Source organism: Streptomyces sp. NPDC003720 (genome assembly GCF_042875075.1).
In the GTDB taxonomy this organism is placed as follows: Bacteria; Actinomycetota; Actinomycetes; order Streptomycetales; family Streptomycetaceae; genus Streptomyces.
Genome location: NZ_JBIANZ010000004.1, coordinates 56256 through 286941, shown reverse-complemented (window position 1 = coordinate 286941; position 230686 = coordinate 56256). Strand labels below are relative to the sequence as shown.

The 230686-nt window shown below is 72.2% G+C and carries 188 protein-coding genes, 7 tRNA genes, 1 pseudogene and 1 riboswitch (2 of these 197 only partly in view); of the genes and pseudogenes, 85 read left to right on the top strand and 111 right to left on the bottom strand.

All coding sequences use genetic code 11. From position 1 onward, the window contains the following. A protein-coding gene (locus tag ACFYU0_RS13080) for a bacterial proteasome activator family protein (RefSeq protein ID WP_389300894.1) crosses the window boundary here: on the bottom strand, window positions 1-225 show its start. It extends 315 nt beyond the left edge of the window; 225 of the gene's 540 nt are visible here — the first part of the coding sequence; the start codon lies at window positions 223-225; its stop codon lies off the left edge, out of view. Window positions 226-389: 164 nt separating this feature from the next. Between ACFYU0_RS13080 and ACFYU0_RS13075 the strand changes: the two genes are divergently transcribed. Further along, window positions 390-989: a hypothetical protein gene (locus ACFYU0_RS13075; protein ID WP_389300376.1), complete on the top strand. Its 600-nt coding sequence runs from the start codon at window positions 390-392 to the stop codon at window positions 987-989. A gap of 49 nt (window positions 990-1038) precedes the next feature. Here ACFYU0_RS13075 and ACFYU0_RS13070 read toward each other — a convergent pair whose 3' ends face one another. The 7 genes from ACFYU0_RS13070 to pdhA are packed head-to-tail and all read right to left on the bottom strand — an operon-like array spanning window position 1039 to window position 8945. Beyond that, entirely contained in the window at window positions 1039-2019 is a 981-nt protein-coding gene (locus tag ACFYU0_RS13070) for an NAD(P)H-quinone oxidoreductase (RefSeq protein WP_389300373.1), read from the bottom strand. Between the two features lie 47 nt (window positions 2020-2066). Next, entirely contained in the window at window positions 2067-3164 is a 1098-nt protein-coding gene (locus ACFYU0_RS13065) for a potassium channel family protein (protein ID WP_351662000.1), read from the bottom strand. After that, window positions 3161-4510 (bottom strand): molybdopterin molybdotransferase MoeA, encoded by a 1350-nt coding sequence (locus tag ACFYU0_RS13060; RefSeq protein WP_389300371.1) that lies wholly within the window; start codon window positions 4508-4510, stop codon window positions 3161-3163. Before ACFYU0_RS13060 ends, ACFYU0_RS13065 begins: the two co-directional genes overlap by 4 nt. Then, window positions 4507-5418: an NTP transferase domain-containing protein gene (locus tag ACFYU0_RS13055; RefSeq protein WP_351661995.1), complete on the bottom strand. Its 912-nt coding sequence runs from the start codon at window positions 5416-5418 to the stop codon at window positions 4507-4509. Before ACFYU0_RS13055 ends, ACFYU0_RS13060 begins: the two co-directional genes overlap by 4 nt. Window positions 5419-5464: 46 nt before the next feature. Next, complete coding sequence (locus tag ACFYU0_RS13050) at window positions 5465-6799, bottom strand: dihydrolipoamide acetyltransferase family protein (RefSeq protein ID WP_389300368.1); 1335 nt, start codon at window positions 6797-6799, stop codon at window positions 5465-5467. Beyond that, complete coding sequence (locus tag ACFYU0_RS13045) at window positions 6799-7803, bottom strand: alpha-ketoacid dehydrogenase subunit beta (RefSeq protein ID WP_389300365.1); 1005 nt, start codon at window positions 7801-7803, stop codon at window positions 6799-6801. The genes ACFYU0_RS13050 and ACFYU0_RS13045 overlap by 1 nt, the downstream gene beginning before the upstream one ends. Then, on the bottom strand, window positions 7800-8945 hold the full coding sequence (gene pdhA / locus ACFYU0_RS13040; protein WP_389300363.1) for a pyruvate dehydrogenase (acetyl-transferring) E1 component subunit alpha: 1146 nt from the start codon (window positions 8943-8945) through the stop codon (window positions 7800-7802). The genes ACFYU0_RS13045 and pdhA overlap by 4 nt, the downstream gene beginning before the upstream one ends. 175 nt (window positions 8946-9120) lie before the next feature. Between pdhA and ACFYU0_RS13035 the strand changes: the two genes are divergently transcribed. Beyond that, window positions 9121-9618 carry an Lrp/AsnC family transcriptional regulator gene (locus tag ACFYU0_RS13035; protein WP_389300360.1) on the top strand — a complete coding sequence of 166 codons (498 nt, stop codon included), beginning with the start codon at window positions 9121-9123 and terminating at the stop codon, window positions 9616-9618. 93 nt (window positions 9619-9711) lie between these two features. Here ACFYU0_RS13035 and ACFYU0_RS13030 read toward each other — a convergent pair whose 3' ends face one another. Together ACFYU0_RS13030 and ACFYU0_RS13025 are read right to left on the bottom strand one after the other, a co-directional pair. Continuing rightward, complete coding sequence (locus ACFYU0_RS13030; RefSeq protein ID WP_351661983.1) at window positions 9712-10299, bottom strand: TetR/AcrR family transcriptional regulator; 588 nt, start codon at window positions 10297-10299, stop codon at window positions 9712-9714. Continuing rightward, entirely contained in the window at window positions 10296-11810 is a 1515-nt protein-coding gene (locus ACFYU0_RS13025; protein WP_389300357.1) for a 3-hydroxyacyl-CoA dehydrogenase, read from the bottom strand. The genes ACFYU0_RS13030 and ACFYU0_RS13025 overlap by 4 nt, the downstream gene beginning before the upstream one ends. 160 nt (window positions 11811-11970) lie before the next feature. Here ACFYU0_RS13025 and paaN point away from each other — a divergent pair, with 160 nt between their 5' ends. Next, complete coding sequence (gene paaN / locus ACFYU0_RS13020) at window positions 11971-13677, top strand: phenylacetic acid degradation protein PaaN (RefSeq protein WP_351661977.1); 1707 nt, start codon at window positions 11971-11973, stop codon at window positions 13675-13677. Between the two features lie 173 nt (window positions 13678-13850). Here the strand turns inward: paaN and ACFYU0_RS13015 are convergent, their stop codons facing one another. Genes ACFYU0_RS13015 through ACFYU0_RS13005 form a run of 3 tightly spaced genes read right to left on the bottom strand, consistent with a single transcriptional unit; the run spans window position 13851 to window position 16890 of the window. Next, the gene (locus tag ACFYU0_RS13015; protein ID WP_389300354.1) at window positions 13851-14624 is read right to left on the bottom strand and encodes a TrmH family RNA methyltransferase; all 774 of its coding nucleotides are present in this window, start codon (window positions 14622-14624) and stop codon (window positions 13851-13853) included. Next, window positions 14621-15868: an HTTM domain-containing protein gene (locus ACFYU0_RS13010; RefSeq protein ID WP_389300351.1), complete on the bottom strand. Its 1248-nt coding sequence runs from the start codon at window positions 15866-15868 to the stop codon at window positions 14621-14623. The genes ACFYU0_RS13015 and ACFYU0_RS13010 overlap by 4 nt, the downstream gene beginning before the upstream one ends. Continuing rightward, window positions 15865-16890: a DUF5819 family protein gene (locus ACFYU0_RS13005; protein ID WP_389300348.1), complete on the bottom strand. Its 1026-nt coding sequence runs from the start codon at window positions 16888-16890 to the stop codon at window positions 15865-15867. The genes ACFYU0_RS13010 and ACFYU0_RS13005 overlap by 4 nt, the downstream gene beginning before the upstream one ends. A gap of 391 nt (window positions 16891-17281) precedes the next feature. Between ACFYU0_RS13005 and paaA the strand changes: the two genes are divergently transcribed. Genes paaA through ACFYU0_RS12980 form a run of 5 tightly spaced genes read left to right on the top strand, consistent with a single transcriptional unit; the run spans window position 17282 to window position 20883 of the window. Beyond that, on the top strand, window positions 17282-18301 hold the full coding sequence (gene paaA, locus ACFYU0_RS13000) for a 1,2-phenylacetyl-CoA epoxidase subunit PaaA (RefSeq protein WP_351661965.1): 1020 nt from the start codon (window positions 17282-17284) through the stop codon (window positions 18299-18301). Next, entirely contained in the window at window positions 18298-18585 is a 288-nt protein-coding gene (paaB, locus tag ACFYU0_RS12995) for a 1,2-phenylacetyl-CoA epoxidase subunit PaaB (RefSeq protein ID WP_199211248.1), read from the top strand. Before paaA ends, paaB begins: the two co-directional genes overlap by 4 nt. Then, entirely contained in the window at window positions 18582-19301 is a 720-nt protein-coding gene (gene paaC / locus ACFYU0_RS12990) for a 1,2-phenylacetyl-CoA epoxidase subunit PaaC (protein ID WP_389300343.1), read from the top strand. The genes paaB and paaC overlap by 4 nt, the downstream gene beginning before the upstream one ends. Then, on the top strand, window positions 19295-19819 hold the full coding sequence (gene paaD / locus ACFYU0_RS12985; RefSeq protein ID WP_351661958.1) for a 1,2-phenylacetyl-CoA epoxidase subunit PaaD: 525 nt from the start codon (window positions 19295-19297) through the stop codon (window positions 19817-19819). The genes paaC and paaD overlap by 7 nt, the downstream gene beginning before the upstream one ends. Next, the gene (locus ACFYU0_RS12980) at window positions 19819-20883 is read left to right on the top strand and encodes a 2Fe-2S iron-sulfur cluster-binding protein (protein ID WP_389300340.1); all 1065 of its coding nucleotides are present in this window, start codon (window positions 19819-19821) and stop codon (window positions 20881-20883) included. Before paaD ends, ACFYU0_RS12980 begins: the two co-directional genes overlap by 1 nt. Window positions 20884-21197: 314 nt before the next feature. Here the strand turns inward: ACFYU0_RS12980 and ACFYU0_RS12975 are convergent, their stop codons facing one another. The 6 genes from ACFYU0_RS12975 to ACFYU0_RS12950 are packed head-to-tail and all read right to left on the bottom strand — an operon-like array spanning window position 21198 to window position 28622. Continuing rightward, on the bottom strand, window positions 21198-21527 hold the full coding sequence (locus ACFYU0_RS12975; protein WP_351662161.1) for a rhodanese-like domain-containing protein: 330 nt from the start codon (window positions 21525-21527) through the stop codon (window positions 21198-21200). 57 nt (window positions 21528-21584) lie between these two features. Continuing rightward, window positions 21585-22397 carry a hypothetical protein gene (locus tag ACFYU0_RS12970; RefSeq protein WP_351661953.1) on the bottom strand — a complete coding sequence of 271 codons (813 nt, stop codon included), beginning with the start codon at window positions 22395-22397 and terminating at the stop codon, window positions 21585-21587. 49 nt (window positions 22398-22446) lie between these two features. Then, window positions 22447-22923 (bottom strand): hypothetical protein, encoded by a 477-nt coding sequence (locus ACFYU0_RS12965; RefSeq protein ID WP_351661951.1) that lies wholly within the window; start codon window positions 22921-22923, stop codon window positions 22447-22449. A gap of 13 nt (window positions 22924-22936) precedes the next feature. After that, entirely contained in the window at window positions 22937-24382 is a 1446-nt protein-coding gene (locus ACFYU0_RS12960; RefSeq protein ID WP_389300891.1) for a DUF2252 domain-containing protein, read from the bottom strand. 53 nt (window positions 24383-24435) lie between these two features. Continuing rightward, a complete protein-coding gene (locus ACFYU0_RS12955; protein WP_389300336.1) occupies window positions 24436-27597 on the bottom strand; it encodes a S41 family peptidase in 3162 nt (1053 codons plus the stop codon). A gap of 5 nt (window positions 27598-27602) precedes the next feature. After that, window positions 27603-28622 carry a hypothetical protein gene (locus tag ACFYU0_RS12950; protein ID WP_351661945.1) on the bottom strand — a complete coding sequence of 340 codons (1020 nt, stop codon included), beginning with the start codon at window positions 28620-28622 and terminating at the stop codon, window positions 27603-27605. A 321-nt stretch (window positions 28623-28943) separates the two neighbouring features. Between ACFYU0_RS12950 and ACFYU0_RS12945 the strand changes: the two genes are divergently transcribed. The 6 genes from ACFYU0_RS12945 to ACFYU0_RS12920 are packed head-to-tail and all read left to right on the top strand — an operon-like array spanning window position 28944 to window position 37532. After that, window positions 28944-29216: a phosphopantetheine-binding protein gene (locus ACFYU0_RS12945; RefSeq protein ID WP_351661942.1), complete on the top strand. Its 273-nt coding sequence runs from the start codon at window positions 28944-28946 to the stop codon at window positions 29214-29216. Further along, on the top strand, window positions 29209-30774 hold the full coding sequence (locus ACFYU0_RS12940; protein ID WP_389300331.1) for an acyl-CoA ligase (AMP-forming), exosortase A system-associated: 1566 nt from the start codon (window positions 29209-29211) through the stop codon (window positions 30772-30774). Before ACFYU0_RS12945 ends, ACFYU0_RS12940 begins: the two co-directional genes overlap by 8 nt. Further along, complete coding sequence (locus tag ACFYU0_RS12935) at window positions 30771-32084, top strand: pyridoxal-dependent decarboxylase, exosortase A system-associated (RefSeq protein ID WP_389300329.1); 1314 nt, start codon at window positions 30771-30773, stop codon at window positions 32082-32084. Before ACFYU0_RS12940 ends, ACFYU0_RS12935 begins: the two co-directional genes overlap by 4 nt. 31 nt (window positions 32085-32115) lie before the next feature. After that, window positions 32116-32949 (top strand): ABC transporter ATP-binding protein, encoded by an 834-nt coding sequence (locus ACFYU0_RS12930; RefSeq protein WP_389300326.1) that lies wholly within the window; start codon window positions 32116-32118, stop codon window positions 32947-32949. Beyond that, on the top strand, window positions 32942-33694 hold the full coding sequence (locus tag ACFYU0_RS12925; protein ID WP_389300323.1) for an ABC transporter permease: 753 nt from the start codon (window positions 32942-32944) through the stop codon (window positions 33692-33694). Before ACFYU0_RS12930 ends, ACFYU0_RS12925 begins: the two co-directional genes overlap by 8 nt. A 28-nt stretch (window positions 33695-33722) precedes the next feature. Beyond that, window positions 33723-37532: an SDR family NAD(P)-dependent oxidoreductase gene (locus tag ACFYU0_RS12920; protein WP_389300320.1), complete on the top strand. Its 3810-nt coding sequence runs from the start codon at window positions 33723-33725 to the stop codon at window positions 37530-37532. A 73-nt stretch (window positions 37533-37605) separates the two neighbouring features. On the opposite strand, the gene ACFYU0_RS12915 is transcribed toward ACFYU0_RS12920, so the two are convergent. The 17 genes from ACFYU0_RS12915 to ACFYU0_RS12835 form a co-directional block, all read right to left on the bottom strand. Then, window positions 37606-38367, bottom strand: a complete 762-nt coding sequence (locus ACFYU0_RS12915; RefSeq protein WP_389300317.1) for a thioesterase II family protein — start codon at window positions 38365-38367, stop codon at window positions 37606-37608. Beyond that, on the bottom strand, window positions 38360-39451 hold the full coding sequence (locus ACFYU0_RS12910; protein WP_351661921.1) for an HAD-IIIC family phosphatase: 1092 nt from the start codon (window positions 39449-39451) through the stop codon (window positions 38360-38362). Before ACFYU0_RS12910 ends, ACFYU0_RS12915 begins: the two co-directional genes overlap by 8 nt. A gap of 3 nt (window positions 39452-39454) precedes the next feature. After that, entirely contained in the window at window positions 39455-40585 is a 1131-nt protein-coding gene (locus ACFYU0_RS12905) for an acyl-CoA dehydrogenase family protein (protein WP_389300313.1), read from the bottom strand. A 9-nt stretch (window positions 40586-40594) separates the two neighbouring features. Beyond that, window positions 40595-40843 carry an acyl carrier protein gene (locus tag ACFYU0_RS12900; RefSeq protein ID WP_351661915.1) on the bottom strand — a complete coding sequence of 83 codons (249 nt, stop codon included), beginning with the start codon at window positions 40841-40843 and terminating at the stop codon, window positions 40595-40597. Between the two features lie 68 nt (window positions 40844-40911). After that, window positions 40912-41757 carry a 3-hydroxyacyl-CoA dehydrogenase NAD-binding domain-containing protein gene (locus tag ACFYU0_RS12895; RefSeq protein ID WP_351661912.1) on the bottom strand — a complete coding sequence of 282 codons (846 nt, stop codon included), beginning with the start codon at window positions 41755-41757 and terminating at the stop codon, window positions 40912-40914. 88 nt (window positions 41758-41845) lie between these two features. Further along, window positions 41846-46624: an SDR family NAD(P)-dependent oxidoreductase gene (locus ACFYU0_RS12890; RefSeq protein WP_389300308.1), complete on the bottom strand. Its 4779-nt coding sequence runs from the start codon at window positions 46622-46624 to the stop codon at window positions 41846-41848. A gap of 34 nt (window positions 46625-46658) precedes the next feature. Next, on the bottom strand, window positions 46659-62168 hold the full coding sequence (locus ACFYU0_RS12885; RefSeq protein ID WP_389300305.1) for an SDR family NAD(P)-dependent oxidoreductase: 15510 nt from the start codon (window positions 62166-62168) through the stop codon (window positions 46659-46661). A gap of 160 nt (window positions 62169-62328) precedes the next feature. Further along, the gene (gene uraH, locus ACFYU0_RS12880; RefSeq protein ID WP_351661903.1) at window positions 62329-62670 is read right to left on the bottom strand and encodes a hydroxyisourate hydrolase; all 342 of its coding nucleotides are present in this window, start codon (window positions 62668-62670) and stop codon (window positions 62329-62331) included. Window positions 62671-62875: 205 nt separating this feature from the next. Then, window positions 62876-63208 carry a hydroxyisourate hydrolase gene (locus ACFYU0_RS12875; RefSeq protein ID WP_351661900.1) on the bottom strand — a complete coding sequence of 111 codons (333 nt, stop codon included), beginning with the start codon at window positions 63206-63208 and terminating at the stop codon, window positions 62876-62878. Window positions 63209-63392: 184 nt separating this feature from the next. Beyond that, window positions 63393-66410 (bottom strand): BTAD domain-containing putative transcriptional regulator, encoded by a 3018-nt coding sequence (locus ACFYU0_RS12870; protein ID WP_389300300.1) that lies wholly within the window; start codon window positions 66408-66410, stop codon window positions 63393-63395. A gap of 205 nt (window positions 66411-66615) precedes the next feature. Further along, window positions 66616-67035: a holo-ACP synthase gene (acpS, locus tag ACFYU0_RS12865; protein ID WP_389300297.1), complete on the bottom strand. Its 420-nt coding sequence runs from the start codon at window positions 67033-67035 to the stop codon at window positions 66616-66618. Beyond that, a complete protein-coding gene (locus ACFYU0_RS12860) occupies window positions 67032-67616 on the bottom strand; it encodes a GNAT family N-acetyltransferase (protein ID WP_351661891.1) in 585 nt (194 codons plus the stop codon). Before ACFYU0_RS12860 ends, acpS begins: the two co-directional genes overlap by 4 nt. Further along, window positions 67613-68419, bottom strand: coding sequence for a hypothetical protein (locus ACFYU0_RS12855; protein ID WP_389300293.1), 807 nt, complete (start codon window positions 68417-68419; stop codon window positions 67613-67615). Before ACFYU0_RS12855 ends, ACFYU0_RS12860 begins: the two co-directional genes overlap by 4 nt. Then, window positions 68416-69666 (bottom strand): acyl-CoA dehydrogenase family protein, encoded by a 1251-nt coding sequence (locus ACFYU0_RS12850; RefSeq protein ID WP_389300290.1) that lies wholly within the window; start codon window positions 69664-69666, stop codon window positions 68416-68418. The genes ACFYU0_RS12855 and ACFYU0_RS12850 overlap by 4 nt, the downstream gene beginning before the upstream one ends. Further along, window positions 69663-70625: a 3-oxoacyl-[acyl-carrier-protein] synthase III C-terminal domain-containing protein gene (locus tag ACFYU0_RS12845; protein ID WP_389300288.1), complete on the bottom strand. Its 963-nt coding sequence runs from the start codon at window positions 70623-70625 to the stop codon at window positions 69663-69665. Before ACFYU0_RS12845 ends, ACFYU0_RS12850 begins: the two co-directional genes overlap by 4 nt. A 31-nt stretch (window positions 70626-70656) precedes the next feature. Beyond that, window positions 70657-70917 carry an acyl carrier protein gene (locus ACFYU0_RS12840; RefSeq protein WP_389300285.1) on the bottom strand — a complete coding sequence of 87 codons (261 nt, stop codon included), beginning with the start codon at window positions 70915-70917 and terminating at the stop codon, window positions 70657-70659. A 250-nt stretch (window positions 70918-71167) separates the two neighbouring features. Beyond that, window positions 71168-72766, bottom strand: a complete 1599-nt coding sequence (locus ACFYU0_RS12835) for a condensation domain-containing protein (RefSeq protein WP_389300282.1) — start codon at window positions 72764-72766, stop codon at window positions 71168-71170. A gap of 284 nt (window positions 72767-73050) precedes the next feature. Here ACFYU0_RS12835 and ACFYU0_RS12830 point away from each other — a divergent pair, with 284 nt between their 5' ends. The 6 genes from ACFYU0_RS12830 (at window position 73051) to ACFYU0_RS12805 (ending at window position 76404) form a co-directional block, all read left to right on the top strand. Next, window positions 73051-73176, top strand: coding sequence for a hypothetical protein (locus ACFYU0_RS12830; RefSeq protein ID WP_351661873.1), 126 nt, complete (start codon window positions 73051-73053; stop codon window positions 73174-73176). Between the two features lie 91 nt (window positions 73177-73267). After that, complete coding sequence (locus ACFYU0_RS12825) at window positions 73268-73861, top strand: acyl-CoA dehydrogenase family protein (RefSeq protein WP_389300278.1); 594 nt, start codon at window positions 73268-73270, stop codon at window positions 73859-73861. Then, window positions 73858-74976 (top strand): acyl-CoA dehydrogenase family protein, encoded by a 1119-nt coding sequence (locus ACFYU0_RS12820; RefSeq protein WP_389300275.1) that lies wholly within the window; start codon window positions 73858-73860, stop codon window positions 74974-74976. The genes ACFYU0_RS12825 and ACFYU0_RS12820 overlap by 4 nt, the downstream gene beginning before the upstream one ends. 33 nt (window positions 74977-75009) lie before the next feature. Further along, window positions 75010-75525 (top strand): hypothetical protein, encoded by a 516-nt coding sequence (locus tag ACFYU0_RS12815; protein WP_351661864.1) that lies wholly within the window; start codon window positions 75010-75012, stop codon window positions 75523-75525. Then, window positions 75522-75977 carry a GNAT family protein gene (locus ACFYU0_RS12810; RefSeq protein ID WP_351661861.1) on the top strand — a complete coding sequence of 152 codons (456 nt, stop codon included), beginning with the start codon at window positions 75522-75524 and terminating at the stop codon, window positions 75975-75977. Before ACFYU0_RS12815 ends, ACFYU0_RS12810 begins: the two co-directional genes overlap by 4 nt. Further along, window positions 75970-76404 carry a hypothetical protein gene (locus tag ACFYU0_RS12805; RefSeq protein WP_351661858.1) on the top strand — a complete coding sequence of 145 codons (435 nt, stop codon included), beginning with the start codon at window positions 75970-75972 and terminating at the stop codon, window positions 76402-76404. Before ACFYU0_RS12810 ends, ACFYU0_RS12805 begins: the two co-directional genes overlap by 8 nt. 44 nt (window positions 76405-76448) lie before the next feature. On the opposite strand, the gene ACFYU0_RS12800 is transcribed toward ACFYU0_RS12805, so the two are convergent. Together ACFYU0_RS12800 and ACFYU0_RS12795 are read right to left on the bottom strand one after the other, a co-directional pair. Continuing rightward, window positions 76449-77156: a 4'-phosphopantetheinyl transferase family protein gene (locus ACFYU0_RS12800; protein WP_389300272.1), complete on the bottom strand. Its 708-nt coding sequence runs from the start codon at window positions 77154-77156 to the stop codon at window positions 76449-76451. Between the two features lie 194 nt (window positions 77157-77350). Next, window positions 77351-77434 (bottom strand) — tRNA-Leu (locus ACFYU0_RS12795). Between the two features lie 404 nt (window positions 77435-77838). Here ACFYU0_RS12795 and ACFYU0_RS12790 point away from each other — a divergent pair. The 6 genes from ACFYU0_RS12790 to pknB all read left to right on the top strand — a co-directional run bounded on the left by ACFYU0_RS12790 (window position 77839) and on the right by pknB (window position 86020). Beyond that, on the top strand, window positions 77839-78699 hold the full coding sequence (locus ACFYU0_RS12790) for a DUF3662 and FHA domain-containing protein (RefSeq protein ID WP_351661854.1): 861 nt from the start codon (window positions 77839-77841) through the stop codon (window positions 78697-78699). A 10-nt stretch (window positions 78700-78709) separates the two neighbouring features. Next, window positions 78710-79225 carry an FHA domain-containing protein gene (locus ACFYU0_RS12785; RefSeq protein ID WP_061922349.1) on the top strand — a complete coding sequence of 172 codons (516 nt, stop codon included), beginning with the start codon at window positions 78710-78712 and terminating at the stop codon, window positions 79223-79225. 92 nt (window positions 79226-79317) lie between these two features. Then, a complete protein-coding gene (locus tag ACFYU0_RS12780; RefSeq protein ID WP_389300269.1) occupies window positions 79318-80904 on the top strand; it encodes a Stp1/IreP family PP2C-type Ser/Thr phosphatase in 1587 nt (528 codons plus the stop codon). A gap of 27 nt (window positions 80905-80931) precedes the next feature. Then, complete coding sequence (locus tag ACFYU0_RS12775) at window positions 80932-82383, top strand: FtsW/RodA/SpoVE family cell cycle protein (protein WP_351661847.1); 1452 nt, start codon at window positions 80932-80934, stop codon at window positions 82381-82383. Beyond that, window positions 82380-83858 (top strand): penicillin-binding transpeptidase domain-containing protein, encoded by a 1479-nt coding sequence (locus ACFYU0_RS12770; RefSeq protein WP_389300267.1) that lies wholly within the window; start codon window positions 82380-82382, stop codon window positions 83856-83858. The genes ACFYU0_RS12775 and ACFYU0_RS12770 overlap by 4 nt, the downstream gene beginning before the upstream one ends. A 173-nt stretch (window positions 83859-84031) precedes the next feature. Beyond that, window positions 84032-86020: a Stk1 family PASTA domain-containing Ser/Thr kinase gene (gene pknB, locus ACFYU0_RS12765; protein WP_389300264.1), complete on the top strand. Its 1989-nt coding sequence runs from the start codon at window positions 84032-84034 to the stop codon at window positions 86018-86020. Window positions 86021-86131: 111 nt separating this feature from the next. Here the strand turns inward: pknB and ACFYU0_RS12760 are convergent, their stop codons facing one another. From ACFYU0_RS12760 to ACFYU0_RS12740, 5 genes and pseudogenes are all read right to left on the bottom strand, one after another. Further along, window positions 86132-86884 (bottom strand): class E sortase, encoded by a 753-nt coding sequence (locus ACFYU0_RS12760; protein WP_351661840.1) that lies wholly within the window; start codon window positions 86882-86884, stop codon window positions 86132-86134. Window positions 86885-86897: 13 nt separating this feature from the next. After that, window positions 86898-87953 (bottom strand): class E sortase, encoded by a 1056-nt coding sequence (locus ACFYU0_RS12755; protein ID WP_351661837.1) that lies wholly within the window; start codon window positions 87951-87953, stop codon window positions 86898-86900. Beyond that, complete coding sequence (locus ACFYU0_RS12750; protein ID WP_351661834.1) at window positions 87950-88588, bottom strand: aminodeoxychorismate/anthranilate synthase component II; 639 nt, start codon at window positions 88586-88588, stop codon at window positions 87950-87952. Before ACFYU0_RS12750 ends, ACFYU0_RS12755 begins: the two co-directional genes overlap by 4 nt. Beyond that, window positions 88585-88774: pseudogene (locus ACFYU0_RS12745) on the bottom strand (hypothetical protein). The gene ACFYU0_RS12750 and the pseudogene ACFYU0_RS12745 overlap by 4 nt, the downstream one beginning before the upstream one ends. A gap of 195 nt (window positions 88775-88969) precedes the next feature. Next, complete coding sequence (locus tag ACFYU0_RS12740; RefSeq protein WP_351661829.1) at window positions 88970-89758, bottom strand: DUF881 domain-containing protein; 789 nt, start codon at window positions 89756-89758, stop codon at window positions 88970-88972. A 140-nt stretch (window positions 89759-89898) separates the two neighbouring features. Here ACFYU0_RS12740 and crgA point away from each other — a divergent pair, with 140 nt between their 5' ends. Beyond that, a complete protein-coding gene (gene crgA, locus ACFYU0_RS12735) occupies window positions 89899-90153 on the top strand; it encodes a cell division protein CrgA (RefSeq protein ID WP_143630171.1) in 255 nt (84 codons plus the stop codon). Between the two features lie 261 nt (window positions 90154-90414). Here crgA and ACFYU0_RS12730 read toward each other — a convergent pair whose 3' ends face one another. Together ACFYU0_RS12730 and ACFYU0_RS12725 are read right to left on the bottom strand one after the other, a co-directional pair. After that, window positions 90415-91293 carry a rhomboid family intramembrane serine protease gene (locus ACFYU0_RS12730; RefSeq protein ID WP_389300259.1) on the bottom strand — a complete coding sequence of 293 codons (879 nt, stop codon included), beginning with the start codon at window positions 91291-91293 and terminating at the stop codon, window positions 90415-90417. A 117-nt stretch (window positions 91294-91410) separates the two neighbouring features. After that, the gene (locus ACFYU0_RS12725; protein WP_389300256.1) at window positions 91411-91944 is read right to left on the bottom strand and encodes a peptidylprolyl isomerase; all 534 of its coding nucleotides are present in this window, start codon (window positions 91942-91944) and stop codon (window positions 91411-91413) included. A 240-nt stretch (window positions 91945-92184) separates the two neighbouring features. Between ACFYU0_RS12725 and ACFYU0_RS12720 the strand changes: the two genes are divergently transcribed. After that, window positions 92185-92883 (top strand): DUF5324 family protein, encoded by a 699-nt coding sequence (locus ACFYU0_RS12720; RefSeq protein ID WP_389300253.1) that lies wholly within the window; start codon window positions 92185-92187, stop codon window positions 92881-92883. Between the two features lie 164 nt (window positions 92884-93047). On the opposite strand, the gene ACFYU0_RS12715 is transcribed toward ACFYU0_RS12720, so the two are convergent. Further along, window positions 93048-93120: transfer RNA gene (locus ACFYU0_RS12715), tRNA-Ala, on the bottom strand. Between the two features lie 183 nt (window positions 93121-93303). On the opposite strand from ACFYU0_RS12715, the gene ACFYU0_RS12710 reads away from it, so the two are divergent. Then, window positions 93304-93852, top strand: a complete 549-nt coding sequence (locus tag ACFYU0_RS12710) for a DNA-binding protein (RefSeq protein ID WP_351661817.1) — start codon at window positions 93304-93306, stop codon at window positions 93850-93852. Window positions 93853-93993: 141 nt separating this feature from the next. Then, window positions 93994-95517, top strand: coding sequence for a serine/threonine-protein kinase (locus tag ACFYU0_RS12705; protein WP_389300251.1), 1524 nt, complete (start codon window positions 93994-93996; stop codon window positions 95515-95517). On the opposite strand, the gene ACFYU0_RS12700 is transcribed toward ACFYU0_RS12705, so the two are convergent. Together ACFYU0_RS12700 and ACFYU0_RS12695 are read right to left on the bottom strand one after the other, a co-directional pair. Continuing rightward, window positions 95481-96836 (bottom strand): hypothetical protein, encoded by a 1356-nt coding sequence (locus ACFYU0_RS12700; protein ID WP_389300248.1) that lies wholly within the window; start codon window positions 96834-96836, stop codon window positions 95481-95483. The genes ACFYU0_RS12705 and ACFYU0_RS12700 overlap by 37 nt on opposite strands. Before the next feature lie 269 nt (window positions 96837-97105). Continuing rightward, on the bottom strand, window positions 97106-97234 hold the full coding sequence (locus ACFYU0_RS12695; RefSeq protein ID WP_003999697.1) for a DLW-39 family protein: 129 nt from the start codon (window positions 97232-97234) through the stop codon (window positions 97106-97108). A gap of 349 nt (window positions 97235-97583) precedes the next feature. Here ACFYU0_RS12695 and ACFYU0_RS12690 point away from each other — a divergent pair, with 349 nt between their 5' ends. Both ACFYU0_RS12690 and ACFYU0_RS12685 read left to right on the top strand, forming a co-directional pair. After that, on the top strand, window positions 97584-97928 hold the full coding sequence (locus ACFYU0_RS12690) for a DUF6344 domain-containing protein (protein WP_351661810.1): 345 nt from the start codon (window positions 97584-97586) through the stop codon (window positions 97926-97928). Window positions 97929-98179: 251 nt separating this feature from the next. Further along, on the top strand, window positions 98180-98938 hold the full coding sequence (locus ACFYU0_RS12685; RefSeq protein WP_389300246.1) for a glycosyltransferase family 2 protein: 759 nt from the start codon (window positions 98180-98182) through the stop codon (window positions 98936-98938). A gap of 16 nt (window positions 98939-98954) precedes the next feature. On the opposite strand, the gene ACFYU0_RS12680 is transcribed toward ACFYU0_RS12685, so the two are convergent. Further along, the gene (locus ACFYU0_RS12680) at window positions 98955-99143 is read right to left on the bottom strand and encodes a ferredoxin (protein WP_389300244.1); all 189 of its coding nucleotides are present in this window, start codon (window positions 99141-99143) and stop codon (window positions 98955-98957) included. Window positions 99144-99639: 496 nt separating this feature from the next. Between ACFYU0_RS12680 and ACFYU0_RS12675 the strand changes: the two genes are divergently transcribed. Next, a complete protein-coding gene (locus ACFYU0_RS12675; RefSeq protein WP_389300241.1) occupies window positions 99640-103875 on the top strand; it encodes an AAA family ATPase in 4236 nt (1411 codons plus the stop codon). Window positions 103876-104017: 142 nt separating this feature from the next. On the opposite strand, the gene ACFYU0_RS12670 is transcribed toward ACFYU0_RS12675, so the two are convergent. The 10 genes from ACFYU0_RS12670 to dnaA all read right to left on the bottom strand — a co-directional run bounded on the left by ACFYU0_RS12670 (window position 104018) and on the right by dnaA (window position 118056). After that, window positions 104018-104815, bottom strand: a complete 798-nt coding sequence (locus tag ACFYU0_RS12670) for a maleylpyruvate isomerase family mycothiol-dependent enzyme (RefSeq protein WP_389300238.1) — start codon at window positions 104813-104815, stop codon at window positions 104018-104020. A 174-nt stretch (window positions 104816-104989) separates the two neighbouring features. After that, a tRNA-Ile gene (locus ACFYU0_RS12665) sits at window positions 104990-105063 on the bottom strand. A 110-nt stretch (window positions 105064-105173) separates the two neighbouring features. After that, window positions 105174-105905: a DUF3566 domain-containing protein gene (locus ACFYU0_RS12660; RefSeq protein ID WP_389300235.1), complete on the bottom strand. Its 732-nt coding sequence runs from the start codon at window positions 105903-105905 to the stop codon at window positions 105174-105176. Between the two features lie 18 nt (window positions 105906-105923). Beyond that, complete coding sequence (gene gyrA, locus ACFYU0_RS12655; protein ID WP_389300232.1) at window positions 105924-108521, bottom strand: DNA gyrase subunit A; 2598 nt, start codon at window positions 108519-108521, stop codon at window positions 105924-105926. A gap of 42 nt (window positions 108522-108563) precedes the next feature. Continuing rightward, on the bottom strand, window positions 108564-110645 hold the full coding sequence (gene gyrB, locus ACFYU0_RS12650; RefSeq protein ID WP_389300229.1) for a DNA topoisomerase (ATP-hydrolyzing) subunit B: 2082 nt from the start codon (window positions 110643-110645) through the stop codon (window positions 108564-108566). Window positions 110646-111027: 382 nt separating this feature from the next. Next, a complete protein-coding gene (locus tag ACFYU0_RS12645; RefSeq protein WP_351661786.1) occupies window positions 111028-111561 on the bottom strand; it encodes a DciA family protein in 534 nt (177 codons plus the stop codon). Beyond that, window positions 111558-112679: a DNA replication/repair protein RecF gene (gene recF, locus ACFYU0_RS12640; protein WP_389300226.1), complete on the bottom strand. Its 1122-nt coding sequence runs from the start codon at window positions 112677-112679 to the stop codon at window positions 111558-111560. Before recF ends, ACFYU0_RS12645 begins: the two co-directional genes overlap by 4 nt. Window positions 112680-112731: 52 nt before the next feature. Further along, window positions 112732-113607 carry a phosphogluconate dehydrogenase (NAD(+)-dependent, decarboxylating) gene (gene gnd / locus ACFYU0_RS12635; protein ID WP_351661780.1) on the bottom strand — a complete coding sequence of 292 codons (876 nt, stop codon included), beginning with the start codon at window positions 113605-113607 and terminating at the stop codon, window positions 112732-112734. 210 nt (window positions 113608-113817) lie between these two features. Further along, window positions 113818-114948: a DNA polymerase III subunit beta gene (gene dnaN / locus ACFYU0_RS12630; RefSeq protein WP_351661777.1), complete on the bottom strand. Its 1131-nt coding sequence runs from the start codon at window positions 114946-114948 to the stop codon at window positions 113818-113820. A 1098-nt stretch (window positions 114949-116046) separates the two neighbouring features. Next, window positions 116047-118056 (bottom strand): chromosomal replication initiator protein DnaA, encoded by a 2010-nt coding sequence (dnaA, locus tag ACFYU0_RS12625; protein WP_389300223.1) that lies wholly within the window; start codon window positions 118054-118056, stop codon window positions 116047-116049. Between the two features lie 397 nt (window positions 118057-118453). On the opposite strand from dnaA, the gene rpmH reads away from it, so the two are divergent. From rpmH to ACFYU0_RS12580, 9 genes are all read left to right on the top strand, one after another. Further along, window positions 118454-118591, top strand: coding sequence for a 50S ribosomal protein L34 (gene rpmH, locus ACFYU0_RS12620; protein WP_005482975.1), 138 nt, complete (start codon window positions 118454-118456; stop codon window positions 118589-118591). Window positions 118592-118611: 20 nt separating this feature from the next. Continuing rightward, entirely contained in the window at window positions 118612-118983 is a 372-nt protein-coding gene (rnpA, locus tag ACFYU0_RS12615) for a ribonuclease P protein component (protein WP_351661771.1), read from the top strand. Continuing rightward, entirely contained in the window at window positions 118980-119345 is a 366-nt protein-coding gene (yidD, locus tag ACFYU0_RS12610) for a membrane protein insertion efficiency factor YidD (protein WP_389300220.1), read from the top strand. The genes rnpA and yidD overlap by 4 nt, the downstream gene beginning before the upstream one ends. Before the next feature lie 3 nt (window positions 119346-119348). Then, on the top strand, window positions 119349-120623 hold the full coding sequence (gene yidC, locus ACFYU0_RS12605; protein WP_351661766.1) for a membrane protein insertase YidC: 1275 nt from the start codon (window positions 119349-119351) through the stop codon (window positions 120621-120623). Window positions 120624-120638: 15 nt separating this feature from the next. Next, a complete protein-coding gene (locus tag ACFYU0_RS12600) occupies window positions 120639-121151 on the top strand; it encodes a R3H domain-containing nucleic acid-binding protein (RefSeq protein ID WP_351661763.1) in 513 nt (170 codons plus the stop codon). A gap of 115 nt (window positions 121152-121266) precedes the next feature. After that, window positions 121267-121983, top strand: a complete 717-nt coding sequence (rsmG, locus tag ACFYU0_RS12595) for a 16S rRNA (guanine(527)-N(7))-methyltransferase RsmG (protein WP_389300216.1) — start codon at window positions 121267-121269, stop codon at window positions 121981-121983. A 287-nt stretch (window positions 121984-122270) separates the two neighbouring features. Beyond that, complete coding sequence (locus ACFYU0_RS12590; protein ID WP_351662156.1) at window positions 122271-123344, top strand: ParA family protein; 1074 nt, start codon at window positions 122271-122273, stop codon at window positions 123342-123344. Then, on the top strand, window positions 123341-124438 hold the full coding sequence (locus ACFYU0_RS12585) for a ParB/RepB/Spo0J family partition protein (protein ID WP_351661758.1): 1098 nt from the start codon (window positions 123341-123343) through the stop codon (window positions 124436-124438). Before ACFYU0_RS12590 ends, ACFYU0_RS12585 begins: the two co-directional genes overlap by 4 nt. A gap of 313 nt (window positions 124439-124751) precedes the next feature. Beyond that, the gene (locus ACFYU0_RS12580) at window positions 124752-125369 is read left to right on the top strand and encodes a GNAT family N-acetyltransferase (protein ID WP_351661755.1); all 618 of its coding nucleotides are present in this window, start codon (window positions 124752-124754) and stop codon (window positions 125367-125369) included. A 109-nt stretch (window positions 125370-125478) separates the two neighbouring features. Here the strand turns inward: ACFYU0_RS12580 and trxA are convergent, their stop codons facing one another. The 7 genes from trxA to ACFYU0_RS12545 all read right to left on the bottom strand — a co-directional run bounded on the left by trxA (window position 125479) and on the right by ACFYU0_RS12545 (window position 135223). Then, window positions 125479-125811 carry a thioredoxin gene (gene trxA / locus ACFYU0_RS12575; protein ID WP_351661752.1) on the bottom strand — a complete coding sequence of 111 codons (333 nt, stop codon included), beginning with the start codon at window positions 125809-125811 and terminating at the stop codon, window positions 125479-125481. Between the two features lie 63 nt (window positions 125812-125874). Then, window positions 125875-126846 carry a thioredoxin-disulfide reductase gene (gene trxB / locus ACFYU0_RS12570; RefSeq protein WP_351661749.1) on the bottom strand — a complete coding sequence of 324 codons (972 nt, stop codon included), beginning with the start codon at window positions 126844-126846 and terminating at the stop codon, window positions 125875-125877. A 170-nt stretch (window positions 126847-127016) separates the two neighbouring features. Then, entirely contained in the window at window positions 127017-127901 is an 885-nt protein-coding gene (locus ACFYU0_RS12565) for an anti-sigma factor family protein (RefSeq protein WP_389300212.1), read from the bottom strand. After that, entirely contained in the window at window positions 127898-128623 is a 726-nt protein-coding gene (sigM, locus tag ACFYU0_RS12560) for an RNA polymerase sigma factor SigM (RefSeq protein ID WP_389300211.1), read from the bottom strand. The genes ACFYU0_RS12565 and sigM overlap by 4 nt, the downstream gene beginning before the upstream one ends. Window positions 128624-128645: 22 nt before the next feature. After that, on the bottom strand, window positions 128646-130346 hold the full coding sequence (locus ACFYU0_RS12555) for a protein kinase family protein (protein ID WP_351661740.1): 1701 nt from the start codon (window positions 130344-130346) through the stop codon (window positions 128646-128648). Between the two features lie 118 nt (window positions 130347-130464). Next, on the bottom strand, window positions 130465-132810 hold the full coding sequence (murJ, locus tag ACFYU0_RS12550; protein ID WP_389300209.1) for a murein biosynthesis integral membrane protein MurJ: 2346 nt from the start codon (window positions 132808-132810) through the stop codon (window positions 130465-130467). Between the two features lie 46 nt (window positions 132811-132856). Next, window positions 132857-135223 carry a DUF6049 family protein gene (locus tag ACFYU0_RS12545; protein ID WP_389300206.1) on the bottom strand — a complete coding sequence of 789 codons (2367 nt, stop codon included), beginning with the start codon at window positions 135221-135223 and terminating at the stop codon, window positions 132857-132859. A gap of 255 nt (window positions 135224-135478) precedes the next feature. Here ACFYU0_RS12545 and ACFYU0_RS12540 point away from each other — a divergent pair, with 255 nt between their 5' ends. Continuing rightward, on the top strand, window positions 135479-136945 hold the full coding sequence (locus ACFYU0_RS12540) for a CCA tRNA nucleotidyltransferase (RefSeq protein WP_389300203.1): 1467 nt from the start codon (window positions 135479-135481) through the stop codon (window positions 136943-136945). A 48-nt stretch (window positions 136946-136993) separates the two neighbouring features. Here the strand turns inward: ACFYU0_RS12540 and ACFYU0_RS12535 are convergent, their stop codons facing one another. The 3 genes from ACFYU0_RS12535 to ACFYU0_RS12525 all read right to left on the bottom strand — a co-directional run bounded on the left by ACFYU0_RS12535 (window position 136994) and on the right by ACFYU0_RS12525 (window position 140231). Beyond that, complete coding sequence (locus tag ACFYU0_RS12535) at window positions 136994-138310, bottom strand: MFS transporter (RefSeq protein WP_389300201.1); 1317 nt, start codon at window positions 138308-138310, stop codon at window positions 136994-136996. A gap of 111 nt (window positions 138311-138421) precedes the next feature. Next, a complete protein-coding gene (locus tag ACFYU0_RS12530) occupies window positions 138422-139504 on the bottom strand; it encodes an inositol-3-phosphate synthase (RefSeq protein WP_351661727.1) in 1083 nt (360 codons plus the stop codon). Window positions 139505-139547: 43 nt separating this feature from the next. Further along, a complete protein-coding gene (locus ACFYU0_RS12525) occupies window positions 139548-140231 on the bottom strand; it encodes a PadR family transcriptional regulator (RefSeq protein ID WP_351661724.1) in 684 nt (227 codons plus the stop codon). Between the two features lie 717 nt (window positions 140232-140948). Between ACFYU0_RS12525 and ACFYU0_RS12520 the strand changes: the two genes are divergently transcribed. Further along, window positions 140949-143216, top strand: coding sequence for a transglycosylase domain-containing protein (locus tag ACFYU0_RS12520; protein WP_389300197.1), 2268 nt, complete (start codon window positions 140949-140951; stop codon window positions 143214-143216). A gap of 134 nt (window positions 143217-143350) precedes the next feature. Continuing rightward, on the top strand, window positions 143351-144883 hold the full coding sequence (locus ACFYU0_RS12515; protein WP_351661719.1) for a glycosyltransferase 87 family protein: 1533 nt from the start codon (window positions 143351-143353) through the stop codon (window positions 144881-144883). Between the two features lie 96 nt (window positions 144884-144979). On the opposite strand, the gene ACFYU0_RS12510 is transcribed toward ACFYU0_RS12515, so the two are convergent. The 3 genes from ACFYU0_RS12510 to ACFYU0_RS12500 all read right to left on the bottom strand — a co-directional run bounded on the left by ACFYU0_RS12510 (window position 144980) and on the right by ACFYU0_RS12500 (window position 147709). Next, a complete protein-coding gene (locus ACFYU0_RS12510) occupies window positions 144980-146011 on the bottom strand; it encodes an alanine racemase (protein WP_351661717.1) in 1032 nt (343 codons plus the stop codon). Between the two features lie 84 nt (window positions 146012-146095). Continuing rightward, complete coding sequence (locus ACFYU0_RS12505; RefSeq protein ID WP_351661714.1) at window positions 146096-147217, bottom strand: peptidoglycan bridge formation glycyltransferase FemA/FemB family protein; 1122 nt, start codon at window positions 147215-147217, stop codon at window positions 146096-146098. Between the two features lie 174 nt (window positions 147218-147391). Then, the gene (locus tag ACFYU0_RS12500; RefSeq protein ID WP_351661711.1) at window positions 147392-147709 is read right to left on the bottom strand and encodes a hypothetical protein; all 318 of its coding nucleotides are present in this window, start codon (window positions 147707-147709) and stop codon (window positions 147392-147394) included. A gap of 283 nt (window positions 147710-147992) precedes the next feature. Here ACFYU0_RS12500 and rpsF point away from each other — a divergent pair, with 283 nt between their 5' ends. From rpsF to rplI, 4 genes are all read left to right on the top strand, one after another. Beyond that, entirely contained in the window at window positions 147993-148283 is a 291-nt protein-coding gene (gene rpsF, locus ACFYU0_RS12495) for a 30S ribosomal protein S6 (protein ID WP_004985983.1), read from the top strand. Window positions 148284-148356: 73 nt separating this feature from the next. After that, complete coding sequence (locus ACFYU0_RS12490) at window positions 148357-148944, top strand: single-stranded DNA-binding protein (RefSeq protein ID WP_389300191.1); 588 nt, start codon at window positions 148357-148359, stop codon at window positions 148942-148944. A gap of 40 nt (window positions 148945-148984) precedes the next feature. Then, window positions 148985-149221 carry a 30S ribosomal protein S18 gene (gene rpsR, locus ACFYU0_RS12485; RefSeq protein WP_003949403.1) on the top strand — a complete coding sequence of 79 codons (237 nt, stop codon included), beginning with the start codon at window positions 148985-148987 and terminating at the stop codon, window positions 149219-149221. A gap of 18 nt (window positions 149222-149239) precedes the next feature. After that, on the top strand, window positions 149240-149686 hold the full coding sequence (gene rplI, locus ACFYU0_RS12480) for a 50S ribosomal protein L9 (RefSeq protein WP_351661704.1): 447 nt from the start codon (window positions 149240-149242) through the stop codon (window positions 149684-149686). A 132-nt stretch (window positions 149687-149818) separates the two neighbouring features. On the opposite strand, the gene ACFYU0_RS12475 is transcribed toward rplI, so the two are convergent. After that, window positions 149819-151156 carry an MATE family efflux transporter gene (locus ACFYU0_RS12475; protein WP_389300187.1) on the bottom strand — a complete coding sequence of 446 codons (1338 nt, stop codon included), beginning with the start codon at window positions 151154-151156 and terminating at the stop codon, window positions 149819-149821. Window positions 151157-151614: 458 nt separating this feature from the next. On the opposite strand from ACFYU0_RS12475, the gene dnaB reads away from it, so the two are divergent. Both dnaB and ACFYU0_RS12465 read left to right on the top strand, forming a co-directional pair. Then, window positions 151615-153093, top strand: coding sequence for a replicative DNA helicase (dnaB, locus tag ACFYU0_RS12470; protein WP_351661698.1), 1479 nt, complete (start codon window positions 151615-151617; stop codon window positions 153091-153093). A gap of 85 nt (window positions 153094-153178) precedes the next feature. Then, on the top strand, window positions 153179-154567 hold the full coding sequence (locus ACFYU0_RS12465; RefSeq protein ID WP_389300185.1) for a serine hydrolase domain-containing protein: 1389 nt from the start codon (window positions 153179-153181) through the stop codon (window positions 154565-154567). A 56-nt stretch (window positions 154568-154623) separates the two neighbouring features. Here ACFYU0_RS12465 and ACFYU0_RS12460 read toward each other — a convergent pair whose 3' ends face one another. Next, window positions 154624-155076 (bottom strand): GNAT family N-acetyltransferase, encoded by a 453-nt coding sequence (locus tag ACFYU0_RS12460; protein WP_389300182.1) that lies wholly within the window; start codon window positions 155074-155076, stop codon window positions 154624-154626. Window positions 155077-155085: 9 nt separating this feature from the next. Further along, window positions 155086-155544, bottom strand: a complete 459-nt coding sequence (locus tag ACFYU0_RS12455) for a MarR family winged helix-turn-helix transcriptional regulator (RefSeq protein ID WP_389300179.1) — start codon at window positions 155542-155544, stop codon at window positions 155086-155088. A gap of 142 nt (window positions 155545-155686) precedes the next feature. Between ACFYU0_RS12455 and ACFYU0_RS12450 the strand changes: the two genes are divergently transcribed. Continuing rightward, entirely contained in the window at window positions 155687-156895 is a 1209-nt protein-coding gene (locus ACFYU0_RS12450; RefSeq protein ID WP_389300176.1) for an MFS transporter, read from the top strand. A gap of 118 nt (window positions 156896-157013) precedes the next feature. Then, window positions 157014-157433, top strand: coding sequence for a heme-binding protein (locus tag ACFYU0_RS12445; RefSeq protein WP_389300173.1), 420 nt, complete (start codon window positions 157014-157016; stop codon window positions 157431-157433). A gap of 53 nt (window positions 157434-157486) precedes the next feature. Here the strand turns inward: ACFYU0_RS12445 and ACFYU0_RS12440 are convergent, their stop codons facing one another. From ACFYU0_RS12440 to ACFYU0_RS12415, 6 genes are all read right to left on the bottom strand, one after another. After that, entirely contained in the window at window positions 157487-158353 is an 867-nt protein-coding gene (locus ACFYU0_RS12440) for a GNAT family N-acetyltransferase (RefSeq protein WP_389300171.1), read from the bottom strand. Window positions 158354-158502: 149 nt separating this feature from the next. Continuing rightward, window positions 158503-158985, bottom strand: a complete 483-nt coding sequence (locus ACFYU0_RS12435) for an NUDIX hydrolase (protein WP_351661679.1) — start codon at window positions 158983-158985, stop codon at window positions 158503-158505. A gap of 87 nt (window positions 158986-159072) precedes the next feature. Beyond that, window positions 159073-159978 carry a LysR family transcriptional regulator gene (locus tag ACFYU0_RS12430; RefSeq protein ID WP_351661676.1) on the bottom strand — a complete coding sequence of 302 codons (906 nt, stop codon included), beginning with the start codon at window positions 159976-159978 and terminating at the stop codon, window positions 159073-159075. 216 nt (window positions 159979-160194) lie between these two features. Then, window positions 160195-161343, bottom strand: a complete 1149-nt coding sequence (locus ACFYU0_RS12425) for a cystathionine gamma-lyase (RefSeq protein WP_389300167.1) — start codon at window positions 161341-161343, stop codon at window positions 160195-160197. Then, window positions 161340-161870, bottom strand: coding sequence for a low molecular weight protein-tyrosine-phosphatase (locus ACFYU0_RS12420; protein WP_351661670.1), 531 nt, complete (start codon window positions 161868-161870; stop codon window positions 161340-161342). The genes ACFYU0_RS12425 and ACFYU0_RS12420 overlap by 4 nt, the downstream gene beginning before the upstream one ends. A 7-nt stretch (window positions 161871-161877) precedes the next feature. Further along, the gene (locus tag ACFYU0_RS12415; protein WP_351661667.1) at window positions 161878-162255 is read right to left on the bottom strand and encodes a phage holin family protein; all 378 of its coding nucleotides are present in this window, start codon (window positions 162253-162255) and stop codon (window positions 161878-161880) included. A 58-nt stretch (window positions 162256-162313) separates the two neighbouring features. Between ACFYU0_RS12415 and ACFYU0_RS12410 the strand changes: the two genes are divergently transcribed. The 4 genes from ACFYU0_RS12410 to ACFYU0_RS12395 all read left to right on the top strand — a co-directional run bounded on the left by ACFYU0_RS12410 (window position 162314) and on the right by ACFYU0_RS12395 (window position 164650). Further along, on the top strand, window positions 162314-162631 hold the full coding sequence (locus ACFYU0_RS12410; RefSeq protein WP_389300163.1) for a cupin domain-containing protein: 318 nt from the start codon (window positions 162314-162316) through the stop codon (window positions 162629-162631). A 161-nt stretch (window positions 162632-162792) separates the two neighbouring features. Beyond that, on the top strand, window positions 162793-163005 hold the full coding sequence (locus tag ACFYU0_RS12405; RefSeq protein ID WP_199211200.1) for a DUF5326 family protein: 213 nt from the start codon (window positions 162793-162795) through the stop codon (window positions 163003-163005). Window positions 163006-163196: 191 nt separating this feature from the next. Further along, complete coding sequence (locus tag ACFYU0_RS12400) at window positions 163197-164111, top strand: IclR family transcriptional regulator (protein ID WP_389300159.1); 915 nt, start codon at window positions 163197-163199, stop codon at window positions 164109-164111. A gap of 101 nt (window positions 164112-164212) precedes the next feature. Then, the gene (locus ACFYU0_RS12395) at window positions 164213-164650 is read left to right on the top strand and encodes an SsgA family sporulation/cell division regulator (protein WP_351661658.1); all 438 of its coding nucleotides are present in this window, start codon (window positions 164213-164215) and stop codon (window positions 164648-164650) included. A 99-nt stretch (window positions 164651-164749) separates the two neighbouring features. Here the strand turns inward: ACFYU0_RS12395 and ACFYU0_RS12390 are convergent, their stop codons facing one another. Next, the gene (locus ACFYU0_RS12390; protein ID WP_351661655.1) at window positions 164750-166135 is read right to left on the bottom strand and encodes a YibE/F family protein; all 1386 of its coding nucleotides are present in this window, start codon (window positions 166133-166135) and stop codon (window positions 164750-164752) included. 71 nt (window positions 166136-166206) lie between these two features. Then, a riboswitch (TPP riboswitch) is annotated at window positions 166207-166380 on the top strand. On the opposite strand from ACFYU0_RS12390, the gene thiC reads away from it, so the two are divergent. Continuing rightward, window positions 166373-168157, top strand: coding sequence for a phosphomethylpyrimidine synthase ThiC (gene thiC, locus ACFYU0_RS12385; protein ID WP_389300156.1), 1785 nt, complete (start codon window positions 166373-166375; stop codon window positions 168155-168157). (Overlaps the previous riboswitch by 8 nt.) A 61-nt stretch (window positions 168158-168218) precedes the next feature. Here the strand turns inward: thiC and ACFYU0_RS12380 are convergent, their stop codons facing one another. The 3 genes from ACFYU0_RS12380 to ACFYU0_RS12370 form a co-directional block, all read right to left on the bottom strand. Beyond that, entirely contained in the window at window positions 168219-169082 is an 864-nt protein-coding gene (locus ACFYU0_RS12380; RefSeq protein ID WP_389300154.1) for a hypothetical protein, read from the bottom strand. Between the two features lie 181 nt (window positions 169083-169263). Next, the gene (locus ACFYU0_RS12375) at window positions 169264-170340 is read right to left on the bottom strand and encodes a metallophosphoesterase (RefSeq protein WP_389300151.1); all 1077 of its coding nucleotides are present in this window, start codon (window positions 170338-170340) and stop codon (window positions 169264-169266) included. 397 nt (window positions 170341-170737) lie between these two features. Then, window positions 170738-171850: a LacI family DNA-binding transcriptional regulator gene (locus ACFYU0_RS12370; RefSeq protein ID WP_351661644.1), complete on the bottom strand. Its 1113-nt coding sequence runs from the start codon at window positions 171848-171850 to the stop codon at window positions 170738-170740. A 429-nt stretch (window positions 171851-172279) separates the two neighbouring features. Here ACFYU0_RS12370 and hisC point away from each other — a divergent pair, with 429 nt between their 5' ends. The 4 genes from hisC to cydD all read left to right on the top strand — a co-directional run bounded on the left by hisC (window position 172280) and on the right by cydD (window position 179701). Then, a complete protein-coding gene (gene hisC, locus ACFYU0_RS12365) occupies window positions 172280-173359 on the top strand; it encodes a histidinol-phosphate transaminase (RefSeq protein WP_389300147.1) in 1080 nt (359 codons plus the stop codon). 246 nt (window positions 173360-173605) lie between these two features. Next, complete coding sequence (locus tag ACFYU0_RS12360; RefSeq protein WP_389300144.1) at window positions 173606-175114, top strand: cytochrome ubiquinol oxidase subunit I; 1509 nt, start codon at window positions 173606-173608, stop codon at window positions 175112-175114. Window positions 175115-175129: 15 nt separating this feature from the next. Further along, on the top strand, window positions 175130-176134 hold the full coding sequence (gene cydB / locus ACFYU0_RS12355) for a cytochrome d ubiquinol oxidase subunit II (protein ID WP_389300142.1): 1005 nt from the start codon (window positions 175130-175132) through the stop codon (window positions 176132-176134). 51 nt (window positions 176135-176185) lie between these two features. Then, complete coding sequence (gene cydD / locus ACFYU0_RS12350) at window positions 176186-179701, top strand: thiol reductant ABC exporter subunit CydD (RefSeq protein ID WP_389300140.1); 3516 nt, start codon at window positions 176186-176188, stop codon at window positions 179699-179701. Between the two features lie 39 nt (window positions 179702-179740). Here cydD and ACFYU0_RS12345 read toward each other — a convergent pair whose 3' ends face one another. The 5 genes from ACFYU0_RS12345 to ACFYU0_RS12325 all read right to left on the bottom strand — a co-directional run bounded on the left by ACFYU0_RS12345 (window position 179741) and on the right by ACFYU0_RS12325 (window position 185032). Continuing rightward, entirely contained in the window at window positions 179741-180628 is an 888-nt protein-coding gene (locus ACFYU0_RS12345) for a Cof-type HAD-IIB family hydrolase (protein ID WP_351661631.1), read from the bottom strand. 86 nt (window positions 180629-180714) lie between these two features. Beyond that, window positions 180715-181617: an LLM class flavin-dependent oxidoreductase gene (locus ACFYU0_RS12340; RefSeq protein WP_351661628.1), complete on the bottom strand. Its 903-nt coding sequence runs from the start codon at window positions 181615-181617 to the stop codon at window positions 180715-180717. Window positions 181618-181724: 107 nt separating this feature from the next. Then, entirely contained in the window at window positions 181725-182273 is a 549-nt protein-coding gene (locus ACFYU0_RS12335; protein ID WP_351661626.1) for an RNA 2'-phosphotransferase, read from the bottom strand. 165 nt (window positions 182274-182438) lie between these two features. Next, entirely contained in the window at window positions 182439-184193 is a 1755-nt protein-coding gene (locus ACFYU0_RS12330; protein WP_389300135.1) for an SDR family oxidoreductase, read from the bottom strand. Next, window positions 184190-185032, bottom strand: a complete 843-nt coding sequence (locus tag ACFYU0_RS12325; protein ID WP_351661620.1) for a M24 family metallopeptidase — start codon at window positions 185030-185032, stop codon at window positions 184190-184192. The genes ACFYU0_RS12330 and ACFYU0_RS12325 overlap by 4 nt, the downstream gene beginning before the upstream one ends. Window positions 185033-185271: 239 nt before the next feature. On the opposite strand from ACFYU0_RS12325, the gene ACFYU0_RS12320 reads away from it, so the two are divergent. The 6 genes from ACFYU0_RS12320 to ACFYU0_RS12295 all read left to right on the top strand — a co-directional run bounded on the left by ACFYU0_RS12320 (window position 185272) and on the right by ACFYU0_RS12295 (window position 189506). After that, complete coding sequence (locus ACFYU0_RS12320) at window positions 185272-186237, top strand: ABC transporter ATP-binding protein (RefSeq protein WP_389300888.1); 966 nt, start codon at window positions 185272-185274, stop codon at window positions 186235-186237. Next, complete coding sequence (locus ACFYU0_RS12315) at window positions 186227-187144, top strand: ABC transporter permease (protein ID WP_351661618.1); 918 nt, start codon at window positions 186227-186229, stop codon at window positions 187142-187144. The genes ACFYU0_RS12320 and ACFYU0_RS12315 overlap by 11 nt, the downstream gene beginning before the upstream one ends. Further along, complete coding sequence (locus tag ACFYU0_RS12310; RefSeq protein ID WP_351661615.1) at window positions 187141-188052, top strand: ABC transporter ATP-binding protein; 912 nt, start codon at window positions 187141-187143, stop codon at window positions 188050-188052. Before ACFYU0_RS12315 ends, ACFYU0_RS12310 begins: the two co-directional genes overlap by 4 nt. A gap of 9 nt (window positions 188053-188061) precedes the next feature. Next, entirely contained in the window at window positions 188062-188781 is a 720-nt protein-coding gene (locus ACFYU0_RS12305) for an ABC transporter permease (RefSeq protein ID WP_389300131.1), read from the top strand. A gap of 88 nt (window positions 188782-188869) precedes the next feature. Then, window positions 188870-189103, top strand: a complete 234-nt coding sequence (locus tag ACFYU0_RS12300; protein WP_389300129.1) for a hypothetical protein — start codon at window positions 188870-188872, stop codon at window positions 189101-189103. 262 nt (window positions 189104-189365) lie between these two features. Then, a tRNA-OTHER gene (locus tag ACFYU0_RS12295) sits at window positions 189366-189506 on the top strand. A gap of 53 nt (window positions 189507-189559) precedes the next feature. Here ACFYU0_RS12295 and ACFYU0_RS12290 read toward each other — a convergent pair. The 9 genes from ACFYU0_RS12290 to ACFYU0_RS12250 all read right to left on the bottom strand — a co-directional run bounded on the left by ACFYU0_RS12290 (window position 189560) and on the right by ACFYU0_RS12250 (window position 199416). Next, window positions 189560-190363, bottom strand: a complete 804-nt coding sequence (locus tag ACFYU0_RS12290) for an HAD family hydrolase (RefSeq protein ID WP_389300126.1) — start codon at window positions 190361-190363, stop codon at window positions 189560-189562. Next, window positions 190360-191637 (bottom strand): serine--tRNA ligase, encoded by a 1278-nt coding sequence (gene serS, locus ACFYU0_RS12285; protein ID WP_351661603.1) that lies wholly within the window; start codon window positions 191635-191637, stop codon window positions 190360-190362. Before serS ends, ACFYU0_RS12290 begins: the two co-directional genes overlap by 4 nt. A gap of 552 nt (window positions 191638-192189) precedes the next feature. Then, window positions 192190-193122 (bottom strand): prephenate dehydratase, encoded by a 933-nt coding sequence (gene pheA / locus ACFYU0_RS12280; RefSeq protein WP_351661600.1) that lies wholly within the window; start codon window positions 193120-193122, stop codon window positions 192190-192192. Window positions 193123-193224: 102 nt separating this feature from the next. After that, window positions 193225-194526, bottom strand: coding sequence for an iron uptake transporter deferrochelatase/peroxidase subunit (efeB, locus tag ACFYU0_RS12275; protein WP_389300122.1), 1302 nt, complete (start codon window positions 194524-194526; stop codon window positions 193225-193227). Window positions 194527-194534: 8 nt separating this feature from the next. Next, the gene (locus tag ACFYU0_RS12270; RefSeq protein WP_389300119.1) at window positions 194535-196442 is read right to left on the bottom strand and encodes a copper resistance CopC/CopD family protein; all 1908 of its coding nucleotides are present in this window, start codon (window positions 196440-196442) and stop codon (window positions 194535-194537) included. A 13-nt stretch (window positions 196443-196455) separates the two neighbouring features. Further along, window positions 196456-196929, bottom strand: coding sequence for a copper chaperone PCu(A)C (locus ACFYU0_RS12265; RefSeq protein ID WP_351661591.1), 474 nt, complete (start codon window positions 196927-196929; stop codon window positions 196456-196458). Next, window positions 196926-197579, bottom strand: a complete 654-nt coding sequence (locus ACFYU0_RS12260) for an SCO family protein (RefSeq protein WP_351661588.1) — start codon at window positions 197577-197579, stop codon at window positions 196926-196928. Before ACFYU0_RS12260 ends, ACFYU0_RS12265 begins: the two co-directional genes overlap by 4 nt. 90 nt (window positions 197580-197669) lie before the next feature. Beyond that, window positions 197670-198413, bottom strand: coding sequence for a YcnI family protein (locus ACFYU0_RS12255; protein ID WP_389300114.1), 744 nt, complete (start codon window positions 198411-198413; stop codon window positions 197670-197672). 172 nt (window positions 198414-198585) lie between these two features. Continuing rightward, window positions 198586-199416: a hypothetical protein gene (locus ACFYU0_RS12250; RefSeq protein ID WP_389300111.1), complete on the bottom strand. Its 831-nt coding sequence runs from the start codon at window positions 199414-199416 to the stop codon at window positions 198586-198588. Window positions 199417-199658: 242 nt separating this feature from the next. On the opposite strand from ACFYU0_RS12250, the gene ACFYU0_RS12245 reads away from it, so the two are divergent. Continuing rightward, window positions 199659-200105, top strand: a complete 447-nt coding sequence (locus ACFYU0_RS12245) for an ATP-binding protein (protein WP_351661579.1) — start codon at window positions 199659-199661, stop codon at window positions 200103-200105. A 38-nt stretch (window positions 200106-200143) separates the two neighbouring features. Next, on the top strand, window positions 200144-200716 hold the full coding sequence (locus ACFYU0_RS12240) for a GNAT family N-acetyltransferase (RefSeq protein WP_389300108.1): 573 nt from the start codon (window positions 200144-200146) through the stop codon (window positions 200714-200716). Window positions 200717-200797: 81 nt separating this feature from the next. On the opposite strand, the gene ACFYU0_RS12235 is transcribed toward ACFYU0_RS12240, so the two are convergent. Together ACFYU0_RS12235 and ACFYU0_RS12230 are read right to left on the bottom strand one after the other, a co-directional pair. Continuing rightward, complete coding sequence (locus ACFYU0_RS12235; RefSeq protein ID WP_351661576.1) at window positions 200798-202285, bottom strand: aminopeptidase P family protein; 1488 nt, start codon at window positions 202283-202285, stop codon at window positions 200798-200800. 179 nt (window positions 202286-202464) lie between these two features. After that, window positions 202465-203901, bottom strand: a complete 1437-nt coding sequence (locus ACFYU0_RS12230; protein WP_389300105.1) for a PP2C family protein-serine/threonine phosphatase — start codon at window positions 203899-203901, stop codon at window positions 202465-202467. Window positions 203902-204504: 603 nt separating this feature from the next. On the opposite strand from ACFYU0_RS12230, the gene ACFYU0_RS12225 reads away from it, so the two are divergent. Both ACFYU0_RS12225 and ACFYU0_RS12220 read left to right on the top strand, forming a co-directional pair. After that, complete coding sequence (locus tag ACFYU0_RS12225; RefSeq protein ID WP_389300101.1) at window positions 204505-205170, top strand: bifunctional DNA primase/polymerase; 666 nt, start codon at window positions 204505-204507, stop codon at window positions 205168-205170. Window positions 205171-205225: 55 nt separating this feature from the next. Then, window positions 205226-205837 (top strand): hypothetical protein, encoded by a 612-nt coding sequence (locus tag ACFYU0_RS12220; RefSeq protein ID WP_389300098.1) that lies wholly within the window; start codon window positions 205226-205228, stop codon window positions 205835-205837. A 244-nt stretch (window positions 205838-206081) separates the two neighbouring features. Here ACFYU0_RS12220 and ACFYU0_RS12215 read toward each other — a convergent pair whose 3' ends face one another. From ACFYU0_RS12215 to ACFYU0_RS12205, 3 genes are all read right to left on the bottom strand, one after another. Beyond that, window positions 206082-207047: a DUF5926 family protein gene (locus ACFYU0_RS12215; RefSeq protein WP_351661566.1), complete on the bottom strand. Its 966-nt coding sequence runs from the start codon at window positions 207045-207047 to the stop codon at window positions 206082-206084. Between the two features lie 141 nt (window positions 207048-207188). Continuing rightward, window positions 207189-207827 (bottom strand): ATP-binding protein, encoded by a 639-nt coding sequence (locus ACFYU0_RS12210; protein ID WP_351661563.1) that lies wholly within the window; start codon window positions 207825-207827, stop codon window positions 207189-207191. Between the two features lie 203 nt (window positions 207828-208030). Continuing rightward, window positions 208031-208858 (bottom strand): glycerophosphodiester phosphodiesterase, encoded by an 828-nt coding sequence (locus tag ACFYU0_RS12205; RefSeq protein WP_351661559.1) that lies wholly within the window; start codon window positions 208856-208858, stop codon window positions 208031-208033. 328 nt (window positions 208859-209186) lie between these two features. Between ACFYU0_RS12205 and ACFYU0_RS12200 the strand changes: the two genes are divergently transcribed. Then, the gene (locus tag ACFYU0_RS12200; RefSeq protein WP_389300093.1) at window positions 209187-210674 is read left to right on the top strand and encodes a S1C family serine protease; all 1488 of its coding nucleotides are present in this window, start codon (window positions 209187-209189) and stop codon (window positions 210672-210674) included. 108 nt (window positions 210675-210782) lie between these two features. Then, a tRNA-Ser gene (locus ACFYU0_RS12195) sits at window positions 210783-210869 on the top strand. A gap of 76 nt (window positions 210870-210945) precedes the next feature. Here the strand turns inward: ACFYU0_RS12195 and ACFYU0_RS12190 are convergent. The 4 genes from ACFYU0_RS12190 to ACFYU0_RS12175 form a co-directional block, all read right to left on the bottom strand. Further along, window positions 210946-211506, bottom strand: a complete 561-nt coding sequence (locus ACFYU0_RS12190) for a hypothetical protein (protein WP_389300090.1) — start codon at window positions 211504-211506, stop codon at window positions 210946-210948. Window positions 211507-211749: 243 nt separating this feature from the next. Beyond that, a complete protein-coding gene (locus tag ACFYU0_RS12185; RefSeq protein WP_389300088.1) occupies window positions 211750-212160 on the bottom strand; it encodes a VOC family protein in 411 nt (136 codons plus the stop codon). A gap of 86 nt (window positions 212161-212246) precedes the next feature. Beyond that, entirely contained in the window at window positions 212247-212747 is a 501-nt protein-coding gene (locus ACFYU0_RS12180; protein ID WP_389300085.1) for a GNAT family N-acetyltransferase, read from the bottom strand. A 74-nt stretch (window positions 212748-212821) separates the two neighbouring features. Continuing rightward, the gene (locus tag ACFYU0_RS12175; protein ID WP_389300083.1) at window positions 212822-213688 is read right to left on the bottom strand and encodes a bifunctional DNA primase/polymerase; all 867 of its coding nucleotides are present in this window, start codon (window positions 213686-213688) and stop codon (window positions 212822-212824) included. 372 nt (window positions 213689-214060) lie between these two features. On the opposite strand from ACFYU0_RS12175, the gene ACFYU0_RS12170 reads away from it, so the two are divergent. The 3 genes from ACFYU0_RS12170 (at window position 214061) to ACFYU0_RS12160 (ending at window position 217033) form a co-directional block, all read left to right on the top strand. Then, on the top strand, window positions 214061-214318 hold the full coding sequence (locus tag ACFYU0_RS12170) for a hypothetical protein (RefSeq protein ID WP_389300080.1): 258 nt from the start codon (window positions 214061-214063) through the stop codon (window positions 214316-214318). 358 nt (window positions 214319-214676) lie between these two features. Next, window positions 214677-215234, top strand: a complete 558-nt coding sequence (locus ACFYU0_RS12165; RefSeq protein WP_351661539.1) for a SigE family RNA polymerase sigma factor — start codon at window positions 214677-214679, stop codon at window positions 215232-215234. 140 nt (window positions 215235-215374) lie between these two features. Next, window positions 215375-217033 carry a long-chain fatty acid--CoA ligase gene (locus tag ACFYU0_RS12160; protein ID WP_389300077.1) on the top strand — a complete coding sequence of 553 codons (1659 nt, stop codon included), beginning with the start codon at window positions 215375-215377 and terminating at the stop codon, window positions 217031-217033. 90 nt (window positions 217034-217123) lie between these two features. On the opposite strand, the gene ACFYU0_RS12155 is transcribed toward ACFYU0_RS12160, so the two are convergent. After that, a complete protein-coding gene (locus ACFYU0_RS12155; RefSeq protein ID WP_389300074.1) occupies window positions 217124-221641 on the bottom strand; it encodes a PAS domain-containing protein in 4518 nt (1505 codons plus the stop codon). Window positions 221642-221930: 289 nt separating this feature from the next. Further along, window positions 221931-222350, bottom strand: coding sequence for an SSI family serine proteinase inhibitor (locus ACFYU0_RS12150; RefSeq protein WP_389300886.1), 420 nt, complete (start codon window positions 222348-222350; stop codon window positions 221931-221933). 374 nt (window positions 222351-222724) lie between these two features. On the opposite strand from ACFYU0_RS12150, the gene ACFYU0_RS12145 reads away from it, so the two are divergent. Together ACFYU0_RS12145 and ACFYU0_RS12140 are read left to right on the top strand one after the other, a co-directional pair. Next, window positions 222725-222815 (top strand) — tRNA-Ser (locus ACFYU0_RS12145). Window positions 222816-223010: 195 nt separating this feature from the next. Continuing rightward, window positions 223011-223083: transfer RNA gene (locus ACFYU0_RS12140), tRNA-Arg, on the top strand. 168 nt (window positions 223084-223251) lie between these two features. Here ACFYU0_RS12140 and ACFYU0_RS12135 read toward each other — a convergent pair. Then, entirely contained in the window at window positions 223252-223743 is a 492-nt protein-coding gene (locus ACFYU0_RS12135) for a MarR family winged helix-turn-helix transcriptional regulator (RefSeq protein ID WP_389300072.1), read from the bottom strand. An 89-nt stretch (window positions 223744-223832) separates the two neighbouring features. Between ACFYU0_RS12135 and ACFYU0_RS12130 the strand changes: the two genes are divergently transcribed. The 6 genes from ACFYU0_RS12130 to ACFYU0_RS12105 all read left to right on the top strand — a co-directional run. Then, on the top strand, window positions 223833-224198 hold the full coding sequence (locus ACFYU0_RS12130; RefSeq protein ID WP_389300069.1) for an HGxxPAAW family protein: 366 nt from the start codon (window positions 223833-223835) through the stop codon (window positions 224196-224198). 61 nt (window positions 224199-224259) lie between these two features. Continuing rightward, window positions 224260-225141: a DUF2797 domain-containing protein gene (locus tag ACFYU0_RS12125; RefSeq protein ID WP_389300066.1), complete on the top strand. Its 882-nt coding sequence runs from the start codon at window positions 224260-224262 to the stop codon at window positions 225139-225141. Window positions 225142-225259: 118 nt separating this feature from the next. Continuing rightward, window positions 225260-226000 carry a response regulator transcription factor gene (locus ACFYU0_RS12120; RefSeq protein WP_351661519.1) on the top strand — a complete coding sequence of 247 codons (741 nt, stop codon included), beginning with the start codon at window positions 225260-225262 and terminating at the stop codon, window positions 225998-226000. Then, a complete protein-coding gene (locus tag ACFYU0_RS12115; RefSeq protein ID WP_389300063.1) occupies window positions 225997-227616 on the top strand; it encodes an ATP-binding protein in 1620 nt (539 codons plus the stop codon). Before ACFYU0_RS12120 ends, ACFYU0_RS12115 begins: the two co-directional genes overlap by 4 nt. A 14-nt stretch (window positions 227617-227630) precedes the next feature. Further along, window positions 227631-229220, top strand: coding sequence for a glycosyltransferase (locus ACFYU0_RS12110; RefSeq protein ID WP_389300060.1), 1590 nt, complete (start codon window positions 227631-227633; stop codon window positions 229218-229220). Further along, on the top strand, window positions 229217-230686 hold the 5' portion of the coding sequence (locus ACFYU0_RS12105; RefSeq protein WP_389300058.1) for a glycosyltransferase family 39 protein. It continues 708 nt past the right edge of the window; 1470 of the gene's 2178 nt are visible here — the first part of the coding sequence; the start codon lies at window positions 229217-229219; the stop codon falls past the right edge of the window. The genes ACFYU0_RS12110 and ACFYU0_RS12105 overlap by 4 nt, the downstream gene beginning before the upstream one ends.

Here is a 230686-nt window from a genome sequence, read left to right as displayed (position 1 = left end):
CTTGAGCCGGGCCCGGCTGGCCTCGTCGAGGGGAGCGACCCGGACCTCTTCGAGCAGCTGCTTGATCATGCTGCCGATCCGCATCACCTTGGCCGGCTGTTCGACCTGGTCCGTCACCGGCGTCTCACGGGAGTCCTCGTCCCCGCCGCCGATCGCCATGCCGTCCTGGCCCACGACCAGGATCTGGGGATTTTCCGGCGACCGTTCGTTCCTCGGCATCTCCATGCCGCCATTGTCTCGCACGCCCTCACCTCATCACCGTGCTGCCCCCTCATGGGGCAGATCCACCCTTTAGCTCCGACGGCGCAATCCGGAATGCCCGCTATGCCCCACGATGTGAGGCTGTCTTGCGTCGAAGTTCGACGACTGGGCTCCGGGAGGTCACCGAAGTGACTTCATGGCTGCGTCTCACGCTCCGCCTCGTACCACTGCTGCTCGCCCTCGTGGCGGCGGTGCCGGTGTACGGCGCCGCCCCCGCGTACGGCGCGCAGGCGGCGCCACCGGACCCACCCGCGCCCGCGGCGGCGATCACCTCACCGGTCACCCCGGCCGCTCTGGCCTCCGCCTCGCCGGCCGCTTCGCACTCGGCGTCCCGCCCCCACGGCCACTCCGATCCGGCCGCCGAGCCGTCCCGGGCCGGGAGCAGGGCGGGCGAGGGCCGGATGCGCCCCGGCCGCCCGGACGGGCCGGTCGCCGAGGAGGAGGGCGACGACGGCTCCGGGACGGTGACCGGGGCTCCCGACCCCTTCGATCCGCAGGAGCCGGAGACCGCCGACATCCCGGCCGGCACCCCGACGGCGTCCGCGCCGCCCGAGGAGGCCGGGCTGGACCCCGCCCGGCCCCCTCGGCAGACCGCGGACCAGAACGTCCGCCGGGCCGCCGCCCCCGCCGAGCCGACGCTGAAGATCCTGCCGCTGGGGACCGGACTGGTCCTCGTCGGTCTCGGACTGGGGCTGGCGTTCCTGGGTCTGCGGATCCGCCGTAGCTGACCGGCTCGACCGGTCGGACCGCGAGCCGGTGGCGGGGGCGGCCGTACGGTTACGGCGCGACCAGCAGCACCTTGCCGATGTGGCCGCTCTCCTCCACCACCCGGTGCGCCTCGGCCGCATCCGGCATCGGCAGCTCGCGGTCCACGACCGGACGGATGTGCCCCTCGCTCAACAGCGGCCACACGTGCTCGCGTACGGCGGCCACGATCGCGGCCTTCTCGCTCAGCGGGCGGGCCCGCAGCGAGGTCGCGCTGATCGCGGCCCGCTTGCTCAGCAACGTACCGATGTTCAGCTCGCCCTTGACCCCGCCCTGCAGGCCGATGATCGCGAGCCGGCCGTTGACGGCGAGGGCCTGGACGTTGCGGTTCAGGTACTTGGCGCCCATGTTGTCGAGGATGACATCGGCGCCCGCACCGTCCGTGGCCTGCTTGATCTCGGCCACGAAGTCCTGCTCGCGGTAGTTGATCAGGACGTCCGCGCCCAGCCCGGCACAGTAGTCCAGCTTCTCCTTCGTGCCGGCGGTCACCGCCACCCTGGCCCCGACGGCCTTGGCCAGCTGGACGGCCATGGTGCCGATACCGCTGGAACCGCCGTGGACCAGCAGGGTCTCGGCCGGACGCAGATGGGCGACCATGAAGACGTTGGACCAGACGGTGCAGACCACCTCGGGCAGCGCGGCCGCCTGCCTCAGTTCGACGCCCTCGGGCACGGGCAGCAGCTGCCCGGCGGGCACGGCGACCTTCTGTGCGTATCCGCCGCCCGCGAGCAGCGCGCAGACCTCGTCGCCCACGGCCCAGCCGGAGACCCCGGGGCCGAGCGCGGCGATCCTTCCGGAGCACTCCAGGCCGGGATACGGGGACGCGCCCGGCGGCGGGTCGTAGAAGCCCTGCCGTTGCATGATGTCGGCACGGTTGACGGCGCTGGCCACCACCTCGACCAGAACTTCGCCCTCGCCGGGCACGGGGTCGGGGACCTCGTCCCACACCAGCGCCTCGGGCCCACCAGGTTCGGGAATCGTGATCGCATGCATGACCGTGACGCTACTCCTCACCGGCGCCAACCCCGGGGCAGGCCCGCTCAGTCGCTCGGCAGCGGACGGTGATGCGGAGTGACGTGGGCGCCCGGGCTCACGCGGACGATGGTGATCAGGCGGTCCGTCAGCTGCAGCGAGCCGATGGACGGATCGTCGTAGCCGAGCACCCGGTGCCCGCGCACCACGCTGACCACGAGGTCGTCCGTCTCACGCGGGCCCTTGCCCACCTCGGCCCGCACCACGGGCCGTTCCATGATGTCGAGACCGCTGCCCTGCTGGATCAGGTCCTCCATCACCATGCCGGCGGCCGGGCTGAGCACGGAGAGGCCGAGCAGCCGGCCGGCCGCACCGGAACTGGTGATGACCGCGTCGGCGCCCGACTGCTTGAGCAGCGGGGCGTTCTCCTCCTCCCGGACCGCGGCCACGATCTTCGCGCTCCGGTTGAGCTGCCTGGCGGTCAGGGTGACCAGCACGGCGGTGTCGTCGCGCTGCGGGGCGACGATGATCTGCCGCGCCTTGTGCACCTCGGCCCGCCTGAGCACATCACTGCGGGTGGCGTCGCCTATGACGCCCGCGTAGCCCTCGGCCGTCGCGGCGTCGACCGCCTTGGAACTGGGGTCGACCACGACCACCTGCTCTGCCCTCAGGCCGGTGGCGCAGACGGTCTGGATGGCCGACCGCCCCTTGGTGCCGTAGCCGATGACGACGGTGTGGTCGCGCAAGGTGGACCTCCAGCGGTTCAGGCGCCATTCCTCCCGGGTGCGTTCGGTGAGGACCTCCAGCGTGGTGCCGACCAGGATGATCAGGAACAGCACCCGCAGGGGCGTGATGACGAAGATGTTGGTGAGCCGGGCGCTGTCGCTGACCGGGGTGATGTCGCCGTATCCGGTGGTCGAGAGGGTGACGGTCGCGTAGTAGAACGCGTCCAGCAGGTCAACGGGACCGTCGGAGTTGTCGTGGTAGCCGTCGCGGTCCGCGTAGACGACGAGCGCCGTGGCGACCAGCACCAACAGGGCCATGAGCAGCCGTTTGGCCACCTGGCGGATCGGGCGCTCCACCACCGTCCTCGGGAGCTGTACCCGCTGGGCCACCAGGTGCTCGTCCGCACGGCGGGCGATGGCGTCATGACCCGGAAGTTTCACGTGAAACACACCCCGATTCCGGCCGCCGCCCACGGCAGGTCCAGCAGCTCCGTCTCCTCCCCCTGCTGTGCTCCGCCCGGCGGCACGACCGCCATCGCGTCGGCGGCGGCGATCCCGCGCAGCATGGCCGGGCCGTTGTAGTGCAGCGGCAGGGCACGGTCGCCGCGCAGCACCACGGGGACCAGCCGGGTGTCGTACGGATGCCCGTGCACCGCCTCGGCGAGAGCCAGCGTGTACGGCTCCGGGGCTGGGCGGGCGGCGAGAGTGCGCAGCAGCGGCTCGGCGAGCGTGAGCAGGCCGGAGACGGCCGCGAGAGGGTTGCCGGGCAGACCGACGAGGTGCTGGTTCTCCTTGGTGCGGGCCAGCAGCATGGGGTGGCCGGGACGCACCTTCACGCCGTCGACGAGGAGTTCGGCGCCCATGCGCTCCAGGGTGGGGTGGACATGGTCGACGGGACCGGCGGCGGTGCCGCCGGTGGTGACGACGAGATCGGCCCGGGAGCCGGTGAGCGCCTTGTGCAGGACCTTGGCGTCGTCTCCCAGCCGGCGTACGCCGATGACATCGGCGCCCATCGCGCGCAGCCAGGGCGGCAGCATGGGGCCGAGGGCGTCCCGGATCAGTCCGTCGTGCGGGCGCCCCTCGGTGAGCAACTCGTCTCCCAGGACGAGCACTTCGACGCGGGGGCGGGCGACCGCGGTGACGGTGTCGTACCCCGCGGCCGCCGCGAGGCCCAGCACTGCGGGGGTGACGAGGGTGCCGACCGGGAGCAGCTGGTCGCCACCGCGGCACTCCTGGCCGCGGGGGCGGATGTCCTGGCCGTGGTTCATCTCACGGGTGGCGTGCAGCCGGTCCTGGGCGTCCGTACGGCCGTGTTCGGTGCGCAGCACGGCGGTGGTGTCGGCCGGGACGCGGGCGCCGGTGGCGATGCGGACCGCCTCGCCGTCGGTGAGCGGCTCGGGCAGCGCGTGGCCGGCGAGCACGCCCTGTGCCCGCACGGCCCAGGGGCCGGGTCCGGCGACCGCCCAGCCGTCCATCGCGGAGGTGTCGAAGGAGGGCAGGTCGGTGAGCGCGTCGAGAGGGGCGGCGAGGACCAGGCCCAGGGCCTCGGCCAGGGGGACGGAGACGGGGGTGCGGCGGCTGCCGGAGCGGGCGGCGCGGGCGGCGATCTCGCGTGCCCGGGGCCAGGCGGTGGCCCGGTGCCGATCGTGGCGCCGCTCGTCGGGGGCGGCGGCGGGCGCGGCGGGGGCACCGGTCTCCTTGGGTTCCCTCACGAGGGCCAGGGCCTCCTCCACGTCGAGGTCGTCACTGTCCTCGGCGGGCGCTCCGGCCCGGGTGCCGGGGGTCATCGCGGGTCCGGGGCGGGGGCGCCACCGGCGCCTTCCTGGCCGCCCCCGCTGTTCTCTTCCTCCCAGCGCAGTGCCAGCGCGGCGGCCTTGCGGGCGGCCTCCGCGACGGCTTCCGGGCCGCCCTCGGCCCGGGCGGCGGCGTAGCCGACGAGGAAGGTGGTCAGCGGCGCGGCCGGCCGGGCCACGCCGTGTGCGGCGTCGCGGGCCAGGTCGAGCAGGAGACCGGTGTCGACGTCCAGGTCGATGCCCAGCTCGTCCTTGACTGCGGAGATCCATTCATCCAACACGTGCCCATGCTCCCTGATGCGTGCCCTGGCGTCGGCGATGTCGTCCCAGGTGTCGCAGTCGAACGACGCGAGCGGGTCCGGGACGCGGGTGAGCTGAAGGGCGCCGGTCAGCCGGCGCAGAGGCAGCCCCGTGAGACCGCCGTGCCCGGCGGCGAGGGCGGCCAGTTCACGGCGCAGCGCGGCGGTGCGGTAGGCCGCCACGAGCGGCTGGTCCCGGCCCTCGGCGTCGGTGAGCATCGCTCCGTCGGCGCCGGTGTCCCGCAGGACCGCCAACAGCCGCTCCAGCGTGGCCGCTTCGAGGAACGGCAGATCGGCGGAGAGGACCGCGGCGTATTCGGCGGTGGTCAGCCGCAGCCCTGCCTCCAGCGCGGCCACGGGGCCGCCGCCGGACGGTTCCTCGCGCGCCCAGCGCACCGGCCGTGCGGTGGGGCGGGCGCCGGCGACGACGACGGTCGTGGCCGCGCCGGCGCAGGCCGTGAGCACCCGGTCGAGCAGCGCCCGGCCGCCGACCCGTACCGCGGGCTTGTCGGCTCCGCCGAGCCGCCGGGCGGCACCGCCGGCCAGCACGACGGCGTCGTACGGCGCGGCGGTCCCGGGTGCGGCGGGGGTGTTCTCGGTCACCCCCCGAGTATGTCCTCTCAGGTCCTCCTCATGGACCGGGCGTGGGTCACATGGTGCGCAGCAGCACCGCCGGCTGCTCCACGCAGTCCGCGACGTACCGCAGGAAGCCGCCCGCCGTGCCGCCGTCGCACACCCGGTGGTCGAAGGTGAGGGAGAGCTGCACGACCTGGCGCACGGCCAGTTCGCCCTCGTGCACCCACGGCTTGGGGACGATCCGGCCCACGCCGAGCATGGCCGCCTCGGGGTGGTTGATGATCGGGGTGGAGCCGTCGACACCGAAGACGCCGTAGTTGTTCAACGTGAAGGTGCCGCCGGTGAGTTCACCCGGGGTGAGCGTGCCGGTCCGGGCGGACTCGGTGAGCCGCGCGAACTCCGCGGTCAGCGACTCGGCGTCGCGCGCGTGGGCGTCCCGCACGACCGGGACGACCAGTCCCCGTTCGGTCTGCGCGGCGAACCCGAGGTGCACCTGCTCGAGCCGGACGACCTCGCGGGCCTCGGTGTCGACGTAGGAGTTCAGCTCCGGGTGCCGGGCGAGGGCGGCGGTGCAGATGCGGGCGAGGAGCGCCAGGAGCGAGATCTTCGGCCCTCCGACGGCGTTCATCGCGGCTCGCGCGCGCATCAGTTCCGTCGCGTCCGCGTCGACCCAGCAGGTGGCGTCGGGGATCTCCCGGCGGCTGCGGGAGAGCTTGTCGGCGACGGCGCCGCGGACGCCCTTGAGGGGAACGCGGATTCCGTCGCGGGCCGGTGCGCCCGGAGAGACCCGGGTGGCGGGCTCCGCCGTCCCGGGTACGGGTGCGGCCTTGGCGCGCAGGGCGTTCTCGACGTCGGCGCGCAGGATCAGCCCCTCGGGCCCCGAACCGGTCAGCTCCCGCAGGTCGAGACCGCCCTCCCGGGCGAGCCGGCGCACCAGCGGGGAGATCACGGGCACCGGGCCCTCGACGGGACCGGAGGCCGACGCGCTCCCGGAAGCGGCCTCGGGCGCGGGGGCGGGGGCGGGGGCGGGCGGTGTCCGAACGGCCTGCTTCGCGTGCCCGTTCGCGCCGGACGCGCGCACCCTGCGCCGCCGGGCCGGGGCCTCGGAGGTGCCGTAGCCGACCAGCACATTGCCCGAGCCGGCCTCCTCGCCGGTCGTCGCGGGGCCTACCGCGACCGTCAGCAGCGGTGCGCCGACGGGCAGTTCGGTCCCCTCCTCGCCGAAGCGCGCGGTGACCACGCCGCCGTAGGGGCAGGGGACCTCGACCATCGCCTTGGCCGTCTCGACCTCCACGACGGGCTGGTCGATGGCGACGACGTCGCCGACCCGCACCAGCCAGCGGACGATCTCCGCCTCGGTGAGACCCTCGCCGAGGTCGGGCAGCTTGAACTCCAGCACCTGTGCCATCAGCCCTCGGCCTCCCACTGCAGGCGGCCCACGGCGTCCAGGATGCGGTCGACACCGGGCAGGTGGTGCCGCTCCAGCATGGGCGGCGGATAGGGGAGGTCGAAGCCGGCCACCCGCAGCACCGGGGCCTCCAGGTGGTGGAAGCAGCGCTCGGTGACCCGGGCCGCGATCTCGCCGCCCGGGCCGCCGAACCCGGTCGACTCGTGCACGACGACGGCGCGTCCGGTGCGCCGCACCGCCGCGCAGACCGTCTCGTCGTCGAAGGGGACCAGGGAACGCAGGTCGAGGACCACGAGGTCCCAGCCCTCGGCCCGGGCGGCCTCGGCGGCCTCCAGGCAGACCGGCACGGACGGGCCGTAGGTGATGAGCGTCGCGCTGGTGCCGGGCCGCCGGACCACCGCACGCCCGATGGGCTCCACCTCCGTGGGCTGCTCGGGGTTCCAGGAGTCCTTCGACCAGTACAGCCGCTTGGGTTCCAGGAACACGACCGGGTCGTCGGAGGCGATGGCCTGGCGCAGCAGCCCGTAGGCGTCGGAGACCGTCGCCGGGGTGACGACGTGCAGGCCGGGAGTGGCCATGTAGTAGGCCTCGGAGGAGTCGCTGTGGTGCTCGACGCCGCCGATGCCGCCGCCGTAGGGCACCCGGACGGTGATCGGCAGGGGCATCCTGCCGCGCGTGCGGTTGCGCATCCGGGAGACATGGCTGATCAACTGCTCGAACGCCGGGTAGGCGAAGGCGTCGAACTGCATCTCCACCACCGGGCGCAGGCCGTACATGGCCATGCCGACGGCGGTGCCGAGGATGCCCGCCTCGGCGAGCGGGGTGTCGGTGCAGCGGTCCTCGCCGAACTCCTTGGCGAGCCCGTCGGTGACCCGGAAGACCCCGCCGAGGGTGCCGACGTCCTCGCCCAGGACGTGCACGCTGGGGTCGGCGGCCATCGCGTCGCGCATGGCGCGGGTGAGGGCCTGCGCCATGGTGGCGGGCTTGACGGCGACGGTGGTCATCGAAGGTCGCCTTCCTGGTCGTCCTGCTCGGCCTCGAGCTCGGCGCGCAGCTGGGCGCGCTGTTCGCGCAGTTGCGTGGTGGTCTCGGCGTAGACGTGGTCGAAGAGGTCCATGGGGTTGAGCTCGGGGTCCTGGTTCATGCGTTCCCGCAGGTCGGCAGCCATCTTCTCGGCGTCCTGCCGAGCGGCCTCGAGGCCGGCGTCGTCGATCAGGCCGCGCGCGGTGAGTTCCCGCTCCAGCAGCTTGACCGGGTCGTGCGCCCGCCAGGCCTCGACCTCCGAGTCACCGCGGTAACGGGTGGCGTCGTCGGCGTTGGTGTGCGCGTCGATGCGGTAGGTCACCGCCTCCACCAGGGTGGGTCCGCCGCCCGCGCGCGCCCGCCGTACGGCGTCGCTGAGGACCTCGTGCACGGCGGCCGCGTCGTTGCCGTCGACCAGCCGGCCCGGCATGCCGTAGCCGACGGCCTTGTGGGCCAGGGAGGGCGCCGCGGTCTGCTTGGCGAGCGGGACGGAGATGGCGAAGCCGTTGTTCTGCACCAGGAACACCACCGGCGCCTGCCAGACGGCGGCGAAGTTCAGGGCCTCGTGGAAGTCGCCCTCGCTGGTGCCGCCGTCGCCGACCATGGCCAGCGCGACCACGTCGTCGCCCTTGAGGCGGGCGGCGTGCGCGAGGCCGACGGCGTGCGGGAGCTGGGTGGCCAGCGGGGTGCTGAGCGGGGCCACCCGGTGGGTCCGGGGGTCGTAGCCGTTGTGCCAGTCGCCGCGCAGCAGCGTGAGCACCTCGACCGGGTCCACGCCCCGGGCGACGACGGCGAGGGTGTCGCGGTAACTGGGGAACAGCCAGTCGCGCTCCTCCAGGGCCAGGGCGGCGGCGACCTCGCAGGCCTCCTGGCCGGTGGTGGAGGGGTAGACGGCGAGGCGCCCCTGCTTGGTCAGCGCGGTGGCCTGGGTGTTGTAGCGGCGGCCGCGCACCAGCTGGGCGTACAGCCGGCGCAGCAGGTCCGGATCGGCCTTCGCGGCCGCCTCGGTGCCGAGGACGCGGTACGGCTCGGCGTCGGGCAGCAGCGGCGCGGGGTCCATGCGGGGCTGCCAGGCGGGCGGCGGCGATGGCCGGTACGCGCCTCGCTGCTCCATGACCGTCATGACGGCACCTCCTCGTGGGAGCGGCTACGGGAGGCGTGTCGGCTGTGACCCGCCTCACCTACCGATTGTTCGGTCGCCGGCACATTTTGGCTACAGGCCCCGGCAGGCTGTGGACAAACGGTTCTCCACAACCTGCAATGAATGCAGGACGTCCACGGCGGTGAAGCGGGGGGACATGGCAGCTGAACAAATGGCCGACGGGCCGCAGGACGGCGCCGTCCCGCCGGCCCGCCCGCTGGACGCGATCGACCAGGACATCCTGAAGATCCTGCAGGCGGACGGCCGCGCCTCCATACGGTCCGTCGCCGAACGCGTCCACGTCTCCCGGGCCAACGCCTACGCCCGCATCAACCGGTTGATCGACGACGGGGTGATCAGGGGGTTCAGCGCCCGGGTGGACCACGAACGGGCGGGTCACGGCACCTCCGCGTACATCACGCTGAAGATCGTCCAGAACACCTGGCGCACGGTCCGCGAACAGCTCAGGCAGCTGCCCGGCGCCTCGCACATCGCCCTGGTGGGCGGCGACTTCGACGTCCTGCTGCTGGTGCACACGCCGGACAACAGGACGCTCCGCGAGCTGGTGCTCACCCGGCTCCAGGCGATCCCGGAGGTGCTCAGCACCCGCACGCTGCTGGTGTTCGAGGAGGAGGACACCGAGCCGGAGGCCTGATCACCGGACGCGCGGGCGGCGGACCCGGGCTCGGAGCCGGAGGCAGGCGGGGGCGTGGCGCCGGGAGCGGCCCGGCGGGCTCGGGCCCGGAGATCAGGCCTGCCGCAGGCCCGAGAAGGCGAGCCGGACCACGGCGTCGGCCACCTCGCGGCCGCTGACGCCCCGGCTGTCGGGCCGGTACCACTCCACGATGGAGTTGATCATTCCGAAGACCAGACGGGTGGCCAGGCGCCCCTCCACGTCGGCGCGTACGTCCCCGTCGGCGGCCGCGGCCTTCAGCAGGGCGGCGACCCGGTGGTCGAAGTCGCGGCGCCGCTCCAGCGCCCAGCGCTCGGTCTCGGTGTTGCCGCGCACCCGCAGCAGCAGCGTCACGTACGGCAGCTCCGATATGAGCACCTCGACCATGCGCCGCACCACGTGCTCCAGCCGGTCGGCGGACCGCCCCACGCGCGCGGGCTCCTCCTCGAGGATCCCGAACAGTCCGTCCAGCGCCCTGCTGACGGCCCGCCGCAGCAGCTCCTCCTTGCCGCTGACGTGGTGGTAGATCGACGACTTGGAGATGCCGGCGGCCCGGGACAGGTGCTCCATGGAGGTGCCGTCGTAACCGCGCTCGTTGAAGACCTGCACGGCGACCGAGAGCAGCGTCTCGGGGGTGTACGTGTCGCGCTTGGCGGTGGTCATGGGGTGCCCTCCCGCTTGTCGGTGGCGTACGCGTGACGGTAGAGCGCGAGGGACGGCGCGTAACGGCCGGAGGGGTCGCGCAGGTGCAGGTCGTCCAGGAGGTCGTAGGCCCAGCCGCGGCCGAGCCTGCGGCTCCACTCGAAGGGGCCCAGCGGGTAGTTGACGCCCAGGCGCATCGCCGTGTCGATGTCCTCCTCGGTGGCCACGCCCTTGGCGACGGCGTCGTGGGCGAGGTCCACGATCCGGGCGACCGTACGGGCGACGATCATGCCGGGGACGTCGCCGATGACGCTGACGTCCTTGCCGAGCGCCTGGAAGAGGCCGGTGGCCTCGGCCAGGGTCGCCGGCGAGGTGTCCTGGGAGGCGGACAGGGCGATGCGGGTGGCCCGGCGGTAGTCGAGGGCGAGGTCGAAGTAGACGACGTCGCGGAACTCCACGGAGGTCTGGCCGTCGGCGAGCACCAGCTGGCCGCCGCTCGGCAGCACCAGGCGGGTGCCGTGGTCCTCGTCCTCCTCGCGGACCTGGATGCCCGCCTCGCGGATCATGGTGAGCAGCTCGGCAGCGGGGCCGAGTCCGCCCTCCGCGGTGACGTGGGCGGGCGGCTGCCGCTTCTCGGCGGTGTGCGGCTCGGGGCGCTCGGCGCCCTCGGCGTAGTCGTACCAGCCGTGCCCCGCCTTGCGGCCGAGGCGGCCGGACTCCACCAGGCGGCGCTGGGCGAGGGAGGGCGCGAAGCGGACGTCCTGGAAGAAGGACTGCCACACCGAGTGGGTGACGGACTCGTTGACGTCCTGCCCGATCAGGTCGGTCAGCTCGAACGCGCCCATCCGGAAGCCGCCGCTCTCACGCAGGACGGCGTCGATGGTGGCGGGGTCGGCCGCCTGGGCCTCGTACACCGCGAACGCCTCGGCGTAGAACGGCCGGGCGATGCGGTTGACGATGAAACCGGGGGTGTCCGCGCACGCCACCGGGATCTTGCCCCAGGCACGCGCGGTCTCGTACGCGCGCGTGGCCGACGTGACGTCGGTGGCGAACCCGGAGACGACCTCGACCAGCGGCAGCAGCGGGGCCGGGTTGAAGAAGTGCAGGCCCAGGAAACGGCCCGGGTTGCGCAGGGCGCCGCCGATGGCCGTCACCGACAGGGAGGAGGTGTTGGTGGCGAGCAGGCAGTCCTCGGAGACGATGTCCTCCAGCTCGCCGAAGAGCCGCTGCTTGACCTCCAGCCGCTCCAGGACCGCCTCCACGACCAGCGCGCAGTCGGCCAGCTCGGCAAGGCTCTCGGCTGGGGTCAGCCGGGCACGGGCCGCGTCCCGCTCGGCGGCGGTGAGCCGGTCCTTCTCCACGAGCCGGTCGAGGCGGGCGCCGATCGCGTCGGCCGCCTCCCGGGCCCGCCCGGGCAGGGCGTCGTGGAGCCGCACGGGGTGGCCGGCCACCAGCGCGACCTGGGCGATGCCCTGGCCCATGGTGCCGGTGCCGACGACGGCCACGGGGCTGCTGAGGTCGAGTGCTGTCATGTGCGCGATCCTCCCGCACGGGGTTGTCCACAGATGCGGCAGGCCCCCTTGTCCCGACCGATCGTTCGGTTACTCTAGCCCTGTCCGCCCGTTCCTGCCTCTGTTTCCGCCCAGGTCATGAACTCGAGGAAGAGTTCCTGAGACGAGGAGTTGGTCCCGCATGGCCGCCGAACTGACCGCGCACGACCTGATCGCCAGGCACCGGCCCACGCTGGACCAGGCCCTGGAAGCGATCCGCACGCGCGCGTACTGGTCCCCGCACCCCGAGCACCCCAAGGCGTACGGGGAGCAGGGCAGCCTGGACGCGGCGGCCGGCAAGGCCGCCTTCGACGCCGTCCTCGGCACCCGCATCGACCTCGGCCAGCCCGGCACGGACGACTGGGTCGGCGGCGAGGTCTCGCCCTACGGCATCGAGCTCGGCGTGACCTACCCGCACGCCGACCCCGACGTGCTGCTGCCGGCGATGAAGGCCGGACAGCGCGCCTGGCGCGACGCGGGCGCGGAGACGCGCGCGGTGGTCTGCCTGGAGATCCTCAAGCGGATCAGCGACCGGACGCACGAGTTCGCGCACGCGGTCATGCACACCAGCGGGCAGGCCTTCATGATGGCGCTCCAGGCGGGCGGCCCGCACGCCCAGGACCGCGGCCTGGAAGCGGTGGCGTACGCGTACGTGGAGCAGGTCCGCACCCCCGACGCCGCCGAGTGGACCAAGCCGCAGGGCAAGCGCGACCCGCTCGCGCTGACCAAGCGGTTCACGCCCGTCCCGCGCGGCATCGGCCTGGTCATCGGCTGCAACACCTTCCCGACCTGGAACGGCTACCCGGGTCTGTTCGCCTCGCTGGCCACCGGCAACGCGGTCCTGGTCAAGCCGCACCCGCACGCGGTCCTGCCGCTCGCGCTGACCGTGCGGATCGCGCGGGAGGTGCTCACCGAGGCCGGATTCGACCCGAACCTCGTGGCACTGGCCGCCGAGCGCCCCGGCGAGGGCATCGCCAAGACCCTCGCCACCCGCCCCGAGATCCGCATCATCGACTACACGGGGTCGACGTCCTTCGGCGACTGGCTGGAGGCCAACGCCCGCCAGGCGCAGGTCTACACGGAGAAGGCCGGCGTCAACACGGTCGTCGTGGAGTCCACCGACGACTACAAGGGCATGCTCTCCAACCTGGCCTTCTCGCTGTCCCTGTACAGCGGCCAGATGTGCACGACCCCGCAGAACCTGCTGATCCCGCGGGACGGCATCCGCACCGACCAGGGCCACAAGACCTTCGACGAGGTGACCGCCGACCTCGCCCGCGCCGTCGACGGCCTGCTCGGCGACGACGCCCGGGCGAACGCACTGCTGGGCGCGATCGTCAACCCGGACGTGAAGGCCCGACTGGAGGCGGCCGCCGGCCTCGGCGAGGTCGCCCTGGCCTCCCGGGAGATCACCAACCCGGACTTCCCGGGCGCGGTGGTCCGCACCCCGGTGATCGTCAAGCTGGACGGCGCGCGGAAGTTCTGGGAAGGGACGGAGGACGAGGCCGCCTACATGAGCGAGTGCTTCGGCCCCGTCTCCTTCGCCGTCGCGGTCGACTCGGTGGCCGACGCTGTGGAGCTGCTGCGCCGCACCGTCCGCGAGAAGGGCGCGATGACGGTCGGCGCGTACACCACCGACCCGGAGGCCGAGCGGGCCATTGAGGAGGTCTGCCTGGAGGAGGCCGCCCAGCTGTCGCTCAACCTGACCGGTGGGGTGTACGTCAACCAGACGGCCGCCTTCTCCGACTTCCACGGCTCGGGCGGCAACCCGGCGGCGAACGCGGCCCTCACCGACGGCGCGTTCGTGGCCAACCGCTTCCGGGTGGTGGAGGTCCGCCGCGAGGCCTAGGTCGTGTCCGCAAAGTCGCGTCGTTCGCCCGCAGGGCGGGCGTCGCGGCGTCCGGTGCGTGCTCTCGGCGTGCCGGCCGGATGCCCTCGTACTGGGTGTACTCGGGCTTTCGGCCGGTGCGGCGAGAGTGCGTGCCGGGCGTCGCGACGCAGACGCGACTTTGCGGACACGGCCTAGGACTCCGTGACCACCGGGGGCGCCGTCGCCGCGCCCCCGGTGGCACTCCAGTGGTACAGCGTCATGGCCACACTGGTGGCCAGGTTGTAACTGGAGACCTGCGGGCGCATCGGCAGCGCCAGCAGACGGTCGGCCCGCTCGCGCACCTCCGGCGACAGGCCGCTGCGCTCCGAGCCGAAGGCCAGCACGGCGTCGTCGGGCAGCGTGACGCCCCGGATGTCCTCGCCCTCCGGGTCGAGGGCGAACAGCGGCCCGGCGGGGAGCTCGTCTACGCCGAGCCGCTCCACCGCCGTCGCGAAGTGCAGCCCCGCACCGCCGCGCACCACGGTGGGATGCCAGGGGTCGAGCGTGCCCGTGGTGACCACCCCGGCCGCCCCGAAACCGGCGGCCAGCCGGATCACGGCGCCCGCGTTGCCGAGGTTGCGCGGGTTGTCGAGGACCACGACGGGCGCCGGGCGGGGCGTACGGGCCAGCGAGCGCAGATTGGCCTCCCGGGACGGCCGCACGGCCAGCGCCGCCACCCCGGTGGGATGGGGCCGGGGCATAAGCGAGGCGTACGTCGCCTGGGGCACCTCGGTCAGCAGCTCGTCCAGGGTGTCCCTGACGTCCCCGGCCAGCTCCTCGGCGAGTGCGAGGGCCGCCCGTCGGTCGGTGGTGACCGCCACCGGGACCCGGGCGCCGAAGCGCAGCGCGTGCTTGAGGGCGTGGAAGCCGTCCAGCAGCACGGCGGTACCGGCGCTCGCACGCCAGCCGGCCAGGGGATCGGTCATGCGCTGAACCCTACGCGGCCGGGCGCGGGCTCCTCGGCCGGCGCCGGGTCGCTCTCCCCGGAGGCGCGCGGCCCCGGCAGCACGGTGTCCCCGTCCCGGCCGCGCCGCACCATCCGCTCGCGCGCGCGTGCCGCCCAGCCGCCGATCAGCAGCAGTACGGACGTCGGCAGGAAGACGGCGTCCGCCGTGATCATGGCCAGCGAGAAGAACGGCAGCCCGAGGACGACCGCGATCACCGCGTGCTCGAGCATCATCAGCACCAGCAGGACGTTCTTCACCCGCCGGTTGAACAGCGTGAACGGGAAGGCGACCTGCACCATGACCGTGCCGTAGGTGACGACCATCATGATCGTGCCGCTGGAGGACATCAGGTCGGCCAGGGCCGGCCAGGGCGAGAAGTAGTCCAGGTGGAGCGGGTAGTAGACGGCGGTGCCGTCCTGCCAGCGGGAGCCCTGGATCTTGTACCAGCCGGCCGTCGCGTAGATCAGGCAGGCCTCCGCCATGATCACGAACAGGGCGGCGTTGTGCAGCACGTTGGCGATCACGTCCAGCAGGATCCGCGGCTCCTCGGACCTCGCCCAACGCCGTACCGCCGCCCACAGGCCGAGCACGGCCCAGACCGTCCACAGCAGCGACGGCACCAGCCAGCCGTTGTCGAACAGCAGGCCCGTCAGCGTCACACCGGCGAGCACCAGGCCCAGCACCGCCCACAGCACCGGCCCCAGCCGGTCGGGGCGGACCCGCTCCCCACGCGCGCGTGCCGCGGCCTCGCGGTGCGCCCGCCGGGCGTCGAGCGACCACACCTGACCGCAGCGGGTGAACACCAGGTAGAAGGCCATCAGATGCAGGACGTTGTCGCCGCCGTCGCCCATGAAGACACTGCGGTTCTGCAGGGACAGCACGCCCACCATGAACAGCACGGAGGCGGTCCGGGTGCGCCAGCCGAGCAGCAGCGCCGCCGTGGCGAGGATCGCCAGCACGTAGAAGATCTCGAACCAGGCGCCCGCGCCGGACCACCTCAGGGCCGTGAAGGCGTGGTTCTCGTCGGTGAGCTGCCGGCCGAGGTCCCAGCCCCAGGGGCCGTCGGGCCCGTACATCTCCCGGCGATGGGGGAACTCACGCAGCAGGAACAGCAGCCAGGTTGCGGAGAAGCCGATGCGGATCACGGCGCTCTGGTACCGGCCGAGCGCCGACTCGGTGACGCGGGCGATGCCCCGCGAGAGCGTCAGGGAAAGACCGTTCACGCCACACCTCCCGCGGCCTCGTCGGCGGTCACGGTCCACCAGGGCAGTACGCGGTAGACGGGCTTGCTGGAGAACCGTTCTCGGCTCCACACGGGCGGCTGCACATTGGTGGTGCGGGATCGGACCTGCACGCGCTGGACCACTCCCTCGCGGCCGATCGCGTCCTCCTTGTTCAGGCGCATCGTCACGATCCGGCGCATGTAGGTCTCGGACAGCGCGCCCCGCAGGCCCACCGGCCGGTTGTCCGTGCCGTGCGTGGCGACGAGGAAGTCCCAGGCGCGGCGCAGCTCGTTCTGCTGGGTGTGGCTCGGCAGCAGGTTGCCGTCGATCGCGGCGCCGTCGCGCGCGGAGAGGTCCCGCCAGCCGGTGGTCCGCAGGTCACCGTCCTTCGTCCGCACCTCGGCGCGGACCTGCACGGCTATGTTCTGCTGCAACGGATTGGGGGCGAACAGCTTCCAGTTCTGCTCGAACTCCGGGTACACCCAGTCCTCGATCGCCTTGCCGTGCTGCTTGGTCACCGTGTTCGCGGGCGCGAGGCTCAGGAACACCATCCCCAGGTGCACGCAGGCGGTGACGGCGACGGCCGCGAGCGCCACCGCCGCTGCGAACTGGTAACGGGGGGAGAGGGCGGCGACGCCGGTACGGGGCGGAGCGGTCGGGGCCACCGCCTGCTCGGCGTCGGCGTCGAGGTCCGGGGCCGCGAGCGGCCGCCCGGCCGGATGCGGGCCGACGGCCGAGGACTCGTCCGCGTCCTTGCCCACGGCCGGCTCGTCGCCCACCGCGTCGTCGGCCGGCTCGCCTTCCCTGCCTTCGGCCGGCTTCGTCTCCATACCTTCGGCAGGCTTCCCCTCCGCGCCTTGGGCAGGTGACTCGTCCGCGGCCGCACCGGTGCCCGAGGGGCCACTGGCCTGCCCGTCGGCGCCCGGCGGCTCGTGGCCGAGTGCGCCGTCGTCCGGGAGACGCGCCCCCTTCGACCCGTCCGGCCCCCGCCGGTCGTGCGAGTCCTCGTCGTACGCGTCCATTCCGCCCCGATCCCCGATTTCCGCCGACGTCGTACGGCCGCCCGCCACAGGCGCCGCATGGTTCACGGGCGCCACCGCTCGGCGCCCGCACGGAACGGTACTCAGCCGCGCCCGCTGGGCGCAGCCCCGGGGAACCATCGGAGGCCGTGGCCATCACCACGTCGTCCGTGCGGGTCCGCCGTGGAACCTGCCCGGGACCGTCCGGCCACCTGCGCGGGGACCTCGCCCGGAAGGGGCACCCGGCGTCGTCCGGCACGTCGTCCACAGGACGTCGGCGGGGTTTTCCACAGCGGTTGACAGCGGCACCGGCCCGGCACACCATTGATTCCGCACGGACCGAACGATCGGTCGGGACAGTGTTCACAGCAGAGCCCGAGGTCAGGGGGACCGCATGGCCACAGCAGCCGCGCACCGCACGGCACGCACAGACGCCGTCGGCGCACCGGACGCCGCCGGAGCACCGGCGGAGTTCCAGCACGCCTTCGACGCGGCCGTGGCCGCCGACGAACGCATCGAGCCCCGCGACTGGATGCCGGACGCCTACCGCGCGACGCTCGTCCGGCAGATCGCCCAGCACGCGCACTCCGAGATCATCGGCATGCAGCCGGAGGCCAACTGGATCACCCGCGCGCCTTCGCTGCGCCGCAAGGCGATCCTCATGGCCAAGGTCCAGGACGAGGCGGGCCACGGTCTGTACCTCTACAGCGCGGCCGAGACCCTCGGCGCCAGCCGTGACGAACTGCTCGACAAGCTGCACAGCGGTCGCCAGAAGTACTCGTCGATCTTCAACTACCCCACCCTGACCTGGGCCGACGTCGGCGCCATCGGCTGGCTGGTGGACGGCGCCGCCATCACCAACCAGGTGCCCCTGTGCCGCTGCTCCTACGGGCCGTACGCCCGCGCGATGGTGCGCGTCTGCAAGGAGGAGTCCTTCCACCAGCGGCAGGGCTACGAACTGCTGCTGGCGCTCAGCAACGGCACCCCCGAGCAGCACGCCATGGCCCAGGACGCGGTGGACCGCTGGTGGTGGCCGTCCCTGATGATGTTCGGCCCGCCGGACGACGCCTCCCAGCACTCGGCCCAGTCCATGGAGTGGAAGATCAAGCGCCACTCCAACGACGAGCTGCGTCAGCGCTTCGTCGACATCTGCGTGCCCCAGGCCGAATCCCTCGGCCTCACCCTCCCCGACCCGGACCTGCGCTGGAACGAGGAGCGGGGACACCACGACTTCGGCGCCATCGACTGGACCGAGTTCTGGGACGTGCTCAAGGGCAACGGCCCCTGCAACGAACAGCGCATCACCCAGCGCAGGCGCGCACACGAAGAGGGCGCGTGGGTGCGCGAGGCGGCCGCGGCGTACGCGGCCAAGCACACCGGCAGCACCGGCGGAACGGGAGAGACACGAGGATGACCGACACCGACTGGCCCCTGTGGGAGGTCTTCGTGCGCTCCCGCCGCGGCCTCTCCCACACCCACGCCGGCAGCCTGCACGCGCCCGACGCCGAGCTGGCCCTGCGCAACGCCCGCGACCTGTACACCCGGCGCGGCGAGGGCGTCTCGATCTGGGTCGTGCCCGCCACCGCGATCACCGCGTCCTCCCCCGACGAGAAGGACCCGTTCTTCGAGCCGGCCGCCGACAAGCCCTACCGGCACCCGACCTTCTACGAGATCCCGGAAGGGGTGAAGCACCTGTGACCGCCACCGTCCCCGCCACCGCCGCGCTCGCCCTCGGCGACGACGCCCTGGTGCTCTCCCACCGCCTGGGGGAGTGGGCCGGGCACGCCCCCGTCCTGGAGGAGGAGGTCGCCCTCGCCAACATCGCCCTCGATCTGCTCGGCCAGGCCCGCGTCCTGCTGTCCATGGCCGGTGACGAGGACGAGCTCGCCTATCTGCGCGAGGAGCGGGCGTTCACCAACCTCCAGCTCGTCGAGCAGCCGAACGGCGACTTCGCCCACACCATCGCCCGCCAGCTGTACTTCTCCACCTACCAGCAGCTGCTCTACGGCGAGCTGGCCGCCTCCGGCGGGCCGTTCGCGCCGCTGGCGGCCAAGGCCGTCAAGGAGGTCGCCTACCACCGCGACCACGCCGAGCAGTGGACCCTGCGACTCGGCGACGGCACCGACGACAGCCACGCACGGATGCGGCGCGCGTGCGACGCGCTGTGGCGGTTCACCGGTGAGATGTTCCAGCCGGTCGAGGGCCTGGACGCCGACTGGGCGGCCATGGAGGAGCACTGGCTCCGTTCCGTCGCGGACGTACTGGGCCGGGCCACCCTGACCGTGCCAGAAGGACCCCGCACCGGCGCCTGGGCGGCGGGCGCGGGCCGGCAGGGCCTGCACACCGAGTCGTTCGGGCGGATGCTCGCCGAGATGCAGCACCTGCACCGCAGCCACCCGGGGGCGTCATGGTGACGGCCACCGCGCTGGAGGCGGAACTGCTGGAGCTGGCCGGTTCGGTGCCCGACCCCGAACTGCCCGTGCTCACACTCCAGGACCTGGGGGTCGTGCGCGCGGTCCACGTCCGCGGCACCGACACGGTCGAGGTCGACCTCACCCCGACCTACACCGGCTGCCCCGCCATCGAGGCGATGAGCCTGGACATCGAGCGGGTGCTGCGCGAGCACGGCATGCGCGAGGTCTCCGTCCGCACCGTGCTCAGCCCCGCCTGGACGACCGACGACATCACCGCCGAGGGCCGCCGCAAGCTGGAGGAGTTCGGCATAGCTCCCCCACGCGCGGGTCGTGACCCCGGCCCGGTGACGCTGTCCCTCGGTCCGACGAGAACCGAGGAGGACGCCGAGCCCGTCCGCTGCCCGCACTGCGGATCGGCCGAGACGGAGCTGCTGAGCCGGTTCTCCTCCACCGCGTGCAAGGCGCTGCGCCGCTGCCTGTCCTGCCGCGAACCGTTCGACCACTTCAAGGAGTTGTGATGGCGCGCTTCCACCCGCTCCCGGTGGCCGCGGTCGACCGGCTCACCGACGACGCGGTCGCGCTCACCCTCACCGTCCCGCCCGAGCTGCGCGAGGAGTACCGGCACGCGCCCGGCCAGCACCTCGCCCTGCGGCGGCGCGCGGACGGCGTCGAGATCCGGCGGACGTACTCGATCTGCTCCGCGGCCCCCGACCCGGCCGGCGAGGGCCCGAGCACACTGCGGGTGGGGGTGCGCCTCGTCGAGGGCGGCGCCTTCTCCACGTACGCGCTGAAGGAGATCAACGTCGGCGACGAGCTCGAGGTGATGACTCCCGCCGGGCGCTTCACGCTGGAACCGGCGCCGGGCCTGTACGCCGCGGTGGTCGGCGGCAGCGGCATCACTCCCGTGCTGTCGATCGTCTCCACCCTGCTGGCACGCGAACCGGAGGCCCGGTTCTGCCTGATACGCGGGGACCGCACGGCCGCCTCGACGATGTTCCTGGAAGAGGTCGCGGACCTGAAGGACCGCTACCCGGAGCGGCTGCAGCTGGTCACCGCGCTCTCCCGGGAGGAGCAGCAGGCGGGTCTGCCGTCCGGCCGTCTCGACCGGGAACGGCTCGCGGGACTGCTCCCCGTGCTGCTGCCGGTGGAGCGGGTGGCGGGCTGGTTCCTGTGCGGGCCCTACGGTCTGGTCGACGGCGCGGAGCGAGCGCTGCGCGAGCTGGGCGTGGACCGGGCCCGGATCCACCAGGAGATCTTCCACGTGGACGGGGGATCGGCCCCGGCGGCCGGCACCCCGGTTCCCGCGCACAGCACCGTCACCGCCCGGCTCGACGGACGCGGCGGCACCTGGCCGGTGCAGGACGGCGAGTCGCTGCTGGACACGGTGCTGCGCAACCGGCCCGACGCGCCCTACGCCTGCAAGGGCGGCGTATGCGGGACCTGCCGGGCCTTCCTGGTCGCGGGCGAGGTGCGCATGGACCGCAACTTCGCCCTGGAGGAGGAGGAGACCGAAGCCGGTTACGTGCTGGCCTGCCAGTCGCATCCGGTGACGGAGAAGGTGGAGCTGGACTTCGACCGCTGAATCAGCCAGTGCCGGCGGGCTCAGAGGGAATCACGCCCGGCACACGAGAAAGACCCGGCCGCCCGTAGGCAGCCCCCAACCCTGCCGACCGGTCGGCCTGGCTCGGCCCGGCCGCTCGGGGCCGCCCGAGCCTGACCGGACCACTCGCGGCCGTTGCCGTCCCCAGCCTGGCCGGGCCACGTCAGGCAGGTACGGGGTGGCCGGGCAAGGCCAGGCCACCCCGTACCCGGCGAGGCCGGGCCGAGCCGGTCACCAGGATCGGTCGGGCCGAGCCAACCACCAGGATCGGCCGGCCCGACCCGGGTCACCGCAGCTCAGACGACCGCGCCCGGTGCTCCCGCGTCGGTGACCACGGGGCGGCCGGCGGCCTGCCAGACCTGCATGCCGCCGTCGACGTTCACCGCGTCGACGCCCTGCTGGATCAGGTACATCGTGACCTGTGCCGACCGCCCTCCGGACCGGCAGATCACGTGCACCCTGCCGTCCTGCGGGGCGGCCTCGGTCAGCTCGCCGTACCGGGCCACGAACTCGCTCATGGGGATGTGCAGCGCGCCGTCGGCGTGACCGGCCTGCCACTCCTCGTCCTCGCGGACGTCCAGCAGGAAGTCGTCGTCCTTGAGGTCCGTGACCCCGACGGTGGGCACTCCAGCTCCAAAACTCATGCCCCCGACGCTACCGGACGGACCGGCGGCCCGGCCGGGTCAGCCCTGGGCCAGCAGGTCCGCCAGTTCCGACTCCCGCTGCTCGATGTCGGCGCGCAGCCGGCCGGCGATCTCGTCGAGCAGGCCGTCCGGGTCGTCCGGGGCCAGGCGCAGCATGCCGGCGATGGCGCCCTCCTCGAGCTCGCGGGCGACCAGCGTGAGCAGCTCCTTGCGCTGGGCGAGCCACTCCAGGCGGGCGTACAGCTCGTCGGCGGGGCTCGGCCGGCGCTCGGACGGCACCGGACCCGCCGCCCACTCGTCGGCCAGCTCCCTGAGAAGCGCCTCGTCGCCGCGGGCGTAGGCGGCGTTGACGCGGCTGATGAACTCCTCGCGCCGCTGCTGCTCCTCTTCCTCCTGGGCGAGGTCGGGGTGGGCCTTGCGGGCCAGCTCGCGGTAGAGCTTGCGGGCCTCCTCGCTGGGCCGCACCCGCTGGGGAGGGCGTACCGCCTGGTCGGTGAGCATGGCGGTGGCCTCCGGGAACAGGCCGTGGCCGTCCATCCAGCCGTGCATCAGCTCCTCGACGCCTGGGATCGGCAGCACATGCGCCCGGGCCTCCTCGGCGCGGCGGATGTCCTCCGGATCCCCGGTGCGGGCGGCCTTCGCCTCGGCGATCTCCGCGTCCAGGTGCTCGATGCGCAGGTAGAGCGGACCGAGCTTCTGCTCGTGCAGCCGGGAGAAGTTGTCGACCTCGACGCGGAACGTCTCCACGGCGATCTCGTACTCGATCAACGCCTGCTCGGCTGCCCGTACGGCCTTTTCCAGCCGTTCCTCGGGCCGCGGTGCCTGGGACTGCTCAGCTTCCGGGGTCGTCACCCGACCAGCGTAGGCCACGGCCGGAACCCGGCGGCGCGCATGGCGCGGTTCACGCGCGCGGCACCGCGTCGGGGCAGTCGGCCGGTACCCATTCGGCCACCAGGTCCCGGCAGGCGACCACCAGGGTGCCCGGGCGGCAGGCCAGCTCGTGGGTGCAGCCGCCCGGGCCCGGGAGGATCTCGTCGAGGATCACATCGCCGAGCGAGGCGGGGTCGCAGCTGCCCAGGACGTCGGACTGGAAACGGGAGACGCCGGTGTAGCGGACGAGGAGGTCCTCGTCGTGCTTGAAGCAGTTGTGCCGGAAGCGGATCTCGACGTCCCCGCCCCCGCCGCGGCGCACCCGCGACGGCCGCAGGTCCTTCACACAGCGTCTGCCGCCGAAGTCGTAGTGCCCGGGGTCGGTGGCGAACGCGCGTGCGCCCGGCGGCAGTTCGGCCGCGAGGGCGGGCAGTCGCTCGAGGTAGGGGCGGGGGTCGATGAGCCCGGCCTCCTCCCCCTCGCCGTCATTCAGCTCGACGTACTTCACCGCGCCACCCCCGTCACACGCCCGTCTCGGCCGCGATCCGCCCGGCGCGCACTCCCGCCACCAGCTCACCGTGGTCCGCCTCGGTGCGGTCGGCGTAGGCGACGGCGAAGGCGGCGATCGCCTCGTCCAGCTCCTCGTTCTTGCCGCAGTAGCCGGCGATCAGGCGCGGGTCGGCGCTGTGGGAGTGGGCGCGGGCCAGCAGGGCGCCGGTCATGCGGCCGTAGTCGTCGACCTGGTCGGCGGCGAGCGCGGCCGGGTCGACGCTTCCCTTGCGGTTGCGGAACTGGCGCACCTGGAAGCCGCGCCCTTCCACCGTCGTCCAGCCGAGCAGGATGTCGCTGACCACCTGCATCCGCTTCTGGCCGAGCACCACCCGGCGGCCCTCGTGCTCCACCGCCGGCGCCTGGAAGCCGGCCGCGGCCAGGTGCGGGACGAGCGCCGACGGACGCGCCTCCTTCACCTGGAGCACCAGCGGCTCCCCGCGGTGGTCCAGCAGCAGCACCACGTAGGAGCGCGTGCCCACGCTGCCGGTGCCGACCACCCGGAAGGCCACGTCGTGCACCGCGTGCCGGGCGAGCAGCGGCAGCCGGTCCTCGGAGAGGGTCGCCGCGTACGGCTCCAGGGCGGCGGCCACCGCGGCCGCCTCGGCGTCCGGGACCCGGCGCAGCACCGGCGGCGCGTCGACGAAGCGCCGTCCGCCGGACTCCGTCTCCTCCGTCGACCTGGCCGCGAACCGGCCGCTGGTGTTGGCCCGCGCCTTCTCCGAGACCCGCTCCAGCGTGCCGAGCAGGTCGTGGGCGTCGGTGTGGGAGACCAGTTCCTCGTCCGCGATGGCGTTCCAGGCGTCCAGGACGGGCAGTTCGGCCAGCAGCCGCATGGTGCGTCGGTAGGCGCCCACCGCGTCACGGGCGGCGTCCCGGCAGGTGTCCTCGTCGGCGCCCGCCTCCCGGCCGGCCAGCACCAGGGAGGCGGCGAGCCGCTTCAGGTCCCACTCCCAGGGGCCGTGCACCGTCTCGTCGAAGTCGTTGAGGTCGATGACCAGGCGGCCGCGGGCGTCCCCGTACAGACCGAAGTTGGCCGCGTGCGCGTCACCGCATATCTGGGCGCCGATGCGGGTCATCGGCGTGCGGGCCAGGTCGTACGCCATGAGGCCGGCGGAGCCGCGCAGGAAGGCGAACGGGGTCGCCGCCATCCTGCCCACCCGTATCGGCGTCAGCTCGGGGATGCGGCCGGCGTTGGAGTCCGTCACCGCGGTGACCGCGTCCGGGCGGCCGGCGTCCAGGTCGAGGACACGGTGCGCGTCGCGCGGGACTGCGGCCCGCAGCGCCTTGCCCTGCTTCTTGGGCGAGCCCTGCGGCGGCCACTGGGCGAAGCCACGCACCCGCGGCAGCCGTGGCGCCGGCACCGCCCCCTCCGCCGTCTCCGCACCGGTTCCCGTCACCAGGACCGCCTCCCCCACCGCACGCTCGAACGTCAACTCGTGCAGACCGTACAGCCGTCGGCCGGAACGCGTCAGACCCCGGTCCCGCCCGGCCGGCCGGCCGCGGGCCCCAGCCGGTCCAGCAGATGGCCGACGGCCGCGTCGAGCTGCGGGTCGCCGGCGGACGCTGGGGCGCCCGGAGGGACCACCACCTCGATGTCGGGTTCCACGCCGTGGTTCTCCAGCCCGCCGCCGACGCCGTCGAAGACGTACTTGAACTCCGGCTGGGTGGTCACCGTGCCGTCCACCAGGGGATGGCGGGCCCAGGTGGCGATCACCCCGCCCCAGGTGCGGCGCCCGACGAGGGTGCCGAGCCCCAGCGCCCGGAACGTGTGACCGAAGATCTCCCCGTCGGAGCCGGTCTGCTCGTTGACCAGCAGCACCATCGGCCCGCCCGGCGACTCCGCCGGGTACGGCCGCTCCCCGCTCCAGCGGCCGTGCTCGGCGCCGAGCCGGTACCGCGCGAGCCGCTCAAGGAGCAGCGGGGAGATGTGCCCACCGGTGTTGAAGCGCACGTCGAGGACCAGGCCCGGGCGGTCCATCTCGACCGTGAAGCCCCGGACGAACTCCGCGTATCCGGCCGCGAACATGTCGGGCACGTGGACGTACCCGAGCCGTCCGGCGGACGCCCCGTGGACATGCCTGCGGTTGGCCTCGACCCAGTCGCGGTAGCGGGCGGGCAGCTCGCTCTCGGCGGCCCGTACGCAGACCCTGCGGGGCTCCCCGTCGCCGCGGCGCACGGACAGCTCCACCTCGTGGCCCGCCAGTCCCACCAGCAGCTCGCCAGGGCCCTGGGGACCGACCGGCCGGCCGTTGACGGCCACGACCGCGTCCCCCGGGCGGATGTCCACGCCCGGCCGGTTGCACGGTGAGGTGGCCGCCGGATTCCACGGATCACCGGTGAGCACGGCGCCCACCCGCCAGGCCTTGCTGTCCTGGGGGTCCCAGTCGACGCCCAGGAAGCCCTGCGCGTGCCGGGCCGCCTCGCGGTAGTCGCCGCCGCGCTCGTAGGCGTGGGAGGTGCCCAGCTCTCCCTGCAACTCCCAGATCAGGTCCGACAGTTCCGACCGGGTCGCCACCCGGTCGACCAGCGGCAGATAGCGGTCGTACACCGCGTCCCAGTCCGTCCCGGCCATGCCGTCGTGCCAGAAGTTCTCCCGCTGGAGCCGCCACGTCTCGCGGAACATCTGCCGCCACTCGCCGCCGGGCCGCAGCGGCACCCGCAGCCGGTCCAGGTCGACCCAGCCGGTGGCGCGTGAGCACTTGGCCTCCACCGAGTCGTTGTCGTCCTCGATCTCCAGCGGCGCCCCGGCCCGCAGCACCCGCAACCGGTTGCCGCAGCGGTACACCAGCGTGTCGGCTTCGGCACGCACATGCAGGTCGTCGACCTGGATCAGGCACTCGGTGCGGGTGATCCGCTCCAGGTCCACCAGGCAGACCTGGCCGCCGGTCTCGAGCTCGGGGTGCAGCGGGTCGGCGGCGGTCAGCGGCACCGACCACAGCAGTGCCTTGCCGTGCAGGCCGAGAACGGAGATGTAGCGGGACTCCGGCACCGGGAAGGGCACCACGCGCCGCTCGATGCCCTCCAGGTCGACCACGAGCTCCCCGGGCTGCTCCTCGGCGCCCGGCAGTGCGCCGCCGGGCAGTTCGGGTCCGGGCACGAACGGCGCCGGGTCGCCCTCCCGCAGGACCACCGCGTACGGCAGGGTGCTGAACGGGAAGCCGACGCCGGCCTGGAGCTGGTCGTACTCGGGCGTGACGGCGCGCTGCCCGATGAAGTACAGGTACCGGCCGCCGGGGTCGAACGACGGCCGCATGTCGCGCAGCACCGGGCTGGTGATCCGCCGGGTCGTCCCCGTGACGGGGTCCGCGAGGCGGATGGCGGAGGTGCGGGCGTCCTCAGGGCAGGTGTACGCGAGCCAGCGGCCGTCCGGTGACCAGGCGAGGTCCTCGATGCGGTCGTACGGGGTGTGGTCCAGCGGCCGCAGCTCGGCGGTCGCGGTGTCCACGACGTACAGCCGCTGGCGGTTGGTGGCGAAGGCGACCAGGTCCGAGCCGGGCGCCGGGGCCAGTTCGGTCACCTGGCCCAGGTCGCCGACGGCCAGGTCGGTCCGGGTGCCGTCCTCGGTGTCGAGGACCACCAGCCGCTCGTGCGGTCCCTCGTCGGCCGCCACGGCGATCAGCCGGCGGCCGTCGTGCAGCCAGTCGAGGAGCCGGTGGCGCACTCCGTCGGCCTCGCCGTGCTGGCGCACCGGTCCGGACCAGTGCGGGAAGGTGAACGCCTTGCCGCGGGAGGTCACCGCGAGGGCGCTGCCGTCGGGGCTGAGCCGCACGCCGTCCAGGTGCTGCACGCCCGGGACCAGCCGGCGCCCGCGCTGCTCCCGGGAGCCGCCGAGCCGGACGTCCAGCGGGCGCGGCCCGCCGCCGGCGGCCGGGTCCAGCAGGTACAGCCGCCCCGCGCTGTGGTAGACCAGCCGCTCGCCGTCGCCGCGGAGGTTGCGGACGTAGAAGTCGCGGTGTCCGGTGTGGCGGGTGAGGTCCGTGCCGTCCGGCAGGCACGAGTAGACGTTGCCGACCGACTCGTGGTCGGAGACGAAGAAGACCCGGCCGCCGGTCCAGCACGGGTGGGCGGGGTTGCCGGGCAGCGAGATCAGCGGGCGGAACTCCACCGCGCCCACGTCCCGGATCCACAGCTCGCCCGCCGCGCCGCCCCGGTAGCGCTTCCAGCGCGCCGGGTCGGTCGCGTTGCGGCACAGCACGACCGCGCCGTCGGGGCCGTCGGTGCAGGCCGTGGCCGGGCCGTACGGCAGCAGCCGCGGCGGGCCGCCGTCGGGGTGCACGGCGAACAGCCGGTGCCCGAAACCGGGCGGCTGGTCGGCGGTGCTCGCGTAGCGGATCTCGCCGGTGGCCCGGTCCCAGCCGGCGGGCAGGCAGGCCGCCGCCTGGTGGGTGAGCCGGCGCGCGGGCCCGCCGGAAGCGGGCATGACGTACATCTCGGTGGGGCCGTCCCCGGACCCGACGAAGGCGATCGCGGCGCCGTCCGGGGACAGCAGCGGCCGGGTGGCCTCCGCCCCCTGGGCGGTGAGCCGTACGGCGGCGCCGCCCGCGGCGTCCACCCGCCACAGGTCGTCCTCGCAGGCGAAGACGACGGTGTCGCCCGCGATGCTGGGAAAACGCGGATATCCCTCGGTCACGGCCGCTACGCCCCCTCGATCGTCAGCCGCCGGGCGGCCTGCACGCCGGCCTGGAAACGGCTGGTGGAGTCGAGGCTGCGCAGCAGGGCGGCGATGTGCCGGCGGCAGGTGCGCACGGACATGCCGAGCTTGCGGGCGACGACCTCGTCGGTGTGGCCCTGGGCCATCAGCCGGGCGATGTCCTGCTGGAGGTCGTCGGCCACGTCCGCGTAGCCGGGACCCTCGGGCTCGAACGGGGCGGCCCCGTCCCAGAGCTGGTCGAGCAGGTCGCCGAGGAACCGGACCACGTTGTCCTCGCGGACCCGCCAGGCGACCGGCTCGCCCTCCTCCGTCTCCCCGAATACCAACGCGAGCGACCGGTCGAAGACGACGGCGGTCTGGGACAGCCGGGTCACCGTGCGCACGTCGGCGCCCTCTTCGATCAGCCGCAGCGCCTTGGCCCGGCCGGCGAAGTCCGCGCGGCTGCGGTGCGTGCACAGGGCCCGTACGGCGACTCCGCGGCCGGTCAGCCCGGCGCAGGTCTCCAGGAAGCCGTCGAGCGGGTCGCCCGGCTCCTGCCGGGAGCGCAGCACCAGCACCTCACGCTGGCACACGTCGGCCATGAGTTTGAGCAGTCCGCGGATCTCCGCGAGCCCGAACAGCCGGTCGATGGAGCCCACGGGCAGCTGGGCCGGCTGCGGTTCGGGCCGGACCATGTGGTCCAGCCGGTCGCGGAGCTGGTCGATGAAGTCCCGCCGGGCGAAGATCTCGCGCTCGATCGGGGAGATCAGCAGCGCGGAGGCGCGCCGGGGGTCGACCGGCACCAGCCGTCCGTCGTCGAACGGATCGGTGCGCAGCAGGCCCAGCTCGACCAGGTGGGCGGCGGCCGCACCGACGTCGGGCACGTCCATGCCGAGCTCCTCGGCCGTGGACCGGACCGATTCCAGGCCCCCTTGCTGAACGGTGTGGCAGTACACACCGATGACGTGCTCGTCCAGCGCCGATGGCGGTCCGAACCGCGTGTGCACGCTCGCCGACGTCACCATGGACTCCCCTCTTCCCGCAAGTCCCGCCCATCCGTTGACGTGCTGCGTGGGCTCGCGGCCATGGTGCGCGCGACGGCCATCGCCGCCCTGTCGCGCCGCCCACCGTCCGCCGTGCCGACCGGTCGGAGCGGGACGGACGTATGCCGACAAGCGATGGCGAACCGGGCGCTTCGGGGGGCAAGGCGGCGATAGACCGGCGATAGACCGCCGAAAGAGCCCGCTTCTACCTTTCCTCGGTGCGGTGACAGGCGGGGAGGACGGCCCGGACAGCGCCGACCCGCGCACCGCTGTCGGAGCAGAACTCTCCCCGAGGTGACATCAATGCCTGCATCAGTAGCGATACCGCCGCGCTTCCAGGACATCGTCCGGCCGTTCCTGCCCTATGCCGACGCCGGCGAGCTCGGGGCGTCCGACGAACTGGCCGCCCTCGGCCTGGACTCCATGGGTGTGGTCCAGCTGCTGGCCGCTCTGGAGGAGGGGTACGACCTGGACTTCCCGGACGAGGCCCTCAACCAGGACACCTTCGCCACCGTCGGTTCCCTGTGGCAGACGGTGGCCGGGGTGCTGCCCGCCGAACAGGACGGCGATGAGTGACACCCCGGGCGGCACGGTCGTCACCAGCGTCGACGGGCTGATCGGGCGGGGCGAACCCGGCCGTCCCGCCCTGACGTTCCAGGACACCACCATCGACTACGCCGAGCTGGGCCGGCGCGTGTCGCGCGCGGCCGCCGGGCTGCGCCGCCTGGGCCTGCGCCGCGGCGACCGGGTGGTGGTCTGCATGGAGAAGCGCATCGAGACGGTCGTCGCCCTGCTGGCGGTCTCCGCGTCCGGCTGTGTGTTCGTTCCCGTCAACCCCGCCTACAAGGCGCCGCAGATCGGCCACATCGTCGACGACTGCGCGGCGACCGCGGTGATCACCACGGCCGAGCGCCGTCCGACGGTGTGCTCGGCGGTCGAGGCGGCCAAGTCGGTGGAGCACGTCGTCGTGGTCGGCGAGACGCCCGCGGCGCCGGGCGGCCACTGGCGGACCACCGGGTGGGACGAACTGACCGGCCCTGGGGCGGACGAGCCCGCAGCCCGGGTGATCGACACCGACCTCGCGGCGATCCTCTACACCTCGGGCAGCACCGGCTCGCCCAAGGGCGTGGTGCTCAGCCACCGCAACCTGATCGCCGGCGCGGAGAGCGTGGCCACCTACCTCGGCAACACCGCCGACGACGTGATCCTCGCGGCGCTGCCCCTGAGCTTCGACGCCGGTCTCAGCCAGGTCACCACCGCCCTGTACGCGGGCGCCCACGTGGTGCTGGCCAACTACCTGCTGCCGGTCGAACTGGTGCGGCTGTGCGCCAGGCACCGGGTCACCGGCCTGACCGGCGTGCCCCCGCTGTGGATGCAGCTGACCGGCTGCCGCTGGCCCGAGGAGGCGGCGGCGCACCTGCGCTACTTCGCCAACACCGGCGGCCGGATGCCGCGGTCCACCCTGGACCGGCTGCGCGAGCTGTTCCCCGCCGCGCGCCCCTATCTGATGTACGGGCTGACCGAGGCGTTCCGGGCCACCTATCTGGACCCGGACGAGGTGGACCGCAGGCCCGACTCGATCGGCAAGGCCGTCCCCAACGCCGAGGTGGCCGTCGTACGGCCCGACGGCACGGTCTGCGATCCCCACGAGCACGGCGAGATCGTGCAGCGCGGCGCACTCGTGGCTCAGGGCTACTGGAACGATCCCGGGCGCACCGCCGAGCGGTTCCGTCCGGCGCCGGGCGCGTCCGGCGCGGTCCGCGCGGAGCTCGCGGTCTGGTCCGGGGACAGCGCCTACCGCGACGAGGACGGTTTCCTCTACTTCGTCGGCCGCGACGACGAGATGATCAAGACGTCCGGGTACCGGGTCAGCCCGACCGAGATCGAGGAGGCCGCCTACGCCACCGGCCTGGTCGGCGAGGCGGTCGCCTTCGGCGTACCGGACGAGCGGCTCGGCCAGCACGCCGTGCTCGTCGTCTCCGGCGACACCACCGAGAGCGCCCTGCGCCGCGCCATGGAGGAACAGGTGCCCCGCTACATGATGCCCAGACGCGTCGTCTTCCAGGACCGGCTCCCGGTCTCGCCCAACGGCAAGTTCGACCGCGTCGCGATCCGCCGGACGGTGACCTCGTGAGCCCCCGCGCGACCGGCACCGCGCCGCCGCGCCAGGACGGCGCCGATGCGGGCGGGCGTGTGCCGGACCCCGCACCCGCCGGGCCGGAGGACGACCGCCGCGGAACCGGGCCCGCGCTGTTCGGGCGGCAGGACGGGGTGCTCGCCGTCGGCGGCATCCCGGTCGACCGGCTCGCCGCACGGGTCGGCGGCACCCCGTTCTTCGCCTACGACCGCCGGCTCGTCACCGAGCGGGTCGCGGAGGTACGGAAGGCGCTTCCCGACGACGTCCTCCTGAAGTACGCCGTGAAGGCGAACCCGATGCCCGCCCTGCTGGCGCACATGAGCGGGCTGGTCGACGGATTCGACGTGGCGTCCGAGCTGGAGATGCGCAACGCGCTGAACACCACCGTCCCGCCGCGCCGGGTGAGTTTCGCCGGGCCCGGCAAGACGGACGCGGAACTGTCGGCCGCGGTGGCCGCCGGTGTCATGGTGGAGCTGGAGTCCGCGCACGAACTGGACCGCATCCGCCGCACCGGTGAGGCGCTCGGCATCCGGCCCCGCGTGGCCCTGCGGGTCAACCCGTCGTTCGCGGTGCGGGGTTCGGGGATGCGCATGGGCGGCGGCCCGCAGCAGTTCGGCGTGGACGCCGAGCGCGCTCCCCGGCTGCTGGCCGACATGCGCGACGTGGACTTCGAGGGGTTCCACGTCTTCGCCGGCTCGCAGAACCTGCGCGCCGACAGCATCTGCGAGGCGCAGCGCCTGACGGTCGAACTGCTGCTGGAACTCGCCGAGTCGGCGCCCGGCCCGGTGCGCTACCTGAACCTCGGCGGCGGCTTCGGCATCCCCTACTTCGACCGTGACCAGCCCCTCGACCTCGCCCGCGTCGGCGAGAATCTGGAGACGCTGCTCGACGGACGGGTGCGCCCGCGGCTGCCGCAGGCACGCGTGCACATCGAGCTGGGCCGCTATCTCGTGGGTGAGGCCGGGGTGTACGTCACCCGGGTCGTGGACCGCAAGGAGTCCCGCGGCACCACCTATCTCGTGGTGGACGGCGGCATGCACCACCAGCTCGCCGCCTCCGGGAACTTCGGCCAGTTCATCCGGCGCAACTACCCGGTCTCCACCGCCCGCCCGGACGATCCGGCCGACGGCACGGCGACCGTCGTCGGCTGTCTGTGCACCCCCCTGGACCTGCTCGGCGACGACGTCGCGCTGCCTCGCGCCGGGGCGGGGGACCTGATCGTGATGTACCAGGCGGGCGCCTACGGCCTGACCGCCAGCCCGACCGCGTTCCTGAGCCACCCCGCACCGGCCGAGGTGCTCGTGTGATGCCGACCGTGACCGACCTGGGGAGCCCCCCGTGCTAGAAGCAAGCGAACTCAGCAAGCGCTACGGCGACGTACGCGCGCTCGACGGATTCACGCTGTCGGTCGCGGCCGGGGAGATCTGCGGCCTGGTCGGACACAACGGCGCCGGCAAGTCCACCTTCGTGGAGATCGTCTCCGGGCTGATCCGGCCGGACGGCGGCACCGTCACCGTCGGCGGCAGGGACCCGGTGCGGGCTCGCTCGGACGTCGGGGTCGCCCCGCAGAGCATCGCGCTGTACCGCCCGGTGACGATCCGTGAGCACCTGAAGCTGTTCGGCGGTCTCGCCGGACTGCGCCGGGCCGCGCTGCGCCACGAGATCGACCTGCTCGTCGCGGCCCTGCGGCTCGGGGAGTTCTGCGACCGGCCCGTGGGCGTGCTCTCCGGCGGCCAGCAGCGGCGCGCCCAGGCGGCGGTGGCGCTCATCCACAGGCCCGGACTGCTGCTCATGGACGAACCCACCGCGGGCGCCGACCCGGAGACCCGCCAGGCGCTGCTCGACGTGGTGAAGCAGCGGGCGGGCGAGGGCGCCGCCGTGATCTACACGACCCACTACCTGCCGGAACTGGCCGAGCTGGAGGCCACCTTGGCGGTGGCACGGGCCGGCCGGGTCATCGCCCGCGGCACCAGCGCCGAGCTGCTCGACGGACTGCCCGGCGAGGTGCGCGTCACCTTCCAGGACGAGGAGGAGGTCAGCGTCTCCACGACCGACCCGACCGCCGCCCTCATGGACCTGCTCAGCGGCACCGAGCGCCCGGTGACGAGCGTCGACGTGCGCAAGCCCGACCTCGACGACCTCTATCGATCCCTGGCGGTGGCCCGTGTCTGACGTGTTGCTCCGCAGCGGCGTCCTGATCAAGCACAACGTGATCCTGCGGCTGCGCGACCCCGGCCAGATGATCAGCTACATCGTGGTGCCGATGGTGCTGATGCTGGTCTTCAAGCCGCTGTACGTGAAGGCGCTGGACGGCAGCACGCTCCAGGCGGTCACCGGCCCGCTGGTGATGTTCTCCGTCTTCGCGCTCGGCATCGTCGGCAACTCGATCCTGCTGGAGCGCGAGTGGCGCACCTGGGACCGGCTGCGGGTGACCCGGGCCACCCAGGCGGAACTGCTCGTCGGCAAGACCGTGCCGATCTTCGTGGTGCTCGTCTTCCAGCAGCTGGTGCTGATGGTGTACGGCTGCCTGATCATCGGCCTGCCGGTGCCCGGGTCCCTGCTGCTCATCGCGCTGGCGATCGCGGTCTGGGGTTTCACGCTGCTGTCCATCGGATCGGCCCTGGCCACCATCGTACGCAGTCGCGGCGATCTGCATCTGGCCACCGACGTCGGCTCGATCGTCGTCAGCTCGCTGGGCGGCGCCGTGGTACCGGTCAGCCTGATGCCGTCCTGGGCCGCCTCGCTGGCGCACATCTCGCCCGGCTACTGGGGACTGACGATGATCCAGTCCGCCGTCGGCGGCGACCTCGGCGGCACGCTGCGCTGCGCCGGCGTCTGCCTCGCCATCGGAGCGGTGTTCGGCGCCTTCGCCGTCTACCGGCTCTCCCGCGGCTGGGGCCGCAGCCACCTGCTCTGAACCGAACCCACGACCAAAGAGGTCCAACGTGACGGAGACCGACTACCAGTCCGCGGTCGCGATCATCGGCATGTCGGGGCGGTTCCCCGGCGCGTCGGACGTGACCGAACTATGGCAGCACCTGCTCGACGGGACACCGGGGCTGCGGCAGATCACCGACGACGAACTGCGGGCGGCGGGCGTCGAGCCGGCGCGGCCGGGCGAGGGGCACGTGCCGGTCGGCGGGCCGGTCGACGGCATCGACCGGTTCGACGCCTCGGTCTTCGGGTTCAGCCCGCGCGAGGCGGAGACCATGGAACCGCAGCACCGGCTGTTCCTGGAGTGCGCCTGGGAGGCCCTGGAGGGCGCCGGCCACTGCCCGACCTCCCACGACGCCCCCGTCGGCGTCTTCGCCGGCTGCGGCTACCCCGACTACATGCGCGACAACCTGGCCGGACTGGGCGACGAGCCCGGCGGTCACCTGCTGCTGGCCGCCGGCAGCGAACGCGACTCGCTCACGTCGCTCGTGGCGTACAAGCTCGGCCTCACCGGGCCCGCCGTCACCGTGCAGACCTTCTGCTCGACCTCCCTGGTCGCGGTGCACATGGCCTGCCAGAGCCTGCTCACCTTCGAGTGCGACACCGCGCTGGCCGGCGGCGCCGCGCTGCCCCTGCCGCAGCCCGCCGGGTACCACTACGAGCCGGGCGGGATCCTCTCCCCCGACGGGAAGGTGCGCAGCTTCGACGCCGCGGCCAACGGCAGCGTGATGGGCAGCGGCGTCGGCGTCGTCGCCCTCAAGCGCATGACCGACGCGCTCGCCGACGGCGACGTGATCCACGCCGTGATCCTCGGCTCCGCCGTGAACAACGACGGCCCCGGACGCGTCGGCTACACCGCCCCCGGCGTCGAGGGCCAGGCCGGGGTGATCGACGCGGCGCTGGCCGTCGCCGACGTCAAGCCGGAGACCGTCGGCTACGTCGAGTGCCACGCCACCGGCACCAACCTCGGCGACGCGATCGAACTGACGGCGATGAGCAAGGTGTTCCCGGACGGCCGGGACACCCCGTGCGTCCTGGGCTCGCTCAAGCCCAGCGTCGGGCACCTGGACCGCGCCTCGGGCGTCACCGGCCTGATCCGGGCCACGCTCGCGGTGCGCGAGCACGTGCTGCCCGGCACCCCCGGCTTCGAGCGCCCCAACTCCGCGCTGGCGGCGGCCGGCGACCGCTTCGCCGTGCTCACCGGCCACCGCCCCTGGGCGGCGGGCCCCCATCCGCGCCGGGCCGGCGTCAGCTCCTTCGGGCTGGGCGGCACCAACGCCCATGTGGTCCTGGAGGAGGCCCCGCCGCGCCCCGCGCCGTCCGGCCGGCCGGGCCCGCACGTGCTGGCCTTCTCGGCCGGCGACCGGACCGCGCTGGACGCCCTCACCGAGCGGTTGCGCGCCCACCTGGCCGCACACCCCGAACTCGACCTGGCGGACGTGGCGTACACCCTTCAGGTCTCCCGGGGCCAGTTCGCACTGCGCCGCGCGGTGGTCTGCCGGGACCGCGAGGACGCGCTGGCCGCGCTCGCCGACCCGGAGCGCCTGAAGGACGGCGAGGCCCACCGGCAGAACCCGCCCGTGCGGCTGGTCGCCGGGCCGGAGACCGACGACCGCCGCGCGGCGGAGCTGGCCGCCGCCCTCGCCGCGCTCACCGACGTGCCGCCGCCCGCCTCGCCCGGCCCGCCGGCCGTGGCCGCCCAGGCCGGCGAGGCGCTCGCCCGGCTCGGCGTCCGGCCGGCCGCGGACACGGACGGCGACGCCGTCGAGGTCCGCCTCGGCGACGGACCGGCGGACCTGTGGCCCGCCGAGACGCTCGCCCGGCTGTGGCTGACCGGCGTCCGCGTCGACTGGGAGGCCCTGCACCGCGGTTCCGGCGACACCCGCACCGCCCGCCGGGTCGAACTGCCCACCTATCCCTTCCAGCGCCGCCGCTACTGGACGGACCCCGCCCCCGCGTCCCGGACGGCGGCGGCCCCGACGGACGGCAGGATCGACGACGTGTCGGCCTGGACCTACCTGCCGACCTGGGAGCAGCGCCCCGCGGCGGACGGCGGCCCGGCCGGCGCGGAGCACGAGCCGGCCGACCTGCTGCGCGCGGCGGGCCCCTGGCTGGTGCTGTCCGGGGACGCGCGCGGCGAGGCCCTGATCGAGCGGCTGACGGCGGCCGGCGCCGAGACCACGGCCGTACGGCTCGGCGCCGCGTTCGGCATGGACGACGCCGGTGACCTCACCGTCGGCCCGCGTCCCGCCGACGACATCCCCGAGGTGCTGGCCTCCCTCATGGTCGCCCCGCGCACCGTCGTGCACGCCTGGAGCCTGGCCGACCCGCGGGACGCCCCGGCGGACCCGGCGGACCGGTTCGACGCGGCCCAGGAGCTGGGCTTCCACAGTGCGCTCGCCCTCGCCGGCGCACTGGCGGACACGGCTGCCGAGACCGACCTGGTCCTGCTGACCCCCGGCGCGGCCGGCGTCACGGGGGCCGACCTGGAGCGGCCCGAGCACGCCTCGCTGGCCGCGCTCGCCCCCTCGCTGACACAGGAGAACCCGCGGCTGCGCTGCCGCAGCGTCGACGTCGACGACCCGTCCGCCGGACCCCACCGGCCCGCCGCGCTCGCCCGGCTCGCAGCCGCCGTCCTCACGGCCGCCGTCGCCCCGCACGAGGGACCGCTGGCGGTGCGCGCCGGGGAGAGCTGGCTGCGCCGCTACGTCCCGCTGCCGCTCGGGGAGCCGCACCGGCCGCCGTTCCGGCAGGGGGAGACCGTCCTGATCACCGGCGGTCTCGGGGACGTGGGCCTCACGCTGGCCCGCCATCTGGCCGCGGCCTACCGCTGCCGGCTGGTCCTGACCACCCGTGCCGCCCTCCCGCCCCGTGCGGAGTGGGAGCACTACGCGGACCCCGCCCGGCCCCGGCCGGCCGGTGACGAGCGCACCGCCCGGCACGTGCGCAACCTCCTCGACCTGGAGGAGCGCGGCGCCGAGGTGCTGGCGGTGTCGGCCGACGTGGCCGACCTGGAGGCCATGCGCGCGGTGGTCGCGGCCGCCGAGGAGCGGTTCGGCCGGATCGACGTGGCGGTGCACGGAGCCGGTGTGCAGGACCCGCGGTTCTTCCGCGCGGCCCATCTGTCGGACCGGGACGTGTGCGCGGCGCACTTCGGCGCCAAGGTGCGGGGCTTCCACGTCCTGCAGGAGGTGCTGGCCGGGCACTGCCCCGACCGGCGCATCACCCTGTCCTCGATCGCCGCGGTGCTGGGCGGTATCGCCCTCGGCCCGTACGCGGCCGCCAACGCGGCCCTGGACGCCTACGCCCGCACCGCCCGGCGCGACGGCGCGGGCGCCTGGGTCAGCGTCGACTGGGACACCTGGGGCGTGGACCCGGCGCGTTTCGACGGGGAGCTGGTGATGACACCGCGCGAGGGCGTCGCGGTCTTCGAGCGCGCCCTGGCCGCCGGTGAACGCACGGGCCACCTCGCGGTGTCGACCGGGTCGCTGGGCGCACGGCTGGACCGGTGGGTGACCGGTGGCCCGGCCGAGGCCGACGATCCCGACACCGGCGAGCGCCACCCACGCCCCATGCTCAACACGCCCTACGCGCAGCCCGCCGACGAGCTGGAGACGACGCTGGCCGGTGTGTGGGCCGCGGTCCTGGGGCTCGACCGGGTCGGCAGGGACGACAACTTCTTCGAGCTGGGCGGGCACTCCCTGCTCGCGATCCAGGTCGCCAACCGCATCCGGGCCGCGGTGAGCTCGTCGATGCCGGTGACGGCGATCGTCGAGCACCCGACGGTGCGCGAACTGGCGGAAGTGGTCAGGGCCGGCTGAGCCGGGACGGCAGGACGCCCGCGGGGGGCGACCGCTTCGAGCGGTCGCCCCCCGCGGGCGTCCGGGGCCGGGGTCAGCGCCAGGGCGCGAGCGCCGACGCGAGGTACTTGCGGGTCAGATCGGCCTGCTCCAGTGCCGCGAAGTGGCCGCCCATCAGCGTGTTCAGGACGAACCCGGCGCTGGTGTGCGCCTCCCAGGCCGCCACGTCCGCCACCGAGGCGCGCGGGTCGTCCGTCGCCGCCACGGCGGTGACCGGGACGGTGAGCGGGGCGGCGGGGACGTACCGGTAGTTCTCCTTGACGGTGAAGTCCGCCTTGAACGGCGGCAGCACCAGGTTCAGCAGCGCCTCGTTGTCCAGCAGCCATTCCGGGGTGCCGCCCAGCCGGCGCAGCAGCTCGGCTATCTGCCGCTGGGTCATCTGCCGGATCGGGACCAGCCCCTCGAGACCGCCGCACAGCTCGGGCGCCCCGCATCCGGACACCAGCAGGTGCACCGGGGCGGGGCCGCCGACCGCCGCGACGCGCCGGACGAGTTCGTACGCCGTCATCGCGCCGAGGCTGTGGCCGTAGACGGCGTACGGGCCGCCGCCGGACTCCGCCACGTCCGCCAGGACCGCCTCGGCGAGATCGGCGACCAGGTCCCGCATGTGCTCGTACGGCGTCTCGCGATGCCGGCCCTCCCGGCCGGGCGGCTGCACCGGGCGGACGCTGACGCCGGGCACGGCGCCGATCCAGGAGCGGAACGCCGAGGCGGACCCGCCGGCGTGCGGCAGGCAGTACAGCCGGACGGCTCCCTCGGAAGCCTGGTACGGGAGCCAGCGCTCCGGGTCAGTCATCGGCGGCGCTCCCGGCGTCGAGGATCTCCAGGGTGACGTAGCCCGGCGGGTCCTGGAGGTTCGCCAGATCGGCGCCCAGCACCACCCGGTCGCCGTCCCTGGACACCTCCGTGAAACCGCTGAAGGCGTAGGTGATCTGCATCATGCGGTTGCGCCCGGTCTCCACGAAGTCCGCGTGCAGGGCGGCGCCGGCCTGCCCGGCCAGCCGCATCACATGGTTGAGCAGCACCATGCCGACCCCGCGGGACATCACCCGGCAGGACATCAGCATCATCCGCAGGTGCCACACCTCGGGCGTCTTCTCCACCAGGGCGAGGCCGATCTTGCCGTACGAGCCGAATTCATCGGTGAGCGAGGCGACCAGCAGCAGGTGGTCGTCCGACCGGCGCAGCTCGTCCAGCTCGTCGTAGGAGTACGTGCGTCCGGTGGAGTTGAGCTGGTTGGTGCGCAGCGTCAGCTCCTCGGCCCGCTGCAGGTCCTCCCGGCGGGCCGGCGCGATGGTGAAGCGCATGCCGAGCCCGGCGAGGAACTCCTCGTCGGTGCCGACGAAGTCCCGGGCGCGCTCGTCACGGGTGAGCTGCGCCCGGTACATGCCGCGCCGCTCGGCGGACTCGTCGGTGACGAAGCGTGGCCGGAACTCCTCCCGGACCAGCACCTCGTCGATGTCGGTGACGTCGACGCAGGTGACCTGGGGCAGCGCCGAGGCGACCTCGGCGCGTTCGAAGGGCTGGTCGTCGACGAACGCGAACGCGTCCAGCCCGAGGTTGAGCGCCTCGGCGATCCGCCTGAGCGAGTCGGACTTGGCGTTCCAGGTGATCTGCGGGCACAGGAACATGTCCTCCAGGCCCAGTTCCCGGAGCTTGGCCAAAGCCGTCTCCGGGTCGTTCTTGCTGGCCACCGAGTGCAGCACGCCCATCCGGTCCAGCCGGTGGATGTGCTCGACCACGTGCGGCCTGACCCGGACGCCGGCGTCCTCGAGGAGGACGCCGTCCCACAGCGTGTCGTCCAGGTCCCACACCACGCACTTGATGCGTCCCTGCGCCGGCTTCCCGGGCAGCACGGCGACGCCGGCCGCTTCAGTCATCTCTCAGTCCCTTCCCTTGCGGAACGCCTCGCCGGCGATGGTGATCCGCTGGATCTCGCTGCTGCCCTCGATGATCTCCATCACCTTGGCGTCGCGGTAGAACCGGGCCACCGGGGAGTCCTGGCTGCAGCCGAGCGCGCCCTGGATCTGCACGGCCTCGGTGGCGTGCCGGGCGGCGGCGGTGGAGGCGAAGTACTTGGCGATCCAGGTCGCCATGAGCGTGGCCGAGTCGCCGGCGTCCTTCAGCCGGCCCGCTTCCCCGACCAGCAGCCGCGCCGCGCGCACGTCGGTCACCATGTCCGACAACTTGGCCCGGATCAGTTGCTGTTCGGACAGCGGCACGCCGCCGACGGTCCGCCGGCCGCTGTGCTCGGCGCTGGCCTCCAGGCACGCCTGCACGATGCCGACCGAGCCGGCCGCCACGCTGTAGCGGCCGAGGTCGAGCACGCCGGTGAGCACCATGCCGCTGGTGAAACCGCTCGGGCCGAGCAGGGCGTCCGGGCCCAGGAGCACCTGGTCGAAGCTCACCTCGGCCAGCATCGACGCGCGGGTGCCGAGCATGTCGTGGATCGGTTCGACGCGGACGCCCGGCGCCGTGCGCGGCACCAGGAAGGCGCTGATGCCCGCCCCGGCGCGCGCGAAGACCAGGAACAGGTCGGCGCGGGCGCCGTTGGTGATCCACTTCTTGACGCCGGTGAGCAGCCAGCCGTCGCCTTGTCCGGTCGCGGTGGTGGTGATGCCGACGGCGTCGCTGCCGGCGCCCGGCTCGGACAGGCAGAACGCGCCGAGGGCGCGCCCGGCCGCGAGGCCGGGCAGCCAGCGGTCGCGCTGGGCGTCGCTGCCCCAGCGCTGGACGGCCCAGGACACCATGGTGTGCACGGTGAGCAGGCTGCGCACGGACGAGCAGCCGCGGCCCACCTCCTCGTGCAGCGCGCCCAGGCCGACCATGTCCAGCCCGGCCCCGCCCGCCTCACGCGGCAGGAACGGGGCCCACAGTCCCGCACCTGCGAGACGGTCGAGCAGTTCTTCCGGTATCGCGCCGGCACGGTCCCAGCGGTCCGCCTCGGGCACGATGTGGGCGTCCACGAACTCCCGGACCGCGGCGCGGTCCAGGACGGGCAGCGCGGTGGTCATCTGCGGCCCCTACGCGGTGACGGTGGCGGACTGCCGGCGTTCCACCAGCTCGGCCATCGCGGTGACGGTACGGAAGTTGTCGATGCGCAGCTCGTCGTTGGGGATGGAGATGCCGAACTCCTTCTCCACGAACATCACCAGCTCCATCGCGAAGAGGGAGTTGATGAAGCCGAGCGAGAAGATGTCCTGGTCGTCGGTGAGTTCCGCCTGCGGGTAGCGGCTGACGATGAAGTCACGGATGCGGGCGGCGTTGTGCATGGAGTGCTCCTTGGAGAGACGTCGGGAGGAGGGAAGGAAAGGGGCGGGACTGAGGCGCGGTACGCCGGTCAGCCCTCGTAGGTGTAGAAACCGCGGCCTGACTTGCGTCCGTGCAGCCCCGCGTCGGTCATCTGCTTGAGCAGCGGGCAGGGCCGGTACTTGCTGTCGGCGTAGTGCTCGTAGAGCACCTCGACGCTGTAGAGGATCGTGTCGACGCCGATCAGGTCGGCGGTCTCCAGCGGGCCCATGGGGTGCCCGAAGCAGCCGCGGAAGACCTCGTCGACCTGCTCGGCGGTGGCCACGCCCTCGTGCACCAGGTAGGCGGCCTCGTTCACGGTGAGCATCAGCACGCGGTTGGAGACGAAGCCCGCGGAGTCCTTGACCTCGACGGCCTTCTTGCCCATGCCGCGCAGCAGCTCCCGGGTCCGCTCGACCGTCTCCGGCGAGGTGTGCACACCGGGGATCAGCTCGACGACCGGCTTGGCCGGCACCGGGTTCATGAAGTGGACGCCGACGGTCTGGGCCGGGCGGCTGCTCAGCGAGGCGATCCGGGTGATCGGGATGGCGGAGGTGTTGACGACGACGACGGTGTCCGGGGCGCACACCTCGTCGAGCGCGCGGTGCACCTCACGCTTGATCTCCCAGTTCTCGGTGACGTTCTCGATCACCACCGACGCCTTGGCCAGGGCGGGGACGCCGACCGCGGTGGTGATCCGCGACAGCACCTCGTCCGCGTCCAGGGCCGGTCCGCCCATCAGGGCGCTCATCCGGCAGTTCCGGTAGATCGTGTCGCGGGCGGCGGTCAGGATCTCCTCGTCCTTGTCGACGAGGACTACCTCGTAACCGCACTGGGCCAGGTTCTGGGCGACGCCGACGCCCATCACACCGGCGCCCACCACTCCGATGACGCTCATGTCCCACTCCGTTCTGTGCCGTTGTCTGCTTGCTCGGTCGTGCCTGTTGCCCGGTCGGACCCGCTCGCGCCGGGTCCTGGGCGGTCCGTCAGGAGCGGGCGGCGCGGCGCGCGCCCAGTGCCTGGCGGCGGCGCTCCATGCGGCCGCCGGCCGCGGTGTCCCGCGGGGTCGCGGAGTCCGCTCCGGCGAGGGCGGTCGCCATCGCGGCCACCGTCGGGTGCTCGAAGAGCAGGGCCGGGGCGACCGGCCTGCCCAGCCGCTTCTCGAGTGCGGCGACCATCGACATGCCGATCAGCGAGTTGCCGCCGAGTTCGAAGAACGGGTCGTGCACGCCGACCTGTTCGAGGCCGAGGTAGGCGCTCCACACCTCCGCGACGGCCGTCTCCAGTTCGCTGCCCGGCGCCACGAAGGCGCTGCGCAGGTGCGGCCGCGGGAAGCGGGTCGCGCCGACCGCCGCGGGCGTGGTCCCGGCGAGGGCGTCCAGGTCGGACAGGGCCGCCCAGGCGTGCCGGGCGTCGGCCAGCGGCTGGCGCAGCGCGAGGACCGGGCCCTCGGCCCCCGCGGCGATACGGTCCAGGAGGGCGCAGCCGTCCTCGTCTCCGAAGCCGTAGGCGCCGCGGTAGGCGCGCACCCGCTCGGCGAGTCCGTCGGCCGCGTCCTCGCCCCACGCGTCGTGCCGCCAGGGGCTCCAGGCGACCGACAGCACCCGGGTACCGTGCCCGGACAGTGCGGCGGCGTAGGAGTCCAGGACGGTGTTGGCCGCGCAGTAGTCGCCCTCGCCGAGGCCGCCGAGCACGGTGACGGCGGAGGAGTACAGCACCAGCAGCTCCAGGCGCTCCTCCTCGGGCGCCCCGGGGCCGGCGAGTTCGGCGAGCGGGGCCATGGCGAGGACCTTCGGCGCGAGCACCGCGGCCGTCGCGTCCGGCGTGCGGCGGGCCACCAGGCCCCCGGCGGGGACGCCCGCCGCGTGCACCACGCCGTGCAGGGCGCCGAAGTGCTCCCGGCACCGGCGCAGCGCACCCCGCAGCTGCCCGGGCTCCCCGGTGTCCGCGGTCAGCAGCAGCACCTCGGCGCCGGCCGCCTCGAGTTCGGCCACGTCCCGCAGGGTGCGGGCGGCCTCCGGTGCGGCCTCGCCGTCCAGCGCGGTACGGCCGACCAGGGCGAGCCTGCGCACGCCGGCGCCGACCAGGTGCCGGGCCAGTGCCATGCCGAGGCCCCGGGTGCCGCCGGTGATCAGATAGGTCCCGTCCGGTCGCCACACGGCGCCGGCGGCGGCCGGCAGGTCGGCCTCGCCCCAGCCGCGGAGCAGGCGGCGGCCGCCGCGGCGGGCGGCCAGGGAATCCGCGCCGGGGCCGGCGGCGGGCCCGGTCCAGGGGCCGCGCCGCAGCTCGTGGCCGACGGCGGCCGCCGGGTCGGGGCCGGCCGGGGCGCCGGTGCCGTCGGTCTCCAGGTCCAGGCCGCGCCAGTGCAGCCCGGGCAGTTCGCTGCGCACCACGCGCCCGAGCCCGTGCACCAGGGACCGCTCCGGCGCGGTCACGTCGCCGCCGGTCACCTCGAGGGCCCCGGCGCTGACCGTCAGCAGCCGGACCTCGCGGCCGGCCGCCGTCTCGGCGAGGGACTGGACGGTGAGCAGCAGCGTGTCGAAGCCCCGGGAGACCGCCGTGCGCAGCGCCGCCTCCTCGGTGCCGTCCGCGCCGTCGCGGGTGTCCAGGCTCCACAGGTGCGCGATGTGCAGCGGCCCCGGGCCCAGCTCGGCGGCCGCGGCGCAGACCGCCTTGTGGTGGCCGGCCGCGGACGGGTCGATGACCATGTGCGGGCCGTCCAGGCGGATCTCGGCTCCCGCCTCGACCCGCAGCACCGCGGTCCCCGCCGCGGCGGCGAGACCGGCGAGGCGGGCGCCCAGCCCGTCGCGGTCGCCGAGCACGACCAGCGGGCCGTCGAGAGCGACGGCGAGCGGGCCGGGGGAGACGTCGCGCTGCCAGGTCGGCGTGTAGCACCGCTCCTCGGGGACGCCGGCGGGCGCGACCGTACCGACGGGCGCGGCGCCGGTCTCCTCGGGCCAGAACCGGGTCCGCCGGAACGGGTAACCGGGCAGGTCGACCAGGGTGGCCCCGGCGGGCCGCAGCGCCGGCCAGGAGACGTCGACGCCGGTCTCCCACAGCCGCGCGCAGGTCTCGAGCAGCGCGGTGCGGGCGTCCTTGCGGCCCTGCTCCGGCCACGGCGCGGCCAGGGTGCCGAGGATCGCGGAGCCCTGCCCGGCGGCCGTGTTCTGCCGCACCAGGCCGCCGAGGGTCTGCCCGGCGCCGAGTTCGACGTACACGTCGACGCCCAGTCGCGCGCACTGTGCGACCCCGTCGGCGAACCGGACCGGCCGGCACAGGTGCTCGGCCCAGTACCGCGGGTCGGTGGCCCGTTCGGCGGTGAGCGCCTCGCCGGTGAGGTTGGAGACGATCGTGCGGGTGGGCTCGTGCCGGGGCACCGAGGAGATCAGCTCGGCGAGCCGGGCGCGGGCCGGCTCCAGCAGGGAGGAGTGGAAGGCGTGCGCGGAGCGCAGCAGCCGGCAGGCCACGCCGCGGTCCGCCAGATGGCTCCGGACCCGCTCGATGTCGTCCTCGCGGCCGCTGAGCACGGTCATGTGGGGGCCGTTGAGCGCCGCCACGTCCACCACGGCGCCGCACCGCGCCAGCGCCGCGCGGACCTCGCTCCCGCCGAGGGGGACGGCGAGCATCCGGCCGGGTTCGGCCGCCTCGATCAGCCGGGCCCGCTCGATGACGATCCGCAGCGCGTCCTCGGGCGTGAACACCCCGGCCAGGCAGGCCGCGACGTACTCGCCGAGGCTGTAGCCGATGAGCACGTCGGGGGTGACCCCCCAGTGCCGGAGCAGGGTGGCGAGGGCGTACTCGACGGTGAACAGGAACGGGTGCGCCACCTCGGCGTGGTGCAGGGGGTCGTCCGCCTCCTGCGGTCCGCCGGAGGCGCGGCCGAGCAGGGCGGCCAGGTCGAGGCCGCCGCCCGCCGCTTCCGGCGCCGGCTCCTCCCGCGGGAGCAGGGCGGGACGCAGATCGACGCCGTACTGCTCGGCGACGGCCGTCAGCCGGTCCACGGCCGCGGCGAACACCGGTTCGCCCGCGTACAGTTCGCGGCCCAGACCGGCGTACTGGTCGCCCACCCCCGGCAGCAGGAACGCCACCCGCGGGCGGCCCTTCATCCGGCGTACCCCGGGCTCGCCGGCCGCACCGGACAGCAGCCCGGCCGCCTCCTCGTGGCCGCCGGCGACGACCGCGCGCCGGAACTCCAGCGCCGAGCGGCCCTCACGCAGCGAGTACGCCACGTCGGCGAGCGGGGACTCGCCGCCGCTCTGGCGGAGATGGGCGGCGAGGCCGGTCAGCCTGTCGCGCAGTGCCTCGGGGCCGGCGGCCGACACGGGCAGCAGCTCGGCCCGCGGAGCGGCCCGACGGGACTCCTCCCCGGGTTCCTCGCCGTGGGCGGGGTCGGGCGCGGCCTCCAGGACGACGTGCGCGTTGGTGCCGGACCAGCCGAAGGAGCTGACCCCGGCGATGCGCCGCCGCCCGTCCTCCACCAGGGGATGGGAGCGGACGGCGGGCCGGACGGTGCCGTCCTCGGGGACGGCCTCGGCCGGGGAGCTCTGGTGCAGGTTCGGGGGCACGACACCGTGCTTGAGCACCAGCACCGTCTTGATCAGCCCGGCCACGCCGGCCGCGGAGAGCGTGTGGCCGATGTTGGTCTTCACCGCGCCCACGGCCAGCGGCCGGTCGGGCGAGCGGTCCTTGAACACATCGTGCAGGGCGCCGAGTTCGATGGCGTCACCGAGCCGGGTGGCCGAGCCGTGCGCCTCGACGTAGGAGACCTCCTCGGGCCGCACCGAGGCGGCTTCGAGCGCCTGCCGGATGACCGCCGCCTGGGCGGGCCGGCTCGGAGCGGTCAGCCCGTTGCTGTGCCCGTCCTGGTTGACCGCCGAGCCGCGCAGCACCGCGTGGACGCGGTGCCCGTTGCGGATCGCCGAGGACAGCCGTTCCAGTACGACGATGCCGCCGCCCTCGCCCATCACGTAACCGCCGGCGCCCGCGTCGAAGGTCCGGCACTCGCCGTCCGGCGACAGCATGGACGACGCGCAGGCATACACGAACGAGGTGTCGGGCTGGATCATCGCCATCGACGCACCGCCCGCGACCGCCATCTCGCACTCGTCGCGCCGCAGGGCCTGCGCGGCCAGGTGCACGGACACCAGCGAGGACGAGCAGGCCGTGTCGACGGTGAGCGCCGGGCCGTGCAGGTCGAAGTGGTAGGCGATGCGCCCGGCGGCCACGCTCGGCGAGCTGCCCTGCACCAGGTAGGGGTCGGTGTACGCGACCGGTCCCTGGCGTTCGGTCTGGAGCCTGCCGTACTGGAAGGTGTCGAACAGGCCGATCATCACGCCGGTACGGCTGCCGGCCAGTCGCTCGGGCGGGGTGCCCGCGTTCTCCAGCGCCTCCCACACCAGTTCCATCAGCAGCCGGTGCTGCGGGTCGGTGCGCAGCGCCTCCTGCGGGGACATCCCGAACAGCTCCGCGTCCCAGGCGGCGATGTCCTTCAGGAAGGCGCCGCGCCGGGTGTAGACCCCGTAGTCCTTCTCGTAGGGCTCGATGCGGAAGCGTTCGGGAGGCACGTCGGTGACCGCGTCACGTCCGTCGCGCAGCAGTTCCCAGTAGGCGTCGACCCCGTCCGCTTCGGGGTAACGGCAGGCCATCCCGACGATCGCGATCGGCTCGGCGGCGCGCTCCTCCAGCTCGGCCACGCGTCGCCGGGTCCGCACGAGGTCGTTCGTCGCCCGCTTGAGGTACTCGCGCAACTTCTCTTCGGTTGCCATCAGTCTCGGACTCTTCTCACTCGGGGGGCGGCGCTCAGGCCTGCTCGTCGATGAACGCGAAGATCTCTTCGTCGGAGGTGAAGAGCTCCTCGCCGGCCGTCCCGTCCGCGCCGCCCCCGGACACGTCCTCGCCGAGTCCCGCCAGCGTGCGGCGCAGCAGCTCGGCCAGGCCCTCGCGGCTTCCGGCGGCCGCGGCGGCGTCCCGCAGGACCCGCTCGGCCTCGGCCAGCGAGGTGTCCGCCGGCCCGGAAGCGGGGGCGGGGGCGGGGGTCAGCTCCTGGTAGAGGTGGCCGGCCAGCCGGGCGGGAGTGGGGAAGTCGAAGACGACCGTCGTCGGCAGCCGCAGACCGGTCGTGCCGGCCAGGCGGTTGCGCAGCTCCACCGCCGTCAGGGAGTCGAACCCGAGGTCCCGGAAGGAGGAGCCGGGGTCGATGGCGTCGCCGGAGGGCTCGGCCAGCACCAGTGCCGCCTGGACTCGGACCGCGTCCTGGACCAGGCGCCGGGCCTCGCTCTCCGGCAGTCCGGTCAGCCGGGAGGCCAGCGTGGCCTGTCCGGCCCGGTGCTCGGAGCGGGCGGTGCGGCGGGCGGGACCGCGCACCAGTCCGCGCAGCAACGGCGGTACCGGCTCGCGGAACCGGGCGGGCTGGAGCTTGGCCGGCACCACGACGGGCAGGGCGCTGTCGATGGCCGCGTCGAAGAGCGCCAGGCCCTCCGCGACGCCGAGGGGTGCGATGCCGTCGCGGGCGATGCGGCGCAGTTCGGCCTGGCCGAGGTGCCCGGTCATGCCGCTGGCCTCGGCCCACAGGCCCCAGGCGACGGACACCGCGGGCAGACCCCGCTCCTGCCGTCGGATCGCGATGGCGTCCAACGCGGCGTTCGCGGCCGCGTAGTTCGCCTGACCGGCGTTGCCGATCACACCAGCCACCGACGAGAACAGCACGAACCGCGCCACGTCCAGATGAGCCGTCAGCTCGTCCAGCACCCCGGCCGCACCCGACTTCGGCTCCAGCACCCGCCGCAACCGCTCATCCGACAACTGCGCGACCACACCGTCGTCCAGGACACCCGCCGCATGCACCACCACCTGCAGCGGACGCTCCGCCGGGATCCGTCCCAGCAGCGCCTGAACCGAAGCCCGGTCCGAGACGTCACACGCCTCCACCACCACCTCGGCGCCCAGCGCTTCCAAATCGGCGGCCAGCTCCGCCATCCCCGCGGCCGCGAGCCCGCGCCGGCCCGCCAGCACCAGCCGGCCCACCCCGTGCGCCTCGACCAGCCGCCGCGCCACCAACCGGCCCAGCGTCCCCGTCGCACCCGTCACCAACGCCGTGCCCCGCGCATCCACCCCACGCGGAACCGTCAGCACCACCTTGCCCACATGCCGCGCCTGAGACACGAACCGGAACGCCTCCGGCGCCCGCCGCACATCCCACACCGACACCGGAAGGGGCCGCAGAACCCCGCTCTCGAAGAGCCGCATCAGCTCCGCCAGCATCCGCTCGACGCGCTCCACGTCGAGACTCGGCAGGTCGAAGGACTGGTACGTGACGCCCGGGTACTGGGCGGCGACCTCGTCGGCGTCACGGATGTCGGTCTTGCCCATCTCGATGAACCGGCCGCGACCGCCGAGCGCCCGCAACGACGCGTCCACGAACTCACCCGCCAGCGAGTCCAGCACCACGTCCACACCCCGGCCACCGGTGGCGGCGAGCACCCGCTGCTCGAACTCCAGATCACGGGACGAGGAGATGTGCTCCTCGTCCAGCCCCTGCCCGCGCAGCGTCCCCCACTTGCCACGCGACGCCGTGCCGAACACCTCGGCGCCCAGATGCCGCGCCACCTGCACCGCCGCCATACCCACGCCGCCGGTCGCCGCGTGCACCAGCACCGACTCGCCCGCCCGCAGACCCGCCAGCTCCACCAGCCCGTACCAGGCGGTCAGGAAGACGGCCGGGACGGCCGCCGCCTGGGCGAAGGACCAGCCCTCCGGCATCGGCACCAGCGTGCGCCGGTCGGCCACCGCGACGGGTCCGTAGGCGCCGGGCACCATGCCCATCACCCGGTCCCCGACCGCCATCCCGGTCACACCGGGGCCGACCTCGAGGACGACGCCCGCGGCCTCGCCGCCGAGCCCGGTCAGCCCCGGCACCAGGCCGAGGGCGACGACCACGTCGCGGAAGTTCAGGCCGGCCGCGCGCACACCGACGCGCACCTCGCCCTCGCCGAGCGGCCGCAGCGCCTCCTCGCACGGCACCAGCGCCAGCCCGTCCAGCGTCCCGTCGCCGTGCGTGTCCAGCCGCCATGCCCGGGCGCCCTGCGGAACAGGCAGCCCGTCTCCGGCGACGGGGGCCAGCCGGGGCACGAGCAGCCTGCCGTCGCGCACGGCGGCCTGCGGTTCGTCCGCGGCCAGCGCGGCGGCCAGCGCGGGGCCCCAGTCGCCGGTCCCGGCGAGGTCGACCAGCGTGAACCGGTCCGGGTTCTCCGACTGCGCCGAACGCACCAGACCCCACACCGCGGCCTGCGCCGGATCCACCGGCTCCGCCGGACCGGTACGCACCGCACCCCGGGTCACCAGCACCAGCCGGGTGTCCCGGACGGCCTCGGCCGCGAGCCAGTCCTTGACGGTGGCGAGCGCCGCGGCGACCGTCCCGGCCACCGAACCCGCCGGCTCGACGGCGAGCACGGCCACCTCGCAGCCGCCTGCCGTCAGCAGGTCCCGGGAGTACGGGGCCACGGCGGCGCCGAGCGCGGTCAGCTCCTCGGGCAGCGGGTCGAGACCCGGGGCCACGGCCCAGCGGCCCTCGGCCCGGACGGGGCCGGGGACGGAGCTCCCGGACCAGTCCACGGAGTACAGGTGCCGGCCCGCGGGCCCGGCCGGGCGCGGCGCCTCGGCCACGTCCCGCAGGGCGAGTCCGTCGACCGTGACGACCGGCGCTCCGGTGGCGTCGGCCGCGAGCAGCGACACCTCCTCCGCTCCGGTACGGCGCACCCGCAGCCGCAGCAGGGACGCACCGGTGGCGTGCAGGCGCACCCCGGACCAGCTGAAGGGCAGTTTGGTGGCGGGCCGGCCGTCGGTCCGGGCGAACCAGTCGCCGGCGAGGATGCCGTGCAGGGCGGCGTCCAGCAGCGCCGGGTGCAGCCCGTACCGCTCGACCTGGCCGCGCACCGCCTCGGGCAGCGCGGCCTCGGCGTACAGGTCGTCGCCGTCCTGCCACACCGCGGTGAGGCCGCGGAAGACCGGCCCGTAGCCGTAACCGGCCGCCCCGAGGCGGTCGTACAGGTCGTCGACGGGCACCGGGCGGGCGCCGGCGGGCGGCCACACGGTCAGGTCGCCGGGACCGGCGGCCGGTTCGTCGGCCAGGGAGCCGACGGCGTGCCGGGTCCACTGCCGGTCCAGGCCGTCGCCGAGGTCCGGGCAGGACGAGACGGTGAGCTGCCGGTGTCCGTGCTCGTCGGGCTCGTCCACCCACAGCTGGAGGCGCACGGCGTCGTCGGCGGTCAGCAACAGCGGCTCGTGCAGCGTCAGTTCCGCCACGGTAGCGCAGCCGACCTGGTCCGCGGCGCGGACCGCCATCTCCGCGAAGGCCGTGCCGGGCAGCAGCACGGTCCCGGCGACGGCGTGGTCGGCGAGCCACGGGTGGGACTTCAGCGACAGCCTGCCGGTGAACATCCAGCGGTCGCCGCCGGCCACCGGCACGGCCGCACCGAGCAGTCCGTGACCGGTGCCGTCCAGGCCCGCGCCGGTGACGTCCGCGGCGGCCTCGGCGTCCTGCTCCAGCCAGTAGCCGCGGTGCTGGAAGGCGTACGTCGGCAGCGGGACACGGCGGCCGCCGGCGCCCGCGTGCACCGCGGCCCAGTCGACCCGGACGCCCGCCACGTACGCCTCGGCCATGGCGGTCAGGACGCGCGTCCAGTCGCCCTGGCCGCGGCGCAGGGTGGTGAGCACGGCCGCGTCGGCGCCGGCGTCCTCGACGGTCTGGGTGACCCCGACCGTGGCCACCGCGTGCGGGCTGACCTCGACGAAGGCGTCGTGTCCGGCGGCCAGCGCGGCCCGTACGGCGGACTCGAAGCGAACCTGGTTGCGCAGGCTGCGGTACCAGTAGCCCGCGTCGGTGACGGCGCCGGTCACCGGTTCACCGGTGACGGTGGAGTACAGCGGTACGCGACCGGTGCCGGGCTCGGTGCCGGCCAGCAGTTCCGCGAGCCGCTCCTCGATCCGCTCGACGTGGTGCGAGTGGGAGGCGTAGTCCACCGGGATGCGGCGGGCCTCGACCTCGCGTCGGGCGCACTCGTCCAGGAAGGCGTCGAGCGCCTCGGCGTCACCGCTGACGATCACCAGGGACGGCCCGTTCACGGCGGCGATCTCCAGCCGCCCGGTCCACTCGGCGAGCAGCGGGCGCACCGCGTCCTCGGGCAGCGGCACGGAGACCATGCCGCCGAGGCCGGACAGCGTGGTCAGCGCCCGTGCCCGCAGCGCCACGACGGCGGCCGCCTGCTCCAGGGTGAGCAGTCCGGCGACGTGGGCCGCGGCTATCTCGCCCTGCGAGTGGCCGATCACCGCGGTGGGAGTCACCCCGGCCGACTCCCACAGCCGGGCCAGCGCGACCATCATCGCGAAGGAGACCGGCTGCACCACGTCGACCCGGTCCAGCCATCCCGCCTCGGGCGCGGCCCGCAGCACCTCGCGCAGCGACCAGTCCACGTGCGGGGCGAGGGCGCTCTCGCAGTCGTCGATCGCCGCCGCGAAGACGGGGGACGAGTCCAGCAGTTCGGCTCCCATGCCGGCCCACTGGGCGCCCTGGCCGGGGAAGACGAACACCGGGCGGTTGCGGGAGCGCCCGCCGGAACCGCGTACCAGGTGCGCGGCCTCGGTTCCCTCGGCGACCGCGGCCAGTCCGGCGAGCAGTTCCCCGGAAGTGCCGCCGACGACGACGGCCCGGTGGTCGAAGGCGGTCCGGCCGGCCAGCGAGACGGCGACGTCGGCCGGGTCGGCGCCGGGCAGCGCGGCGAGCAGCCGGGCCGCCTGGCCGGCGAGGGCGTCGGCGCCGCGCCCGGACACCGCCCAGGCCACGGCGGGCAGTTGCCGCCCGGCCGGTTCCGCCGGGGTGTCCTCGGCGGGCTCGGGGGTCTGTTCCAGGATGACGTGGGCGTTGGTGCCGCTGATGCCGAAGGAGGACACCGCGGCGCGGCGCGGCCGGTCCGTCTCGGGCCACGGCTGGGCCTCGGCGAGCGGGGCGACCGTCCCGACGGACCAGTCCACGTGCGGCGAGACCTCGTCGAGGTGCAGCGTGGCGGGCAGTACGCCGTGGTGCATGGCCTGCACCATCTTGATGACACCGGCGACACCGGCCGCGGCCTGGGTGTGCCCGATGTTCGACTTCACCGACCCCAGGAGCAGAGGCCGCTCCGCGGAACGCCCGGCGCCGTAGGTGGCGATGAGGGCCTCGGCCTCGATCGGGTCGCCCAGCGCGGTGCCGGTGCCGTGCGCCTCGACGGCGTCCACGGCGTCCGGCGTCAGACCCGCACCGATCAGCGCCTGCCGGATGACACGCTCCTGAGCGGGCCCGTTCGGCGCGGTGAGCCCGTTGCTCGCACCGTCCTGGTTGACGGCACTGCCCCGCACCACGGCCAGCACCCGGTGCCCGTTGCGCCGCGCGTCCGACAGCCGCTCCAGCAGCAGCATGCCCACGCCCTCGCCCCAGCCGGTGCCGTCGGCCGCGGCGGAGAACGGCTTGCAGCGGCCGTCGGCCGCGAGACCGTTCTGCCGGCTGAACTCCACGAACGCGCCCGGCCGGGACATCAGCGTCGCACCGCCGGCCAGCGCCATCGAGCACTCGCCCCGGCGCAGCGCCTGCACCGCCAGATGCAGCGCCACCAGCGAGGAGGAGCAGGCGGTGTCCACGGACAGCGCGGGGCCGTTGAAGCCGAACGCGTAGGAGATGCGCCCGGAGGCGACGCTGGTCTGCGTGCCGGTCAGCAGGTGGCCGTCGGTGCCGCCGGTGGGCTGGTCGAGGCGGGGGCCGTAGTCGCTGGCGAGGACGCCGACGAAGACGCCGGTGTCGGAGCCGCGCAGCCCGGCCGGGTCCAGACCGGCCCGCTCCAGCGTCTCCCAGCTCGTCTCCAGCAGCAGCCGCTGCTGCGGGTCCATCGCCAGCGCCTCACGGCGGCTGATGCCGAAGAAGCCCGCGTCGAACGCGCTGATGTCCTCGAGGAAACCGCCGCGCCGTACGTAGGTCGTGCCGGAGCCCTCGGATCCGAACAGCGAGTCCAGGTCCCAGCCGCGGTCGGTGGGGAAGTCGCCGAGCGCGTCCACCCCGTCCGCCACCAGGCGCCACAGGTCCTCCGGTGACTCCACGCCGCCCGGGTAACGGCAGCCCATGGCCACGATCGCCACGGCGTCGTCGTCGGACGGCCGCCCCGCAGGGGCGGGGGCGGCCACCGCGGCGGCGGGCTGCGGCGCGGCGCCGGCCAGCTTGCCGTGCAGGTGCTCGGCGAGCTCCAGCGGAGTCGGGAAGTCGAAGACGACCGTCGTCGGCAGCCGCAGTTCGGTCGCGCCGGCCAGGCGGTTGCGCAGTTCGACGGAGGTCAGCGAGTCGAAGCCCAGCTCGTTGAAGGGGAGTTCGACGTCCACGGCGGTGTCGGGGCCGTAACCGAGGACGACGGCGACCTGGGCGCAGACCGTGTCGACCACGGCCTGCCGGGCGGCCTCCTCGGTGAGGCCGGCCAGCCGTGCGGCCAGTCCTCCCCCGTCGGCGCCGGTCACGGCGGCGGCCGTACGGCGCTGGGCGCGCACGAGACCGCGCAGCGGTGCGGCCAGCCCAGGTCCCTGACCGCTGCGGGCGCGCAGCGCGGCGAGGTCCCAGTGGGAGGCGACCACGGCGGGTTCGGCCCCGGCCAGGGCCGCGTCGAACAGCGCCAGGCCTTCCTCGGCCTCCAGCGCCACGGTTCCGGCGGCGCCGGCCAGCCGGGCCCGGTCGGCACTCGACAGACCGGCGGTCATGGCCGACTCCGGGGCCCACAGGCCCCAGGCGACGGACACCGCGGGCAGACCCCGTTCCTGCCGTCGGATCGCGATGGCGTCCAGCGCGGCGTTCGCGGCCGCGTAGTTCGCCTGACCGGCGTTGCCGATCACACCCGCCACCGACGAGAACAGCACGAACCGCGCCACGTCCAGATGAGCCGTCAGCTCGTCCAGCACCCCGGCCGCACCCGACTTCGGCTCCAGCACCCGCCGCAACCGCTCATCCGTCAACTGCGCGACCACACCGTCGTCCAGGACACCCGCCGCATGCACCACCACCTGCAGCGGACGCTCCGCCGGGATCCGTCCCAGCAGCGCCTGAACCGAAGCCCGGTCCGAGACGTCACACGCCTCCACCACCACCTCGGCGCCCAGCGCTTCCAACTCGGCGGCCAGCTCCGCCATCCCCGCGGCCGCGAGCCCGCGCCGGCCCGCCAGCACCAGCCGGCCCACCCCGTGCGCCTCGACCAGCCGCCGCGCCACCAACCGGCCCAGCGTCCCCGTCGCACCCGTCACCAACGCCGTGCCCCGCGCATCCACCCCACGCGGAACCGTCAGCACCACCTTGCCCACATGCCGCGCCTGAGACACGAACCGGAACGCCTCCGGCGCCCGCCGCACATCCCACACCGACACGGGGAGCAGGTTCAGCGCGCCGGTGCCGAACAGCCGCATGATCTCGGCGAGCATCTCGCCGATCAGGTCGGGTCCGGCCTCCGGGAGGTCGAAGGCGCGATAGCTCACACCCGGGTACTGGGCGGCGACCTCGTCGGCGTCACGGATGTCGGTCTTGCCCATCTCGATGAACCGGCCGCGACCGCCGAGCGCCCGCAACGACGCGTCCACGAACTCACCCGCCAGCGAGTCCAGCACCACGTCCACACCCCGGCCACCGGTGGCCGCGAGCACCCGCTGCTCGAACTCCAGATCACGGGACGAGGAGATGTGCTCCTCGTCCAGCCCCTGCCCGCGCAGCGTCCCCCACTTGCCACGCGACGCCGTGCCGAACACCTCGGCGCCCAGATGCCGCGCCACCTGCACCGCCGCCATACCCACGCCGCCGGTCGCCGCGTGCACCAGCACCGACTCACCCGCCCGCAGACCCGCCAGCTCCACCAGCCCGTACCAGGCGGTCAGGAAGACGAGCGGCACCGACGCCGCCTGGGCGAAGGACCAGCCCTCCGGCATCGGCACCAGCGTGCGCCGGTCCACCACGGCGACCGGGCCGTAGGCCCCGGGCACCAGACCCATCACCCGGTCCCCGACCGCCATCCCGGTCACACCCGGACCCACTTCCTCGACCACGCCGGCCGCCTCCCAGCCGAGGCCGGCGAGGCTCTCCACCATGCCGAGGGCGACGACCACGTCGCGGAAGTTCAGGCCGGCCGCACGCACACCGACGCGCACCTCGCCCTCGCCGAGCGGCCGCAGCGCCTCCTCGTACGGCACCAGCGCCAGCCCGTCCAGCGTCCCGTCGCCGGCTGCCTCCAGGCGCCACGCCCGGGCATCCCGCGGCAGGACCAGGGTGCCGTCGTCGGCGGCGCGGGTGAGCCGGGGAACGCGCAGCGCGCCGTCCCGGACGGCCACCTGGGGCTCGCCGGAGGCCACCGCGCGCAACAGGGCGTCGTGCGGGCCGGCCAGGTCGACCAGGGTGAACCGGTCCGGGTTCTCCGACTGCGCCGAACGCACCAGACCCCACACCGCGGCCTGCGCCGGATCCACCGGCTCCGCCGGACCGGTGCGCACCGCGCCCCGGGTCACCAGCACCAGCCGGGCGCCGGCGAACCGGTCGTCGGCGAGCCACTGCCGTACCGCCGCGAGCACCCCGGAGGTGGTCTCCGGGACCCCGCCGCCGACCGGGCAGGTGAGGATCGCGACATCGGCGCGCCGGCCGCCGTCGGCCGCCGCGGCCAGTTCGTCCAGCCCCGCGTGCGAGGGCAGTCCGGTGACGGGCTCGCCGACCGCCGCCCAGGACGACGGTGTGGCCTCGGCGGCCGGAAACTCCTCCCAGCCGACGCGGTACAGGTGGGTGGCCGTGTCCTGGGTGTCGGCCGTGAGGAAGGACGCGGGCACCGCCCGCACGTCGAGGCGGCCCGCCTTGAGCACCGGCTGTCCGGCGCCGTCCGCGGCCTCGACGGTCAGCGCGTCGGGGCCGTCGGCCGTCAGGCGGACGCGCAGCGCCGTGGCTCCGGTCGCGGCGAGCGACACGTCCTGGAAGACGAACGGCAGCCGCAGCTCGGCGGAGCCGGCTCCCGCGACGTAGGGGTGCAGGGCCGCGTCGAGCAGCACCGGATGGAGGCCGTAGCCCTCGACACCGGTGCCGTCCGCGAGCGCGATCTCCGCGAAGGTCTCCTCGCCGCGGCGCCACACCGCGCGGACGGCGCGGAAGGCTGGGCCGTAGTCGTAGCCGACGTCGGCCAGGTCGTCGTAGGCGGTCTCGAAGGGGACGGGGGCGGCGCCGGCCGGCGGCCAGGCGGTGGCCCAGTCGGGCCGGGCGGGCGCCGCGCCGCGGGAAGAGACCGCGCCGGAGGCGTGGCGGACCCACTCGGCGTCGGCGTCGCCGCGCGAGAACACCTTGACCGTACGGGCCGGTCCGGCGCCGGTGACGACGATCTGGATCCGCAGATCGCCCTTGTCGGGCAGGACGACCGGCGACTCGAAGGCGAGTTCGTCCACGTGATCGCAGCCCACCTGGTCGGCGACGTCGAGCACCAGGTCGAGCAGCGCGGTGCCGGGCACGATCAGCCGCCCGCCCATGCGGTGGTCGGCGAGCCACGGCAGGTCGGCCACCGACAGCCGTCCGGTGGCGACGGCTCCGTCGTCACCGGCGACGTCCAGGACCGCGCGCAGCATCGGGTGCCCGGTCGGGCGCAGACCGGCGGAGGCGACGTCCGCCTCCGGCCGGCTGCTGAGCCAGCTGCGCTTGCGGTCGAAGGCGTAGGTGGGCAGGTCGACACGGGTGCCGCCGACGGCGAGCGCGGACCAGTCCACCGTGCCACCGGCCACGAACACCTCGGCCAGGCAGCGCAGCAGCGCCTCGTCCTCGGCGCGGTCGCGGCTGTGCAGGGCGGCCACGACGGCGTCACCGTCCAGGCTCTCCCGGACCATCGCGGAGAGCACCGCGCGCGGGCCGACCTCCAGGTAGGCGCTGATCCTGCGGTCGTGCAGCTCGGACACCACCGGGTGGAACATCACCGGCCTGCGGATCTGCTCCAGCCAGTACGCGGGCTCGGCCCAGGACGCGGTGACGCCGGTGCCGATGAGGTCGGTGACGTGGGACAGGCGCGGCTCGTGGAAGGCGAGTTCGCCGAGCACGGCGGCGAAGTCCGCCAGCATCGGCTCCATCAGGGGCGAGTGGAAGGCGTGGCTGACGGTGAGCCGCTTGGTGCGGCGGCCGCGCGCCTGCCACTGGGCGGCGACGGCGAGGCAGGCGTCCTCGTCCCCGGAGACGACAACGCTCCGCGGTCCGTTGACGGCGGCGATCCCGACGAGGTCCTCCTGGCCGGCGACGGACGGCAGGACCTCCTCCAGGGAGGCGGAGACCGCCACCATGGCGCCCCGGGCCTCGAGCGCCTGCATCAGCCGCCCGCGGGCGGTGACCATGCGGGCGGCGTCCGCCAGCGACCACACCCCGGCGACGTGCGCGGCGGCGATCTCGCCGACGGAGTGCCCGGCGATCTCGTCCGGGTGCACGCCCAGCGAGCGGAGCAGGGCGAAGGCGGCGACCTGGTAGGCGAACAGGGCGGGCTGGGTGTAGCAGGTCTCGTTGAGCAGCGCCGCGTCGGCGGTGTCCGGCTCGGCCCACATGATCTCCCGCAGGGGCCGCTCCAGGTGGGCGTCGAGTGCCGCGCACACCTCGTCGAAGGCCTCGGCGAAGACGGGGAACGCCCGGTACAGGTCCCGGCCCATGCCGGGGCGCTGCCCGCCCTGGCCGGTGAAGAGGAAGGCCGTCTGGGCGAGGGACCGGGCGCGGCCGGTCACCGCGGCGCCGGCGCCGGTCCCGTCGCGCAGCGCGGCGAGGCCGGCCAGCAGGTCGTCGCGGGTGCGGCCGTCCAGCACGGCGCGGTGCGGGAAGAGGGCGCGGGCGGCGAGGGAGTGCGCCACGTCGGCGGGGCCGGCGGCGGGATCGGCCTCGATCCGGCGGTACAGCCGCTCGGCCTGGCCGCGCAGCGAGGTCTCGCTGTGCGCGCTGAGCACCCAGGGGAGCAGCCGTCCGCCGTCCTCCCGCGGGCCGTCGGCGGCGGTGTGCCCGGCGGGTTCAGGGGTCTGTTCCAGGATGACGTGGGCGTTGGTGCCGCTGATGCCGAAGGAGGACACCGCGGCGCGGCGCGGCCGGTCCGTCTCGGGCCACGGCTGGGTCTCGGCGAGCGGGGCGACCGTCCCGCCGGACCAGTCCACGTGGGGGGACGGCGCGTCCATGTGGAGGATGCCCGGCAGTACGCCGTGCTGCATGGCCTGCACCATCTTGATGACACCGGCGACACCGGCCGCGGCCTGGGTGTGCCCGATGTTCGACTTCACCGACCCCAGCCAGAGCGGGGTGCCGTCGGCGCGGTTCTGCCCGTAGGTGGCGATGAGGGCCTCGGCCTCGATCGGGTCGCCCAGCGCGGTGCCGGTGCCGTGCGCCTCCACGGCGTCCACGGCGTCCGGCGTCAGACCCGCACCGGTCAGCGCCTGCCGGATCACCCGCTCCTGCGCCGGCCCGTTCGGCGCGGTCAGACCATTGCTCGCACCGTCCTGGTTGACGGCACTGCCCCGCACCACGGCCAGCACCCGGTGCCCGTTGCGCCGCGCGTCCGACAGCCGCTCCAGCAGCAGCATGCCCACGCCCTCGGCGAACGCGGTGCCGTCGGCCGCGGCGGAGAACGGCTTGCAGCGGCCGTCCGCGGACAGTCCGTTCTGCCGGCTGAACTCCACGATGGTGCCGGGGCGCGACATCATCGTGACGCCGCCGGCCAGGGCCAGCGAGCACTCGCCGCGGCGCAGCGCCTCCGCGGCCAGGTGCAGCGCCACCAGCGAGGAGGAGCAGGCGGTGTCCACGGACAGCGCGGGGCCGTTGAAGCCGAAGGTGTAGGCGATACGGCCGGAGGCGACGCTGGTCTGGAAACCGGTGAGCAGATGCCCGTCGGTGCCGCCGGCCGGCTGGTCGAGGCGGGGACCGTAGTCGCTCGCCATCACGCCGACGAAGACGCCGGTGTCGGAGCCGCGCAGCCCGGCCGGGTCCAGACCGGCCCGCTCCAGCGTCTCCCAGCTCGTCTCCAGCAGCAGCCGCTGCTGCGGGTCCATCGCCAGCGCCTCACGCGGGCTGATGCCGAAGAAGCCCGCGTCGAACTCGTCGGCGTCGTGCAGGAAGCCACCGCGACGAACGTACGTCGTGCCCGATCCCTCGCCGAACAGTGAGTCCAGGTCCCAGCCGCGGTTGGTGGGGAACTCGCTGGTCGCGTCCACCCCGTCGGCCACCACGCGCCACAGGTCCTCAGGCGACTCCACGCCCCCCGGGTAACGGCAGCCCATGGCCACGATCGCCACGGCGTCGTCGTCGCGCCGGGCCCGGCCGGCCCGGCGGACCGCGATCGCCGGCGCCTGCTGTGCGCCGCTGCGCAGCCGGTCGTGCAGATGGTCGGCGAGCCGCTGCGGAGTGGGGTGGTCGAAGACCAGAGTGGTGGCCAGCGGCAGGCCGGTGGCCAGGGACAGCCGGCGGCGCAGCTCGACGGTGCCGAGCGAGTCGAGGCCGAGCTCCTTGAAGGTCAGCGCGGGGTCGACGCCGCGGCCGTCGGCGTCCCCGCACAGCGCGGCGGCGGTGTCCACGACGAGGCGGAGCAGCTCGCGTGAGGAGCGCACCTGAGCGGGGGCCACCTCACCGGCGGTGTCCCGCGCCCGGCCGGTGTCGGTCAGCCAGTAGCGCTCGCGCTGGAAGGCGTACGTGGGCAGGTCGGTGCGCCGGGCCCCGGCCGCCCGGGCGAGGAGGGCGCGGTCCACGCCCGCGCCGCGGACGTACGCCTCGGCCGCCGATGCCCGGAGCCGGTCCGGGCCGCCCTCGCCGCGGCGCAGCGTGCCCAGGGCCGCCGCGTCCAGTCCCGCCTCCTCGGCGGTCTCCTCGACGCCCGCCACCAGCACCGGGTGCGGGCTGCACTCGACGAAGACCCGGCAGCCCAGTTCGAGGGCGCCGCGGGTGGCCCGGCCGAACTCCACGCCGTGGCGCAGGTTGCGGTACCAGTACTCGGCGTCCAGCGTCGCGGTGTCCAGTGCCTCACCGGTCACGGTGGAGACGAACAGGATGTCCGCGGAGACCGGCCGCACGGGGGCGAGTTCGCGGAGGATCTCCTCGCGCAGCTCCTCCACCGCCGCGGAGTGCGAGGCGTAGTCGATCGGCAGCACCTTGGTGCGCCGGCCGGCCGCCTCGAACACCTCGGCGACGGCGGCCAGCGACGCCGCGGGGCCGGAGACGACGACCGAGGAGGGGCCGTTGACCACGGCGACGGACAGGTCGGGGGCGTGCTCGGCCAGCGTCGCCTCGACGGCGTCGCGCGGCGCGGCCACGGACATCATGCCGCCGCCGCGACCGCCCAGCCGGGTGATCGCGCGGGCCCGCAGCGCCACCACGCGGGCGGCGTCGGACAGGGAGAGCGCACCGGCCACCGTGGCGGCCGCGATCTCGCCCTGGGAGTGGCCGACGACCGCGTGGGGCTCCACGCCCCGGGCACGCCACTGCGCGGCGAGCGCGACCATGACCGCCCACAGGGCGGGCTGGACCACGTCGAGGCGGTCGAGCCCGGGCGCGCCGGGCCGCTGCCGCAGAACGTCGAGCAGCGAGTAGTCCACGAACGGGGCCAGCGCCTCGGCGCACTCGGTGACGCGGGCCGCGAACACCGGCGACTCGTCGAGCAGGGTGCGGGCCATCCCGGGCCACTCCGATCCCTGCCCCGGGAACACGAAGGCGGTACGGCCGGCCAGGGCGGCGCCCGCCGCGAAGCCGGCCTCGGACCGGCCCTCGGCCAGCGCCCGCAGCGCTGCCCGCTGCCCGTCCGGGCCGGCGCCCAGCACGACGGCCCGGTGCTCGAACTCCTCCCGCGTCTCCACCAGCGACCGCGCGACGTCGGCCGGCACGGCGCCGGGGTTCTCGTCCAGGTACCGTCCGAGCGCCTCGGCCTGCCCGCGCAGCGCCTGGCCGGAGCGCGCCGACAGCACCCACGGCACGGCGTCCTCGCCCGGCTCCGCGGCGTCGTCCGCGGCCGGGGCCGGCGGCTCGGCCAGGATCAGGTGGCAGTTGGTGCCGCCCATGCCGAAGGAGCTGACGCCGGCCACCAGCCGCTCGTCCGCACGCGGCCAGTCCCGGGCGCCGGTGACGACCCCCAGGCCGAGGTCGTCGAGCGGGATCCCCGGGTGCGCCGTACGGAAGTTGAGGCTGGGGGCGATCCGGCGCCGGCTGATGCTCAGGACCACCTTCAGCAGCCCGGCGATGCCCGCCGCTCCCTCGAGGTGGCCGATGTTGGTCTTCGCCGAACCCACCAGCAGCCGCGTGTCGCCGGCCCGGCCCGCGCCCAGCGCGGCTCCGAGCGCCGCGGCCTCGACGGGGTCGCCGACCGGCGTGCCGGGGCCGTGCAGCTCGACGTACTGGACATCCCCGGGCCGGATCCCGGCGCGCCGGCAGGCGGCGCGGATCACGTCTTCCTGCGCCCGCGCGCTCGGCACGGTCAGGCCGTCGCCGCCGCCGTCGTTGTTGACCGCCCCGCCCAGGACGACGCTGTGGACGCGATCTCCGTCGGCGAGGGCCGCGGCGAGCGGCTTCAGCACGACGACCGCGCCGCCCTCGCCGCGCACATAGCCGTTGGCCCGGCTGTCGAAGGTGTACGCGCGCCCGTCCGGGGACAGCGCGCCGAAGCGTCCGACGGCGTCGGTGGTCTCCGGCAGCAGGTTGAGGTTGACGCCGGCGGCCAGCGCCACCGCGGTCTCGCCGCGCCGCAGGCTCTCGCAGGCGGCCTGCACCGCGACGAGCGAGGACGACTGGCCGGAGTCGATGGTCAGGCTCGGGCCGCGCAGGCCGAGCGCGTAGGACACCCGGTTGGCGATGATGCCGCGCTGAACGCCCGTCAGGGTGTAGGCGCTGACCGCCTCGTCGCCCTGGCGGTCGTGCAGGATGGCGTAGTCGCCGTTGATGGCGCCGACGAACACACCGGTGGCGCTGTCGCGCAGGGTGGAGGGGACGATGCGCGCGTCCTCCAGGGCCTGCCAGGCCAGTTCCAGGGTGAGTCGCTGCTGCGGGTCCATGGCGGCGGCCTCGAACGGCGAGATGTCGAAGAACGCGGCGTCGAAGGCGTCCACGTCGTCGATGAAGCCCGCCCGGCGGTGACCGGCGGCCGTACCGGCCGGCCACCGGCTCTCGGGCGCCTCGCCCACCGCCTCCCGGCCCTCGCTCAGCAGCTGCCAGTAGGCACGGGGGCCGTCCGCCCCGGGCAGCCGGCAGGCCATGCCGATGATGGCTATCGGCTCGTCGGCCGCGGACCGGTCCTGGACAGGGTTCATCGATGCATCCATTGAGAGCGTCACCTCAGGCTTCGCCACGCGAAAACGCCGCTGAAGAGGGCGATGTCGCCGCCGTCTGATTTTTCTGGCGTACTGGAACGAGGAATCCCCGGCACCCGGGCAAGCCCCGAACGTCCCGCGCGCCAAGAGCGCGGGGTGTTTAGTCGTCTTCCGGTGAGCCGCGGTGCGTCGAATACGAGAACGGGCTCAAGAACAGCGGAATATGAAGGTCCGAGACGCCGGGGTAGCGCACGGACACGATGATCTCGGGGTAGAGGGCCTCGGCGCCCTGGTCGCGGAAGTAGTCGCCGGTGGCGAACACCAGCCGGTAGACCCCCCGCGGCAGCGGATGCGGCACGAACGAGCCGATCCTGCCGTCGCTGTCCGTGCAGGCGCCGGCCACCCGGGCCCAGTCGCCGCGCTCGCGGCCGTACAGGGCGACCGCCAGGTCCCGGACGGGGCGGCCGCCGGTGGAGTCGAGCACCCGGACCGAGACACCCATGGCCCCAGCCTCTCCGTGCGTCAGCTCCAGATGATCTCGGCATCGGGGCCGGCGCCGAAATAACCGAGCATGGAGGCGAACAGCGAAAGCATGTGAATCTCCCTTGTGGAAGCCCTGGAGAACTGAAGTCCCTTGCGGGTGAGTCCAGTTCTACGAGGCCCCCTTCTCAACGTCCTACCAGATCGCTATCACGCGCTAAATCACGTCAGCCCACGGCGCACACCGCGTATCCGCGCGGGGTCACCACCACCGGCAGTTCCCGCCGCTCATGGCTCTCCCCGCCGGCGAACGCCACCGTGATGTGGCTGTAGAACGGCCGCAGCCCTAGCGTGGCGAAGTAGCGGTCCGTCTCCAGGGTCAGCCGGAAGGTCCCCTGCGCGTCCCTGGACCCGAGGCAGCAGCAGCACCGCCCGTCCTCGCCGGTGACCCCGTCCCACACGCGCTGCCAGTGGTCGAGGCCCAACCGCTCCAGGCACAGCGGCAGACCGTCCACGGGTCGTCCGTTGGTGCCGTCCGTGACGGACACATCGAGCTTCACGCCGTATCGGCCTCTTCCCTGGGTCGCGGCTCCCCGGGCGCACCTCGCGCCCGAGGGGGCACCGTCCCCCGCCCCGCTGTCAGGCCGCTGTCGCCCGGCTTTCACCGCTCTCAATGCCCGGCGCCCACGGGACCCGACGGTCCCGCGAGGCCGCGGCCGGCCGGCGCCGGCAAGAGCGCGACCTCTATACGGGCAGGAAGTCGCCGACCTCACGGGAGACGGCTCCGCCGTCCGGTGGCCCCTGCTCGCCGGACGGGCCGGCGACCCGGTCCAGCACCCGCAGCGCGCGGTCCCGCCAGCCGGTCGCGTTCATCTCCTCGAAGATGTCCAGTGCGGCGCCCGCGTGGTCCCGGGCCCGGACGTGGTCACGGCGTTCGGCGGCCAGCTCGCCCAGGGTGAGCCGGATCCGGCCGACGGCGAACCGCTCGTCGGCGCGCTCCGCGATGGCCATGCCGCGTTCGAGCATCTCCAGCGCCTCGGCGTGCGCGCCCTGCCGGTCCCGGGCGACGGCCAGGCCGCGCAGCGCGTGCGCCTCGCCCACCGGGTCGCCGACGGCGCGGATGCTCTCCATGGCCCGGGTGAAGGAGCTCTCCGCAGCCGCCGCGTCGCCCGTCTGGAGGTGCGCCTCCCCCAGCCGGCACAGGATCTGCGCGCGTATACGGAAGCCGCCGGAGCGTTCCACGGCCGCGAGCGCGGCCCGCAACGTCCGTTTCGCCTCGGTCAGCAGACCGCGCTCCAGCCGGATCTGCGCCATGTTGTTCAGCACGTGCGCCTCGGCGGTCGGGTCGTCGACGTGGGCGAGCAGGGCGAGCGCCTCCTCGTAGCCCGCCATGGCCTCCTCGTGCCGGCCGCGCACCTGGTCGGTGAAGGCCACGTTGCGCCGGGCCAGCGCCTCACCGTGCCCGTCACCGACCTCCCGGAACAGCTCCCTGGCCACCTGGAGCCGGTCCCGGGCCTCGTCCAGCTGGTACTGGAACATGTGCAGCGAGCCCAGCGAGTACAGCATCGCCGCCTGGCCGCGCCGGTTGCCGTGGTGCCGGGTGACGGCCAGGGCGATCTCGTGCGTGGTGCGCCAGTCGTCGAAGTAGTTGTAGTTCTGGAACATCGTCACCGAGGTCAGCGCGAGGTCCCAGCACAGCTCGTCCAAGCCGGCGGCGGCCGCCTGCCGCACCGCCGTGATCAGGCCGGTGCGCTCCGCCTCGAACCACACCATCGGGTCGGCGATCTCGCGGTCGACGACCCACCGGTCGAGCGGCAGGCGCGGGGCGTCGCCGTGGATGGCGTGGTCCCCGCGGTAGACCTTCCGGTGGGCCTCCTCCAGCAGGTACAGCCAGCTGCTCAGCACCCTGCCGAGGACGGCGGAGCGCTGCGGGGTGCTCTCCTTCTCGGCCAGGCACTCCTGGGCGTACACGCGGACCAGGTCGTGCAGCCGGTAGCGGGCGTGACGGCCGTCCACGAGTTCCACGTCGACGAGCTGTGCGTCGACCAGGAGCTCCAGGGTGTCCTCGGCGACGGGCGCCTCCATGTCGAGCAGCGGCGCCGCGACCCAGGAGGGGAACTCGGTTGCCTCCAGCATCGACAGCCGGCGGAACAGGCACTGGGCCTCCGCGGGCAGCCCCTGGTAGGCGAGCGCCAGGCTGGCGCGGACTCCGACGCCGCCGTGCGTCAGCTCGTTGAGCCGGCGGCGCTCGTCGTTCAGCCGCGCCACCATGTGCCCGAGCGTCCAGTGCGGCCGGGCGGCCAGCCGGGCGGCGGCCACGCGCAGCGCCAGGGCCAGTCCGCCGCACAGGTCGATCAGCTCCAGCGCGCTGGGCAGGTCGCCGCGCACCCGGTCCTCGCCGAGGATCCGGCACAGCATCTGCACGGCCTGGTCGGTGGGGAAGACGTCGACCTGGACCGAATGGGTGCCCTCCAGGCCGGTGAGCCGGGATCTGCTGGTGACCAGCACCGGGCAGTTGGCCGAACCGGGCAGCAGCCAGCGCACCTGGGCCTCGTCGATCGCGTCGTCGAGCACGATGAGGAGGCGGCGGTCGGCGACGTGGTTGCGGAACAGCTCGGCGCGTTCCTCGATGCTCGCCGGGATGGCCGCGCCGGGCACGCCCAGGCTGCGCAGGAACCGTTCGAGGATCTGCGCGGGGGGCACCGGCTGGGCCGCCGGGCCGCGCAGCTTGGCGAAGAGCTGGCCGTCCGGGTACCGCTCGGCGAGCAGGTGCCCCAGGTACACGGCGAGGGTCGTCTTGCCGACGCCGCCCTTGCCGGTGATGGAGATGATCCGCAGTCCGTAGGAGCCCGCGGCGCCGGTCTCCAGCAGCCCGCGCAGGCTCTCCACCAGCTCGCCCCGGCCGGTGAAGTCCGCTATGGCGCCCGGCAGCAGCCGGGGCACACCGGCCGTCTCACCGGCCGGCGCGGACGCGGCGGCCGGCGGACTCGGCGCCGCGGCCGGGGCGGGGGCGCTGTCCAGTTCCCCGGACAGGATCGCCTCCTCCAGCCGCCGCAGCTCCTCCCCGGGCTCGATGCCGAGCTCGTCGACGAGGACCTGCCGTCCGCCGCGGTACGCCTCCAGCGCCTCGGCCTGCCGGCCCGACCGGTACAGCGCCACCATCAGCTGGGCTCTGAGATGCTCGCGCAGCGGGTTCTGCATGACGAGGTCGATCAGCCGCTCCACGAGCTGCTGGTGGAGCCCCAGCGCGAGTTGCGCGTCCACCCACTGCTCGACCACGGCCAGGCGCTGCTCGCTGAGCCGGGCCGCGGGAGCCTGCAGCGCGGTGCGCGCGGCACCGCTGTCGATATGTATCTCGCCGCGCCACAGGGCCAGCGCCTCGGCGAACACGGAGGCGGCCTCGGCGTGCCGGCCCGCCTCGGCGGCGGCGCGTCCGGCCAGTGCGAGCCGGTCGAACACGCGTAGATCGAGGTCGTCGTCGCCGACCTCCGCGACATAGCCCGGGGGGCGGGTGTGGATGACGTCCCGCAGCCCGACCTTGGCCAGATTGGCGCGGACCATCGAGACGCAGATCTGGATCTGGCCACGGGCGGTGGACGGCGGTGAGTCCCCCCACACCGCGTCGACCAGCCGCTCGGTCGGGACGACCCGGTTCGCCTCCATCAGCAGAAGAGCCAGGACGATGCGCTGCCGCTCGGCGGTGATCAGTACCGTCCCTTCGGGACCCACGACCTCCAGCGGCCCGAGCATGCGAAAGTGCATGGCCTTCTCCCCCCACAGAAACGGCATTCGGAATGCGTCGCAACTCCCCAGAGCGACAGCCGTCTTCCACAGTACTTCTCAGCCATGACGGGGCGCATTAATACCTGGCAAAGAGTCAGGCATTGGTGCAGGTCAAGGGTTATCCCCCGGCGTAACGAATCCGATTTACCCGAACTGCCCCACCGTTCCGGGCGGGATCCGGACACTATGCCGCCGCCTCCTCCCCGCCGCCCGCGCACGCCGGCGAACCGACCGCGGGGACGGTCACGGCGACACAGACCACCAGGTCGCCGTGGTGCGATACCGACATCTCGATCCGGTGGATCCTCCTCGCGTCGGCCAGGCGCCGGGCCCGGCCACGCAGCGTCACCTGCGGCGCCCCCCAGCGGTCGCCGGTGATCTCGATGTCCCGCCACCCGAGCCCCTGCCCGAGCCCCCGCCCGAGCACCTTCGCCGTGGCCTCCTTGGCGCAGAACCGCCCGGCGAGCCGCTCGGCGCGGCGCGGCCCGGAAAGCCCGTCCGCCTCGCGGAGCTCGGCCTCCGTGAAGACGAGCGTGCGATAACGCGCGTGCTCCGCGATTCGCTTGAATCGCGAAATACTCAGCAGATCGATGCCGATCTTCACGCCGCGCCCCCGCTCGCGGTGCGAATACGGGCGGCGATCGCCCGGCGCCGTTCCTCGTGCTCGGCCATCGACCGCTCGTATTCCTCGGCGTCCTGCGCCCAATAACAGGAATCGCGCCATTCGCCCGCCGTGAACGAATCGTAAGCACATCGCACCTGGGACTGCGCCGTCAGGTCCTCGGCGGACACGAGCATCGTGTTGTGCACCAGCACCTGGTTGATCACCGCCCGCATGTTCAGCTCCTCGCGGATGTAGCGGTGCATGGCGCCGACGGCCGCGGCGCCGTAGCCGCCGCGGAAGCGGGGCAGCACGCCGAAGGAGAGCTCGCAGGTGCGGGCCCGCCAGTCGATGGAGGTGATCCAGGCGAAGCCCAGGGTGCGCCCGTCGGGATGGCACATCGCGAACATGCGCTTGACGCCGTGCTCGTGCTCGATCGTGCGCCGCTGGTTCTCCACGAGCGCCTCGTCGCTGGAGACCACGGCGAAGTCCGTGAGGTTGGCCTGGAAGCGCTGCTCGCGCAGCAGGGCGCTGCGCGCGGGGATGTCGGCCTCTTCGAAGTGCCGGATCCTGGGTGTGATCATGACTCTTCCCTGGGAGTGGCGGCCGTACGGCTCAGCAGGACCCAGGCGTGGTGCTCGTCCGCACCGCACCTGACGAGGACCCGCTCGCCCGACCGCAGTTCGTCGCGGTGGAGTGCGTGATGGAGGTCCGGCCAGCCGCCGCAGGCGCCCGGACCGGTGAAGACGCGGTCCGCCCCGGGGTCCGGGCGGCCGCCCTCGCCCCAGCCGAGCACGCGGAGCGGGCCGTCACCGCCGCCGAAGCGCAGGGCCACGGCGGTCAGCCGCCCGGGCACGGCGCCGGCGAGGGCGAACAGCGGCTCGTCGACCACGACGGCCGTGACGCCGACCGCGGGGTCGGCCCACCAGGAGAGCAGGTCCAGCACGGCGGCGCCGCCCAGGTCGCCCAGGTGCGTGATGCCCATGTCCTCCGTGACCGGCCAGTCCCGCTCGTGGACGAGCCGGGGCAGGGCCGCGCTGAGGGTGTCGCGGTCGGCCGCGGACTGAACCAGCACGAAGGGCTGCGGCCCGGGCGGGGGCCCCAGCCTGCGCAGCGCGGTCTCGGCCAGGTCCGCGCCGTCCTCGCGCGCGGCCAGCATGCGCAGCTCCCGCAGCGGGGCGCCGCTGTGCTCCGCCACGGACGACAGGTACGAGGCGAGCAGCCCGCCGGCCTCCGGGTCGGCCTCCGTCCAGCCGCCGAACAGGCCGCCCTCGGCCGGGTCGCCGCCGGCCGACCGCGCCTGCCCGGCGTCGCAGTAGCGGGGGGACTCCTCCACCGCGACCGCCAGGGCGTCGACGCTGAGCACGGGAGGGGCGGCGGCGCTCACGCGTCACCTCCGGCCGGCCGGTGCCCCGTACTGCGCACATGGCCGTCGGCGATGTGAAGTCGCTGCATGTTGCCGGTGCCCTCCATGAACTCGAAGCCGTAGGCGTCCCGGGACCACTTCTCCAGCAGCGGGTCGGCCGGCAGACCGCCGGGGCCGAGCACGGCGGCCGCCCAGTGGGCGACCGCCACGGGCAGTCCGCTGCCGGTGAGCTTGGCCATCGCCGGCATCGCCCGCGCGTCGGGGTCGCGGTCGACCTCGGCGGCCGCCCGGTAGGCCAGCTCCCGCGCCGCCTCCGCCCTGGCGCGCAGCACCTCCCCGCCCGGGGCGCCCGGGGCCAGCTCGCCGACGCGGTCGAGCATGGCCAGCGCGGTGCCGACGGCCATGGCGCCGACCTGGATCCGTACGTTGTTGAAGGTCTGCAGCGCACCCCACAGGCCGCGCCGCGAGACCGGCAGGTGCTGCCCCAGCAACTGGTCCTCGGACACGGGGTGCCCGTCGAAGGCGATCTCGCTCAGCCAGGCGCCCCGCAGCCCGAGGGTGTCGAGCCGCCGCCCCTGCCAGCCCCCGGCCGGGCGCTCCACCAGCACGGCCCGGATGGTCAGCGGCGAGCGCCCGGTGCGGGCGAAGACGACCCCGATCCCGGCACGGGCGGCGTTGCCGATGTACCGCTTGCGGCCGGACAGGGCGAAGCCGCCGGGCGTCCGTTCCAGCCGGCTCTCCAGCGAGGTGGCGTCACTGCCGTGCGCGGGCTCGGTCATCGCGAAGAAGGTGCGGGTACGGCCGTCCGCGACCCGGGCGTGGAAGAGGTCCCGCTGCGCCGGGCTGCCGAGGGCGTCCACGACGATCCCGGCCAGCGCGGGGCCGGGGGCGCCCAGCAGGGCGCCCGCGTCACCGCGCGCCAGTTCCAGGGTGGCGACCACCCGCTCCAGGCAGGTGCCCCGGTAGTCGCCGAGGACCTCCGGCGGCTCCGGCGCCGTCCGGCGCTCCGCCGGCAGCGCCGCCGCCCGGATCAGCGCCACCGCGGCCGAACCGGCGGGCAGCGCGGCGCCGTCCGGGTCGGCGTCGATGGCGAGCGCGTGCGCGCGCAGTTCGCCGGCCACCTCGGCGACCCGTTCCCGCAGCGCCACCAGCCGGGGATCGCCGTCGACCACACCGCCGCGGGTCTCCGGCCGGGCCGTCGCCCCGCCCCCGCCCGCGGCCGCCGCCCGCCCCGCACGCTCCCGCAGAGCCGTATCCGCCGCCTTCACTCCGCCTCCTCCGTCACCTCTACGACGGCCGCCTGGAAGTACGCCCCCATGCCCTGCGCGGCCAGCACGCACCGCGTGCCGGGCGCCAGCCGTCCCGTGCGGTCGGCGTGGTCCAGGGCCATCAGGGCGTCCACCCCGAAGGTGTGCCCCTGCTCGGGCAGCAGATCGAGGTGGACCCGGTCCATGGGGATGCCCAGCGCGCCGCTCACCGCCCGCCACACGAACGCGTTGGACATGTGCGGCATGATCCAGTCGACGTCGTCCCGGCCGAGACCGGCCCGCCGAAGGGCCTCGTCGATCACTCGCGCCATGCCCTCGACACACGCGGTGCCGAACTCACGGCTCTCCTCGGTGCTCATCCGCAGGTTCCGGTGGAACCGGGCGTCCCGCACCGCTGCGCCGCCGAGATAGCGGTACCGTCCGCGGTGCCGGCCGCCCTCGCGCCCCATGACGAACGCCGCCGCTGCGTCCCCGCACACGACGAACCCCGGGATGATCCGGGACATGTCGCCCATGCTGCCCTGGTCCCCGCCGAGCACCAGCACCGTGTCGTCGGCCCCGGCGCCCGGCCGCCTCAGGAACCGGTCCGCGAGGTCGGCCGCGCGCAGCACCGAGGCGCAGTTGATCCGGGAGATCCCGTACACCGGGGTCGCGGGACGCGCCAGCCGGTCGCGGACGAGGGAGACGAACTCGTCATGGTGCCCGAAGGGCTGCACCAGCAGCGTGTGCCCGTAGAGCACCAGGTCCGCCCGGCGGCCCGCGAGCGCCTCGCGGCCGGCGTCCAGCAGCGCCTCGAGCAGGCTCTCGCCCTCGGCGAGCGAGGGACTGGTGCGCAGCCCGAAGATCCGGGTGAACAGCCGCCGTTCGGCGCGCGGACGGTCGTACCGGGCGAGGATCTCGTCGACCGAGTCCCGCTGGTCCGGCACCCGTGCCGCCACCCGGGACAGCGTGATCGTCATGTCCGGCTCCCCGCTCGCGGTGCGCCGCCGGTCACGCCGCCGCTTTCCGCAGCTGGTTCGTCACATAGTCGGACAGACTCCCGAAGGACCGGAACACGTCGGCGTCCAGCTCGTCCGGGTCGATCTCCAGGCCGACCGTGTCCTCCAGGCTCATCAGGAGCTCCAGGACGCTCGTCGAATCCAGGGCGAGCTCCTCGAACAGCCGGGTCTCCGGCGTCAGTTCGCCGACCTCGCGGCCGAGCACCGCCTCCAGCGAGATCCTGATGTGCTCGGCGACCTTCTGCTGCTCCATGGCACGTCCTCCGCGTGGCTGGGCTGACTGGTGGAATACAGGTGCTGCGTGCGCACGGGATCCGTCAATGGCACGGGAAAAGGCACGGACGGATTTCCCTGCCCGGGACCGGCGAATTACGGCGCGCACTCACGGCCGCGCGCTTTTCCAGTCCACGGCAGCGGAGAAAAACCTGCACCGGCTAGGCTAGTGCGCCCGCCGGCCAATTCCCCGTGCCCGCCGGTGGCAGTTATTTCCTGGCCAGTCGATGTCACAACGCCGTCAGCCGCCCGGCCAGCGCCCTCAGCGGCTGCACGCCGCCGAGTTCGCGCACGCCGAGTCCCTGCCAGCCGGCCGCCCGCAGCGCCTCCAGTACGCCGGGGGCCCGCAGCAGCCGGCCGCCGGCGGCGACATAGCTGTCCGCCGGGTCGATCCCGGCCAGCCCGTTGACCCGTACGACGGCCGCGACCAGCGCCGCCTCGGCGTCCGGCGCGCAGGCGACGGCCGGGCCGGCGGCGTGCGCCGGGGCGCCGTCCGGCGCGGCGGGGAAGCCGAGGTCCCGCGCGACCTCCCCGAGCCGCCGGTCCGTGCCCTCCTCGGCGTGGGCCACGATCAGCTCCTCGTAACCGCGCAGGAACCGCTCCGCCTCCCCGGCCGGCAGCACCGCCTCGGCCGCCCGCAGGGCGACGGTGACGCCGTCGGACCACTCGTGGATGCGGAAGTAGGCGTCGGATCCGGACCGCGCCCAGGCGGCGGGCTCCGGGTTCCGGGTGAACCGGGTGCGCCGGGTGCCGCAGGAACGGGGGGCGTAGTTCAGGAAGTTGAGCTCGGTCTCGACCCGGACCTCCGCGCCGCGCCGGAAACCCTCCGCCGCGAGCAGCTCCAGGACCTCGTCGTAGGCCGCCTGGGGCAGGTTCTTCGCCCGCTCCACGGCGCCGGCGGCGCTCCGCACGGCCTCCGAGAACGCCGGATCGTCCCCGGACAGGTCGAGGGACACCAGCAGCGGGGCGAACATGCAGGTCAGCACGTCCATGGTGGCGGCGCTGTCCCGGTGGCTGGTGAACAGCCAGCAGGGCACCCGGCGGCTGCCGGTCCAGGCGGCGGTGGTCATCGCGAAGGCCGCCATGTGCACGGCCGACGGCCACACCCGGTACCGTGCGGCGACCGCCCGGGAGGCGGGCAGCAGCCGGGGCGAGGTGAGCGCCGCGCTGCTCGAGGCGGGTCGCCCGGCCGGGCGGCGGCGGGCGGCGAAGGCATCCCGCGGCAGGGCGGCGATCTCCTCGCGCCAGGGCGCCAGCCGCGCCCGGTCCGCCTCCGTCGCGTCCGGCTCGGGGGCGGCGAGGTCGGCCGGCTGCCGCACCACCGGGGGCAGCGCCGCCGGGCGGCCCGCGACGGCGCCGGCGAGCAGCGCGTCCAGCTCCCGCAGGAAGGTGTCGACGCTCCAGTCGTCGAACGCGATGTGGTTCAGGACCAGCACCAGCCGCCGGGGCACCCCGCCCGCCGTGACCAGGCAGGCCCGCACCGGCCAGTCGGCGGCCAGGTCGAACCCGGCCCGGGTGCACTCGGCGACCGCCTCGGCCGGGCCGGGAGTGCCGTCGTCCTCGACGGTGACCTCCCGGAGCGGCAGTGCGGCCGGCGGGTGGACCCGCTGCTCCGGCCGGCCCTCGGCGTCGCACGGGAACGTGGTGCGCAGCGCCTCGTGCCGGCGCACCAGGTAGTTCAGGGCCGTCCTGACGCGGACGGGCGCGATCCCCTCCGGCAGCGGCGGGTCGAGCACGATGTGCGTATCGTGCCGGGCCGTGGGCGGCAGCTGGTGGTGATGCAGCCAGAAGTACCGCTGTCCGAGGCCCAGACGCGCCTGTTTCACCATGGGCGTTCGATCCTCCGTGATCGCTGTGGGAACGACTTTCGATGATGGGCGAAGCCGGTGCCGCCCCAATACCGCGGTCCGCTGTCACCAAAAGGACGGCCAAAAGCTGTCAGCGAGCACAAGGCGATGCCGCCCGGGAATTCCTTGACAGCATCGGCGGGCATTCGTCAGCCTTCATTGCACCAGCCGCCGCAGCAACTTCCGGCAAGCGGGCGTTAATTCACCCTCATAACCCTGAAATGCAGGCGGGGGCATTTTTGATAACTCTCACGGAGGTGAATCCCATGACCAAGGCTGCTACCAAGGCCGCTGTCAAGGCTGCGACGAAGGCCGCCACCAAGGCCGCCACCAAGGCCGCCACGAAGGCTGCCACCAAGGCCGCCGTCAAGGCCGCCGTCAAGGCCGCGTGATCCCGGTGGCATGGCGCCGCCCCCCGGGGCGGCGCCATGCCACTGCCGCATTCCCAGCACCGAGCACATCGCAGGGGTCCCGGAGGATCCAATGACGGACATGATCGCCGAATGCGAGCGGGCCGCCCACACCGACGGACTCGCCGCCGGACTGGCCGTGGCACTCGACGGACTCGGCCCGGCCGCGGCGCCGGGGCCCGTCGCCGCCGTACCGGCGGCCTGGACGGGACCCGACGACGAAGTGGTACGGCACCCGGTCGCCGGACACGAGGGCATCGCCTTCGTCCGTCCCGCCGACCGCGACCCGGCCCCCGAGCGCACGCTGGTCGCCCTCGGCGCCCGCCTCGCCGCAGCCCGCCTGGGCGCCACCCGGCGGCTCACCGAGCACGCCGTGGAGCACCTGTCCGGCCGGACGGCCGGCGGCGAACCCACCATCCGCAAGCAGCTGGTGCTCGGCACCGTCGCCGACCTGCTGACCGCGCTGGAGGCACTCGGCGTCCAACTGCGCGTCACCGAGAGCAGCGTGGCGACCCTCGCCGACGTGCACGACAGCATCACCGGCCTCGACTGGGAGGCGGCCAAGCTGCTCGGCGCCAGCGGCTTCCTCACCGACAGCCCCGGCCGCAGCGCGCACGTCTCCCAACTCACCGCCAACTGCTGGGTCGTGAGGGAAGGCACGCGATGACCGATCTCGACCCGGCCCTGCGCGCGATGCGCGACTGCTTCGCGGACGCCGTCCCCGACCTGCGCTCGCGCGCCCTGTCCGTGGACGCCGACCCCACCGCCGTCGACGGCCACCTGGACGCGCCGGGCCTCGACATCGTCCGCAGCGCCACCACGCCCAAGCGCCACCGCGGCCGGCTCGCGGCCACCCCGCTGGACGCCTACGACACGGAGACCTGCCTGGCCCGGGTGGTCGGCACCGTCGAACTCGCCCGCGGCGACGCCGCGATGCTCACCGCGGCCCCCGGCCCCTCCCTGGCCGGCACGGTCGTCGACGCCCTCGGCAGCGAGGCCCAGCAGGACCACTTCTACGAGACCATCGGCGACGGCCGCACCTGGACCTTCTTCGGCATGACCGAACCCGGCCTGGGCAGCGACGCGACCCGGCTGAGCACCCGTCTGGAACGCGACCCCGACGGCGGATACCGGCTGCACGGCACCAAGCGGTACATCAGCAACGGCACCCGCGGCAGCGTCGGCGCCGTCTTCGCCCGCACCGGCCCCTCACCGCTGTCCATCCGCGCGGTCCTCGTCCACTGCCCCGCCGACGGCTTCACCAGCCGCGCGCTCGACATGACCGGCCTGCGCGGCGCCCGCATCAGCGAACTGAGCTTCGACGGCGTGCGCGTGGCCGAGGACATGGTCCTCGGCAGCCACCTGCGGCTGTCCCAGCGCGGCCTGTGGGGCGTCATGCGCACCTTCAACTACATGCGCGTCCACATCGCCGCACTGGCCCTGGGCACCGCCATGGCGCTCACCGAGTACGTGCGGGAGCACCGGCCCGCCCTGACCGCGGCCGAGGTGATGACGGCCCGGCTGCTCGCCGCGCGCCAGGTGGTCTACGAGGCCGCGGCCTCGGTCGACCACGACCCCGACGACCAGCGCCCGCCCTCCATGGCCAAACTGCACGCCACCCGCCTCGCCGTGACCACCGCCCACTGGGCCGCCACGGCCCTGGGCCCGGCGTCGCTGCTGGACCACCCGCTCCTGGAGAAGTGGAGCCGCGATGTGTACGCCTTCGAGTTCATGGACGGCACGAGCAACATCCAGCGACTCCAGATCGCCCGCGACCTGTGACGCGGCAGCGGCCGCACGGCTGAGGAAGGACCCATGACCACACCCGCGGACACCGGCCCGCCCCACTGGTCCGCCCGCCCGTACGACCCGGAACGGGCGGCGGACCGCGAGACGGCCCTGGCTTTCTTCACCGAGCCGGACTTCCACTTCCGCACCGCCCAGCCCGACACCCGGGCCGAGTGGGAGCTCCTCGGACTCCTCGACGACGGCACCCGCATCCTGCTGGCCGACTCCGTCCCGGTCGGCCTCTACGCCGTGGAGGACATGGGCAGTGAGCACGGATCACATGTCCAGCTCGACCTGCGGCTGCACGCCCGCGCGCCCGGCCACTGGTGGCCGGCGGCCTATCGGGCCGTACTGGACGGGCTGCGCTGGCGCCGCGAACTGGTGCGGGTGACCGTCCGTGTGGGGGAGCACGACGCCCGCGGCCTCGCCGCCGCCCGGGCCGCCGGCCTCACCGAGGAGGGCACGCTCGCCCACGTCACCCTGCACGACGGCAAGCCGTGCGGCACCGTCTTCTTCTCACAGATCTGGGCACCCGCGTCATGAGGCTGAGAGGCTACCGAGAGGCCGACCGCACCCTGCTGACCGGAGACTGGCTGCCCGGCGAGATGCTGGGGCTGCCGGTCGCCGGCCGGCCGCCGCTGGCCGAGCCGTCCATGGTGGCGGCCCCCGCCGACGACACCAGCGAGGTGTGCGTCGTACCCGGCGCAGGCTACGTCCGCTTCGCGGAGATCGACTGGATCCACCGGCGCGCCCGCCTGGAGACCGGCCTGCACACCGTTCCGGAGGATCCGGCCCGGCTCCTGGCGGCCGCGGTCGACCACGGGTTCCGGGTGCTCGGCCTGCACCGCCTCCACGGCCTCGTCACCCCCGCCGCGCACCCGCCGGACGCCGCCCTGGCAGCGGCCGGATTCCGGCACGAGGCCACGATCCCGCAGGCCCTGTGGCTCGCGGGCCGTCCCGTCGAACGTCAGGTGTGGGGAGTCGTCGATGCCTGAGCTGGAACTGCTGACCCCGTCCGCCGCCGCGGCCGCGCTGACCGCGGCCGGGGACGACGGGCGCGGGTTCCTGGGACTCGACCCGGTCACCCAGAACGAGCCGCTGCTCGCCCGGGAGCTGGCCGGCGGGGCCGCCGCCTTCCGCTACGCGGACACCGTCCTCGGCTGCCGGGTCAATCCCGACCAGCCGCGGCAGGCCGAGGTCGCCGCGACCACCGCCGACCCGGACGCCCTCGGCGCCCTGCTCGACTTCCTGCACACCTACCAGCGGTGCACCTCGTTCGTGGCTCTCGTCCCGGAGTCCCTCGACACCTCCGGCTACCGCGCCCACGGCTTCACCGAAACCGGTCTGCTGCGCTCCCACCGCTTCGCCGCCGGCGCCTACCGAGACGTCCGGGTGCTCCACGCGGCACGGGACGCGTACTGACCACGGTCGCCGACGACGACGCCGGGCGGCCGCCGCCCGGCACGTCACCAGGCCAGGTCCGCCACCCGCGCGAGCCGGTCGACGGCGACCTCGGGCGGCGGCCCCGTGGTGGCGAGCGCCGACACGTACCCCTCGTCCAGCGACAGCCCGGTCAGCCGGATCGCCTCGTCGGGCCAGTGGTCCAGCGGGGCGGTGAGCCGCACGACGGGGCCGTCCACGCCCAGCGCGGTGAAAGGCACCGCCAGCAGTCCGTGCCCGGTGAGCTTCACCACGGCCTCCTTGCACGCCCAGAGGCGGAACAGCTCCCGGCGCAGCGCCTGCCCGGACAGCCCGGCCAGCGCCGTGCGCTCGCTCTCGGTGGCCAGCAGCGGGATCATCCGCTCCGGCTCCACGTGCCGGCTGCCCGCCTCCACGTCCAGGCCCACCCGGGTGTCCGTGGAAGCGGCGATCGCCACGAGGTCCCCGGAGTGCGAGACGGAGTAGTCGAGTTCCGGCGCCGCGGCGAACCGGGGCTTGCCGTGGCCGGGGTGCGCGCAGTGGGCGCAGGCCCGGGTGATGTCCACCTCGGCGGCGGGCGCCCCCGAATACCGGCTGCACAGCGTCCGCTGGAGGGCGCGCGAGAGCACGAACGTCCGCCGTACCGACGCCACGTCCAGTTCCCCGGCCCGGTCCAGCTCGGCCTCCGACAACAGCCGCGCCGCCTCCGCCTCGTCGGCGGTCCTCGCGTCGACGACCCACACCCGAACGGCCATGCCCCGCCCCCTGAGAGCTTCCTCACACACCATGAGCCGGGAAGGACCGTACGGCCGCCCACGGCATCCGATGACGGACGCCCCTGCGCCGGCCACCGGCGAAGCCTCCCGGGCAACGCGGAACGGGCGGCATCGTCATCACGATGCCGCCCGTTCCAGCGGTACTACCGGAGCGGTCCGAGGACGCTCCTCTGTGCGCGAGGGGGGAGTTGAACCCCCACGCCCTTGCGGGCACTGGAACCTGAATCCAGCGCGTCTGCCTATTCCGCCACCCGCGCATTGGGTGTGTCCTCCGGCTCCGTTCCTTGCGGCCCGGCGCCTTCCGACATCCAGAACATTAGCACGTCGTACGGGTGGGATTCACATCCCTTACCTGCCGCCCGACCGGGTAGGGAGAGCCCAGGCGACGGCCGCGTATCGAGGAGAGCCTGTTCACGTATCAACCTCGTACCGGTCCCGGTCATCTCTCCATGAGGAGGCCCGGGTCCACAGCCGGGTGCGGGACACTGGTCCTTGCCCGCCTCTACGATCCTGTCTGCAGGAGTTCGAAGGGGAGCCGCTCGGGGAACCGGCTGAATGCAGGACGCGTAGATACGATCAGTGAGCAGTACGGGCGGCACGGCGGCCCGCAGCAGGCACAGAGCAGGGCAAGGCACGACGGCAGCGACGGAGGAGGTGCCCCATGGGAGTCCTGAAGAAGTTCGAGCAGCGTCTCGAAGGTCTGGTCAACGGCACCTTCGCCAAGGTCTTCAAGTCCGAGGTCCAGCCCGTGGAGATCGCCGGCGCGCTCCAGCGGGAGTGCGACAACAACGCGACCATCTGGAACCGGGACCGCACGGTCGTCCCCAACGACTTCATCGTGGAGCTGAGCGCGCCCGACCACGAGCGCCTCAGCCCCTACTCCGGGCAGCTCGGCGACGAACTGGCCGGGATGGTGCGCGACTACGCCAAGCAGCAGCGCTACACCTTCATGGGCCCGATCAAGGTCAACCTGGAGAAGGCCGACGACCTGGACACCGGCCTGTACCGGGTGCGCAGCCGCACCCTGGCCTCCTCCAGCAGCCAGCAGGCGCCCCCCGCGCCGCCCGCCGGCCGCCCCGGACCCGGCCCCGCCCAGGGCGGCGGATACGGCTACCCGCCCGCCGCTCCCGCCGCAGCGCCCCCCATGCCGTCCGCACCGCCGCCCGGCACCCGCCCCGGCGGCTACGGATACCCGCAGCCCGCCACCCAGCGGCCCGCGGCCGCGCCCATGGCCGGCGGACGCACCCGCTACTGGATCGAGATCAACGGCACCCGCCATCAGATCTCCCGCCCGACCCTGGTGCTGGGCCGCAGCACCGAGGCCGACGTGCGGATCGACGACCCCGGCGTCTCCCGCCGGCACTGTGAGATCCGGACCGGAACGCCCTCGACGATCCAGGATCTCGGCTCCACCAACGGCATCGTGGTGGACGGGCAGCACACCACCCGCGCTACGCTCCGCGACGGCTCGCGGATCGTCGTGGGCAGCACCACCATCATTTACCGGCAAGCCGAAGGGTGAAGCGGGGGCAATGTCAGAGCTGACCCTCACGGTCATGCGGCTGGGTTTCCTGGCCGTACTGTGGCTGTTCGTGATCGTGGCCGTGCAGGTCATCCGTAGTGACCTGTTCGGCACACGCGTCACCCAGCGCGGAGCGCGCAGGGAGGCGGCACGGCCGCAGCAGGCCGCCCGGCAGCAGTCCGCGCCCCCGCAGCAGCGCGGCCAGCAGGGCGGCGGCCGCCGCGGCCGCAACGCCCCCACCAAGCTGGTCGTGTCCGAGGGCACCCTCACCGGCACCACGGTCGCGCTGCAGGGCCAGACCATCACCCTGGGCCGGGCGCACGACTCCACGATCGTGCTGGACGACGACTACGCCTCCAGCCGCCATGCCAGGATCTACCCGGACCGCGACGGCCAGTGGATCGTCGAGGATCTCGGCTCCACCAACGGCACCTACCTGGACCGGTCCCGGCTGACGACTCCCACGCCGATCCCGCTGGGCGCGCCGATCCGCATCGGCAAAACCGTCATCGAGCTGCGGAAGTAGTGCTACGTCATGAGTGAGCGCGAGCGGAGCGAGCACGCAGCGGCAGGCCGCACCCCGGTCTGCGGCGCGCTCCCGACCGGAGGGTGGGCAGTGTGGCTCGACACGACCGGCTGTACCCGGAGCCGACGGGCGAGGTGCGCATGAGTCTGTCACTGCGCTTCGCCGCCGGATCGCACAAGGGCATGATCCGGGAGGGCAACGAGGACTCCGGTTACGCCGGTCCCCGCCTGCTCGCGATCGCCGACGGCATGGGCGGCCAGGCGGCCGGCGAGGTCGCCTCCTCCGAGGTCATCTCCACCCTGGTCACGCTCGACGACGACGTCCCCGGCTCCGACATCCTCACCTCTCTCGGCCACGCCGTGCAGCGCGCCAACGACCAGCTGCGCTCCATGGTCGAGGAGGACCCGCAGCTCGAGGGCATGGGCACCACGCTCACCGCCCTGCTGTGGACCGGGCAGCGGCTCGGCCTGGTGCACGTCGGCGACTCGCGCGCGTACCTGCTGCGCGACGGCGTGCTGTCCCAGATCACCCAGGACCACACCTGGGTGCAGCGGCTCGTCGACGAAGGCCGCATCACCGAGGAAGAGGCCACCACCCACCCGCAGCGCTCCCTGCTGATGCGCGCCCTCGGCAGCGGCGACCACGTCGAGCCCGACCTGTCCATCCGCGAGGTCCGGGCCGGCGACCGCTACCTGATCTGCTCCGACGGTCTGTCCGGCGTCGTCTCCCACCAGACGATGGAGGAGACCCTCGCCAGCTACCAGGGCCCGCAGGAGACCGTGCAGGAGCTGATCCAGCTCGCGCTGCGCGGCGGCGGCCCGGACAACATCACCGTGATCATCGCCGACGTGCTCGACCTGGACACCGGCGACACCCTCGCCGGGCAGCTGTCCGACACCCCGGTCGTGGTCGGCGCCGTCGCGGAGAACCAGCACCACCTGCACGACAACGGCATCATGCAGACCCCGGCCGGCCGCGCCTCCCACCTGGGCCGCCAGGGCCACCCCGGGGGCGGCGGCGAGTTCGGCCCGCCCGGCTCCGGCGACACCACCGGCTACGTCCCCACCGACGGATACGGGGACTACGGCGACGAGGACTTCACCAAGCCGCGCAAGAACCGCAGGTGGCTGAAGAGATCGTTCTACAGCGTCCTCGCCCTCGCCGTGATCGGCGGCGGCCTGTACGGCGGCTACCGCTGGACGCAGACCCAGTACTACGTCGGCACCAACGGCGAGCACGTCGCCCTGTACCGCGGCATCAGCCAGGACCTGGCCTGGGTGTCGCTGTCCAAGGTCGAGAAGGACCACCCCGAGATCGAACTCAAGTACCTGCCGCCCTACCAGCAGAAGCAGGTCAAGAACACGATCACGGCGGGTGGCCTGGACCAGGCCCGGGCCAAGATCGACGCCCTGTCCGTGCAGGCCTCCGCGTGCCGCAAGCAGGCGGAGCGCGCGGCCGCCGAGACGGAGAAGAACGCCAAGACCGGCGAGGGCGAGGCCGGAGGCACCACGGGAACCACCCCGGCCTCCTTCACGTCCAAGGCATCACCCACGCCGAATCCGTCGGCGTCGTCGAAGTCCCCGTCGTCCCCCTCGAAGTCCCCGACCGCCAAGCCCAGTCCCGGCCCGAGCCTCTCCGAGAATGAGCAGAAGGTCGTCGATCAGTGCGGCAAGCAGTAAGCACGCCGTGAGAGGCCCTGTCACACGATGAGCAGCACTTCGAACACACCGACGCACCACACGTCCACGATCGGCGCCATCGGCGCACCGAGCCGCCGCAACACCGAACTGGCCCTGCTGGTCTTCGCGGTGGTCATCCCGGTGTTCGCCTACGCCAACGTGGGCCTGGCCATCGACGGTTCGGTCCCGGCCGGCCTGCTCGGCTACGGCCTGGGCCTCGGCCTGCTGGCCGGCATCGCCCACCTCGTGGTGCGCAAGTTCGCCGCCTACGCCGACCCGCTGCTGCTGCCCCTGGCGACGCTGCTGAACGGGCTGGGGCTGGTGGTCATCTGGCGGCTGGACCAGTCGAAGCTGCTGCAGAGCATCGGCGTCGCCGGTGGCAAGGCGACCAACCAGCTCATCTACACCGCGCTGGGCATCGGGCTGTTCGTCGCCGTGCTGATCTTCCTCAAGGACCACCGCACGCTGCAGCGCTACACGTACATCTCCATGGCGGCGGCGCTGGTGCTGCTGCTGCTCCCGCTGGTACCGGGCCTGGGCGCCGACCTCACCTACGGCGCCAAGATCTGGATCAAGGTCGGCAGCTTCACCATCCAGCCCGGCGAGTTCGCCAAGATCGTCCTGGCCGTGTTCTTCGCCGGCTACCTGATGGTCAAGCGTGACGCGCTGGCCCTGGCCAGCCGCCGCGTCATGGGCATGTACCTGCCTCGCGGCCGCGACCTCGGCCCGATCCTCGTCGTCTGGGCGATCTCGATCCTCATCCTCGTCTTCGAGACCGACCTCGGCACCTCGCTGCTGTTCTTCGGCATGTTCGTGATCATGCTGTACGTCGCCACCGAGCGGACCAGCTGGATCGTCTTCGGCCTGCTGATGTCCGCTCTCGGCGCCGTCGGTGTGGCCAGCTTCGAACCGCACATCCAGACCCGTGTGCAGGCGTGGCTCAACCCCATGCACGAGTACCTGGCCAGCCGCTCCGGCGTCCACGACGGCAAGGTCCACTCCGAGCAGCTCCAGCAGGCCCTGTGGGCCTTCGGCTCCGGCGGCACCCTGGGCACCGGATGGGGCCAGGGCCACTCCGAGCTGATCCGCTTCGCCGCCAACTCCGACTTCGTCCTCGCCACCTTCGGCGAGGAGCTGGGCCTGGCCGGCGTCATGGCCATCCTCCTCGTCTACGGCCTGATCGTGGAGCGCGGCGTGCGCACCGCGCTCGCCGCCCGCGACCCGTTCGGCAAGCTGCTCGCCATCGGCCTGTCCGGCGCCTTCGCGCTCCAGGTGTTCGTCGTGGCCGGCGGTGTCATGGGCCTCATCCCGCTGACCGGTATGACGATGCCGTTCCTCGCCTACGGCGGTTCCTCCGTGATCGCCAACTGGGCCCTGATCGGCATCCTCATCCGGATCAGCGACACCGCGCGCCGCCCGGCACCCGCACCCGCCGCCAACCCCGACGCCGAGATGACCCAGGTGGTCCGCCCGTCATGAACAAGCCCCTGCGCCGGATCGCGATCTTCTGCGGCCTGCTCGTCCTGGCCCTGCTGATCCGCGACAACTGGCTCCAGTACGTCAAGGCCGACCAGCTGCGCACCGACACGGCCAACCGCCGGGTCGCCATCGAGCGGTACGCCAATCCGCGGGGCGACATCGTCGTCGACGGCGACCCCATAACCGGGTCGGTCGAGTCCAAGAGCGGCGACTTCAAGTACAAGCGCACCTACAAGGACGGGCCCATGTGGGCCCCCGTCACCGGATACTCCTCGCAGGCGTTCGGCGCCACCCAGCTGGAGAGCATCGAGGACGGCATCCTCACCGGCAACGACGACCGGCTCTTCTTCCGCAAGACGCTCGACATGATCACCGGCAAGGACCAGCAGGGCGGCAACGTCGTCACCACGCTCAACGCCGCCGCGCAGAAGGCCGCGTACGGCGGCCTGAAGTCCCAGGGCGGCAAGGGCGCCGTGGTGGCCCTCGAGCCCTCCACCGGCAAGATCCTCGCCCTGGCGTCCTACCCCTCGTACGACCCGTCGAGCTTCGCGGGCAACACGGACAAGGACTCCAAGGCCTGGAACAAGATCCTCAAGAAGAACGACCCGTCCGACCCGGCGCTCAACCGGGCGCTGCGCGAGACCTACCCGCCGGGCTCCACCTTCAAGGTGGTCACCGCGGCGGCCGCGCTGGAGAACGGCCTGTACAAGTCGGCCGACGAGAAGACCGACTCCCCGCTGCCCTACATCATGAAGGGCACCACCACCGAGCTGAAGAACGAGGGCAACATCCCCTGCAAGGACGCCAACATGCGCGAGGCGCTGCGGGTGTCCTGCAACACCGTCTTCGGCAAGATCGGCGCCGACCTCGGCAACGACAAGATGCTGGAGGAGGCGAAGAAGTTCGGCTTCGACGCCGAGCAGTTCACCCCGGTCCGCTCCAGCGCCTCGGTGTTCTCCGACGACATGAACCCGTCGCAGACCGCGCTGTCCTCCATCGGCCAGTACAACACCGCCGCCACCCCGCTGCAGATGGCCATGGTCGCCTCGGCCGTCGCCAACGACGGCAAGCTGATGAAGCCGTACATGGTCGACCAGCTGCAGTCCTCCAACCTCGACCCGGTCGCCAAGACCGACCCCGAGGAGCTGAGCCGGCCGCTGTCCCCGGAGAACGCGCAGATCCTGCAGTCCATGATGGAGACGGTCGTCAAGAGCGGCACGGGCCAGAGGGCGCAGATCGGCGGCGGGGTGACCGTCGGCGGCAAGACCGGCACCGCCCAGCACGGCGTGGCGAACAGCGCGAACCCGTACGCGTGGTTCATCTCGTACGCCAAGCTCAGCGACAACAGCTCGCCGGTCGCCGTGGCCGTGGTGGTCGAGGACGAGAACGCCAACCGTGACGACATCTCCGGCGGCGGCCTGGCCGCGCCGATCGCGAAGAGCGTCATGGAGGCGGTCATCGACTCCAAGAAGTGAACCCGCTCACGTCCCCTTCACATCGTTGCACGTTGCGATACCGGTCCTGTATCGGGTTCCGGGCTTGGCCAGGGCACACGGAGCGAGCCGGGTACGGTAGGCCCGGACGGCAGCCTCCGGCCGCACACGACATGTGCGCGGCCGAGACCGACGGAGAGGGCTGGTAGGTAGCTATGGAAGAGCCGCGTCGCCTCGGCGGCCGGTACGAGCTGGGCCAGGTGCTCGGTCGTGGTGGCATGGCGGAGGTCTACCTCGCGCATGACACCCGTCTCGGCCGCACCGTGGCGGTGAAGACGCTGCGCGCGGACCTCGCGCGCGACCCGTCCTTCCAGGCCCGGTTCCGCCGGGAGGCCCAGTCGGCCGCCTCGCTCAACCATCCCGCGATCGTCGCGGTCTACGACACGGGCGAGGACTACATCGACGGGGTCTCGATCCCGTACATCGTCATGGAGTACGTCGACGGCTCCACGCTCCGTGAGCTCCTCCACTCCGGCCGCAAGCTGCTGCCGGAGCGGACGCTGGAGATGACCATCGGCATCCTCCAGGCCCTGGAGTACTCGCACCGGGCCGGCATCGTCCACCGCGACATCAAGCCGGCCAACGTCATGCTGACCCGCAACGGCCAGGTCAAGGTCATGGACTTCGGCATCGCCCGTGCCATGGGCGACTCCGGCATGACCATGACCCAGACCGCGGCCGTCATCGGCACGGCCCAGTACCTCTCCCCGGAGCAGGCCAAGGGCGAGCAGGTCGACGCCCGCTCGGACCTCTATTCGACGGGCTGCCTCCTCTACGAGCTGCTGACGGTCCGCCCGCCCTTCGTCGGCGACTCACCGGTGGCCGTGGCCTACCAGCACGTCCGCGAGGAGCCGCAGGCCCCCTCGGTCTTCGACCCCGAGATCACGCCCGAGATGGACGCCATCGTCCTGAAGGCCCTGGTCAAGGACCCGAACTACCGCTACCAGTCGGCCGACGAGATGCGCGCCGACATCGAGGCCTGCCTCGACGGCCAGCCGGTCGCCGCCACGGCCGCGATGGGCGCCGTGGGCGCGGCGGGCTACGGCGGCTACCCCGACGACCGGCCGACGACCGCGCTGCGCTCGGACGCGGGCGGCGGGGCGACCACCATGCTCCCGCCGATGAGCCCCGACGACGGCGGCTACGGCTACGACGAGCGCCCGGACCGCCGCCGCCAGCAGAAGAAGAACAACTCCTCGACGATCCTCCTCGTGGTCGCGGGCATCCTGGTGCTGATCGGCGCGATCCTGATCGGCCAGTACGTGTTCAGCTCGCACGACGGCGAGGGCGACACGTTCGGCGCCCCGAACTTCGTCGGCAACAGCTACGGCACGGCCCAGAAGATGGCCGAGAACCGCGGCCTGAAGCTGGCGCCCCCCACCCGCAAGCCCTGCGCAAACCAGCCGAAGGGCAACGTCTGCGAGCAGAACCCGACGGAGGGCTCGGACGTCAAGAAGGGCGACACCATCAAGCTGGTGGTGTCCACCGGCGCGCCCAAGGTCACCGTCCCCGACGTGCTCGGCATCCAGTACGACCAGGCCGAGGCCCAGCTGCGGAAGAAGGGCTTCGAGGTCGAGAAGAAGACCGAGGTGTCCAGCCAGACGCCCAACGTGGTCACCAAGCAGGACCCGGACGGCGGCACCAGCCGGCAGAAGGGCTCCACCATCGTCCTCACGGTCGCGAAGGCCGAGGAGAAGGTCGCGGTCCCGGACGTCACCGGGAAGACCTGTGACGAGGCCAGGGCCGAGCTGCAGTCCAAGGGCCTGGCCCCGAACGCGACCTGCAACGACACCCCCACCGACAACCCGGACGACGACGGCAAGGTCCTCTCGACCAACCCGCAGGCGGGCAGCGAGGTCGCCAAGAACACCCCGGTGACGATCAACGTCGGCAAGGTGCAGAACCAGCAGGTCCAGGTTCCGCAGGTGCAGAACCGGAGCCTCAAGGACGCCCGGAAGATGCTCGAGGACCTCGGGCTCCAGGTGGCCGTCCAGGGCGGCTCGCAGGACGACAACGCCCGGGTCCTCACGTCCAACCCGACGCCGGGCAGCCCCGTGAACAAGGGCGACACGGTGACCCTGTTCACCGTGGCCCAGAACGGCAACAACGGCGGCCCGAACATCTTCGGCGGCGTCGGAGGCTAGCCGGCACACAGTCGACGGACCGGTCCGCAGCGGTTCACGCAGGCGCCCGGCTGGGAACTCCCGGCCGGGCGCCGCGCGTTGCCGGCGAGTGCGCCGGTCGGGGTGAGCGCCTCAGCGCAGCTCCGCCGGCGGCGTCCGCCCGCTGTCGACCTTGTCCACGCGGACCAGTTCGCCCCACACCACGTACCGGTAGCGCGAGGTGTACACGGGCGTGCAGGTCGTCAGGGTGATGTAGCGGCCCGGCTTCTTCCTGCCGGACTCCTCGGGGACCTGGGAGAGGACCTTGACGTTGTACTTCGAGGTCTCCGGGAGGATCGAGTAGACCTTGTAGACGTACCAGTCGTCCTTCGTCTCGAAGACGATCGGGTCGCCTTCCTTCAGCTTGTCGATGTTGTGGAACTTCGCGCCGTGGCCGTCCCGGTGAGCGGCGAGGGTGAAGTTGCCCTTCTTCCCGGTGGTGGGCAGCACGGCCTTGAAGGGGTCCGTGTAGTAGCCGGCCACGCCGTCGTCGAGGACGTCCTCGTCGGTGCCCTTCTCCACCAGCACCGCGCCGTTGCGCATCGCGGGTACGTGCAGGAAGCCGATGCCGTCCTTGGTGTCCAGGGCGCCGGGACCGGTGTCGGCGGACCGGGCCCAGTGGTCGCGGACCCGGTCGGCCTGCCGGTCCGCCCTGCGGTCCGCTATGACGTTCGTCCACCACAGGGAGTAGACGACGAACAGTCCCATCACCAGGCCCGCGGTGATGAGCAGTTCCCCGAAGAAGCTGACCGCCAGCGCGACCCGGCCGGGGCCGCGGCGGCCCGGGTCGGGCGTCGCGCCGGACGCGTCCGTGTGGTCTTCGGTGTCGTCGGCGGTGGCTGCCACAGTGTTGTTGCCCCTACTCGATGAGCGCGTCCGGCTTGCCCTTGCTGCGCGGGCGTTCCTCGACCATCTTGCCCCAGACGATCAGCCGGTACTTGCTGGTGAACTCCGGCGTACAGGTGGTCAGGGTGATGTAGCGGCCCGGCCCGGTGAAGCCCGAGCCCTTGGGCACCGGGTTCAGGACGCTGGTGTTGGACGGCGGTGTCACCGGCAGCGTCGAGGTCACCTTGTACACGAAGTACTCGTCCTGCGTCTCGACCACGACCGGGTCACCCGGCGTCAGCCGGTTGATGTACCGGAACGGCTCACCGTGGGTGTTGCGGTGCGCCGCCAGGCCGAAGTTGCCCGTCTTGGCGTCCGGCATCGCCGTCTTCAGCGGGGCCTCGCCGTAGTGCCCGACCATCCCCTTGTCGAGCACCTTCTTGTTGCTGACGCCCTCGGCGATCGGCGCGACCACGTCCAGCTTGGGGATGTGGAGTATCGCGAAGCCCTGGCCCGGCTCGAACACCCCCGGGGCCCGCTTGCCGCTCGCCCAGTCGTCCTGCAGCTGGTGCGTCTCGCTGCCCGCCTGCGCGTGCGCGCGGACGTTCGTCCACCAGAGCTGGTAGGTGACGAACAGCAGCATCAGCACGCCGGTGGTGATGAACACCTCGCCGATCGCCCGGCTCGCGATGACACCCGGACTCGCCTTGCGCAGCCGCGCCTGCCGCCGGGCCTCGACCCGGGACAGCGGCCGCCCGGTCTCCGGCTCCGGGGCCGCGGCTTCCCGGTGCGCTCCGCCGTGGCGCCCGCCGCGCCGCTTGGCGGCCTTCCTGCGGGCCGCGCGGCCACCCGGCGGGGTTCCGGGAACGGAGGAGGCGGAAGAGGCTCCAGAGGCGCGTGCGGCCCCGCTCCCGGGCCCCTGCACCGGGTCGGGGAGCCGCAGCGCCATCGTCTCGTCGTCCAGGGCGGCCCGGTACGGCTCCCCCGGCGCCGGCCCCGCGGCCTGCCAGTCCCCAAGCGCACCGGAAGCCCCGTACGACTGATCCCCGTACGAGGCATCGGTCTCGCGCTCCGGGCGCAGCGCGGTCACGCCGTGGCCCTGCCCACCACCGGGGCGAGCCCCGCCGACCTCGCCACCGCGCCCTCGTCGCCGCACTCCACCAGCCAGTTGGCCAGCATCCGGTGTCCGTGCTCGGTCAGCACCGACTCGGGATGGAACTGCACGCCCTCCACCGGGAGTTCACGGTGCCGCAGCCCCATGACGATGCCGTCGTGGGTACGGGCGGTGACCTCCAGCTCGTCCGGGACGGTCGAGGGCTCCGCGGCCAGCGAGTGGTAGCGGGTCGCCGTGAACGGCGAGGGCAGCCCGGCGAAGACGCCCCGGCCGCCGTGCTCCACCAGCGAGGTCTTGCCGTGCAGCAGCTCGGGCGCCCGGTCCACCACACCGCCGTACGCGACCTGCATCGACTGCATGCCGAGGCACACCCCGAAGACGGGGACGCCGGTCGCCGCGCAGTGCCGGACCATCTCCACGCACACGCCCGCCTGCTCCGGCGTGCCCGGTCCCGGCGACAGCAGCACGCCGTCGAAGCCGTCCTGGGCGTGCGCGGTCGACACCTCGTCGTTGCGCAGCACCTCGCACTCGGCGCCCAGCTGGTACAGGTACTGGACCAGGTTGAAGACGAAGCTGTCGTAGTTGTCGACGACGAGAATCCGCGCGCTCACTGGTTGTCCACCGTCACATCGTTGAAGGGCAGCAGCGGTTCGGCCCAGGGGAAGACGTACTGGAACAGGACGTAGACCACGGCCAGGACCAGGACGAGCGAGACCGTCGCCTTCACCCACACGTTCCCCGGCAGATGCCGCCAGATCCAGCCGTACATGCCGTCCCTTCCCGTCTCGCCACGGCACCGGTAACCCACGCCGTACGGCACCAGACTAACGGCGTGCAGCCCTTGGTCGGCCTGACTCGGCGGGCTGCGTGGTCAGCGCGGGGGACCCGTCCGGACGTGTGTACCCGGACGTACGTGACAGGGGGCCGATCGCCTCAACGCCGGCCGCGGCGGTTCCGCGGGACCGCGCGCCGCCGGCCCCGCGGGTGGGTGGCTACTGCACCGGTTTCGCGTAGTGCAGGTCCACGGTGCCCGAGTAGCCCGGCAGCGTCGCCGTCCCGTCCTCGGTGACCTTCCAGCCGAGGCCGTAGACGTTCACGTACACCATGTACGTCTGGATCGCCTTGCTCGCGGCGAGCGACTGCTGCAGCCGCTCCGGGTCGCCCACCGCGGTGATCTTGTACGGCGGCGAGTAGACGCGGCCCTGGAGGATCAGGGTGTTGCCGACGCAGCGCACCGCGCTGGTGGAGATCAGCCGCTGGTCCATGACCTTGATGCCCTTGGCCCCGCCCTGCCACAGCGCGTTCACCACGGCCTGCAGGTCCTGCTGGTGGATGACCAGGTAGTCGGGCTGCGGCTCGGGGTAGCCGGGGAGCTTGGCGGTGGCGTTCGGCGGGGCGTCGTTGAGGGTGACGGTGATCGCGCTGCCCTTGACCTGCTGGGTGCCCGCGCTCTTCTCCAGACCGCTCAGCTTCTCGTCCTGCGCCCTGGTGCTGCCGTCGTCGCCCTCGGCGAGCGACTCCACGTTGTCCCGCAGGGCCGCGTTCGACTCGTCGAGCTGCTTGTTCTTGTGGCTGCGCTCCTGGATCAGGTCGGACAGCTTGAGCAGCGAGGCGTCCTGCCGGATGTCGGTGCCCTTGGCCGTGTTGAAGCTGGTGAAGAAGATCAGACCGGCCAGCGCGAACACGGCCACCGTGAGAATCCGCGCCGGACGCAGGCGCGACGAACGAACGGGCCCGGAACCCGTTGATCCCGTCCCGGGGGAGTCGGCAGAATTGCTCAACGTACCCTTATCTCCTTCGGCGCCGCGGAAGCACTACGCTAACGGACGCCCGGGGGAGCGCTAAGCGTCCCCTTGTACGCTGCCCCGGACCGACCCAGTTACCTGCGCGGCCACGCAGCGCATCGACAGGAGAGACCCTCGTGCCGAAGTCACGTATCCGCAAGAAGGCCGACTACACGCCCCCGCCCGCGAAGCAGGGGCAGGCCATCAAGCTCACCAACCGCGCCTGGGTCGCGCCGGTCATGCTGGCCATGTTCCTCATCGGCCTGGCCTGGATCGTCGTCTTCTACGTCACGGACGGCTCGCTGCCGATCGACAGCCTGGACAACTGGAACATCGTGGTCGGATTCGGCTTCATCGCCGCCGGCTTCGGCGTCTCCACCCAGTGGAAGTAGACCGGTCCCGACCGGCTCTGCCCACGGCTGTTCACTGAGTTATCCACAGGATTGCAACGTCGTCCACACCCTCCTGGGGAAAAGACTACGATCTGTGGATAACCCATCGGGCGTTGACGCCGGTGTGACTGCCCTACCGGCCCCTGGACAACCGTTCGCCCCCTGTCTCACCTGCGGAAACACATCCGAGCGGCAGGGGGCGCAGCTGTGCCCGCACAGTATGCACAAGATTCGCCACACACTGTGGACAACGGTTCGACGTCAGGTGAGCTGAGCGGTTCTGACCAGCACCATGACCACGACCGCGACCAGTACGAGCGCACAGGTGCCGTACTGGATCAGCGACCGCCGCTCACGCGGGGCGTGCACCATGGCGTAGCCCGTGACGACGCCGGCGACCAGGCCGCCGATGTGGGCCTGCCAGGCGATACCGCCCCAGCCGAAGGTGATGATCAGGTTGATCACCAGCAGGGCGATGACCGGGCGCATGTCGTAGTTGAGCCGGCGCATCAGCACCGCCGTGGCCCCGAAGAGCCCGAAGATCGCGCCCGAGGCGCCGAGCGAGGCCGTGGAAGGCCCTTCGAGCAGGTACGTCAGGGCGCCTCCGGCCAGCCCGGAGACGAAGTACAGCGCCAGGTAGCGGGCCCGGCCGAGAGCCGCCTCGAGCGGTCCGCCGATCCACCACAGGCTGAGCATGTTGAACGCGATGTGCCAGATCTCCTGGTGGGTGAACATCGAGCTCAGGAAGCGGTAGTACTCGCCCTCGGCGACACCCATCGTCGGCTGGTAGGGCTTCGGGGGCCACTCGCCGACGAGGACCAGGTGGTCCACCAGCGAGCTCTCGGCCCGCACCGCGATGAACACGGCGATGTTGATCGCGATGAGGATCTTGGTGACCAGCCGGGGATCCGCCGTCACCGTGCCCCCCGCGACCGTGCGCGGGCGGGAGGCGGCCGGGGAGTGTCCGGTGCCGGAGCGGACGCATTCGGGGCACTGGAAGCCGACCGAGGCGCTGACCATGCACTCGGGGCAGATGGGGCGCTCGCAGCGGGTGCAGTGCACGCCGGTCTCGCGGTCCGGGTGCCGGTAGCACACGGGCACGCTCCGGGCGTCGTGCGTGCGGTCTGCGGCGTGGTCCATGAGCACCCCTTGCTGGTCGTGGGCCTTCCCCCGGCAACTACCCCGCCCCGCTCTTCCATACGGACGAGCGGGGCGTTTGGTTCCCTGCGGCGGCCCGGGGCGCGAGCGCGCCCGCGATCAGCTCGTGCGCTTCTCGATGACGACCGACTCGATGACGACGTCGTTGACCGGCCGGTCGTTCGGCTTGGTCGTGGGCACGGCGGCGATGGCGTCCACCACCTTCTGGCCGGCCGGGTCGCTGACCTCGCCGAAGATGGTGTGCTTGCGGTTCAGCCAGGTCGTCGGGGAGACCGTGATGAAGAACTGCGAGCCGTTGGTGCCCGGGCCGGCGTTGGCCATGGCGAGCAGGTACGGCTTGTTGAAGGACAGGTCCGGGTGGAACTCGTCCTCGAACTCGTAACCGGGACCGCCGATGCCGCTGCCCAGCGGGTCGCCGCCCTGGATCATGAAGCCGCTGATCACCCGGTGGAAGACCGTGCCGTCGTAGAGCCGGTCCGTGGTCACGGCGCCGGTGCCCGGGTGGGTCCACTCACGCTCGCCCTGTGCGAGTTCGACGAAGTTCCTGACGGTCTTCGGCGCGTGGTTCGGGAACAGCCGTACCTCGATGTCGCCGTGGTTGGTCTTCAGGGTGGCGTAGAGCTGCTCGGCCACGGTGTGCCTTCCGTTGTCCTCGTGTAACCCCCCGATCCTCGCACGGCGTGGATCGGGCGGCGCCCGGCGTGCCGAGTTCCGCGGAGAGGGAGCGCTCGGCGACGATTCGTGGCAGTGTCGACGACAAGCCCCTGTTGCACCCATATGCCCGCCCTCGCATGCCGCACCGGCTCCCGGGAGGCATGATCCGTAAAAGGGTGGAAAGTCGAATTACCGTACGCCACCGAGGAGGAGGAACCCGTGACCCGCATTGACAGCGTGCGCGCCGCGACCGGCTCGGCGAAGGACAGCGTGCTGCACGCCGCGGAAGTGGTGGCGCCCTACGCCGACACGGCCAAGGAGCGTGCCGCGTATTACGCGCAAGAGGCACGCGTACGGCTGGCGCCCGTGGTGTCGCAGGCCGCCGAACAGGCCCGCGAGCAGTACGACGCCCGGCTCGCCCCACGTCTGGAGCAGGCCCGTGCGCATGTGCCGCCGAAGGTGGACATGGCCGCACACGAGGCCGCCGTCCGCACTCGCAAGGCCGCCCGGCAGGCGGCCGAGTACTCGCGTCCGAGGATCGAGCAGGCCGTGGCCGTGGCCGCGCCGGTGGCCGACGAGGCCGCCACGCGGGGCGCCGCCGCTCTGGCCGCCCTGCGCGGCCAGGTGACGGCCGAGGACATCCGGAAGCTCGCGCGCAGGAACGAGCGGCGCTGCCGGGCCGGCCGTGCCATGAAGGTGTTCGCGCTCGTCGGCCTGGTCGCGGGGGGTGCGTTCGCGGCCTGGAAGTGGTGGGACAAGCAGGCCAACCCCGACTGGCTGGTGGAGCCGCCCGCGGCGACCGAGGTGCCGGAGTCCGGCCTGGGCTCGGTGGACGGCAGCGGTTCCGCGGTGCTGGACCCGGAGGTCCAGGCGAAGCAGGCCGAGGACGAGGCCACCGACCGCGACGACAAGGACTGAGGCGGGGGCACTCCACCTGCCCGGAGACAGCTGTGGGGCGGACGACCGTCGAGTCGTCCGCCCCACAGCTGTTTCACGTGAAACGGCCGGTGAGACGGACCGCCCCCAAGAGACAAAGAAGCCCTCCGGAGCTGCGTTCCCGCAGTTCGGAGGGCTTTTCCAGGTGGAGCCTAGGGGAGTCGAACCCCTGACATCCGCCATGCAAAGACGGCGCTCTACCAACTGAGCTAAGGCCCCGGAAAGGAAGCGTCCGGCCGGAGGAACCTCGTCCCGGGCGGGCGCCGGGCACCAGAGTACCGGGTCACCCCCCGTATCCCGCAAAAAGATTGGGGGTCCCGGCGAATGACCACTCTCCGTAAGATGCTCGACGTGGTTCGCTACAGCGAACCACGGTTTCAGGGGAAGCGATGGGGAGACGCAATGGACGCCGCACAGCAGGAAGCCACCGCGAGAGCGCGGGAGCTGCAGCGGAACTGGTACGGAGAGCCGTTGGGGGCGCTCTTCCGTAAGCTCATCGACGATCTCGGGCTCAACCAGGCCCGGCTCGCGGCGGTGCTCGGGCTGTCGGCTCCGATGCTGTCGCAGCTGATGAGCGGCCAGCGCGCCAAGATCGGCAATCCCGCCGTGGTCCAGCGGGTGCAGCTGCTGCAGGAGCTGGCGGCCCAGGTCGCGGACGGCAGCGTCAGCGCGGCCGAGGCGACCGACCGGATGGACGAGATCAAGAAGTCCCAGGGGGGCTCGGTGCTGAGCAACACCACGCATACGACCAACAGTTCCGGCGCGCCGACGGTCAAGCGCGTGGTGCGCGAGATCCAGTCGCTGCTGCGCTCGGTGGCCGCCGCCGGCGACATAATCGAGGCCGCCGACAGCCTCGCCCGAACCCACCCCGAGCTGGCAGAGTTCCTCCGGGTCTACGGGGCCGGCCGTACCTCCGACGCGGTCGCGCACTACCAGTCCCACCAGAACTGATCCCACGGCCCGGTCCTCGGAGGGGGTCCGGGACCGGGCCACGGGTGTGGCGCAGGGGGGTGCGGGAAATGACCGTTTCCCGGTGGGGGCCGAGGGCGTGTCCCTCGTCGAGGGGGCCGGGGGGAGGAGCGGCGGACTGTCATGGGTGAGGTCTTCGCCGGCCGGTACGAACTGGCCGATCCGATCGGGCGCGGCGGTGTGGGCGCCGTATGGCGCGCCTGGGACCACCGCCGCCGGCGCTACGTCGCCGCCAAGGTGCTCCAGCAGAGCGACGCCCACTCACTGCTGCGCTTCGTGCGCGAGCAGGCGCTGCGCATCGATCATCCCCATGTCCTCGCCCCGGCCAGCTGGGCGGCCGACGACGACAAGGTGCTGTTCACCATGGACCTGGTCGGGGGCGGCTCGCTGGTCCACCTCGTCGGTGACTACGGCCCGCTGCCGCCGGGCTTCGTGTGCGTCCTGCTGGACCAGCTTCTGTCCGGGCTGGCCGCGGTGCACGCGGAGGGTGTCGTGCACCGCGACATCAAGCCCGCCAACGTGCTGCTCGAGGCCACCGGCACCGGCCGGCCGCGGCTGCGGCTGTCCGACTTCGGTATCGCCATGCGGTTCGGCGAGCCCCGCCTCACGGAGACCAACCTCGTGGTGGGGACGCCGGGTTATCTCGCGCCCGAGCAACTGCTGGGCTCCGAACCGGACTTCCCGGCCGACCTGTTCGCGGTGGGTCTGGTCGCCCTGTATCTGCTCGAGGGCGCCAAGCCGGACGCCAAGGCGCTGGTGCAGTACTTCGCGGAACACGGAACGCCCGGCGCGCCCAGGGGAGTTCCGGAGCCGCTCTGGCAGGTCGTCGCCACGTTGCTCCAGCCCGATCCGGCGGCCCGCTTCCGCACCGCCACGGGGGCGCGCAAGGCGCTCGCCTCCGCCGCCGAACTCCTCCCGGAGCCCGGCCCGGACGACGAGTTGATCGAGATCTTCGATCAACTCGGTCCGCTGCCGCCCGGGTTCGGACCCGAGGGGCCGCTGCGCACCGCCTCCGGAGTGCGGGCACGGCAGCCGTCGCCGGCCACGGACACCGGCCGTGGTGCCGGGCGCGGCGGTACGGGGAGCACCGGGGCGGAGCACTCCGGCACCGGCTCGATGTCGGACACCGGGAGCTTCCACCTTCCGCCCCCGCAGCCGACCCCCAGCCCGCAGCCGTACGCCCGGCACGCGGAGCAGGCGGTTTCTCCGCCGCCGTGGAACGACGGGAACGCGGCCGGGCACGCGCCGACCCCGGTCACGGAGCCCCGCGCCCCGCGCCTCCCGGCACACCGCCCGCCGCCCTCCCCCGGCTTCCCCTCCGGCCGGCCCCCCACTCCGGAACCCCCGGAACCCCCGGTGGCCCCGGCGGCTCACGCGGCGGCGGCCTCCGCGCCGCCGGCGCCATGGGAGCGGCCGCGCACGGACGCCTCCACGGCGTCGTACACCGCCCAGGACCCCCGCGTCCCCCCGCCCGCCGCAGCGACCGGTCCCACGCCCGTGCCTGTCGGCAACGCCCGAGCCGGGCGCGGCCGCCGGGCCCGCCGGGCGGCCCGCCGCCCCGGGCCCCCGGCGAAGGCGGCGATCCCGATCCTGCTGCTGGCGCTGGCCTGCTACGCCGTCGGCTTCTGGGCGCTGAGCCGCGTCTGAGCCCGCCGGGCCGCCACGGTCCACCCGCCGAGCACCAGCAGCAGCGCGGTCCCGGTGCCGATGCCGCCGGCCGCCAGGGCCTTCATCGCGACGCCGCCTCCCCCGGTCTCCCCGGACGCCGCGGCCCGCCGGTCCCGCTCCGTGACCGTGAAGACGTCCCCCGGCTCCGGGCGCCCGGCGTACCGCGGCCCGGCGTGCGCCCGCCCGTCGACCCGCACCCGCAGTGTCACGTGGAACGGGCCCGTTCCGAAGGTGTCGGCCATCTTCTCGCTGAGGTGCAGCACGAGGTAGTAGTCGCCGGCGAAGCGCACCGCGTTCTCCCCGGTGAGGACGGCGTACCGGTTGGCGTACTCCACAGGCGGCAGCGGATCGAGGGCCGCGGTCCTGCGGGTGCCGGTGTAGCCGAGGGAGGCGCCGTCGACGTAACCGCGCACGGGGCTGTACAGCGAGAGGTTCAGGGCGCCGCCGACGTAGCCGTGGCCGCTCGTGGCGGCGTCGAGTTCGGCGACGGCGTGCATCCGGCGGCCCCAGTCGACCGGGACCTTGTAGAAGAGGGTGCTCCCGGGTGTGATGCCGGTCCGCCAGACCCCCTGGCCCAGGGGGCGGGCGGTGGTGAATCCGGCGCCGCCGGTGCGTTCTTGAGGGTTCCCGGCGAGCGGCCCGGGAGAGGCGGAGTCCTGGGCCGGGGGCGCGGTGGTGGGTCCGGTGGCGGCGAGGCCCGGTTCGGTGACGGGTGCGATCTCCAGGTCCCAGCGCGGCGCCGGGGACGCCGTACCGCTCGCGGAGCCGCCGGTGCTCAGGCGCTCCACGCGCAGGTAGTAGGCCCCGGCTCCCTGGCACAGGGAGCGCCCGGTCTGCCGCTGCCCCAGGGCGGTCACCGGGCGGGCGCTGAGGCCCGCGCCGAACAGCGCCGAGGCGGTGGAGCAGCGGGTGCCGCGCGCGTCCTCCAGGGACACGCGGATGCCGTCGGTGGCGTTGCCGGTGGTGCCCGCCGGGGGCACGGCGGTGACCGGGGCGTACGCGGACTCGGCCGCGGTGAGGTCGAGGCGGTAGGTGAGCGAGCCGCGCACCGGGAGGGAGTCGCGGTAGGCGCGGCCCGGCTCCAGACGCGGCGCGCCGGCGGTGCCGGTGGCGCCCGTGACGGACCGGCCGGCCGGGTCGAAGGCGTACGCGTCCCGGGTTCCGGCCGTCGCCGTGAAACCGCCGGGCAGCGCGGCCGCGGCGCACAGCGCGGCCGCCACGGCGCCCGCCCGGGCGGCGGCGCCCGTGGGCCGTCCGTCGCCCCGCCGCCACCGCGTCCTACGCCCTCGCCCCCGCACGTGCCGCTCCTTCACGTTCCGCGCCGCGCATCCGGCCGTGGCCCATCCTGCCCCGAGCGCCCCTGCGCCATCCGGGGATTCCGTACGGCCGTCCGAATCACCGGTACCGGGGAAGCCTCGTCCCTCGGGCGGCCCGGCGACGCCTACACCACCTCGCGCGAACCGGCAACACGAACCTAGGACCACAGGACAATCGGACAAGAGGACCGGGCAACACAAAACCCCGACCGCGAAAGCGGCCGGGGTCTGATCAGATTCCGAATCGGTACTCAGGAACCCGTGGGCACGGAGTCGGTCGCCTCCGTCCACAGGTCCTGCTCGGCGCGATCCGCCTGGATCTGGCGGTACACGAGGAGCCCGCCGATGGCGGCCAGTGCGACCAGGAGCAGCTTCTTCACCGCGCGACCTCGTCTTTCCTTGACGTAGGGGACCTCTGGCGCCCGACTATACACACCGGCCGATATCGATCGGTGACCTGCGCCGGGCCTCAACTCCCGCCCCCCGGGAGCGCGATAGGCCGGACCGGCGCCGCCGTCGCCGCAGGGTGATCACACCCGCACGGGCCGTCACTTTCCCCGCGTTTCGCTCGACCTCGACCGGTTTCTGGAGATTTCCGGGTCTCTTACGTCCATCCGAGTGGTGTTGATCGGAACATCGACGCGCCACGGCTCCAGGTCCACCACTTCGCGACGCTCATACACATCATGAGGAAAGTACGCAAATCGCCCAACCCGAAAGTGAGGGGCCATGACCGGGAACAACAAGGTCGTGCAGCTGTGGACCGCCATCGTCACCGCATTCCTCGCGCTGTGCACGGCGCTCGGACTCGTCACCGCGACCACCGCCACCGCCGCGGCGGCCGCACCCCGGACCGAGGCGCCGCAGGACCGCGTGGCGCAGCGGACCGTCCCGACGAGCCCCATGGCGAATCTCTGGACCCGGCCCCATGCCAGGGCCCTGCCCCCCACGATGAAGCAGCGCATCCGGGCCGAGGCCCACGGAAAGTCCCCGAGCTGCCGGCACAGCCCCCTCACCGAGACGGAAGCCGAGACCGAGCCCGACCTCCAGTCCGCGGACCCGCTGAACTGCTGAATCCCCCGCAGTACTGAGAACGCAACGTTTCGACACCAGGGCGACTTGCGTACGCATCAGTCGACACGGACAGACCCCCGGCCGGGATCGGCCGGGGGTCTCGCGCTGTCCGGGGGCGTTCGGCACCGGGTCGTCACGTCCGACCCAGCGCCGTAGCCTGGGCGGATGCCCAGGGCCTCGCGCCTCGCGCGGCCCGGCGGCCGTACGGAACCGCTCCTCACCACGTGCCCGGAAAGGTGGTGGATGCCGCCGTGCCCCGGCGCGTCACCGTTGTCACCGCTGTCCACGCCCCGTCCGCCCGCTTCCTGCCGGACGCCCACAGATCCCTGTGCGAGCAGCGGCTCCCGGACGGCTGGGACTGGCAGTGGCTGATCCAGGAGGACGGCCGGACCGACGAGGTGCGCCCGTACGTGCCGGACGACGCGCGGGTGAGTTTCCGGCAGGGCCGGCCGGGCGGCCCGGGCGTCGCCCGCACCATCGCGCTGGCCCGCGCGGACGGCGCGTACGTGAAGGTCCTGGACGCCGACGACCGGCTCACGCCCGGCGCGCTCGCCCGTGACCTGGCCGTCCTGGAGGCCGACCGCACGATCGGCTGGACCACCTCGCGGACGCTCGACCTGCTTCCCGACGGCTCCACGGCCGGTTTCCCCGGCGACCCGGACGACGGCCCCGTCGAACGCGGCGCCGTCCTGCGCTTCTGGAAGGAGCACGGGTACCGCGCGCAGGTCCATCCGGCGTCGCTCTGCGTCCGCCGGGACCTGCTGACGGCCCTGGGCGGCTGGATGGCCCTGCCCGCCTCCGAGGACACCGGCCTGCTGCTGGCGCTGAACGCGGTCAGCCGCGGCTGGTTCAACGGGGAGGCCGGACTGCTGTACCGGAAGTGGGAGGGACAGGTGACCGGTCAGGCCGCGCACACCGACCCGGACGAGCGGGACGCCCGCATGGCGGTGGTGGAGGCCCGGGCACGTGCCCTCGCGGACCTCGGCTGGGCCTGTCCGGCCGGCCGGTGAGCCGCGGCCGTCCGCGTCATTCGGTGAGCACGACGGCCTGCGAGGGGCACCTCTCGGCGGCCTCGCGCACCGACGGGTCGTCCCCGGCGTCCTCCCGGCCGGGGACGACCACGCCGTACCCGTCCTCGAACGCGAACACGGACGGGGCACGGTGCGCGCACTCGGCGGAGCCGTAGCACACGGCACGGTCCACGGAGACCTTCATGCGTCCTCCAGCCTTGCGGGACCCCGGCGCCCTCGCGGGCCGGCCGGCGGTCGGTGACGGACTGCCAGGACGTGACTGCCCGGTTCGGCCGCCCGGTGAACCGCCGGCCCGTACCCGGTCCGTCCGGCACCGGTCCCTCCCCTCGTGGGGACCGCTACCGGACGGATCGGGTGGCGTCGCCCGCGCCGTGTCGGCGTATCGGCGCGGGGGCCAGGCGTCCGGGACCTCGAGGCGCTCGGGCTTGTCGACGTCCACCGCGCCCGGCGGGCACATTGGCCGGATACGTTCGGCGCCCCGGGCCGCCCGCCCGGGTACCCGGGCCGGTGGCCTGTCCGGACCGAGTGTGACGGTTCCGCTACCGCGTCGTGATCCTGCCATTTACGGCCCCGAACGAGGAGGTCCCGGCATCCGGTCCAGGGCTTAGCCGCAGGTCAGCCGTATAGGGTGAGTTTTCCGGTCCGGACGTCCTGAAGCGGGGGGAGTAAGGGGTGGGACCTTGAGTTCCGACTCAGGGACACGCACGGCCTTCGCCGAGCGGCTCGCGCTGCTGTACAAGGAGGCCGGCAATCCACCCCTGAAGAGCGTGTCCGAGGCGGTCGTACGGCTGCAGCGGGTGGACGAGCGCGGACGGCCGGTGCGGGTGTCCGCCCAGCGGATCAGCGACTGGCGGCGCGCCAAGAACGTACCGGCCCAGTTCGCCGCCCTCGCGGCCGTCCTGCAGATCCTCATCCCGGAGGCCCGCCGCGCCCGGCCGGTCCCGGTCTCCAGCGGGCTGTACGACCTGTCGCAGTGGCAGCGCCTGTGGGAGCGCGCGCTGGCCGACCCGGCCGGCGACCGCCCCGCGGTGCCCGCCCAGGAGAACCGGCGGCCGCCGGCCCAGGCGCCGCCCGTCGCCGGCGGTGTGTGCCCGTACCGGGGCCTGGCTCCCTACCGCCAGGAGGACGCCCGGTGGTTCTTCGGGCGGGAGCGGAGCACCGAGGCCCTCGTGGCCCAGCTGCGCGCCGCGGAGCGCACCGGCGGACTGATCATGATCGTCGGCGCCTCGGGCGCCGGGAAGTCGTCCCTGCTGAACGCCGGCCTGGTGCCCGCGGTACGGGACGGCGCGCTCGGCGACGCAGGCGGCCCGCCGCCGGCCGTGCTCCAGCTGGTGCCGGGCGCCGATCCGCTGGGCGAGCTGAGCCGCCGGATCCCGGAACTGGCCGCCCTCGCCGCCGACGCGCGCGCCGCCGAGACCGAGACGGCCGGCCGGCCGGCCGCACCGGCCACCGGCGCCCCGCGCTTCACCCGCGCGGTGCGCGCGGCGGTCACGGCGTGGGCGCGCCGGGAGACCTCCGGCCCGGACGAGGAGGCCGACGAAGCGTCGCCGACAGGGGCCGGCTCGCCGGACACCCGGGTGCCCGGGCCCGACACGGCCGCCGCGCGGGCGGACCGGGGCGGCGCCGAGGGCACGCTCCCCATCCCGCACCAGTCCGGCGCCCCGCTCCGCACCCCGGACGACGCCACCGGCGCCCCCTCCCCGCACCCGCCCGCCCCCGCCGCGCGGCCGCGAGCGGTGATCATCGTCGACCAGTTCGAGGAGACCTTCACCCTCTGCCCCGACGAGGCCGACCGCCGCGCGCTCGTCCGGTTACTGCACGCCGCCTGCACCCCGCCCGCGGACCCGCCCGGGGCCGCCCCCGCCCTCGTGGTCCTCGGCGTCCGGGCCGACTTCTACGAGCAGTGCCTCGGCCACCCCGAGTTGGCCGATGCGCTGCAGCACCGGCACATGGTGCTCGGGCCGCTCACCACGGCGGAACTGCGCGAGGCGGTGACCGGGCCCGCCAAGGCGGTGGGCCTGGAGCTGGAACCGGGGCTCGCGGAGCTGATCGTGCGGGAGGTGAGTGCGGACGGCCCGCGCGGAGCGCACGACGCCGGAGTGCTCCCGCTCCTCTCGCACGCCCTGCTCGCCACCTGGCAGCGCCGCAAGGCGGGCCGGCTGACCCTGGCCGGCTACCGCGCGGCGGGCGGCATCCAGGGCGCGGTGGCGGCGACCGCCGAGCGCGCCTGGACCAGCCTCGACCCGGCCGCCCGCACCGCGGCCCGGCTGCTGCTGCTGCGCCTGGTCCGGCTGGGCGAGGACACCCAGGCCACCCGCCGGCGCGGCACCCGGCGCCAGTTGGCGCAGGAGTCGGCCGACCCCGGCAAGACGGAGGAGTCCCTCGAGGCGCTGGTGCGCGCCCGGCTGGTCACGCTGGACGCGGAGACCGTGGAGATCACCCACGAGGCGCTGCTGCACGCCTGGCCGCGGCTGCGCCACTGGATCGACGAGGACCGGGGCGACCATCTGCTGCGCCAGCGGCTGGAGGAGGACGGCCGCGCCTGGGAGGCCTCGGACCGGGACAGCGCACTGCTCTACCGGGGCTCCCGCCTGGAACAGGCCCGCGGCTGGGCCAAGTCGGCCGGGGACACCTACCTGACCCGCGGCGCGGTGCAGTTCCTGGCCGCCTCGGTCCGGCTGCGCAGGCGCACCGTCCTGATCAGCCGCGCCGCGGTGGCGGCCTTGGTCGTGCTCGCCGTGCTGGCGGCCGGTTCGGCGGTGGTGGCCTGGCAGCAGCGGGACGACGCCGTGTTCGAGCAGGTGATCGCGGAGGCGGACCGGGTCCAGCACACCGATCCGTCGCTGGCCGCCCAGCTGGACCTGGTCGCCCACGACCTGCGGCCGGACGACGAGGGGACGTACAGCAGGCTGATCTCGATCGTGAACGCCCCCCTCGCCACCCCGCTCCTCGGCCACCACGGCGCCGTCTACCTCACCTCGTTCAGCCCCGACGGCGACCTCCTCGCCACGGCCGGCTACGACCGGACGGTCCGCCTGTGGAACGTGGCGGACCGGGGCCGCCCGAAGCCGCTGGGCAAGCCCCTCACCGGGCACACGAGCTGGGTCAGCAGCGCGGTCTTCAGCCCGGACGGCCACACCCTCGCCAGCGCCGGGGACGACGGAACGATCAGGCTCTGGGACGTCACCGACCCCGCCCGCCCGGCCCCGCTGGGCGAACCCCTCCCCGGCCGTCAGGGCACGATCTACCTGGTCGCCTTCAGCCCCGACGGACGCACCCTGGCCGCCGCCGGCGAGGACCGCACCGTACGCCTGTGGAACGTCTCCGAACCTCGCCGGCCCGAACCGCTCGGCGCGTTGGGCGGGCACACGGCCGCGGTGCGCTGCGTGGCGTTCAGCCCCGACGGACGCACCCTCGCGGCCGGCGGCGACGACGGCACGGTCAGGCTGTGGAACACGGCCGACCCGCGGCACCCGCGCCCGCTGCCCAGGGTGCTCACCGGCCACACGGACCTCGTGCACTCGGTGGCGTTCAGCCCCGACGGACGCACTCTGGCCAGCGGCAGCGCGGACGACACCATCCGGCTGTGGAACGTCGCCGACCCCGCGCGCGCGGCGCCGGCCGGCTCACCGCTCACCGGTCACACGGGCCCCGTCTGGTCCGTCTCCTTCAGTCCCGACGGCAACCGGCTCGCCGCGGCCAGCGCGGACAGCACGGCGAGCCTGTGGAACGTCGGCGACCCGGCGTCGGCGTCCCAGGTCGGCGAGCCGCTGGCGGGCGGCAGCGGCGAGATGTACGCCCTGGGGTTCAGTCCGGACGGCCGGACCCTCGCCACCGGCAACGGTGACGGCAAGGCCCGCCTGTGGTCGGTGCCGACGTCGGACATGACCGGTCGCGGCGGGGCGTTCCGCCCGGACGGGAAGGTGCTCGCCACGGCCGCGCGCGACGGCGCGATCCGGCTGTGGGACGTGACCGCCCCCGGCCGGCCCGTGCCCCTGGGCCGGCCCTTCATGCGGACGAGCGGCGACCAGCGGTCCCTGGTGTTCTCGCCGGACGGCCGCACGCTCGCGGTGCTGACCGGGACCCGGACGGTGCGCCTGTGGAACGTCGCCGACCCCGCCCGCCCGGTCTCCGCCGGGCCGCCGCTGCGCCTGCGGACCCGGTTCATGGGCCCGGACGCGCTGGCCTACAGTCCCGACGGGCGCACCCTGGCCACCGCCTACGACGACCGCACCATCCGGCTGTGGAACGTCACCGACCCCGCCCGTGCCGCACCGCTCGGCAAGCCCCTCACCGGGCACCGGGGCTTCGTCAACGCGCTCGCCTTCAGCCCCGACGGGCACACCCTGGCCAGCGGCAGCGCGGACAGCACCGTCCGGCTGTGGAACGTCACCGACCCCGCCCGTGCCGCACCGCTCGGCAAGCCGCTCACCGGGCACTCCGGCCCCGTCAACACGCTCGCCTACAGCCCCGACGGGCACACCCTGGCCAGCGGCGGCGACGACGACACGGTCCGGCTCTGGGACGTGGCAGACCCCCGTGCGGCGACCGAGCCGGGGCGGCCGCTCACCGGACACACCGAGGCGGTCACGTCGCTGACGTTCGGCGAATCCGGCCACATCCTGGCGAGCGGCGGCAACGACAACACCGTGCGGCTGTGGAACGTCGCCCGGCCCTCGTCGGCCAGCGCCATCGGCCAGTCGATGAGCCCCTACGCCAAGACCGGCAACTTCCTGGCGTTCAGCCCCAACAGCCGTGTGCTCGGGGTGTCCAGCGGCGCGGACACGGTCCGGCTGTGGCGGCTGGACGCCGACGCGGCCATCCGGCACATCTGCGCCGTCACCCGGGGCGTGCTGACCGAGCGGAAATGGCACGAGTACCTGCCCCGCCTGTCCTACGACCCCCCGTGCCGCTGACCGATCAAGATCGGCCAACTCCCCGCCCCTACAAGCCGGTTGCCTCCCACAACCACTCCAACCTTGTTACCCTTGGCCATGGCCCGATCGCTGGTGCATCCCCCGTCGCCAGCGGTCGGGCCTTCCGCGTGCCGCGCCCGTCCTACTCCTCCGGCTCCCATGCGCGGAGCAGGTCGAACAGGCCTGCGTCTCCCTCGATCCGCAGGGAGTCCGCCGGGATGCGGTCGTACACGAAGAGCACCAGCTCACTGGCCGTGCCGTGCACGGAGACACCGGCCGCGTCCGGGCCCTCGCCGCCATCGGCGACAGGCGTCGTGCCGGGCGCGGGGACACGGGCGGAGCGTGCGCCGTCGCCGTCGACCGTGAGGCGCCAGGAGCGGCCCTCGGTGGCGTGGAAGTCGAAGGCAGTGGGCTTGTGCGGCCAGGCACTCGACGTCGCGACGCAGGTGAACAGGAACTCCTCGACACCGTCGAGTGCCACCTCCTCCGGCAGCGGCTCCGGGGCGCCCACGGTGATCTGGGCGTCGTAGGTGTGCACCGCCATCTGCTGGAGCTGGTGCCGGGCGACGGCGCCACAGGTCCGCGGCGACTGGGACGCGCCCCACCACGTCCAGCAGCCGCGGTCCGGGCCGGCCTCCCGCAGCGCGTCCAGCAGTTGACCCGTGGACTCCGCCAGCCAGGCCGACAGGGCCTCGCGCTCCCGAGGCGCGGCCGGGGCGCCCTCCGCCGCGGACTTGGCCGGAGCCGGCCCTGCGGCGACGGTGGCGGCCCAGTCGCGGCGCCCCTCGCCGATGTGCTGCGCCAGATCGAACAGCGTCCACTCGGGGCAGGTCGGCACCCGCACGTCGAGGCTGGGCGCGGAGGCGACCGCGGCGCGGAAGGCGCTCGCCCGTTCGTCGATCAGTCGCAACAGAACGGGGAACGCGAGTTTCGTCGTCACACGGACTCTCTATCACCGCGGTCCGACGATCGGACAGTGATTTTCCCGGCCGCGGCGGCGGGCGCGGGGCACCGGGCACGGACCGTGCGCCACTGGAGCATCCGCTCATGGGCTGATGCCAGTCATGGACGCCGAAGACCCCCAGCCGGTGTCGACTGGGGGTCTTCTCGTATGTGGGGCTAACAGGATTTGAACCTGTGGCCTCATCCTTATCAGGGATGCGCTCTAACCAACTGAGCTATAGCCCCGCCGCGCTCTGCGGTGTGTGTCCCGCGCGCTGACTCCTGAAGATTAGCGCACGAGGGCGGCAGTCCCAAAATCGGTTGTCAGGGGGCTGCCGGGCGAGGCCGGCAGCCGGTCACTCGTCCTCGGCCAGCGTCAGTTCGACGCCGCCCACGAAGCCCGCGGACAGGTTGTAGATGAAGGCGCCCAGCGTGGCGAGCGCCGTGGCGAGGATGACGTCGATGACCGCGATGATCGACGCGAAGGTCAGCACGTGCGGCAGGGAGAGGAAGGACTGCAGGTCGAAGCCGTTCGCCTCGTTGGAGCCGGTCGCCTCCGAGATCGTGCCGCCGACCGTCGAGAACACGCCCATCGCGTCCATGACCATCCACAGCACCGCCGAGGCGACGACCGTGCAGATGCCCAGCGCGACGGAGAGCAGGAAGCTGACCTTCATCACCGACCACGGGTCGGCCTTGGCCACCCGCAGCCGCGCCTTGCGGGTGCGCGGCGCGGTCCGCGCGCCGGTGCGCGGCCGGCGCACGGCGCCGGTGGGCGTCTGCGCCGGGTACGCCTGCGGCGGGTGGTAAGGACCGGACTGCTGCTCGGAGCGCCGCTCACCGGGGAGCGGGGAGGCGGACTGGCCCTCGGCGGGCTGGGTCTGCGAGCCTCGGGTGTCCGTCACGGTTCCCCCCTGGGATGCCGGCGTATCGGTGGAGGGCGAGTCCTTCGCCGCGGGCCTGACCGCCCTCAGCTGGGTCGTGTGCGGGTCCGCCGCACCCGCCCCGTGCGCGGCGGAGCCACGGCCGCCGCCCGTTTCCGTACCCGTGGGGGTACCGGCCGATCCGGCGCCCGTGGCTCCGCTCACGATGACTCTCTCCTCGTGCTACTCGGCCGAGGGCGCCTCACCCTCGTCCGTGCCGGTGAGCGCGGACGCCTCGGCGGTCTCGTCGGCGGCGTCCTCGCCGTCGACCTCCTCCGCCTCGCGCCCCGCCTCGGCGTTACGTGCGATGCCGACGACGGCATCGCGCTTGCCCAGGTTGATCAGTTGGACGCCCATGGTGTCACGGCCCGTCTCCCTGACCTCGCTGACTCGCGTACGAATCACACCGCCGGACAGGGTGATGGCGAGGATCTCGTCGCTCTCCTCGACAATCAGCGCGCCGACGAGCGAGCCGCGGTCCTCCACGATCTTGGCGGCCTTGATGCCGAGGCCGCCGCGACCCTGGACGCGGTACTCGTCGACGGCGGTCCGCTTCGCGTACCCGCCGTCCGTAGCAGTGAACACGAACGTACCGGGTCGAACGACATTCATCGAGAGAAGCTCGTCCGCCTCACGGAAACTCATGCCCTTGACGCCCGAGGTGGCACGGCCCATCGGTCGCAAAGTGTCGTCCGAGGCGGTGAACCTGATCGACTGCGCCTTCTTGCTGACCAGGAGCAGATCGTCGTCGGCGGAGACGAGTTCGGCACCGATCAGTTCGTCGTCGGTTCCGTCCTCCCGCTCGCGCAGATTGATCGCGATCACACCGCCGGCGCGGGGCGAATCGTAATCCTTCAGAGGCGTCTTCTTGACCAGACCCGACTTCGTGGCGAGGACCAGGTACGGCGCCGCCTCGTAGTCGCGGATCGCGAGGATCTCGGCGATCGCCTCGTCCGGCTGGAAGGCGAGCAGGTTCGCCACGTGCTGCCCGCGCGCGTCCCGGCCGGCCTCCGGCAGCTCGTACGCCTTCGCCCGGTACACCCGGCCCTTGTTCGTGAAGAACAGCAGCCAGTGGTGCGTGGTGGAGACGAAGAAGTGGTCGACGATGTCGTCTTCCTTCAGCTTCGTGCCGCGCACGCCCTTGCCGCCGCGCTTCTGCGCCCGGTAGTCGTGCGTCTTGGTCCGCTTGACGTAGCCGCCACGCGTGACGGTGACGACGATGTCCTCCTCGGCGATCAGGTCCTCGATGGACATGTCGCCCTCGTACGGGATCAGCTTGGTCTGCCGGTCGTCGCCGTACTTCTCGACGATCGCGGCCAACTCCTCGCTGACGATCCCGCGCTGGCGGACCGGCGAGGCGAGGATCTCGTTGTACTCGTTGATCTTCGCCTGGAGCTCGTCGTGCTCCTGGACGATCTTCCGGCGCTCCAGGGCGGCCAGCCGCCGAAGCTGCATCTCGAGGATCGCGTTGGCCTGGATCTCGTCGATCTCCAGCAGGCCCATCAGGCCGCCGCGCGCGATCTCGACGGTGTCGCTGCGCCGGATCAGCGCGATGACCTCGTCGATGGCGTCCAGGGCCTTCAGCAGACCGCGCAGGATGTGCGCCCGCTCCTCGGCCTTGCGCAGCCGGAACCGGGTCCGGCGGACGATGACCTCGATCTGGTGCGCCACCCAGTGGCGGATGAACGCGTCCAGGGACAGGGTGCGCGGCACGCCGTCGACGAGCGCCAGCATGTTGGCGCCGAAGTTCGTCTGCAGGTCGGTGTGCTTGTACAGGTTGTTCAGGACGACCTTGGCGACCGCGTCCCGCTTCAGCACGATGACCAGGCGCTGGCCCGTACGGGACGAGGTCTCGTCGCGGACGTCGGCGATGCCGCCGATCTTCGCGTCCTTCACCAGGTCGGCGATCTTCTGCGCCAGGTTGTCCGGGTTCACCTGGTACGGCAGCTCGGTCACCACCAGGCACTGGCGGTTCTGGATCTCCTCGACCTCGACCACCGCGCGCATCGTGATGGAGCCGCGGCCCGTGCGGTACGCCTCCTCGATGCCCTTGCGGCCGACCACCAGGGCGCCGGTCGGGAAGTCCGGGCCCTTGATGCGCTCCATGAGCGCGTCCAGCAGCTCCTCGTGGGAGGCCTCCGGGTTCTCCAGGTACCACTGGGCGCCGGACGCGACCTCGCGCAGGTTGTGCGGCGGGATGTTGGTCGCCATGCCGACCGCGATACCGGCCGAGCCGTTGATCAGCAGGTTCGGGAAGCGCGCCGGCAGGACGGTCGGCTCCTGGGAGCGGCCGTCGTAGTTGTCCGTGAAGTCGACGGTCTCCTCGTCGATGTCGCGGACCATCTCCATCGACAGCGGCGCCATCTTGCACTCGGTGTAGCGCATCGCCGCCGCCGGGTCGTTGCCCGGGGAGCCGAAGTTGCCGTTGGAGTCCACCAGCGGCATCCGCATCGACCACGGCTGCGCGAGGCGGACCAGCGCGTCGTAGATCGAGGAGTCGCCGTGCGGGTGGTAGTTGCCCATGACGTCGCCGACGACACGGGCGCACTTGTAGAAGCCGCGCTCGGGGCGGTAGCCGCCGTCGTACATCGCGTACAGCACGCGGCGGTGGACGGGCTTGAGACCGTCCCGGACGTCGGGCAGCGCACGGGACACGATGACGGACATCGCGTAGTCCAGGTACGAGCGCTGCATCTCCGTCTCGAGCCCGACGGGCTCGACGCGCATCGCGAGCTCGCCGCCCTCGGTCTCAGGGATTTCCGGAGTGTTCTCGTCGGCCATTGCTGGTGAAGATCCTTCCTGGTGCGGTCAGCTGAGACCGACTCAGATGTCGAGGAAGCGGACGTCCTTGGCGTTGCGCTGGATGAACGCGCGGCGGGCTTCGACGTCCTCGCCCATCAGGACCGAGAACAGATCGTCGGCCTGGGCGGCGTCGTCCAGGGTGACCTGGCCGAGGACGCGGTGCTCCTGGTCCATCGTGGTGACGCGCAGCTCCTCGGCGTTCATCTCGCCGAGGCCCTTGAAGCGCTGGATCGAGTCCTCGCGGACGCGCTTGCCGCGCTGGCGGCCCATCTCGATCAGCGCGTCGCGCTCGCGGTCCGAGTACGCGTACTCGATGTCGTCGCGGCCCCACTTGATCTTGTACAGCGGAGGGCGGGAGAGGTACACGTGCCCGGCCTCGACCAGCGGCCGCATGAAGCGGAACAGGAAGGTCAGCAGCAGGGTGCTGATGTGCTGTCCGTCGACGTCGGCGTCCGCCATCAGGATGATCTTGTGATAGCGGAGCTTCTCGATGTCGAAGTCCTCGTGCACGCCGGTGCCGAACGCGGAGATCAGCGCCTGGATCTCCTGGTTCTGCAGGATCTTGTCGATCCTGGCCTTCTCGACGTTGAGGATCTTGCCGCGGATCGGGAGGATCGCCTGGTACTGCGGGTTGCGGCCCGACTTGGCCGAGCCGCCGGCGGAGTCGCCCTCGACGATGAAGATCTCGCACTTGGTGGGGTCGTTCGACTGGCAGTCGGACAGCTTGCCCGGCAGCGAAGCCGACTCCAGCAGGCCCTTGCGCCGGGTCAGGTCGCGCGCCTTGCGGGCCGCGACCCGCGCGGTGGCCGCCTGGATGCCCTTGCGGATGATGTCCGCGGCCTCGACCGGGTTGCGGTCCAGCCAGTCGTTGAGGTGCTCGTACACCGCCCGCTGCACGAAGGTCTTCGCCTCCGTGTTGCCCAGCTTGGTCTTCGTCTGGCCCTCGAACTGCGGCTCGCTCAGCTTGACCGAGATGATCGCGGTCAGACCCTCGCGGATGTCGTCGCCGGTGAGGTTGTCGTCCTTCTCGCGCAGCAGCTTCTTGTCACGCGCGTACTTGTTGATCAGGCTCGTGAGGGCCGCCCGGAAGCCCTCCTCGTGCGTACCGCCCTCGTGCGTGTGGATGATGTTCGCGAAGGAGTACACGCCCTCGCTGTAGCCGCTGTTCCACTGCATCGCGACCTCGAGGGACAGGCTCTTGTCCTTGTCCTCCGCCTCCAGGTCGATGACGGTGGGGTGCACCACGTCGCCCTTGCGGGAGTTGAGGTACTTCACGAAGTCGACGATGCCGCCCTCGTAGTGGTACGTGACCGACTTGACCTCGGCCTTCTCGTCCGCGCCCGCCTCGTCCGCGCCGCTGGTGGCCTTCGCCGACTCGCGCTCGTCGGTGAGCCGGAGCGTCAGGCCCTTGTTGAGGAACGCCATCTCCTGGAAACGCCGCGACAGCGTCTCGAAGGAGTACTCGGTGGTCTCGAAGATCTCCGGGTCGGCCCAGAACGTGACCGACGTACCGGTCTGCTCGATGGCCTCGTGCTTGGCCAGCGGGGCGGTCGGGACGCCCATCTTGTAGTCCTGCGTCCAGCGGTGGCCGTCGGTCCTGACCTCGACGGAGACCTTGGAGGACAGGGCGTTCACGACGGAGACGCCGACGCCGTGCAGACCGCCGGAGACCGCGTAGCCGCCGCCGCCGAACTTGCCGCCCGCGTGCAGCACGGTCAGCACGACCTCCAGGGCCGGCTTCCCCTCGGAGGGCACGATGCCCACCGGGATGCCACGCCCGTTGTCGACGACGCGCACGCCGCCGTCGGCGAGGATCGTGACGTCGATGGTGTCCGCGTGACCGGCCAGCGCCTCGTCGACCGAGTTGTCGACGACCTCGTACACCAGGTGGTGCAGGCCCCGCTCACCGGTCGAGCCGATGTACATGCCGGGTCGCTTGCGGACCGCGTCCAGCCCTTCGAGCACGGTGATGGCGCTGGCGTCGTAGGAGGCGGAGACCGTGCCGGATGCCGCGGCCTCGCCGGTGACGCCGGCGTCGGTGGACGGGATGTTCTCGTTGGGGTTGCCGGAATCGGCCACGAAGCGCCCTTTCTGGCACAGCACGAGCCAGGCTCCTGGGATGGCCCCCTCCTTGGAGAGGGGTTACCGGAGCGGCTGCGGCATGTTGCGTCGGTAAGCCTTGATCAGCGTTGCTCAGCTTTTCCCGGACGTCCCCACGACTGGGGCGGGATTGTCTCCCAGTCTACCGGTAGCGCCGACAGTGATGGGGGTTTGCGGGTACCTGAGTCCCCATGTGCCGCCCTGAACCGGTCTCCGCCGGGTACCGATATACGGAAGGGGGCTCCAAGGGGCTCACAGCGGCACTCAGCGCTTCGAGCCGTCAACCCTTGGCTACTGGCGGGTCAGCACGTGATCCACACCTGTGCACAGCCCTGCCGCACGGGCCGGAACGGCACCGCGCGGAGGCATCGGGACGTGAGGTACGTCACCCATAGGTGTCGCCGGGCCCGGTGCTCCCGGGGGCCCGCAGCGGCCCGTAACGCCGGGCAGGACCGCCCGGACCGTTCACCTTGATCAGCCGGACCGTGCCGTGCCCGAGGTCCTCGTTGAGCCGGGCCACCAGCGTCGGCGCGAGCAGCCGGAGCTGGGTCGCCCAGGCCGTCGAGTCGCAGCTCACCGACAGCACCCGCTCGTCCTCGTCGTACCGCTGCGGCACACAGTGCTTCGCCAGGTCCTCGCCGACGATCTGCGGCCAGCGGCCCATGACGCCGCCCACCGCGGCTGGCGTCTCCCAGCCCCGCTCGGTGAGCAGCCGGTTGATCGCCGCGCCGAGCGCCATCGGGTCACGGCCGTCGGCCCGTGCGCCCGAGCGCAGCCCGCCGCCGCGCCGCGCCTGCTTCTTCTGCCGCGCCGCGTCCCCCCGCGCGCGTGCCTGCTCCTTCGCCGCGCGCAACGCCACGCGCGCGAGGTCGACACCGGACGGCTCGTCCTTCTTCGGGGTGGGTTCCTCGGTGCTCATACGCGCTCCACCGTCCCGCCGGCCACCGCGTACCGCGCTCCGGCCAGCACATGCGGTACGTCGTCGTCCACAGCCGCGGTGACCAGCACCTGCTCGCCGGGCGCGACCAGCTCCGCCAGCCGCTCCCGGCGGCGGGCGTCCAGTTCGGCGAAGACGTCGTCCAGCACCAGCACCGGCTCGTTGCCCTCCGCGCGCAGCAGGTCGTACGAGGCCAGCCGCAGCGCGAGCGCGTACGACCAGGACTCGCCGTGCGACGCGTACCCCTTGGCCGGCAGCTGACCGAGTTTGAGGACCAGATCGTCCCGGTGGGGACCCACGAGGGTCACGCCCCGCTCGATCTCCTGCTTGCGCGCCTCTCCTAGGGCCGCCATCAGCTGACCGTGGAGGTCCTCGCGCGTGTGGGCCTCACCGGGCGCCGACGGCTTGTACTCCAGCGCCACCGGACCGCCGCCGGGGGCCAGTTGCTCGTACGCCTTGTCCGCCAGCGGCTGCAGCGCGGCGATCAGGTCCAGGCGCTGGGCGAGCAGCTCGGCGCCCGCGCGGGCCAGATGCTGGTCCCAGACGTCCAGGGTGGACAGATCCATGGAGCGTCCGCCGTGCCGGCGCGCGAGAGCGGCGGACTTCAGCAGGGTGTTGCGCTGCTTGAGCACCCGCTCGTAGTCGGAGCGCACCGCCGCCATGCGCGGAGAGCGCGCGGTGATCAGCTCGTCCAGGAACCGGCGCCGCTCACCGGGGTCGCCCTTGACCAGCGCGAGGTCCTCCGGCGCGAACAGCACCGTCCGCACGATTCCCAGCACGTCCCTCGGTCTGACCTGCGAGGAACGGTTGATCCGGGCCCGGTTGGCCTTGCCCGGGTTCAGCTCCAGCTCGATCAGCTGCTGCCGCTCGCCCTGCCGGATCTGCGCCCGGACGAACGCGCGCTCGGCGCCCATGCGGACCAGGGGTGCGTCCGAGGAGACCCGGTGGCTGCCGAGGGTGGCGAGGTAGCCGACGGCCTCGACGAGATTGGTCTTGCCCTGCCCGTTGGGGCCGACGAAGGCGGTGACGCCCGGGTCGAGCGGGACCTCGACCCGGGCGTACGAGCGGAAGTCGGCCAGCGAAAGATGCGTCACGTGCATGGTCGTCCGCCGACCTCCCCCAGGGTTGTGGATCCCGGAGGGATCCTGTGGATTACTTCTTCTCTACGGCGTGGCCGCCGAACTGGTTGCGCAGCGCGGCGATCATCTTCATCTGCGGCGAGTCCTCCTGCCGGGAGGCGAACCGCGCGAACAGCGAGGCGGTGATCGCGGGGAGCGGCACCGCGTTGTCGATGGCGGCCTCCACCGTCCAGCGTCCCTCACCGGAGTCCTGTGCGTAACCGCGCAGGCCGTCGAGGTGCTCGTCCTCGTCCAGCGCGTTCACCGCGAGGTCGAGCAGCCAGGAGCGGATGACGGTGCCCTCCTGCCAGGAGCGGAAGACCTCGCGCACGTCCGTGACGGAGTCGACCTTCTCCAGCAGCTCCCAGCCCTCGGCGTAGGCCTGCATCATCGCGTACTCGATGCCGTTGTGGACCATCTTCGCGAAGTGGCCCGCGCCGACCTTGCCGGCGTGCACCGAGCCGAAGTCGCCCTCCGGCTTGAGCGCGTCGAAGACCGGCTGCACCTTGGCGACGTTCTCGGCGTCGCCGCCGTACATCAGCGCGTACCCGTTCTCCAGGCCCCAGACGCCGCCGGACACGCCGCAGTCCACGAAACCTATGCCCTTGGCGGCCAGCTCCTCGGCGTGCTTCTCGTCGTCCGTCCAGCGGGAGTTGCCGCCGTCCACGACCACATCACCGGGCTCCAGCAGCTCGGCCAGCTGGTCGACCGTGCTCTGGGTGGGCTCGCCGGCCGGGACCATCACCCAGACCACGCGGGGAGCGGAGAGCTTGCCCACAAGCTCTTCCAGGCTGTGGACGTCCGCGAGGTCCGCGTTGCGGTCGTATCCGATGACGGTGTGGCCCGCGCGGCGGATCCGCTCGCGCATGTTGCCGCCCATCTTGCCGAGGCCGACGAGACCGAGCTCCATCAGTTGTGTTCCTTAGGTCGGTGTGTGCCGTGACAGGCACCGGAGTGCCGAGCCGAGCCTAAACCCGGACGCGCGTGCACAGTTGTGGGCATACGCGCTCACACGCACGGTCTGACCTGCGGAATCCCATCCGGCTGCGGGGCTCGTCGCCCGGTCACGCCGTCGGGCGCCGCGACGGCGCCCGACGACTGTGCACAGCTGTGGACGGCCTCAGCCGCTGAGCCGCACCGGCATGATCAGGTACTTGTAGGCGTCGTCCGCCTCCGCGTCCAGCGCGGGCCTGCCGCTGAGCAGCGCCGGCTTGGTGGACGTCGTGAACGACAGCTGCGCCACCGGGGAGTCGATCGCGCTCAGGCCGTCCAGCAGGAACGTGGGGTTGAAGGCGATCGAGATGTCGTCGCCGTCGAGCTGGGCGTCGACCCTTTCCACAGCCTGTGCGTCGTCGCTGGAACCGGCCTCCAGGATCAGCACGCCCTGCTCGAAGCTCAGCCGCACCGGGGTGTTCCGCTCGGCGACCAGGGCCACGCGCTTGACGGCCTCCACGAAGGGGGCGGTCTCGATCACCGCGACGGAGTTGAACTCCGTCGGGAACAGCGTGCGGTACTTCGGCAGGTCGCCCTCGAGGAGACGGGTCGTCGTCCGCCGGCCGGCGCCCTCGAAGCCGATCAGGCCCTCACCGGCGCCCGAGCCGGACAGCGCCAGGATGACGCTGTCGCCGCTGGTGAGCGCCTTGGCGGTGTCCTGGAGCGTCTTGGCGGGCACCAGGGCGACCGCGGAGACGTCCGGGTTCTCCGGCTTCCACAGGAACTCGCGGACCGCGAAGCGGTAGCGGTCGGTGGACGCCAGGGTGACGGTGTCGCCCTCGATCTCGATGCGCACACCGGTGAGGACGGGCAGCGTGTCGTCGCGGCCGGCGGCGATGGCCACCTGGGACACGGCGGCCGCGAAGACCTCGCCGGGCACGGTGCCGGTCGCGTTCGGCATCTGCGGCAGCGCCGGGTACTCCTCCACAGGCAGGGTGTGGAGTGTGAACCGCGAGGAACCGCAGACCACGGTCGCCCGTACACCGTCTGTGGAGATCTCCACCGGCCGGTTGGGGAGGGCGCGGGAGATGTCGGCGAGCAGGCGGCCGGAGACCAGGACGGTGCCGTCCTCGTCGACCTCGGCCTCGACGCTGACCTTCGCGGAGACCTCGTAGTCGAAGCTCGACAGGCTCAGCTGGCCGTCCTCGGCCTTCAGCAGCAGGCCGGCGAGGACAGGCGCCGGCGGACGGGCCGGGAGGCTGCGTGCCGCCCAGGCCACTGCCTCCGCGAGTACGTCGCGTTCCACCCGGATCTTCACCGTAAGCCGCCTCCTGCTGTTGCTACTGAGTCCTCCGACTCGGTGTCACCGCCCACAGCGACGGGAAGGACACCGGGGACCAGTCTGACGCACCGCACTGACAGTAGGTGCCGGTCGGGGTCAAGTCGCTCCGAGGGGCAGCCGGGCTCGAGACGGCGAGTTGTGCACAGGCCCCGCTTCGAAACGGATTCCCAGCTCTCTCTAGTCGGGAGTAGTAGTAGGGGCTGTGGATACCGTGGATAACCACGTTTTCCCAGCTCAGCGCCGGAATTTTGTCCACTGACCCTGTGGGTGGAGGCGGTGGACAACCAGGGGTCTCTGTGGAGAACGGAAAGTTCTGCACACACCGCCCACAGCCCGAGCGCAGTTCTCCCCAGCTGCGTCCCCAGGTTTACCCACGTTTCCCACACCCCAATCCGGCAGCCTCGTGTGACGGCTTTCACTCGACGCGGTGATCCGGCGCGTGGCGTTGCCGAACAGTGGACAGCCATGTGGAGAAGCCGGTGATCGCTGGGGACAACCGCCGCCGGCCTGTGGGCCACCCGTGGACAACTCCGTGCACAGCCTGTGGATCTCCGGGTCGTCCACAGTCTGTGGAGATCCTTCGTCCACGATTCCACAGGCCGCTGAGCTGCACGGACGTCATCTCCCCAGCGTTCCTGTGGACGCGGTTCGGGACAACTCCGCGGTCCCCAGCATGTGGAGGGAAGAAAGTCGGTGAATCTGTGGAGAGCGGCCGTAACCACGCGGGTATTCGAACACCAGGTGGCCGGGGAGGGACGGTCGCGAGCGCGGACAACGGCGGCCGACGGCGGTGAACGGGGGCGATCGAGGCGGCCCACACGTCGGCAGACGGTCGTGGAAGCGCCGCCGCGGGATGCCGGCGACAGCGCGGGGCCGTCCCGGTCACGACGACAGCGAAGGGCCGTCCCGGGCCGCGACGACAGCGCGGGGCCGTCCCGGTCACGACGACAGCGAAGGGCCGTCCCGGGCCGCGACGACAGCGCAAGGCCTTCCAGGTCCGGACGCACAGCAGGGCGCCCCCGGGATCTCCTCCCGGGGGCGCCCTCTTGTCTTCTGTGCGGACCTGCGGCTGGGTCAGCCGTTCTTGATCCGGTTCGTCAGTTCGGTCACCTGGTTGTAGATCGAGCGCCGCTCGGCCATCAGCGCGCGGATCTTCCGGTCGGCGTGCATGACCGTCGTGTGGTCGCGGCCGCCGAACTGCGCGCCGATCTTCGGCAGCGACAGGTCGGTCAGCTCACGGCACAGATACATGGCGATCTGCCGGGCCGTGACCAGCGCACGGCCCCGCGAGGTGCCGCACAGGTCCTCCACCGTCAGACCGAAGTAGTCGGCGGTGGCCGCCATGATGGCCGGCGCCGTGATCTCCGGGGCGGAGTCCTCACCGCCGGGGATCAGGTCCTTCAGCACGATCTCGGTCAGACCCAGGTCCACCGGCTGCCGGTTGAGCGACGCGAACGCCGTCACCCGGATCAGCGCGCCCTCCAGCTCACGGATGTTGCGTGAGATCCGGGAGGCGATGAACTCCAGCACCTCCGGCGGGGCGTTGAGCTGCTCCTGGACCGCCTTCTTGCGCAGGATCGCGATGCGCGTCTCCAGCTCGGGCGGCTGGACGTCGGTGATCAGACCCCACTCGAAACGGTTCCGCAGCCGGTCCTCCAGCGTGACCAGCTGCTTGGGCGGCCGGTCGGAGGACAGCACGATCTGCTTGTTGGCGTTGTGGAGCGTGTTGAAGGTGTGGAAGAACTCCTCCTGCGTCGACTCCTTGTCCGCGAGGAACTGGATGTCGTCGACGAGCAGGATGTCCATCTCGCGGTAGCGCTTGCGGAAGCTGTCGCCCTTGCCGTCGCGGATGGAGTTGATGAACTCGTTGGTGAACTCCTCGGAGCTGACGTACCGCACCCGCGTGCCCGGGTAGAGGCTGCGCGCGTAGTGACCGATGGCGTGCAGGAGATGCGTCTTGCCGAGCCCCGACTCGCCATAGATGAACAGGGGGTTGTACGCCTTCGCCGGCGCTTCGGCGACGGCCACCGCGGCCGCGTGCGCGAACCGGTTGGAGGCGCCGATGACGAAGGTGTCGAAGAGGTACTTGGGGTTCAGGCGCGCGGTGGGCTCGCCGGGGCCGCTCGCCGGCGCGGGCTGCGCGGCCAGCGGGCCGGGGGCGCCGCCCTTGCCGGCCGGCGGCAGGTCCGGACGGACCGGGCCGCCGCGGCGCGCGGGACCCGCGCCCGACGGCTGGTCGGGCAGCTCGCGGCGGACCGGGTCGCGCTGGTCGTAGTCGGCGCGGGGCGCGTCGTAGTCCGGGCGGTCGTAGTCCTGCCGCTCCGGGCGCTCGTAGTCCTTGCGGTCCTTGCGCTCGTAGTCCTGCCGGGAGTCGTACTCCGGGCGGTCGTAGTCGGAGCGGGGGCCGTCGTACTCGCCGCGCTGCTGCTCGTAGGCCTGGCGCTCCCGGCCCGGCGAGCGGTAGTCCTGCGCCGGCGGCCCGTAGCTGTCCTGGGAGGGACCGCCGTACGAGTCCTGCGAGGAGGCGTAGGGGTCGCGCTCGGGGAAGCCGAGCCGCGGCTGCTGCCAGCCGCCGTACTCGTCCCGTGCGTGCCGCGGCCAGGCGCCGGGCTCGGGGCGCTGGTACTCGGACGGGTAGGCGGGCCGCGCGGTGGGGAGCTGGTCACCGCGGGACGGAGGTTCGCCGCCCTGCTGCGGATCGGCGGCACGGTGGCGGCCGTAGCCCTCGTACGGTCCGGAGGGCAGCTCGGGCTCCTCGTAGCGCGGCTGCGGCTGCGGTGCGGACGGCTGCGGGGCCGGCGGTTCGCCCGCGGAGTCGTCGACGGTGATCGCGATGCGGATGGGGCGCCCGCACTCGCGGCTGAGGGTCTCGCTCACGACCGGCGCGAGACGGCCCTCCAGTACGCCCTTCGCGAATTCGTTCGGCACCGCGAGCAGGGCGGTGTCCGCGACCAGCGCGAGCGGCTGGCAGCGCCGGATCCAGTGCTCGTCCTTCACCTCGACGCCCTGGCCACGACCCTCGCCGAGGAGCTGCTCCAGTACTCGTGGCCACACTGCGGCAAGATCGGCAGGTACGTCAGCCACAGGGCACGCTCTCTCGCAGGTCCCACGAACGTGTGGTTCGGGGACGGGTTCGGGATGAAGATCGGGTGGACGGGTGGGGCGATCCCGCTCGGGCGGGGACAAAGGAACGAATCGGAGTCCAGCCACGGTAGTCAGCGCGGCGGGTAGGGTTCAAGTTGTTGTCCCCAGCCTGTGGACAGTGTCCCTCCTGGCTGCTGGTTTGACCGAATGGCGCGGCCCCGCGTACCGTAACCAGGTCGAGTTGTCGATGGCTGCTGCCGCCTGCCTCCGATGGGCACAGATCACTAGCAGGTGATCGGGAAGCGGTGCACTCGGGCGTGAAGCGAGCTACTCGTGGGCGCACGGTGACAGCCAGGACGGCACCCCGCCACCACCGATTCTTTTCTGGAGCCCCCGAGTGAGCAAGCGCACCTTCCAGCCGAACAACCGTCGTCGCGCGAAGACCCACGGCTTCCGCCTGCGGATGCGCACCCGTGCCGGCCGCGCGATTCTCGCGAACCGCCGCAGCAAGGGTCGCGCCAGCCTGTCCGCCTGATTCGATCAGGTCATGACGTCGTGCTGCCTACCGAGCATCGGCTGAGGCGGCGCGAGGACTTCGCGACCGCTGTACGACGGGGTCGCCGGGCCGGCCGCCCGCTCCTCGTCGTCCACCTTCGTAGCGGTGCCACGGACCCGCACGCGCCTGGGGAGAGCGCTCCCCCGACGCGTGCGGGTTTCGTCGTGAGCAAGGCAGTGGGTGGCGCGGTCGTGCGCAATCAGGTCAAGCGCAGACTGCGCCACCTGATGCGTGACCGAGTCGCTCTTTTCGCCCCCGGTAGCCTGGTAGTCGTACGAGCGCTGCCCGGAGCGGGCGACGCAGACCACGCACAGCTGGCCCGAGACCTGGACGCCGCCGTCGAGCGGCTGCTGGGAGGGGGCGCGCGATGAAGTACCCACTGCTGGCCCTGATCAAGCTGTACCAGTGGACGATCAGTCCACTCCTTGGGCCGGTGTGCAAGTACTACCCCTCGTGCTCCCACTATGGCTACACGGCCATCGACCGGCACGGTGCGATCAAGGGAACGGCTCTCACCGCCTGGCGCATCCTCCGGTGCAATCCGTGGTCGCTGGGCGGCGTGGACCATGTCCCGCCGCGCAAGCGCCCGCGGTGGCACGAAATGCTGCGCAACGCTTGGCGCGCACGCAAGGGCGGAACCTCCGCCGCCGAACCGGCCACCGAGGAGAAGACTCGATCCGACCTTCCTTCGAGCCCGGCCGCAGAGACTTCGTCCCATGCCCAAGGAGCATGATTAGTGGACACGATTGCCAGCCTTTTCAGCTTCATCACGACACCCGTCTCATGGGTCATCGTCCAGTTCCACACGGTGTACGGCGCCATCTTCGGTCCCGACACCGGATGGGCCTGGGGCCTGTCCATCGTGTCCCTGGTGATCCTGATCCGCATCTGCCTGATCCCGCTCTTCGTGAAGCAGATCAAGGCGACCCGGGCCATGCAGACGCTCCAGCCCGAGATGAAGAAGATCCAGGAGCGCTACAAGAACGACAAGCAGCGCCAGTCCGAAGAGATGATGAAGCTGTACAAGGAGTCGGGTACCAACCCGCTTTCCTCGTGCCTTCCCATCCTGGCGCAGTCGCCGTTCTTCTTCGCCCTGTACCACGTGCTCAACGGCATCGCCTCGGGCCAGACCATCGGCGTCATCAACACGTCGCTGCTGGAGAGCGCCCGTAAGGCGCACATCTTCGGCGCCCCGCTCGCCGCGAAGTTCAAGGACAGCGCCAGCACGATCGAGGCCCTGGGCGCCTCGGTCACCGACGTCCGCGTCGTGACCGTGGTCATGATCGTCCTGATGTCGGCGTCGCAGTTCTACACGCAGCGCCAGCTGATGACGAAGAACGTCGACACGACGGTGAAGACGCCGTTCATGCAGCAGCAGAAGATGCTGATGTACGTCTTCCCCATCATGTTCGCCGTCTTCGGCATCAACTTCCCGGTCGGTGTCCTCATCTACTGGCTGACCACCAACGTGTGGACCATGGGCCAGCAGATGTACGTCATCCACAACAACCCGACCCCGGGTTCCAAGGCTCAGGCCGCCTACCTCGAGCGTCTGACCAAGCACGTCAGCCAGCACGGCAAGGTCCGCCGCCGCAGCGAGAAGACCATCGTCAAGGCGATCGTCGCCAAGGGCCGTGACCGCAACGAGTTCGAGCGCAAGTTCATCAACGGCCTGACCAAGGCGGGTCTCGCGGCCCAGGCCGACGGCACCGTGGTGAAGAGCGAGAGCCATGCCCTGGCTGAGACCGAGGACGGTACGGCCACCGCGGTCGCCACCGCCGCGCGGCGTCAGCAGCCCAAGCGCCAGACCAAGGCTCAGCGTCAGTCCGGTACGACCAGGCCGGCGGGCGAGGGCCCCTCGCTGGAGAAGTCCGACGACGAGCCGCAGGACGACGTCAAGCCCGCCGCTGCCAAGCAGCCCCAGAAGCCCGGCTCCGGCACCCGCAGCAAGGCCCAGTCCGGGCAGCGCAAGGGTGGCCCGCAGCGGCCCAAGTCCCCGTCCAAGAAGTAAGAAGGAGCCCATCCCGTGACGGAAGGCACCACCTCCGCCGCTGCCGAGGGTGCAGACACCCTCACCCGCCTTGAGCAGGAGGGCGAGATCGCGGCGGACTACCTGGAGGGCCTGCTCGACATCGCCGACCTCGACGGCGACATCGACATGGACGTCGAGGCCGACCGCGCCTCCGTGTCGATCATCAGCGACGCCGGCAGCCGTGACCTGCAGAAGCTGGTCGGCCGGGACGGCGAGGTGCTCGAGGCTCTCCAGGAGCTCACGCGCCTGGCCGTGCACCGGGAGACCGGTGACCGCAGTCGGCTGATGCTGGACATCGCGGGCTTCCGGGCCAAGAAGCGCACCGAGCTGTCGGAGCTGGGTGCCAAGGCCGCCGCCGAGGTCAAGAGCAGCGGCGAGCCCGTGAAGCTCAAGCCGATGACGCCGTTCGAGCGCAAGGTCGTGCACGACGCGGTCAAGACCGCCGGGCTGCGCAGCGAGTCCGAGGGCGAGGAGCCCCAGCGGTTCGTCGTCGTACTGCCCGCCTGATCGGCACCTCTCGTTCCACGGCCCCGTCTGCCTGCAGACGGGGCCGATCTTTGTCAGCCTGGTAGTTCTGGTGGCCGGTGCACGAAGCCCGGCGCTGTACGGAAGGACGGTCCCCGTGACGGAGGCAGCGGAGCTTCCCCCCGCGCCCGAACAGGCGCGGGAAGTGTTCGGTGAGCGCTTCGCCGATGCGGTCCGCTATGCGGAGCTGCTCGCCGAGGCGGGAGTGCAGCGTGGCCTGATCGGCCCGCGCGAAGTGCCCCGCCTGTGGGAACGGCACCTGCTGAACTGTGCGGTCCTCTCGGAGGCGGTTCCCGAGGGCGTGACGGTGTGCGACGTGGGCTCCGGAGCCGGCCTGCCCGGCATCCCGCTGGCCCTGGTCCGGAGCGACCTGAACATCACCCTGCTGGAGCCCCTGCTGCGGCGCACCAACTTCCTCACCGAGGTGGTCGAGCTGCTGGGCCTGGACCATGTCACCGTGGTGCGTGGCCGGGCCGAGGAGGTCATGGGCAAGCTGCCGCCGGTCCATGTGGTGACCGCTCGCGCCGTGGCCCCGCTGGACCGACTGGCCACCTGGGGCATCCCCCTGCTGCGTCCCTACGGGGAGATGCTCGCGCTCAAGGGGGACACCGCCGAGGAGGAGCTGAAGGCGGCCGCCACGGCCCTCAGCAAGCTGGGCGCCGAGTCGACGTCCATCCTTCATGTCGGCGACGGTGTGGTGGATCCGCCGTCCACCGTCGTCCGGGTGGAGGTTGGTGAGAGCCCGGGCGGGGTGCGGTTCGCCGCCAAGCGCGCCAAGGCCGCTCGAACGGGTCGGGCGCGACGACGTCGCTGACCCGTAGAACCGACGTCTCGGGGTCGTGCCGGGAACGAGACGTACTCCACACAAGCTGCCAAACCCATGCAAGCCGGAGTGTCGCGGAGATCCGATCGCTGTAGCTGTGCATCGTGTTTCACGTGAAACGTCGCTCACTGCTCCACGGCATCATCAGTCGGGGCCGCGCTGCGGCCGAACCTCGTGACCGTAAGCCTCTCGGTTCACTCGGAAAGGCAGCGGAGTTGTCCACAGAGGTGGATTTCTCCACAGAACAACAGGCCTCACTGGTTCACGACCCCGAAGACATGGGAGGCTCTGTTCATTGCGAGCCTGAAGTCGAGGAGAGTGAATCCTTGCGGTCCGACGCCAACATCGCGGGACCGATGACCGATCCGGTCCCCGGTCCCCGTACCGAGTCGATGGGGGCGGATGTTTCACGTGAAACACCGCCTCCGATGGACGACACTCCCATCGGTCGTGCTGCCCAGCTGGCGGTGGAAGCTCTGGGGCGCGCCGGCGAAGGCCTGCCACGACCCGAGCAGACCCGAGTCATCGTGGTCGCCAACCAGAAGGGCGGCGTCGGTAAGACGACGACGACCGTCAACCTTGCCGCCTCGCTGGCTCTGCACGGCGGCCGCGTGCTGGTGATCGACCTCGACCCACAGGGCAACGCCTCTACCGCGCTGGGGATCGACCACCACGCCGAGGTCCCGTCGATCTACGACGTCCTGGTGGAGAGCAAGCCTCTCGCCGATGTCGTCCAGCCCGTCCCGGACGTCGAAGGCCTCTTCTGCGCCCCGGCCACGATCGACCTCGCTGGTGCGGAGATCGAGCTTGTCTCCCTGGTGGCTCGGGAGAGCCGGCTGGAGCGGGCTATCCAGGCGTATGAGCAGCCGCTCGACTACATCCTCATCGACTGCCCGCCGTCGCTGGGCCTGCTGACGGTCAACGCTCTCGTCGCCGGCCAAGAGGTCCTCATCCCCATTCAGTGCGAGTACTACGCGCTTGAGGGCCTGGGGCAGCTGCTGCGCAACGTCGACTTGGTGCGAGGGCATCTCAACCCCACCTTGCACGTGTCGACCATCCTGCTCACCATGTACGACGGCCGGACGCGTCTTGCCTCCCAGGTCGCGGAAGAGGTGCGCACCCACTTCGGCGACGAGGTGCTGCGGACGAGCATTCCCCGTTCGGTCCGTATCTCCGAGGCGCCGAGTTACGGGCAGACGGTGCTGACCTACGATCCTGGATCGAGTGGCGCCCTCTCCTACCTTGAGGCCGCCCGAGAAATCGCGCTGAGGGGCATTGGCGTCAGCTATGACGCGAGCCAGGCCCACATCGGCGCCCAGACCGATCCGAACATGGTGGAGGGCATCCAGTGAGCGAGCGACGGAGGGGGCTGGGTCGTGGGCTCGGCGCACTGATCCCCGCTGCCCCGACTGAGAAGGAGCCGGCTCCGGCCACGATGGGCGGCCAGGTTTCCACGTCACCGTCCGCGGTGCCGTTGATGTCGGACCGTGGCGTCGCCGCGGCGAAGGTGGCCACGCTGCCGTCTGTTTCACATGAAACCGAGGAGCCCCCGGCGGCTCCGGCCGCCGAGGTCCCCGCGCCGCCGGTGGGGGCGCACTTCGCTGAGCTCCCTCTCGACTCCATCACGCCGAACCCTCGCCAGCCGCGTGAGGTATTCGACGAGGACGCGCTCCACGAGCTGATCACCTCCATCAAGGAAGTCGGTCTCCTCCAGCCGGTCGTCGTCCGGCAGCTCGGGCCCGCCCGCTATGAGCTGATCATGGGCGAGCGCCGCTGGCGGGCCTGCCGTGAGGCCGGCCTCGAGGCCATCCCCGCGATCGTCCGGGCCACCGACGACGAGAAGCTCCTTCTCGACGCCCTGCTGGAGAACCTGCACCGGGCGCAGCTCAACCCGCTGGAAGAGGCAGCCGCCTACGACCAGCTCCTGAAGGACTTCAACTGCACCCACGACCAGTTGGCCGACCGGATCGGGCGCTCGCGTCCGCAGGTCTCCAACACTCTCCGGCTGCTGCGGCTCTCTCCGGCCGTGCAGAAGCGGGTGGCCGCGGGCGTCCTCTCGGCTGGTCATGCCAGGGCGCTGCTGTCCGTCGAGGACTCGGAGGAGCAGGACCGGCTCGCTCATCGCATCGTGGCGGAGGGGCTGTCCGTCCGGGCCGTCGAGGAGATCGTGACGCTGATGGGCTCACGGCCTCAGAAGGCTTCGCGGTCCAAGGGCCCCCGGGCCGGAGGCCGGGTCTCTCCGGCGTTCAATGAACTGGCGACACGCCTCTCGGACCGCTTCGAGACGCGGGTGAAGGTCGAACTGGGCCAGAAGAAGGGCAAGATCACCGTGGAGTTCGCCTCCCCGGAGGATCTCGAGCGGATCCTGAACACGCTCGCCCCCGGTGAGCGCCTGGCTCTCCAGCAGAGCCTTCAGGAGAGCGCAGCCGACGGGTCCGACGACTGACCGTCGCTCCCCGCCCTGGTGAGTTGAAGAGCGGACGGCGTCCGGTTGTACCGGAAGGCGGTCCGCTCTTTGCTTTGAGGCGGTATCGAGGAAATCGCATCGTGGATACGATGCGGATGGGTATGGCGCATCCACCTGGCGGATCTCTGAGTGGGGAGACAGGGGCCATGCGATTGATGAGCCGGACCGGATTGGTGAGCGCGGGCCTGGGCATCGGGGTGGTCGGCGGGTTCGTCGGCAGTCTGCTCAGACAACGGAGCGTCCTGACAGCAGCCCGCGATGCGGCGGGTGAAGGAAGCGAGGAACAGCTTTCATGGGGCGACGGCTCGTACCGCTCACGCTGGACAACCTCGAGGACCTACCCCGGCGCTGTCGCTCGTGTGTCTTCTGGGAGCTGGATCCCGTCAGCGGCGAGGCCGCGGTAAAGGCCGGCACGTCCGCGCTGGAGAAGGAATCCTGGATCTCGGCCGTGCTGCTGGACTGGGGCTCATGCGGCCGCGTGGTCTACGTCGACGACGTTCCCGTCGGCTTCGTGCTCTACGCGCCGCCGGCCTACGTGCCACGCTCCACGGCCTTTCCCACGAGCCCACTGTCACCGGACGCCGTCCAGCTCATGACGGCGTTCATCATGCCCCGCTATCAGGGGCAGGGACTGGGCCGGGTGATGGTCCAGACGGTCGCCAAGGATCTGCTCCGCCGCGGCTTCAAGGCGATCGAGGCCTTCGGTGACGCCCGCTGGAAAGAGCCCGCCTGTCTGCTGCCCGCGGATCACCTCCTGGCCGTGGGGTTCAAGACGGTACGGCAGCACCCCACGCACCCCCGTCTGCGACTGGATCTCCGCTCCACCCTCTCCTGGAAGGAAGACGTGGAGCTGGCGCTGGACCGGCTGCTGGGGGCGGTGCAGAAGGAGCCGGCACTGCGGCCGCTGTAGCGGACGTGCGGCCAGGGAAGCCAGACCATGCGAATGGGCCAACCCGTCGGGGTTGGCCCATTCGTGTTTCACGTGAAACATGCGCCGCCGGTGCGACGGCATCGACCGACTACTCGGCGATGAACTCCTCGAGGTCCCGCACGATGGCGGCCTTCGGCTTGGCGCCCACGATCGTCTTGGCGACCTCGCCGCGCTGGTAGACGTTCAGGGTGGGGATGGACATGACGCCGTACTTGGCGGCCGTGCCCGGGTTCTCGTCGATGTTGAGCTTGACGATCTCGATCTTGTCGCCGTACTCGGCGGCGATCGCCTCCAGCGACGGGGCGATCTGGCGGCACGGACCGCACCAGGCGGCCCAGAAGTCCACCAGGACGGGCTTGTCGTTCTTGAGGACGTCCTGCTCGAAGGAGTCGTCGGTCACGTTCTTCAGAGTGCCGGCCACGGCGGGCTCCTTAACTTGGTCGTGCGGTGAGGCGGAAGTGGGCGAGGGTCAGACTGCGGCGCTTCAGACGGCGGCGGTCTTCTCGGGCTCAGCCTTGTCCTCGTCCGCGAGGGCGGCGAGGAAGCGCTCGGCGTCGAGAGCGGCGGAGCAGCCGGTGCCGGCCGCGGTGATCGCCTGCCGGTACGTGTGGTCGACCACGTCACCGGCGCCGAAGACCCCGGTCACGTTGGTGCGGGTGGACGGGGCGGCGACCTTCAGGTACCCCTCCTCGTCGAGGTCCAGCTGGCCCTTGAAGAGCTCGGTGCGCGGGTCGTGGCCGATCGCGATGAACAGGCCGGTCACCGGCAGCTCCGACAGCTCGCCGGTCTTGATGTTGCGCAGCTTGAGACCGGAGAGCTTCTGGTCGCCCTGGACCTCGGCGACCTCGCTGTCCCAGACGAACTTGATCTTCGGGTCACCGAAGGCGCGCTCCTGCATCGCCTTGGAGGCGCGCAGGGTGTCGCGGCGGTGGACGATCGTGACCGACTTGGCGAACCGGGAGAGGAAGGTCGCCTCCTCCATCGCGGTGTCGCCACCGCCGATCACGGCGATGTCCTGGTCCTTGAAGAAGAACCCGTCACAGGTGGCACACCAGGAGACACCGCGGCCGGAGAGGGCGTCCTCGTTCGGCAGACCGAGCTTGCGGTGCTGGGAGCCGGTCGTGACGATCACGGCCTTGGCCCGGTGGACCGTTCCGGCGGTGTCCGTGACGGTCTTGATCTCACCGGTCAGATCGACGGAGACGATGTCGTCCGGGATCAGTTCGGCGCCGAAGCGCTCGGCCTGGGCCCGCATGTTGTCCATGAGGTCGGGGCCCATGATGCCGTCGCGGAAGCCCGGGAAGTTCTCCACGTCGGTGGTGTTCATCAGGGCACCGCCGGCGGTGACAGCGCCCTCGAACACCAGGGGCTTCAGCGACGCGCGCGCGGTGTAGAGCGCCGCCGTGTAGCCGGCGGGCCCGGAGCCGATGATGATCACGTTACGGACGTCGCTCACGGCTTGATTCCTCGTCTCTGGTCTGTGTCAGTCGACCGGTGGAGTCCCTTGCGGAGCTCTCACCCCACCCAACGGATCCTAGGGGGTTCGCATTCCCGGTGTGTCCGGGCACACGGGGGTTGGCACAGGGTACGGATGACCGCGCCGACGCCGAGAAATCCTCCGACGCCTCAGGACCGGGGAAACGACTGTTTCATCAGTACCTTGCCGGCGGAGTCGGGACGCTGATGGACACAGTCCGCGTCGACGACATAGGCGGTCACCCGGGTGCTGTCCTCGGTGTCGGGCACCACGACTAGGTAGGCGCTCTTACCGCCGTAGATGCCGGTCTTGGAGCCCAGGACGTCGTCCCGGCTGTTGATCGCCTGGCGGACACAGTCAGGGACCGGGGGCTGATCCTGGAGCAATGTATTGGCGCTCTGGGTGGACACAGGGCCGGTCTGCTCGGTCTCGACCCCCGACCGCGGCTCAGACGAGTGGTGCTGCCTGGCCTTGCCCGTGGCCAGCAGACCCTTGACCTGGCTCTGCACGCTGTCTCCGGAGAAGCTGCCGGCGGACGGCGTCGTCGTGCCGTGGGCCGTCGTGCCTGACCCACCGCCGTTGAGGGACTGCAGCACAAGGGACCCGGCGCCCAGGACCGCCGCGGTGAGAAGGGAGCCGAGGACGACGGTCCTTCGGCGGCGCCCCCGCCGTGCGTCCTTGCGTCCCGGACCTGTCGCAGCGGCGGAACGACCAACGGGGCGGTTCGACTGCATCGATGTTTCACGTGAAACACGAATACCGCTCTGCTCAGGGACGGTCGAGACGGGTAGCGACTCGGCGGCGAGAGCCGCATCGAGGCGCTCGGCAACGTCGGCCGGCATACGAGGGGCTTCATCGAAGGTGCCGAGCAGCCCCCGGATCTCCTCCAGTGAGGCAAGGACGTCCGCACACGGCTCGCATGCCTCCAGGTGCCGCTGTACCTCGGCGCCTCGGTCCTGTGGGAGCAGACCTTCGGTGAGGTCGGAGATCTCCGCGACGTCCGGGTGCCCGGCCGTGTCTGCCGTGGAAGTCACGCTCGCCCACCTCCGCCCTTCGCTACGGCTGAATCACTCGGACCCGCGTCCCCGGCTTCTCTGCCGCCAAGGCCCGTTGCAGGTGGGACGGATGTCCCCTCCACCCGGTTCCGTCCCGGAGCGGGTTCTTTTCCGTCTTCGGTGCTTCCGGGCCGCAGATGGCCGAGCAGGGGAAGGAGTCTGGCTCTGCCCCGGGCGCACCGGCTCTTCACCGTGCCGGTGGGCACGTCGAGCATCCGGGCGGCCTCGGCGACCGGATACCCCTGCATGTCCACGAGGACCAGAGCCGCGCGCTGGTCGTAGGGAAGCGTGCCGAGCGCCTCGAGGAGCTGCCGGTGCAGATCGTTGCGCTCGGCGGGAGCCGAGGCCGACTCATGCGGCTCCAGCAGCTGCTCCAGCCGCTCGGTGTCATCGACCGGGGCGGTCTTACGCGTGGCGGCCTTCCGTGCTCGGTCGAGACAGGCGTTCACGGTGATCCGGTGCAGCCAGGTCGTGACGGCCGACTGGCCCCGGAAGGTGTGCGCGGCCCGGTAGGCGGACACCAGGGCGTCCTGGACGGCGTCAGCGGCTTCCTCCCGGTCGCCGAGCGTCCGCAGCGCCACGGCCCAGAGTCGGTCCCGATGCCGCCGGACGATCTCGGCGAAGGCATTGGGATCGCCCTCTACGTGTCGGGCGAGCAGATCCTCGTCCCGTGCGTCGCCGTATCCGGCGCCATCTCCCATCGGCCCCTCCCGAGTGGAGACCTCAGCTGGTCACCTTGATGTCTGCCACTCGGCCGCGCCAGTGGCCCTCGTTGTCCGCGGGCAGCTTGGTCAACCACACGAGGAGGTACTGCGTCTTGAGCGACTTGCCGGGCTTGAGCGTCACCGTGGTGCCCGAGCCGCCGGCAACCTTGCTGTAGGCGTTGAAGGTCGTCGGCTCGGATCCCGCGCCCGCGTCTGCGGCGCGGAGTTCGACCGAGGTCTCACCCACGAACGTGATGCTCACCTGGCCGACCTGCTGGACCTTGCCGAGGTCGAGCTTGACGCCGACTCCCGACTTCAGATTGCCGAACTCGGGGCTCAGGTAGTAGTCCGTCTGCCAGTAGGAAGCGGTGCTGCTGTCGTAGACCTTGTCTATGTCGGCCGGCTTCTCGGACTGGTCGGTGCCGAACGGGTCGAAGTCACGGGCGCCCTTGATGGCGATGGGCTTGCCGTCCGTGGGCTTCTTCGGGCTCTTGTCGCCGCCGTCCTGCGTCTGGGTGTTGTTGGTGTCGTTCGAGTTGTCGCCCTGGTCCATCAGGGCCTCCGCGAGCTGCCAGCTCCCCAGGCCGAGCGCGGCGATGAGCAGGGCGGAGACCGCCCACTTCAGCACCTTGCCGGTGCGGCTCTGCAGCGGGGGCGGCGGGGACACGAGCGGCTGGGTGACGCCGGAGTGCGGCGCGGGACGCCCGTAGGTGCCCTGCTGGTACGTGGTGCGCTGGTACTCCGGCGGTGCGGTGAAAGCCGGCTCTGGCGGGCGGATACGGGGCATCTCCCCGATCGCCTTGACCAGTTCCTCCGGCGTGGTGCACGCGGCCTCGTGACGCGAGGCGGTGGCCCCGTCGTTGACCAGGGCCCGCATGGCGAGTTCGGACAGGCCGCGGTGCACACCGGCCCGTACCTGGTCCGGTGCGATGAGGCCGATGTCCTTGGGCAGTCCTGACAGGCCGTAGGCGTCGTTCTCGTACGGCCAGCGCTGGGTCAGCGCCGCGTACAGCAGGGCGCCGATGGATTCGGTGTCCGTGCGCTGCGGGGTGTCGGAGCTGATGCCGCGCAGCGCCGCGTTCACGGCGAGACCGCGAATGCGCCACTGACCGGTGGAGGCGCGCAGGACGGCGTTGGGGTTCAGTCGGAGATGGGCGAGGCCTTCGCGGTGGGCGGCGGCCATGGCCGAGGCGACCTGACTGACCATCTGGTAGGCGTCGTGCGGCTCCAGCGGGCCGGCCGCGAGCAGCGCGGTCAGTTCGGTGGCGTCGGGCAGCCATTCGTGCACGACGTAGACGAGGTCGTTCTCCTCGACGGCGTCCAGGACCTGGACGAAGCGCGGATCACCGAGCAGCGCCGAGGACCGGGCGGCGGCCAGCACCGACCGTGCCCGCGCATGATCCGCGGGGAGGATGTGGACGCCGACGGCACGACGGAGTTTCTCGTCGACCGCGCGCCAACTGCTGAATCCGTCCAGACGGGTGACGCACTCCTCGAGACGGTAGCGTCTGGCGAGCTTGTGACCGCTGTGCAGTTCGGGCGGCGAAGCCTTCTTACCGGGGCCCTCCGTCCCGGCGCTCCCCTGTGCCTCGTCGCTGTCCGTGTCCCGCTCCGGGTTATGGGCCACCCCGTCGGCCGTGGACTGGTCCGCCTTGGCGGTCAGCGGCTTGTCACCGCTGTTGTCTGCCACGTCGACGGCAGCCGTGCTCCGTTCCGCCACCGTCGTCCCTGCCTCCCCATCCGTTGCACGCTGTCCGACGCCGAATCCAATTGTGCCCACAGTCCGCTGCTATGCACGACACACGGCCGCAGACGATGGTTGTGCGCCTACCCCCGCCTCAGCGCCCCAGACGCCCGCGGACCATACCCACGAGCGAGTTGAGCTCCTCGATCCGCATCTTGCGGGCGGCGACGAAGAAGATGCCGAGCAGGACCGCGCCACCGGCGATCAGCGCGGCGAACGAACCGACGACGCCCTGGCCGAGAGTGTGCCCGATGCCGTAGCAGGCCGCACCGCTGAGCAGGGCCGCCGGCAGCGAGGCGATGGCCAGCCGGGCGTAGGTGCGCAGCACCCGGGCGCCGTCCAGGTCACCGCCGAGCCGCTTGCGCAGCCGGCGCCAGGCGACGCCCACTCCGATCGCGTAGGCGAGGCCGTACGAGGCGGCCATGCCCGCCACCGCCCAGCGGGCCGGCAGCAGGAAGTAGCAGAGTCCGGAGGCGGCCGCGTTGACCGCCGCCACGATGACGGTGTTGTAGAAGGGGGTGCGGGTGTCCTCGTACGCGTAGAAGGCGCGCAGGACGACGTACTGCACCGAGTACGGGATCAGACCGAGGGCGAAGGCCATCAGCACGTAGCCCATGTTGGTGGCCGAGCCGATGCCCGCGGAGCCGAAGATCAGCGTGCACATCGGGATGCCGAGCGCGAGGAAGCCGAAGGCGATGGGCACGATGGCCACCGCGGTGGTGCGCAGCCCCTGGGAGATGTCGTCGCGGACGGCCCCGCCGTCACCCTCGGCGGCCGAGCGCGAGATGCGCGGCAGCAGCGCCGCCATCAGGGACACCGTGATGATGGCCTGCGGCAGACCCCAGATCAGCTGGGCGTTGGCGTAGGCGGCCAGGCCGGTGCCCTTGCCGCCCGAGTCGGCGCCGGCCGCGGTGGACAGCTGGCTCACCACCATGGCGCCCAACTGGTTGGCCAGCACGAACAGGACCGTCCACTTGGCGAGCATCGCGGCCTTGCCGAGGCCGTGGCCCCGCCAGTCGAAGCGCAGCCGGATCCGGAAGCCCGTCTCCCGCAGGTACGGGATCATCGCGAGCGACTGCACCACCAGACCGAGCAGCACACCGACGCCGAGCAGCCGCTGGCCCTGGGGCGGGATGCTCTCGACGCCCAGGTGGGAGTTGGCCGCGGTGCCGTAGACGTAGATGAACATGCCGAGCGAGACGATGATGACGATGTTGTTCAGGACCGGGGTCCACATCATCGCGCCGAACCTGCCCCGCGCGTTCAGGATCTGACCCATCACCACGTGGATGCCCATGAAGAAGATCGAGGGCAGGAAGTAGCGGGTGAAGGTGACCGCCACGTCGTTGGCCGCCGGATTGTCGGCGACGGTGGGGGACAGCAGCCGCACCAGCAACGGCGCCGCGAACATCGCGAGACCGGTCAGCGCGGCCAGGGCCACCATCACGAGGGTCAGCAGCCGGTTGGCGAAGGCCTCGCCGCCGTCCTCGTCCTCCTTCATGGAGCGCACGAGCTGGGGCACGAAGACGGAGTTCAGACCACCGCCGACGGTGAGGATGTAGATCATCGTGGGCAGCTGGTAGGCCACCTGGAACGAGTCGGCGAGCACGCCGAGACCCAGAGCGGCGGCGATCAGCGCGGAGCGGACGAACCCGGTGAGCCGGGAGACCATCGTGCCCGCCGCCATGACCGCGCTGGACTTCAGCAGCCCCGCGGCCTTCCCGCCCTTCTTCGGAGCGGGCGCGGTGGCCGTGGCGGCGGCCGCCGATCCGGCGGGCTCGGAAGCCGCCGCCGGTGCCGGCACGGAAGACGGAGCGGAGCCGCCGGGCGCGGCGGACCCTGCCTGGTACGACACCTCCGCGTACCGGTTCGGGTGCTGCGGGCCCTGGGCGTTCGGCGGAGCCGGGTAGGAGCCTGCGGGACCCTGACCCGCGCCCGGCCCGGGGACGGCCGGGGGATCCATCGGCGCGGGCCCGCCGCCCTGCTGCTGGTCCCGGAAGAGGTGCGCGAAGGCGTCCGGCTCGTGGTACTCCTCACCGGAGTGCGTGACCAGGTCGTCCACGCCCACGAACTGGGTCGTGCGGGGATCGTCGCCGTACGGCAGAAAGGGGGCCGCGCCGTCGGGCTCCGGCGCCGGGGTCTGCGCCCAGACCCGCGGGTCCGGCGCGTGCGGAGACTGGGCCGGCGGGGCGTACAGCGGCTGCTGCTGCTCGTAGGTGCCCGGGGGCGGCGGCGGGTGCGCGGCACGGTCGTACAGCGCCTCGGCGACCGGGTCCTGGGCGGCGAGGTCCTGCGCCCGGTAGGGGTCCTGGTCGTAGGCGTCCTGGAGGTACATGTCCCCCGCGTGCTGCGGCGGCACCTGGCCGGGCTCATGCGGCGGCTCGGGGTAGCCCGAGCCGGCCGCGCCCTGGCCGCGATCACCGTCGTACGGCGCGTTCATGGTTACCCCACCTCATCGTCCCGGGCCACACCGGCCACGACATCGCTCAACGGTCCACTCTCTCACCCGTCCCGGACGGGTCGGTGTTTTCCGGTGCGGTGTCCGGCGCAGGGTCACTCGGCTGCTCCGGGCCCTCGGCCCCGGACGGGGCGTCGGACTGGTCGGGGAGACGGTCTCCGGAGGCGTCGGGGTTCCCCGGATCCTCGTCGGTTCCGCCACCCTCCGTGCCGGGACCGTCGTCGTCTGCCCGCCGGGCCGCCGCGCGCTTGCGCTGGGTGTACATCCGGAACCCGGCCAGGACGAGCAGGAGCACACCGCCGCCGATGACCAGCATGACGGTGGGGGTGACCTCGGTGACCTTCACGTCGAAGCTGACGGGGTCGCCGTACTCCTGGCCGTCCTGGGTGTAGAGCTGGGCGGTGACCGTGACGCGGCCGTTGGCGTTGGCCGCGGTGGTGAACTTCACGGACTGGCTGTGGCCGCCGGACACCTCGACACGCTGCTCGTCGTAGGCCTTGCCGCCGATCTTCAGGCGGGTCGGCTGCGTCGAGGTGAGCCGCAGGACCAGGTGGCTCACGGGCTGCACGAGGTTGTTCTGGACGGTCACCGGAATGGTGGCGCTGCGCCCGGAGAGCTTCGTCTCGGACTTGTCGATCAGTTTGACCTGGTCGGAAAGATCGTCGAGCCAGGCCTCGACATCGCCCCGGAAGCTGTCCGCGTCCGCGCCGCGACCGCGCCAGGACGTGGACATCTCGCGGTTTATGGCCCGTCCGAACGGGGTGATCACCCGGGACTGGTCGCTGAGGACCACCTTGAAGTTGTCGAGCTTGTCCTGGGTGCGGGCGATCTGCTCGAAGGCCGTCCTCGGGAGTTCCTGCCTGCGCAGCGAGGCCGGGTAGGCGGACGTCGACGGGATGCGGGTGGTGGCGTCCGGGTCCGGCTTGGCCTTGGCGGCCGCGGTGAGGTTCTGTGCCTGGGACCAGGTGCTGCCCTGGAGCTGCTTCACCGCCGCGGCCATCGCCTGGGCCTGGCTCGCCGACGGCATGCGCTGGGGAGCGACCACGATGTTGCGCTGCGCGTCCGTCTGCGCGTTCACCTCGAGGCTCTGCGCCAGGAACTGCTGGACGGCGAGCGTCGCCGAGCCCGCCTTGGTCAGGTCGTCCTCGAAGGCCGTGGACAGCCGTGCGTCGGAGACCACCGCCGTCGTACCGCCGCCGACGGGGCGGGCCGCGGACGGGGTGTAGGGCAGTCCGGCGGTCTCCTGGAGGCTGTCGCTGCTGGCGATCACGCGGTCGGCTCCGGCAGAGGTGGCGACCTTCATGATCGAGGGATCGACCGCGCCGTCCACGGGCCAGGCGAAGTCGGTCGTCGGTGTGACGTGAAGCACGGTCTTCACGGTGGTGGCGGCGACGTCGGTGGCGTCCTTGAGGTGGCTGAGCGAGCCGGTGACGCTGGTGCCGCGGTGGGCCAGGGAGGCCAGGTCCGGATCGGCGAAGGGCAGGGCGACGACCTCCTTGCCCACGACGGCCTTCTGCAGTTTCGCCAGCCACTGCTTGGCGACCGCCTGGTGCGGGCCGGCCTTGGTGGTGCCGTCCTCGCCCTGGAGCCGGTAACCGCCCGCCATGGCGTCCACCGAGGCCAGCAGGTCCGGATCGATCACCCAGGTGACGTCCAGGTCCTTGCCCAGGTCCAGCATCTGCGCCAGCCGGCCGCCCGGTGTGATCTCCTTGGCCAGGTCGTCGTCGAGGAAGACCGGCGTCTGCAGCTCGCCGGGGCCCGTCCGCGCCGTCATGTGGGACGTGGAGATCAGCGGCCACAGGACGGTGGTCCTGGTCTTGGTGTCCGCGTCGGACGGCTGCCACGGCAGGAACGTCCGCTGGATGCCGAGCGTCTGGTCCCAGGGCTGGGCGGAGGTCTGGCCGGACAGGGCCACTCCGAACTCGTAGACGCCGTCCTGGCCCAGGTCGAGCTGGTCGACCGGGACGGAGATGCTGAAGGGCTGCGCGACGCCGGGGGCGAGCTTGGCGAACTTCTCCACGTACTTGCCGCCGACCTCGGGGCCGGTGCGGGTACGGAGGTCGTCGGGGTGGCGGGAGACGGCGTCGATCGCCGAGCGGGTGTTCAGCAGGGGGCCCACCCGCAGGCCCACATGGGCGCCGGTGACGTTCTGCTTGCCGGTGTTCGTCACTGTGCCGGACACGGTGACCGTGTCCCCGTCCGTCGGGGCGCCGGGGGTGAGCGAATCCAGGGAGACGGACACCGGGCTGGACGAGGCGGCCTGCGCGGGCGCGGCGGCGGACAGCTGCAGGAGTCCCGCCAGCAGCGGCGCACCGGCGAGCAGTGCTCCGGTGCGCCGCAGCCACCGGCGGGCAGGTGAGGCACTGGTCCCCTGGAAGTCAGCCGCCTCGGCCACGCGCTCGCCCGTCCCTCGTCGTCGTCAGTGGTCGTCGGAATGTGCGTCCACGCATGGTAACGAGGCGCGCCGAGTGGAAGTGCCGCGGTCTGCCCAGCAAGACCAGGGAACAGTGGCGCCACGTCCTCTATATCCAGTATCGAGGGGAGAGCGCTTGTACGCCGTAAGCACTGGGCTTGTGCGGGTATGCCGGGAGGGTCCGCGCCGCTCAATGGAGGCGACCTGGGCCGCCGCGGACACGTACCCTCTTCTGTTGTGCCGAACGCCAACGAAGACACTCCCTCTGCCCTGAGCCAGGCGCAGCACCGCGCTGTCAGCGAGCTGCTGCGGGTGGCCCCCGTCGCCGACGACCTCGCCCGCCGCTTCCAGGCGGCCGGGTTCTCGCTCGCCCTGGTGGGCGGCTCGGTCCGGGACGCGCTGCTCGGCCGGCTCGGCAACGACCTGGACTTCACCACCGACGCGCGACCCGAGGACGTACTGAAGATCGTGCGGCCGTGGGCGGACGCCGTCTGGGAGGTGGGGATCGCCTTCGGGACGGTCGGCGCGCAGAAGAACGCCCGGGTCGAGGACACCGACTGGCAGTTCCAGATCGAGATCACCACCTACCGGTCGGAGGCGTACGACCGCACCTCGCGCAAGCCCGAGGTGTCCTACGGCGACTCGATCGAGGAGGACCTCGTCCGTCGCGACTTCACGGTCAACGCGATGGCCGTGGCGCTGCCGGAGAAGGAGTTCATCGACCCGCACGGAGGCCTTCAGGATCTCGCGTCCCAGGTGCTCCGCACCCCCGGGACGCCCGAGGAGTCGTTCTCGGACGATCCGCTGCGGATGATGCGGGCCGCCCGGTTCGCCGCCCAGCTGGACTTCGAGGTCGCTCCCGAGGTCGTCACCGCGATGACGGAGATGTCCGGGCGGATCGAGATCGTCTCCGCCGAGCGGGTCCGGGACGAGCTGAACAAGCTGATCCTCTCCGAGCAGCCGCGCAAGGGTCTGACCCTTCTGGTCGACACCGGGCTGGCCGACCATGTGCTGCCCGAGCTGCCGGCCCTGCGGCTGGAGAGTGACGAGCACCACCGGCACAAGGACGTCTACGAACACACGCTGATCGTGCTGGAGCAGGCGATCGCGCTGGAGCAGGAGGGGCCCGACCTCGCGCTCCGCCTGTCCGCGCTGCTCCATGACATCGGCAAGCCGCGCACCCGGCGCTTCGAGAAGGACGGCCGCGTCTCGTTCCACCACCATGAGGTGGTCGGCGCGAAGATGACCAAGAAGCGAATGACGGCTCTGAAGTACTCGAACGAGCTCGTGAAGGACGTCTCACGACTCGTCGAGCTCCACTTGCGCTTCCACGGCTACGGCACCGGTGAGTGGACCGACTCGGCGGTGCGGCGCTACGTCCGGGACGCCGGTCCGCTGCTGGACCGTCTGCACAAGCTGACCCGGTCCGACTGCACGACGCGGAACAAGCGGAAGGCGGTCGCGCTGTCGCGCGCCTATGACGGCCTGGAGGAGCGGATCGGCCAGCTTCAGGAGCAGGAGGAGCTGGACGCGATCCGTCCGGACCTCGACGGCAACCAGATCATGGAGATCCTGGGCGTGGGTCCCGGCCCCGTCATCGGGCAGGCGTACAAGCACATGCTGGAGCTGCGCCTGGAGAACGGCCCGATGGCGCACGACGAAGCGGTGGCGGCCCTCAAGGACTGGTGGTCCCAGCAGGACTGAGGTGTGGTGGCCGGTCGTGTTTCACGTGAAACACGACCATCCGCTGTTCTACCGAGGGGGCGATGTTTCACGTGAAACATCGCCCCCTCGACTGTCCCGGCCACGGTGGCGCTCGAAGCGGGTCATGCCCATGGCCACACCGCCATAGATCAGCGCGACGAACACCACCAGCAGGACCGAACGCCCGTCCGGCGGGAGCATCAGTGCGGCGACTCCGGCGGCCCCGACGAAGGCGATGTTGAACAGGACGTCGTAGAGCGCGAAGATCCGGCCCCGGAAGGCGTCCTCCACCGATGCCTGGACGACCGTGTCCGTTGCGATCTTGGCTCCCTGGGTGATCAGGCCCAGGACGAACGCTGCCGTCAGGAGGGGGGCGGTGGCGAAGGGGAGGCCCAGGGCGGGCTCCAGTACGGCGGCCGTGCCGGCGCACAGCGCGATCCAGCGGCCCGGCCCGAGCCGCCCCACCGCCCAGGGGGTCACCACGGCGGCCGCGAAGAAGCCGGCCCCGGACACGGCCAGACCGAGTCCGAGCAGTCGCAGCCCCTCCTCGGGGGTCGTGGAGAGTGCGTAGCGGCACAGCATGAGCAGCAGCACGAGAAGCGCTCCGTAGCAGAAGCGCATCAGCGTCATGGCGGCCAGCGCCCAGGCAGCCTCCCGGCGGCGGGGTGCGGCCAGATGCCGGACGGCCGAGAGCAGGTCACGTGCGGTGTCCAGCAGCGCGGTCCGCAGGTGGGGCTGTGCGGGCTCCCGGTCGGGGCCGAGCAGAGCGGGGGCCAGGCTCAGGGCGGTCAGCGCCGCGCACAGATAGAGGAACGCCCCCAGCAGTACCACCGCGGCATCGGAGTCGGACGCCACCAGCCGGACCACGAAGGCCAGGCCGCCCCCGGCCGTCGCGGCGAGGGTCCCCGCCGTGGGCGACAAGGAGTTCGCGATCACCAGGCGCTCGGTGTCGACCACGTGCGGCAGCGCGGCCGACAGCCCGGCGAGTACGAATCGGTTGACGGCCGTCACACACAGCGCGGAGGCGTAGAACAGCCAGTTCGGCACGTGGCTGACCATCAGTACGGCCGTCGCTCCGGCCAGCAGGGCGCGCAGCAGGTTGCCGTACAGGAAGACCTGACGGCGCCGCCAGCGGTCCAGCAGGACGCCGGCGAAGGGGCCGACCAGCGAGTAGGGAAGCAGCAGGACGGCCATCGCCGAGGCGATCGCCGCCGCCGAGGTCTGTTTCTCCGGGGAGAAGACCACGTAGGCGGCCAGGGCGACCTGGTAGACGCCGTCGGCTCCCTGGGAGAGCAGGCGCACGGTCAGCAGGCGGCGGAAGTCCCGCAGACGCAGTAGGACGCGCAGGTCACGGACGACGGGCATGGGCCCCACCCTCACATAGGCGAAGGGTCCCCGGGTCAGGAGACCCGGGGACCCTTCGCGGCCCTGGCAGGAGCGTTCTCTTCGGCGCGCCGGGCGGCCGGACCGCAGTGCTTAGCGCTCGACCTCGCCGCGGATGAACTTCTCGACGTTCTCGTAGGCCTCGTCGTCGAAGTACTGGACCGGCGGGGACTTCATGAAGTAGCTCGAAGCCGACAGGATCGGGCCGCCGATGCCGCGGTCCTTGGCGATCTTCGCGGCGCGCAGCGCGTCGATGATGACGCCCGCGGAGTTCGGGGAGTCCCAGACCTCGAGCTTGTACTCCAGGTTCAGCGGAACGTCACCGAAGGCGCGACCCTCGAGGCGGACGTACGCCCACTTGCGGTCGTCGAGCCACGCGACGTAGTCGGACGGGCCGATGTGGACGTTCTTCTCGCCGAGGTCCCGGTCGGGGATCTGGGAGGTGACGGCCTGCGTCTTGGAGATCTTCTTCGACTCGAGGCGGTCGCGCTCGAGCATGTTCTTGAAGTCCATGTTGCCGCCGACGTTGAGCTGCATCGTGCGCTCAAGGCGGACACCGCGGTCCTCGAACAGCTTCGCCATCACGCGGTGCGTGATGGTGGCGCCGACCTGGGACTTGATGTCGTCACCGACGATCGGCACGCCGGCCTCGGTGAACTTGTCCGCCCACTCCTTGGTGCCGGCGATGAAGACCGGGAGGGCGTTGACGAAGGCGACCTTGGCGTCGATGGCGCACTGGGCGTAGAACTTCGCCGCGTCCTCGGAGCCCACGGGCAGGTAGCAGACGAGGACGTCGACCTGCTTGTCCTTGAGGACCTGGACGACGTCCACGGGCTCCTCGGCGGACTCCTCGATGGTCATCCGGTAGTACTTGCCCAGACCGTCGAGGGTGTGGCCGCGCTGGACCGTGACGCCCGTGTTCGGGACGTCGCAGATCTTGATGGTGTTGTTCTCGCTGGCACCGATGGCGTCCGAGAGGTCGAGACCGACCTTCTTCGCGTCGACGTCGAACGCGGCGACGAACTCGACGTCACCGACGTGGTAGTCGCCGAACTGCACGTGCATCAGGCCGGGGACCTTGGACGCCGGGTCGGCGTCCTTGTAGTACTCGACGCCCTGCACCAGCGACGCGGCGCAGTTGCCCACGCCGACGATGGCTACGCGAACCGAACCCATTCCGGTTGCTCCCTGTGTGTACGAGTGAGGCCCTGAGTGGGACTCACGTGGCGGTGTCGCCGGGCGTATCCGTACCGAAGTTCTCTCCGGTCCGGGGCAGGCCGCCCGTCGATCCAGTGGTGGTGTCCTGCTGAGCGGCGCCCCCGGACGCGGGACCCTTCAGGTCCCGCCCGGCCCGCTCGCTCTCGATGAGCTCGTTCAGCCAGCGCACTTCGCGCTCCACGGACTCCATTCCGTGGCGCTGGAGCTCAAGCGTGTAGTCGTCGAGGCGCTCCCTGGTGCGCGCCAGGGAGGCGTGCATCTTCTCGAGACGCTCCTCCAGGCGGCTGCGCCGGCCCTCCAGTACGCGCATGCGCACATCGCGCGAGGTCTGCCCGAAGAAGGCGAACCGTGCGGCGAAGTGCTCGTCCTCGTACGCGTCGGGACCGGTCTGCGAAAGCAGCTCCTCGAAGTGCTCCTTACCTTCTGCCGTCAACCGGTAGACGATCTTGGCGCGGCGCCCGGTGAGGGGAGCGGCCAGGGCGTCCTCGTGGGTGCTGCCCGGTTCCTCGATCAACCAGCCGTTGGCGAGCAGCGTCTTGAGACAGGGGTACAGGGTCCCGTAGCTGAACGCCCGGAACACACCCAGTGACGTGTTGAGTCGTTTGCGCAGCTCATAGCCGTGCATCGGGGACTCGCGCAGCAGGCCGAGGACGGCGAACTCCAGGATGCCGGAACGCCGGCTCATGATCGCCTCCTCTCGGTCCACCGCGTCTTTATCTCACACTGATGTATCGACTCGATACATCACGACGATAGAACGGCCTTCCGCACGCGACAAGAGGGAGGACGGTGAACGGGATCACATCACCGATTCGTAGGAGGCAAGTTGCCTGTTTTGGGGTGAACTTCGGTCCTCGGCGGGTTTTGGCGGTGCGTAGTCTGTGCGGCATGCACATCACCGGGAACCGAGTGACGTCTGGGGGCGTCCTCGTCCCTGGAGCAGTACGGGTGAATGCGGAACCGACCACATCCGTACTTCGGGGGGACCGGAAACCAGCCGCCGTTTCCAGGCGCGCAAGGGTGCGCCTGCCCGAGGAGTAGTCGTTCGATGAGCGAGCACCGTCGCAAACCGCCGCAGCCGCAGGGAGGCGGACGTGCCGCGGCCCGACGCGGCCAGTCCGGCTCGGCCTCCGGCCGCCGTGCGGCACCGCGAGGCGCCACCGGGTCCTCTGCCGACTCCTATGGGTCCAGTTCCTATGGGTCGGAGTCCTATGGCTCAGGGGGTGAGGAGCGCACCTACGGCAGCCGTGCCGAGGCCCGCCGGGCCGCGCAGCGAGGCGGCGGCCGGCGCAGGGGCGCCGAACCGGCCGGGCCCGGACGCGGCAGAGGCCGTCCGGCCGCGCCCGCCAAGAAGCGTTTCATCGACTACCCACGGCACAACCAGGACGGATGGCACCGCTGGGTGCCTTCCTGGAAGCTCGTCACCGGGCTGTTCATCGGCCTCGTCGGCAGCCTGGTGGCCATGGTCGGCGTGGGTTACGCGATGGTCTCCATCCCCAATGAGAACGACGCGGCCAAGTCCCAGAACAACGTCTACTACTGGGCCGACGGGTCGCAGATGGTCGCGACGGGCACGGGCGTGAACCGTCAGAACGTCACCATCGACAAGATCCCCGAGGCCATGCAGTACGCGGTGATCTCGGCCGAGAACAAGAGTTTCTACCAGGACTCGGGCGTCGACCCCATGGGTATCGCGCGGGCTCTGGCCAACATGGCGCGCGGCGGTCAGACGCAGGGTGGTTCGACGATCACCCAGCAGTACGTCAAGAACACGTACCTCAGCCAGGACCAGACCGTCACCCGCAAGTTCAAGGAGATGTTCATCTCCATCAAGGTGGGGACGAAGCTCAAGAAGCCGCAGATTCTGCAGGGCTACCTCAACACCTCGTACTACGGCCGTGGCGCCTACGGGATTCAGGCCGCCGCGCGGACCTACTACAACAAGGACGCCGTCGACCTGAAGCCCAGCGAGTGCGCCTTCCTCGCCGCGCTGCTCAAGGGAGCGACGTACTACGACCCGGCGGGCAACGAGAGCCTCGACAAGTCTGCGACGGCCGACGCCAATCTCCAGCGGTCCAAGGCCCGGTGGGCCTGGATCCTGGGCGAGATGCACAAGGACAAGCACCTCACCGACGTCCAGTACCAGGACGCCATCAAGAGGTACCCCATGCCCCAGGACCGCAAGGCGACCAAGGGCATGACCGGCCAGATCAGCTACCTGGCCGACACGGCGAAGAAGTACGTCCTGAACCACTCGAACATCTCTGAGCAGCAGTTCGACCAGGGTGGCTACCAGATCTACACGACCTTCAAGAAGGACAAGGTCAACGCTCTGAGCGCCGCGGTGAAGAAGATCCAGAAGGAGCGGCTGAACCCGAAGCGCGCGCTCGACAAGTACGTCCAGTTCGGTGCGGCCTCGGTGCTTCCCGAAGACGGTGCGATCGTCGCCCTGTACGGCGGTGACGGCTACGAGAACGGCCACTTCACGAACAACGCCGACACCCAGGGTGTCCCCGTCGGTTCGACGTGGAAGCCGTTCGTGCTGGCAGCGGCCATGCAGTACGGCACGTACGACTCCAACGGCGAGGGAATCTCCCCGCTGAGCAAGTACAACGGCAACGACCACCTCAAGGTGAAGAAGCCGGACGGGTCGTACTACCTCAACAAGGACAACTCGTTCTTCTTCCAGAAGAACGAGAGCCCGCACCCGTGGGGCTACATCACCCTGCGCAAGGCGATGGAGCAGTCCATCAACACGCCCTTCGTGCAGTTGGGCGTCGATGTCGGCATGTCACACGTCCGCGATGTCGCCCGCTCGGCCGGCATCCTCGACCAGAGCATGTCGGTGGACCTCAACCCGTCGTTCGCCATCGGTACCTCCACCCCCAGCGCGATCCGTATGGCCGACGCCTACGCGACCTTCGCCGCGTCGGGCAAGCAGGCGGACCCGTACTCGGTGACCGCCGTCAAGAAGGACGGCGTGGATCAGCCCGGCTTCTCCAAGCCCAAGGTCAAGCAGGCGATGGGGTCGAACATCGCCAACAACGTCACGGACGTCCTGCAGAACGTGATCCAGAACGGTACGGCCCAGAACGCCAAGGCCCTGGGCCGTACGGCGGCGGGCAAGACCGGTACCACCGACAAGAACAAGTCGGCGTGGTTCGTCGGTTACACCCAGCAGCTGTCGACCTCGGTGGCGATGTTCCGAGAGAACCCCAAGAACCACAAGCTGCTCTCCATGAACGGCACCGCGGGCAAGGACTCCATCCACGGTGGTGACATCCCGACGCAGGTGTGGACCGAGTACATGAGGGCCGCACTGAAGAACGCGAACGACCCGGGCTTCCCGGACGCGTTCAGGATCGGCAAGGTCCACGACGAAGCCGGCGCGCCCTCCCCGACCCCGTCGGTCACCATCACGCCGAGCCAGACGCCGAGCGACTCGCCGAGTCCGTCGCCGAGCCTCACGTCCCCGTCCCCGTCTCCGTCGCCCAGCGACACCTGCCAGTGGGGCTGGGGCAACAACTGCAACGGCAGCAACGGTGGCACGGACACAGGTGGAACGGGCGGCGGAGGATCCACGCCCACGCCCACGGTCACGGACACGACCGGGACCGGCAACACCAGAGGCAATGGCAACGGAGGCCTCTTCTCGGGCCAGAACGGCTAGCCCACCGGTCGGTCTGACCGATTGGTGGCCATATCGACCGCCAAGCACGTTTCACGTGAAACATGGGGCCGTCGCACTCACCAGGTGCGGCGGCCCTCGGCGTACACCCAGACTCGTACGGCAGGATGTGCCCCATGCCCAGTGCAGAGATGACGCCCGCGGGCGTGCACGAGCCCGAGCCCGTACGGCCCGTCGGCGCGGAGCCGGTGCGGCCGACCCGTGAGGACGAGGTCGCCGCGGCCGGGAGCGAGCTGATCGGCGGGCCGATCGGCCAGCGCGCACTGCTCGGGACGACCTGGTGGACCCCGCTGCGGATCATCGTGCTCGTGGCGATCGGTATGTTCGCCCTCGGCCTGGTGCAGAAGGCGCCCTGCTACCAGAGCGCCTGGTTCTTCGGTGCGAGTTCGCAGTACACCCACGCCTGCTACTCGGACATCCCCCACCTCTACCAGGGACGCGGATTCGCCGACGGGCTGGTGCCGTACTTCGACCGGCTCCCGGGCGACATGGACTACCTCGAGTACCCGGTGCTGACCGGCGTGTTCATGGAGGTCGCCTCCTGGCTCACTCCGGGCAGCGGCGGCATTCAGCACCAGGAGCAGTGGTACTGGTTCGTCAACGCCGGACTGCTGATGGCGTGCGCGGCCGTCGTCGCCGTCTGCGTGACCCGCACCCATGCGCGGCGCCCCTGGGACGGACTGCTGGTCGCTCTGGCCCCCGCGGCCGCCCTGACCGCCACCATCAACTGGGACCTGCTCGCGGTGGCCCTGACGGCCGCCGCGATGCTGATGTGGTCGCGGGGCCGCTCACTGGCCTTCGGTGTTCTCCTGGGGCTCGCCACCGCCGCCAAGCTCTACCCGATCCTTCTCCTGGGCCCTCTGCTGGTGCTGTGCTGGCGGGCCGGCAAGTGGCGGGAGTTCTTCCGGGCCGTGGGCGGTGCGGCCGTCGCCTGGCTGGTGGTGAACCTGCCGGTGATGCTCTTCGCCTTCGAGGGGTGGTCGAAGTTCTACACGTTCAGCCACGACCGGGGCGTCGACTTCGGATCGCTCTGGCTGATCTGGGCGCAGAACTCGAGCAACCCGCCCTCCACCGACTTCGTGAACAACGCCGCCGTCGTTCTGATGGCACTGTGCTCCCTGGGCATCGCCGCGCTGACGCTGACCGCCCCGCGCCGGCCGCGCTTCGCCCAGCTGGCCTTCCTGATCGTCGCGGTCTTCATCCTGACCAACAAGGTCTACTCCCCGCAGTACGTCCTGTGGCTGGTGCCGCTGGCCGTCCTCGCCCGGCCCAGATGGCGGGACTTCCTGATCTGGCAGGCCTGCGAGGTGGCGTACTTCCTGGGCATCTGGTTCTACCTCGCCTACACGACCAGCGGGGACGCTCACAAGGGACTGCCCACGCTGGGGTACGACTGGGTGATCGCGGTGCACCTGCTCGGCACGCTCTACCTGTGCGCCGTCGTCGTGCGGGACATCCTGATGCCCGAGCGGGACGTGGTGCGCCGCTCGGGCGACGACGACCCCTCGGGCGGAGTACTCGACGGCGCCGAGGACGTCTTCGTGCTGGGCGCCGCGGCCCATCCCCCGCGCCACGCCGCCCACTTCGACGCGCCCCAGGTGGACTGGGGACGGGCGGGCCCGCCGCCGAACGGGGAGCGTTCGCTCTGAGCGAACCGGTGCCTGGATGAGCAGGAAGAAGGCCGTACACGCGCCATGCGTGTACGGCCTTCCTGGTTCGGGGCCCGTGCCGTCCGGCGGTTCGGCCTAACGGTCCACGATCCGGTCGAACTGCGTTGTGGTGTGGCGCAGATGGGCCACCAGCTCGTCGCCCACCTTCGGCTCCGGGGCGTCCGAGGGGACGAAGAGGATCGACACCTGCATGTGCGGCGGCTCGGCGAACCAGCGCTGCTTGCCGCCCCAGACGAACGGGGACAGGTTCCGGTTGACCGTGGCCAGGCCGGCCCGTGCGACGCCCTTGGCGCGCGGCATGACGCCGTGCAGCGCCTTAGGGGCCTCCAGACCCACCCCGTGCGACGTACCGCCCGCCACGACCACCAGGAAGCCGTCCGAGGCCGCCTTCTGCTGCCGGTAGCCGAAGCGGTCGCCCTTGGCCACCCGGGTCACGTCCAGGACCGCGCCGCGGTACTCGGTGGCGTCGTGGTCCCCCAGCCAGAGCCGCGTGCCGATGCGGGCGCGGAACCGGGTCTGCGGGAACTGCTGCTGCAGCCGCGCGAGTTCATCGGCCTTGAGGTGGCTCACGAACATCGTGTGCAGCGGCAGCCGGGCCGCGCGGAGCCGGTCCATCCAGCCGATGACCTCCTCGACGGCGTCCGAGCCGTCGGTGCGGTCCAGCGGCAGGTGGATGGCGAAGCCCTCCAGCCGGACGTTCTCTATGGCGGAGTGCAGCTGCGGCAGGTCCTGCTCACTGATGCCGTGCCGCTTCATCGAGGACATCACCTCGATGACGACGCGCGCGCCCACGAGGCCGTACACGCCGTCGACCGACGACACCGAACGGATCACCCGGTCCGGCAGCGGAACGGGCTCCTCGCCGCGCCGGTACGGCGTCAGCACCAGCAGGTCGCCGCCGAAGAAGTCCTTGATGCGCGCGGCCTCGTACGTGGTGCCGACGGCGAGGATGTCCGAGCCGAGCCGGGTGGCCTCCTCCGACAGCCGTTCGTGTCCGAAGCCGTAGCCGTTGCCCTTGCAGACCGGGACGAGGCCCGGGAACTGCTCCTGCACGTGCTTGTGGTGCGCCCGCCAGCGCGCGGTGTCGACGTAAAGCGTGAGCGCCATGGCCGGACCCGGACCCTTTCTCGTGGCTGCCGTGTGTCAGTGGGGTGGAGAGCTGTGAAGGCTATGGAATCAAACGTCCCGCGCTCAGCGGCGCGACATGTAGATGTCGAGCGCCTTGTGGAGCAGCTTGTTCAGCGGGAAGTCCCACTCGCCGAGGTACTCCGCGGCCTGGCCGCCGGTGCCGACCTTGAACTGGATCAGGCCGAACAGGTGGTCCGTTTCGTCCAGCGAGTCCGAGATGCCGCGCAGGTCGTAGACGGTGGCGCCGAGCGCGTAGGCGTCGCGCAGCATCCGCCACTGCATCGCGTTCGAGGGCCGGACCTCACGGCCGATGTTGTCGGAGGCGCCGTAGGAGTACCAGACGTGGCCGCCGACGATCAGCATGGTCGCGGCCGACAGGTTCACGCCGTTGTGGCGGGCGAAGTACAGCCGCATGCGGTTGGGGTCCTCGGTGTTGAGGGCCGTCCACATGCGCTGGAAGTACGACAGCGGGCGGGGCCGGAAGTGGTCGCGCACGGCCGTGATCTCGTACAGCCGCTGCCACTCGGCGAGGTCCTGGTAACCGCCCTGGACGACCTCGACGCCGGCCTTCTCGGCCTTCTTGATGTTGCGGCGCCACAGCTGGTTGAAGTTCTTGTGCACGTCCTCCAGGGAACGATTCGCCAGCGGCACCTGGAAGACGTAGCGGGGCTGGACGTCGCCGAAGCCGGCGCCGCCGTCCTCGCCCTGCTGCCAGCCCATGCGGCGCAGCTTGTCGGCCACCTCGAAGGCGCGCGGCTCGATGAAGTCGGCCTCCATGTCGCGCAGGCGCTTCACGTCCGGGCTCTGGATGCCCTTCTTGATGGTCTCCGCGTTCCAGCGGCGGATGATCACCGGCGGGCCCATCTTCACGGAGAAGGCGCCCTGCTGCTTGAGGTGGGCCAGCATCGGCTGGATCCAGTCGTCCAGATTCGGCGCGAACCAGTTGATGACCGGGCCCTCGGGGAGGTAGGCGAGGTAGCGCTTGATCTTGGGGAGCTGGCGGTAGAGGACCAGGCCCGCGCCGACCATGTCGCCGGTGCGCTCGTCGAACCAGCCGAGGTGCTCCGAGCGCCACTCCGCCTTCACGTCGGCCCAGGCCGGGACCTGCATGTGGCTCGCCGACGGCAGGCTCTGGATGTAGGCCAGATGTTGCTCGCGGCTGATGGTCCTCAGGGTCAGGCTCATGTCGGGGCGCTCCTCGGGCTGGTGTGTCCCCATGGGTTCAGGGGCTCCGGCTCACGCGCCGAAGCCTACTGCGCCTTACGACCACCCCGACTGGGCGCACACCACCTTCGCCCCGGCCTGTCGCTCGCCGGGGCGTCCGCGCGGTGTGTCAGCGGGGTGTCGAGGCCGGCGGGCTCAGCCGACGAGTCCGCCGAACAGCCCGCCGTTCGCCATGCCGAGCATGAAGCCGACGCCGGAGGCGCCCAGACCCAGGATCAGGCCGAACCGTTCACGCGTCGTCACCGAGATCCACTGGCCGTAGGCCCCGATCACGAGTCCTACCAGGCCCGCCCAGGAAGCGATCAGGTGGAGACCGGAGAAGAAGGACGTGATGAAGGCCAGCACGCCCAGAACCAGGGTCACCGCCATGAGGGCGTCCTGGAGGGGATGGGGCTTGCCGTCCGTGGCGAAGAGGGATCCGGCGGTGTTGGGTCGCAATGCCTGCTGTGCCATGGGGCACCTCCTGCGGATCGCGGCGCACCGTAGCGCCATACACACCCGATGTGTACAGACTGACGGTGCTCACCGCCGGATTTCAACCGGAAGCGGGTGTGCAGGTAGTCTGTACCGTCTGCACCGGTGTCTGCCCAGGCCTGCCAGAAATATCTGCGGCCGCACTGCGGGATCCCTGGATCCCCGTCGATTGTCAGTGGCGGCCGATACCGTTGCGTACGCATCACGACCCTCCTGCCACGGAACGACCGTGGCCGCTGAGTCCAAAGGAGGTGGGTTCCACATGCGTCACTACGAGGTGATGGTCATCCTCGACCCCGATCTCGAGGAGCGCGCTGTCTCCCCGCTGATCGAGAACTTCCTGTCCGTCGTCCGCGATGGCGGCGGCAAGGTTGAGAAGGTCGACACCTGGGGCCGTCGTCGTCTCTCGTACGAGATCAAGAAGAAGCCCGAGGGCATCTACTCGGTCATCGACCTGCAGGCCGAGCCTGCGGTCGTCAAGGAGCTCGACCGCCAGATGAACCTGAACGAGTCGGTCCTCCGGACCAAGGTCCTCCGTCCCGAGACCCACTGAGCCACCCGCTCAGCTGATCTCGGGATTCGAGTAGCAGCAAGCAGCCAGCAGCAAACCCGCCGAGAGGTTCCCCATGGCAGGCGAGACCGTCATCACGGTAGTCGGCAATCTTGTCGACGACCCCGAGCTGCGCTTCACCCCGTCCGGTGCGGCGGTCGCGAAGTTCCGCGTCGCGTCCACTCCCCGCACCTTCGACCGCCAGACGAACGAGTGGAAGGACGGCGAGAGCCTGTTCCTGACCTGCTCGGTCTGGCGCCAGGCGGCGGAGAACGTCGCCGAGTCGCTCCAGCGAGGCATGCGCGTCATCGTGCAGGGCCGGCTGAAGCAGCGGTCCTATGAGGACCGTGAGGGCGTCAAGCGCACGGTCTACGAACTGGACGTCGAGGAAGTCGGCGCCAGCCTGCGCAACGCCACGGCGAAGGTCACCAAGACCTCCGGTGGCGCACGCGGTGGCCAGGGCGGTTACAGCGGCGGTGGCGGCCAGGGTGGCGGCGGCTGGGGCGGCGGCTCCGGCGGCGGCCAGCAGGGCGGTCAGCAGGGCGGCGCTCCTGCCGACGACCCGTGGGCGACCGGCGCTCCCGCCGGTGGCAACCAGGGCGGCGGCGGCTGGGGCGGCGGCTCCGGCGGCGGTGGCGGCTACTCGGACGAGCCCCCCTTCTAGGGCTCGTATCCCCACTTCTTGATCACACAGGAGAAACATCATGGCGAAGCCGCCTGTGCGCAAGCCTAAGAAGAAGGTCTGCGCTTTCTGCAAGGACAAGGTCACGTACGTGGACTACAAGGACACGAACATGCTGCGGAAGTTCATTTCCGACCGCGGCAAGATCCGTGCCCGCCGCGTGACCGGCAACTGCACGCAGCACCAGCGTGACGTCGCCACGGCCGTGAAGAACAGCCGTGAGATGGCGCTGCTGCCCTACACGTCCACCGCGCGCTAAGGGAAGGGTGACCGACTAATGAAGATCATCCTCACCCACGAGGTGTCCGGCCTCGGTGCCGCCGGCGACGTCGTCGACGTCAAGGACGGCTACGCTCGCAACTACCTGATCCCGCGGAAGTTCGCTATTCGCTGGACCAAGGGTGGCGAGAAGGACGTCGAGCAGATCCGTCGCGCTCGCAAGATCCACGAGATCCAGACCATCGAGCAGGCCAACGCTGTGAAGGCCCAGCTCGAGGGCGTCAAGGTGCGTCTGGCCGTCCGTTCGGGCGACGCCGGTCGTCTCTTCGGTTCCGTCACCCCGGCCGACGTCGCTTCCGCGATCAAGGCTTCCGGTGGCCCCGAGGTCGACAAGCGCCGCATCGAGCTGGGTGCGCCGATCAAGACCCTGGGCGCCCACGAGACGTCCGTGCGTCTGCACCCCGAGGTTGCCGCCAAGGTCAGCATCGAGGTCGTCTCGGCGTAACGCCGCGCTCGGCTTGAACAGCTGAGAGAGGGGCCACCCCATCGGGGTGGCCCCTCTTCGTATGACGCGTGGCTTGTCGCGGTGCGGTCCTGTTTCACGTGAAACCGGGTCCACACGAGCCGGCTGATCCGTTCAGCGGGTCGCGCCCGTCACGATCCAGCGACCCGAGCGGGTCCGCAACCACAAAGTGATCATGCGGACCGTCATCATCAGGGTCATGGCTGCCCAGAGGGCGGTGAGGCCGCCGCCGAGTGCGGGCACGAGCAGCGCCGCCGGCGCGAAGACCGCCAGGGTGACGACCATGGCACCGGCCAGATAAGGGCCGTCTCCGGCGCCCATCAGGACTCCGTCCAGGATGAACACGATTCCGCAGACGGGCTGCGAGAGGGCGACCATCAGCAGCGCGGGCAGTGCCGTGTCCTTGACCAGGGAGTCGCTGGTGAACAGCGGCAGGAACAGGGGGCGGGCGGCCACCACGAGGCCCCCCAGCCCGACGCCGGTGGCGACGCCCCACTGGACCATCCGACGGCAGGCCAGCCGGGCGCCCTCGGAATCGTTCGCCCCGAGGTAGCGACCGATGATGGCCTGGCCGGCGATGGCGATCGCGTCGAGGGCGAAGGCCAGCAGACTCCACAGGGACAGGATGATCTGGTGTGCGGCGATGTCGGCATCGCCGAGGCGTGCGGCGACCGCTGTGGCGATCATGAGAATCGCCCGCAACGACAGGGTGCGGACGAGCAGTGGTGCTCCGGCTTGTGCGGAGGCCCGGATACCGGCGGCGTCCGGTCGCAGCGAGGCCCCGTGCCGCCGGGCTCCGCGCACCACCACGATCAGGTAGGCCGCCGCCATGCCGCACTGGGCGATCACGGTGCCCCAGGCGGATCCGGCGATGCCCAGTCCGGCGCCGTAGACGAGCCCCACGTTGAGCGCGGCGTTGGCCACGAAACCCGCGATGGCGACGTAGAGGGGGGTCCTGGTGTCCTGCAGGCCACGCAGTACACCGGTAGCGGCCAGGACGATCAGCATCGCCGGGATGCCGAGCGCGGAGATGCGCAGGTATGTCGTGGCGAACGGCGCCGCGGTGGCCGAGGCGCCGAACAGATCCACGATGCCCGGGGCCAGGGGGAGGACGGCGGCGATGACCGCCGCACCGAGGAGCAGCGCGAGCCATATGCCGTCCATGCCCTGGCGGATGGCCGCCTGGAGATCGCCGGCGCCGACCCGTCGGGCCACGGCGGCCGTGGTGGCGTACGCGAGGAAGACGAAGACGCTCACGGCGGTGGTGAGGAGGGCCGACGCCACCCCCAGGCCGGCGAGCTGGGCGGTTCCCAGGTGGCCGATGATCGCGCTGTCGGCCATCACGAAAAGGGGCTCGGCGACCAGCGCACCGAAGGCCGGAACGGCCAGCGCGATGATCTCCTGGTCGTGCCTGCGGCGGGTGGCCTTGGGGATCGCGGGAGCCTGTGTCATGAGCACCAATCTAATCGTCCACAGGTAAGAGATGCAATCGGCTTTGGACCCTTACTTGTGATTGTGGGCCGTGCGGCCGTGCGGACCATCCATACCGATCTTGATCCGACTGGGGAAGTTTTTCTTCTGCACAACCGGTGGACGGTAAATCCGCAGTTCAGAGGGGTGGAGCGCGGAGTGGGGAGGGCTTGTTCACAACGCTGTCCACCGGGTCGTGCACAGGTTTCGGGAAGTTCTCCACAGCATCTGGGCCGTCGTCCACATGGCCTGTGGATAACCAGATTGGCTGACGCTGCCGACAGGCCTAACGTTGTCCGTCGCCCGCTCCTTCCTCCGACCCGGGAAGCGTCACAAAACGAACGCGTGAGAACCGGAGTTGGGTCTCTTATTTGTCAGTGTCGTGCCGTACAACAGAGGGCACGGCTAGGTCCGCCGTGCGGACGGGAGGAGGTCGCTCGGTGAGCATTTCCGAGCCCTTGGACGATCCGTGGGCCGAAGCCGGGCCCAGTGATCGTCTGCCGGCCTCCCGTCGGCGGAGCGACGGCGGCCGGGGCCGTGACGAACAGCACGACCGGGGCCGGGACAGCGGTGGGTGGGACGGCGGGGGCTCGTCCTTCGAACGGCTGCCTCCGCAAGACCTGGACGCCGAGCAGTCCGTCCTCGGTGGCATGCTCCTGTCCAAGGACGCCATCGCCGACGTCGTGGAGATCCTCAAGGGCCACGACTTCTACAAGCCCGCGCACGAGACGATCTACCAGGCGATCCTCGACGTCTACGCCAAGGGCGAGCCGGCCGACCCGATCACCATCGCCGCCGAACTCACCAAGCGCGGTGAGATCAACAAGGTGGGCGGGGCGTCCTATCTGCACACCCTCGTGCAGACCGTGCCGACCGCGGCGAACGCCGAGTACTACGCGGAGATCGTGCACGAGCGCGCGGTGCTGCGCCGCCTGGTCGAGGCCGGCACCCGCATCACGCAGATGGGATACGCGGCCGACGACGACGTGGACGAGATCGTCAACCGTGCCCAGGCCGAGATCTACGCCGTCACCGAGCAGCGCACCAGCGAGGACTACCTCCCGCTCGGGGACATCATGGAGGGCGCCCTCGACGAGATCGAGGCGATCGGCTCGCGCAGCGGCGAGATGACCGGTGTGCCGACCGGGTTCACGGACTTCGACTCCCTGACCAACGGCCTGCACCCGGGTCAGATGATCGTCATCGCGGCCCGCCCCGCCATGGGTAAGTCCACGCTCGCGCTGGACTTCGCCCGGGCGGCCTCGATCAAGAACAACCTCCCCAGCGTCATCTTCTCCCTGGAAATGGGACGCAACGAGATCGCCATGCGACTGCTGTCGGCGGAGGCCCGCGTGGCCCTGCACCACATGCGGTCCGGCACGATGACGGACGAGGACTGGACCCGGCTCGCCCGGCGTATGCCGGACGTGTCCGCCGCCCCGCTCTACATCGACGACTCCCCGAACCTGTCGATGATGGAGATCCGGGCGAAGTGCCGGCGGCTGAAGCAGCGCAACGACCTGAAGCTCGTGGTCATCGACTATCTGCAGCTGATGCAGTCCGGCGGTTCCAAGCGTGCCGAGAGCCGTCAGCAGGAGGTCTCGGACATGTCCCGTAACCTCAAGCTGCTCGCCAAGGAGCTGGAGCTCCCGGTCATCGCGCTCTCCCAGCTCAACCGTGGCCCCGAACAGCGCACCGACAAGAAGCCCATGGTCTCCGACCTGCGTGAGTCCGGCTCCATCGAGCAGGACGCCGACATGGTCATCCTGCTGCACCGTGAGGACGCGTACGAGAAGGAATCCCCGCGTGCGGGCGAGGCCGACCTGATCGTGGCCAAGCACCGAAATGGCCCCACGGCGACAATCACGGTGGCCTTCCAGGGCCACTACTCACGCTTCGTGGACATGGCCCAGACCTGACGGCCGGCTCATGGGGCGCGGTCGTCGCGCGCGGGGCCGGTGAAATGGACTCGACGTGCGTCGGCACAGCCGCTGAACTGGGGGCATGACGACATCCCAGGAAGAGCTGCTCCCCGGTACGCGGCGGGCGTTGCTGCATCGCATCGCCGTCGCCCAGACCGAAGGGCGGACACCCTCGCTGGTCGCCGCGGTCGTACGGGACGGGCGGACCGTGTGGCACGGTGCGCGCTCCTCGGTCGACGGGCACGCGCCGGACGAGAACGTGCAGTACAGGATCGGCTCGATCACGAAGACGTTCACCGCCGTCCTGGTACTTCGGCTGCGCGACGAAGGCCTGCTCGACCTCAACGACCCGCTGGAGAAGCATCTTCCGGGCACCGGCGCGGGGGAGGCGACCGTCGCCCAACTGCTCGCGCACACCAGTGGTCTCGCGGCGGAGTCACCCGCGCCCTGGTGGGAGCGGACCCCCGGTTCGCTGCGTCCGGAGCTGAGCGATGTCCTGGGAGAGCGGCCGGTGCTGCATCCTGTCGGCAGGCGGCACCACTACTCCAATCCCGGCTACACCCTGCTCGGTGCGCTGGTGGAGCGACTGCGGGGTGCAGCGTGGACGGATGTGCTCGGCAGGGAGGTGCTGGAACCCCTGGGGCTGACCCGTACCAGTGCTCAGCCGCAGGCTCCGCACGCCGGTGGCTGGGCCGTGCATCCATGGGCTGACGCTCTGCTGCCCGAGCCTCTGGAGGATCTGGGCCGGATGGCGCCGGCCGGGCAGCTCTGGTCCACCACAGCCGATCTGGCGCGCTTCGCCGCCTTCCTGGCCGGGGGAGACGACCGGGTGCTGAGCGCGGCATCCGTCCAGGAGATGCGCACGCCCGCGGCCCCGGCGGAGACCTCGGACGTCGTCGACGGCGCCGCCTACGGCCTGGGCATGCAGATCCAGCGGCGTGACGGCCGGCTGATCGTGGGTCACTCCGGCTCGCTGCCGGGGTTCCTCGCGAACCTCAGCATCAGCGTGGAGGACGACGTGGCGGCCGTGGTGCTGACCAACTGCACGTCCGGTCCGGCGGTGTCAGCTGTGGGCGCCGATCTCGTGCGCATCGTCGCGGAGGCCGAGCCCCGGATTCCCGCGCCTTGGCGTCCGCTGGATGTGGCCGACCCGGCCGTCCTTGAGTTGGCCGGGCAGTGGTACTGGGGAACGTATGCCTTCGCCCTGCGGGTGACGGCGGACGGCCTCGTCTCCCTGGGGCCGATGGTCGGTGCCGGGCGGCGGGCGCGCTTCCGTTCCAACGGCGATGGCACCTGGACCGGACTGGAGGGTTACTACGCGGGAGAGATTCTGCGTGCCGTGCGGCGCCCGGACGGGTCCGTGATCCATCTAGACCTCGGATCGTTCGTGTTCACACGGCAGCCCTATGAGGACGGCGCCGGGGTGCCCGGCGGAGTGGATCCGGCGGGCTGGCGAGGGATCGCGGACTGACAGAACAAGACGGCCGTTGGCGGGTGTTTCACGTGAAACGCCCGCCAACGGCCTTTTCAGAGCTGCAGCTTGAAGCCGACGTGGGAGGCGGTGAAGCCGAGCCGCTCGTAGAAGCGGTGGGCGTCGGTGCGGCTGTTGTCGGAGGTCAGCTGCACCAAGTGGCAGTTCGCCCGCCGGGATTCTTCAATCGCCCACTGGATGAGGTGCGTACCCAGACCGCTGCCTCGCTCGTCGGCGTGGATGCGCACGCCTTCGATGATCGAGCGGGTGGCTCCCTTGCGGGAGAGGCCGGGAATGATCGTGAGCTGGAGTGTGCCGACGACCCGGGTCTCGCGTACCGCGACGACGAGCCGCTGGTTCGGATCCGCGGTGAGCCGTTCCAGGGCTGCCAGGTACGGCGACAGGTCGTCGGGCGATTCACGCTGGGCCCCGAGCGGATCGTCGGCGAGCATGGCCACGATCGCGGGCACGTCAGGCGCGGTCGCCGCGCGTATCTCAAGATCTCCCATGGCCGCACCCTATGCGGGCACGTTCAGGGACTCCACGACCCGCACCAGTGGGGCCAGTTCGGGATTCCGGGCCGCCTCGTCCAGAGCGTCGCGGAGGGCGGCGTCATTGGTCGGTCGCGCTTCGTCCAGCAGGCGCAGGCCCGTCTCCGTGACGTTGGTGTAGATGCCACGACGGTCGGTGGGGCACAGGTAGCGCTCCAGTAGACCGCGGTCCTCCAAACGGGTCACCAGCCGAGTGGTGGCGCTCTGGCTGAGGACGACCGCGTCGGCGACCTGCTTCATTTGCAGATGGCCGCCCTCGCCCTCGTGCTGGCGGCTGAGCACGTCGAGCAGGGAGTACTCGCGCACGCTCAGGTTGTGCTTCGCCTGCAGGGCGCGCTCGATGTGCGCCTCGATCCTCCCGTGTAGCAGGGAGAGGGCGCACCAGCCCTGGGCAAGGGCGGTGAGCGCAGGGTCCGTCGCAGTCATGGGCGTCTTCCTCCGTCCCGAGCGGCTGGATCCAGGGTAGAGCATTTCCGCAATAGACGGCGGTTGCATATAGCCCGCGTGTGCAACTATTGTGAACGCACGCAAAGCGCTCCTGCAATCGTCTGGGAAGGGTGTACTCCACATGCCTCTCGCGCTTCTGGCCCTCGCGATCGGGGCCTTCGGAATCGGAACGACCGAGTTCGTGATCATGGGGCTGCTGCCTGAGGTCGCGGCTGACTTCGGGGTCTCCATCCCCACGGCCGGCCTGCTCGTGACCGGATACGCCCTCGGCGTGGTGATCGGCGCACCGCTGATGACCGTGCTCGGCACCAAGGTCCCCCGCAAGCGGATGCTGATGCTCCTCATGGGGCTCTTCATCGTCGGCAACCTGCTCTCCGCGGTGGCCCCGGCCTTCGCGGTCATGCTGATCGGACGAGTGATCGCGTCCCTCGCCCACGGCGCGTTCTTCGGCATCGGCTCGGTCGTCGCGGCCGAACTGGTCGCCCCCCACAAGAAGGCCGGAGCCATCGCCATGATGTTCACCGGCCTGACCGTCGCCAACGTGGTCGGCGTTCCGCTCGGCACGCTGATCGGCCAGAACGTCGGCTGGCGCGTCACCTTCGGCATCGTCGCCGCCCTGGGCGTCGTCGGCCTGGCCGGCATCGCCCGGCTGGTGCCGGACCTGCCACGGCCGGAGGGCGTGCACCTGCGCCACGAGCTGGCCGCGTTCAAGAACGCCCAGGTGCTGCTCGCCATGGCGATGACCGTCCTCGGCTTCGGCGGGGTCTTCGCGGCCATCACCTACATCGCGCCGATGATGACGCACATCGCGGGCTTCGCCGACGGCTCGGTCACCTGGCTGCTGGTCCTGTTCGGCCTCGGCATGGTCGGCGGCAACCTCATCGGCGGCAAGTTCGCCGACCGCGCGCTGATGCCGATGCTGTACGTCTCCCTGGGCGCGCTGGCCGTCGTCCTCGCGCTCTTCGCACTCACCGCGCACAACAAGATCGCCGCCGCCGTGACCATCGCCCTGATCGGCGCCCTCGGCTTCGCGACCGTTCCGCCGCTGCAGAAGCGCGTCCTCGACCAGGCACACGGCGCCCCGACGCTCGCGTCGGCCGTCAACATCGGCGCCTTCAACCTGGGCAACGCACTCTCCGCCTGGCTCGGCGGCATGGTCATCGCGGCCGGCCTCGGCTACACCGCGCCCAACTGGGTCGGTGCCGCCCTCGCCGCGAGCGCACTGGTCCTGGCCGTGCTCTCGGCCGCGCTCGAGCGCCGCCAGAGTCCGCACGACACGGTGATCGCCTCGGCGGCGCCCACCGGGCAGCGGACCCCGGTCCACCACTGAACCCACCCCGGCGCCGGACAGCAGTCCGAAGCCGGTCGTCGCCCGGCGCACGGGCGTGTCAGCGCCCCGGCCCGCGCGGCCTCACCTCACGCACCACCGCACAAGGAGAACGCCCCCCATGAGCACCACCACCGCCGCAACCCTCACCATCCAGGACGCAGAGCTGCTCGTCGCAACGGCCCGCCGGGCGGCCGAAGAGGCCGGCGTCACCGTCAGCGTCACCGTCCTGGACGCCGGCGGCCACCTGCTCGCCTTCCGCCGGGACGACCGAGCGGTGCTGATCTCCGGCGAGACCAGCACCCGCAAGGCCTACACGGCGCTCCAGCTCAACGCGGCCACCGCCGACCTCGTGGACGCCGTACAGCCGGGCGGCCCCTTCCACACGCTGCCCACCGCCCTCGACCGGCCCCTGCTCTTCATCGCGGGCGGTCTCCCCGTCCACCGGAACGGCCGTCTGATCGGCGCGATCGGCGTCGGCGGCGGCGCACCCGAGCAGGACCACGGGTTCGCCGCGGCGGCCGTTGCGGCGCTCGTCTGACCGGTCTCCGCGCCCGGCGGCGTCGGCCCTCGCACCGGAGCGGGGGCCGGCGCTCAGCCCGCGGCCACGGTCAGCGGCGCGAACCGACGCCGCCAGTCCCCCGGCAGGTCCGTGATGCCGTACGTCATGACGGCGTTGACGGTCACGGGAGCCAGTCCCCGTGCCCTGGCCCAGGACAGCAGCTCCTCGTGCCGTACGTCGATGTCGGTGCGCAGCGGGCGGTGCGTGCGGGCCGCGAGCGAGGTGATGAGAGCCATGGCCGTCTCCGTGTCCCGGGCGATCAGCGGGCCGACGACATGGGTGTCCATGTTGGGCCACGCGGCCGTGTAGCCGATGATCCGACCGTCCTCCTCGGCCACACGGAGCTGGTCGGCGAAGGAGGGGAGGCGGGTGATGAGGGACGTGCGGTCGGCGCCGAACACCTCTTGGTCGAGCCGGAGCATCGCGGGCAGGTCCTCGGCGACGGCCGCCCGTGTCGCCACCCGGCACTCCGGGCCGCCGGGGGCGAAGTGCCCTCTCAGCATCTCCGACCGGCCCGTCATCTTGAAACCGAGCTCCTCGTAGAGCGGACGGCCGAAGGGCGTGGCGTACAGGGTCAGCGGAGTGGTGTCCATGAGTGACAGGACATGCCGCATCAAGCGGCGTCCGACGCCCTGTCGGGCGTGGCGTCCGGCAACGAGGACCATGCCGATGGCGCCGAGAGACGAGCGCTCCCAGGAGCCGTACTCGGTGACGACGCATGCGGCGACGAGCCCGCCGTCGGGGTCGTCGATGCCGTAGCCCTTGCCTGCCGTGAGGAGGAAGCCCCACTTGTGTTCCTCGCGTGGCCACCCCCGGTCCTCGGACAGGTCGGCGCACGAGGAGAGATCGTGGAGCGTCAGACGCCGGATGGGCAGGGTGGCGAGTGAAGGAGTCGGCACGCAGGTCAGGCTGTCCGACCAGCCCCCTGTACGTCCACTTGTTTCCCTGCGGACGTGGACGCTTTCGGCCAGGACGTGGCCCGATCACGCGGGGCCGCGTGAGCACCGCGTTTCACGTGAAACTTCCTCGGACCGTGGGCCCGTGCCTCCTATCCGAGGTCGGGGGCGTGCATGGCGCGTACCCCCTCGATATTGCCGTCGAGGTAATGCCTCAGGGACAACGGCACGAGGTGGACGGACGCGATGCCGACCCGGGTGAAGGGGACACGGACGATCTCGTACTCGCCCAGTGGTTCCTCCACCTCGGGGCCGTGACGCAGCGACGGGTCCATGGACTCCAGCCGGCAGACGAAGAAGTGCTGCACCTTCACGCCGGTCGCGCCGCCGTCCTCGCCGATGTGCTCCACGGTGTCCACGAAGCAGGGCACGACGTCGGTGATCTTGGCGCCGAGTTCCTCGTACACCTCTCGGTGCAGGGCGTCCACGACGGTCGGGTCCGCGGCTTCGACTCCGCCACCGGGGGTGACCCAGTAGGGATCGATGCCGGGCTTGGTGCGCTTGATCAGGATCAGGTCGTCACCGTCGAGCAGAACGGCGCGAGCGGTGCGCTTGACCACGGGTCGGACGGTCATGGAGGGAATGTGGCCCGGCTCGTTCCACGTGAAACATCAGGCCTTTGACACCGCTCGTGTGCGAGCCGTGGAGTCGGGCGGACTGCCTCAGCCCCAGCCGGCCGCGGCTCGCTGCAGCCACTCGTGTCCCCGGGCGATGTGGGGCATGGCGAGCGATCCGGTGCGCACGGCCAGGAAGTAGGTGCGCAGCGGCGGTACCGCGGGGTCGTACAGCGTCGTGATCTCGCCGCTTTCCAGGGCAGGGGCGCTCAGATAGCGGGGCAGTACCGCGAGTCCCGCGCCCGCGATCGCGCAGGAGAGCACGGCGCGCAGGTCGGGAACGATGACCCTGCCCGAGGCGGCCGGTCGGGAGTCGAACACGGAGGCCCAGTAGCGCGAGACGAACGGCAGTGACTCGTGGACCTCCACGACGGGCAGGTTCTTCAGGGCCACCGCCCCCTTGAGGCGCAGCGTTCCCGGGCCGATCCGGTCGGCCCAGCGGGGAGCGGCGACCAGCACATGCTCCTCGTCGCAGAGCGGGGTCGCGGTCAGCAGGGCGCCGCGCGGTCGGGCGGTGCTGATGGCCAGGTCGTGGTGTCCGGCGGCCAGCCCTTCCAGAGCCTCCTCCGCGGTGCCGAAGGAGGCGCGGAGCGCGAAGCCCCGGCCGTCCTCGCCGGTCAGGCGGGTCAGCGCGGGAAGTGCACGCTCGGCCGTGAACTCCGGCGGGCCGGCGAGATGCAGCGTCCGTAACGAGGGCCCGTCGTCCGGGGCGCTCTCGGCTATCTCGACCAGGGCGTCGAGGTGGGGTGCGGCCTTGTGCGCGAGTTCGTCGCCGACGGTCGTCGGCGTCACCCCGCGGGCCTGTCTCAGGAACAGCGGGCGGCCCACCTGCCGCTCCAGGGTGCGGATCTGGGAGGTGACCGCCGGCTGGGAGAGGCCGAGCAGGGCCGCGGCGCGGGTGAAGGAACCGGCCCGGTGCACGGTGACGAAAGTGCGCAGCAAGGCCAGGTCCATGGCGCGCCCTCCCCTTCCCTGCCCTTTTCCGGCCCCCGGGCAGGCACCAACTATAAATAAGTCGATAGGTCTCTGTCGCCACCGTGATTGGACACTGACGGAGAGTCAACTAGCCTTGTTCGCGCGGTTCTTCGCGCGCAGAACCGAGGACGGTCCGAGCCACGAGGGGGGAGGCTCGGACCGTCTGCCGACTTGGGAACGCAGCCGTTGACCGGCTCACTCGGCCGACTCGTCGAGCGCGCGCAGCACGTCCGCCACCAGGTCCTCGGGGTCCTCCGCGCCGACGGACATGCGGATGAAGCCCTCGGAGACCGCGTCCCCGCCCCAGCGGCGGCGGCGCTCGGCGGTGGACCGCACTCCGCCGAAGCTCGTCGCGTCCTCGACCAGGTGCAGTGCCTCCAGGAAACGCTCGGCACGCGCGCGCGTGGGCAGTGTGAAGGAGACCACACAGCCGTAGCGGCGCATCTGCTGCGAGGCGACCTTGTGCGACGGGTCGTCGGGCAGCCCCGGATAGCGCAGCCCGGAGACCTCGGGCCGCTGCCGCAGGGCCTCGGCGACCGCCAGCGCGGTGGCGTTCTGCCGGTCGACGCGCAGCTGGAGCGTGGCGATGGAGCGGTGGGCGAGCCAGGCCTCCATCGGCCCGGAGATCGCTCCGACGATCTTGCGCCACCGGCGCACGGCGGCCATCGCCTCGTCGTCGCGTCCCGCGACGTAGCCCAGCAGGACGTCGCCGTGGCCGGTCAGCTGCTTGGTACCGCTGGCCACGGAGAAGTCGGCGCCCAGCTCCAGCGGACGCTGGCCGAGCGGAGTGGCGAGCGTGTTGTCGACGGCGACCAGGGCGCCCCGCGCGTGCGCGGCCTCCACCAGCCGCCGGATGTCGCACACGTCGAGCCCCGGGTTCGAGGGCGACTCGATCCACAGCAGCCGCGCGCCGTCGAGGACCTCGAGCTGGGCGTCTCCACCGGTGGGCGCGGTGCGCACCTCGACGCCGTAGGCCTCCAGCTGGGCGCGGACCAGCGGCAGCACCTGGTAGCCGTCCGAGGGCAGGACGACCGCGTCGCCGGCGCGCAGCTGGGAGAACAGCACCGCCGAGATCGCCGCCATGCCCGACGCGAACACCAGCGTCGCGACGTCCTCCCGTCCCGGTGCCTCCAGCTCGCCGATGGCGCGCTCCAGGTTCGTCCAGGTGGGGTTGTCGTCACGGCCGTAGGAGTACGGTCCCGTCACCTCGCCCGGCAGGTGGAAGTGCGCGGCGAACACGGGCCCGGGCAGGGTCGGCTCGTGCTTGACCGGCTCGGGCAGTCCGGCCCGTACCGCGCGCGTCCCGTCGCCGGTGTGGTCCGCGCCCTTGATGGATCCGCTCATGCGATCCGTCCCTCCAGTTGTTCCCGTACGGCGGCGAGCAGACCGGTGCTCGCCTCCTCCACCATCTCAAGGCACTCCAGGAAGCCGTCCGGGCCCCCGTAGTACGGGTCCGGCACGTCCAGGTCGTCGCAGGCGTCCTCCGGAGCGTCCGCCGTGGTGCGCCGGCCGGAGGAGGGGCGGGCGTAGGAGCGCAGCAGACGGACCTTGCGAGCGTCCGCCTCGGTGGGCGCGAGGCGGCGCAGGGCCTTGAGGTGGCCGGTGTCCAGGGCGATCACCAGGTCGAGGCGGGCGAACCAGGCGGGCTGGAACCGCCGTGCGACGTGCTCGCTGCGGTAGCCCCGCTCGTCGAGGACGCTGACGGTGCGCGGGTCGGCGGCCTCGCCCTCGTGCCAGTCGCCGGTGCCGGCGCTGTCGATCTCCACCAGGTCCTCGAGGCCCGCCTCCGCCACGCGCGCGCGGAAGACGGACTCGGCCATCGGGGAACGGCAGATGTTGCCGGTGCACACGAAACAGACGCGGTAGGTCATGGCGCGCTCAGTCCTCGTCGGGCAGGACGAGGTTCAGCGCCCAGGAGACCACGGAGATGATCAGTCCGCCGAGCACGGCCGTCCAGAAGCCCTCCACATGGAAGCTCAGGTCCAGCTTGCCGCACACCCAGGAGGTCAGCAGCAGCATCAGCGCGTTGACGACCAGGGTGATCAGCCCCAGCGTCAGCAGGAACAGCGGGAAGGTGAGCACCTTCACGATCGGCTTGACCAGGAAGTTGACCAGGCCGAAGATCAACGCGACGACGATCAGCGTGCCGGCCTTCTTGCCCGTGCTGTCCCCCGTCAGAGTGATCTTGTCGAGCAGCCACACGGCGATCGCGAGAGCGGCCGCGTTGGCGATCGTCTTGACTACGAAATTCTTCATGTGTCTGATCGTGGCAGACCGGATCCAGAGCGAGCAGGGGCGAGGGCGGACAACGGCGATGAAGGTATTCCGGCTGGACGAACTGGAGGCGGAGCGCGCCGCCAACGAGGGGGCCTACCTGCAGTTCCTGCGGGAGCGGAACATGTCGGTGGGCCTGTACGCCCTCGACGCGGGCGAGCACGACCCGCAGAAGCCGCACAACCAGGACGAGGTCTACTTCGTCGTCAGCGGCCGTGCGTCGATCACGGTCGGCCTGGAGACCACCCAGGTGGCCCGGGGCAGCGTGGTGTACGTGCCGGCGGGCGTCGCCCACAAGTTCCACCACATCAGCGAGGACCTGAGGGTACTGGTCGTGTTCTCTCCGCCCGAGGCGTGAGGTCCGGGCTCGGGGTTCCCTAAGGGTCGGGTCAGGGGGAGACAAGGGGTGCGAGACGCCCGCACGACCCCTCGGCGGCCCTAGCATCGATGGCAGACATCGGGACTGTGTCCAGGACCGCGCAGGACGTCGTGGACGCAACGGAGCAAAGGACGAGGGCAATGCGAGAGATCTTCGCGGGGCTGCCGTGGTGGGTTAAGTGGGTCGCGGTGCCCGTCATCGCCCTGGTCGTGTTCGGCAGCCTGATAGCGACCGTCATCGGCTTCGTGATCGGCCTGCTCTTCAAGGCGCTGGTCTTCGTGGCGCTGGTCGGCGGACTGATCTACATCGTGCGCAAGTTCATGTCGAACTCCTCGTCGCGCAGCGACTGGTAAGGGCGCGGGAGCCGGTGACCGGTAACGGAAGTCACCGGTTCCCTCGGGGGAGGGAAGTTTCCCCGGCGTGCCGTACGCACCGGGTGGCGGACGGCTAGGTTCGGAATCCGCGCGGGGCCGGCCCCGCGCGTGGCACACACCCTCACCCGTGTTCGCACGGGCTGCCCCACCTCGCGCTCCCGGAGTGACCCTTGGCCACGGTTGACACCGCACCGGCGGAACCCCACGCACCCCCCGTTCCACCGCGACCCTGCGTGCCCCAGGTGCAGCGGCCGCGTGCGGCGGCCGTCCCGGGACAACCGCGACCCGCGGCCGGCCCAGGACGCGCACGGCCTCCGGAGGTGCCGGAGCAGCCGCAGGCGGCGACCCTCATCGGCTCCGTCCAGCGGGCGATGCGCCTGCTGGAGACCGTCGCGGTCCACGAGTACGGCGCCCCCGCCAAACAACTCGCCCGCGAGACCGGCCTCGCGCTGCCCACGGCCTACCACCTCCTGCGCACCCTGGTGCACGAGGGCTATCTGCGCCGCGACAAGGGGCTGTTCTTCCTCGGCGACGCGGCCGAGCGGCTGAGCAGCAGCGGAGCGCAGCAGAAACGTCGCGGCACGGTGGCCGACACCCTGGCCTACTGGCGCGATTCCCTCGGCGCCCCGGTGTACTACGCCCTGTACCGGGCCGGTGAGATCGAGGTCGTGTGCGTCTCCGACTCGCGGGAGACCCCCGCGGTCGAGGAGTGGGCCGACTTCCGTGAGACCGGGCACGCGCACGCCATCGGGCAGTGCCTGCTCTCCCAGCTGGACGAGGAGGCCCGCCGGGACCACCTGAGCCGCTACCCGGTGCGGTCCTTGACGCCGTACTCGGTGCGGGACGACAACGCCCTGCTGCGCCGGCTGGCGAGAACGCCGCGCATGGAGCCGGTGGTGGAGCGGCAGGAGTACGCGCTCGGGACGGTCTGCGCGGCGATCCCCATCACGGTGGGCACGACGGCAGCCGCGATGGCCATCTCACTCCCCGTACATCAGAGCGAGCAGCTGCTGCCCGCGGCCCTGCGGCTGCAGGCCGGGATCGGGCGCCATCTGGGCGCGCTGTCGCTCTCTATCAGTATCTGAAATCTCACTCCTTGTGATCTGTCGTGCACGTTGAGCAAGATTTGAGTCACAGTCGAGGGGGATCATTCCCGGCCGGTCGACGTCATATGACGGGGTAGGCGATGCGCGAATCCGTACAGGCAGAAGTCATGATGAGTTTTCTCGTGTCCGAGGAGCTCTCCTTCCGCATCCCGGTGGAGTTGCGTTACGAGACCTGTGATCCCTACGCCGTGCGGCTCACCTTCCATCTGCCCGGTGACGCCCCGGTGACCTGGGCCTTCGGGCGGGAGCTCCTGATCGACGGAGTCGGGCGGCCGTGCGGGGAGGGTGATGTCCACATCGCCCCCGCCGACACCGAGATGCTGGGCGAGGTGCTGATCCGGCTTCAGGTGGGCAGCGACCAGGCCCTGTTCCGCTCCTCGACGCCGCCGCTCGTGGCCTTCCTCGATCGCACGGACAAGCTGGTGCCGCTCGGGCAGGAGGGCGCGCTGGCCGACTTCGACGCACACCTCGACGAGGCTCTGGACCGCATCCTGGCCGAGGAGCAGAGCGCCGGCTGACGGTCCGTGGGCGGCGGGGCGCCGGACGCGCGCCCACCCACTACCGCCCGGGACACCGCAGGAACGCTTCTTCGGTGGTGTGCCGGCCTGCTGCCCCGCTCAGCGCTTCCGACGTCGCCCCCGGCCGCCGCGTGCCGGGGCGGGCAGCGCCCCGGAGCCCGCACCACCGGCCGGCCCGGTCCGGTCGGCCGACACCACGAGGGCGGCGAGGGCGGTGGTGACCGGGACCGAGGCCACCAGCCCGATCGAACCCACCAGCGTGCGCACGATCTCCTCGGCGACCAGCTCGCTGTTGGCCACCGTGCCCACGCTGCTCTGCGCGATCGAGAACAGCAGGAGCAGCGGCAGCGCGGCACCGGCGTAGGCCAGGACGAGGGTGTTGACGACCGAGGCGATGTGGTCGCGGCCAATCCGGATGCCCGCCCGGTACAGCTCACGCCAGCCCATCGCCGGGTTCGCCTCGTGGAGTTCCCAGACCGCGGACGTCTGGGTCACCGTCACATCGTCCAGGACACCCAGCGAACCGATGATGACCCCGGCCAGCAGCAGACCGCTCATGTCTATCGACGGGAACAGGCCGTGGATCAGTCCGGTGCTGTCGTCCGTGTTGCCGGTCAGCGCGGCCCAGTCGATGAACCCGGAGCCGAGCACGCCGATGAGCAGCAAGGAGGCAAGGGTGCCGAGCACCGCGACCGACGTACGCGCCGAAAGGCCATGGCACATGTAGAGCGCGATGAGCATGATGGCGCTCGACCCGACGACCGCCACCACGAGCGGATTCGATCCCTGCAGGATCGCGGGCAGGATGAAGAACGTCAGCACCATGAAGCTCACGGCCAGCGCGACCAGGGCCATGACCCCGCGCAGCCGGCCCACCACCACGACGGCGAGCGCGAAGACGCCCGCCAGCAGCGCCATGGGGAGCTTGCGGTTCACATCGGTCACCGAGTACTGCAGGTCCTTCGGCGCCGAGGGCTCGTAGGCGACCACGACCTTCTCGCCCTGGTGCAACTGCCGTGACTGGTCCGGCTGCACGATCTCGGTGAAGGTCCGGCCTTGGTCCTTGCCGGTGTCGACCCGGATCGTCGCCTTCCTGCAGGTGCCGTTGGCCTCGTGCTGGGCCGAGCCGTCCCCTGGTGCGGAGCTACCGCCCGCCGCCGTACCGCCCGAGGCGGTGGCCGACTTGCAGCTCAGCTCGGTCACCTGGGTGACCGTGGCCTGCTGCGTCTGCCTGTCGAAGCCGACACCGGTGCGCTCGTGCGGCGGCGCTCCTCCGGGCCACAGAATCACCAGGCCCACCACGACGGCGGCGGTGAACGGGACGAGGATCGCCGCGATCACCTTGCGCAGGTGCTTCGAAACAGGCGCGGCTGGTCCGTGGTTGTGACTATGACCGTGTGAGTGGCCATGGCCATGGCCTGGTTCGGAGCCGCCCTGGCGCGGCGGCTCGGAGGGCGGGTACGGGTGCTGCTCCGTCGTGGTCACCGCCCGATCATCGCAAGAACGACGGGGGCCCACTGTTCACCGCGCCCGAACTGACGCTAGCGTGGAGGCACCTTTGCACACGCGGGAGCTCGGAGCACCGGGCTGAGAGGGCGCTGACCTCCGTATACGCGATGTTTCACGTGGAACGCCGTTCCCCGGGAGACATCCGGAAACGGAAGCCGCTGCGTCGACCGCCGAACCTGTTACCGGGTAATGCCGGCGTAGGGAGTAGGTCTCATGACCAACAAGGACGCACGCACGCCTGCCTCCGTTCAGGGCGAGAAGTCCCCGGAGGCCGGACAGTCCGTCGGCTGGCACAAGGCGTACATCGAGGGTTCACGCCCCGACCTGCGCGTGCCGGTTCGTCAGGTGCACCTCACCAACGGGCAGTCGGTCACGCTGTACGACACCTCGGGCCCGTACACCGATCCACTCGTCGGCACCGATGTCCGCCGGGGCTTGTCGCCGCTGCGGGAGAACTGGATCACCGCCCGCGGTGACACCGAGGAGTACGCGGGCCGTCCCGTCCGCCCCGAGGACGACGGAATCAAGCACACCTCGCCGCGCGGCGGACTGCGCAACCTGGACGCGGTGTTCCCCGGGCGCCCACGGCAGCCGCGCCGCGGCCGCGAGGGTCAGGCGGTCACCCAGCTCGCGTACGCGCGCCGAGGCGAGATCACGCCGGAGATGGAATACGTGGCCATCCGGGAGAACGTCTCTCCCGAAGTGGTCCGTGAGGAGATCGCGGCGGGCCGCGCGGTGCTGCCGGCCAACGTCAACCACCCGGAGATCGAGCCGATGATCATCGGCAAGCGCTTCCTGGTGAAGGTGAACGCCAACATCGGCAACTCCGCGGTCACCTCCTCCATCGAGGAGGAGGTCGAGAAGATGACCTGGGCGACGCGCTGGGGCGCCGACACGGTCATGGACCTCTCCACCGGCCGCAACATCCACACCACCCGCGAGTGGGTGCTGCGCAACTCCCCCGTCCCCATCGGCACCGTTCCGCTCTACCAGGCACTGGAGAAGGTCGACGGCAAGGCCGAGGAACTGACCTGGGAGATCTACAAGGACACCGTCATCGAACAGGCCGAGCAGGGCGTGGACTACATGACCGTCCACGCCGGCGTGCGCCTGCCGTATGTGCCGCTCACCGCCAACCGCAAGACGGGCATCGTGTCGCGGGGCGGCTCGATCATGGCGGCGTGGTGCCTGGCGCACCACAAGGAGTCGTTCCTCTACGAGAACTTCGAGGAGCTCTGCGAGATCCTTGCCGCGTACGACGTCACGTACTCGCTGGGCGACGGGCTGCGGCCCGGCTCGATCGCGGACGCCAACGACGAGGCGCAGTTCGCGGAGTTGCGCACGCTCGGGGAACTCAACCGGATCGCCAAGCGTTTCAACGTACAGACCATGATCGAGGGCCCGGGCCATGTCCCGATGCACAAGATCAAGGAGAACATCGACCTTCAGCAGGAGATCTGCGATGAAGCTCCGTTCTATACGCTCGGCCCGCTGACCACGGACATCGCGCCGGCCTACGACCACATCACCTCCGGCATCGGCGCCGCGATGATCGCCTGGTGGGGCACGGCGATGCTCTGCTACGTCACGCCCAAGGAGCACCTGGGCCTGCCCAACCGTGACGACGTGAAGACCGGGGTCATCACCTACAAGATCGCCGCCCATGCGGCGGACCTCGCCAAGGGGCACCCGGGCGCTCAGGAGTGGGACGACGCGCTGTCCGACGCCCGCTTCGAGTTCCGGTGGGAGGACCAGTTCAATCTCGCCCTGGACCCGGACACGGCACGGGAGTTCCACGACGAGACCCTGCCGGCCGAACCCGCCAAGACGGCCCACTTCTGCTCCATGTGCGGGCCGAAGTTCTGCAGCATGAAGATCTCCCAGGACATCCGCCGGGAACACGGCGGCACCCGGGCCGAGGTCGAGGAGGGCATACCTCAGAAGTCGAAGGAGTTCGCGGCGTCGGGCAACCGGGTGTACCTGCCGATCGCCGACTGATCCGGCCGCGACGGGCGCCGGCCAGGGTCCGGCCGGCGCCCCGTGGCGGGGCGCGGGCCGGCTATTCCGGCTGGTGCTCCGGGCCGCCGAAGTCGGGACTGGTGTAGTCGGGGCTGCTGAAGCTCGGACGGCCGGAGACGGAGCCGTCGTCCGGGCTGCTGAAGCCGGGGCGGCCGTAGCCGAGACGCGGCATGCGGTTCGTCGGAGCGGCGGGCGCGGTGCGGTGCAGCGGCTCCGTACCGGGCTGCGCCAGGGCGTCCCGCAGGAACGGCAGGACACCGCGTTCCAGCAGGGCTTCCCGCCAGGCCTCTCTGGCCCTGCTCACCTCCGCGTCGGCCGCGTCATGGGCTCCGGCTTCCGCGGCCGCACTGTTGCGCAGGGCGGTGAGCAGCAGCCCGGCACCGGCGACGACGATCGCGGCGGCCGTCACGGCGCCGAACACCCAGCCCGCGGTGAGCATCGTCTGGGCGAAGGCCTGGCCGGGGGCCAGCATCTTCAGGATGTAGCCCACGAGCAGGAAGATCGCCGCGGCCGTCCCCGCGAGGACGGGCGCCAGCACCGCGACCACGGCGACGGCACCCGCGCCGGTCGTCTCGGCGGCCTCGCCGAGGGCGGTGGCGAGACCCACCGGGCCCGCGCCCGGTTCCGCGGAACCGGTGTCGTCGGCGGCCGAGGGGATGGACGGCGCCGGGCGGCGCAGTTCCTCGCGGGCCTTCACGTAGTGCTGGTACTCGGTCGCCGCGGCCGCCGTGATGAGCGCGGTGGCGTTGAGTGCCATGGTGCGCAGTTGTTCCGGGTTGAGCCGCTGTCCGACAGCGGCGAGTTCGGGTCGCTGGGGTGCGGAGCGCAGCGCCTCATCGAGGATCCGCTCGAATTCCTGGCGGTCCTCGCTCAGCAGGTGCTGCGGAACGCTGTTCATGTGCATCCCCCGATGCTCCGTAGGGCTTGGGGCTCGCACGCCGGCGAGCCGTCGGGCAGAAACGGAGGGGAGCCTGCTACGGATAAGCCGATGGTAGAGCCGTCACACCACGCGGTGACAGGGGGTTGCCGGAAATTGGGTGCCGACCTGGTCGCATCCGGACGGACCCGATCAGTGCCGTGAACGCTCAGACGCTCAGCGGTAGTTGCTGCACCAGCAGCTTCCCGGCCATGGTCACGCCGCCGTCCATGGCGATGGCGAGCCCTTCGGCGTAGATGTGCGGTCCCTCCACCGAGGGGCCCTCGTCCTCCTCGGTGTCCTCGGAGCCGACCTCGCCGAGCAGGTAGGGAATGGGGCTGTGACCGTGAACGACGCGGGTGCCGCCGTACGTGTCGAGGAGGGAGCGCACGGCTTCCGCGCCGCCCTCGTCGCGGAAGGAGAACCGCTTGGTGAACTTGCGGAACAGGTCCCAGACCTCGTCCGCGTCGTTGCGGGTGATGGTCTCGCGGACGGTGTCGTTGACCGCCTCGATCGAGTCGCCGTAGTCGAGGTAGGCGGTCGTGTCGGAGTGGATGAGCAGATGCCCGTCGACCTCCTCCACGGCGTCGAGACGGGACATCCACTGCAGGTGGTGGTCCTGGAGCCGGTCCATGTCGGTCTTCTGGCCGCCGTTGAGCAGCCAGGCCGCCTGGAAGGTGGCGGTGCCCGCGCCGGAGTGGACCGGGGTGTCGCCGAACCGCTTCGCGCCGAGCAGCAGCAGCTCGTGGTTGCCCATGAGGGCCTTGCAGTAGCCGCCGGCGGCCGCCGCCTCGGCGGACAGCCGCATGACCAGGTCGATGACGCCGATGCCGTCGGGGCCGCGGTCGGTGAAGTCGCCGAGGAACCACAGCCGGGCCGTGCCCGCGCTCCACCTGCCCTCGGCGTCGACCAGCCCCTTCTCCCGCAGGGCGGCCAGCAGTTCGTTCAGGTAGCCGTGGACGTCGCCCACGACGTACAGCGGGCCCGGACCGGTCGACGGCTGCGGGTCCGGAGCCGCCGGGCCCGGCTCGACGGACACCTGCAGCGTGTCGCCGCGGTTGATCACGGGCAGGTCGCGCTGGGTGGGCGTGTAGCCCTCGGGGTAGGCCTCGTCCATCGGCGGCACGGTGTCACCCGGGTGGGTGCGGACGTACGGACCGGTCTCGTTGACGTACGCGGGCACCCGGAAGTCGCGCAACGTCGCCGTCCGCTCCGTCTCGGGTCCCTGACCGGCCCCCTGAGTCATCAGACCCCTCCACCATCGCGCCGCAACTGCACCGCTTCGGACTGCCTGGTCGCAGCGGCCCCGCGGTGTCGTGGGCCCATCATAGGAATGCGCGTCGCTCCGTGTGATGACCCAGGGGTGGTGAATCGGAGCGAGACGACAGTTCACCACGGCTTTCGTTCCGTTTGGGCGGGGTTTCGACTGGTTGCCCGACAGCGGTGATCCGTGCCGCGCGACGGCCGGCCGTTCCGTCCCGGGGAGTGATCCGATCGTGCGTCGCGGCGCCGGGCGGGCGGGTGGGCCGCGCGGGGGCCCGGCCCCGCCGCTCCGGACCTCCGTGTCCCCCTCGCCTCCGTGTCCCCCCAAAGGCGGCCATCCCCTGGTCTCCCCGGTCGGCCGCCGGGCGGAGACCCGTCCGCTACCCCCGCTCCGGGGCCCGCGGCGGGCTGACGGTCGTGCGGGGAGGCCGTCGCTGGGATGAGGTACGCACGATCAGCTCCGTCGGTATCACCTGTTCGACGGGCTGGTCCGACTCGACGCCCTCGATGGCGTCGATGAGCAGCTGCACCACGGCCGTACCGATCCGGCGCGGCTTCAGGGAGAGCGTGGTGATGGGCGGCTCGGTGTTGGCGTACACCGTGGACTCGCTGCAGCACACCAGCAGCAGGTCGTCGGGGACGCGCAGGCCGTAGCGCCGGGCTGCGGCGAGGAGGTCGGTGCCGTTGGGATCGAAGAGGCCGTACACGGCGTCGGGCCGGTCGGGCCGGGCGAGCAGCCGGTCGGCGGCAACGGCGCCCGCACAGGGGTCGTGCGCGGGGTAGGCCTCGTAGACCGGGTCCTGGCCGACCCGCTCGCACCAGCGCAGGTAGGCGGTGGTGGACAGATGGGTGTACGTGTCCGTCGTGGTGCCGGTGAGGAGGCCGATGCGGCGGGCGCCGGCGTCGGCGAGGTGGTCGAGGATGTCGAGGACGGCGGCCTCGTGGTCGTTGTCGACCCAGGCGGTGACCGGGAGCGAGCCGGCCGGGCGGCCGTCGGACACGACCGGCAGGCCCTGCCGGACGAGTTCGCTGACCACCGGGTCCTGGTCGGAGGGGTCGATGACGACCGTGCCGTCCAGGGCGACGTTGGACCACACGTCGTGGCGGGAGGTCGCGGGCAGGATGACCAGGGCGTAGCCGCGGGCGAGCGCGGCCGAGGTGGCGGCCCGGGCCATCTCGGCGAAGTAGGCGAACTCCGTGAAGGTGAAAGGTTCATCCCCGTACGTCGTCACGGTCAGGCCGATCAGCCCCGACTTGCCGGTACGGAGGGTGCGGGCGGCGGCCGAAGGGCGGTACCCCAGCCGGTCGGCGACTTCGCGGACATGGCGCCGGGTGGCGTCCGGGAGCCGGCCCTTGCCGTTGAGGGCGTCGGACACGGTCGTGATGGAGACCCCGGCGGCGGCGGCCACGTCTCTGATGCCCGCCCGGCTCGGCCGGCTTCCTCGCCGTGAGGTTTCCGCGCGGCTCACCTGGTGCTTCCCTGCTGCTGTCATGGCGAGCCGATAGTAGGGCTCATGCGGTGGGGTAGTGCGGACGCATATGCACGCGTTGACAGGCACGTTTCTGCATGGCTGAGGACGGCTAACTGCCTTGGAAACAAAGGTAGTTGAACGATCCAATGATAGGACGTGACGTGCCGACGGGTGTGGGCCTGCCGAGGGGCCGATGTCTCGAACAGGTCTCAACTCACCTGCACGAGGGATGCGCGCCAGGGCGTGAGCCACCGGCGCGTAGATATATGTGTGGCGCGCCCCCTGGAACGTACGCCTTCGTACGGTGATGCCCCTGATGCCTGTGTGACGGAAGAGGCGGGACTCCCGTCCTCCCGCACCTGTACGCAGCGGGACCGAATCCTCATAAGGTGTTGAGTATTGGAAGCCGGCGGCGTCGACGGGTCGCCGGTGGTCGCGAGGAGGACTGCGGTGAGCGAGACGAGCCCCAAGCTGCGCGCCGAGCTGGAGGGTATCCCCACCTACAAGCCGGGCAAGCCGGCCGCGGCCGGCGGGCCGGTCGCCTACAAGCTGTCCTCCAATGAGAATCCGTATCCTCCGCTCCCCGGCGTCATGGAGAGCGTGACCGCGGCCGCCTGCAACTTCAACCGCTACCCGGACATGGCGTGCAGCGGGCTGATGGAGGAGCTGTCTGAGCGGTTCGGCGTCCCGCTCGCCCACCTGGCCACCGGGACCGGTTCGGTGGGCGTCGCCCAGCAGCTGATCCAGGCGACCAGCGGGCCCGGCGACGAGGTGATGTACGCCTGGCGCTCCTTCGAGGCGTACCCGATCATCACGCAGATCAGCGGGGCGCGCTCGGTCCAGGTGCCGCTCACGCCCGGCGACGTGCACGACCTGGACGCCATGGCGGACGCGATCACCGAGCGGACGCGTCTGATCTTCGTCTGCAACCCCAACAACCCGACCGGCACTGTGGTGCGGCGAGCCGAGCTGGAACGGTTCCTCGACCGGGTGCCCAAGGACGTGCTCGTGGTGCTGGACGAGGCCTACCGTGAGTTCATCCGCGATCCCGAGGTGCCCGACGGCGTCGAGCTGTACAGGGAGCGGCCCAATGTCTGCGTCCTGCGCACGTTCTCCAAGGCCTACGGTCTCGCCGGGCTGCGCATCGGTTTCGCGATCGCGCATGAGCCGGTGGCGGCGGCGCTGCGCAAGACGGCGGTGCCCTTCGGCGTCAGCCAGCTCGCGCAGGAGGCGGCGATCGCCTCGCTGCGGGCCGAGGACGAGCTGCTCGGCCGGGTCGGCTCGCTGGTGTGCGAGCGCAAGCGGGTGGTCGACGCGCTGCGCGCGCAGGGCTGGATGGTGCCGGAGACCCAGGCCAACTTCGTGTGGCTCCGGCTGGGGGAGCGCACGGTCGAGTTCGCCGCGGCCTGCGAGCAGCACGGTGTGGTGGTCCGGCCGTTCCCGGGCGTGGGCGTGCGGGTGACGGTCGGGGAGACCGAGGCGAACGACATCTTCCTCAAGGTCGCGGAGGCGTTCCACAGGGAGAGCTGAGAACGGACGGCCGGCGGCTGAGCGCTGTCGGCCACGACTGGGCCCCGCCATGTGCGGGGCCCTTTTCGTTGATCCGTTCTGCCGTGGGCGTACGAGGGGTACCCCCATGCGGTTGCCGAATACCAGTGCGTCATAATGGCTTGTGAATGTGAACGCGTTCACAAGCGCGTCCCGATTGCTCCTGTATGTACGGGACAAAGGGAGCAAACCGCCGCTGTACCACGGCGTAGTAAGGAGAGTGACGACGTGGACCTGGCTCTGGCGCCGGAGACACTGGCGCGCTGGCAGTTCGGCATCACCACCGTCTACCACTTCCTGTTCGTCCCCCTGACGATCTCCCTGGCCGCGCTGACGGCCGGGCTGCAGACGGCGTGGGTGCGCACGGAGAAGGAGAAGTACCTCAGGGCGACGAAGTTCTGGGGCAAGCTCTTCCTGATCAACATCGCGATGGGTGTGGTCACCGGCATCGTGCAGGAGTTCCAGTTCGGCATGAACTGGTCGGACTACTCGCGCTTCGTCGGTGACATCTTCGGTGCCCCGCTCGCCTTCGAGGCCCTGATCGCCTTCTTCTTCGAGTCCACGTTCATCGGCCTGTGGATCTTCGGCTGGGACAAGCTGCCCAAGAAGATCCACCTGGCCTGCATCTGGCTGGTGTCGATCGGCACGATCCTGTCGGCGTACTTCATCCTCGCGGCCAACTCCTGGATGCAGCACCCGGTCGGCTACAAGATCGACAAGGTGCGGGGACGGGCCGAGCTGACCGACTTCTGGGCCGTGCTGACCCAGAACACCGCGCTCAGCCAGGCCTTCCACACCCTGTCCGCCGCCTTCCTGACCGGTGGCGCGTTCATGGTGGGCATCGCCGCCTACCACCTGGCACGCAAGAAGCACGTCCGCGAGATGAAGACCTCGCTGCGGCTCGGTCTGATCACCGTGGTCATCGCCGGCCTGCTCACGGCGGTCAGCGGTGACGTGCTCGGCAAGGTCATGTTCAAGCAGCAGCCGATGAAGATGGCGGCCGCCGAGGCGCTGTGGGACGGGCAGGCACCTGCGCCGTTCTCCGTCTTCGCCTACGGCGACGTGGAGAAGGGCCACAACAGCGTGGCCGTCGAGATCCCGGGCCTGCTGTCCTTCCTCGCCAACGACGACTTCACCTCGTACGTGCCCGGCATCAACGACGTCAACAAGGCGGAGCAGCAGAAGTTCGGGCCCGGCGACTACCGGCCCAACATCCCGGTGACCTTCTGGGGCTTCCGCTGGATGATCGGCTTCGGCATGGCCTCCTTCGCCATCGGCCTCGCCGGGCTCTGGCTGACCCGCAAGAGGTTCATGCTGCCGCAGCACCTGCGGGTGGGCGACGACGAGGTGCCGCACCTGGTCCTGCTCCCCAACAAGGCACTGGGCCCGAAGCTGACCACCTGGTACTGGCGCATCGCGATCTGGACCCTGGCCTTCCCGCTGATCGCCAACTCCTGGGGCTGGATCTTCACCGAGATGGGCCGGCAGCCGTGGGCCGTCTACGGCGTCCTGCAGACCCGAGACGCGGTCTCCCCCGGCGTTTCCCAGGGCGAGGTCCTCACCTCGATGCTCGTCTTCACCGCGCTGTACGCGATCCTCGCCGTCGTCGAGGTCAAGCTGCTCGCGAAGTACGTCAAGGCCGGCCCGCCCGAGCTGACCGAGGCCGACCTCAACCCGCCCACGAAGATCGGCGGCGACTCCCGTGACGCCGACAAGCCGATGGCCTTCTCGTACTAGGCCGAGGGGACAGTCATGGAACTTCACGACGTCTGGTTCGTCCTGATCGCCGTCCTGTGGACCGGCTACTTCTTCCTGGAGGGCTTCGACTTCGGCGTCGGCATCCTCACCAAGCTGCTGGCCCGCGACCGGCCCGAGCGCCGTGTGCTCATCAACACCATCGGGCCCGTCTGGGACGGCAACGAGGTGTGGCTGCTCACGGCGGGCGGCGCGACCTTCGCCGCCTTCCCGGAGTGGTACGCCACGCTCTTCTCCGGCTTCTACCTTCCGCTCCTGGTCATCCTGGTCTGCCTGATCGTCCGGGGTGTCGCCTTCGAGTACCGGGCCAAGCGGCCCGAGGAGAACTGGCAGCGCAACTGGGAGACGGCCATCTTCTGGACCTCGCTGGTCCCGGCGTTCCTGTGGGGCGTGGCCTTCGGCAACATCGTGCACGGCGTGAAGATCGACCGGAACTTCGAATACGTCGGCGGCCTCCTGGATCTGCTCAATCCGTACGCCCTGCTCGGCGGCCTGGTGACGCTGACGCTGTTCACCTTCCACGGGGCGGTGTTCACCGCACTGAAGACCGTGGGTGACATCCGGCTGCGGGCGAGGAAGCTGGCGCTGCGGGTCGGGCTCGTCACCGCCGTGGTGGCGCTCGCCTTCCTGCTGTGGACGCAGGCCGACAGCGGTGACGCCAAGAGCCTGGTGGCGCTGGTCGTGGCGGTCGTCGCCCTGGTGGCGGCGCTGGTGGCCAACCAGGCGGGGCGCGAGGGATGGTCGTTCGCGCTGTCCGGCGTGACGATCGTGGCGGCCGTGGCGATGCTCTTCCTGTCGCTCTTCCCGAACGTCATGCCGTCCACGCTGCAGAGTGACTGGAGCCTCACGGTCACCAATGCGTCGTCGAGCCCGTACACCCTGAAGATCATGAACTGGTGCGCGGCCATCGCCACCCCGCTCGTGCTGCTCTACCAGGGGTGGACCTACTGGGTGTTCCGCAAGCGCATCGGTACGCAGCACATAGCCGACGCCGCGCACTGAGACCCGCCGAGGGTGTGTTTCACGTGAAACGCACCCTCCGGATGGAAGGGCATGTTTCACGTGAAACCGATCGACCCGCGCCTGCTGCGATACGCCCGCGCCACCCGTCTCTTCCTGGTGGCGGTCGTCGCTCTGGGAGCCGTCGGGGCCGGGCTGGTCATCGCCCAGGCGATGCTCATCGCCGAGGTGGTCACCGGGGCGTTCCAGCGCGGCCAGGCGAGTGCCGAACTGCGCACGCCCCTGCTGCTGTTGGCCTCCGTCGCCGTGGGCCGGTCGGTCATCGCATGGCTCACCGAGCTCGCGGCGCACCGGGCCAGCTCGGCCGTGAAGTCGGAACTGCGCGGACGCGTCCTGGACCGTGCGGTGCAGCTGGGTCCCGGCTGGCTCGGCGGGCAGCGGACCGGCTCGCTGGTCACCCTGGCCACGCGCGGAGTCGACGCCCTCGACGACTACTTCTCCCGCTACCTCCCCCAGCTGGGGCTCGCGGTGGTCGTCCCGGTGGCCGTGCTGGCGCGCATCGTGACCGAGGACTGGGTCTCGGCGGCGATCATCGTCGCCACCCTGCCGCTCATCCCCCTCTTCATGATGCTGATCGGCTGGGCCACCCAGTCCCGTATGGACCGTCAGTGGAGGCTGCTGTCCCGGCTGTCCGGTCACTTCCTGGACGTGGTCGCGGGGCTGCCCACGCTGAAGGTGTTCGGCCGGGCCAAGGCACAGGCCGAGTCCATCCGGCGGATCACCGGGGAGTACCGCCAGGCCACCATGCGGACCCTGCGGATCGCCTTTCTCTCCTCGTTCGCCCTGGAGTTGCTGGCCACGCTCTCGGTCGCGCTGGTCGCCGTGACGATCGGCATGCGCCTCGTCCACGGCGACATGGACCTGTACACCGGGCTGGTCATCCTGGTGCTGGCCCCTGAGGCCTATCTGCCGCTGCGTCAGGTGGGGGCGCAGTACCACGCGGCGGCGGAGGGGCTGGCCGCTGCGGAGGAGATCTTCGCCGTGCTGGAGACACCGGTGCCGGCGTCCGGCACGGCGCCGGTGCGTTCGGGCGCCATCGCTTTCGACGCGGTGACCGTGCGCTATCCCCAGCGCTCGGCCGACGCCCTGACGCGTGTGTCCTTCACCGTGGAGCCCGGGGAGACCGTGGCCCTGGTCGGACCGAGTGGCGCGGGCAAGACGAGTCTGCTGAACGTGCTGCTGGGCTTCGTCCGTCCCGTCGACGGCCGGGTGCACGTCGCCGGGACCGACCTCGCCGACCTCGACCTCGCGCAGTGGCGCTCGCGGATCGCGTGGGTGCCGCAGCGGCCGCACCTGTACGCCGGGACCATCGCGGAGAACGTACGGCTGGCCCGGCCCGAGGCGGACGACGACGCCGTGCGCCGGGCGCTGCGGGACGCGGGTGCGCTGGAGTTCGTGGACGCGCTTCCCGAGGGCGCCGGGACGGTGCTCGGCGAGGACGGCGCGGGACTGTCCGCCGGCCAGCGCCAGCGGCTCGCGCTGGCCCGCGCCTTCCTCGCCGACCGGCCCGTCCTGCTGCTGGACGAACCGACGGCCGCGCTGGACGGGGCGACGGAGGCCGATGTCGTGGCAGCGGTGCGGCGGCTGGCGGTCGGCCGCACGGTGCTGCTGGTGGCGCACCGGCCGGCGCTGCTGGAGGTGGCGGACCGGGTCGTCCGGCTGGACGTCCCCGAGCCGCCCGCCGTCGGGACGGCCGCCGCTGTGACGCCCGCCGCCGGCACCGGCGGTTCCGGCGGGCGCCCGGCCGAGGGGAGCGGCCCGGCCGGGACGGAGCCTGACACCGGTGTCCCGGCACGGGGCGGCCGGATCCTGTCCCGGGTGCGGGCCCTCGCGGGTCCCCGGCGCGGCCGGCTGCTGCTCGCGCTGCTGCTCGGCGCTCTGGCGCTGGGCAGCGCGGTCGGACTGATGGCCACCTCCGGCTGGCTCATCTCCCGGGCCTCGCAGCATCCGCCGGTGCTGTATCTGATGGTGGCCGTGACGGCGACGCGGGCGTTCGGGATCGGCCGGGCCGTCTTCCGGTACGCCGAGCGGCTCGTCTCGCACGACGCCGTGCTGCGGATGCTGGCCGACACCCGCGTCGCCGTGTACCGGCGGCTGGAGCGGCTGGCGCCCGCCGGTCTGCGGACGGCCCGCCGCGGCGACCTGCTGACCCGGCTGGTCGCCGACGTCGACGCGTTCCAGGACTACTGGCTGCGCTGGCTGCTGCCCGCCGGGGTCGCCGCCGCCGTCTCCGCCGTCTCCGTCGCCTTCACGGCCTGGCTGCTGCCCGAGGCCGGTGCCGCCCTCGCCGCGGGTCTGCTCCTGGCGGGCGCCGGTGTCCCCCTGGTCACCGCCGCCACGGCCCGGCGCGCCGAGCGGCGACTGGCGCCCGCCCGCGGTGCGCTCGCGACCCGGGTGACCGACCTGCTCACCGGCACCGCCGAACTGACGGTCGCCGGCGCCCTGCCGGCCCGCACCGCAGCGGCCCGGCGGGCCGACGGCACGCTCACCCGGATCGCGGCGCGCGGAGCGACCGCCACCGCCCTGGGCGACGGGCTCACCGCACTGGTCTGCGGGCTGACCGTCACCGCGACCGCGTGGCTGGGCGCCCAGGCGGTGGCCACGGGCCGGCTCGGCGGAGTGGCGATGGCCGTGGTGGTGCTCACTCCGCTGGCCGTCTTCGAGGCCGTACTGGGGCTGCCGCTCGCCGTGCGGCATCGCCAGCGGGTGCGCCGCAGCGCGGAGCGGGTGTTCGAGGTGCTCGACGCCCCGGAGCCCGTCACCGAGCCGGAGCGGCCGCGGCAGGCCCCCGTCTCGCCCTTCCCGCTCGTGGTCCGGGACCTGACCGCCCGTCACCCGGGCCGGCACCGCGACGCCCTGGTCGGACTGGATCTCACCCTTGAGCGCGGGCGGCGGATCGCCGTGGTCGGCGCGTCCGGTTCCGGGAAGACGACCCTCGCCCAGGTGCTGCTGCGGTTCCTCGACGCCGGGGCGGGCTCGTACACGCTCGGCGGTGTGGATGCCTACGCCCTGGACGGCGACGACGTGCGGCGGCTCGTCGGACTGTGCGCCCAGGACGCCCACCTCTTCGACAGCACGGTGCGCGAGAACCTGCTGCTCGCCCGGAGGGACGCCGACGAGCCCGGACTGCGGGACGCGCTGTCCCGGGCCCGGCTGCTGGACTGGGTGGACGGACTGCCGGACGGGCTGGACACGCTCGTCGGCGAGCACGGGGCACGGCTGTCCGGCGGTCAGCGGCAGCGCCTCGCCCTGGCCCGCGCGCTGCTGGCCGATTTCCCGGTGCTCGTGCTGGACGAGCCCGCCGAGCACCTGGATCTGCCGACGGCCGACGCGCTCACCGCGGATCTGCTGGCCGCCACCGAGGGCCGTACGACGCTGCTGATCACCCACCGGCTGGCCGGGCTCGACGCGGTGGACGAGGTGGTCGTACTCGCCGAGGGCCGGGTGGCGCAGCGGGGAACGTACGCGGAACTGGCCGCCGTGGACGGGCCGCTGCGGACGATGGCCCGCCGGGAGGCGGCCGCCCAGTCGCTGGTGGCGGCGCGCTGAGGGGCGCGCCGGGACAGGTACGGCCGGACCGGGCGGGCGTCAGTCCCGTTCGGCCAGCAGCCGCTCGATGACGACCGCCACGCCGTCCTCGTTGTTCGCGACGGTGCGGCCGGAGGCGGCGGCGACGACGTCCGGGTGGGCGTTGCCCATCGCGTACGACCGGCCCGCCCAGGTCAGCATCTCGACGTCGTTGGGCATGTCGCCGAAGGCGACGACCTCCTCGTGCGAGATGCCGCGCTCGGCGCAGCACAGGGCGAGGGTGCTGGCCTTGGAGACGCCGGGGCCGCTGAGTTCCAGCAGGGCGCTGGGGCTGGAACGGGTGACGTTGGCGCGCTCGCCGACCGCCAGCCGGGCCAGCGTGAGGAAGGCGTCCGGGTCGAGGTCGGGGTGGTAGGCGAGGATCTTCAGGACCGGCTGGTCGGAGTCCGGGCCGTCGGCCGCGAGCAGGTCCTCCGCGGGCAGCAGGTTGTCCGGCGTCTCCATGTGCAGCTTGGGATAGGCGGGCTCCTGGTGGAAGCCGTACGTCTGCTCGACCGCGAACACCGTGCCGGGGGCCGCGTCGCGCAGCAGCCGCACGGCGTCCAGCGCGTTCCGGCGGGCCAGTTCCCGCACCTTCACGAACCGGTGGGTTCCCGGGCCGCCGTGCAGGTCGACCACGGCGGCGCCGTTGCCGCAGATCGCCAGGCCGTGGCCGTGCACGTGCTCGCTGACGACGTCCATCCACCGGGCCGGCCGGCCGGTGACGAAGAAGACTTCGACGCCCGCCTCCTCCGCGGCGGCCAGTGCGGCGACCGTCCTCGGGGAGACCGACTTGTCGTCACGCAGGAGGGTGCCGTCGAGGTCGGTGGCGATCAGCCGCGGCCGAAAGGCGGCGGCCGGGGTCCCGGGCTGTCTGGTCGCTGAGGTCACCCGGCCATTCTGGCGCATATGCCCGCACGCCCGTGCGAGAGTCCGCACAGATGAGTCCACCGACACACCACAGTCGGCCGACGGACGACGTCCGCGCCCCCGCATCAGGCGAGCTGGGCGAGGCCCTCCATGGCGATCCGCTCGAAGACCTTCTCGTCCGCGGCGAAGTCGGAGTCCGGGATCGGCCAGTGGAGCACGATCTCGGTGAAGCCCAGCTCCCGGTGCCGGCCCGCGAAGTCCACGAACGCGTCCAGCGACTCCAGCGGCCTGCCGCGGTCCGGGGTGAAGCCGGTGAGCAGCACCTTGTCCAGCTCGGCCACGTCCCGGCCGGCCTCCGCGCAGGCCGCGGCCAGCTTCTCGGTCTGCCCGCGCAGTGCGGCGACGGATTCCTCAGGGGTGCCGTTCTCGTACAGCTTCGGGTCGCCGGTGGTCACCCATGCCTGTCCGTACCGCGCGGCGAGCCGCAGCCCGCGGGGGCCGGTGGCCGCCACGGCGAAGGGCAGCCTGGGCCGCTGCACACAGCCGGGGATGTCGCGCGCCTCCACCGCCGAGTAGAACCGGCCCTCGTACGTCACGGAGTCCTCGGTGAGCAGCCGGTCGAGCAGCGGCACGAACTCGGCGAACCGGTCGGCACGCTCGCGCGGCGTCCACGGCTCCTGGCCGAGGGCGGTGGCGTCGAAGCCGGTGCCGCCCGCGCCGATGCCCAGGGTCACGCGGCCGCCGGAGATGTCGTCCAGGGAGATCAGTTCCTTGGCGAGGGTCACCGGGTGCCGGAAGTTCGGGGAGGTGACCAGCGTGCCCAGACGCAGCCGGCCGGTGACGCCCGCGGCGGCGGTCAGGGTCGGCACGGCGCCGAACCACGGGCCGTCGCGGAAGCTGCGCCAGGACAGGTGGTCGTAGGTGTACGCGGTGTGGAAACCGAGCTCCTCGGCCCGTACCCAGGCCGCGCGGCCGCCCTCGCTCCAGCGGCGGTACGGCAGGATCACGGTGCTCAGACGCAGACTCATGGGTCCGAGCGTACGGGGGCGCCCCGGCAACGGCCGAAACCGGTCACCGTCCGTGGCCGCCGGGCGACACGAAGGGCCGGGTCCCGAGCGAGGGCGCCGGCCGGCGGTCAGTGCGCGGCGGGGAAGCGCAGGTAGCCGGGCGGTACCGCCCGGGTGAGCCACACCCCGTTCGCGCTGACGTGGAAGACGTGGCCGTCGCGGTGCATGGCGCCCGCGTCCACGGCGAGGACGACGGGCCGGCCGCGGCGGGCGCCGACCCGGGTCGCGGTCTCGCGGTCGGCGGACAGGTGGACGTCGTGCCGGTTCATGGGCCGCAGGCCCTCGGCGCGGATCGCGTCCAGGCTGCGGGCGACGGTGCCGTGGTAGAGGTACGGCGGCGGGGACGCGGGGGGCAGGCCGAGGTCGACCTCGACGCTGTGGCCCTGGCTGGCGCGGATCCGGGTGCCCTCCACGGCGAAGCGCCGTTTGTCGTTGGCGGCCACCACATGGTCGAGTTCCTCGCGGGTGAAGCGGAATCCGTGCGCGGCGGCCGCGGCGATCAGGGTGTCGATCTCGACCCAGCCGGCCGGGTCCAGCGTGAGGCCGATGCGCTCGGGCTGGTGGCGGAGGTGTTTCGAGAGGTACTTCGACACCTTCACGGTGCGTCTGTCGTCCATCCCTCCAGGGTGCGGGAGAGACGCGGATCACGCAGGTGGTTTTCCGTCTCGAGGTTTGGTCCACAGACAACTGGCGTTATCCACAAGCTGTTTGGGCAACTTGTGGACAACGAGCGGGCGATGCGCGCGCTTTGATCGCCTACTGCCCCCAGTCGTCCCGTCTTCTCACAGTCTCGGGTTCACGCGGGCCAGCCTGCGCAGCGCGCCCGGCAGGAACCGGGACAGGAGATGGGCGCCCCGGGCTTCCGGGGTCACCGGGACCAGCGCCCTGTTGTGGGCCACCGCGTCCAGGACGGCGTCCGCGACCTTCTCCGGCGGGTAGTTGCGCAGGCCGTACAGGCGGGCCGAGCGCTGCCGGCGGCGGCGTTCCTCGGCCTCGTCGACGCCGGTGAAGCGGGCCGTGGCGGTGATGTTGGTGTTGACCAGCCCCGGGCAGACGGCCGTGACCCCGATGTCCCGTCCGGCGAGTTCGGCCCGCAGGCACTCGGAGAGCATCAGCACCGCCGCCTTGGAGGTGCTGTAGGCGGGCAGCGCCCGGGACGGCTGGTAGGCGGCCGCCGAGGCGATGTTGACGATGTGGCCGCCCTGCCCGAGCTCGGCCATGCGCGCGCCGAAGAGCCGGCAGCCGTGGATGACACCCCACAGGTTGACGCCGAGCACCTGGCGCCAGTCGTCGGTGGTCGTGGTGAGGAAGGAGCCCGAGAGGCCGATGCCCGCGTTGTTGACCAGGACGTCCAGAACGCCGTACGTGCCGTGCACCCGCTCGGCCAGCTGCTCCATGGCCTGCTCGTCCGAGACGTCCGCGGTCTCGGCCCAGGCCTCGGGGGCGCCGATCAGCCGGGACAGTTCGGCGGTGCGGGCGGCCGCCTCGGCGTCGCGGTCGACGGCCACCACCCGTGCCCCGGCCTCGGCGAAGGCGAACGCCGTGGCCCGGCCGATGCCGCTGCCCGCGCCGGTGACGAGCACCAGCTGCCCGCCGAACCGGTCCGCGTGGCGGCCGGCGGCCTTCGGCTCCGGCCGCCCGCCCTCGACGCTCGAGACGAACTCCCCGATCCAGGAGGCCACCTGGTCGGGCCGGGTGCGCGGGATCCAGTGCTTGGCGGGCAGCGTACGGCGGGTCAGCCGCGGCACCCATGCGTCCAGGTCGTCGTAGAGCCGCTCCGACAGGAACGCGTCGCCCTGGGGCGTGATCAGCTGCACGGGCGCGTGCGCGAACGCGTCCGGGCGGGGCCTGCGCAGGCGGGCGCGGACGTTGTCCCGGTACAGCCAGGCGCCGTGCGCCGCGTCGGAGGGCAGCGACGCGGTCGGGTAGTCACCGGCGGGGACCTTCTCGGCCCGCTCCAGGATCCGGGGCCAGCGCTTGCCGAGTGGACCCCGCCAGGCCAGTTCCGGCAGGGCGGGGGTGTGCAGCAGGTAGACGTACCAGGACTTGGCGCCCTGGCCGAGGAGCTGGCCCACCCGGCGGGGCGTCGGACGCTTCACGCGCGCGTTGATCCAGTGCCCGAAGTGGTCGAGCGACGGCCCGGACATGGAGGTGAAGGAGGCGATGCGGCCCTCCGTGCGGCCCACCGTGACGAACTCCCAGGACTGCACCGAGCCCCAGTCGTGGCCCACCAGGTGCACCGGCCGGTCCGGGCTCACCGCGTCCACCACGGCCAGGAAGTCGTCGGTGAGCTTGGCCAGGGTGAAGCCGCCGCGCAGCGGCTTCGGCGCCGTGGAGCGGCCGTGGCCCCGGACGTCGTACAGCACCACGTGGAAGCGGTCCGCGAGGCGTGCGGCCACCTCCGACCAGACCTCCTTGCTGTCCGGGTAGCCGTGCACCAGCACCACCGTGGGCGCCTGCGGATCGCCCAGCTCGGCCACGCACAGCTCGACCCCTCCGGTGTCCACCCGGCGCTCACGCGCCCCCTTCAGCGTCACTTCGCCTCCGCCCAGCGCCGCACGTGCGGCAGATCGTCGTCCAGCCAGAAGGCGCTCTCCGCGGGGTCCCGGGAGTCGGTGACCACCAGGATCTCCTCGAACTTCGCGCCGGTACCCCGGAACCCGAGGTGGGGTTCGACCGCCCACAGCCCCGGCCGCGGCGGGTGGTCGGAGAAGCGGTACGGCGACCACAGGGGCGACCAGCCCTCGCGGTGGCCGTGCAGGGCGTCGGCGGCGAGCCCCTTGAGGGACTGCGTGCCGAAGCCGAACAGATGCGGGGAGAAGCGGCGGGCCCGCACCCGGTCCACCTTGTGGGCGATCACCCCGAAGGGGTACGCGCGGTGCCGGTTGGCGTAGCCCTGGCGCACCATGAGGCGGTCCACGTCCTGGTAGATCTCGCGCAGCGGGCGCCGCTCGCGCACCTCCCGCAGGATCAGCTCGCGGTGCGCCTCCAGATCCGCCGTCAGCCGCTCCTGCACCGGGTTGACGCCCAGCGAGCCCGAGTAGCCGATGTCCGCCGTGCACCCCTCGTAGACCGGGGCCATGTCCAGGATGAACGGCATCCCGGGCTCCAGCCGGCGGCCGGTCGGGAAGAACTGCAGCGGCAGGCGGAAGTCCACGAACGCCGTGCGGTCGCCGAACCAGGCGAAGGGCAGGTGGAACCAGTCCCGCACCCCGCGCTCCCGCAGCCACTCCCGCTGCATCCGGGCCGCCTCGCGCTCGGTGACGCCCGGCTCCAGACGTGCCGCGACGGCCTCCGCGCACTCGTAGGCGAGGCGCTGCACCCGCCTGAATCCCCGCAGCTCCGCGGAGAGTTCGCTGCTCACTGCCGTCGTCATGCCGCCCCGTCCGTCGACTGCGCTACGCGTCCGTAACTTGACACCGGCGAATGTTCCAGTTGTTAGAGGCGGCGTCAATAGGCTGGATCAAGGGCTGTGGACGACGGACGGCGCAGGGCCGCCGGGTAGGTCCGGGGCAGGGGATCGCTCAGGGTGCCGTCCTCCTGGAGTCTGACGTGAAGACGGCTCTGAGGTCTGACGACCGGCGTGGCAGGCGTCACTACCTTCGTAGCGTGACTGTGATCGTGACCGAGAGCCTGAGCAAGCGGTTCCCCCGGGTGACCGCGCTCGACCGGCTGTCCATGGACATCGGACCCGGTGTGACCGGACTCGTCGGGGCCAACGGCGCCGGCAAGTCCACCCTGATCAAGATCCTGCTGGGTCTGTCCCCCGCCACGGAGGGCCGCGCCGCCGTGCTCGGCCTCGACGTGGCGACCGAGGGCGCCGCCATCCGCGAGCGGGTGGGCTACATGCCGGAGCACGACTGCCTGCCGCCCGACGTCTCGGCCACCGAGTTCGTCGTGCACATGGCGCGCATGTCCGGCCTGCCGCCCACCGCGGCGCGTGAGCGCACCGCGGACACCCTGCGCCATGTCGGCCTGTACGAGGAGCGCTACCGCCCCATCGGCGGCTACTCCACCGGCATGAAGCAGCGGGTGAAGCTGGCGCAGGCCCTGGTGCACGACCCGCGGCTGGTCTTCCTGGACGAGCCGACCAACGGCCTCGACCCGGTCGGCCGCGACGAGATGCTCGGCCTGATCCGCCGCATCCACACCGACTTCGGCATCTCGGTCCTGGTCACCTCGCACCTGCTGGGCGAGCTGGAACGCACCTGCGACCACGTCGTCGTCATCGACGGCGGCAAGCTGCTGCGCTCCAGCTCCACCACCGACTTCACCCAGACCACGACCACCCTCGCGATCGAGGTCACCGACAGCGACAGCCACCCGGACGGCACCCGCGCGGTCCGCGAGGCGCTTCTCGCGCGCGGGGTGGACACCCACGACGAGGGCGGCGGCCTGCCGGGCGCCGGACGCATCCTGCTGCTGACCGCCCCCGGCGAGGAGACGTACGACCTGGTGCGCGACGTCGTCGCCGACCTCGGTCTCGGGCTGGTGCGCATGGAGCAGCGCCGGCACCACATCTCCGAGGTGTTCACCAGCAGCGACGAGCAGCGGAAGGAGGCCGTCGGCCATGGCGGTTGAGCAGCCCGCGCCGGTGACCGCCGGCGGCGACCAGTCCCGCATCCACGACATCGGCTACCGCGGCTACGACGGCCCGCGGCTGGGCCGCGCCTACGCCCGCCGCTCGCTGTACTCGCAGTCCCTGCGCGGCGCCTACGGCCTCGGCCGCTCGGTGAAGTCCAAGGTGCTGCCGATGCTGCTGTTCGTGGTGATGTGCGTGCCCGCGGCCATCATGGTGGCCGTCGCGGTGGCCACCAAGGCGCACTCCCTGCCGCTCGCCCACGCCTACACCCGCTGGGCGATCGTCATGCAGGCCGTGATCAGCCTGTACGTCGCCTCGCAGGCGCCCCAGTCCGTCTCCCGCGACCTGCGCTTCAAGACCGTGCCGCTGTACTTCTCGCGGCCCATCGAGACCGCCGACTACGTGCGGGCGAAGTTCGCCGCGCTCGCCTCGGCTCTGTTCGTCCTCACCGGCGCTCCCCTGCTGGTCATGTACGCGGGCGCGCTGCTGGCCAAGATGGGCTTCGCGCAGCAGACCGAGGAGTTCGCCCAGGGACTGGTCTCCGTGGCCCTGCTGTCCCTGCTGTTCGCCGGGATCGGCCTGGTCATCGCCGCCGTCACCCCGCGCCGCGGCTTCGGCATCGCCGCCGTGATCGCCGTGCTGACCATCTCCTACGGAGCCGTCTCCACGCTCCAGGCCATCGCCGACGTGCAGGGCAGCACCGGCGCCGTGCCGTGGATCGGCCTGTTCTCGCCGGTCACCCTGATCGACGGCGTCCAGTCCGCGTTCCTCGGCGGCGACTCCGGCTTCCCCGGCGGCACCGGCCCGACCGGCGGCGAGGGCGTGGTGTACGTCCTGGTCGCGCTCGGCCTGATCGCCGCGTGCTACGCCCTTCTGATCCGCCGCTACAAGAAGGTGGGGCTGTGACGACCCTCAGCATCGACCACGTCTCCCGCTGGTTCGGCAACGTGGTCGCCGTCAACGACATCACCATGACCATCGGCCCCGGGGTCACCGGCCTGCTCGGCCCGAACGGCGCGGGAAAGTCCACCCTCATCAACATGATGGGCGGCTTCCTCGCCCCCTCCACCGGCTCGGTCACCCTCGACGGGCAGCCGGTGTGGCGCAACGAGGCCATCTACCAGCACATCGGCATCGTCCCCGAGCGGGAGGCGATGTACGACTTCCTCACCGGCCGCGAGTTCGTCGTCGCCAACGCCGAGCTGCACGGACTCGGCGCCAAGGCCGCCCAGCGGGCGCTCGCCACGGTCGAGATGGAGTACGCGCAGGACCGGAAGATCTCCACGTACTCCAAGGGCATGCGCCAGCGCGTGAAGATGGCCTCCGCGCTGGTCCACGACCCCTCGCTGCTGCTGCTCGACGAGCCGTTCAACGGCATGGACCCGCGCCAGCGCATGCAGCTCATGGACCTGCTGCGGCGGATGGGCGACGAGGGCCGCACGGTGCTGTTCTCCTCGCACATCCTCGAGGAGGTCGAGCAGCTCGCCCGGCACATCGAGGTGGTCGTCGCCGGCCGGCACGCCGCCAGCGGCGACTTCCGCAGGATCCGCCGCCTGATGACCGACCGGCCGCACCGCTACCTGGTGCGTTCCAGCGACGACCGCGCCCTCGCGGCCGCGCTGATCGCCGACCCGTCGACGTCCGGCATCGAGGTCGACGTCGCCGAGGGCGCGCTGCGCATCCAGGCCGTCGACTTCGGCCGCTTCACCGCGCTGCTGCCGAAGGTCGCCCGGGACCACGGCATCCGGCTGCTCACGGTCTCGCCGTCCGACGAGTCCCTCGAGTCCGTCTTCTCGTATCTGGTCGCGGCGTAGGAGGCCCTGATGTACGACCCCACCGTCGCCCGGCTCACCTACCGGGCCCTGCTCGGCCGCCGCCGGGCCCTCATCCTCGGCGCGCTGCCGCTGCTGCTGCTCGTGATCTCCGTGGCCGTGCGCGCCCTGACCGGCGCGGACGACCAGACGGCCGCCGACGTCCTGGGCGGTTTCGCGCTCGCCACGATGGTGCCGATCATCGGAGTCATCGCGGGCACGGGCGCGATCGGCCCGGAGATCGACGACGGCTCCGTGGTGTACCTGCTGTCCAAGCCGCTGAAGCGGCCCACGATCATCCTGACGAAGCTGATCGTCGCGATCGCGGTGACCATGGTGTTCTCCGCCGTGCCGACCATGCTCGCGGGCCTGATCCTGAACGGCAACGGCCAGCAGATCGCCGTCGCCTACACGGTCGCCGCGCTGGTCTCCTCCATCGCCTACTCGGCGCTGTTCCTGCTGCTGGGCACGGTGTCCCGGCACGCGGTGGTCCTCGGGCTCGTCTACGCGCTCGTCTGGGAGGCCCTGTTCGGTTCCCTGGTGCCGGGCGCGCGCACGCTGAGCGTCCAGCAGTGGTCGCTGGCCGTCGCCCAGAAGGTCGCCGGCGGGGGCCTGGTGACCTCGGACGTCGGGCTGACGACGGCCACCGTGCTGCTCGTCGTGGTCACCGTCCTGGCGACCTGGTACGCCGGGCAGAAGCTGCGGGCACTGAAGCTGGCGGGCGAGGAGTAGTTCCGCGGGGGCCCCGGTCCACCTTGACGGGGCCTTCACCTCCGCGTGGGCACACTGGACGCAGCGGACGTACGGCTGGGAGGCCGCGATGGCTGAGCGGACACACGGCGGAGCCGGGGCCGAGGGCGACGACTGGGACGAGACCGTCCTGGACGAGGCGTTCGTACGGGCCGCGGAGACCTCCGAGCCGTCCGCGCGGGCCCGGATGCTCGCCGCCCGCTGGCGCGCCGAGTCACCGGAGCCGCAGCCCTGGCGGTCGGACGAGCCGCCCGCGGGATGGTTCTTCGGCATGGCGCGCCGGCGCAGATGGCGGCGCCGGTAGGACGGTCGCGGGCCCGGTTAATCCGGTGGCGCCCAACCCCCGCGCGGAGCACAGTGGTTGTGCCCCACCGGCCGGGACGGACCCGGCGCACGGACCGGGAGAGGAGCTGGGCGATGTCCATGCACGACAGTACGCCCGGCTCCCGTCAGGGCAGCCCGGGGCGGGCTCCGGAGTGAAAGCCACCGCTCCGTGGAGCTCAGGGGAGCTGCCCGGGGCGGCCGCTTCGAGCACGCGATGTCGCTCTCGCGTGGGCCGCCCACCCGGAGGATTGGCCGAGCGGTAAGGCACTGGCGCGCACCGTGTTCGATCACGAGGCCGGTTTCGATCACCGGGCCGAGGTCGAGCCGGAGCGGGCCGAGGTCGGGCGTGAGAGCCCGCGCACGTTCGAGTCGTGCATCCTCCGCGAGACGTTGCCACCAGGGCGGGTGGCGGTGCCGTCGTCGTACGTCGCGCGGACTACGGCAGCAGCCGCTCCAGGACCGCCGCGATGCCGTCCTCCTCGTTGGAGGCGGTGACCTCGTCCGCCACCGCCCGGAGTTCCTCGTGGGCGTTGGCCATGGCCACGCCGTGGGCGGCCCAGGCGAACATCGGGATGTCGTTGGGCATGTCGCCGAAGGCGATGGTGCCCGCGGCCTTGACCCCCAGCCGGCGGGCGGCCAGGGACAGGCCCGTGGCCTTGGAGAGGCCGAGCGGCAGCAGTTCCACGATGCCCGCGCCCGCCATCGCCACCGTGACGAAACCGCCGGCCACACGCCGGGCCACGTCCGCCAGCTCGTCGTCGCCGAGCGTCGGGTGCTGTATGTAGACCTTGTTCAACGGGGCGGACCACAGGTCGGCCGCGTCCGTGAACGGGGTGGCGGGGAGGTTGCCCGTGACCGCGTAGCCCGGCCCCACCAGCACCTCGCCGTCCAGGCCGTCCCGGCTCGCCGCCAGGTACAGCGGCCCCACCTCGGCCTCGAGCTTCGCCAGGGCCACGCCCGCGAGCTGCCGGTCGAGGGTGACCGAGGTCAGCAGGCGGTGCGCGCCGGCGTCGTACACCTGGGCGCCCTGGCCGCAGACGGCGAGGCCGTCGTAGCCGAGGTCGTCCAGGATGTGGCGGGTCCAGGGGACCGCGCGGCCGGTGACGACGATGTGGGCCGCGCCCGCCGCGGTGGCCGCGGCGAGCGCGTCACGGTTGCGCCGCGAAATCGACTCGTCGGAGCGCAGGAGCGTTCCGTCGAGATCGGTCGCGATCAGCTGGAAGGGGAATCCGGCGCTCACTTGGCGACCGGCTCCAGGACCTCCCGGCCGCCCAGGTACGGGCGCAGCACCTCGGGAACACGGACCGAGCCGTCGGGCAGCTGGTGGTTCTCCAGGATCGCCACGATCGTGCGCGGTACGGCGCACAGGGTGCCGTTGAGGGTGGCCAGCGGGCGGACCTGCTTGCCGTCGCGCATCCGGATCGACAGGCGGCGGGACTGGAACTCGGTGCAGTCCGAGGTCGACGTCAGCTCGCGGTACTTGCCCTGGGTCGGGATCCACGCCTCGCAGTCGTACTTACGGGAGGCCGAGGCGCCGAGGTCCGCGGAGGCCACGTCGATGACGCGGAACGGGAGCTCCAGCGAGGTCAGCCACTGCTTCTCCCACTCCAGCAGGCGCTTGTGCTCCTGCTGGGAGTCCTCGGGAGTCACGTAGGAGAACATCTCGACCTTGTCGAACTGGTGCACGCGGAAGATGCCCCGCGTGTCCTTGCCGTGCGAGCCGGCCTCGCGGCGGAAGCAGGGCGAGAAGCCCGCGTACCGCAGCGGCAGCCGGTCGGCGTCGATGATCTCGTCCATGTGATAGGCCGCCAGCGGGACCTCGGAGGTGCCGACCAGGTACAGGTCGTCCTTGTCGAGGTGGTAGACGTCCTGGGCCGCCTGGCCGAGGAAGCCGGTGCCCGCCATGGACTGCGGGCGCACCAGCGCCGGGGTCAGCATCGGCGTGAAGCCGGCCTCGGTGGCCTGCGCGATCGCCGCGTTGACCAGGGCCAGCTCCAGCAGGGCGCCGACGCCGGTGAGGAAGTAGAAGCGGGAGCCGGAGACCTTGGCGCCGCGCTCGACGTCGATCGCGCCGAGCACCTGGCCGAGCTCCAGGTGGTCCTTGGGCTCGAAGCCCTCGGCGCCGAAGTCGCGGATGACGCCGTGCGTCTCCAGCGTGACGAAGTCCTCCTCGCCGCCGACGGGCACGTCGGGGTGGACGAGGTTGCCGAGCTGCTGCAGCAGCCGCTGGGTCTCGGCGTCGGCCGCGTCGCGCTCCGCGTCGGCGGCCTTGACGTCGGCCTTGAGCTGCTCGGCGCGCGCCAGCAGCTCGGCCTTCTCCTCCGGAGTGGCCTTGGGGATCAGCTTGCCGAGCGACTTCTGCTCGGCGCGCAGCTCGTCGAAGCGGACGCCGGAGGACCTGCGCCGTTCGTCGGCGGACAGGAGGGAGTCGACGAGCGCGACGTCCTCTCCACGGGCGCGCTGGGACGCGCGCACACGGTCGGGGTCCTCACGGAGCAGGCGAAGGTCAATCACGCGAGCAAGGCTACCGGTGCGAGCTCGCAGGTCACGACTCACTATTGCGACTCGCGCCTTACATGCCGTTTCGGGCCAATTGCGCAGAGTGGTGGCGGGTGTCAAGAAAAGGTGTCTCAATCCCTGGAACGAGGCAGGCGGCGGATTCCCGGTTGACCGGATTTCCTTGTGGAGGGCGGGACTTGGAGAGGCCGTTGTCCACAGCGATCCGGCCCTCCAGGGGAGTTATCCACAGGCTGTGCGGAAACTCTGTGGATTCCGGAATTGATCACTCCGGAAGTTTCGGCCCGGCGAAGGAATTCTCGCCGCGAGCTGGGATGACACCCACTTTCGAGTGGAAAGGGGTCGCCCCAAAAGATGAACCAAAGGAAACGGGTGGACGAAGGGTGACGTGCGGGACGGTGGCCGCAAGAGGGACTTGCAGGGCGATTTGTCGACGGGACCGCGCGCCCTTGTCGACTTGTCCCCAGGTCGAGAAGCGGACCTGTGGATAACTTCTGTGGATAACGAAGATATGCAGGTAGGACTGACCGGAAGCAGTCTACGGCCGCTTCAGAACCGGCCGTCCTGGCAGCGCGCCACCCAGTCGGCGGCCGCCACGAACTCCCCGTCCGACGTGCCCGCGGGAGTGGCCCGGGCCTCGCCGGGGAGGATGTCGGCGCGCGGGTAGGAGCCGAGGAACCGCACCTGGAGGCAGATCCGCTTCAGTCCCATCAGCGCCTCGGCCATCCGCCGGTCGGAGATGTGCCCCTCGGCGTCGATGCAGAAGCAGTAGTTGCCGATGCCGGCGCCGGTGGGCCGCGACTGCAGCAGCATGAGGTTGATGCCCCGGGAGGCGAACTCGCCCAGCAGGTCGCGCAGGGCGCCGGGATGGTCGTCCCGCTGCCACAGCACCACCGAGGTCTTGTCGGCGCCGGTCGGTGCCGCGGGCCGGGCCGGGCGGCCGACGAGCACGAAGCGGGTCTGTGCGTTCTCCGCGTCGTGGATACCGGTCTCCAGGGCCTCCAGGCCGTACCGGGCGGCGGCGAACTCGCCCGCGAAGGCGGCGTCGTACTGGCCTTCCTGGACCAGCCGGGCGGCGTCCGCGTTCGAGGCGGCCGACTCCCAGTGGACGTCCGGCAGGTTGTTCCTGAGCCAGTTGCGCACCTGCGGCTGGGCCGCCGGATGCGCGGAGACCGTCTTGATGTCCGCCAGCCGGGTGCCCGGCCGGACGAGCAGCGCGAAGGTGATCGACAGCAGCACCTCGCGGTAGATCGTCAGCGGCTCGCCCGCGACCAGCTCGTCCAGGGTGGTGGTGATGCCGCCCTCGACGGAGTTCTCGATCGGCACGAACGCGGCCTCGGCCTCGCCGGCCCGCACCGCGTCCAGCGCCGACTGCACCGAGACGTAGGGCATGAGCTCCCGGGTGGCCGCCTCCGGAAGCGTGCGCAGGGCGACTTCGGTGAAGGTGCCTTCGGGACCGAGATACGCATAGCTCGCTGGCATGTCCTCACCCTAATGGGCGCCGGGGCGCGCGGCTTCCGTGTCTCATCGACGCCACTCGACCGGGTGGTTTGAATCCCCGCAGGGGTGATTCCCCGGCCGGATTCACCCCTCCAGAAGCCGCTGGCCCACGTACTCTCCCGCGGCCGCGCCGCCGGGCACCGCGAACAGGCCGCTGGCCTCGTGCCGGATGAACCGCGAGAGGGCGTCGCCCCGGTCGAGCTTGCGCTGCACCGGGACGAAGCCGCGCAGCGGGTCCGCCTGCCAGCAGACGAAGAGCAGCCCGGCGTCCGGCGTGCCGTCCTGGTCGATGCCGTCGTGGTAGGAGAACGGACGTCGCAGCATGGCCGCGCCGCCGTTGCGGTCGGGCCGGGTGATCCGGGCGTGGGCGTTGACGGGAACGGCCGGCTCGCCCTGGGCGTCGGTCTTGTCCAGGTCCATCGGCGTCGTCTCGTCGCCCCCGGACAGCGGGGCCCCGGTGTCCTTGCGGCGCCCGATGACCGCCTCCTGGGCCGCGAGCGACAGCGTCTCCCAGTCGTCCAGGAGCATGCGGATACGGCGTACGACGGCGTAGGAGCCGTTCGCCATCCACGCGGGCTCCGCCGAGGCGGGTACGAAGATCCGCCGGTCGAAGTCGGCGTCGGCGGGCTTGGGGTTGCGGGTGCCGTCGATCTGGCCCATGAGGTTGCGGGCCGTCATGGGGTGCGCGGTGGCGCCGGGGCTGCGGTTGAAGCCGTTCATCTGCCAGCGGACGCGGGCCGCGTGCCCGGCGTCCTTCTGGATGGCGCGCAGTGCGTGGAAGGCCACGAGGGCGTCGTCGGCGCCGATCTGCACCCAGAGGTCGCCGTCGCTGCGTGCCTTGTCGAGCCGGTCGGAGGAGAAGTCGGGCAGCGGGTCCAGGGCCGCCGGGCGCTGCTTCTCCAGGCCGGTCCGGCCGAAGAAGCTGTGCCCGAAACCGAAGGTGATCGTCAGCGAGGACGGTCCCGCGTCGCGGGCCACACCGGTGTCGCCGTGCGGGGCCGTCTCACCCGCCATCAGCCGCTCGGCCGTCGCCGACCAGCGGCGCAGCAGGGCCGCAGCCTCCTTGCGGCCCGCCCCCGCCGCGAGGTCGAAGGCGACGAGGTGGCCGCGTGCCTGGAGTCCCTCGGTGATGCCGGGCTGATGTTTCCCGTGAAACATCGCCCGGCCGGCGCCCACCGAGGTCAGCGGAGTGGCCTGGGCGGGCGCCGAGGCGTATCCCACGGCCCCGCCGGCCGCGCCGAGCACCAGCCCGGTGGCCCCGGCGGTGCCGAGCAGCGCACGCCGGGAGACACCACCGTGGCCCTCGGCTGCGCCGCCGTGGTGGGCGCTCGGCCCGGATGCCGGGGAGCCGGGCGTGCGGGTCTCGGGAAGGGACTGGTCGGGCATGGTGTGGTTCAGCCGATCTGCGCGTTCTTGGAGACGGTCGCCTGGTCGATGTCGGAGGTCCGCACGGTCACGGCGACCTTCCAGTCGCCCGCCATGGGAATCTGCACCCCGCTCGCCGCCCAGTGGCCGGTGGTGATGTGGTCCGGGGTCACCGGAAGCGGCCCGATCTTCCTCGCGGCGAGGGTGAGGGCGACCTTCACCTCGGGGACGTCGAAGGCGCGTCCGTTGGGCCGCTGGACGTAGACGTGCACCTCGTTGCCGCCCACGCGCGCGGGGTCGAAGTCGATCCGGACCAGGCCCTTGCCGTCCGCGCCGCCGGTGTCGAAGGGCATGTCCAGGGTCAGCGCGCCGGACGACGACGAGGAACTGGAGGAGGACGAGGAGGCGGCCTTGGCCTCCAGCTCGGTGCGGCCCGGCTCGGTCTGGGTCAGCCAGGTGGTGACGGCGAGCAGCACGACCGCGACACCGGCCTCGGTGAGCACCGAGCGGCGCAGCCCGAAGCGGTTCGGGTCGGCGTCCCGCCGGCGCTTCTGCCGGGCGGCGTCGACCGCGGCCCGCTGCCGGGCGAGCTGGGCGGCGCGTTCGCCGCCACCGGGGGCGCCCTCCGCGTCCTCCCGGCCGGCGGAGACCGGCGCGGAGACGGACTCCCGCTCGGGCTCCCCGGTCGGTGCGGCTTCGGCCGCCGGGTCCGCGAGCCGTCCCGTCCAGCGCCGGGAGATCCACGCGAGGCCGACCAGCAGGGCCACCAGCGCGATCTTGACCAGCAGCAGCTGCCCGTACCGGGTCTCGGTGAACGCCGACCAGGAGCCGAGCTGGCGCCAGGACTGGTAGGCGCCGGTGGCGACCAGGGCGAGGACGGAGGCGAAGGCGAGACGGGAGAAGCGGTGGACGGCGGCGGCTTCGACCGGGGTGTCGGCGGGCGCCCGGTAGAGGGCGACGAGCAGGGCGACGAGGCCGCCCAGCCAGGCGGCGACGGCCAGCAGGTGGACCACGTCCACGGGCATGGCGATGCCCGGCTGGAGTCCGGTGGAGGCGTGCTCGGCCATGGCCCAGCTCGCCGCGAGCCCGGCGGCCACGACCACTCCGCCGACGGCCAGCCCGAAGGTGAGGTCGCGCTTCTCCTCGGCCTCCTCCCGCCGGTTGTAGGCGCCGAAGAGGACGGCGATGAACAGTGCGGCGGCGGCGAGCAGCAGCAGCCGGGAGACCAGCTCCGCGCCGGTCTTGGTCTGCAGCACCTGGCCGAGCAGGTCCAGGTCGAAGACGTCGCCGAACTTCCCCGAGGAGGTGAACGAGCCGCGCAGGAGCAGCAGCCAGAGCGTGGACGCGGTGAGCGCCAGCCAGCCGCCCACCACCAGCCGCTGCAGGGGCCGTACGCCCGAGCCGCGCTGCCAGCAGACCAGCACGAAGGCGGCGCCGCCCGCGAGCACGATGAAGCCGGCGTAGGAGACGTACCGTCCGACGGAGTAGAGCCGGCCGACGGCCGTGTCGGAGGCTGTGGTGCCGACACCGGAGACGACCGTCTGCGAGGGCGCCCCGATGGAGAAGGTGTAGGCGCCGGCGACCGGGTGGCTGTCCGCCGAGACGACCTGGTAGCCGACCGTGTAGGTGCCCTTGGCCAGGCCGCCCTTGAGCTTCACCGCGTAGGTGGTCCCGCTCACGTTGACCGGCGCACCGGCCTGGACCTTCCGGCCCTTGGGGTCGAGGACCTGCACCGAGTCGTCGTTCATGGCCACCTTCTCGGAGAAGGTGAGCGACACCTGGGCGGGCGCCCTGTCGACCACCACCCCCTGCGCGGGGTCGCTGCCGGTCAGCGCGGCGTGCGCGGAGGCCGGACCGGCGCCCGCGAGCAGCGCGCCGGTGACGGCGATGAGCAGCAGCACCAGGGTGCGCAGGCGGGGGGTGATGGTCCGCGTCAAGGTGGTCCCTCCCTCAGTGTCCGGTCGACGGGTTGTACGTGGCGGACTTCACCGGCATCTCGACGGTGAGGGGCCCGGACTCGGCGAACGTGAGCTTCAGGGTCACGTGCTGGCCCTGCTTCGGCCTGCGCTTCAGCTCCTCGAACATCAGGTGGTTGCCGCCGCTTCGGAAGACCAGCCTGCCGTGGGCGGGTATCGCGAAGGAGGACTTCTCCCGCATCGCCCCGCCGACGGTGCTGTGCATGGTGACCCGGCCGGCGACGTCGCTGCCGACCGAGGTCAGCGCGTCCTTCGCGCCGCCCTGGTTGGTGATCGTCAGGAAGCCCGCGGCCATGTCGGGGGAGACCGGCTGGGGCATGTAGACCGAGCTCACGGACAGCTCGGCCGCCGCGGAGCCCGAGCCGGAGTCCGCTCCGGAACCGGAGCCGCAGCCGGTCAGGGCGAGGGCGCCGGCGAGCGCGGCCGCCGGCAGGAGGGCACGCCTCACGGCCTGGCTCCCTCGACGAGCTTCGGCAGGTCCTTGGTGTAGTCGTCGACGGTGGTGTCCTCGCCGTAGAGGACGTAGCCGCCGTCGGTCTTCGGGGAGAAGGCGATGACCTGGGTGCCGTGCACCGAGACGGTCTTGCCGTTCTTGTCCTTGGTCGTCGGCTCGATGGAGATGCCCAGTGAGCGGGCGCCGGCCTGGATGGTGGCGAAGTCGCCGGTCAGACCGGTGAACCCAGGGTCGATGCCCTTGAGCCACTTGCCCAGCTCGGCGGGGGTGTCGCGGTCGGGGTCGGTGGTGACGAAGACGACCCTGAGATCGTCCTGCTCGGCCTTGGGCAGCGCCTTCTTGGCGACGGCGATGTTGCTCATCGTCGTCGGGCAGATGTCGGGGCAGTGCGTGTAGCCGAAGTAGACGAGCGTGGGGTGGCCCTTGGTCTCGGCGCGCAGGTCGTACTTCTTGCCGTGCGTGTCGGTCAGGACCAGGTCCGGCTTCTCGAACGGCCGGTCGAGGATGGTCGCGGCCTTGCCCGAGTCGGACTCCTCGGAGACCACGGAGACCGGCGACGAGGTGTCGTCACCGCTGCCGCAGGCGGAGAGGGTGAAGGAGGCGGCGGCGAGCAGCGCGGCCGCGGCGAACGTCTTCTTGCGCATAGAAAAATGTCCCAGATGTGATGACTCCGGCGCGCACCGGGGGTCCGGTGAAAGGGTCGCACGACCCCCGGTGCGCGTGCGGAACGGTGATCAGGCGGTCCGGCGGCGGCCCGCGAGGACGCCGTAGGCCACGCCCGCGGCGCCGATGACGATGCCGGCCACGCCGAGCACGCGGGCGGTGGTGTCGCTGCCGCTCTTCGCGCCCTCGTCGTCGTCGGCGGCGGCGGTCTGTCCGGTCTTGCCGTCGGTCTCGTCGGCGGCCTTGTCGGCGGCGGCCGAGGTGCCGTGGTGGTCGTCGGCGGCGGCGGACAGCTCCAGCACCGGGGCCGGGTTCTCGGGCTCGGCCTGGCCCTCCTGCGGCACCTCGATCCAGCGCACGACCTCCTTGTCGGAGTATGTCTGGATCGCCTTGAACACGAGCTGGTCGGTGTCCTCGGGCAGGGCGCCGACGGAGAGCGGGAACTTCTGGAAGTAGCCGGGTTCCACGCCCTTGCCGTCGGCGGTCCAGGTGACCTTGGTGACGGCTTCGTCGATCTTCTCGCCGTGCATCGTCAGCGGCTTGTCGAGCTTGGACTTGGTGACCTTGACGCTCCAGCCGGGCAGCGGCTGGGGCATGACGGAGGCCAGCGGGTGGTCGGCGGGGAAGTTCACCTCGAGCTTGACGGTCGAGGCGTCGTCGCGCTCGTTGGGGACCTTGAAGTCGACGACCGCGTAGCCGCCCTTGGCCGCGGATCCTTCGGGCTGCACGCTGACGTGCGCGAAGGCGGGGCCGGACAGGGCGAGGACGGCCGAGCCCGCGACGGCGGTGGCGGCGGCGATACGAGAAGCCTTCATGGCAGGGAGCACTCCACTTCGAGTGAGTTCGGTGGTGATCGGGAGTACGCGTGCGCGTGGCGGAGCCGTTCGGCGTGCCACCGGGTGAGATGCGCGCGCGTGCCGCACGACGGCGGCCCCTCCCGACCGGCTCGTCCGTTTCCGGCTCCGGGGCGGTGGTGCTCGCGTCGTGTCAGGCGGCGAGGAGGAACGCGGCCGCGGGCGGGCCGCGCCGGATCACCGTGTGCTGCAGTGCGGTGGTGCGCGGGGCGGGCGGTTCGTCGCGGGCGGCCCGGCGGCCGCGCGCGTGCGGCTCGGCCGCGGGCAGCAGCCCGGCGCACAGGACGCGGGTCAGCGCCAGCGCGGCGCGCAGGGAACGCACGAGCGCACCCTCGGTGACTCCGTGCGCCGACAGCTCGATCAGCCGCAGTACGGCCAGGTCGCCCCGGCGCAGCAGCCAGCCGGTCACGACGGCCGCGAGGATGTGGCCGAGGACCATCGGCACGGAGGGCAGCATCGACGCCGGCGAGCCGCCGGAGCCGGCGGCCATGTGGTGCATGGGGGGCATGGCGCCCGCGGGGGCGCCCGAGGGATCGACGAGGTGCGCGTCGAGCAGGAGCCGGTAGGCGTGCCCGGGGGTGAGCGCCGAGGCGCTGGACCCGCACAGCAGCCGGGCGGCCCGCTCGACGAGCACGCCGTCGCTGTCCGGCGTGGTCATGGAGCCCATGGGCGTCGCGCCCGCGGCCCCGTGCTGGCCCAGTCCGAACAGCGTGTGCAGCACGGTCTGGCCGAGCGCGAGGAGCGCGGCGATGCCCGGCAGCGACCGCGCCCGCCCGGCGAGCGGCGCCACGATCAGCAGGGAGCCCGCGAATCCCGCGCCCAGCGTCCACAGGGGTACCCGCGCGCAGGAGGCCAGCGTGTGCCCGGCCGCGGCCAGCACGACGCAGACCGCGGCGAACACCGCGGCCCGTAGCATCCGGAGCCCGGCTCCGGAGGGTGCCGTGCGGGGGTGGGGGGCAGTCATGGCGGGGTCATCATCGCACTGGACCCGACCGCGACCCGCGGCAGGTCGCCGGATCCGGTCATCCCGCGAACGCCTTTGACCTGACCGGAAGATCCCCTTCCGCCGGAATCGGATCTTCCGTACACCGTTTCCGTCCGGGGCGCGTCGTCCTTCTGGGCGGCCGCACGGGAACGGTGTGCTTACGGCCGGGCACGCGCGGCAATAGGTAACGGTATGTCGAGCCGCGGCCGGGAGGCTGGAGCATGAGCATCTGGTGGTCACTCCATCTGCGCCGCGAGCCCGCCAGCGTCCCGCTCGCCCGCCGGCTGCTCATCGGCACCATGGAGACCGCGGGCGTCGACCCGGAGGTCTCCTACGACCTGTCCGTCGCCCTCAGCGAGGCCTGCGCGAACGCGGTCGAGCACGGCGGGGACGGTGTCCGCACGGGCTGCTCGGAGGCGTACCGGGTGACCGCCTACCTCGACGGCGAGAAGTGCCGTATCGAGGTGGCCGATTCGGGGCCCGGCTTCACCATGGCCCAGGAGCTCAGGCCCGCGCGGTCGGACGCCGAGCACGGCCGCGGGCTCTGTCTGATCCGGGAACTCGCCGATCACGTGCACATCGGCGGCAAGCCGGGCCGGGGCGGGACCGTGGTCAGCTTCGACAAAATCCTCAAGTGGAAGAAGGACCCGTCGCTGCTCACGGCATGACGGGCGCCGGTCCGGGCCCGCGCCGCTAGGGTGCCCGCATGCATGTCGACGACCTGGGCGGTTCGGGGATGCCCGGCGGAGCGGTCCTGCGCCCGCTCGCCGCGGACGACGCCGTCGCGCTCGCCGCCGCCTACGTGCGCAACCGCGCGCATCTGGAGCCCTGGGAGCCGGTCCGGCCGGAGGTCTTCTTCACCGCCGGGGGCCAGGCCGAGCGGATAGCGGGGCTGCTGCGGCAGCGCGCCGAGGGCTCCGTGGTGCCGTGGGTGTTCGAGGCCGCGGACGGCCGGATCGTCGGGGCGATCACCCTGTCCGGGATCTCCCGCGGTCCCTTCTGCAGCTCCCACCTCGGGTACTGGGTCGCGGCGGACCAGCAGAACAAGGGGCTGGCCAGCGCCGCGGTGGAACAGGTCTGCCGGATCGCCCGGGACACGGTCGGGCTGCACCGGATCGAGGCGTCGACGCTGACCTGCAACACCGGCTCGCAGCGGGTGCTGGCGAAGTGCGGTTTCACGCCGATCGGTCTCGCCCCCCGGTACCTGCACATCAACGGCGCATGGCGGGACTGCCGGCTCTTCCAGCGCGTGCTCCACGACCACGCCCCCCTTCCGTGAGGGAGGCTCCCGGACCCGCCGCGAACGCCGATGGCCGGACGCCCCCGCGGGCGCCAGGCCATCGGCGTTCGGTGGGTGCGGTCAGCCCTTGAGCGACGCCATCCACGCCTCGACCTCGTCGGAGCGGCGCGGCAGGCCCGCCGAGAGGTTCCGGTTGCCGTCCTCGGTGACGAGGATGTCGTCCTCGATGCGGACGCCGATGCCCCGGTACTCCTCCGGGACCGTCAGGTCGTCGGCCTGGAAGTACAGGCCCGGCTCGACGGTGAGGACCATGCCCGGCTCCAGGGTGCCGTCCACGTACGTCTCGGTGCGCGCGGCCGCGCAGTCGTGGACGTCCATGCCGAGCATGTGACCCGTGCCGTGCAGCGTCCAGCGGCGCTGCAGACCCAGCTCCAGGACGCGCTCGACCGGGCCCTCGACCAGGCCCCACTCGACGAGCCGCTCGGCGAGCACGCGCTGGGCGGCGTCGTGGAAGTCGCGGAACTTGGCGCCCGGCTTCACCGCCGCGATGCCGGCCTCCTGGGCCTCGTACACGGCGTCGTAGATCTTCTTCTGGATCTCGCTGTACGTGCCGTTGACGGGCAGCGTGCGCGTGACGTCGGCGGTGTACAGCGTGTGCGTCTCCACACCGGCGTCCAGCAGGAGCAGGTCGCCGGAGCGCACCGGGCCGTCGTTGCGCACCCAGTGCAGCGTGCAGGCGTGCGGGCCGGAGGCGCAGATGGAGCCGTAGCCGATGTCGTTGCCCTCGACGCGCGCGCGGAGGAAGAACGTGCCCTCGATGTAGCGCTCGCTCGTCGCCTCGGCCTTGTCGAGGACCTTCACCACGTCCTCGAAGCCGCGGACCGTGGAGTCGACGGCCTTCTGCAGCTCGCCGACCTCGAACTCGTCCTTGACCAGCCGGGCCTCGGAGAGGAAGACGCGCAGCTCCTCGTCGCGCTCGGCGGTGACCTTGTCGGTCAGGGCCGCCTCGATGCCGGCGTCGTGGCCGCGTACGACCCGGACCGGGCCGGTGGCCTCGCGCAGCAGCTCCGCCAGCTCGCGCACGTCGGCGGCCGGGATGCCGTAGAGCGCCTCGGACTCGGTGAGCGAGTGGCGGCGGCCCACCCACAGCTCGCCCTGGCCGGACAGCCAGAACTCGCCGTTCTCGCGGTCGGAGCGGGGCAGGAGGTAGATCGTCTCCCGGTGCCCGCCGGCGGTGGGCTCCAGGACGAGGACGCCGTCCTCGGTCTGGTTGCCGGTGAGGTAGGCGTACTCGACGGAGGCGCGGAAGGCGTACTCCGTGTCGTTCGAGCGGGTCTTCAGGTTGCCCGCGGGGACGACCAGGCGCTCGCCGGGGAAGCGCGCGGACAGCGCGGCGCGGCGGCGCGCGGTCTCGGCGGCCTGCGGAACGGGCCGCAGGTCACGCATCTCCGTGTCGGCCCAGCCGGACTTCATGTTCTCGGCCAGCTCGTCGGAGACGCCCGGGTACAGGCCGTTCTTCCGCTGCTTGATGGGCTCCTCGGCCTCGGCTTCCGGACCTGCTGCGGTGGCAGCCTCGTCGGTGACAGCCGGGTTGAGCTCGTCGGCCACGTGATCCTCCTCGATACGCCTTGTGATCTCCCCCGGGCCCGCGACGCTCCTGCTTGTGGCCGAGCGGGGACCTCCATCATCGTACGGTCGCACCGGAGGCGGCCCGGGGCCGCGACGGCTGTTATGGCCGGTCATACCGGCCGGCCCGGGGCCGCCCGGGCCTCGGCGGCGGGCGGATCTCAGTCGAAGCGGGCGGCGAGCAGGACCACGTCCTCCGGGCTGTCCGCCGTGTCCCGGCCGTCCGGCAGCACCGTGCGCAGCACGTGGTCGGTGACCGCCTCGGGGTCGTGGCGCAGCGCGCGCGGGATGCCCGCGGCCGCCGCGTGCAGCCGGGCGAACGCCCGGTCCATCGGGTCGCCGGTACGGTGCAGCAGCCCGTCGGTGTAGAGCAGGACGGTGTCCCCGGCCTCGGCCTGCACCTCCACGCTGGGCGCCTCCCAGCAGGCGAGCATGCCGAGCGGCGCGGAGACGGAGGTCTCGGCGAACTCGGTGCGCCGCTCGCCGATCAGCAGCGGCGGGCTGTGCCCGGCGCCGGCCAGGGTGACCCGGCGCAGCGCCGGTTCGCAGTAGGCGAACAGCGCGGTGGCCGAACGCGCGGGCTCGGTCAGCCGCAGCAGCAGCTCCAGGTCGGACAGCACGGCGACCGGATCCTCGCCCTCCATCACGGCGTAGGCCCGCAGGGAGGCGCGCAGCCGGCCCATGGCGGCGACCGCGCTGGGCCCGGAGCCGGTGACCGAGCCGACGGAGAGGCCGAGGGCCGCGTCGGGCAGCGGCAGCGCGTCGTACCAGTCGCCGCCGCCGCGCGGGGAGGTGCGGTGCCGGGCGGCGAGCTGGACGCCGGCCACCCGGGGCAGCCGGGACGGGAGCAGTTCCTCGGTGATGGTGGCCATGCACGCGCGCGTGCGCTCCACTTCGAGCAGCCGGGCCAGGTGCTCGGAGGCGTGCCGGACGTAGAGGCCGGCCAAATGGCGGCGGCGCTCGTCCGGTTCGGCGGGCTCGTCGTAGAGCCACACGGCGGCGCCGAGGTGACCGGCGGAACCGGTGGACAGGGGCAGGGCGTAGCTGGCGGCGTAGCCGAGGCGGGCGGCCACCTCGCGGTGGCGCGGGTCGAGACCGTCCTCGGCGAAGAGGTCGGGGTGGGCGATCCCGTCGTGCGCGCCGGCGCCCCGGCCGGCTTCCAGGAGGGCGCCGTGGGGCAGGGCGTCCCGCGGCACGGTCTCGAGGTGGCCGAGATCGGCGCGGCCGAGTCCGAGACCGGCGGTGGTGCACGGGCCGAGTCCGTCGCCGGGTTCCAGGGCGATCAGGCCGCGGCGCGCGCCGACCAGGGCGGAACCGGCGTGCAGCAGTTCCTGGAGGGCGGGCTCGAGCGCGTCGGTCGCGGAGAGGCGCTCGGTGAGTTCGTGCAGGGTCGTGAGATCCGAGACCCAGCCGGCCAGCCGGTCCTGGAGCAGCGTCCCGGGGGCGGGGCCGGCGGGAGCGGGGGTGCTCCTGGACGCGAGCGCGGCGTCGGGTGCCTGGGCGGCGTCCGGTGCGGGGGGTGCGGGCGCGACAGTGTGTGCGGGAGTGGGAACCGTTGGATCGATTCCGGCCACTTTCGGGGGGTGGGGGGCGTTCATGGCGTCCGGCCTTCAGACCGGTGCGTATTGCTCAGAAGCATCGCAAACCCCCATGTCATTCTGCGCCGCCTGCAGTGTCTCCACATGTACACGCACTCGTGAGGGGATGTCCAGCATTGTCCTGCGGGGATTCCTGGTGTCCATGGGTTTGAAGTGGCTTTCTCTCGAAACCCTTGCCTTACTGCCAAGTTGGCCTAAAACTGCCTCGGGTGACGGCTCTCTGCGGTCGACTGGCGTCGTTCCACGGAGCGTCACAACGGTCGTGCTGGGTACGTACTCGATGAAGGCCAGGGGTGGTTGGGGGCCACCCGGAACCTGGCGCCGGACCCGGACGTCATAACCATCGACGGCCGAGCCCCATCCTCCCGTGGCGGAGGCGGAGAGAAACACGCGCGACGGCAAAACGCCATACTTCGCCACCCCCGCGCCGCACCCGTGCTCCGATGGACGCACTTGGGACGCGGCCGACGACCGACCCCCGGGGTCCCCCCGCCGTGCGCGGGGGTGTGATGCGCCAACAGGTACGCACAGTGCAGTGATCGACACATGGTGTGATGTGGTCCACGGTGTTGCCAGCGGTGCAACGGAAAGGAACGAGCGCTCATGCGCGAGATCCTCGGAAGGCGACGCAGGCTCCTGTCCAGGCGGAACGACGGGAGGCCTGAGCCGATCAGCGCGGCCCTGACCTTCGCGACGGAATGGCAGTGGCCGGTACTCCCGGGTGTGGCGCCCGACCCGCAGGGCCGGGCCCGATGCGCCTGCCCGGACCCGGAGTGCACGGTGCCCGGCGCCCACCCCTTCGACCCCGGCCTGCTCGCGGCCACCACCGACGCGCGCATGGTGCACTGGTGGTGGACCAACCGGCCGGCCGCGCCGATCGTCCTCGCCACCGGCGGCACGGCGCCCTGCGCGGTCAGCCTGCCGGCGCCCGCGGCGGCCCGCGCCCTCGACCTGCTCGACCGGCGGGGCATGCGCCTCGGCCCGGTGGTCGCCGCGCCCACCCGCTGGGCGGTGCTCGTCAAGCCGTACTCCATGGAGCAGCTCGGCGAACTGCTCTACGCCAAGGACTTCGTGCCCGGCTCCCTGCGTTTCCACGGAGAGGGCGGCTACATCGCCCTGCCGCCGTCCGAGACCGGTGAGGGCGCCGTCCGCTGGGAGCGCGCCCCGCTGCCCGGTTCGGCCTCGCCGTGGGTGCCCGACGTGGAGGCGGTGGTGGACGCCGTGGTCGACGCCCTCACTCGTACGGGTGTGAGCGCGCCCGAGTTGTAGGAGTGTCCGGCGCGGACACGGCCTCCGCCCGTCCGCGATCGTTATCTTCCGCTACATGCTGCGCATTTCTGGGGGTGGCCGCACGCGGTCGCCGCACCGCGGCGGGCCGGACTCCCGAAGGCTCCGTCTGCTCGCCCTCGCGGGCATCGTGGTGGCCGTGGTCGCCCTGCCGCTGGCCGTGGCGTCCACGGGACAGGTGGGCGACGCCGCGGCGCCCCGGGCGGGCGGCCGTGACGCCGCCGGAGCGGCTGCGGGCGGCGACGCGAAGATGCCCTCTGCGGCCCCCTCGCACTCGCCCCGGGTGCTCGGCCTGGGTCTGGCCACCGCGGCCCGCTGCGGGCCGGAACTCTCGTCGTCGGACGGCGTCGAGGCGCAGACCTGTGTGCTGACCCAGGGCGAGGACACCTGGGCGCGCACCTACTTCCGCAACGCCACCGGCGAGGCCATGGAACCCGTGCTGAGCATGATGGGACCCGGCGGCCGGACCGTGCAGATCCACTGCGCCGCCGGCTCCGACGACGAGCCCGCCACCTGCGAGACGCCTCGCGAGCACACCCGGGGCGCGCCGGACGCCTACACGGCCGTCACCGAGTTCGCCGTACGCGGGGCCGACGAGCCGCTGCTGCTGCGCTCGGGCAGCAACTCCGAACTGACGCAAGGCAGTTGACGCTTCGCGGTGGTCTGTCGACCGGGTGCGGACATGGAAAGGCCCGGTTGCTGGCGACGGGGGATGCACCAGCAACCGGGCTACTGGAACGGTAACAAGAGATCGGCGGTTAGCAAATTCGATCTCGGCTATTCGGACACCGATTCCGCGGCCGGTCCGGGCAGTTGTGACAGGAGTCACCTGATTCCCGTTCCGTCCCCACGGCTGACCGGTCGGTCAGCCGTGAGGCGGTCGTCGCGGCACGTCAGCTGAGCGTGACCTGCCGGTTGGTCAGTCCACCGCGGGCCCGGCGCTCCTCGGGGGTGAGCGGCTCTCCGGACGCGAGGGCGACGGCGAGCCGCTCGGCGAACTCGGCGGCCGGCTTCTCCACGTCCTCGGCCGTGACCCCGCTCGGCAGGTCCCAGACCGGCACCGTGAGCCCGTGAGCACGGAAGGAGCCCACCAGCCGGGTGCCCTCGCCGAGGCTGGACCGGCCCGCCGCGTGCAACCGGGCGAGAGCGTCCAGAAGCTGCTCCTCCGGATGCGGCATGACCCAGCGCAGGTGGTTCTTCTCCGGGGTCTCGCACCAGTACGCGGCGTCCACCCCGGACAGCTTCGCGGTCGGGATCGCGGCGGCGTTGGCCCGCTCGAGAGAGGCGGTCACCTCGGGCGTCGCGTTCTCCGCGTCCGGCACCCAGAACTCGAACCCGCTGTGCACGACCGGCTCGAACGGGCCTTCCGGGTCCAGCAGCTCCTGCAGCCTGGGGCCCTCGGCGGGCGCGCGGCGGCCCTCCACCGGGGAGCCCGGCGTCGCCTCGAGCGCGCGCCGCAGGGTGTCGGCGAGGTCGCGGCTGATGTCCCCGGAGGGCGTGTCGTTCTGCAGGCCGAGCATGACCGAGCCGTCGTCGCGGCGCAGCGCGGGCCAGGCCATTGGCAGCACCGTGGCCAGCGTGACCGAGGGGACGCCCTCGGGCAGGCCGCCGGCGAGGGTCAGTTCGACCGTGGCGGCCGGCACCAGCTCGCGCAGCGCCACCCAGTCGCACTCGCCCGGCAGCCCCTCGAACGGGCGGCGCACCAGCTCGGTCACGGCGTGCGCGGCGGCCCGGCCGTGGCACGCCTTGTAGCGCCGGCCGCTGCCGCAGGGGCAGGGCTCGCGGGCGCCGACCACCGGGATGTCCCCGTCTGCCTGCTGCGGGCGCTTGGCCTTCGTCTGGGGTCGCTTCTTGGCCATCGTGGGGTCTCCCGGTTACGGCTCGTCTGGTACGGGCGGGAGCCTAGCCGTTCACGCCCTGACCCACGGGAACCTGTGGACAACGGACACGCGGGCGATGCCGGCGGCGTACGCCCGCGCTCCGCCGACGAGGGCGCGGGCTCAGCCCAGATCGTCGAACGCGTCCGCGAAGTCCAGTTCGGCCATGGCCGCAACCGGGGCCGCGGTGACGCGCGTAGCGAAACCACCGCGCCGGCACCCGGCGTCCGGATCGTGTACGTCCTCGTGGACCACGACCCAGACCGTCACCTCGCCCTGGGTGTCGTCGCGCACGCCCCAGTCGTCGGCGAGCGCCGTGATGATGTTCAGCCCGCGGCCGCCGTGCGCGGTGACCGACGGGGTCGCCGGGGCGGGGCGGGTCGGGCCGCCGCCGTCGGTCACCTCGACGATGAGCCGTCCGCGCGCGTCCACCTTCCACGCGGCGCGTACCGCGCCGTCCCCGGCCGGGGCGTCCCCGAGCGGCCGCCCGTGTTTGCAGGCGTTGCTCAAGAGTTCGGAAAGGATCAGTACGGCGTCGTCGACCACCGACTCCGACACCCCGCCGCTGCGCAGTTGCGCCCGCATCCGGTGTCTCGCCTTCCCCACGCCCGCAGGGCCATGGGGAACGGCCATGCTCGACGACGTGGGCACCTCCTGTGCCACCACCAACGCCACCCCCGAGACCTCCTTCGCCCCACGCCACGGTGTGGATGCCCCAATGGCCTGTACCGGAAACCGGCCAGTCCTCTTCCGCTGACGCATTCGCAACGTCTGCACACATGGCGAATACGCCGGAGCACTCCCTGTGACGGCCTGGTCACTCTGTGGCTGGATTTCGTGGGTGTGGCCGAGAACGGAGGATGCTGCAGCCCTCCGGCCGGGGTCAAGGGGCGTGCACCGGTCCTCACCCGGTTCTTGTGTCCGGCCGCGCGGGACGGCCCCGCGCGGCCGGTGTGCCCTTCCGGTCAGCGGCCCAGCCGGGAGAGCACCGCGCGCGGGCGGTTGGTGATGATGGCGTCGACGCCCAGGCCGGCGCACAGGTCGACGTCCGCGGGCTCGTTCACGGTCCAGACGTGGACCTGGTGGCCGGCTCGTTTCAGCCGTTCCACATACGCCGGGTGGCTGCGCAGGATGCGGATCGAGGGGCCCGCGATGCGCACGCCCGCGGGGAGCCGGCCGTCGCGCAGCCGGGGGGAGACGAACTGCATCAGGTAGACCGCGGGCAGCGTCGGGGCGGCGGCGTGCACCCGGTGCAGCGAGCGGGCCGAGAAGCTCATGATCCGTACCGGCGACTCGGCCGCCGAGGCCGGCGCGTCCAGCCCGAACCGTTTCAGCAGCTGCAGCAGCCGGTCCTCGACCTGGCCCGCCCAGCGCGTGGGGTGCTTCGTCTCGATGGCCAGTTCCACCCGGCGCCCGGAGTCCGCGACCAGCTCGAGCAACCGCTCCAGCGTGAGCACCGAGGTGTCCGCCGGGTCCTCCGGCCGGTGCTCCCAGTCGGGCTCCTCGTCCCGTCCGCGCCAGGCCTCGCGGGTCTTCCATGAGCCGAAGTCCAGGGCGGCGAGATCGGCCAGCTCCAGCGCGGACACGGCCCCGCGGCCGTTGGAGGTCCGGTTCACGCGGCGGTCGTGGACGCAGACCAGATGGCCGTCGGCGGTGAGCCGTACGTCGCACTCGAGGGCGTCCGCCCCGTCCTCGATCGCCTTCTTGTACGCGGCCAGGGTGTGCTCCGGCGCGTCCTCGGAGGCCCCCCGGTGGGCGACGACCTGGATGGTGTGGTGTGGTGCGTGGGTCACCGCGTCATGGTGCCACCGACGGGGGATACACGGGGGCGGCGCCGACGGGGCGTGCGGCGAGCAGTGGCATCCGTTCTGCACCTCGGTCAAACTTTTGCGAGAAATATCCCATATAAAGAGTGGCCCTGGACCCACAGCCACCGCTTATGGTGCTCTGACGGCCCATGGGAAAAGCTGACTGCATACAAGCGGAACACCGAAACATGCGCAGCTGTCGCACCGGGCCCCTGTCGCACGGGCGACCGGCGTGCACGCCCCGACGAGCGTGCCTGAGCGAGTGTGTCCGAGTGCGACCTGGAACAACAGCCGTGGATCGAGGAGAAGAGCTGTGAGCACCGAGAACGAGGGCAACGCGGTACCCCCGGCCCCGTCCGCACCTCCCGTGCCGGTGGCATCTCCCGCTGCTTCCCCGCAGGGCTCCGCGCCCGACGGGGGCGCGCCGACGACCCCGCTGCCGCCGGTACCCCAGGGAACCCCGGCGCAGTACCCGGCCCCCGCGGCGCAGGCCCCCGCGGGCCCGCCGCACGGGACCCCCGGCCCTGCCCCCGACGCCCACCAGCCCTACGGCGCCCCCGGCGCCCCCGCCCCCGACGGCTCCTGGCCGCCGCCCACCGCCACGCCCTCCTACGGCGACGGCGGCTCCGGCGCGGCGGGCGCGGGCTGGGGCTCGTCGTACCAGCAGCCCGCCCCCAAGCCCGGCAACGGGCGCGGCGGGCTGGTCGCGGCGGTCCTGGTGGCCGCGCTGGTCGCGGGCGGCCTGGGCGGCGGGATCGGCTACACCCTGGCCAAGGACAGCGACAGCTCCGGCTCCACCACCGTCTCCGCCTCCGACGGCGCCTCCCAGGTCAAGCGCGCCCCCGGCACCATCGCCAACGTGGCCTCCCGGGCGCTGCCCAGCACCGTCACCATCGAGGCGGAGAGCACCAGCGGCGAGGGCGGCACGGGCACCGGGTTCGTCTTCGACACCCAGGGCCACATCGTCACCAACAACCACGTGGTGGCCGACGCGGTGGACGGCGGCAAGCTCTCCGCCACCTTCCCGAACGGCAGGAAGTACGACGCCGAGGTCGTCGGGCACGCCCAGGGGTACGACGTCGCCGTCATCAAGCTGAAGAACGCCCCCTCCGACCTCAAGCCGCTCGCGCTCGGCAACTCGGACAAGGTGGCCGTCGGCGACGAGACCATCGCCATCGGCGCCCCCTTCGGGCTGTCCAACACCGTCACCACGGGCATCATCAGCGCGAAGAACCGTCCGGTGGCCTCCAGCGACGGCAGCTCCTCCAGCAAGGCGTCCTACATGAGCGCCCTGCAGACCGACGCGTCGATCAACCCCGGCAACTCGGGCGGCCCGCTGCTGAACGCCTCGGGCGCGGTGATCGGCATCAACTCGGCGATCCAGTCCAGCAGCAGCGGCGGCTTCGGCTCCGGGCAGTCCGGTTCGATCGGCCTCGGCTTCGCGATCCCGATCAACCAGGCCAAGTACGTCGCCCAGCAGCTCATCAAGTCCGGCAAGCCGGTGTACGCCAAGATCGGCGCCTCGGTGTCGCTGGAGGACTCCACGGCCGGCGCCAAGATCACCGACCAGGGCGCGTCCGGCTCCGCCGCGGTCGAGTCCGGTGGCCCGGCCGACAAGGCCGGCCTGAAGCCCGGCGACGTCATCACCAAGCTGGACGACCACGTGATCGACAGCGGCCCCACGCTGATCGGCGAGATCTGGACCCACAAGCCCGGCGACAAGGTCGCGATCACCTACAAGCGCGGCGGCCAGGAGCACACGGTGGACCTCACCCTGGGCTCCCGGGCGGGCGACAGCTGACGCCTCCGCACGGGGTGCCGCTCGGAAACCGGCGGCACCCCGGTGTACCCACGCCGCGGCGGCGGCCCGGTAATCTGTACGCGCGCCGCCGATCACGGGCGGCCGCGGGGAGGCGTGCCCGAGCGGCCTAAGGGAACGGTCTTGAAAACCGTCGTGGCAGCGATGTCACCGTGGGTTCAAATCCCACCGCCTCCGCACAGGTCATGAGCGTCGCATGCCGGAAGGGGTGTCCCTCGTCGAGGGGCACCCCTTCCGCGTGGGAGCCGGCTGGTCAGCCGTTGTTCTTCATCCTGGAGCCGGTTCCTCCCGGTTCCTTCGGCGCCCAGCCGGGGGTCCGGGTGGCGTCCTCGAAATCGGGCGACTTCATCAGGACGCGCCAGTTCTCCCCGCCCGTGTCGCCGTCGAGTCGAACGGTGAACTCCGCTTTCTGCCGGGTGTCGTGGAAGTACAGGACCACGACCTGGCGCTCCGAACCGCCGTCGTAGAAGTCACCCGTCACCTTCCCGTCGGCGCCGGTGCCGAAAGCCTTGATCCAGTTCTCGCCGGTCTTCCTGGCCTCCGCCTCGCCGCTGTCGCCGGTGGCCAGCTTGCGCAGCTCGTCCGCCTTGCCGTCGGCGATGTCCCACACGAGTTCCTGGACGACCCGCAATGAGCCGGTGGAGGGATAGCCGACCACGTGCAACGGCTCGTGGTCGGCGTACGCCTGCTCGTAGGACGCGCCCTCCCCCGCGTCGTCGGCAGAGCTGCTGTCGAGGGCGGTGCATCCGGACGACAGCAGCACGGCTGCCGCCAGCCATCCGGCCGCTGTGTGGCTCCGCTTGAACCTGGGCATCTCACATCCAGGCCCAGTTGGCCGTTCCCGTGATGGCACCGGTGGCGGTGAGGGCGAGCACTGCTGCGCCGGTGATCGTACGTCCGAACTTGTCGCGCAAGAGTCGGGTCCTTCCCCCTGTGATGAGCCCCGGCCGCCTGGTCGTGGTCAGTGCGGTTCGGGACTCGTTGATCAGGAGGATGGAAGAGGGGACATACGGGTTCCCGGCCGGCCGGTGTCGCCGGGGGCCGGGGGCGGGCGGGCTCAGGCGGGGAGGTTCAGCTGCCAGGAGACGCCGAAGCGGTCGTTGACCCAGCCGAACCTGGGGCTGAAGCCGTGGTCTCCGAGCGGCATGAGCGCGGTGCCCCGGTCGACGAGGGCCGCGTAGAGACGGTCGATCTCCGCCTCGTCCTCGCACTGGACGAAGAGGGACATCGCGGGGGTGAAGGTGAAACCGTGGCTCACGGGGCTGTCGATGCACATGAACTGCCCGCCGGCGAGCGAGAACGTGGCGTGCTGCACGGTCCCCTCCTTGCCGGGGCCGTCGGCGCCGTAGCGGGTGACGCCGACGATCTCGCCGTCGTCGAAGAGCGAGGTGTAGAAGGCCATCGCCTCCTCCGCGTTCCCCTCGAACATCAGGAACGTGGTGATCTTCTGGGACGTCACGATCTCCATGCCGCGTGCTCCTTCGGCGCTGTCGGGCTTTCGACGCGCTGCCACGTTAGCGCCGGGCCCGGTGCGGGGCGGCCGCCCGGCGCGGCCTATCCGCGGACCGTTTCGAATGCGTGGTACATGACGTGCAGGCCGACCGGGCCCAGCGACGGATGCCGGAACGCGCCGGGAACGGTGCCGACGACGGCGAACCCGAGACGTTCGTACAGTCCGAGCGCCGGTGCGTTGGAGGCCGCGACGGCGTTGAACTGCACGCCGGCGAAGCCGCTGCCGCGCGCCCAGTCGAGCAGGTACTCGCCCAGTGCCCGGCCGACGCCCCGCCCGCGTGCCTCGGGCGCGACCATGAAGTTCCTGCTGGCGATGTGCGAACCGGGCCCCGGTCGGTTGGGATACATGTTCGAGGTGCCGATCACGCGCCGGTCCTCCACCGCCACCACGACGTGCCCCGGCGGCGGGACCACCCACATCTCGTGGGCCTGCGCCTCGCTCTGGAGCGGGTCGTAGCAGAAGGTGTCCCCCTTGCGGATTATCGGCTCCATGAACGGCCAGGTCTGCGGCCAGTCACTTTCTTCGAAAGCCCGAATCTCCATTCGCGCGAGGCTAACCAACGGTGGATTCCTGTTCCATCGGTTACCCCCGGCGGTGACGCCCGGCGCGCGGGGCGTCAGGGCCGGTGGCCCGTCATGCGGGCGGCCGAGGCGATCGTCGCGCGGGCCTCGCGTTCGGTCAGGCCGGTGTCGACGGCCGCTTCGATCAGGGGGACCAGCAGGGCGGGGCCGATGCCGTTCTCGTAGGCGCGGCAGGCCGCCCAGAACAGGCGGGTGTTGCGCTGGCCCTCGTGCGCGGTGAGCACGAAGTGGATCAGGCCCCGCCCGTGGTCGCCCGCCGGCGGCGGTGCCGGGTGTGCCGAGCGCGGCGGGGGCAGGAGCAGGTGCAGCAGGGCCGGCGGGCAGGCGGCGGGGCCCAGGTGGGCGGTCCCCGGGGCGGTCGCGTACACGCCGTGGTCGGTGCGGGAACCCGGGCCGACGAGGTAGCCGCCTGCGCCCCGGATGTCGATGCCGGGGGCGAGCCGTCCCGCGGAGTTGGGGACGACGACGTCCGGCGGGCCGGTCAGCCAGAGGTGGCGGCCGCCGCTCGGAGTGATCACCACGACCGTCGCGGGGATCGTGAACAGGTGCCGCAGGGCCAGTTCGCGCAGCGCGGCCGAGGCGTCGGTGCCCGTCTTGGTGTCGAGGTCGACGCCGATGAGGTGGTGCGGGGGCAGCCCGCAGGCGATGCCGTAGCCGCCGGCCCAGGGCGCGGCGGCGAACAGCTCGCGGATACGGGCGGGGTCCGTTGAGGCGTCGTACACGCCGTGCCCGAAACGGCCGCACTCACCGTGGCAGGAGGCCGGGCCGGAGTCGTCGTGGTGGGGGGAGCGCAGGGCCGGGAGCTTGCTCCGGGACAGGGGGATGACGGCCAGTCCGCGCTCGGCGGCTGACAGGGCGTGTGCGAGGGCCAGCGTCGCGGCCTGCCGGTCGGTGGTGGCCATGGATCCATGTTCGTACGTACGTTCGAAAAAGGGAAGAGGGAGGCGGGGTGACGTGCCGGGAACGGGGGATTTTCGCCGGGAACGGGGCGGAACGATTCGTCCCTTGTGCCGGTCGGGGAGGGGGGAGTTCGGGTGGCGAGCCGGTGCGGCGCGGAGTGGGGAAAGGCGGCGAAAGGGGTTTATCGATATGTCATCACGCTTGCGTGCGAATGAGGGCTTACGTGGTGGTTCGCCGGGATTCGGTGGGCAAGTCTGGATGCGCGACGTCGTTCACACCAGCCGGGGCGGTCGGCCAACCGCCCTGGCGCCAGCCGCACTTCACGGACCTTCCGGCCGCCTCGGCCGGAAGGAGCCCGGTTCTGGAGGGACAACATGGCACGTATCCGTACCGCCCGCGTTCTGGCCGCCGTCTCCGCACTACCACTCGCAGCCGCCCTCTTCACCGGCGTCGCGGGTGCGGACGACGGCGCCCTCGCGGGCGACGGATCCATCGCCGGCGTGACGAGCCTCGGCGGCAGCGGCGTCGGCCGCGACAACGGCGGGAACGTCGCACAGGTCAACGGCTCCGATCTCACGGCCCTCCAGCAGGGCACCGAGAACGTGGCCTTCCGCTTCACCCAGCTGTGGTGAGCCGGGGGCCGGGGGCCCTTGTGGTGAGGGTCCCCGCGAGGCGTGCTTCGGGGTCGTAGGACGGCTGCGCGGCGGTGCTTCGGCACCGCCGCGCAGCCGTTTCCCGGTTCGCCGGCCCCGATGGCGGCAGGACCCGCGGACGCCGGCGCCGGGTCCGAACCCGGCGGCCCGAGGGCCGGTCGCGGGCCTGAACCCGGCGGCCCGAGGGCGGGCCCGCAGGGGAGAACCCTCAGGGGCCGTCATCACGCGGTCCACCTTCAGGAGGTGGGGACGGCCCCACCCCTACAACCTGAGGGGGACCCGGCATCGGGACCTGGGGCCGATCCCAGGGCGGCCGGTCCGCTCCTAGCGTGGAGCCATGACCACACCCGTCTGCACCAGCGCCTCGGCCGCCGCCGCACCGGCGCGGCAGACCCACTCGTTCCCGTCGTTCGCGTCGTACGTGCGGGCCCGCCAGCCGGTGCTGCTGCGCACCGCGCGGTCGCTGACCGCCAACCCGAGCGACGCCGAGGACCTGTTGCAGACCGCGCTGACCAAGACCTATGTGGCCTGGGAGCGGATCGAGGACCACCGGGCGCTGGACGGCTATGTGCGCCGGGCGCTGCTCAACACCCGTACCTCGCAGTGGCGCAAGCGCAGGGTGGACGAGTTCGTCTGCGAGGAGCTGCCCGAACCCGAGCCCGTGCCCGGCGCGGGCGACCCCGCCGAGCGGCAGGCGCTGCGCGACGCCATGTGGCGCGCGATCACCAGACTGCCCGCGCGGCAGCGGGCGATGGTCGTCCTCAGGTACTACGAGGACCTCAGCGAGGTCCAGACGGCCGAGGTGCTCGGCGTCTCGGTGGGCACGGTGAAGTCGGCGGTCTCCCGGGCCCTGAGCAAGCTGCGCGAGGACCCCGAACTGGGCCTGGTCCGCTAGGGCCGTCGCGCGGGGCCGGCCGGACTCGGACGACCGTCGTCAAACTGTGTCGCCTCTCCTAGTGACATACCGCGCGGTATGTGCGCAGAATCAGCGCAACCTCGACCACCGCGTAGGCAAAGTCGCCCGGGAGGACCGCCGTGCTGAGCACCATGCAGGACGTACCGCTGCTGATCTCGAGGATTCTGACCCACGGGTCGGCGGTCCACGGGGAGTCGCGGGTGACCACCTGGACCGGAGAGGCCGAGCCGCACCACCGCACCTTCGCCGAGATCGGGGCCCGCTCGGCACAGCTCGCCCACGCGCTGCGGGACGAACTCGGGGTCCGGGACGACGACCGCGTCGCGACGCTGATGTGGAACAACGCCGAGCACGTCGAGGCGTACTACGCCATCCCCTCCATGGGCGCGGTGCTGCACACCCTGAACCTGCGGCTGCCCGCCGAGCAGCTGGTGTGGATCGTCAACCACGCCGCCGACCGCGTCGTCATCGTCAACGGTTCGCTGATCCCGCTGCTCGCGCCGCTGCTGACGAAGCTCCCGACGGTGGAGCACATCGTCGTCTCCGGCCCCGGCGACCGCGCCCCGCTCGAGGGCGCCACCGCGCGCGTGCACGAGTACGAGGAGCTGATCGCCGGCCGGCCCACCGCCTACGACTGGCCGGAGCTGGACGAGCGCCAGGCCGCCGCGATGTGCTACACCTCCGGCACCACCGGCGACCCCAAGGGCGTGGTGTACAGCCACCGTTCGGTCTACCTGCACTCCATGCAGGTCAACATGGCGGAGTCGATGGGCCTGACCGACCAGGACACCTCGCTGGTCGTGGTCCCCCAGTTCCACGTCAACGCCTGGGGCCTGCCGCACGCCGCGTTCATGACCGGCGTCAACATGCTGATGCCGGACCGCTTCCTGCAGCCCGCCCCGCTCGCCGAGATGATCGAACAGGTGCGGCCGACCCATGCGGCGGCCGTCCCCACCATCTGGCAGGGCCTGCTCGCCGAGCTGACCGCCCGCCCCCGTGACGTCTCCGCCCTCGTCCAGGTCACCATCGGCGGATCGGCCTGCCCGCCCTCCCTGATGGAGGCCTTCGACGCGCTCGGCATGCGGGTCTGCCACGCCTGGGGCATGACGGAGACCTCCCCGCTGGGCACGGTGGCCCGCCCGCCGGCCCACGCGGTCGGCACCGACGAGGAGTTCGGGTACCGCCTGACCCAGGGCCGCTTCGCGGTCGGCGTCGAGGCCCGGCTCACCGGCCCCGGCGGCGAGCGCATCCCGTGGGACGGCGAGTCGGCGGGCGAGCTCGAGGTGCGCGGCCCGTGGATCGCGGGCGCCTACTACAACGGCCCCGACGGCGAACCGCTGCGTCCCGCCGACAAGTTCAGCGAGGACGGCTGGCTGAAGACCGGCGACGTCGGCACCATCTCGCCCGACGGCTTCCTCACCCTCACCGACCGCGCCAAGGACGTCATCAAGTCCGGCGGCGAGTGGATCTCCTCGGTCGAGCTGGAGAACGCGCTGATGTCCCACCCGGACGTCGCGGAGGCCGCCGTGGTCGCCGTGCCGGACGACAAGTGGGGCGAGCGTCCGCTCGCCACGGTGGTCCTGCGGGAGGGCGCGAGCGCCGACTTCGAGACGCTGCGCGCGTTCCTCGCCGAGGAGGGAAAGATCGCCCGGTGGCAGCTCCCCGAGCGCTGGACGATCATCCCGACGGTCCCGAAGACCAGCGTCGGCAAGTTCGACAAGAAGGTGCTCCGCAGGCAGTACGCGGCAGGCGACCTGGACGTGACCAGGCTCGGCTGACGATCGCCGTGTGAACGGACGGCCCCCGGCTGCGCGCCGGGGGCTGTCCGTTCGTGCGGGGCGGGTACGACGGCGGAGCGCCGTCGCCGCTCAGTTCGTGCCGATGCCGGCCAGCAGGTCGACGATCCGGCTCTGCACCTCGGGGCTGGTGGACCGCTCGGCGAGGAACAGCACGGTCTCACCGGAGGCCAGCCTGGGCAGGTCGGCCGGATCGACGGCCGCGGTGTAGACGACGAGCGGGGTGCGGTTGAGCTGCCCGTTCGCGCGCAGCCAGTCGATGATCCCGCTGAACCCGTCCTGCCGGCGGTGCACCTGCATCAGGTCCATCACCACGAGGTTCGGCCGGAACTGCCCCGCCAGCGTCACCGCGTCGCCGTCGCTCGCGGCCCGCGCCACCTGCATACCGCGCCGCTCCAGCGTCGACGTCAGCGCCAGCGCGATCTCCGCGTGCTCCTCGATCAGCAGCACGCGCGGCGGATGCTGCTCGCTGTCCCGCGGCGCCAGCGCCTTCAGCAGGACGGCGGGGTCGGCGCCGTACGCCGCCTCGCGCGTCGCCTGCCCCAGTCCGGCCGTGACCAGCACCGGGACCTCGGCGGCGACCGCCGCCTGGCGCAGCGACTGCAGCGCGGTACGGGTGATCGGGCCGGTGAGCGGGTCCACGAACAGCGCGGCGGGGAAGGCCGCGATCTGCGCGTCGACCTCCTCACGGGAGTGCACGACGACCGGCCGGTAGCCGCGGTCGCTCAGCGCCTGCTGGGTCGTCACGTCCGGTGCGGGCCACACCAGCAGCCGGCGGGGGTTGTCCAGCGGCTCCGGCGGCAGCTCGTCGTCCAGCGGCTGCGGGCGCGGGGTGTCGGCGACCTCCACGGCCCCGCCGGGACCGTCCAGCGGCTCCGGTCCCTCGGCCGCGTTCGCGTCCGGGGCGCCTATGGCGTACGACCGTCCGCCGCCCTCGGCGGTGGGGGCGAGCCTGGACTGCCCGGCGAGCGAGGGCTGGGCGGGCGGCTGTTCGGCCGGCGGATGCGGCCGGGCGCCCTGCTCCGGCTGCGCCTCCTGGCGTGCGGCCGGGTCGGGCGGCGTGCCCAGCTTCCGCCGGCGCCCGGATCCGCCGGGGGTGTGCGGGGGCGGGGTGGGCGTCGGCTGCTGCACCTGCAGGGCCTGCCGCGCGAACGGCACGCCCTGCCCGAGCGTACGGACACTGATCGCCCGGCCCTGAGTGGAGTTCGGATCGCCGGCGTTCCCCGGCGCCTCGGCGGGCAGGGGCTGCGCGGGCGGCAGCGGCTGAGCGGCGGCGTGTTCCGCGGGAAGCGGGGTGCCGGTGGCGGGGGTGGCGGCCGGACCGGCCGGGGGTACGGCCACGCCCGCGCCGGAGGTGGCGTCGGCGCCGGGCCACTGGTGCGGCACGGCGGCCGCGGGGGCGCCTGCGGCCGGGGTGGCCGGCCCGCCCTGGGCTGCCGGCGCCCGGCCGGCGGCCGCCTCGGCGGGCAGCGGCTGGGCGGCCGGAGCACCGGCCGGGGGAGCGGTCTGCCCGACGGCCCGCTGCCCCTGGACCGGGGGGTGCGCCTCGGGCCCGGCCTGCGCGGGCACGGGCACCGCCTGGGCCGGGGCGCCCTGCACGGGTACGCCCTGGCCGTGGGTGCCCTGCGCGGGCGGTACGGGCCGGCCGTGAGCGCCCTGTGCGGGTACGGGTCCGCCCGGCGCCACCTGTGCCGGAACGGGCCGGCCGGGGGGTACGGGTACGCCCTGGCCGTGGGTGCCCTGCGCGGGGACGGAGGCGTGCGGCAGCGCCGCCGGCTGACCGGGACCGGCCTGAGCCGGCGCACCGGCCTGAGGCGCACCGCCCGGCTGCCCGGGGCCCGCCGCCGCGGCCGCACCCTGCGCCGGAAGCCCGTGCCCCGGCGTCGGCATCGGCTGCCCGGCCGGCCCGGCGACGGCCTGCCCGGGAACCGGCTGCGCAGGACCCGCCTGGGCCGGGACGGCCGGAGCCGCCTGAGCGGGACCCGTCTGGGCGTGCGCGTCCCCGGCCGGGGCGGCGCCCTGAACCGGCTCCGCCGCCCGCGCCGCCTCGTCCGGCCGGGCCACGGCCCGTCGGCGGCGGCCGGTCGGCGCGCTGGTGGGGTGCGGCTGCGGCGGGGTGTGGTCCTCGGCCTGATCGGGCGTCATGGCGTCGTGCCGACCGTCGTCGTCCGTGCCGTCAGTGCCGCCGGCGACGGCCACCGGGGGCTGAGCGGTCACCGGTGCCTGAGCGGCCACCGGCGCCTGACCGGTCACCTGGGCGACACCCGTCGCCGTCGCGGTGGGTCCGGGCGAGCGGTCGGCGTCGGCGGGCGGCAGGGCGAAGACCGTACGGGCGCCGGCCTCCTGCGCCGCCGCCCGCTCCTGCGCCGCGGCCAGGGCCCGGCGGCGCCGGCCGGTCGGCTGCGCGTCGTCGGCCGCACCGGCCTGCTCCGCACCGGCCTGCTCCGCACCGGCCGCGGGCAGCGCGGGCGGCAGGGCGGCCTGCGGTGCGTCGGAGTCACGCCGGGCACGGCGGCCCGAAGGCACGGGCACACCTTGCGGGGGCACGGCGGCGCCGAGCCCGTTGCCCACGGCGGCAGTGCCCGCGGCATGCTCGGCCGCCGTCATCACGGCGCCCTCGCTCACGCCCTCGCCACCGGCGCCGAGATCGGCGGCCCGGCCGCGCCGCCGTCCGGTCGCGCCGTCCTGGGCCTCGGCCACGACCGGCGCCGCCGCCTCGACGGCGGCCGCCGCACGCCTGCGGCGCCCGGTCGGCGAGGGCGACTCCGCCCCGCCGTCGGCGGGCTCACCGGACTCGGCCGGAACGTCGCTCTCCAGGAAGGCGTCGGTCGAGGCCCGGCGGGCCCGGCGCCGTCCGCCACCGGCACCCGGTCCGGCGCTCTCCGCCGCGGCCTCCACCGCGGCCGGGGCCGGGGCGGCGACCGCCCCGGCCCCACCGCCGAGCGGCACTTCGAGCACGAACGCGCTGCCGCTCATGCCGGGCACCTCGTGCGTCTGCAGCACCCCGCCGTGCGCCCGGACGATGCCCCGCACGATCGGCTCGTGCACCGGGTCTCCCCCGCTGTACGGCCCGCGCACCTCGATCCGCGCGACCTCACCGCGCTGGGCGGCCGCGACCACGACCGTGTTGTCCATGTATCCGCCCGCCGATACGGGCGCGTTGCCGGTGGCGTCGACCCCGGCCACGTCGGCGACGAGATGCGCGAGCGCGGTGGCGAGACGCTGGGCGTCGACCTCGGCCTCGATGGGCGGCGCGTGCACGGCGAACTGCACCCGGCCCGGCCCGATCAGCTCGACGGCCCCGTCCACACCGGCCGCGACGACGGCGTCCAGCATCACCTTCGTCCGGGTGATGTCCTCGCTGCCCGCGTCGAGGTGCTGGTAGCCGAGCACGTTGTCGATCAGCGTGGTGATGCGCGAGTACCCGGCGGACAGGTGGTGCAGCACCTGGTTGGCCTCGGGCCAGAGCTGGCCGGCGTCGTCGGCGGCGAGAACGGCCAGCTCGCGGCGGAGTTCGTCCAGCGGCCCGCGCAGCGACCGCCCCAGCAGCGTGAGCAGTTGCTCGTGCCGCCCGGCGAGCGCCTCGTAACGGTCCTTCTCCCGCTCGCCGAGGGCGGCGTACCGGTCCTCGCCGGCCGCCAGCTCCTCCTGGTGCTGCTCGCGCAGTTCCTCGAGTTCGGTGACGTGCGCCTGGCGCAGCGCGGTCAGGTCGGAGGCGTGCTCCTCGGAGAGCCGCTCCAACTCCTCGGCGTGCGCCTTCTCCAGGGCGGACTTCTCGTCGGCGAGGTCGTCGTACGGCCGGCGGTCGGCGAAGGTCATCACGGCGCCGACGAGCTGGTCGCCGTCGCGCACGGGCGCGGTGGTCAGATCGACCGCGACCTGCTCCCCGGCCTTGGACCACAGCACCTGGCCGCGCACCCGGTGCTTGCGTCCGGAGCGCAGGGTGTCGGCGAGCGGGGACTCCGCGTACGGGAAGGGCGAGCCGTCGGCGCGCGAGTGCAGCACGAGGGTGTGCAGCTCCTTGCCGCCCAGCTCACCGGCCCGGTATCCCAGTATCTGGGCGGCGGCCGGATTGACCAGCACGATCCGCCCGTCGGTGTCCGTGCCGACGACGCCCTCCGAGGCCGCCCGCAGGATCATCTCGGTCTGCCGCTGCGAACGGGCCAGCTCGGCCTCGGTGTCCACGGTTCCCGACAGGTCCCGCACCACGAGCATCAGCAGCTCGTCACCGGTGTAGCCGTAACCGTCGTACGCCTGCTGCCCGTTCTCCAGATTCGCGCTCGTGACCTCGACCGGGAACTCCGTCCCGTCGGTCCGCCGCGCGATCATGCGGGTCGGCTTGGTCCGCCCGCGCGGGTCCATGTGATCGGGCCGCCGCATGGAGCCGGGGATGAGCCGGGAGTCGAACTGCGGCAGCAGATCGAGCAGCCCGCGCCCGACGAGCGCTGTCCCCGGCGCCTCGAAGGCCTCCAGGGCGATGGTGTTGGCGTTGACGACGGTTCCGTTGGCGTTGACCAGGACCAACGCATCGGGCAGCGCGTCGAGTATGGCTGCGAGGCGAGCAGCGCCTCGGGATGGCCTGCTGCTCACGAGACGCTTCCTCCTTGTTACCGCACCTTGCCTACCGCTCGGGCCATCTTGCCAACCGGCCCGCAGGGTGTCACGCGAGGGAGTCTAAAGGCACGGGTTGCGCTCGCGACGCCGGATGAGAGGGAGGTCGCACGACGAAGTGACGGCGAACATGTGACCGTACGCGTCCGTCGTGCGGCCGGGCCGCGTCCCGGTCGTGCCGCGCCCTGGTCCGGGCTCCGCGAGACCTTCGCGGGACCTTTACGTGAGCGACGGCCGCCACCTGCGCGGCGGCCGCGCCGGGCACCGCCTAGGCGGGCGAACCGAGGTCCGGCAGCAGCGGCACCATCCGGTCCCACCGCGCGATCTCGCACCCGTTGCCCCGGTCGTACGCGGCGTCGACCGGGCGGCCGGCCCAGGTGCCGGTGACCCGGGCGGTGGCCGGCCCGCCGTAGACCAGGGTGCAGACGCTGTCGGGGGCGACCGGGGCGAAGGTGTCCCGCCCCCACTGCGTGTTCGCGTCCAGCGTCCGGCAGGCTCCCGCCGCGTCCGGGTGGGTCCCGGCCGTGGGGTGGCAGGACACCTGGTACGTACCGTCCAGCCCGCGGCCGGCGTGCCGAACGACGACGGTCAGGTGATCACCGGTCTCGTCCTCGGGCCGCGCCGGCGGGGGCATGAGGGCCGCGCCGGGCGGGGTGGGCACGGCGGACGCGGGGTGCGTCGCGGACATGGGGTGCGCGGCGGACGCGCGGTGCGCGGCGGACGCGGCGGTGGCAGCCGGGGCCGCCGATGCCGCCGTTACTGCCGGGGACGCTGTTGCCGCCGGGGCGGCCGTTGCCGGTGCGGCGGTGAGGACGGACAGGGACGGGACCGAGAGGGCGGCGAGGGCCGACACCAGGACGCCCCGCGGGACGACCGACATGACAGAGACCATGCCCTGATCAACGCCCACGGCGCCCGGACGTTGCGGCGCCGCACCGCCGGGCGAAGCCCTTTGCCCTGTGACCCGGGTGCCTAGTACCGTAGGGGTCGATTGGTGACAGCACGCTCGACTGTGTCATCATCTGCACGCACCAGTCGCGCGCTCGCGTGAGTGGTTGTGCTGGAGGCGTCGCCTAGTCCGGTCTATGGCGCCGCACTGCTAATGCGGTTTGGGTCTTAAAGCCCATCGAGGGTTCAAATCCCTCCGCCTCCGCGCTCATCCCGAAGCCCCGGTCCCAGGACCGGGGCTTCGGCGTTGTCGGCTCCAACCGCCCTGATCCACGTTTTCGCAGGTCACAAGGGGTATGCGGATCGGATTTCACATGACGGCGGCAGTCATGTAATGTTCTTCCTGTCGCCGCGAGCGGGCCGGAAGGGCCGGGAGCGGAAGACGAAAACAAAAGAACAAGCACTCGTAGCTTAACGGATAGAGCATCTGACTACGGATCAGAAGGTTGCAGGTTCGAATCCTGCCGAGTGCACACAGGTTGAAGGCCCCGGAGAGATCCGGGGCCTTCGGCGTTTTGTAGGGATGCGGCCACCGTGTCGACCCCGACGAAAGCGTCGGCCCCGAGGCCCCGGGCCCGCGGATCGACGCCGGGTGTGGACGGTCGCCGGCGGTGGCGCGAGCCCGGTGCCGGGGTGGGCGGTCAGCAGTCCTCCTCCGGGTCGTTGCGGTTCAGCTTCTCCAGGTACTCGTGGGCCAGGGCCGTCGCCCGGGTGAACCAGTCGGTGATGACCGAGAGTTCCTCGGGGGAGTAGTCGGCGAACAGGGCCGTGACGCGCTGGTAGTGGCCGGCGTACACGGCCTCGACGCGGGTCACGGCGTCCGGGACGGGGGCCACCCGGACGCGGCGGCGGTCGGCCGGGTCGGGGCGGCGGGTGACGAAGCCCGCGCGTTCGAGACGGTTGAGGATTCCGGTGACCGCGCCGGTGGTCACATGGGCCCGGGCCGCGAGGTCGCCGGCCGTGAGCAGTGCCTCGCCCGCCTCCAGGACGAAGCCGAAGCAGGTGAGGTCGGTGACGTTCAGGCCCAGTCGCCGGGCCAGTTCCTGCTGGCCGATCAGGTGGGCGGCGATCAGGTGGTCCATCGCCGACAGCGCCTGCGCCGGAGCGGCGGGCGGTCGGGGCGTGCCGTCCATCTTCCGTAATCCCTTAGCTCGTGAGATATTCGTTCGGTAAATGTCTTAGCTCGTGAGGGAAAGCTGTCGCTTTCCTTGGAGGCTGCCGTATGAGTCTGTACGACGAGGGTCACACGATCGCCGGCTGGACCGGTGTCGGTGTCGCGACCGCCGGAACCGCCGTGCTGGGCTGGGGCGTCTGCGCGGCCTCGGCGGCAGGGGTGGCCGGCGGCCTGGTGGTCGTCGCGGCGAGCGTGCTGGTGACCTGGGCGCTGCACCTGTCCGGCTGGGGCAAGCCGCCCGGCGTGCGGCCGCGGGACCAGTGGGGCATGCGGGTCCGGGACGCCCAGGCCCGCGAAGGGCACCCGGGCTGCGTCGGCTGCCGCCTCGCGGGACGGGGGCGGCGGCGCGCGCGGGTCGTGGTGGTGCCGGGTGAGGCCGGCGCCGGAGCCAGGCCTCTGGCACCTGTCGAGTGAAACCTCCGGGCCGGCCAGGGGCCCGGGGTGCTGTCAGTGGTCGCCCTTACGCTCGCGGGTGATGCGACGCGTGTGGAAGTGCTCGGGGCTGCGGTGGACGGCGGACGGCCCCGTGCTGGTCTGGGACGGGGGCCGGCGCAGTGGGCTGTCCTGGGGGAAGCGGGTGGCCTTCGCCGTGCCGGAGGGGGCCGTGCGGCGGTGTGTGGGGGCGCGGGGGAACGCGTGTCCGGTGGCGGCCGGGGTGCCGGGCCGGAGCAGAGGCGCCCGGTGCGAGGAGTGCGCGCGGCTGGACCGGGCGCACTCGGTGGCCGCCGACACCCTGGCCGACGATCCGCGGCCGTACCGGGTGTACCTGGCCTGGTTCGGGCCCGGCATGGTCAAGGTCGGGATCACCGCCGTCGAGCGCGGTCCGGCCCGGCTGCTGGAGCAGGGCGCCGTCTGCTTCTCCTGGCTGGGCGCCGGCCCGCTGATGGCCGCCCGGCGGACGGAGGAGCTGCTGCGGGCCGCGCTCCGGGTGCCGGACCGGATCCCGTACGCCGAAAAGCGGGCGGTGCGGGCGGCCCTGCCCGGGACGGCGGCCGAACGGGCCTCCGAGGTGGAGGAGTTGCACGCGCGGGCCGTCGCTCTCGGCGGCTGGCCGGAGTCGCTGGGCCGGGAGCCCTGCCGGGTGGTGGACCACGTGGAGCGATTCGGGCTCCTCGCCCCGGCGGCGCGGGCCGCCACCGGCGACGTGACGGAGCTGGTGCCGGGCGGGGCCGTGAGCGGGGAGCTGGTCGCTGCCGCCGGGCCCGATCTGCATCTGGCGGTCGGCGGACGGCACGGGGTCGTCGTCCTCGACACGCGTCTGATGACCGGTTGGGAGGTGGCCCCCCGGTCGTCGGAAGCCGGTGAAATCAGCCTCTCCGTGCGGGAGTTCGCCAGGGAGCCGGACGGGTTGTTCTGAAGGCGCGTGCGGGGACGGGCGGTTCCCAGGTGTTCCCTGAGAGCCGCCTGTGTGTTTCTCAGGGAAATCACAGACGGGGGAAAGCGTCTTCTCAGAGGGCCCCGACAGGGTGTCCGGCATGACCACGATCTCGCCCCAGGGGCGCACCGAACTGCTGAGGCCGGACGGGAGCCCCGTCCGCGTGCTTGTGGTGGACGACGAGCTGTCGATCACCGAACTGCTGAGCATGGCTCTGCGCTACGAGGGCTGGCAGATCAGGAGCGCGGGCGACGGGCAGGGCGCCGTCCGGACGGCCCGCGAGTTCCGGCCCGACGCCGTCGTCCTGGACATGATGCTGCCGGACATGGACGGCCTGGCCGTCCTCCAGCGGCTGCGCCGCGAACTGCCCGACGTGCCCGTGCTCTTCCTGACCGCCAAGGACGCGGTGGAGGACCGGATCGCCGGGCTCACCGCGGGCGGCGACGACTACGTCACCAAGCCGTTCAGCCTGGAGGAGGTCGTGGCCCGGTTGCGCGGGCTGATCCGGCGCTCCGGCGCCGCCGACCGGCGGTCCGACTCCACTCTCGTCGTCGGCGACCTGACCCTGGACGAGGACAGTCACGAGGTGTCGCGGGGCGGGGACAACATCCACCTGACCGCGACCGAGTTCGAGCTGCTGCGCTTCCTGATGCGCAACCCGCGGCGGGTGCTCAGCAAGGCGCAGATCCTGGACCGCGTGTGGTCGTACGACTTCGGCGGGCAGGCCAACGTGGTCGAGCTGTACATCTCCTATCTGCGCAGGAAGATCGACGCCGGCCGGGAACCGATGATCCACACCCGGCGCGGAGCCGGCTACCTGATCAAGCCCGCCGTGTCATGACCGGACGACGACGGCCGCGTCCGCGCAGACGAGCGGGCCAGCCGCGCACCCTGCGGACCCGGCTCGTCGTCGCGTCGGTGATGCTGATCGCCGTGGTCTGCTCGGTGATCGGCACCGTCACCACGCTGGCGCTGCGCTCGCATCTGTACGACCAGCTCAACGGCCAGCTCGACGAGGTCGCCGCACGCGCGTCCGGTTCCTTCGGCCCGCCGGGCGAGCAGCCCGGGGGCGGCATGGCGCCGCACGGGCAGAAGCCCAGGACCCGTCCCCCGGTCCTCACCGACTTCGTCACGAAGGGCCCGCAGCCGCAGGGCACCGTCGCGGCCGTGGTCGAGGACGGTGTGATCACCGAGGCCGAGCGCGGCAAGCAGTCCCCCAGCGACTACGAGATGAAGCCGAAGCCGCTGACCAAGGCGCAGATCGCCGTCCTCCAGGCGGTGCCGCGGGAGGACGGGGGACAGCACACCGTCGGCCTGCCCGGCCTCGGCGAGTACCGGGTCGAGTACCGGACCGGCGACAACGGCGCCTACTACGTCGCCGTACCGACGACCTCGGTCGACAACACGATCGACACCCTGATCCTCGTCGAGATCAGCGTCACCGCGGCCGGTCTGGCCGCCGCCGTCATCGCGGGCTACGCGCTGGTCGGTGTCGCCACCCGCCCCCTGCGGAGGGTCGCCGCCACCGCCACCCGGGTCTCCGAACTACGCCTGCACACCGGCGAGGTGAACCTGAGCGAGCGGGTGCCCGACGCCGAGTGCGACCCGCACAGCGAGGTCGGCCAGGTGGGCGCCGCGCTCAACCGCCTGCTGGACCACGTGCACGGCGCGCTGCACGCCCGGCAGCAGAGCGAGACCCGGGTACGGCAGTTCGTCGCGGACGCCAGCCACGAACTGCGCACCCCGCTCGCCTCCATCCGCGGCTACGCCGAACTCACCCGGCGCGGACGCGAGGAGGTCGGCCCCGACACGCGGCACGCCCTCGGCCGCATCGAGTCCGAGGCGGGGCGGATGACGCTGCTCGTCGAGGACCTCCTCCTGCTGGCCCGGCTCGACGCCGGACGCCCGCTGCGGTTCGAGCAGACCGATCTCGTGCCGCTCGTCGTCGACACCGTCAGCGACGCCCGCGCGGCCGGTCTTGACCACAACTGGCGGCTCGACCTGCCCGACGCACCGGCCCCGGTCTCCGCGGACGCGGCCCGCCTGCAGCAGGTGCTGGTCAACCTGCTGGGCAACGCCCGCAACCACACCCCGCCGGGGACGACCGTCACCGCGCGCGTGCGGCGGCGCGGGGCGTGGCTCCGCGTCGACGTCGAGGACAACGGGCCGGGCATCCCGGCCGGCCTGCTGCCGCGCGTCTTCGAGCGGTTCGCCCGCGGGGACTCCGCCCGCTCACGGGCCACCGGGTCCACCGGTCTGGGGCTCGCCATCGTGCAGGCCGTCGCGGCCGCGCACGGCGGCGCCGTGACCGTGGACAGCGTGCCGGGGCGGACGGTCTTCACCGTGCACCTGCCCGCGCTCGGCCCCGCCGAGGTGAATCCGGCCCCCGGTACGGACCGGGACTCGTACTCACAGGCACAGCACAGGGCCACCACATGGGCGGAACAGGGCGCCTGACGAGAGTCGGCGTCATGCGAACCGACCCTTCTCCCGGCGCCCTGCCGGCGCGGGAGCACCTCCCGGCCGGAAACGCCGGTACGCCTGTCCTGGACGTAGTGGTCCCCGTCTACAACGAGGAGAAGGACCTCGAGCCGTGCGTGCGCAGACTGCGCGAGCACCTCGCGCGCACCTTCCCGTACGCCTTCCGCATCACCGTCGCGGACAACGCCTCCACGGACGGCACGCCCCAGGTGGCGGCACGGCTGGCGGCCCAGCTCCCCGAGGTCACCACCTGCCGGCTGGAGCAGAAGGGCCGCGGCCGGGCCCTGCGGACGGTGTGGTCCGCCTCCGAGGCGCCGGTCCTCGCGTACATGGACGTCGACCTGTCCACCGACCTCAACGCCCTGCTGCCGCTGGTGGCGCCGCTGATCTCGGGCCACTCCGACCTGGCGATCGGCTCCCGGCTCGCCCGTGCCTCACGGGTGGTGCGGGGCCCCAAGCGGGAGTTCATCAGCCGGGCCTACAACCTGATCCTGCGCGGCTCGCTGCAGGCCCGGTTCTCGGACGCGCAGTGCGGCTTCAAGGCCATCCGGCGGGACGTGGCGCAGGTGCTGCTGCCGCTGGTGCAGGACACCGGCTGGTTCTTCGACACCGAGATGCTGGTGCTCGCCGAGCGGGCCGGGCTGCGGATCCACGAGGTGCCGGTCGACTGGGTCGACGACCCCGACTCGACGGTGCACATCGTGCGGACCGCTACCGACGACCTCAAGGGCGTGTGGCGCGTCGGCCGGGCGCTGGCCACCGGTTCGCTGCCGCTGGACCGGCTCGCCCGGCCCTTCGGGGACGACCCGCGCGACCGCGAGATCCAGGACGTGCCCCGCGGCCTCGCCCGCCAGCTCGTCGGGTTCTGCGTGGTCGGCGGCCTGTCGACGCTGTTCTACCTGCTGCTGTACAGCGCCTTCCGGCAGTTCTCCGGCTCGCAGGTGGCCAACGCGCTCGCGCTGCTGGTCTCGGCGGTCGCCAACACGGCCGCCAACCGCCGGCTGACCTTCGGGGTGCGCGGCCGGGGCGGCGCGGTCCGGCACCAGGCGCAGGGCCTGGTCGTCTTCGCCATCGGACTCGCCCTGACCAGCGGCTCCCTGGCCGCCCTGAACGCGGCGGGCGGCAGCCCCGCGCACTCCACCGAGCTGGCGGTGCTCATCGCCGCCAACCTCGCGGCGACCGTGCTGCGCTTCCTGCTCTTCCGGGCCTGGGTGTTCCCGGACCGCCCGGAGGACGGCCCGCACTTCACCCCGTCCGCGCACAGCCCGTCGGCACTCGCCCCGTCCGCGTACACCCCGTCCCCGTACGCCCCGTCCGCGTACACCCCGTCCGCGTACACCCCGTCAACGCCGGCCCGCGCCACGGCGTCCTCGCCGACGTACGCCACGGCGTCCGCGCCGGCCCACGCCACGCCCGCGCCGTACCGGCCGGACGGGCCGCTCCCGCGCCGCCCGCTGCCACACCCGGCGTACGGCCACCACGAAACGACCGCCCAGGTCCGCGCCGGTGAAGCCGCGGACGGCACCCTGCCGCTGCAGCCGGTGCGCCCTCACGACACCGACCCGGGGGACCCCCGATGAGCACGCACTTCGACCAGCCCGCCCAGCAGGGCGCCGCCGCCGGCTGGGGCCCGCCCCCCTCGGCTCCCCCGCCGGCCCCGGAGACGGCCGAGCCCCGCCGGCCCCTGGTGCCCCGGGTGTGGCGCGGCCGCCCCGAGGACCCGCGCTGGGCGCGGCCCGCCCTCCTCGGCCTGCTGGCCCTCACCCTCGCCACCTACCTGTACGGCCTGAGCGCCTCCGGCTACGCCAACTCCTTCTACTCGGCCGCCGTCCAGGCGGGCGGCAAGTCCTGGAAGGCGTTCTTCTTCGGCTCGCTGGACGCGGGCAACGCCATCACCGTCGACAAGCCCTCGGCCTTCATGTGGCCGATGGAGCTGTCGGTGCGGATCTTCGGCCTGAACTCGTGGGCGGTCCTCACGCCCCAGGTGCTCATGGGCGTCGGCACGGTGGCGGTCGTGTACGCCGCGGTGCGCCGCCGGTTCAGCCCCGCCGCCGGCCTGGTCGCGGGCGCGGTCCTCGCGCTCACCCCGGTCGCCGCGCTGATGTTCCGGTTCAACAACCCGGACGCGCTGCTGGCCCTGCTGATGTCGCTGGCCTGCTACTTCGTCGTGCGCGCGGTGGAGGACGGGCGGACCCGGTGGCTGGTGTGGGCGGGCGTCGCGATCGGCTTCGCGTTCCTCGCCAAGACCCTGCAGGCCTTCCTGATCCTGCCACCGCTGGCCGTCGTCTACGCCGTGTGCGGTCCGGTCCGGCTGCGGAAACGGCTCGCGCAACTGGCGCTGGCGACCGTCGCGCTCGTGGTGGCGGGCGGCTGGTGGGTGGCGGTCGTGGAGCTGTGGCCGGCCTCCTCCCGCCCGTACATCGGCGGTTCGCAGAACAACAGCTTCCTCGAACTGACCTTCGGCTACAACGGCCTCGGGCGGATCAGCGGCGACGAGACAGGCAGCGTCGGCGGCAGGGGCGGCTCCGGCCAGTGGGGCGAGACCGGCTGGGACCGGATGTTCGGCTCGGAGATCGGCAGCCAGATCTCCTGGCTGATCCCGGCCGCGCTGATCCTGCTGGCCGCCGGCCTGTGGGCGACGCGCAGGCTCCGCCGTACGTCCGTGACGCGCGCCTCGTTCCTGGTGTGGGGCGGCTCGCTGCTCATGACCATGGTGGTCTTCAGCTACATGGCGGGCATCTTCCACCAGTACTACACGGTGGCCCTCGCCCCCTACGTCGCGGCCGTCACCGGCATGGGCGCCGGACTGCTGTGGGAACGGCGGCGGGAGACCTGGGCGTCGATCACCCTCGCCGCCGCCGTGGTGGCGGCGGCCGCCTGGGGGTACGTCCTGCTCGACCGCACCCCCGACTACCTGCCCTGGCTGCGGTGGCTGGTGCTGGTCGGCGGCCTGGCGGCCGCGTTCGGGCTCGTCTTCGCCGGGCGGATCTCCCGGCGACTGGCCCTCGGCGCGGCGGCGGCGGGCCTGGTAGTGGCGCTGGCCGGC

What these genes read in the sequence shown, in the direction of transcription:
- ACFYU0_RS13070 (WP_389300373.1), bottom strand. Translation starts at nt 2,019, where the DNA reads ATGCATGCGATCACGATTCCCGAACCTGGTGGGCCCGAGGCGCTGGTG.
- ACFYU0_RS13060 (WP_389300371.1), bottom strand. Translation starts at nt 4,510, where the DNA reads ATGACCCCCGGCACCCGGGCCGGAGCGCCCGCCGAGGACAGTGACGAC.
- ACFYU0_RS13050 (WP_389300368.1), bottom strand. Translation starts at nt 6,799, where the DNA reads ATGGCACAGGTGCTGGAGTTCAAGCTGCCCGACCTCGGCGAGGGTCTC.
- ACFYU0_RS13045 (WP_389300365.1), bottom strand. Translation starts at nt 7,803, where the DNA reads ATGACCACCGTCGCCGTCAAGCCCGCCACCATGGCGCAGGCCCTCACC.
- pdhA (WP_389300363.1), bottom strand. Translation starts at nt 8,945, where the DNA reads ATGACGGTCATGGAGCAGCGAGGCGCGTACCGGCCATCGCCGCCGCCC.
- ACFYU0_RS13035 (WP_389300360.1), top strand. Translation starts at nt 9,121, where the DNA reads ATGGCAGCTGAACAAATGGCCGACGGGCCGCAGGACGGCGCCGTCCCG.
- ACFYU0_RS13030 (WP_351661983.1), bottom strand. Translation starts at nt 10,299, where the DNA reads ATGACCACCGCCAAGCGCGACACGTACACCCCCGAGACGCTGCTCTCG.
- ACFYU0_RS13025 (WP_389300357.1), bottom strand. Translation starts at nt 11,810, where the DNA reads ATGACAGCACTCGACCTCAGCAGCCCCGTGGCCGTCGTCGGCACCGGC.
- paaN (WP_351661977.1), top strand. Translation starts at nt 11,971, where the DNA reads ATGGCCGCCGAACTGACCGCGCACGACCTGATCGCCAGGCACCGGCCC.
- ACFYU0_RS13015 (WP_389300354.1), bottom strand. Translation starts at nt 14,624, where the DNA reads ATGACCGATCCCCTGGCCGGCTGGCGTGCGAGCGCCGGTACCGCCGTG.
- ACFYU0_RS13005 (WP_389300348.1), bottom strand. Translation starts at nt 16,890, where the DNA reads ATGGACGCGTACGACGAGGACTCGCACGACCGGCGGGGGCCGGACGGG.
- paaA (WP_351661965.1), top strand. Translation starts at nt 17,282, where the DNA reads ATGGCCACAGCAGCCGCGCACCGCACGGCACGCACAGACGCCGTCGGC.
- paaB (WP_199211248.1), top strand. Translation starts at nt 18,298, where the DNA reads ATGACCGACACCGACTGGCCCCTGTGGGAGGTCTTCGTGCGCTCCCGC.
- paaD (WP_351661958.1), top strand. Translation starts at nt 19,295, where the DNA reads ATGGTGACGGCCACCGCGCTGGAGGCGGAACTGCTGGAGCTGGCCGGT.
- ACFYU0_RS12980 (WP_389300340.1), top strand. Translation starts at nt 19,819, where the DNA reads ATGGCGCGCTTCCACCCGCTCCCGGTGGCCGCGGTCGACCGGCTCACC.
- ACFYU0_RS12950 (WP_351661945.1), bottom strand. Translation starts at nt 28,622, where the DNA reads ATGGTGACGTCGGCGAGCGTGCACACGCGGTTCGGACCGCCATCGGCG.
- ACFYU0_RS12945 (WP_351661942.1), top strand. Translation starts at nt 28,944, where the DNA reads ATGCCTGCATCAGTAGCGATACCGCCGCGCTTCCAGGACATCGTCCGG.
- ACFYU0_RS12940 (WP_389300331.1), top strand. Translation starts at nt 29,209, where the DNA reads ATGAGTGACACCCCGGGCGGCACGGTCGTCACCAGCGTCGACGGGCTG.
- ACFYU0_RS12915 (WP_389300317.1), bottom strand. Translation starts at nt 38,367, where the DNA reads ATGACTGACCCGGAGCGCTGGCTCCCGTACCAGGCTTCCGAGGGAGCC.
- ACFYU0_RS12910 (WP_351661921.1), bottom strand. Translation starts at nt 39,451, where the DNA reads ATGACTGAAGCGGCCGGCGTCGCCGTGCTGCCCGGGAAGCCGGCGCAG.
- ACFYU0_RS12905 (WP_389300313.1), bottom strand. Translation starts at nt 40,585, where the DNA reads ATGACCACCGCGCTGCCCGTCCTGGACCGCGCCGCGGTCCGGGAGTTC.
- ACFYU0_RS12900 (WP_351661915.1), bottom strand. Translation starts at nt 40,843, where the DNA reads ATGCACAACGCCGCCCGCATCCGTGACTTCATCGTCAGCCGCTACCCG.
- ACFYU0_RS12895 (WP_351661912.1), bottom strand. Translation starts at nt 41,757, where the DNA reads ATGAGCGTCATCGGAGTGGTGGGCGCCGGTGTGATGGGCGTCGGCGTC.
- ACFYU0_RS12890 (WP_389300308.1), bottom strand. Translation starts at nt 46,624, where the DNA reads ATGGCAACCGAAGAGAAGTTGCGCGAGTACCTCAAGCGGGCGACGAAC.
- ACFYU0_RS12885 (WP_389300305.1), bottom strand. Translation starts at nt 62,168, where the DNA reads ATGAACCCTGTCCAGGACCGGTCCGCGGCCGACGAGCCGATAGCCATC.
- uraH (WP_351661903.1), bottom strand. Translation starts at nt 62,670, where the DNA reads ATGGGTGTCTCGGTCCGGGTGCTCGACTCCACCGGCGGCCGCCCCGTC.
- ACFYU0_RS12870 (WP_389300300.1), bottom strand. Translation starts at nt 66,410, where the DNA reads ATGCACTTTCGCATGCTCGGGCCGCTGGAGGTCGTGGGTCCCGAAGGG.
- ACFYU0_RS12860 (WP_351661891.1), bottom strand. Translation starts at nt 67,616, where the DNA reads ATGATCACACCCAGGATCCGGCACTTCGAAGAGGCCGACATCCCCGCG.
- ACFYU0_RS12845 (WP_389300288.1), bottom strand. Translation starts at nt 70,625, where the DNA reads ATGACGATCACGCTGTCCCGGGTGGCGGCACGGGTGCCGGACCAGCGG.
- ACFYU0_RS12840 (WP_389300285.1), bottom strand. Translation starts at nt 70,917, where the DNA reads ATGGAGCAGCAGAAGGTCGCCGAGCACATCAGGATCTCGCTGGAGGCG.
- ACFYU0_RS12835 (WP_389300282.1), bottom strand. Translation starts at nt 72,766, where the DNA reads ATGGTGAAACAGGCGCGTCTGGGCCTCGGACAGCGGTACTTCTGGCTG.
- ACFYU0_RS12830 (WP_351661873.1), top strand. Translation starts at nt 73,051, where the DNA reads ATGACCAAGGCTGCTACCAAGGCCGCTGTCAAGGCTGCGACGAAGGCC.
- ACFYU0_RS12825 (WP_389300278.1), top strand. Translation starts at nt 73,268, where the DNA reads ATGACGGACATGATCGCCGAATGCGAGCGGGCCGCCCACACCGACGGA.
- ACFYU0_RS12820 (WP_389300275.1), top strand. Translation starts at nt 73,858, where the DNA reads ATGACCGATCTCGACCCGGCCCTGCGCGCGATGCGCGACTGCTTCGCG.
- ACFYU0_RS12815 (WP_351661864.1), top strand. Translation starts at nt 75,010, where the DNA reads ATGACCACACCCGCGGACACCGGCCCGCCCCACTGGTCCGCCCGCCCG.
- ACFYU0_RS12810 (WP_351661861.1), top strand. Translation starts at nt 75,522, where the DNA reads ATGAGGCTGAGAGGCTACCGAGAGGCCGACCGCACCCTGCTGACCGGA.
- ACFYU0_RS12805 (WP_351661858.1), top strand. Translation starts at nt 75,970, where the DNA reads ATGCCTGAGCTGGAACTGCTGACCCCGTCCGCCGCCGCGGCCGCGCTG.
- ACFYU0_RS12800 (WP_389300272.1), bottom strand. Translation starts at nt 77,156, where the DNA reads ATGGCCGTTCGGGTGTGGGTCGTCGACGCGAGGACCGCCGACGAGGCG.
- ACFYU0_RS12790 (WP_351661854.1), top strand. Translation starts at nt 77,839, where the DNA reads ATGGGAGTCCTGAAGAAGTTCGAGCAGCGTCTCGAAGGTCTGGTCAAC.
- ACFYU0_RS12785 (WP_061922349.1), top strand. Translation starts at nt 78,710, where the DNA reads ATGTCAGAGCTGACCCTCACGGTCATGCGGCTGGGTTTCCTGGCCGTA.
- ACFYU0_RS12775 (WP_351661847.1), top strand. Translation starts at nt 80,932, where the DNA reads ATGAGCAGCACTTCGAACACACCGACGCACCACACGTCCACGATCGGC.
- ACFYU0_RS12770 (WP_389300267.1), top strand. Translation starts at nt 82,380, where the DNA reads ATGAACAAGCCCCTGCGCCGGATCGCGATCTTCTGCGGCCTGCTCGTC.
- pknB (WP_389300264.1), top strand. Translation starts at nt 84,032, where the DNA reads ATGGAAGAGCCGCGTCGCCTCGGCGGCCGGTACGAGCTGGGCCAGGTG.
- ACFYU0_RS12730 (WP_389300259.1), bottom strand. Translation starts at nt 91,293, where the DNA reads ATGGACCACGCCGCAGACCGCACGCACGACGCCCGGAGCGTGCCCGTG.
- ACFYU0_RS12710 (WP_351661817.1), top strand. Translation starts at nt 93,304, where the DNA reads ATGGACGCCGCACAGCAGGAAGCCACCGCGAGAGCGCGGGAGCTGCAG.
- ACFYU0_RS12705 (WP_389300251.1), top strand. Translation starts at nt 93,994, where the DNA reads ATGGGTGAGGTCTTCGCCGGCCGGTACGAACTGGCCGATCCGATCGGG.
- ACFYU0_RS12690 (WP_351661810.1), top strand. Translation starts at nt 97,584, where the DNA reads ATGACCGGGAACAACAAGGTCGTGCAGCTGTGGACCGCCATCGTCACC.
- ACFYU0_RS12680 (WP_389300244.1), bottom strand. Translation starts at nt 99,143, where the DNA reads ATGAAGGTCTCCGTGGACCGTGCCGTGTGCTACGGCTCCGCCGAGTGC.
- gyrA (WP_389300232.1), bottom strand. Translation starts at nt 108,521, where the DNA reads ATGGCCGACGAGAACACTCCGGAAATCCCTGAGACCGAGGGCGGCGAG.
- ACFYU0_RS12645 (WP_351661786.1), bottom strand. Translation starts at nt 111,561, where the DNA reads ATGAGCACCGAGGAACCCACCCCGAAGAAGGACGAGCCGTCCGGTGTC.
- recF (WP_389300226.1), bottom strand. Translation starts at nt 112,679, where the DNA reads ATGCACGTGACGCATCTTTCGCTGGCCGACTTCCGCTCGTACGCCCGG.
- gnd (WP_351661780.1), bottom strand. Translation starts at nt 113,607, where the DNA reads ATGGAGCTCGGTCTCGTCGGCCTCGGCAAGATGGGCGGCAACATGCGC.
- yidD (WP_389300220.1), top strand. Translation starts at nt 118,980, where the DNA reads ATGAAGTACCCACTGCTGGCCCTGATCAAGCTGTACCAGTGGACGATC.
- ACFYU0_RS12590 (WP_351662156.1), top strand. Translation starts at nt 122,271, where the DNA reads ATGGGAGGCTCTGTTCATTGCGAGCCTGAAGTCGAGGAGAGTGAATCC.
- ACFYU0_RS12580 (WP_351661755.1), top strand. Translation starts at nt 124,752, where the DNA reads ATGGGGCGACGGCTCGTACCGCTCACGCTGGACAACCTCGAGGACCTA.
- sigM (WP_389300211.1), bottom strand. Translation starts at nt 128,623, where the DNA reads ATGGGAGATGGCGCCGGATACGGCGACGCACGGGACGAGGATCTGCTC.
- murJ (WP_389300209.1), bottom strand. Translation starts at nt 132,810, where the DNA reads ATGAACGCGCCGTACGACGGTGATCGCGGCCAGGGCGCGGCCGGCTCG.
- ACFYU0_RS12535 (WP_389300201.1), bottom strand. Translation starts at nt 138,310, where the DNA reads ATGCCCGTCGTCCGTGACCTGCGCGTCCTACTGCGTCTGCGGGACTTC.
- ACFYU0_RS12530 (WP_351661727.1), bottom strand. Translation starts at nt 139,504, where the DNA reads ATGGGTTCGGTTCGCGTAGCCATCGTCGGCGTGGGCAACTGCGCCGCG.
- ACFYU0_RS12525 (WP_351661724.1), bottom strand. Translation starts at nt 140,231, where the DNA reads ATGAGCCGGCGTTCCGGCATCCTGGAGTTCGCCGTCCTCGGCCTGCTG.
- ACFYU0_RS12515 (WP_351661719.1), top strand. Translation starts at nt 143,351, where the DNA reads ATGCCCAGTGCAGAGATGACGCCCGCGGGCGTGCACGAGCCCGAGCCC.
- ACFYU0_RS12510 (WP_351661717.1), bottom strand. Translation starts at nt 146,011, where the DNA reads ATGGCGCTCACGCTTTACGTCGACACCGCGCGCTGGCGGGCGCACCAC.
- ACFYU0_RS12505 (WP_351661714.1), bottom strand. Translation starts at nt 147,217, where the DNA reads ATGAGCCTGACCCTGAGGACCATCAGCCGCGAGCAACATCTGGCCTAC.
- ACFYU0_RS12500 (WP_351661711.1), bottom strand. Translation starts at nt 147,709, where the DNA reads ATGGCACAGCAGGCATTGCGACCCAACACCGCCGGATCCCTCTTCGCC.
- rpsF (WP_004985983.1), top strand. Translation starts at nt 147,993, where the DNA reads ATGCGTCACTACGAGGTGATGGTCATCCTCGACCCCGATCTCGAGGAG.
- ACFYU0_RS12490 (WP_389300191.1), top strand. Translation starts at nt 148,357, where the DNA reads ATGGCAGGCGAGACCGTCATCACGGTAGTCGGCAATCTTGTCGACGAC.
- rpsR (WP_003949403.1), top strand. Translation starts at nt 148,985, where the DNA reads ATGGCGAAGCCGCCTGTGCGCAAGCCTAAGAAGAAGGTCTGCGCTTTC.
- rplI (WP_351661704.1), top strand. Translation starts at nt 149,240, where the DNA reads ATGAAGATCATCCTCACCCACGAGGTGTCCGGCCTCGGTGCCGCCGGC.
- ACFYU0_RS12475 (WP_389300187.1), bottom strand. Translation starts at nt 151,156, where the DNA reads ATGACACAGGCTCCCGCGATCCCCAAGGCCACCCGCCGCAGGCACGAC.
- ACFYU0_RS12465 (WP_389300185.1), top strand. Translation starts at nt 153,179, where the DNA reads ATGACGACATCCCAGGAAGAGCTGCTCCCCGGTACGCGGCGGGCGTTG.
- ACFYU0_RS12460 (WP_389300182.1), bottom strand. Translation starts at nt 155,076, where the DNA reads ATGGGAGATCTTGAGATACGCGCGGCGACCGCGCCTGACGTGCCCGCG.
- ACFYU0_RS12455 (WP_389300179.1), bottom strand. Translation starts at nt 155,544, where the DNA reads ATGACTGCGACGGACCCTGCGCTCACCGCCCTTGCCCAGGGCTGGTGC.
- ACFYU0_RS12450 (WP_389300176.1), top strand. Translation starts at nt 155,687, where the DNA reads ATGCCTCTCGCGCTTCTGGCCCTCGCGATCGGGGCCTTCGGAATCGGA.
- ACFYU0_RS12445 (WP_389300173.1), top strand. Translation starts at nt 157,014, where the DNA reads ATGAGCACCACCACCGCCGCAACCCTCACCATCCAGGACGCAGAGCTG.
- ACFYU0_RS12435 (WP_351661679.1), bottom strand. Translation starts at nt 158,985, where the DNA reads ATGACCGTCCGACCCGTGGTCAAGCGCACCGCTCGCGCCGTTCTGCTC.
- ACFYU0_RS12430 (WP_351661676.1), bottom strand. Translation starts at nt 159,978, where the DNA reads ATGGACCTGGCCTTGCTGCGCACTTTCGTCACCGTGCACCGGGCCGGT.
- ACFYU0_RS12425 (WP_389300167.1), bottom strand. Translation starts at nt 161,343, where the DNA reads ATGAGCGGATCCATCAAGGGCGCGGACCACACCGGCGACGGGACGCGC.
- ACFYU0_RS12420 (WP_351661670.1), bottom strand. Translation starts at nt 161,870, where the DNA reads ATGACCTACCGCGTCTGTTTCGTGTGCACCGGCAACATCTGCCGTTCC.
- ACFYU0_RS12415 (WP_351661667.1), bottom strand. Translation starts at nt 162,255, where the DNA reads ATGAAGAATTTCGTAGTCAAGACGATCGCCAACGCGGCCGCTCTCGCG.
- ACFYU0_RS12410 (WP_389300163.1), top strand. Translation starts at nt 162,314, where the DNA reads ATGAAGGTATTCCGGCTGGACGAACTGGAGGCGGAGCGCGCCGCCAAC.
- ACFYU0_RS12405 (WP_199211200.1), top strand. Translation starts at nt 162,793, where the DNA reads ATGCGAGAGATCTTCGCGGGGCTGCCGTGGTGGGTTAAGTGGGTCGCG.
- ACFYU0_RS12395 (WP_351661658.1), top strand. Translation starts at nt 164,213, where the DNA reads ATGCGCGAATCCGTACAGGCAGAAGTCATGATGAGTTTTCTCGTGTCC.
- thiC (WP_389300156.1), top strand. Translation starts at nt 166,373, where the DNA reads ATGACCAACAAGGACGCACGCACGCCTGCCTCCGTTCAGGGCGAGAAG.
- ACFYU0_RS12380 (WP_389300154.1), bottom strand. Translation starts at nt 169,082, where the DNA reads ATGCACATGAACAGCGTTCCGCAGCACCTGCTGAGCGAGGACCGCCAG.
- ACFYU0_RS12375 (WP_389300151.1), bottom strand. Translation starts at nt 170,340, where the DNA reads ATGACTCAGGGGGCCGGTCAGGGACCCGAGACGGAGCGGACGGCGACG.
- ACFYU0_RS12370 (WP_351661644.1), bottom strand. Translation starts at nt 171,850, where the DNA reads ATGACAGCAGCAGGGAAGCACCAGGTGAGCCGCGCGGAAACCTCACGG.
- cydB (WP_389300142.1), top strand. Translation starts at nt 175,130, where the DNA reads ATGGAACTTCACGACGTCTGGTTCGTCCTGATCGCCGTCCTGTGGACC.
- cydD (WP_389300140.1), top strand. Translation starts at nt 176,186, where the DNA reads ATGTTTCACGTGAAACCGATCGACCCGCGCCTGCTGCGATACGCCCGC.
- ACFYU0_RS12345 (WP_351661631.1), bottom strand. Translation starts at nt 180,628, where the DNA reads ATGCGCCAGAATGGCCGGGTGACCTCAGCGACCAGACAGCCCGGGACC.
- ACFYU0_RS12340 (WP_351661628.1), bottom strand. Translation starts at nt 181,617, where the DNA reads ATGAGTCTGCGTCTGAGCACCGTGATCCTGCCGTACCGCCGCTGGAGC.
- ACFYU0_RS12335 (WP_351661626.1), bottom strand. Translation starts at nt 182,273, where the DNA reads ATGGACGACAGACGCACCGTGAAGGTGTCGAAGTACCTCTCGAAACAC.
- ACFYU0_RS12325 (WP_351661620.1), bottom strand. Translation starts at nt 185,032, where the DNA reads ATGACGACGGCAGTGAGCAGCGAACTCTCCGCGGAGCTGCGGGGATTC.
- ACFYU0_RS12315 (WP_351661618.1), top strand. Translation starts at nt 186,227, where the DNA reads ATGGCGGTTGAGCAGCCCGCGCCGGTGACCGCCGGCGGCGACCAGTCC.
- ACFYU0_RS12305 (WP_389300131.1), top strand. Translation starts at nt 188,062, where the DNA reads ATGTACGACCCCACCGTCGCCCGGCTCACCTACCGGGCCCTGCTCGGC.
- ACFYU0_RS12300 (WP_389300129.1), top strand. Translation starts at nt 188,870, where the DNA reads ATGGCTGAGCGGACACACGGCGGAGCCGGGGCCGAGGGCGACGACTGG.
- pheA (WP_351661600.1), bottom strand. Translation starts at nt 193,122, where the DNA reads ATGCCAGCGAGCTATGCGTATCTCGGTCCCGAAGGCACCTTCACCGAA.
- efeB (WP_389300122.1), bottom strand. Translation starts at nt 194,526, where the DNA reads ATGCCCGACCAGTCCCTTCCCGAGACCCGCACGCCCGGCTCCCCGGCA.
- ACFYU0_RS12260 (WP_351661588.1), bottom strand. Translation starts at nt 197,579, where the DNA reads ATGCGCAAGAAGACGTTCGCCGCGGCCGCGCTGCTCGCCGCCGCCTCC.
- ACFYU0_RS12255 (WP_389300114.1), bottom strand. Translation starts at nt 198,413, where the DNA reads ATGAAGGCTTCTCGTATCGCCGCCGCCACCGCCGTCGCGGGCTCGGCC.
- ACFYU0_RS12250 (WP_389300111.1), bottom strand. Translation starts at nt 199,416, where the DNA reads ATGACTGCCCCCCACCCCCGCACGGCACCCTCCGGAGCCGGGCTCCGG.
- ACFYU0_RS12245 (WP_351661579.1), top strand. Translation starts at nt 199,659, where the DNA reads ATGAGCATCTGGTGGTCACTCCATCTGCGCCGCGAGCCCGCCAGCGTC.
- ACFYU0_RS12240 (WP_389300108.1), top strand. Translation starts at nt 200,144, where the DNA reads ATGCATGTCGACGACCTGGGCGGTTCGGGGATGCCCGGCGGAGCGGTC.
- ACFYU0_RS12230 (WP_389300105.1), bottom strand. Translation starts at nt 203,901, where the DNA reads ATGAACGCCCCCCACCCCCCGAAAGTGGCCGGAATCGATCCAACGGTT.
- ACFYU0_RS12225 (WP_389300101.1), top strand. Translation starts at nt 204,505, where the DNA reads ATGCGCGAGATCCTCGGAAGGCGACGCAGGCTCCTGTCCAGGCGGAAC.
- ACFYU0_RS12220 (WP_389300098.1), top strand. Translation starts at nt 205,226, where the DNA reads ATGCTGCGCATTTCTGGGGGTGGCCGCACGCGGTCGCCGCACCGCGGC.
- ACFYU0_RS12215 (WP_351661566.1), bottom strand. Translation starts at nt 207,047, where the DNA reads ATGGCCAAGAAGCGACCCCAGACGAAGGCCAAGCGCCCGCAGCAGGCA.
- ACFYU0_RS12210 (WP_351661563.1), bottom strand. Translation starts at nt 207,827, where the DNA reads ATGCGTCAGCGGAAGAGGACTGGCCGGTTTCCGGTACAGGCCATTGGG.
- ACFYU0_RS12190 (WP_389300090.1), bottom strand. Translation starts at nt 211,506, where the DNA reads ATGCCCAGGTTCAAGCGGAGCCACACAGCGGCCGGATGGCTGGCGGCA.
- ACFYU0_RS12185 (WP_389300088.1), bottom strand. Translation starts at nt 212,160, where the DNA reads ATGGAGATCGTGACGTCCCAGAAGATCACCACGTTCCTGATGTTCGAG.
- ACFYU0_RS12180 (WP_389300085.1), bottom strand. Translation starts at nt 212,747, where the DNA reads ATGGAGATTCGGGCTTTCGAAGAAAGTGACTGGCCGCAGACCTGGCCG.
- ACFYU0_RS12175 (WP_389300083.1), bottom strand. Translation starts at nt 213,688, where the DNA reads ATGGCCACCACCGACCGGCAGGCCGCGACGCTGGCCCTCGCACACGCC.
- ACFYU0_RS12170 (WP_389300080.1), top strand. Translation starts at nt 214,061, where the DNA reads ATGGCACGTATCCGTACCGCCCGCGTTCTGGCCGCCGTCTCCGCACTA.
- ACFYU0_RS12165 (WP_351661539.1), top strand. Translation starts at nt 214,677, where the DNA reads ATGACCACACCCGTCTGCACCAGCGCCTCGGCCGCCGCCGCACCGGCG.
- ACFYU0_RS12150 (WP_389300886.1), bottom strand. Translation starts at nt 222,350, where the DNA reads ATGTCCGCGACGCACCCCGCGTCCGCCGTGCCCACCCCGCCCGGCGCG.
- ACFYU0_RS12135 (WP_389300072.1), bottom strand. Translation starts at nt 223,743, where the DNA reads ATGGACGGCACGCCCCGACCGCCCGCCGCTCCGGCGCAGGCGCTGTCG.
- ACFYU0_RS12130 (WP_389300069.1), top strand. Translation starts at nt 223,833, where the DNA reads ATGAGTCTGTACGACGAGGGTCACACGATCGCCGGCTGGACCGGTGTC.
- ACFYU0_RS12125 (WP_389300066.1), top strand. Translation starts at nt 224,260, where the DNA reads ATGCGACGCGTGTGGAAGTGCTCGGGGCTGCGGTGGACGGCGGACGGC.
- ACFYU0_RS12120 (WP_351661519.1), top strand. Translation starts at nt 225,260, where the DNA reads ATGACCACGATCTCGCCCCAGGGGCGCACCGAACTGCTGAGGCCGGAC.
- ACFYU0_RS12115 (WP_389300063.1), top strand. Translation starts at nt 225,997, where the DNA reads ATGACCGGACGACGACGGCCGCGTCCGCGCAGACGAGCGGGCCAGCCG.
- ACFYU0_RS12110 (WP_389300060.1), top strand. Translation starts at nt 227,631, where the DNA reads ATGCGAACCGACCCTTCTCCCGGCGCCCTGCCGGCGCGGGAGCACCTC.